At 66.2% G+C, this 225104-nt stretch carries 195 protein-coding genes, 1 other RNA gene and 2 pseudogenes; 100 read left to right on the top strand and 98 right to left on the bottom strand.

Annotated elements, in window-relative coordinates; all coding sequences use genetic code 11:
- Window positions 1–624: 624 nt before the first annotated feature.
- The 3 genes from OMP44_RS16480 to thiI all read right to left on the bottom strand — a co-directional run bounded on the left by OMP44_RS16480 (window position 625) and on the right by thiI (window position 4590).
- Window positions 625–1014: a lysozyme inhibitor LprI family protein gene (locus OMP44_RS16480; protein ID WP_187980924.1), complete on the bottom strand. Its 390-nt coding sequence runs from the start codon at window positions 1012–1014 to the stop codon at window positions 625–627.
- 146 nt (window positions 1015–1160) lie between these two features.
- On the bottom strand, window positions 1161–2978 hold the full coding sequence (typA, locus tag OMP44_RS16485; RefSeq protein ID WP_133860504.1) for a translational GTPase TypA: 1818 nt from the start codon (window positions 2976–2978) through the stop codon (window positions 1161–1163).
- A 157-nt stretch (window positions 2979–3135) separates the two neighbouring features.
- A complete protein-coding gene (thiI, locus tag OMP44_RS16490) occupies window positions 3136–4590 on the bottom strand; it encodes a tRNA uracil 4-sulfurtransferase ThiI (RefSeq protein WP_280309757.1) in 1455 nt (484 codons plus the stop codon).
- 385 nt (window positions 4591–4975) lie between these two features.
- On the opposite strand from thiI, the gene glnA reads away from it, so the two are divergent.
- From glnA to ntrC, 5 genes are all read left to right on the top strand, one after another.
- A complete protein-coding gene (gene glnA, locus OMP44_RS16495; protein ID WP_017639449.1) occupies window positions 4976–6382 on the top strand; it encodes a glutamate--ammonia ligase in 1407 nt (468 codons plus the stop codon).
- Between the two features lie 160 nt (window positions 6383–6542).
- On the top strand, window positions 6543–7061 hold the full coding sequence (locus tag OMP44_RS16500; RefSeq protein WP_158890157.1) for a DUF4124 domain-containing protein: 519 nt from the start codon (window positions 6543–6545) through the stop codon (window positions 7059–7061).
- Complete coding sequence (locus OMP44_RS16505) at window positions 7061–7699, top strand: DUF4124 domain-containing protein (protein ID WP_133860501.1); 639 nt, start codon at window positions 7061–7063, stop codon at window positions 7697–7699. The genes OMP44_RS16500 and OMP44_RS16505 overlap by 1 nt, the downstream gene beginning before the upstream one ends.
- Before the next feature lie 171 nt (window positions 7700–7870).
- Window positions 7871–8935, top strand: a complete 1065-nt coding sequence (gene glnL, locus OMP44_RS16510) for a nitrogen regulation protein NR(II) (protein ID WP_208693123.1) — start codon at window positions 7871–7873, stop codon at window positions 8933–8935.
- A 12-nt stretch (window positions 8936–8947) separates the two neighbouring features.
- Complete coding sequence (ntrC, locus tag OMP44_RS16515) at window positions 8948–10378, top strand: nitrogen regulation protein NR(I) (protein ID WP_017639445.1); 1431 nt, start codon at window positions 8948–8950, stop codon at window positions 10376–10378.
- Between the two features lie 1174 nt (window positions 10379–11552).
- Here the strand turns inward: ntrC and OMP44_RS16520 are convergent.
- Window positions 11553–12110, bottom strand: a complete 558-nt coding sequence (locus OMP44_RS16520) for a hypothetical protein (RefSeq protein ID WP_280309764.1) — start codon at window positions 12108–12110, stop codon at window positions 11553–11555.
- 72 nt (window positions 12111–12182) lie between these two features.
- On the opposite strand from OMP44_RS16520, the gene OMP44_RS16525 reads away from it, so the two are divergent.
- Window positions 12183–12650 (top strand): tRNA (cytidine(34)-2'-O)-methyltransferase, encoded by a 468-nt coding sequence (locus OMP44_RS16525; RefSeq protein WP_133860498.1) that lies wholly within the window; start codon window positions 12183–12185, stop codon window positions 12648–12650.
- 76 nt (window positions 12651–12726) lie between these two features.
- On the top strand, window positions 12727–15075 hold the full coding sequence (locus tag OMP44_RS16530; RefSeq protein ID WP_431312660.1) for an FdhF/YdeP family oxidoreductase: 2349 nt from the start codon (window positions 12727–12729) through the stop codon (window positions 15073–15075).
- A gap of 172 nt (window positions 15076–15247) precedes the next feature.
- Here OMP44_RS16530 and putA read toward each other — a convergent pair whose 3' ends face one another.
- Window positions 15248–19216 carry a trifunctional transcriptional regulator/proline dehydrogenase/L-glutamate gamma-semialdehyde dehydrogenase gene (gene putA, locus OMP44_RS16535; RefSeq protein WP_280309767.1) on the bottom strand — a complete coding sequence of 1323 codons (3969 nt, stop codon included), beginning with the start codon at window positions 19214–19216 and terminating at the stop codon, window positions 15248–15250.
- Between the two features lie 259 nt (window positions 19217–19475).
- Window positions 19476–20465 carry an LLM class oxidoreductase gene (locus OMP44_RS16540; RefSeq protein WP_187980921.1) on the bottom strand — a complete coding sequence of 330 codons (990 nt, stop codon included), beginning with the start codon at window positions 20463–20465 and terminating at the stop codon, window positions 19476–19478.
- 491 nt (window positions 20466–20956) lie between these two features.
- Here OMP44_RS16540 and OMP44_RS25090 point away from each other — a divergent pair.
- Both OMP44_RS25090 and OMP44_RS25095 read left to right on the top strand, forming a co-directional pair.
- Window positions 20957–21961, top strand: a pseudogene (locus OMP44_RS25090) (methyl-accepting chemotaxis protein); the annotation flags it as partial.
- A 144-nt stretch (window positions 21962–22105) separates the two neighbouring features.
- Window positions 22106–22819 (top strand): methyl-accepting chemotaxis protein, encoded by a 714-nt coding sequence (locus OMP44_RS25095; protein ID WP_372240041.1) that lies wholly within the window; start codon window positions 22106–22108, stop codon window positions 22817–22819.
- Window positions 22820–23301: 482 nt separating this feature from the next.
- Here the strand turns inward: OMP44_RS25095 and OMP44_RS16550 are convergent, their stop codons facing one another.
- Window positions 23302–23868, bottom strand: a complete 567-nt coding sequence (locus OMP44_RS16550; RefSeq protein ID WP_280309772.1) for a nucleotidyltransferase family protein — start codon at window positions 23866–23868, stop codon at window positions 23302–23304.
- 269 nt (window positions 23869–24137) lie between these two features.
- Here OMP44_RS16550 and OMP44_RS16555 point away from each other — a divergent pair, with 269 nt between their 5' ends.
- From OMP44_RS16555 to OMP44_RS16565, 3 genes are read left to right on the top strand one after another with little or no spacing between them, the layout of a single operon-like run.
- A complete protein-coding gene (locus OMP44_RS16555; RefSeq protein WP_133860493.1) occupies window positions 24138–25760 on the top strand; it encodes a methyl-accepting chemotaxis protein in 1623 nt (540 codons plus the stop codon).
- Window positions 25761–25811: 51 nt separating this feature from the next.
- The gene (locus tag OMP44_RS16560) at window positions 25812–26933 is read left to right on the top strand and encodes a hypothetical protein (RefSeq protein ID WP_133860492.1); all 1122 of its coding nucleotides are present in this window, start codon (window positions 25812–25814) and stop codon (window positions 26931–26933) included.
- Between the two features lie 11 nt (window positions 26934–26944).
- Window positions 26945–27346, top strand: coding sequence for a phosphate ABC transporter substrate-binding protein (locus tag OMP44_RS16565; protein WP_280309779.1), 402 nt, complete (start codon window positions 26945–26947; stop codon window positions 27344–27346).
- Between the two features lie 57 nt (window positions 27347–27403).
- On the opposite strand, the gene OMP44_RS16570 is transcribed toward OMP44_RS16565, so the two are convergent.
- The 4 genes from OMP44_RS16570 to yrfG all read right to left on the bottom strand — a co-directional run bounded on the left by OMP44_RS16570 (window position 27404) and on the right by yrfG (window position 32285).
- A complete protein-coding gene (locus OMP44_RS16570; RefSeq protein WP_280309781.1) occupies window positions 27404–29728 on the bottom strand; it encodes an FdhF/YdeP family oxidoreductase in 2325 nt (774 codons plus the stop codon).
- Window positions 29729–29744: 16 nt separating this feature from the next.
- Window positions 29745–30560, bottom strand: coding sequence for a formate dehydrogenase accessory sulfurtransferase FdhD (gene fdhD / locus OMP44_RS16575; protein ID WP_093253409.1), 816 nt, complete (start codon window positions 30558–30560; stop codon window positions 29745–29747).
- A gap of 94 nt (window positions 30561–30654) precedes the next feature.
- Complete coding sequence (locus OMP44_RS16580; protein ID WP_187980917.1) at window positions 30655–31548, bottom strand: LysR family transcriptional regulator; 894 nt, start codon at window positions 31546–31548, stop codon at window positions 30655–30657.
- 77 nt (window positions 31549–31625) lie between these two features.
- Entirely contained in the window at window positions 31626–32285 is a 660-nt protein-coding gene (gene yrfG, locus OMP44_RS16585) for a GMP/IMP nucleotidase (protein WP_280309787.1), read from the bottom strand.
- A gap of 63 nt (window positions 32286–32348) precedes the next feature.
- On the opposite strand from yrfG, the gene nudE reads away from it, so the two are divergent.
- Both nudE and cysQ read left to right on the top strand, forming a co-directional pair.
- A complete protein-coding gene (nudE, locus tag OMP44_RS16590; RefSeq protein WP_273862536.1) occupies window positions 32349–32915 on the top strand; it encodes an ADP compounds hydrolase NudE in 567 nt (188 codons plus the stop codon).
- Window positions 32912–33754: a 3'(2'),5'-bisphosphate nucleotidase CysQ gene (gene cysQ, locus OMP44_RS16595; RefSeq protein ID WP_273862537.1), complete on the top strand. Its 843-nt coding sequence runs from the start codon at window positions 32912–32914 to the stop codon at window positions 33752–33754. The genes nudE and cysQ overlap by 4 nt, the downstream gene beginning before the upstream one ends.
- Window positions 33755–33758: 4 nt before the next feature.
- On the opposite strand, the gene OMP44_RS16600 is transcribed toward cysQ, so the two are convergent.
- The 4 genes from OMP44_RS16600 to OMP44_RS16615 are packed head-to-tail and all read right to left on the bottom strand — an operon-like array spanning window position 33759 to window position 38086.
- Window positions 33759–34988 (bottom strand): 2-octaprenyl-3-methyl-6-methoxy-1,4-benzoquinol hydroxylase, encoded by a 1230-nt coding sequence (locus OMP44_RS16600; protein ID WP_280309789.1) that lies wholly within the window; start codon window positions 34986–34988, stop codon window positions 33759–33761.
- A 19-nt stretch (window positions 34989–35007) separates the two neighbouring features.
- Window positions 35008–36189 (bottom strand): 2-octaprenyl-6-methoxyphenyl hydroxylase, encoded by a 1182-nt coding sequence (gene ubiH / locus OMP44_RS16605; protein ID WP_273862542.1) that lies wholly within the window; start codon window positions 36187–36189, stop codon window positions 35008–35010.
- The gene (gene pepP, locus OMP44_RS16610; protein ID WP_263259093.1) at window positions 36176–37525 is read right to left on the bottom strand and encodes a Xaa-Pro aminopeptidase; all 1350 of its coding nucleotides are present in this window, start codon (window positions 37523–37525) and stop codon (window positions 36176–36178) included. The genes ubiH and pepP overlap by 14 nt, the downstream gene beginning before the upstream one ends.
- A gap of 6 nt (window positions 37526–37531) precedes the next feature.
- A complete protein-coding gene (locus OMP44_RS16615; protein WP_208693139.1) occupies window positions 37532–38086 on the bottom strand; it encodes a UPF0149 family protein in 555 nt (184 codons plus the stop codon).
- A gap of 98 nt (window positions 38087–38184) precedes the next feature.
- On the opposite strand from OMP44_RS16615, the gene OMP44_RS16620 reads away from it, so the two are divergent.
- From OMP44_RS16620 to OMP44_RS16635, 4 genes are all read left to right on the top strand, one after another.
- Window positions 38185–38415 (top strand): TIGR02449 family protein, encoded by a 231-nt coding sequence (locus tag OMP44_RS16620; protein ID WP_007161334.1) that lies wholly within the window; start codon window positions 38185–38187, stop codon window positions 38413–38415.
- On the top strand, window positions 38412–38720 hold the full coding sequence (locus OMP44_RS16625) for a cell division protein ZapA (RefSeq protein ID WP_017639427.1): 309 nt from the start codon (window positions 38412–38414) through the stop codon (window positions 38718–38720). Before OMP44_RS16620 ends, OMP44_RS16625 begins: the two co-directional genes overlap by 4 nt.
- A gap of 58 nt (window positions 38721–38778) precedes the next feature.
- Window positions 38779–38956, top strand: a non-coding RNA gene (gene ssrS / locus OMP44_RS16630) — 6S RNA.
- 9 nt (window positions 38957–38965) lie between these two features.
- Entirely contained in the window at window positions 38966–39601 is a 636-nt protein-coding gene (locus OMP44_RS16635) for a 5-formyltetrahydrofolate cyclo-ligase (RefSeq protein WP_280309797.1), read from the top strand.
- On the opposite strand, the gene OMP44_RS16640 is transcribed toward OMP44_RS16635, so the two are convergent.
- Entirely contained in the window at window positions 39568–39735 is a 168-nt protein-coding gene (locus OMP44_RS16640) for a hypothetical protein (protein ID WP_208693141.1), read from the bottom strand. The two genes, OMP44_RS16635 and OMP44_RS16640, sit on opposite strands and share 34 nt — an antisense overlap.
- Window positions 39736–39917: 182 nt before the next feature.
- Between OMP44_RS16640 and OMP44_RS16645 the strand changes: the two genes are divergently transcribed.
- Window positions 39918–40373 (top strand): EVE domain-containing protein, encoded by a 456-nt coding sequence (locus tag OMP44_RS16645; RefSeq protein ID WP_208693142.1) that lies wholly within the window; start codon window positions 39918–39920, stop codon window positions 40371–40373.
- Window positions 40374–40382: 9 nt separating this feature from the next.
- Here OMP44_RS16645 and OMP44_RS16650 read toward each other — a convergent pair whose 3' ends face one another.
- Together OMP44_RS16650 and OMP44_RS16655 are read right to left on the bottom strand one after the other, a co-directional pair.
- The gene (locus tag OMP44_RS16650; protein ID WP_261793911.1) at window positions 40383–40790 is read right to left on the bottom strand and encodes a flagellar basal body-associated protein FliL; all 408 of its coding nucleotides are present in this window, start codon (window positions 40788–40790) and stop codon (window positions 40383–40385) included.
- Between the two features lie 45 nt (window positions 40791–40835).
- Window positions 40836–41861 carry a DUF5924 family protein gene (locus tag OMP44_RS16655; RefSeq protein ID WP_208693144.1) on the bottom strand — a complete coding sequence of 342 codons (1026 nt, stop codon included), beginning with the start codon at window positions 41859–41861 and terminating at the stop codon, window positions 40836–40838.
- Between the two features lie 190 nt (window positions 41862–42051).
- Here OMP44_RS16655 and glpT point away from each other — a divergent pair, with 190 nt between their 5' ends.
- Window positions 42052–43392, top strand: a complete 1341-nt coding sequence (glpT, locus tag OMP44_RS16660) for a glycerol-3-phosphate transporter (RefSeq protein WP_158890196.1) — start codon at window positions 42052–42054, stop codon at window positions 43390–43392.
- A gap of 147 nt (window positions 43393–43539) precedes the next feature.
- On the opposite strand, the gene OMP44_RS16665 is transcribed toward glpT, so the two are convergent.
- The 5 genes from OMP44_RS16665 to OMP44_RS16685 all read right to left on the bottom strand — a co-directional run bounded on the left by OMP44_RS16665 (window position 43540) and on the right by OMP44_RS16685 (window position 48843).
- Window positions 43540–44508, bottom strand: a complete 969-nt coding sequence (locus OMP44_RS16665; RefSeq protein ID WP_280309804.1) for a CDP-6-deoxy-delta-3,4-glucoseen reductase — start codon at window positions 44506–44508, stop codon at window positions 43540–43542.
- Window positions 44509–44519: 11 nt separating this feature from the next.
- Window positions 44520–45986 (bottom strand): 4-hydroxy-3-polyprenylbenzoate decarboxylase, encoded by a 1467-nt coding sequence (gene ubiD / locus OMP44_RS16670; protein WP_187980904.1) that lies wholly within the window; start codon window positions 45984–45986, stop codon window positions 44520–44522.
- Window positions 45987–46104: 118 nt separating this feature from the next.
- Complete coding sequence (rho, locus tag OMP44_RS16675) at window positions 46105–47367, bottom strand: transcription termination factor Rho (RefSeq protein WP_133860469.1); 1263 nt, start codon at window positions 47365–47367, stop codon at window positions 46105–46107.
- Between the two features lie 226 nt (window positions 47368–47593).
- Window positions 47594–47920, bottom strand: coding sequence for a thioredoxin TrxA (gene trxA, locus OMP44_RS16680; RefSeq protein ID WP_017639417.1), 327 nt, complete (start codon window positions 47918–47920; stop codon window positions 47594–47596).
- Window positions 47921–48147: 227 nt separating this feature from the next.
- Window positions 48148–48843 (bottom strand): FadR/GntR family transcriptional regulator, encoded by a 696-nt coding sequence (locus tag OMP44_RS16685; protein WP_187980903.1) that lies wholly within the window; start codon window positions 48841–48843, stop codon window positions 48148–48150.
- Between the two features lie 267 nt (window positions 48844–49110).
- On the opposite strand from OMP44_RS16685, the gene OMP44_RS16690 reads away from it, so the two are divergent.
- The 5 genes from OMP44_RS16690 (at window position 49111) to ppx (ending at window position 53549) form a co-directional block, all read left to right on the top strand.
- A complete protein-coding gene (locus OMP44_RS16690) occupies window positions 49111–49893 on the top strand; it encodes a transporter substrate-binding domain-containing protein (protein ID WP_187980902.1) in 783 nt (260 codons plus the stop codon).
- Window positions 49894–49906: 13 nt separating this feature from the next.
- Complete coding sequence (locus OMP44_RS16695) at window positions 49907–50572, top strand: amino acid ABC transporter permease (protein ID WP_133860466.1); 666 nt, start codon at window positions 49907–49909, stop codon at window positions 50570–50572.
- Entirely contained in the window at window positions 50569–51219 is a 651-nt protein-coding gene (locus tag OMP44_RS16700) for an amino acid ABC transporter permease (protein ID WP_178083884.1), read from the top strand. Before OMP44_RS16695 ends, OMP44_RS16700 begins: the two co-directional genes overlap by 4 nt.
- The gene (locus OMP44_RS16705; RefSeq protein WP_187980901.1) at window positions 51206–51937 is read left to right on the top strand and encodes an amino acid ABC transporter ATP-binding protein; all 732 of its coding nucleotides are present in this window, start codon (window positions 51206–51208) and stop codon (window positions 51935–51937) included. Before OMP44_RS16700 ends, OMP44_RS16705 begins: the two co-directional genes overlap by 14 nt.
- A gap of 112 nt (window positions 51938–52049) precedes the next feature.
- Complete coding sequence (gene ppx, locus OMP44_RS16710; RefSeq protein ID WP_133860463.1) at window positions 52050–53549, top strand: exopolyphosphatase; 1500 nt, start codon at window positions 52050–52052, stop codon at window positions 53547–53549.
- Window positions 53550–54515: 966 nt separating this feature from the next.
- On the opposite strand, the gene ppk1 is transcribed toward ppx, so the two are convergent.
- Both ppk1 and hemB read right to left on the bottom strand, forming a co-directional pair.
- A complete protein-coding gene (gene ppk1, locus OMP44_RS16715) occupies window positions 54516–56744 on the bottom strand; it encodes a polyphosphate kinase 1 (RefSeq protein ID WP_280309814.1) in 2229 nt (742 codons plus the stop codon).
- Between the two features lie 9 nt (window positions 56745–56753).
- Window positions 56754–57776 (bottom strand): porphobilinogen synthase, encoded by a 1023-nt coding sequence (gene hemB, locus OMP44_RS16720; protein WP_158889772.1) that lies wholly within the window; start codon window positions 57774–57776, stop codon window positions 56754–56756.
- A gap of 263 nt (window positions 57777–58039) precedes the next feature.
- Between hemB and OMP44_RS16725 the strand changes: the two genes are divergently transcribed.
- Both OMP44_RS16725 and OMP44_RS16730 read left to right on the top strand, forming a co-directional pair.
- Entirely contained in the window at window positions 58040–58594 is a 555-nt protein-coding gene (locus OMP44_RS16725; protein WP_133860460.1) for a DedA family protein, read from the top strand.
- A 117-nt stretch (window positions 58595–58711) separates the two neighbouring features.
- Window positions 58712–60832: a putative bifunctional diguanylate cyclase/phosphodiesterase gene (locus tag OMP44_RS16730; protein ID WP_280309820.1), complete on the top strand. Its 2121-nt coding sequence runs from the start codon at window positions 58712–58714 to the stop codon at window positions 60830–60832.
- A 14-nt stretch (window positions 60833–60846) separates the two neighbouring features.
- On the opposite strand, the gene OMP44_RS16735 is transcribed toward OMP44_RS16730, so the two are convergent.
- Entirely contained in the window at window positions 60847–61308 is a 462-nt protein-coding gene (locus OMP44_RS16735; RefSeq protein ID WP_158889768.1) for a YaiI/YqxD family protein, read from the bottom strand.
- A gap of 100 nt (window positions 61309–61408) precedes the next feature.
- On the opposite strand from OMP44_RS16735, the gene OMP44_RS16740 reads away from it, so the two are divergent.
- The gene (locus OMP44_RS16740) at window positions 61409–62173 is read left to right on the top strand and encodes an SDR family NAD(P)-dependent oxidoreductase (protein ID WP_187980898.1); all 765 of its coding nucleotides are present in this window, start codon (window positions 61409–61411) and stop codon (window positions 62171–62173) included.
- A 9-nt stretch (window positions 62174–62182) separates the two neighbouring features.
- Here OMP44_RS16740 and rhtB read toward each other — a convergent pair whose 3' ends face one another.
- The 3 genes from rhtB to OMP44_RS16755 are packed head-to-tail and all read right to left on the bottom strand — an operon-like array spanning window position 62183 to window position 65308.
- On the bottom strand, window positions 62183–62818 hold the full coding sequence (rhtB, locus tag OMP44_RS16745; RefSeq protein ID WP_184289770.1) for a homoserine/homoserine lactone efflux protein: 636 nt from the start codon (window positions 62816–62818) through the stop codon (window positions 62183–62185).
- Window positions 62819–62822: 4 nt separating this feature from the next.
- Window positions 62823–63401, bottom strand: a complete 579-nt coding sequence (locus OMP44_RS16750; RefSeq protein ID WP_133860455.1) for a mechanosensitive ion channel family protein — start codon at window positions 63399–63401, stop codon at window positions 62823–62825.
- Window positions 63401–65308 carry an ATP-binding cassette domain-containing protein gene (locus OMP44_RS16755; RefSeq protein WP_273862553.1) on the bottom strand — a complete coding sequence of 636 codons (1908 nt, stop codon included), beginning with the start codon at window positions 65306–65308 and terminating at the stop codon, window positions 63401–63403. The genes OMP44_RS16750 and OMP44_RS16755 overlap by 1 nt, the downstream gene beginning before the upstream one ends.
- A 47-nt stretch (window positions 65309–65355) precedes the next feature.
- Here OMP44_RS16755 and OMP44_RS16760 point away from each other — a divergent pair, with 47 nt between their 5' ends.
- Entirely contained in the window at window positions 65356–65820 is a 465-nt protein-coding gene (locus OMP44_RS16760; RefSeq protein WP_280309829.1) for a TIGR02444 family protein, read from the top strand.
- Here the strand turns inward: OMP44_RS16760 and rsd are convergent.
- The 8 genes from rsd to OMP44_RS16800 all read right to left on the bottom strand — a co-directional run bounded on the left by rsd (window position 65817) and on the right by OMP44_RS16800 (window position 73179).
- A complete protein-coding gene (rsd, locus tag OMP44_RS16765) occupies window positions 65817–66293 on the bottom strand; it encodes a sigma D regulator (protein WP_133860452.1) in 477 nt (158 codons plus the stop codon). The two genes, OMP44_RS16760 and rsd, sit on opposite strands and share 4 nt — an antisense overlap.
- A gap of 301 nt (window positions 66294–66594) precedes the next feature.
- Window positions 66595–67080 (bottom strand): disulfide bond formation protein B, encoded by a 486-nt coding sequence (locus OMP44_RS16770; RefSeq protein ID WP_133860451.1) that lies wholly within the window; start codon window positions 67078–67080, stop codon window positions 66595–66597.
- Window positions 67081–67168: 88 nt separating this feature from the next.
- Entirely contained in the window at window positions 67169–68377 is a 1209-nt protein-coding gene (locus tag OMP44_RS16775; RefSeq protein WP_187980896.1) for a heme biosynthesis HemY N-terminal domain-containing protein, read from the bottom strand.
- The gene (locus tag OMP44_RS16780) at window positions 68374–69540 is read right to left on the bottom strand and encodes a uroporphyrinogen-III C-methyltransferase (protein WP_252977247.1); all 1167 of its coding nucleotides are present in this window, start codon (window positions 69538–69540) and stop codon (window positions 68374–68376) included. Before OMP44_RS16780 ends, OMP44_RS16775 begins: the two co-directional genes overlap by 4 nt.
- A 17-nt stretch (window positions 69541–69557) precedes the next feature.
- Window positions 69558–70316 carry a uroporphyrinogen-III synthase gene (locus tag OMP44_RS16785; protein ID WP_187980895.1) on the bottom strand — a complete coding sequence of 253 codons (759 nt, stop codon included), beginning with the start codon at window positions 70314–70316 and terminating at the stop codon, window positions 69558–69560.
- Window positions 70313–71251 (bottom strand): hydroxymethylbilane synthase, encoded by a 939-nt coding sequence (hemC, locus tag OMP44_RS16790; RefSeq protein WP_187980894.1) that lies wholly within the window; start codon window positions 71249–71251, stop codon window positions 70313–70315. Before hemC ends, OMP44_RS16785 begins: the two co-directional genes overlap by 4 nt.
- Window positions 71252–71351: 100 nt before the next feature.
- A complete protein-coding gene (locus tag OMP44_RS16795; RefSeq protein WP_007161369.1) occupies window positions 71352–72098 on the bottom strand; it encodes a LytR/AlgR family response regulator transcription factor in 747 nt (248 codons plus the stop codon).
- Between the two features lie 4 nt (window positions 72099–72102).
- A complete protein-coding gene (locus tag OMP44_RS16800) occupies window positions 72103–73179 on the bottom strand; it encodes a sensor histidine kinase (protein WP_133860446.1) in 1077 nt (358 codons plus the stop codon).
- Window positions 73180–73307: 128 nt separating this feature from the next.
- Between OMP44_RS16800 and argH the strand changes: the two genes are divergently transcribed.
- Entirely contained in the window at window positions 73308–74702 is a 1395-nt protein-coding gene (gene argH, locus OMP44_RS16805; RefSeq protein ID WP_280309840.1) for an argininosuccinate lyase, read from the top strand.
- 294 nt (window positions 74703–74996) lie between these two features.
- Entirely contained in the window at window positions 74997–75761 is a 765-nt protein-coding gene (locus OMP44_RS16810) for an endo alpha-1,4 polygalactosaminidase (protein ID WP_280309842.1), read from the top strand.
- Window positions 75762–75769: 8 nt separating this feature from the next.
- Here OMP44_RS16810 and OMP44_RS16815 read toward each other — a convergent pair whose 3' ends face one another.
- Both OMP44_RS16815 and OMP44_RS16820 read right to left on the bottom strand, forming a co-directional pair.
- Complete coding sequence (locus OMP44_RS16815; protein WP_187980892.1) at window positions 75770–76645, bottom strand: NAD(P)-dependent oxidoreductase; 876 nt, start codon at window positions 76643–76645, stop codon at window positions 75770–75772.
- Window positions 76646–76681: 36 nt separating this feature from the next.
- Window positions 76682–77665 carry a magnesium transporter CorA family protein gene (locus tag OMP44_RS16820; RefSeq protein WP_133860443.1) on the bottom strand — a complete coding sequence of 328 codons (984 nt, stop codon included), beginning with the start codon at window positions 77663–77665 and terminating at the stop codon, window positions 76682–76684.
- Between the two features lie 55 nt (window positions 77666–77720).
- On the opposite strand from OMP44_RS16820, the gene OMP44_RS16825 reads away from it, so the two are divergent.
- Complete coding sequence (locus OMP44_RS16825; protein WP_187980891.1) at window positions 77721–77999, top strand: hypothetical protein; 279 nt, start codon at window positions 77721–77723, stop codon at window positions 77997–77999.
- On the opposite strand, the gene rnk is transcribed toward OMP44_RS16825, so the two are convergent.
- Together rnk and cyaY are read right to left on the bottom strand one after the other, a co-directional pair.
- A complete protein-coding gene (gene rnk / locus OMP44_RS16830; protein WP_007161376.1) occupies window positions 77996–78379 on the bottom strand; it encodes a nucleoside diphosphate kinase regulator in 384 nt (127 codons plus the stop codon). The genes OMP44_RS16825 and rnk overlap by 4 nt on opposite strands.
- A 193-nt stretch (window positions 78380–78572) precedes the next feature.
- Window positions 78573–78902 (bottom strand): iron donor protein CyaY, encoded by a 330-nt coding sequence (gene cyaY, locus OMP44_RS16835; protein WP_187980890.1) that lies wholly within the window; start codon window positions 78900–78902, stop codon window positions 78573–78575.
- A 170-nt stretch (window positions 78903–79072) separates the two neighbouring features.
- On the opposite strand from cyaY, the gene lptM reads away from it, so the two are divergent.
- The 17 genes from lptM (at window position 79073) to OMP44_RS16920 (ending at window position 97488) form a co-directional block, all read left to right on the top strand.
- On the top strand, window positions 79073–79198 hold the full coding sequence (gene lptM / locus OMP44_RS16840; RefSeq protein WP_007161378.1) for an LPS translocon maturation chaperone LptM: 126 nt from the start codon (window positions 79073–79075) through the stop codon (window positions 79196–79198).
- A 9-nt stretch (window positions 79199–79207) separates the two neighbouring features.
- Complete coding sequence (gene lysA / locus OMP44_RS16845; RefSeq protein WP_133860441.1) at window positions 79208–80455, top strand: diaminopimelate decarboxylase; 1248 nt, start codon at window positions 79208–79210, stop codon at window positions 80453–80455.
- A 10-nt stretch (window positions 80456–80465) separates the two neighbouring features.
- Window positions 80466–81296 carry a diaminopimelate epimerase gene (gene dapF / locus OMP44_RS16850; RefSeq protein ID WP_133860440.1) on the top strand — a complete coding sequence of 277 codons (831 nt, stop codon included), beginning with the start codon at window positions 80466–80468 and terminating at the stop codon, window positions 81294–81296.
- Window positions 81293–81979 carry a DUF484 family protein gene (locus OMP44_RS16855; protein ID WP_007161381.1) on the top strand — a complete coding sequence of 229 codons (687 nt, stop codon included), beginning with the start codon at window positions 81293–81295 and terminating at the stop codon, window positions 81977–81979. Before dapF ends, OMP44_RS16855 begins: the two co-directional genes overlap by 4 nt.
- 15 nt (window positions 81980–81994) lie before the next feature.
- A complete protein-coding gene (gene xerC, locus OMP44_RS16860) occupies window positions 81995–82888 on the top strand; it encodes a tyrosine recombinase XerC (protein WP_187980889.1) in 894 nt (297 codons plus the stop codon).
- Window positions 82885–83589, top strand: coding sequence for an HAD family hydrolase (locus tag OMP44_RS16865; protein ID WP_187980888.1), 705 nt, complete (start codon window positions 82885–82887; stop codon window positions 83587–83589). Before xerC ends, OMP44_RS16865 begins: the two co-directional genes overlap by 4 nt.
- A gap of 963 nt (window positions 83590–84552) precedes the next feature.
- Window positions 84553–85932 (top strand): pyridine nucleotide-disulfide oxidoreductase, encoded by a 1380-nt coding sequence (locus OMP44_RS16870; protein WP_280309853.1) that lies wholly within the window; start codon window positions 84553–84555, stop codon window positions 85930–85932.
- A 44-nt stretch (window positions 85933–85976) separates the two neighbouring features.
- A complete protein-coding gene (locus OMP44_RS16875; RefSeq protein WP_133860436.1) occupies window positions 85977–87149 on the top strand; it encodes a DegT/DnrJ/EryC1/StrS family aminotransferase in 1173 nt (390 codons plus the stop codon).
- A gap of 19 nt (window positions 87150–87168) precedes the next feature.
- On the top strand, window positions 87169–88704 hold the full coding sequence (locus OMP44_RS16880) for a lipopolysaccharide biosynthesis protein (RefSeq protein WP_273862563.1): 1536 nt from the start codon (window positions 87169–87171) through the stop codon (window positions 88702–88704).
- A 1-nt stretch (window position 88705) separates the two neighbouring features.
- A complete protein-coding gene (locus OMP44_RS16885) occupies window positions 88706–89641 on the top strand; it encodes a glycosyltransferase family 2 protein (protein ID WP_133860434.1) in 936 nt (311 codons plus the stop codon).
- Between the two features lie 57 nt (window positions 89642–89698).
- On the top strand, window positions 89699–91912 hold the full coding sequence (locus OMP44_RS16890; RefSeq protein WP_133860433.1) for a polysaccharide biosynthesis tyrosine autokinase: 2214 nt from the start codon (window positions 89699–89701) through the stop codon (window positions 91910–91912).
- Between the two features lie 47 nt (window positions 91913–91959).
- Window positions 91960–92490, top strand: coding sequence for a transcription/translation regulatory transformer protein RfaH (gene rfaH, locus OMP44_RS16895; RefSeq protein WP_133860432.1), 531 nt, complete (start codon window positions 91960–91962; stop codon window positions 92488–92490).
- A gap of 35 nt (window positions 92491–92525) precedes the next feature.
- Window positions 92526–93524, top strand: coding sequence for a glycosyltransferase (locus OMP44_RS16900; RefSeq protein ID WP_133860431.1), 999 nt, complete (start codon window positions 92526–92528; stop codon window positions 93522–93524).
- A complete protein-coding gene (locus OMP44_RS16905; protein WP_187980885.1) occupies window positions 93521–94768 on the top strand; it encodes a glycosyltransferase family 4 protein in 1248 nt (415 codons plus the stop codon). Before OMP44_RS16900 ends, OMP44_RS16905 begins: the two co-directional genes overlap by 4 nt.
- A 31-nt stretch (window positions 94769–94799) precedes the next feature.
- Window positions 94800–95888 (top strand): glycosyltransferase family 4 protein, encoded by a 1089-nt coding sequence (locus tag OMP44_RS16910; protein ID WP_133860429.1) that lies wholly within the window; start codon window positions 94800–94802, stop codon window positions 95886–95888.
- 37 nt (window positions 95889–95925) lie between these two features.
- Complete coding sequence (locus tag OMP44_RS16915) at window positions 95926–96243, top strand: hypothetical protein (protein ID WP_133860428.1); 318 nt, start codon at window positions 95926–95928, stop codon at window positions 96241–96243.
- A 45-nt stretch (window positions 96244–96288) separates the two neighbouring features.
- Window positions 96289–97488 carry a glycosyltransferase family 4 protein gene (locus tag OMP44_RS16920; RefSeq protein WP_187980883.1) on the top strand — a complete coding sequence of 400 codons (1200 nt, stop codon included), beginning with the start codon at window positions 96289–96291 and terminating at the stop codon, window positions 97486–97488.
- A 3-nt stretch (window positions 97489–97491) separates the two neighbouring features.
- On the opposite strand, the gene OMP44_RS16925 is transcribed toward OMP44_RS16920, so the two are convergent.
- Complete coding sequence (locus OMP44_RS16925) at window positions 97492–98355, bottom strand: isocitrate lyase/PEP mutase family protein (protein WP_133860426.1); 864 nt, start codon at window positions 98353–98355, stop codon at window positions 97492–97494.
- Between the two features lie 288 nt (window positions 98356–98643).
- On the opposite strand from OMP44_RS16925, the gene OMP44_RS16930 reads away from it, so the two are divergent.
- From OMP44_RS16930 to OMP44_RS17025, 20 genes are all read left to right on the top strand, one after another.
- Window positions 98644–99852, top strand: coding sequence for a methyltransferase (locus OMP44_RS16930; protein WP_187980882.1), 1209 nt, complete (start codon window positions 98644–98646; stop codon window positions 99850–99852).
- Between the two features lie 138 nt (window positions 99853–99990).
- Window positions 99991–100203, top strand: coding sequence for a hypothetical protein (locus OMP44_RS16935; protein ID WP_133860424.1), 213 nt, complete (start codon window positions 99991–99993; stop codon window positions 100201–100203).
- A gap of 470 nt (window positions 100204–100673) precedes the next feature.
- On the top strand, window positions 100674–102083 hold the full coding sequence (locus OMP44_RS16940) for an undecaprenyl-phosphate glucose phosphotransferase (protein WP_133860423.1): 1410 nt from the start codon (window positions 100674–100676) through the stop codon (window positions 102081–102083).
- A 154-nt stretch (window positions 102084–102237) separates the two neighbouring features.
- Complete coding sequence (locus OMP44_RS16945; RefSeq protein ID WP_280309864.1) at window positions 102238–102678, top strand: low molecular weight protein-tyrosine-phosphatase; 441 nt, start codon at window positions 102238–102240, stop codon at window positions 102676–102678.
- Window positions 102679–102693: 15 nt separating this feature from the next.
- Window positions 102694–104910, top strand: coding sequence for a polysaccharide biosynthesis tyrosine autokinase (locus tag OMP44_RS16950; protein ID WP_133860421.1), 2217 nt, complete (start codon window positions 102694–102696; stop codon window positions 104908–104910).
- A gap of 201 nt (window positions 104911–105111) precedes the next feature.
- Window positions 105112–105987 (top strand): glycosyltransferase family 2 protein, encoded by an 876-nt coding sequence (locus tag OMP44_RS16955; RefSeq protein ID WP_133860420.1) that lies wholly within the window; start codon window positions 105112–105114, stop codon window positions 105985–105987.
- Entirely contained in the window at window positions 105980–106720 is a 741-nt protein-coding gene (locus OMP44_RS16960; RefSeq protein WP_133860419.1) for a WecB/TagA/CpsF family glycosyltransferase, read from the top strand. The genes OMP44_RS16955 and OMP44_RS16960 overlap by 8 nt, the downstream gene beginning before the upstream one ends.
- Before the next feature lie 84 nt (window positions 106721–106804).
- A complete protein-coding gene (locus OMP44_RS16965) occupies window positions 106805–108082 on the top strand; it encodes a hypothetical protein (RefSeq protein ID WP_280309868.1) in 1278 nt (425 codons plus the stop codon).
- Window positions 108083–108137: 55 nt separating this feature from the next.
- On the top strand, window positions 108138–109409 hold the full coding sequence (locus OMP44_RS16970; RefSeq protein ID WP_252977242.1) for a flippase: 1272 nt from the start codon (window positions 108138–108140) through the stop codon (window positions 109407–109409).
- Window positions 109410–109466: 57 nt separating this feature from the next.
- Window positions 109467–110501, top strand: a complete 1035-nt coding sequence (locus OMP44_RS16975; protein WP_133860606.1) for a glycoside hydrolase family 5 protein — start codon at window positions 109467–109469, stop codon at window positions 110499–110501.
- A 285-nt stretch (window positions 110502–110786) separates the two neighbouring features.
- Entirely contained in the window at window positions 110787–111899 is a 1113-nt protein-coding gene (locus OMP44_RS16980) for a polysaccharide biosynthesis/export family protein (RefSeq protein ID WP_133860417.1), read from the top strand.
- A gap of 330 nt (window positions 111900–112229) precedes the next feature.
- The gene (locus tag OMP44_RS16985) at window positions 112230–114986 is read left to right on the top strand and encodes a bifunctional glycoside hydrolase/polysaccharide deacetylase family protein (protein ID WP_280309986.1); all 2757 of its coding nucleotides are present in this window, start codon (window positions 112230–112232) and stop codon (window positions 114984–114986) included.
- A complete protein-coding gene (locus tag OMP44_RS16990) occupies window positions 114967–118563 on the top strand; it encodes a tetratricopeptide repeat protein (protein WP_280309871.1) in 3597 nt (1198 codons plus the stop codon). Before OMP44_RS16985 ends, OMP44_RS16990 begins: the two co-directional genes overlap by 20 nt.
- Before the next feature lie 22 nt (window positions 118564–118585).
- Window positions 118586–119101 carry a penicillin-binding protein activator LpoB gene (locus OMP44_RS16995; protein WP_280309873.1) on the top strand — a complete coding sequence of 172 codons (516 nt, stop codon included), beginning with the start codon at window positions 118586–118588 and terminating at the stop codon, window positions 119099–119101.
- Window positions 119101–120474 (top strand): PelD GGDEF domain-containing protein, encoded by a 1374-nt coding sequence (locus tag OMP44_RS17000; RefSeq protein WP_280309875.1) that lies wholly within the window; start codon window positions 119101–119103, stop codon window positions 120472–120474. The genes OMP44_RS16995 and OMP44_RS17000 overlap by 1 nt, the downstream gene beginning before the upstream one ends.
- The gene (locus tag OMP44_RS17005) at window positions 120452–121441 is read left to right on the top strand and encodes a tetratricopeptide repeat protein (RefSeq protein WP_280309878.1); all 990 of its coding nucleotides are present in this window, start codon (window positions 120452–120454) and stop codon (window positions 121439–121441) included. Before OMP44_RS17000 ends, OMP44_RS17005 begins: the two co-directional genes overlap by 23 nt.
- Entirely contained in the window at window positions 121438–122961 is a 1524-nt protein-coding gene (gene pelF / locus OMP44_RS17010) for a GT4 family glycosyltransferase PelF (RefSeq protein ID WP_280309880.1), read from the top strand. The genes OMP44_RS17005 and pelF overlap by 4 nt, the downstream gene beginning before the upstream one ends.
- 1 nt (window position 122962) lies before the next feature.
- Window positions 122963–124333: an exopolysaccharide Pel transporter PelG gene (gene pelG / locus OMP44_RS17015; protein WP_187980878.1), complete on the top strand. Its 1371-nt coding sequence runs from the start codon at window positions 122963–122965 to the stop codon at window positions 124331–124333.
- Window positions 124334–124413: 80 nt separating this feature from the next.
- On the top strand, window positions 124414–125025 hold the full coding sequence (locus OMP44_RS17020) for a hypothetical protein (protein WP_133860411.1): 612 nt from the start codon (window positions 124414–124416) through the stop codon (window positions 125023–125025).
- 103 nt (window positions 125026–125128) lie between these two features.
- Window positions 125129–126622 carry an aldehyde dehydrogenase gene (locus OMP44_RS17025; RefSeq protein ID WP_280309883.1) on the top strand — a complete coding sequence of 498 codons (1494 nt, stop codon included), beginning with the start codon at window positions 125129–125131 and terminating at the stop codon, window positions 126620–126622.
- Window positions 126623–126664: 42 nt separating this feature from the next.
- Here the strand turns inward: OMP44_RS17025 and OMP44_RS17030 are convergent, their stop codons facing one another.
- The 5 genes from OMP44_RS17030 to OMP44_RS17050 all read right to left on the bottom strand — a co-directional run bounded on the left by OMP44_RS17030 (window position 126665) and on the right by OMP44_RS17050 (window position 131182).
- Window positions 126665–127717, bottom strand: coding sequence for a hypothetical protein (locus tag OMP44_RS17030; protein ID WP_280309885.1), 1053 nt, complete (start codon window positions 127715–127717; stop codon window positions 126665–126667).
- A 262-nt stretch (window positions 127718–127979) separates the two neighbouring features.
- Complete coding sequence (locus OMP44_RS17035) at window positions 127980–128585, bottom strand: hypothetical protein (RefSeq protein ID WP_273862574.1); 606 nt, start codon at window positions 128583–128585, stop codon at window positions 127980–127982.
- 12 nt (window positions 128586–128597) lie between these two features.
- Window positions 128598–129092, bottom strand: coding sequence for a hypothetical protein (locus OMP44_RS17040; protein ID WP_273862575.1), 495 nt, complete (start codon window positions 129090–129092; stop codon window positions 128598–128600).
- 598 nt (window positions 129093–129690) lie between these two features.
- A complete protein-coding gene (gene gmk, locus OMP44_RS17045) occupies window positions 129691–130311 on the bottom strand; it encodes a guanylate kinase (protein WP_133860406.1) in 621 nt (206 codons plus the stop codon).
- A 10-nt stretch (window positions 130312–130321) separates the two neighbouring features.
- The gene (locus OMP44_RS17050; protein WP_133860405.1) at window positions 130322–131182 is read right to left on the bottom strand and encodes a YicC/YloC family endoribonuclease; all 861 of its coding nucleotides are present in this window, start codon (window positions 131180–131182) and stop codon (window positions 130322–130324) included.
- A 172-nt stretch (window positions 131183–131354) separates the two neighbouring features.
- Here OMP44_RS17050 and rph point away from each other — a divergent pair, with 172 nt between their 5' ends.
- From rph to OMP44_RS17065, 3 genes are all read left to right on the top strand, one after another.
- Window positions 131355–132077: a ribonuclease PH gene (gene rph, locus OMP44_RS17055; RefSeq protein ID WP_158889688.1), complete on the top strand. Its 723-nt coding sequence runs from the start codon at window positions 131355–131357 to the stop codon at window positions 132075–132077.
- 10 nt (window positions 132078–132087) lie between these two features.
- Window positions 132088–132450 carry a DUF4870 domain-containing protein gene (locus tag OMP44_RS17060; protein ID WP_017639343.1) on the top strand — a complete coding sequence of 121 codons (363 nt, stop codon included), beginning with the start codon at window positions 132088–132090 and terminating at the stop codon, window positions 132448–132450.
- Between the two features lie 284 nt (window positions 132451–132734).
- Entirely contained in the window at window positions 132735–134027 is a 1293-nt protein-coding gene (locus OMP44_RS17065) for a hypothetical protein (RefSeq protein WP_187980872.1), read from the top strand.
- A 69-nt stretch (window positions 134028–134096) separates the two neighbouring features.
- Here the strand turns inward: OMP44_RS17065 and garD are convergent, their stop codons facing one another.
- The 10 genes from garD to OMP44_RS17115 form a co-directional block, all read right to left on the bottom strand.
- On the bottom strand, window positions 134097–135653 hold the full coding sequence (gene garD, locus OMP44_RS17070; protein ID WP_133860402.1) for a galactarate dehydratase: 1557 nt from the start codon (window positions 135651–135653) through the stop codon (window positions 134097–134099).
- A gap of 21 nt (window positions 135654–135674) precedes the next feature.
- Window positions 135675–137033: an MFS transporter gene (locus OMP44_RS17075; RefSeq protein ID WP_187980870.1), complete on the bottom strand. Its 1359-nt coding sequence runs from the start codon at window positions 137031–137033 to the stop codon at window positions 135675–135677.
- Between the two features lie 166 nt (window positions 137034–137199).
- Window positions 137200–138237 carry a LacI family DNA-binding transcriptional regulator gene (locus OMP44_RS17080; RefSeq protein WP_280309894.1) on the bottom strand — a complete coding sequence of 346 codons (1038 nt, stop codon included), beginning with the start codon at window positions 138235–138237 and terminating at the stop codon, window positions 137200–137202.
- 484 nt (window positions 138238–138721) lie between these two features.
- On the bottom strand, window positions 138722–139762 hold the full coding sequence (locus tag OMP44_RS17085) for a threonine aldolase family protein (RefSeq protein ID WP_187980869.1): 1041 nt from the start codon (window positions 139760–139762) through the stop codon (window positions 138722–138724).
- Window positions 139759–141570, bottom strand: coding sequence for an aminopeptidase P family protein (locus OMP44_RS17090; RefSeq protein ID WP_273862581.1), 1812 nt, complete (start codon window positions 141568–141570; stop codon window positions 139759–139761). Before OMP44_RS17090 ends, OMP44_RS17085 begins: the two co-directional genes overlap by 4 nt.
- A gap of 120 nt (window positions 141571–141690) precedes the next feature.
- Complete coding sequence (locus tag OMP44_RS17095; RefSeq protein WP_166655881.1) at window positions 141691–141861, bottom strand: hypothetical protein; 171 nt, start codon at window positions 141859–141861, stop codon at window positions 141691–141693.
- 118 nt (window positions 141862–141979) lie between these two features.
- On the bottom strand, window positions 141980–142921 hold the full coding sequence (locus OMP44_RS17100) for a LysR family transcriptional regulator (RefSeq protein ID WP_218568699.1): 942 nt from the start codon (window positions 142919–142921) through the stop codon (window positions 141980–141982).
- 220 nt (window positions 142922–143141) lie between these two features.
- On the bottom strand, window positions 143142–146195 hold the full coding sequence (locus tag OMP44_RS17105; RefSeq protein ID WP_133860397.1) for an efflux RND transporter permease subunit: 3054 nt from the start codon (window positions 146193–146195) through the stop codon (window positions 143142–143144).
- A complete protein-coding gene (locus tag OMP44_RS17110; protein ID WP_133860396.1) occupies window positions 146192–147262 on the bottom strand; it encodes an efflux RND transporter periplasmic adaptor subunit in 1071 nt (356 codons plus the stop codon). The genes OMP44_RS17105 and OMP44_RS17110 overlap by 4 nt, the downstream gene beginning before the upstream one ends.
- The gene (locus OMP44_RS17115; RefSeq protein ID WP_133860395.1) at window positions 147259–148362 is read right to left on the bottom strand and encodes an efflux RND transporter periplasmic adaptor subunit; all 1104 of its coding nucleotides are present in this window, start codon (window positions 148360–148362) and stop codon (window positions 147259–147261) included. The genes OMP44_RS17110 and OMP44_RS17115 overlap by 4 nt, the downstream gene beginning before the upstream one ends.
- Window positions 148363–148669: 307 nt before the next feature.
- Between OMP44_RS17115 and OMP44_RS17120 the strand changes: the two genes are divergently transcribed.
- Window positions 148670–148897, top strand: coding sequence for a hypothetical protein (locus OMP44_RS17120; protein WP_133860394.1), 228 nt, complete (start codon window positions 148670–148672; stop codon window positions 148895–148897).
- A gap of 124 nt (window positions 148898–149021) precedes the next feature.
- Here the strand turns inward: OMP44_RS17120 and OMP44_RS17125 are convergent, their stop codons facing one another.
- Together OMP44_RS17125 and gabP are read right to left on the bottom strand one after the other, a co-directional pair.
- Window positions 149022–149231 carry a DUF1127 domain-containing protein gene (locus tag OMP44_RS17125; RefSeq protein ID WP_133860393.1) on the bottom strand — a complete coding sequence of 70 codons (210 nt, stop codon included), beginning with the start codon at window positions 149229–149231 and terminating at the stop codon, window positions 149022–149024.
- Between the two features lie 354 nt (window positions 149232–149585).
- Complete coding sequence (gene gabP, locus OMP44_RS17130) at window positions 149586–150974, bottom strand: GABA permease (protein WP_280309904.1); 1389 nt, start codon at window positions 150972–150974, stop codon at window positions 149586–149588.
- Between the two features lie 563 nt (window positions 150975–151537).
- On the opposite strand from gabP, the gene OMP44_RS17135 reads away from it, so the two are divergent.
- From OMP44_RS17135 to OMP44_RS17145, 3 genes are read left to right on the top strand one after another with little or no spacing between them, the layout of a single operon-like run.
- Window positions 151538–152269, top strand: a complete 732-nt coding sequence (locus OMP44_RS17135; protein ID WP_273862583.1) for a gluconate 2-dehydrogenase subunit 3 family protein — start codon at window positions 151538–151540, stop codon at window positions 152267–152269.
- The gene (locus OMP44_RS17140; protein ID WP_273862584.1) at window positions 152269–154056 is read left to right on the top strand and encodes a GMC family oxidoreductase; all 1788 of its coding nucleotides are present in this window, start codon (window positions 152269–152271) and stop codon (window positions 154054–154056) included. The genes OMP44_RS17135 and OMP44_RS17140 overlap by 1 nt, the downstream gene beginning before the upstream one ends.
- 11 nt (window positions 154057–154067) lie before the next feature.
- Window positions 154068–155411, top strand: a complete 1344-nt coding sequence (locus tag OMP44_RS17145; RefSeq protein ID WP_187980863.1) for a c-type cytochrome — start codon at window positions 154068–154070, stop codon at window positions 155409–155411.
- An 8-nt stretch (window positions 155412–155419) separates the two neighbouring features.
- Here OMP44_RS17145 and OMP44_RS17150 read toward each other — a convergent pair whose 3' ends face one another.
- Window positions 155420–156334 (bottom strand): LysR family transcriptional regulator, encoded by a 915-nt coding sequence (locus OMP44_RS17150; RefSeq protein ID WP_280309909.1) that lies wholly within the window; start codon window positions 156332–156334, stop codon window positions 155420–155422.
- A 102-nt stretch (window positions 156335–156436) separates the two neighbouring features.
- On the opposite strand from OMP44_RS17150, the gene OMP44_RS17155 reads away from it, so the two are divergent.
- From OMP44_RS17155 to gpmA, 3 genes are all read left to right on the top strand, one after another.
- The gene (locus OMP44_RS17155) at window positions 156437–157426 is read left to right on the top strand and encodes an aldo/keto reductase (protein WP_280309912.1); all 990 of its coding nucleotides are present in this window, start codon (window positions 156437–156439) and stop codon (window positions 157424–157426) included.
- 361 nt (window positions 157427–157787) lie between these two features.
- The gene (locus tag OMP44_RS17160) at window positions 157788–158015 is read left to right on the top strand and encodes a hypothetical protein (RefSeq protein WP_059316634.1); all 228 of its coding nucleotides are present in this window, start codon (window positions 157788–157790) and stop codon (window positions 158013–158015) included.
- Between the two features lie 128 nt (window positions 158016–158143).
- A complete protein-coding gene (gene gpmA, locus OMP44_RS17165) occupies window positions 158144–158890 on the top strand; it encodes a 2,3-diphosphoglycerate-dependent phosphoglycerate mutase (RefSeq protein ID WP_044341142.1) in 747 nt (248 codons plus the stop codon).
- A gap of 144 nt (window positions 158891–159034) precedes the next feature.
- On the opposite strand, the gene OMP44_RS17170 is transcribed toward gpmA, so the two are convergent.
- From OMP44_RS17170 to OMP44_RS17185, 4 genes are all read right to left on the bottom strand, one after another.
- The gene (locus tag OMP44_RS17170; protein WP_273862588.1) at window positions 159035–160024 is read right to left on the bottom strand and encodes a YihY/virulence factor BrkB family protein; all 990 of its coding nucleotides are present in this window, start codon (window positions 160022–160024) and stop codon (window positions 159035–159037) included.
- 126 nt (window positions 160025–160150) lie between these two features.
- On the bottom strand, window positions 160151–160993 hold the full coding sequence (locus OMP44_RS17175) for a glycosyltransferase family 2 protein (RefSeq protein ID WP_273862589.1): 843 nt from the start codon (window positions 160991–160993) through the stop codon (window positions 160151–160153).
- On the bottom strand, window positions 160990–162027 hold the full coding sequence (locus tag OMP44_RS17180; RefSeq protein ID WP_273862590.1) for a hypothetical protein: 1038 nt from the start codon (window positions 162025–162027) through the stop codon (window positions 160990–160992). The genes OMP44_RS17175 and OMP44_RS17180 overlap by 4 nt, the downstream gene beginning before the upstream one ends.
- A 7-nt stretch (window positions 162028–162034) precedes the next feature.
- Window positions 162035–163111, bottom strand: coding sequence for a glycosyltransferase (locus OMP44_RS17185; protein ID WP_187980858.1), 1077 nt, complete (start codon window positions 163109–163111; stop codon window positions 162035–162037).
- 187 nt (window positions 163112–163298) lie between these two features.
- On the opposite strand from OMP44_RS17185, the gene OMP44_RS17190 reads away from it, so the two are divergent.
- Window positions 163299–164030: a glutathione S-transferase gene (locus OMP44_RS17190; protein ID WP_280309919.1), complete on the top strand. Its 732-nt coding sequence runs from the start codon at window positions 163299–163301 to the stop codon at window positions 164028–164030.
- A 51-nt stretch (window positions 164031–164081) separates the two neighbouring features.
- On the opposite strand, the gene OMP44_RS17195 is transcribed toward OMP44_RS17190, so the two are convergent.
- On the bottom strand, window positions 164082–164273 hold the full coding sequence (locus tag OMP44_RS17195; protein ID WP_007161448.1) for a CsbD family protein: 192 nt from the start codon (window positions 164271–164273) through the stop codon (window positions 164082–164084).
- 246 nt (window positions 164274–164519) lie between these two features.
- On the opposite strand from OMP44_RS17195, the gene gloA reads away from it, so the two are divergent.
- The 3 genes from gloA (at window position 164520) to OMP44_RS17210 (ending at window position 167147) form a co-directional block, all read left to right on the top strand.
- On the top strand, window positions 164520–165044 hold the full coding sequence (gene gloA / locus OMP44_RS17200) for a lactoylglutathione lyase (RefSeq protein ID WP_280309923.1): 525 nt from the start codon (window positions 164520–164522) through the stop codon (window positions 165042–165044).
- 196 nt (window positions 165045–165240) lie between these two features.
- A complete protein-coding gene (locus tag OMP44_RS17205) occupies window positions 165241–166869 on the top strand; it encodes a methyl-accepting chemotaxis protein (RefSeq protein WP_280309925.1) in 1629 nt (542 codons plus the stop codon).
- 155 nt (window positions 166870–167024) lie between these two features.
- The gene (locus OMP44_RS17210) at window positions 167025–167147 is read left to right on the top strand and encodes a hypothetical protein (protein WP_007161451.1); all 123 of its coding nucleotides are present in this window, start codon (window positions 167025–167027) and stop codon (window positions 167145–167147) included.
- A 42-nt stretch (window positions 167148–167189) separates the two neighbouring features.
- Here OMP44_RS17210 and OMP44_RS25100 read toward each other — a convergent pair whose 3' ends face one another.
- Together OMP44_RS25100 and OMP44_RS25105 are read right to left on the bottom strand one after the other, a co-directional pair.
- The gene (locus OMP44_RS25100; protein ID WP_423814999.1) at window positions 167190–168062 is read right to left on the bottom strand and encodes a methyl-accepting chemotaxis protein; all 873 of its coding nucleotides are present in this window, start codon (window positions 168060–168062) and stop codon (window positions 167190–167192) included.
- A pseudogene (locus OMP44_RS25105) lies at window positions 168045–168944 on the bottom strand (MCP four helix bundle domain-containing protein); the annotation flags it as partial. The gene OMP44_RS25100 and the pseudogene OMP44_RS25105, both read right to left, overlap by 18 nt.
- Window positions 168945–169475: 531 nt before the next feature.
- Between OMP44_RS25105 and OMP44_RS17220 the strand changes: the two are divergent.
- The 3 genes from OMP44_RS17220 (at window position 169476) to OMP44_RS17230 (ending at window position 172641) form a co-directional block, all read left to right on the top strand.
- Window positions 169476–170183, top strand: a complete 708-nt coding sequence (locus OMP44_RS17220; RefSeq protein WP_133860378.1) for a carbonic anhydrase — start codon at window positions 169476–169478, stop codon at window positions 170181–170183.
- Window positions 170184–170393: 210 nt separating this feature from the next.
- Complete coding sequence (locus OMP44_RS17225; RefSeq protein WP_273862593.1) at window positions 170394–171953, top strand: SulP family inorganic anion transporter; 1560 nt, start codon at window positions 170394–170396, stop codon at window positions 171951–171953.
- 412 nt (window positions 171954–172365) lie between these two features.
- Entirely contained in the window at window positions 172366–172641 is a 276-nt protein-coding gene (locus OMP44_RS17230) for an HU family DNA-binding protein (RefSeq protein WP_017639309.1), read from the top strand.
- Between the two features lie 92 nt (window positions 172642–172733).
- Here OMP44_RS17230 and OMP44_RS17235 read toward each other — a convergent pair whose 3' ends face one another.
- Window positions 172734–172901 (bottom strand): rubredoxin, encoded by a 168-nt coding sequence (locus tag OMP44_RS17235; RefSeq protein WP_007161456.1) that lies wholly within the window; start codon window positions 172899–172901, stop codon window positions 172734–172736.
- Window positions 172902–173074: 173 nt separating this feature from the next.
- On the opposite strand from OMP44_RS17235, the gene OMP44_RS17240 reads away from it, so the two are divergent.
- Complete coding sequence (locus tag OMP44_RS17240; protein WP_280309988.1) at window positions 173075–174223, top strand: MFS transporter; 1149 nt, start codon at window positions 173075–173077, stop codon at window positions 174221–174223.
- Between the two features lie 65 nt (window positions 174224–174288).
- Here OMP44_RS17240 and OMP44_RS17245 read toward each other — a convergent pair whose 3' ends face one another.
- The 4 genes from OMP44_RS17245 to OMP44_RS17260 all read right to left on the bottom strand — a co-directional run bounded on the left by OMP44_RS17245 (window position 174289) and on the right by OMP44_RS17260 (window position 177640).
- Complete coding sequence (locus tag OMP44_RS17245; RefSeq protein WP_068384577.1) at window positions 174289–175065, bottom strand: MetQ/NlpA family ABC transporter substrate-binding protein; 777 nt, start codon at window positions 175063–175065, stop codon at window positions 174289–174291.
- 68 nt (window positions 175066–175133) lie between these two features.
- On the bottom strand, window positions 175134–175916 hold the full coding sequence (locus OMP44_RS17250) for a MetQ/NlpA family ABC transporter substrate-binding protein (protein ID WP_371913873.1): 783 nt from the start codon (window positions 175914–175916) through the stop codon (window positions 175134–175136).
- Window positions 175917–175967: 51 nt separating this feature from the next.
- Window positions 175968–176633 (bottom strand): methionine ABC transporter permease, encoded by a 666-nt coding sequence (locus OMP44_RS17255; protein ID WP_017639302.1) that lies wholly within the window; start codon window positions 176631–176633, stop codon window positions 175968–175970.
- Window positions 176633–177640, bottom strand: coding sequence for a methionine ABC transporter ATP-binding protein (locus tag OMP44_RS17260; RefSeq protein WP_158889638.1), 1008 nt, complete (start codon window positions 177638–177640; stop codon window positions 176633–176635). Before OMP44_RS17260 ends, OMP44_RS17255 begins: the two co-directional genes overlap by 1 nt.
- A gap of 285 nt (window positions 177641–177925) precedes the next feature.
- Between OMP44_RS17260 and katE the strand changes: the two genes are divergently transcribed.
- On the top strand, window positions 177926–180055 hold the full coding sequence (gene katE / locus OMP44_RS17265; RefSeq protein WP_280309938.1) for a catalase HPII: 2130 nt from the start codon (window positions 177926–177928) through the stop codon (window positions 180053–180055).
- 189 nt (window positions 180056–180244) lie between these two features.
- Here katE and OMP44_RS17270 read toward each other — a convergent pair whose 3' ends face one another.
- The 3 genes from OMP44_RS17270 to rpoZ form a co-directional block, all read right to left on the bottom strand.
- Window positions 180245–180625 (bottom strand): RidA family protein, encoded by a 381-nt coding sequence (locus tag OMP44_RS17270; protein WP_007161463.1) that lies wholly within the window; start codon window positions 180623–180625, stop codon window positions 180245–180247.
- A 202-nt stretch (window positions 180626–180827) separates the two neighbouring features.
- On the bottom strand, window positions 180828–182987 hold the full coding sequence (gene spoT, locus OMP44_RS17275) for a bifunctional GTP diphosphokinase/guanosine-3',5'-bis pyrophosphate 3'-pyrophosphohydrolase (protein WP_187980850.1): 2160 nt from the start codon (window positions 182985–182987) through the stop codon (window positions 180828–180830).
- Window positions 182988–182990: 3 nt separating this feature from the next.
- Complete coding sequence (gene rpoZ, locus OMP44_RS17280) at window positions 182991–183263, bottom strand: DNA-directed RNA polymerase subunit omega (protein ID WP_007161465.1); 273 nt, start codon at window positions 183261–183263, stop codon at window positions 182991–182993.
- A 306-nt stretch (window positions 183264–183569) separates the two neighbouring features.
- Between rpoZ and OMP44_RS17285 the strand changes: the two genes are divergently transcribed.
- Window positions 183570–184562, top strand: a complete 993-nt coding sequence (locus tag OMP44_RS17285) for an Abi family protein (RefSeq protein WP_280309944.1) — start codon at window positions 183570–183572, stop codon at window positions 184560–184562.
- Window positions 184563–184745: 183 nt separating this feature from the next.
- Here the strand turns inward: OMP44_RS17285 and OMP44_RS17290 are convergent, their stop codons facing one another.
- Genes OMP44_RS17290 through glcD form a run of 5 tightly spaced genes read right to left on the bottom strand, consistent with a single transcriptional unit; the run spans window position 184746 to window position 191167 of the window.
- Window positions 184746–186920 (bottom strand): malate synthase G, encoded by a 2175-nt coding sequence (locus OMP44_RS17290; RefSeq protein WP_280309946.1) that lies wholly within the window; start codon window positions 186918–186920, stop codon window positions 184746–184748.
- Between the two features lie 37 nt (window positions 186921–186957).
- Window positions 186958–187362, bottom strand: coding sequence for a heme-binding protein (locus OMP44_RS17295; RefSeq protein WP_133860372.1), 405 nt, complete (start codon window positions 187360–187362; stop codon window positions 186958–186960).
- A gap of 14 nt (window positions 187363–187376) precedes the next feature.
- Complete coding sequence (glcF, locus tag OMP44_RS17300) at window positions 187377–188609, bottom strand: glycolate oxidase subunit GlcF (protein WP_280309949.1); 1233 nt, start codon at window positions 188607–188609, stop codon at window positions 187377–187379.
- Between the two features lie 12 nt (window positions 188610–188621).
- Window positions 188622–189668, bottom strand: coding sequence for a glycolate oxidase subunit GlcE (glcE, locus tag OMP44_RS17305; protein ID WP_273862595.1), 1047 nt, complete (start codon window positions 189666–189668; stop codon window positions 188622–188624).
- A complete protein-coding gene (glcD, locus tag OMP44_RS17310; RefSeq protein WP_133860601.1) occupies window positions 189668–191167 on the bottom strand; it encodes a glycolate oxidase subunit GlcD in 1500 nt (499 codons plus the stop codon). The genes glcE and glcD overlap by 1 nt, the downstream gene beginning before the upstream one ends.
- A gap of 208 nt (window positions 191168–191375) precedes the next feature.
- On the opposite strand from glcD, the gene glcC reads away from it, so the two are divergent.
- On the top strand, window positions 191376–192143 hold the full coding sequence (glcC, locus tag OMP44_RS17315; protein ID WP_183631932.1) for a transcriptional regulator GlcC: 768 nt from the start codon (window positions 191376–191378) through the stop codon (window positions 192141–192143).
- Between the two features lie 146 nt (window positions 192144–192289).
- Entirely contained in the window at window positions 192290–193654 is a 1365-nt protein-coding gene (locus OMP44_RS17320; RefSeq protein WP_133860368.1) for a hemolysin family protein, read from the top strand.
- A 12-nt stretch (window positions 193655–193666) separates the two neighbouring features.
- On the opposite strand, the gene OMP44_RS17325 is transcribed toward OMP44_RS17320, so the two are convergent.
- On the bottom strand, window positions 193667–195568 hold the full coding sequence (locus OMP44_RS17325; protein ID WP_280309954.1) for a sensor domain-containing diguanylate cyclase: 1902 nt from the start codon (window positions 195566–195568) through the stop codon (window positions 193667–193669).
- A 188-nt stretch (window positions 195569–195756) separates the two neighbouring features.
- The gene (locus OMP44_RS17330; RefSeq protein WP_187980844.1) at window positions 195757–196644 is read right to left on the bottom strand and encodes a M23 family metallopeptidase; all 888 of its coding nucleotides are present in this window, start codon (window positions 196642–196644) and stop codon (window positions 195757–195759) included.
- A 348-nt stretch (window positions 196645–196992) separates the two neighbouring features.
- Between OMP44_RS17330 and OMP44_RS17335 the strand changes: the two genes are divergently transcribed.
- Window positions 196993–197793 (top strand): helix-turn-helix transcriptional regulator, encoded by an 801-nt coding sequence (locus OMP44_RS17335; protein ID WP_133860365.1) that lies wholly within the window; start codon window positions 196993–196995, stop codon window positions 197791–197793.
- A gap of 9 nt (window positions 197794–197802) precedes the next feature.
- On the opposite strand, the gene OMP44_RS17340 is transcribed toward OMP44_RS17335, so the two are convergent.
- From OMP44_RS17340 to OMP44_RS17370, 7 genes are all read right to left on the bottom strand, one after another.
- Complete coding sequence (locus OMP44_RS17340) at window positions 197803–198702, bottom strand: peptidoglycan DD-metalloendopeptidase family protein (RefSeq protein ID WP_187980843.1); 900 nt, start codon at window positions 198700–198702, stop codon at window positions 197803–197805.
- A 77-nt stretch (window positions 198703–198779) separates the two neighbouring features.
- The gene (locus OMP44_RS17345; protein ID WP_133860363.1) at window positions 198780–199700 is read right to left on the bottom strand and encodes a response regulator; all 921 of its coding nucleotides are present in this window, start codon (window positions 199698–199700) and stop codon (window positions 198780–198782) included.
- A 72-nt stretch (window positions 199701–199772) separates the two neighbouring features.
- Window positions 199773–200498: a phosphate signaling complex protein PhoU gene (phoU, locus tag OMP44_RS17350; protein ID WP_007161478.1), complete on the bottom strand. Its 726-nt coding sequence runs from the start codon at window positions 200496–200498 to the stop codon at window positions 199773–199775.
- Window positions 200499–200556: 58 nt separating this feature from the next.
- Window positions 200557–201384, bottom strand: coding sequence for a phosphate ABC transporter ATP-binding protein PstB (pstB, locus tag OMP44_RS17355; RefSeq protein WP_133860362.1), 828 nt, complete (start codon window positions 201382–201384; stop codon window positions 200557–200559).
- Window positions 201385–201584: 200 nt separating this feature from the next.
- Window positions 201585–203297, bottom strand: a complete 1713-nt coding sequence (gene pstA, locus OMP44_RS17360; protein ID WP_280309958.1) for a phosphate ABC transporter permease PstA — start codon at window positions 203295–203297, stop codon at window positions 201585–201587.
- Entirely contained in the window at window positions 203284–205569 is a 2286-nt protein-coding gene (locus tag OMP44_RS17365) for an ABC transporter permease subunit (protein WP_280309960.1), read from the bottom strand. Before OMP44_RS17365 ends, pstA begins: the two co-directional genes overlap by 14 nt.
- A 95-nt stretch (window positions 205570–205664) precedes the next feature.
- Entirely contained in the window at window positions 205665–206636 is a 972-nt protein-coding gene (locus OMP44_RS17370) for a PstS family phosphate ABC transporter substrate-binding protein (protein WP_280309962.1), read from the bottom strand.
- A gap of 425 nt (window positions 206637–207061) precedes the next feature.
- On the opposite strand from OMP44_RS17370, the gene OMP44_RS17375 reads away from it, so the two are divergent.
- The 3 genes from OMP44_RS17375 (at window position 207062) to OMP44_RS17385 (ending at window position 210530) form a co-directional block, all read left to right on the top strand.
- Window positions 207062–208369, top strand: coding sequence for an MFS transporter (locus OMP44_RS17375; RefSeq protein WP_187980841.1), 1308 nt, complete (start codon window positions 207062–207064; stop codon window positions 208367–208369).
- An 11-nt stretch (window positions 208370–208380) separates the two neighbouring features.
- Window positions 208381–209562, top strand: a complete 1182-nt coding sequence (locus OMP44_RS17380) for a M20 aminoacylase family protein (protein WP_187980840.1) — start codon at window positions 208381–208383, stop codon at window positions 209560–209562.
- A gap of 101 nt (window positions 209563–209663) precedes the next feature.
- Window positions 209664–210530, top strand: a complete 867-nt coding sequence (locus tag OMP44_RS17385) for an SMP-30/gluconolactonase/LRE family protein (protein ID WP_187980839.1) — start codon at window positions 209664–209666, stop codon at window positions 210528–210530.
- A 20-nt stretch (window positions 210531–210550) separates the two neighbouring features.
- Here OMP44_RS17385 and OMP44_RS17390 read toward each other — a convergent pair whose 3' ends face one another.
- Genes OMP44_RS17390 through arnB form a run of 9 tightly spaced genes read right to left on the bottom strand, consistent with a single transcriptional unit; the run spans window position 210551 to window position 221024 of the window.
- The gene (locus tag OMP44_RS17390) at window positions 210551–212233 is read right to left on the bottom strand and encodes a glycosyltransferase family 39 protein (RefSeq protein ID WP_280309966.1); all 1683 of its coding nucleotides are present in this window, start codon (window positions 212231–212233) and stop codon (window positions 210551–210553) included.
- Window positions 212233–213630 (bottom strand): UDP-glucose dehydrogenase family protein, encoded by a 1398-nt coding sequence (locus tag OMP44_RS17395; RefSeq protein ID WP_280309967.1) that lies wholly within the window; start codon window positions 213628–213630, stop codon window positions 212233–212235. Before OMP44_RS17395 ends, OMP44_RS17390 begins: the two co-directional genes overlap by 1 nt.
- Entirely contained in the window at window positions 213627–214028 is a 402-nt protein-coding gene (gene arnF, locus OMP44_RS17400) for a 4-amino-4-deoxy-L-arabinose-phosphoundecaprenol flippase subunit ArnF (RefSeq protein WP_280309969.1), read from the bottom strand. The genes OMP44_RS17395 and arnF overlap by 4 nt, the downstream gene beginning before the upstream one ends.
- Entirely contained in the window at window positions 214025–214366 is a 342-nt protein-coding gene (locus OMP44_RS17405) for an EamA family transporter (RefSeq protein ID WP_133860354.1), read from the bottom strand. Before OMP44_RS17405 ends, arnF begins: the two co-directional genes overlap by 4 nt.
- Entirely contained in the window at window positions 214363–216006 is a 1644-nt protein-coding gene (gene arnT / locus OMP44_RS17410) for a lipid IV(A) 4-amino-4-deoxy-L-arabinosyltransferase (protein ID WP_280309971.1), read from the bottom strand. The genes OMP44_RS17405 and arnT overlap by 4 nt, the downstream gene beginning before the upstream one ends.
- Window positions 216003–216884 (bottom strand): 4-deoxy-4-formamido-L-arabinose-phosphoundecaprenol deformylase, encoded by an 882-nt coding sequence (gene arnD / locus OMP44_RS17415; RefSeq protein WP_208694873.1) that lies wholly within the window; start codon window positions 216882–216884, stop codon window positions 216003–216005. The genes arnT and arnD overlap by 4 nt, the downstream gene beginning before the upstream one ends.
- 11 nt (window positions 216885–216895) lie before the next feature.
- The gene (gene arnA / locus OMP44_RS17420) at window positions 216896–218875 is read right to left on the bottom strand and encodes a bifunctional UDP-4-amino-4-deoxy-L-arabinose formyltransferase/UDP-glucuronic acid oxidase ArnA (protein ID WP_431312661.1); all 1980 of its coding nucleotides are present in this window, start codon (window positions 218873–218875) and stop codon (window positions 216896–216898) included.
- Window positions 218876–218889: 14 nt separating this feature from the next.
- Window positions 218890–219879: an undecaprenyl-phosphate 4-deoxy-4-formamido-L-arabinose transferase gene (gene arnC, locus OMP44_RS17425; protein ID WP_280309972.1), complete on the bottom strand. Its 990-nt coding sequence runs from the start codon at window positions 219877–219879 to the stop codon at window positions 218890–218892.
- On the bottom strand, window positions 219876–221024 hold the full coding sequence (arnB, locus tag OMP44_RS17430; protein ID WP_187981284.1) for a UDP-4-amino-4-deoxy-L-arabinose aminotransferase: 1149 nt from the start codon (window positions 221022–221024) through the stop codon (window positions 219876–219878). Before arnB ends, arnC begins: the two co-directional genes overlap by 4 nt.
- A 243-nt stretch (window positions 221025–221267) precedes the next feature.
- Here arnB and OMP44_RS17435 point away from each other — a divergent pair, with 243 nt between their 5' ends.
- The 5 genes from OMP44_RS17435 (at window position 221268) to OMP44_RS17455 (ending at window position 224962) form a co-directional block, all read left to right on the top strand.
- Window positions 221268–221600 carry a hypothetical protein gene (locus tag OMP44_RS17435; protein ID WP_273863195.1) on the top strand — a complete coding sequence of 111 codons (333 nt, stop codon included), beginning with the start codon at window positions 221268–221270 and terminating at the stop codon, window positions 221598–221600.
- A complete protein-coding gene (gene zapA / locus OMP44_RS17440; RefSeq protein WP_187980836.1) occupies window positions 221597–221881 on the top strand; it encodes a cell division protein ZapA in 285 nt (94 codons plus the stop codon). Before OMP44_RS17435 ends, zapA begins: the two co-directional genes overlap by 4 nt.
- 402 nt (window positions 221882–222283) lie before the next feature.
- Window positions 222284–222835: a chorismate mutase gene (locus OMP44_RS17445; RefSeq protein WP_280309975.1), complete on the top strand. Its 552-nt coding sequence runs from the start codon at window positions 222284–222286 to the stop codon at window positions 222833–222835.
- 58 nt (window positions 222836–222893) lie between these two features.
- Window positions 222894–223571, top strand: coding sequence for a response regulator transcription factor (locus OMP44_RS17450; protein ID WP_133860350.1), 678 nt, complete (start codon window positions 222894–222896; stop codon window positions 223569–223571).
- Entirely contained in the window at window positions 223568–224962 is a 1395-nt protein-coding gene (locus tag OMP44_RS17455; RefSeq protein ID WP_187980834.1) for a sensor histidine kinase, read from the top strand. Before OMP44_RS17450 ends, OMP44_RS17455 begins: the two co-directional genes overlap by 4 nt.
- Window positions 224963–225104: the final 142 nt, after the last annotated feature.

Here is a 225104-nt window from a genome sequence, read left to right on the forward strand (position 1 = left end):
GATTTTCTCCGGGGCAATGACGCTGAGCGCCCGCTCGGATAGCCCCCTCTCCCCCGGGGAGAGGGTTGGGGTGAGGGCTCTCTGGCGGCGAACCCCAGTGGAAAAGGCTGCGCCGTTTTCCACGCTACGGTTTTCTCCGGGGCAATAACGCTGAGCGCCCGCTCGGATAGCCCCCTCTCCCCCGGGGAGAGGGTTGGGGTGAGGGCTCTCTGACAGCGAACCCCCAGTGGAAAAGGCTAACGCCGTTTTCCACGCTACGATTTTCTCCGGGGCAATGATGCTGAGCGCCCGCTCGAATAGCCCCCTCTCCCCCGGGGAGAGGGTTGGGGTGAGGGCTCTCTGGCGGCGACTCCCCAGTGGAAAAGGCTGCGCCGTTTTCCACGCTACGATTTTCTCCGGGGCAATGATGCTGAGCACCCGTTCGAATAGCCCCCTCTCCCCCGGGGAGAGGGTTGGGGTGAGGGCTCTCTGGCGGCGAACCCCCAGTGGAAAAGGCTAACGCCGTTTTTCACGCTACGATTTTCTCCGGGGCAATGATGCTGAGCGCCCGCTCGGATAACCCCCTCTCCCTCTGGGAGAGGGCTGGGGTGAGGGAGCGGCGAGACCCCTGTCCCGCCAGCTACCTCACTGCCCCAGCTTGCCCGCCTCGCAACCGGTGCTGGCGCACTCGCGCAGGCGTTCCTTGAGCACCTCCAGGCGGCTGTCGGTCAGGCTGACGGCGCAGTCCAGATTGACGAAGTAGCCATCGGCCTCCTCGCGGGCGCACTGGCTGTCGCGCTGCTTGATCCAGGCCAGCTGGCGCTGCTTGAGCACGGCCTGCTGATCGGCCGGCAGCTGCTTGCGCAGCTCGCCATAGGTCTGGTTCAGCGACTTGTCGCTCTGGGCGAACAGGTTGCTGGCGCAGTAGACGGTATCGAAGGCATTGCGCGGCGTGCCGCAACCGGCGGCCTGAGCCGTGGCGAAACCGAAGATACCGGTCAGGGTGAAGGTGGCGACGAGGGTGGTCTTGAGCATGGCAGCATCCTGCAGGGAGGCCGTCCGGAGTGGCGCGGCCATGAGACCAAACCTAGCAGAGCCACCGGCTCCGCGCGTCGCGCGCGCTGAAAAAACAGCCAACAAAAAAGCGCCCGAAGGCGCTTTCCTGTACTACCCGGGCGGGATCAGACCTTGGAACGCTCGAAGCGCTTGCGGTCGTTCTCGTTCAGGTACTTCTTGCGCAGACGGATGGACTTCGGCGTCACTTCCACCAGCTCGTCGTCGGCGATGAATTCCAGCGCCTGCTCGAGGGTGAACTTGATCGGCGGCACCAGGGCGATGACTTCGTCCTTGCCCGAGGCGCGCATGTTGTCCAGCTTCTTGCCCTTGGTGGGGTTGAGCACCAGGTCGTTGTCACGGCTGTTGATGCCGCACAGCTGGCCTTCGTAGATCTCGTCGCCCGGCGCCAGGAACAGCTTGCCGCGGCTCTGCAGGGTTTCCAGCGAGTAGGTCAGGGCGGTACCGGTGGCCATGGACACCAGCACGCCGTTCTGACGGTTGGTCACTTCGCCGGCCTTGATCGGACCGTAGTGGCTGAAGGTCGAGGTCAGGATGCCGCTGCCCGAGGTCAGGGTCAGGAAGTTGTTACGGAAGCCGATCAGGCCACGCGCCGGGATGGTGTATTCCAGGCGGATACGGCCCTTGCCATCGGGGATCATGTTGGTCAGATCGCCCTTGCGCAGACCCATCTGCTCCATCACCGAGCCCTGGTGCTGCTCTTCGATGTCGATGGAGACGTTCTCGTAGGGCTCCTGCTTCACGCCGTCCTTCTCGATGATCACCACTTCCGGACGGCCCACGGCCATCTCGAAGCCTTCGCGGCGCATGTTCTCGATCAGTACCGACAGGTGCAGCTCGCCACGGCCGGAGACCTTGAATTTCTCGGCCGACTCGCCCGGCTCGACGCGCAGGGCCACGTTGTGCAGCAGTTCCTTCTCCAGCCGGTCCTTGATGTTGCGGCTGGTGACAAACTTGCCTTCACGACCGGCGAACGGCGAGTCGTTGACCTGGAAGGTCATGCTCACGGTGGGCTGGTCGACGGTCAGCGGCGGACGGGCTTCGACGTTCTGCGGATCGCACAGGGTGTCGGAGATGAACAGCTCGTCCATGCCCGAGACGCAGACGATGTCGCCGGCTTCGGCTTCGGCCACTTCCACGCGCTGCAGGCCGGAGTGGCCCATGATCTTGAGGATACGACCGTTACGCTTGCTGCCGTCATCGCTGATGGCGACGACCGGGGTGTTGGCCTTGATGCGGCCACGGGCGATACGGCCGATGCCGATCACGCCGAGGAAGCTGTTGTAGTCCAGCTGGGAGATCTGCATCTGGAAGGGACCTTCCAGATCGACCTGGGGGGCCGGCACGTGGTCGACGATGGCCTGGAACAGGGCATCCATGTTGTCGTCCATCTTCTCGTGGTCCAGACCGGCGATGCCGTTCAGGGCGCTGGCGTAGACGATCGGGAAGTCCAGCTGCTCATCGGTGGCGCCGAGGTTGTCGAACAGGTCGAAGATCTGGTCGATGACCCAGTCCGGACGCGCGCCGGGACGGTCGATCTTGTTGACCACCACGATCGGACGCAGGCCGGCCTTGAAGGCCTTCTGGGTCACGAAGCGGGTCTGCGGCATTGGGCCGTCCTGGGCGTCGACCACCAGCAGCACGGAGTCGACCATGGACATCACGCGCTCCACCTCGCCACCGAAGTCGGCGTGGCCGGGGGTGTCGACGATGTTGATGTTGTAGTCGCCCCACTTCAGCGCGGTGTTCTTGGCCAGGATGGTGATGCCACGTTCCTTTTCCTGGTCGTTGCTGTCCATCACCCGCTCGTTTTCCGCTTCTTTGCGGTCCAGGGTGCCGGACAGGCGCAGCAGCTTGTCGACGAGGGTGGTCTTGCCATGGTCGACGTGCGCGATGATGGCGATGTTGCGGAGATTCTCGATCACAGTGGTGTTCTCGGTATAGAAATGAAGGAGCTTCAGCCAGCAGGCTGACAGCCGGAGATTGCAAAGGCGCGAAACGCGGCCGACCGGTACGTGGCCGGAGGGCTAGAAGGGGTCGGGAGGGCGGTGGCGGATACTGCCACCCAGCAGGCCCGGCTGCTTAGGCCGGACGATAAACGCGCACATTGGCGTGCCCTTCGGTGAGCAGGTGATGGGCGTGCAGCCGGCTCATCACCCCGCGGTCGCAATAGAGAAGGTACTGGCGATTCTCGTCCAGTTCCTTGAAACGGCTGTTCAGCGCGAAGAACGGCAGGGTCTGCACCTCGATGCCGGGCAGCTCCAGCGGCAGGTCTTCCTGGGCGTCGGGATGGCGAATGTCCACCACGACCTGCCCGGGCAGCGGCTGGTCCACCTCTTCCACCTGCACGTCCTTGCCCAGTTCCTCGATCACCTTGTCGACGGTGATGAAGCGCGCGCGTTCCAGGGCGGCGTCGAGCACCGCCATATCGAACTTGCCTTCCTCGTGCTCCACCCGCAGGGCCTTGGCCTTGGTGGTGGGATTCACCGAGATGATGCCGCAGTACTCAGGCATGTGCTTGGCGAAGTCGGCGGTGCCGATGCGCTGGGCGGTGTCGATGATGTCCTGCTTGTGGCTGGCCAGCAGCGGGCGCAGCACCAGGGTATCGGTGGCCTTGTCGATCACCGCCAGGTTGGTCAGGGTCTGGCTGGAGACCTGGGAGACGGCTTCGCCGGTCACCAGCGCCTCGATCTGCAGCTGCTCGGCGATACGACTGGCCGCACGCAGCATCATGCGCTTGAGGATCACGCCCATGTGGCTGTCGTCGCACTGGGTGAGGATCTGCCCCACCACTTCCTCGAAGGGCACGCTGATGAACAGCACGCGCTGGGAGCGGCCGTACTTCTCCCAGAGATAGTGGGCCACTTCCATCACGCCCAGTTCGTGGGCGCGCCCGCCGAGATTGAAGAAGCAGAAATGGCTGACCATCCCGCGTCTCATCATCTGATAGGCGGCCACGGTGGAGTCGAAACCACCGGACATCAGCACCAGCACCTGCTCCAGGGCGCCCAGCGGATAACCGCCCAGCCCTTCGTGGTGCTCGTCGATGATGAACAGCCGCTGGTCACGGATCTCCAGGCGGACGTTCACCTCGGGATTCTTCAGGGCGATGCCGGCGCCGCCGCAGCGTTCGCGCAGGCCACCGCCGACATGGCGCTCGACGTCCATCGAGGAGAAGTCATGGCGACCGGCACGCTTGCAGCGCACCGAGAACACCTTGCCGCGCACCCGCTCGCCGAAGTGGCGGACGCACAACTCGAGAATCGCGTCGAAATCGCCCAGCGGATACTCGTGCACCTCGAGAAACTGGCCGATGCCAGGGGTGCAGGCCAGCCGCTGCTTCAGCTCCGCCAGCAGCCGCGGCTCGGCGAGCGCGGTCTCCAGGGTGATGTTGTCCCAGACCCCTTCCACGCGGACATCCGGATCCAGATCGCGCAGCACGACACGAATGTTCTTCACCAGCTGGCGAATGAAATTCTTGCGCACCGGGCGACTCTTGATGGTGATTTCCGGAAAGACCTTGATGATGAGCTTCATGAGCGGGAAACGGGGGGCGGGTAACGCGAAAGAAAAGGGCGAATATCATACCTGAAAACCATCACTCACTCGAATTCAGCCGACAAAGTCACCTCAGGCGCCATTTGAGTGCAGTGATGAATTTTTAAGCACCAACTTGGTGCGCAGATACGTCGCCGATTGGCCTGAAAACGGCACGACTGGCGTCAGGAAGGGCTTCCAGCCCATTTGAGGGCACTGGCATACAACTTGCTCTCTTGTGAGGCAGCCGCCCCTGGGCCAGCATAGGGCGCTTTTCGTGGAACGCCGGTCGCTGACCAGGCAGTACGGAAGCGCCCCTCAAGGGCACAGCTGATACCGGGAGTACCGCCAACCGCTCCCGGCCGAAATTCCTCTGGAGGAAACCATGTCGAAGGCTGTTCAACTGATCAAAGAAAACGACGTGAAGTGGGTAGACCTGCGCTTCACCGACACCAAAGGCAAGCAGCAACACGTCACCATGCCGGCGCGTGACGCGCTGGACGAAGACTTCTTCGCCCATGGCAAGATGTTCGACGGCTCCTCCATCGCCGGCTGGAAAGGCATCGAAGCCTCCGACATGATCCTGCTGCCCGACGACAGCACCGCCGTTCTGGATCCCTTCACCGAAGAGCCGACCCTGATCCTGGTCTGCGACATCATCGAACCCTCCACCATGCAGCCCTATGAGCGCGACCCCCGTGGTATCGCCCGCGCTGCCGAGGAATACCTGAAGTCCACCGGCATCGGCGACACCGTGTTCGTCGGCCCGGAGCCCGAGTTCTTCATCTTCGACGAAGTGAAGTTCAAGTCGGACATCTCCGGCTCCATGTTCAAGATCTTCTCCGAGCAGGCTTCCTGGAATACCGATGCCGACTTCGAGTCCGGCAACAAGGGCCACCGTCCGGGCGTCAAGGGCGGCTACTTCCCGGTGCCGCCGGTCGATCACGACCACGAAATCCGTACCGCCATGTGCAACGCCCTGGAAGAGATGGGCCTGGTCGTGGAAGTCCACCACCACGAAGTGGCGACCGCTGGCCAGAACGAGATCGGTGTGCAGTTCAACACCCTGGTCAAGAAGGCCGACGAGACCCAGACCCTGAAGTACGTCGTGCACAACGTGGCCGATGCCTACGGCAAGACCGCCACCTTCATGCCCAAGCCCCTGTACGGCGACAACGGCTCCGGCATGCACGTGCACATGTCCATCTCCAAAGATGGCAAGAACACCTTCGCCGGCGAAGGCTATGCCGGCCTGTCCGATACCGCCCTGTACTTCATCGGCGGCATCATCAAGCACGGCAAGGCACTGAACGGCTTCACCAACCCGTCCACCAACAGCTACAAGCGTCTGGTGCCCGGCTTCGAAGCTCCGGTCATGCTGGCCTACTCGGCCCGTAACCGCTCCGCCTCCATCCGTATCCCCTATGTGTCGAGCCCGAAAGCCCGCCGCATCGAAGCCCGCTTCCCGGATCCGGCCGCCAACCCCTACCTGTGCTTCGCCGCCCTGCTGATGGCCGGCCTGGACGGTATCCAGAACAAGATCCACCCCGGCGATGCCGCCGACAAGAACCTGTACGATCTGCCGCCGGAAGAAGGCAAGAAGATCCCGCAGGTCTGCGGCAGCCTGAAGGAAGCCCTGGAAGCCCTGGACGCCGGTCGCGCGTTCCTGACCAAGGGCGGCGTCTTCACCGACGAGTTCATCGATGCCTACATCGAGCTGAAGTCCGAGGAAGAGATCAAGGTGCGTACCTTCGTGCACCCGCTGGAATACGACCTGTACTACAGCGTCTGAACCCGCTGCGGTAATTGAAAGAGGCCTCCTTCGGGAGGCCTTTTCTTTTGCCCTGGAAAAATTGCCGCGACCGACGCCAGCGCGGAGCGGCCGAGCTGCCTACCTGCCCACATGACGCGCCTGCTACCCTTGATCTCCATCGCCCGGCCGAGATTCCGCCATGCCTCGCCTGCTTGCCTGCTGTCTGCTCTGCCTCGCCTGCTCCGCCCAGGCCGCGATCTACAAGTCGGTGGATGCCGAAGGCAACACGGTATTCAGCGACCAGCCCTCGGCCAATGCCAAGCCGGTGCAGGTGGCGCCCACCAACACCGTGGACAATCCACGACCGGCACCGCCCATCCCCAGTGCGCCTGCGGCGGCGACCCCTGCCGGCCCGGCCTTCAGCCGTCTGGAAGTCAATGTGCCCGACGATGAGGCCATCCGCGCCAACAACGGCACCTTCTCGGTGGGGGTAGCCGTGGAACCGGCCCTGGGCCCGGGGCAGTCGCTGCAATTGCTGGTGGACGGCGCACCCTATGGCAGCCCCGGTCAGAGCACCCGCTTCGGCGTGGCCAATCTGGAGCGCGGCGAGCACCGCTTCGCGGCCCAGGTGCTGTCCGGCAACGGCGAGGTGATCCAGACCAGTGCCGAGAAGACCGTGACCGTGCAGCGCATCAGCGTCAACAGCCCGGCCCGCTGATGCGTCCGCTGCTGATCCTGCTGCTGCTCTGCCTGCTGCCGCCTGTCCAGGCGGCGGTCTACAGCTATGTCGACAAGGAAGGCAATCGGGTCTACACCGACCAGCCACCCAAGGGCGTCAAGGCGACCCAGGTGCCGCTCACGGTGCCCAACAATCTCAACCAGCAGGGCCAGCCGACCCGCAAGCTGAGCCCGACACCCGCCGCCCCGGCGGCCAGGCCCGCCAAGACAGCGCCCTTCCGCTACCAGATGCTGCGCATCCTGGTACCCGAGCCCGATGCCACGGTGATCGATCAGGAAGGGCAACTCATCGTCAGCCTGGTCAGCGAGCCGGCGTTGCAGCCGGGGCACAGCTACCGGCTGCTGCTGGACGACAAGGAAGCCGGTGTCGGGCACAGTCCGGTGTTTCCCCTGGGCAATCTGGATCGCGGCAGCCACAGTCTGGTGGCGGAGATCCTCGCCGCCGATGGCAACGTGCTGGAGCGGACGCCGGCGCAGCCCTTCCACCTGCGCCGCCCCTCGCTGGAGCAGAAGCGCCTGGCCCATCCCTGTAGCGACAAGGATTGGGGCAAGCGCCCGGAATGCCCACTGGACCTGAAACCGCCCGAACCCAGGAAATCCTGGCTACCCTTCCTCTAGCGCACCTATTTGGTGCGTTTTTTCATTGTGCACCATCTTGATACAAATACGGTTTCGTTCCGCCTGTCGCGCGGCGGCTGTTAGTGCACGTTACAGCCATCTGCCCTAACTCGGGGCGTCTTGGTTTGCTTCTTGCATTTTCCTATCGTCCCTATAGCGCTGTGGCCCCTCATGCCTACCGACGTCATCCACCGACTCTTGCTCGACAACCTCACCACCGCGGTCATCCTGCTCGATGCGGAGTTGCGCCTGGAGTACATGAATCCGGCGGCCGAGATGCTGCTGGCCATCAGCGGCCAGCGCAGCCATGGCCAGTTCATCAGCGAGCTGTTCACCGAATCGCCCGAGGCCCTGCAGGCACTGCGTCAGGCGGTGGACCATGCCCACCCCTTCACCAAGCGCGAGGCGCTGCTGATCTCCACCTCGGGCAACAGCCTCACGGTGGACTATGCGGTGACCCCGATCCTGGATCGCCACAACACCCTGCTGCTGCTGGAAGTCCATCCGCGCGACCGCCTGCTGCGCATCACCAAGGAAGAGGCGCAGATCTCCAAGCAGGAGACCACCAAGCTGCTGGTGCGCGGTCTGGCCCACGAGATCAAGAATCCCCTCGGCGGCATCCGCGGCGCGGCCCAGCTGCTGGCGCGCGAGCTGCCGGAAGAGGCACTCAAGGACTACACCAACGTCATCATCGAGGAAGCCGACCGGCTGCGGAATCTGGTCGATCGCATGCTCGGCTCCAACAAGCTGCCGAAACTCGCCATCACCAACGTCCACGAGGTGCTCGAACGGGTCTGCAGCCTGGTGGAAGCGGAAAGCCAGGGCCTGATCAACCTGGTGCGCGACTACGATCCGAGCATTCCCGACCTGATGATCGATCGGGAGCAGATGATCCAGGCGGTGCTCAACATCGTGCGCAACGCCATGCAGGCCATCTCCCAGCAGAACGAACTGCGCCTGGGCCGGGTGACCCTGAGAACCCGTACCCTGCGTCAGTTCACCATCGGCCACCACCGCCATCGCCTGGTGTGCAAGGTGGAGATCACCGACAACGGTCCGGGCATCCCCCAGGATCTGCAGGAAACCATCTTCTATCCCATGGTCAGCGGTCGCCCCGACGGCACCGGCCTCGGGCTCGCCATCACCCAGAACATCATCACCCAGCACCAGGGGCTGATCGAGTGTGAAAGCCATCCTGGCCACACCGCCTTCAGCATCTTCCTGCCGCTGGAATAACGAGGAGTACGCATGAGCCGTCAGGAGACCGTCTGGATCGTCGACGACGACCGTTCCATCCGCTGGGTCCTGGAAAAAGCCCTGCAACAGGAGGGCATGACCACCGTTGCCTTCGACAGCGCCGACAGCGTCATGACCCGCCTCGGCCGCCAGCAGCCGGACGTGGTGATCTCGGACATCCGCATGCCGGGGACCAGTGGCCTGGACCTGCTGTCGCGCATCCGCGAGATGCACCCGCGCCTGCCGGTCATCATCATGACCGCCCATTCCGACCTGGACAGTGCCGTGGCCTCCTACCAGGGCGGCGCCTTCGAATACCTGCCCAAGCCCTTCGACGTCGACGAGGCCGTGGCCCTGGTCAAGCGCGCCGGGCAGCACGCCCAGGAGCAGCAGGGATTCGCCGAACCGGCGCACCTGACCCGCACCCCCGAGATCATCGGCGAGGCGCCGGCGATGCAGGAGGTGTTCCGCGCGATTGGCCGCCTCTCGCACTCCAACATCACGGTGCTGATCAATGGCGAATCCGGTACCGGCAAGGAGCTGGTCGCCCACGCCCTGCACCGCCACAGTCCGCGCGCCGCGGCGCCCTTCATCGCCCTGAACATGGCCGCCATCCCCAAGGACCTGATGGAATCCGAGCTGTTCGGCCACGAGAAAGGCGCCTTCACCGGCGCCGCCGCCCAGCGTCGCGGCCGCTTCGAGCAGGCCGATGGCGGCACCCTGTTCCTCGACGAGATCGGCGACATGCCGGCCGACACCCAGACCCGCCTGCTGCGCGTACTGGCCGATGGCGAGTTCTATCGCGTCGGCGGCCACACTCCGGTCAAGGTGGACGTGCGCATCATCGCCGCCACCCACCAGAATCTCGAAGGCCTGGTGCGCGAGGGCAAGTTCCGCGAAGACCTGTTCCATCGCCTCAACGTCATCCGCATCCACATCCCGCGCCTGGCCGATCGCCGCGAGGACATCCCCGCCCTCGCCCGCCACTTCCTCGCCCGCGCCGCCCAGGAACTGGCCGTGGAACCCAAGACCCTGCGCAGCGAGACCGAGGAGTACATGAAAGGCCTGCCCTGGCAGGGTAACGTGCGCCAGCTGGAGAACACCTGCCGCTGGATCACGGTGATGGCCTCCAGCCGCGAGGTGCTGATCGACGACCTGCCGCCGGAGCTGCTCAACCAGCCCCAGGACGCCGCTCCCGCCGCCAACTGGGAACAGGCGCTGCGCCAGTGGGCCGACCAGGCTCTCACCCGCGGTCAGTCGAGCCTGCTGGACAACGCCGTACCGGCCTTCGAACGCATCATGATCGAGACGGCCCTCAAGCACACCGCCGGCCGCCGCCGCGATGCCGCCGTCCTGCTGGGCTGGGGTCGCAACACCCTGACCCGCAAGATCAAGGAGCTGGGCATGAAGGTGGACGGGCCGGATGAGGAGGGGGAGGACTGAAGCTCTCGACGGTGCCGTAGGTTGGGTTGAGCGTAAGCGAAGCCCAACATTGCCAGGCTTGAACTTCATATCGGTGCCTTAGCTGCTTATCGTGTTTTGCTGGTAGCTCTTTTTTCGCCCACTCGGGCGACTCACTTTTTTCAGTCGCGGCTGCGCGCCCCGGACTACGCGTCCCGGACAAAAGTAAGCAAAAACGCTTGCCCCGACCATCCGGCCAGCCTACGGCTGTTACTTCGCTGCGCTACGTTTCGCTCACACCAGCGCCGTTCCGGGGTCGGCCTACACGGGCCGTCCATGGCCCGTTAGGCCTCTCGCCGCATCCATGCGGCTCGACCCACTCCACGACACTGGCGTTCGCCCTCCTGAACGGGGCGACTCGCCAGACTGAAAGTGTTGGTTGAAGAAACGGAAGCGACTCATAGCGTGGACAAGGGCGAAGCCTTGTCCACTGATGATGTCGGTGCCCAACAGTGGAAAACGCTGCGCGGTTTTCCACGCTACGCCCCCCCCCCTGAACTCCGAACTCTCAGGCTGGCGCCCCGTCCCCGTCAGTGAGGCCGAGTTCCGGTGTCGTGGCGGGGGTTGCGAGGCAGGACGCCGAGCAAGGCGCGAGGGGCAGGAGGCCCCTTCGTGCCGTGCCCCCCGGAGCGGCGCCGGAGTGAGGGGACCCGGAGCGCAGCGGAGGGCCGAAACGTGGGGACAGCGTTTTTGGTTACTTTTGTCCGGGGCGCGCAGCCGCGACTGGCAAAAGTGACTCGCCTGAGGGGGGCGAAAATAAAACGATCAGCAAACTGCGATAATCCGCTGAGGCAGCCTCAAGCCCGAACCCGAGACGTTTGGGCTTCGCTAACACTCAACCCAGGTAACAAAGCCCCCCAAAACACCCAAACCAAAACTTGGCACACCTCCTGCAATATCCTAGGTAACTACCCTTTTGGGGACCTCGGTACAGGCAGGCTGGGGAATCCCCTCTTTTCTTCTCGAGGCCATCACCCAGTGTGATGGCCTCTTTTTTCGTCCGTGAAAAGTCGCGAACCCCAGGCTAGAGCGCTTTTCACCCCACGGCCAAGCCCATGGGATTGGCCGTGGCAGACGAAGCACCTAGGCAACTCGGCGCCACATCCCGTTCCGCTCTGGTGCAAACCAGCGGCCTTTTGCCTGATAACGGGGCATTTCAGCGGGTCAGCGGGACCTCGACGTGGAGCACCCAGTCCTCGCCTTCCTCGGCAATACGATCACTGGCCTGCAGGGCGCCGCCAACGCCTACCAGCAAAATCTTCAGGTCCTGTCCGTCCTGGCGTACCGTCCAGGAAAAGCTGCCGCCCGGCCGCGCCACCCGCCCCTGGCGTTCGCCGCCGTCCCAGCGGGCGCGGGGCAGGCGCAGGCTGAGGGCGCCGTCGGGGCGATAGCGTTCGTAGAACAGCGAGCGATCGGCGGTGATCAGCAATTCGAAGCGGCCGGCTTCCTGGCGACTGTCCACCCCCAGGATGACCGGGCGGCGGGCCTCGGACGACCAGGGATCGGGATGGGTACGCTGGTACACCAGCTGGCCGATGATCATGCCGAACAGACCGGCGCCCAGCGCCGCCGAGGCCAGCCAGAGGGTCAGGCGCTGGCGCTGGCTGCGCCATTCGGCCTTGAGCAGGTCGGGATCCTCCACCCGCGCCAGTTCTTCCCGGCGGGCGCGCTGTTCGCGCAACAGCCAGTCGACCAGCCGGCGCCAGAGGTTCATCGCCCTACCCCGCTCGCGACGGCGCGACGGTGGCGCAGTACCATAGGCGCTTTGCCAGGCGCCCTGCCCTTCATGTTCGACATCATCCTCTACCAACCGGAAATTCCGCCCAATACCGGCAACGTCATTCGCCTGTGCGCCATCACCGGCTGCCGCCTGCATCTGATCGAGCCACTGGGCTTTGCGCTGGACGACAAGAAATTGCGCCGCGCCGGCTTGGACTACCACGAGTGGTCCAGCGTGCGGACCCATGCCAGCCTCGCGGCCTGTATAGCAGATTTGCAGCCACCCCGACTGCTGGCCTTCACCACCAAGGCCAGCCATCCCTTCACCGAGATCGCCTATGCGCCGGGCGATGCGCTGCTGTTCGGCCCGGAAAGTCGCGGCCTGCCGGCCGAGGTGCTGGAGTCCCTGCCGCCCGAGCAGCGGCTGCGCCTGCCCATGCTGCCCAATCGCCGCAGCCTCAATCTGTCCAACACCGTGGCCGTGGCGGTCTACGAAGGCTGGCGGCAACTGGACTTCGCCGCACCGCCGGGCTGACCGTCAGAACCTTCCCGCCAGACGCGCCGTCCCATGACCTACAGGCACATCGCCAGACCGTCACACGAGGCGCACCATGAGCAAGATCGGCAAACCCAAGGTTGAACGCTACGATGCGCCCTCCGGTGGCTGGGGCTCGGCGCGCTCGGTGACCGAGATCGTCCTGCGCGAACGGGTGCCGCTCAAGTCCGGCGCCCTGCTGGCCAGGCAGAACAAGCATGGCGGCTTCGCCTGCGTGAGTTGCGCCTGGGCCAAGCCGGGCAAGCCCCACCCGCTGGAATTCTGCGAGAACGGCGCCAAGGCCACTGCCTGGGAGGTCACCAGCAAGAGGTGCGGACCGGAATTCTTCGCCGGCCATTCCCTCACCGAACTGCGCGGCTGGCGCGACTACGATCTGGAAGAGGTCGGACGCCTGACCCACCCCCTGCGCTACGACGTCGCCAGCGACCGTTATCGGCCGGTGAGCTGGGCCGAGGCCTTCGCCGACATCGGCGCCGAACTCAAGGCGCTGGATCCGGACTCGGTGATCTTCTACGCCTCGGGTCGGGCCGCGCTGGAAACCTCTTACCTCTATCAGCTCTATGCCCGCCTGTACGGCACCAACAACCTGCCGGACAGTTCCAACATGTGCCACGAAAGCACCTCGGTGGCCCTGCCCAAGAGCATCGGCGTGACCGTGGGCACCGTGACCCTCGACGACTTCGATCAGACCGACTGCCTGCTGTTCTTTGGTCAGAATCCGGGCAGCAACAGCCCGCGGATGCTGCATGACCTGCAGGAAGCACGCAAACGTGGCGCGCCTATAATCACCTTCAACCCCCTGCGCGAACGTGGCCTGGAAACCTTCGTCAATCCACAATCGCCGGTGGAGATGCTGACCGACCACCCCACCCAGATCAGCACCCAGTACCATCAGCTCAAGCCGGGTGGCGACCTCGCGGCCCTTACCGGCATGTGCAAGGCGCTGCTGACCGCCGATGACCAGGCCCGTGAACAGGGCCAGGCCGCGGTGCTCGATCATGCCTTCATCGCCGAGCACTGCCATGGCTTCGCCGACTTCTGCGAATGGCTGCAACGTCAGGAGTGGCCGCAGCTGGAGCGCCAGTCGGGCCTTACCCGCAGTGCGCTGGAAGCGGCCGCTACCGTCTATGCCCGCTGCCAGAAGGTCATCGGTATCTATGGCATGGGGCTGACCCAGCATCGCTACGGGGTGGAAACCATCCAGATGCTGGCCAACCTGCTGCTACTGCGCGGCAACCTCGGCAAGCCTGGTGCCGGTATCTGTCCGGTTCGGGGGCATTCCAATGTCCAGGGTCAGCGTACCGTGGGTATCACCGAAAAACCGGAACTGGCGCCGTTGAAGCAGCTGGGCGAGCGTTTCGGCTTCGCGCCGCCGCAAGACAAGGGCCGCAATACCGTAGAGGCCTGCGAAGGCATCCTCGACGGCTCGGTAAAGGCCTTCATCGGCCTGGGCGGCAACTTCCTGCGCGCCATTCCCGAGACCAGCCTGATGGAGCCCGCCTGGCGCACCCTGCGCCTGTCGGTACAGATCGCCACCAAGCTCAATCGCAATCATCTGGTGCCGGCGGACAAAGCCTACCTGCTGCCCTGCCTGGGGCGGACCGAGATCGATCGCCAGAACGAGGTGGAACAGGCCCATAGCACCGAGGACAGCACCGGCTGCATCCACGGCTGGCGCGGCGCGGCCGAGCCGCCCGAGGGTGAGTTGCTGTCCGAGCCAGCCATCGTCGCCGGATTGGCGAAGGCTACCCTGCCGGAAAACCCCAAGGTCACCTGGGATGCCTGGGTGGCCGACTATGCCCTTATCCGCGACGAGATCGCCCTCTCCTTTCCGGAGATCTTCCACGACTTCAATGCGCGGATGTGGGAGGTAGGTGGCTTCCATCGTCCGCTGCCAGCGGCCAAGCGCGAGTGGAAGACCGAAACCGGCAAGGCCAATCTCATCGTGCCACGCAGCCTGGAAGAAGACCCGGACATGCCCGCGAGCGGGCGTGACGTCCTGACCCTGATGACGCTGCGCAGCAACGACCAGTTCAACACCACCATCTACGGCTATCACGATCGTTTCCGCGGCGTGAAGGGCACCCGGGCGGTGCTCTTCATGAATCGCAACGACATCGAACGCCTGGGTCTGGCCGAAGGCGACAAGGTGCAGGTGTCGACGGTGGCCGACGATGGCGTGCGCCGCGAAGTGGGACCGCTGCGGGTCACGCCCTATAACATCCCGGAAGGCGCCTGTGGCGGCTACTACCCGGAATGCAATGCCCTGATCCCGCTTTGGCACCATGCCGAAGGCAGCAAGGTACCGGCGGCCAAGGCCATCCCGGTCCGTCTGAACAAGCTGATCGCGGCGAACGACGGCGGCTTTCCGGTAGAGCCGGAGGGGTATGGGGCGCAGTATTAGGCCCTGCTGGAGTCTCGCCTGAGCTAGGCCATGGCCTGCTGTTGGGCTTCGCTACGCTCAACCCAACCTACGGACGTGCTTTAGTAGGTTGGGCTGAGACAGCTCCATCGTCGAAGCCCAACGGCTACGCGAATGGCGGGCTTTGCTGCATCCAGCTCAGCCCGACGAGCCCTCAACCGATGGTCATCAGACTGGCATTGCCGCCGGCCGCTGCCGTGTTCACGCTCAGGGCGCGCTCGATGAGCAGGCGCTCCAGCGGGATGGCGGTTTCGCCACGGGCCAGGCCCTGGACACCGACGATGGGACCACTGCGCTTGGCCACCTGCTGGCAGACTTGGCGCAGCTGATCGGAATCGCCATGGTGCAGGACCGCTTCGAAGGCAACCTCGTCCTTGCGCCAGTCGGCCGCCACCTGCACCCGCGAGCGTACAGCCTGCGGCAGGCGATTCAGGGTGGCCTTGTGGGCCTCCTCGATCAGCGCCGTGCTGCCCACCGCCATGACCGCTGCCAGTTGCAGCAGCAGATCGCTGTCGTCGGCCGCCAGGCACAGCACCCGGCTACGTGGCAGCAGGCTGTAGCTGTTGCGCTCGCCGGTCGGACCCGGCAGCAGGCGGGTCAGGCCGCTCAGGGATTCTTCGGCGAATCTCAGGCAGGCCTGCTCCAGCTCGCCCAGGCCCTGCTGCCTGGCCCAGTCGTGCAGGGCGCCCAGCGGATTGCCGGCCTGCTGACGCAGGGCATCACGCACCTGCCATTCGGTCTCGCCGGTGCTGCCCTTGGCCAGAGCCACGGCGGGATCGCCATCCGGACGGGTGCTGAGCAGGCGATAGAGGTAGAGCGGACCGCCCGCCTTGGGACCGGTGCCCGAGAGGCCTTCGCCGCCGAAGGGCTGCACCCCGACCACCGCGCCGACCATGTTGCGGTTGACGTAGAGGTTGCCGGCATGGGCGCGCTCGATCACCTTGGCGATGGTCTCGTCGATGCGGGTGTGGACGCCAAAGGTCAGGCCGTAGCCGGTGGCATTGATCTGGTCGATCACCTTGTCCAGGTCCTTGCGACCATAGCGCACCACGTGCAGCACCGGCCCGAAGACCTCGCGACCCAATTCGGCCAGGCTTTCCAGCTCGATCAGGGTGGGCATGACGAAGGTGCCACGGTGGATGGCGTCGCCTTCGACGCGACCGCCCTGGTGCACCCGGCGGCCTTTGCCTCTCAGGGTCTGGATGTGCTTGTCGATGGTGGTCTTGGCCTCGCCGTCGATCACCGGGCCGATGTCGATGGCCAGGTTCTCCGGGTTGCCCAGGCGGCATTCGGCCATGGCGCCCTTGAGCATTTCCAGCACGCGATCGGCCACGTCGTCCTGCACGCAGAGCACGCGCAGGGCCGAGCAGCGCTGACCGGCGCTGTCGAAGGCGGAGGCGACCACGTCGGTCACCACCTGCTCGGCCAGCGCCGAGGAGTCGACGATCATGGCGTTCTGGCCACCGGTCTCGGCGATCAGCGGGATCGGCCGGCCCTGGGCGTCCAGGCGTCCGGCGATGTTACGCGCCAGGATCTGGGCCACCTCGGTGGAGCCGGTGAACATCACGCCCTTGACCCGCACATCGTTGACCAGGGCGGCGCCGATGGTGGAGCCCTCGCCTGGCAGCAACTGCAGCACGCCCTCGGGGATGCCGGCCTCCAGCAACAGACGCACGGCCTGGGCGGCGATCAGCGGAGTCTGCTCGGCCGGCTTGGCCAGCACGGTGTTGCCGGCGGCCAGGGCCGCGGCGATCTGGCCGCTGAAGATGGCCAGGGGGAAGTTCCAGGGGCTGATGCAGACCACCGGGCCCAGCGGGCGGTGGCTGTCATTGGCGAAGTCACGGCGCACCAGGGCAGCGTAGTAGCGCAGGAAATCCACTGCCTCGCGTACCTCGGCGATGGCGTTGGCGTAGGTCTTGCCAGCCTCGCGCACCAGGAGGCCCATCAATGGCTGCAGCTGCGCCTCCATCAGTTCGGCGGCGCGATCCAGGGCCGCGGCGCGCTGCTCGGGCGGGGTGGATTGCCAGATGGGCGCGGCGGCCAGGGCCTCTTCCAGGGCGATGTCGACATCGGCGCGAGTGGCGTTGCTGACCTGGCCGACACGGTCGCGGCGATCGGCCGGATTGAGCACCGGCTGCGGAATCGACGGCTCGCTGGCGCGACCCAGCAGCGGACGGGCTTCCCAGGCGGTGTTGCCACTGGCCAGCAGCGCGGCCGACAGCGAACCCAGGCGGTGCTCGCTGGACAGGTCCAGGCCGCTGGAATTGCAACGCTCGGCACCGTACAGGGCGCTCGGGTGGGGAATGCGCGGATGCGGCAGGCCGATGGCGCCTTCGCTGGTGGACTGCTGCTCGATCTGCACCACCGGATCGGCCACCAGCTCGTCGAGGGAGATGGAGTGGTCGGCGATGCGGTTGACGAAGGAGGTGTTGGCGCCGTTTTCCAGGAGGCGGCGGACCAGGTAGGCCAGCAGCGTCTCGTGGGTGCCCACCGGGGCATAGATGCGGCAGGGCCGCGCCAGCTTGCCGTCCTTGACGCTGCCCACCACCTGCTCGTACAGCGGCTCACCCATGCCGTGCAGGCACTGGAATTCGTACTGGCCGGGGTAATAGTTCTGCCCGCCGAGCTGGTAGATGGCGGCCAGGGTGTGGGCGTTGTGGGTGGCGAATTGCGGGTAGATGGCTTCCGGCGCGGCCAGCAGCTTGCGGGCGCAGGCCAGGTAGGCCACGTCGGTGTAGACCTTGCGGGTATAGACCGGATAACCCTCCAGGCCTTCCACCTGAGCGCGCTTGATCTCGCTGTCCCAGTAGGCGCCCTTGACCAGGCGGATCATCAGGCGGCGACGGCTGCGCCGGGCCAGGTCGATCAGGTAGTCGATCACCAGCGGGCAGCGCTTCTGGTAGGCCTGGATGACGAAGCCGATGCCGTTCCAGCCGGCCAGTTGCGGCTCGAAGGACAGACGCTCCAGCAGATCCAGGGAGATCTCCAGGCGATCGGCTTCCTCGGCGTCGATGTTCAGGCCGATGTCGTAGCGCTTGGCCAGCAGGGTCAGTTCCAGCAGGCGCGGGTAGAGTTCGCTCATCACCCGGTCGTACTGGGCGCGGCTGTAGCGCGGATGCAGCGCCGAGAGCTTGATGGAGATGCCCGGGCCTTCGTAGATGCCGCGACCGTGGGAGGCCTTGCCGATGGAGTGGATGGCCTGCTCGTAGGAGGCCAGGTAGCGGCGCGCGTCGGCCTCGGTCAGGGCCGCTTCACCCAGCATGTCGTAGCTGTAGCGGAAGCCCTTCGCCTCGAACTTGCTGGCGTTGGCCAGGGCCTCGGCGATGGTCTCGCCGGTGACGAACTGTTCGCCCATCAGGCGCATGGCCATGTCCACGCCCTTGCGGATCACCGGCTCGCCGCTCTTGCCGATGAGGCGATTGAGCGAGCTGGTGAGGCCGGCCTCGTTGTGGGTCGACACCAGGCGACCGGTCAGCAGCAGGCCCCAGGTGGCGGCATTGACGAACAGCGACGGGCTGTTGCCCAGGTGCGGCTGCCAGTTGCCGGTGCTGATCTTGTCGCGGATCAGGGCATCACGGGTGCCTTTGTCCGGAATGCGCAGCAGGGCTTCGGCCAGGCACATCAGGGCCACGCCTTCCTGGGAGGACAGCGAGAACTCGCGGAGCAGACTCTGCACCATTCCGGAGCGCCCGGTTGCACCCTTGGCATTGCGCAGCTTCTCGGCGATGCGATGGGCCAGTTCGTGGGTAGCCTTGGCTTGGGCCGCGGGCAGGCGCGCCTGCTCCAGCAGCAGCGGTAGCAGCTCTTCTTCCGGCCGGCGATAGGCGGCGGTGATGGCCGAGCGCAGCACGGATTGCGGCAGGATGCTCTCGGCGAACTCCAGGAACGGCTGGTAGACCGGATCGGCCAGGGCCTCGACGGCTTCGTTGTCGCCCTCGGCCAGACGCTGGGCGATACCCTGCAGATCGGCCAGGGTCGCGCCGCTTTCCAGGGTCTCCAGGTAGGTGTAGATGGCCTGCTTGATCAGCCAGTGAGGCGTCCGATCAATGCGGCGCGCCGCTTCCTTGAGACGATCGCGGGTGGCTTCGTCGAGCTTTACGCCCAGGGTAGTGGTAGTGGCCATGCGCAGGTCCTCAAGCAAGAAGGCGTCGAAATTCGGCGCAGCTTAGCGCTGCTCGAAATAAAAGTGCAACCAAGTGCAACCCATGAGGCTCTACCGTCGATCTGGTTGCACCAGCGGGTGGGTAACAGATCGCAAGGCTATGCAGAGATCAGGCCAAGGGGTGCGACCAGGTTGAACCCCCGGCAGAGGAGAGCCTGCCGGACGAAGAGCGATCGTTAGCCTGGCAAGTGTTACCTGGCTTCACACCAAGGCGCTGGCTTCAGGCCAGGGAAGGGAAATGCGGCAGGACGAATTCGCCCAGTTCCTGGACCACTTCGCTGGCCGGACGCCGCGAGGGCCGCAGGTTGAGCGCCAGGTGATTGACCCCCGCCTCCTGCAACTGGGCAAGGTAGTCCACCAGCGCTCGCCGCCCGCAGGACAGTCCGGCATGAATGGGCCGAGGCGGCTGGGCCGGATCGCTGGCCAGTTCGAAGAACAGCCCCTGGGCGAAGGGCTTGAACAGCTCGCGCCCGCCGATCTCGTCCAGCGCCTCGCGCCAGACCCGCGTCAGGGCTGGGACGTGCTCGGCGGGCACGAAGTAGTAGAACCAGCCATCGGCCTTGGCGGCGATCCAGTCCACCGTCTGCCGACTGCGCCCGGTCACCAGCGCCGGGATGCGGCCGTGCACCGGTTTGGGCACCAGATCGGCCAATCCCTGCAGATCGCCGAAACGGCGAAATTCACCCCGGGGAAAATTGGTCTCGCCGGCCAGGCGAAACATCTCGAAGGCATCGCGGAAGCGCTCGCCTCGCCGCTCGAATTCGCTCTCCAGGCCAAAGGCCGGGTACTCCACCGGACGATCGCCGGAGGCCACCCCCAGCACCAGCCGACCATCGCTCAACTGGTCGACCGAGGCCGCCATCTTGGCCAGGTGCAGCGGATGGCGCAGGGTGATGACGGCGCTGCCGGTGGCCAGGGTCAGGTGCTGGGTGATGCCCGCCAGGTAGCCGAGATAGGTGAAGGGCTCGAACACCTGGCCGGCGTCGTTGAAACCGGGATCGTAGAAGGGCACGTCGCGCGCCCAGAGTGCCGCGAAGCCCAGCTGGTCGGCCAGCCGCGCCAGGCGGGCATGGTCGCGCAGGGTCGGCATGGGATCGTCAGGATAGCCTTCCAGCGGCAGCAGAAAACCCAGGGTCAGACGACCCGGCGCGAAAAGTCGCGAAAAGCCCGGATGCTGCAGAAAGGCGCGGCGACGCTCCGTGGTGGACATGGGATTCCTTGCCGGAGAGGGAAAGCGGATGACCTTTCTATGGAGTCTAACGGCATTCCAGGGTTCGCCAGACAACCGATGAGGGCGCGAGGCGTCCCTCATCTCCGCCAAGGGGGGCCGCACCTGCTGGCGACGAAGCCTCCAGCCGCCCTTCCCTGCCGAGTCCAGGCCAGGACCTCTCGATCCCCACCCTTTGGCTGTATCACTAAAGCATGACTAATAAAAAATAGCCCATTAAAACGGCACCACTCGTTTCACCTGAACTTCGTGGCCAGGAATCTACTTCTTCAATAGTCCCGATACTGGGGACCAGCAAACAGCGGAATCCCCCTTTAAGCCTTTATATAAAGATTAGACTTACCATTATTTAAATGTTGTAAATACCAAACTTTTCCCCATGACCCTCGGCTAGAATCCGACGCCCTCAGCACTCCTCGAACCCCGGAACTTTCCGCCGAACGTTGGGAAATAGCCCCATGAAAATGAGCAACATGAGTGTTCGTACGAAGCTGTTTTCCGGCTTTACCGTCCTGATCATCCTGACCCTGGCTATCGCCTATGCCGGTTGGAACGGCATCCAGGCCCTGGGCCGACGCGGCAACCTGATCGAACAGTTCAACCAGATCGGGCTACTTGCCCGCGACATGCGCAATGCGCGCAAGGACTTTGCGATCTTGCCGGAAGCGGATCAGGCCAGTCGCTGGAAAAGCGGCATCGATGCCCTCGAACAGCACTTGCAGGATGCCCGTCCGCTGTTCAAACGTCCGGAGAGCAAAGCGCTGCTGGCCCGCACCGAACAGACCCTCAGGGAATACCGTGACCTCTATCGGCAGACGCTGAAGGTGACCCAGGACCGCACCACCACCCTTCAGGACGTGCGCAACACGGGCGATATGCTGGACAAGCGGTTGCAGGAGGCGTCAGGCGTCCTGAACCGCGAAGGCGATCAGGCCAGCGCCCAGCTGCCTTCCCTGCTGGCGGCGCTGCAGCAGCTGCGGATCCACTTGCACCTCTATGTACTCAAGTCAGCCGGCCCGCAACAGGAGGCCTTGCAAGCGTCCCTGGACAGGGTCGGCGAGGTACTCAAGACCCTGCCTTCGACCCCGGAATTGCAGCAGCTGCCAGGGCTCCTTGACGAGTATCAGCGCCAGGTCCAACAGCTGTTCAGTATTCAGAAGGCGTACCAGGAGGTTAATCAGGGCCTCTACCAGCATATCCAGGTGCTGCTCAAGACCTCCGACGAAATGAAACAGATACAGAGCCAGTTCCGCCTCGACGATATCCGCGGGGCCAAGCTGATGCTCTTTGGCGGGCTGCTGCTGGCGATACTGCTCAGCCTGGTCGCGGCCTGGATCATTACCCGCTCCATCGTGACGCCGCTGCGCCAGACCCTGGCGACCGTAGAGCAGCTCGCTGCCGGCGACCTGACCGTGCAGATCGAAGCGGCGCGCAAGGACGAGATCGGCCAGTTGCAGGCGGCCATGCAGCTCATGATCGTCAATCTGAGCGATCTGATCCGCGAGCAGAAGGATGGCGTCATCCAGGTCGCCAGTGCCGCCGAAGAACTCTCCGCCATCACCGAGCAGACCCGCGCTGGCGCCTCGGCACAGAAGATGGAGACTGAGCAGATCGCCACCGCCATGCAGCAGATGAGCGCCACCATCAATGAGGTGGCGCGCAATGCCGAACAGGCGTCGACGACCGCCCGCGAGGCCACCCTCAAGACCCGCGAGGGTGACGAGATGGTCAACCAGGTCGCCACCCAGATCCAGACCCTGGCCCAGGAAGTGGACAGCACCCAGACCACCATGGAGTTGCTCAGGCAGGACGCCGACCGCATCGGCGGGGTGCTGGACGTGATCAAGGCGGTCGCCGAGCAGACCAATCTGCTGGCGCTCAACGCCGCCATCGAAGCCGCTCGCGCGGGTGAAGCGGGCCGTGGCTTCGCCGTGGTCGCCGACGAGGTGCGTGGCCTGGCGCAGCGTACGCGCTCCTCCACCGACGAGATCGCCAGCCTCATCACTAGGCTGCACGGCAGCACCGACAAGATGAGCGCCGCCCTGGACCGCAATATCCAGCTGACCGGCGACAGCGTCGACCTGACCCGCCAGGCGGGCGTGGTCCTGGGCAGCGTCAGCAGTGCGGTGAGCGAGATCGAGGCCATGAACGAGCAGATCGCTACTGCGGTCGAGCAGCAGAGCGCGGCCGGTGAAAACATCAGCCGCAGCGTGGTCAAGGTCCACGAAGTCGCCGACCAGACCGCAGCCGCCACCGAGAAAACCGCCGGTTCCAGCACCGAGCTGGCCAATCTGAGCCTGCAGCTGCAAGAGCTGACGTCGCGCTTCAGGGTCTGATACCTGTTCGGCTCCCGTTCCGCCGAACTCCCGGCCTGCTCTCGTCGCGGACGGAAGACCTCGGGCATTGATGATCGGGGGCTCGTTCAGGCCTGACGCCCAGGGGGCGTCTTGTCCATGCACTTCGGCGACACTTCAACCAGCCAGAAGCCTGCAGCGGAAGAAGCCCGGTTATCGAGTGAAAACCAACTACGAAGTTATGGGAATAATAAAGCCTTCATCCTGACCGAAGTTCGTCAGCCTTTGGACGAAGAGAATCCTCAACAGTCATAAACTTGAAACAAGGGTTCCACAACCTGCTCTCTGTTGTTATCGGTTGAACGATATCTCTTATCTCAACAGATAGTTCTACCTGGCACTCCGGTATTTATCACCGAATCGCTCGATAATTTCTGCACAGGCCTTTCGATATCACTACGGCGGCAAGGCCTGGCGTGTTGCCGAGTTCCTGGCAATGAACGCTTTCCCAGCGCCGCTGCTGCTCAACCCTGGTCGTCGTTCAGGCGATCCGTTCGTACCTGCAATCGCGGCCAGCGCTCCAGCCAGCCCTTGGTCGCGAGCCGCTGGCGAAAGGCTTCCGGCCGGGGCCGCCAGGGATTGGGCGTGAGATGCAGGGCCAGGAGTCCTTCCTGGGCGAAGGGACTGACGACTTCGAGCTCACCTTCGGCGGTCAGGCGCGCGGCCAGGGCCGTTTCCATCTCAGGCCAATGGGCCATAGCATCCCGGCAGTCGCGATAAGGGCGATCGTCATTGCGCAGATGCATCCGCGCCTGATTCTTCACCGACCAGGGCCGACCCGGCGCCCGCTCCGCCAGCGTCATCTCGATGGACCTGTCCCGCTCGGGTCGACAGTCGGTCGCGTCGAAATGGATGACATCCAGATCCGCCAGCGGCGTCGATTCGGCATGGCCATGCAGTCGATCCCAGACCAGGTTGCGCACGAAGCCTGCAGCCAGCCAGGCATCTGGCAGCTGCAGGTCGGCGAGGACGCGCAGCAGGCGCAGACGCTCGGCATCGGCCTTCAACCAGGACTCGATCTGGGAGAACACGGGGTCATGGCCGGACTGGTCAGTCTGGAAATCCCGAAGATGACCGCCTGCACCGCCTTTCGCAACGCCCATCGCCAATAATCGCAATAACGTTTGGTCGTCTTAAGTTTTACCAGCAGATGTCGAAAATGTGACGGCTTCGCTAAATCACGTTTGCGAGGCCAACAGGACGTGGTGACCGGTCAGGACATGACCCTTGGCAAGCCCTCGCTCGAAAAGAGGGTGCCGCACCTCGCTGCTTGCTACTGCCCATGCTTCCCGAGGTGTAGATGTTTCGTAACCTGTCGCTGACGCTCAAGCTGTCGCTGCTGCCGGCTGCCGCTCTGCTGGGCCTGCTGCTCTACGTGGCCTATACCTCCGCCCAGCTGGCTGGCAACGATCAACGTCTCGACCAGCTGGAAAATCACAGCTATCCGCTGCTGGAAAAGGCCGACGCGGTGCTCTTCCAGTTTTCCCGCCTGCCCGGACTGTTCAACAGCGCCGTGACCGCCAGTGAACTGGAAACCCTGGGCGAGGCGCGCAAGGTGGTCGACGACATCGACAGCCGCCTGCAGGAAATGGCCGACCTCACCCGCCAGACCTCGGCGCGCAACGACGAGATCTCCGGCTGGCGCCAGGGTATCCATCGCTATGCGGACAACGCCCTGAGCGCCTCCGAGCAACTGATCAAGGGCAGCGGCTCCTTCGATTCCCTGCGGCCCAATCTGGACCGCATGGCCACGGATCTCGCCGCTGCCCAGCAGCTGGGCACCACCCTGCGCAGCCATGCCTATACCGACTTCCAGCAGACCCTGGCCCAGGCCCGCGACCAGAATGCCGACACCACCCGGGTCGGCATCTGGCTGAGTCTGCTGCTGGTGGTGATCCTGGCCGGCGCCGCCGTGCTGACCATCCGCAGCGTGCTCGGCAGCGTGCGCGAGGTGATCACCTCGCTGCGCGCCATCGCCGAGGGCGACGGCGACCTCACCCGTCGCCTGCAGGTCGGCTCGCGGGACGAGATCGGCCAGATGACCGCACTGTTCAACGTCTTTCTCGATCAGCTGCAGGGCACCATCAAGGCCATCGTCGATGCCGCCCACCCGCTGGGCCAGGTGTCCGGCGAGCTCTACAGACTCACCCAGACGGTGGAGAACAACGCTCGTTCCCAGCAGGGTCACACCGAGTCCATCGGCCGTGACATCCAGACCATGAACACCAACCTGCATGAGGTGGCCGACCGCTCGCGCGAGGCCGCTGACCAGGCCTCCGCCGCGGCCGAGCAGTCCGCCGCCGCCCGTACCAGCATCGGCCAGCTGTCGCGCAACATGGGCGAACTGGACGACAGCGTGCGCCAGTCGGCCGAGTCCATGCAGCAGCTGGAACAGGAAACCCGCCAGGTCGGCCTGGTGCTGGACGTGATCAAGTCCATCGCCGAGCAGACCAATCTGCTGGCGCTCAACGCCGCCATCGAGGCCGCGCGCGCCGGCGAACAGGGCCGCGGCTTCGCCGTGGTGGCCGACGAGGTGCGCAATCTGGCGCAGAAGACCGCGCGCTCCACCGCCGAGATCCAGCAGATCATCGAACGCCTGCAGGGCAACGCCCAGCGCGTGCTGCAGGCCATGCAGGGCAGCCATACCCAGGCGCAGGTCAGCGCCAGCAGCTCCCAGGCCGCCACCGCGATGCTCGAAGGCATCGCCCAGGCCGTGGCGCGCATCAACGACTACAACGCTCAGATCGCCCTGCTCACCGGCGAGCAGCTGAGTCTTTCCGATTCGATCAGCAGCGACACCCGCCGCCTGCAGACCGATACCCAGTCCAGTGCGGACAGCACCACCGCCACCGCCCGCATGGGCGAGCAGCTGGTGGTGGTCGACACCGATCTCCGGCAGGCGACCTCGCGCTTCCGCATCTAGCTAGCCCGCTACCGACTTTCCCTATACCGAGAAACCTCTAGGAGCATTTCCATGGCTTTTGCACGTCTGCTCGCCTTCGGCGCGGCCCTCACCTGCGCGGGATCCGCGCTCGCCCTCGATCAGGGCGACTACCGCTTCAACGGCTTCGGCACCGCCGGCATCACCCACCTGGGCGGGGAAGACGACGGCCGCAGCTTCGGCATCAACGGCCAGACCAACGATCACTGGCGTGGCGATCAGCTGAGCAAGCTGGGCGGCCAGTTCCAGTACGGCCTGACCGACAAGCTGGACGCCACGGTGCAGGTCACCGCCAAGGCCGAGCAGGACCAGTGGAAGGCCAACCTGGAATGGGCCTATCTGGCCTTCCACGCCACCGACAACCTGACCTTCCGCGCCGGCCGCCTGCGCACGCCGGTGTTCATGTATTCCGAGACCCTGGACGTAGGTATCACCTACCCCTGGCTGCGCCTGCCCGACGAGGTCTACAGCCAGGTGCAGGTTTCCAACTACGAAGGCGCCGACGCCCTCTGGAGTCTGCCGGTCGCCTTCGGCACCCTGAACGTCCAGGTGAGCGGGGGCCAGGCGGTCAATCGCAACTACTTCGTCAACGATGATCTCTATGACATCGACTACAAGCGCATCGCCGCCGCCAACGTCAGCCTGGCGACCAACGAGTACGGCACCGTGCGCCTGGCCTACACCGAATCGAGCATCGACCTGCACTACCCGTTGCTGACCCTGGACGACCAGAAGGGCAAGTTCACCTCGCTCGGCTACCAGTACGACAACGGCACTTGGCTGACCAGCAACGAATGGACCCGTCGCGTCATCGAGGGCGACAACCAGGGCAGCAGCAACGCCTTCTATCTGATGGCCGGTCGCCGCTTCGGTGACTTCCTGGCCCACGTGACCTACGCCCAGCTGGACGAAGAACGCGCCGGTCGCCAGAGCTCCTGGACCTATGGCCTGAACTACAACATCACCCCCAGCCTGGTGCTCAAGAGCGAATACAAGCGCGTCGACACCACCGGCGGCTACAACGGCACCTTCGTCAAAACCGACAGCGAGAGCATCGCCAACGCCGTCTACGACCGCAGCGGCGGTCGCTTCGGCGCGCCGGCGCGCAACTTCGACGGCGACATCGTCAGCATCGGCCTCGACTTCATCTTCTAAGGAATCCGCCCATGAGTTCTCTCCGCCTGCTCACCGGCGCCGCCCTGCTGTTCAGCGTCGGCTTGGTCCACGCCGAAGTCGCCGTGATCGTCAATTCGGCCGCCGCCAAGACACCCGGCCAGGATGAAGTGGCCAACATCTTCCTCGGCAAGGACAAGTCGCTGAAGGGCGTCGACCAGAAGGACTGGTCGGCCACCAAGGAGACCTTCTATGCCAAGGTCGCCAACAAGAACGAAGCCCAGCTGAAGTCCTACTGGTCGGGCCTGGTGTTCACCGGCAAGGGCCAGCCGCTGCCCAGCGTGGCCGGCGACGCCGCCGTGGTCGCCCAGGTAGCCGGCGAAGCCGACGCCATCGGCTACGTGGACAAGGCCGCGGTCACCGACAAGGTGAAGGTCCTCTTCACCCTGCAGTGATAGTCGCGCCATGAAAAAAGCCGTCTCGCGACGGCTTTTTTCATTTCCGGGAAGGCCTCAGGCCACCGAGGCGATGCGGTTGCCGGCGCTGGCCTTCTCGACCTTGATGGCGACGAACTTGGAAGTGGGCGTGAAGCTGCCCTCGCCGTAGCTCTCCAGGGGCACCAGCGGATTGGTCTCCGGGTAGTAGCCGGCGGCCTGGCCGACCGGGATGTCGAACGGCAGCGCGGTGAAGCCGCGGACCCGGCGCTCGATACCGTCGTCCCACAGGGCGACCAGATCCACCTTCTCGCCGGCGGCCACGCCCAGCCGATCCAGATCGGCCTGGTTGACGAAGACCACGTCGCGCTGGCCCTTCACGCCGCGATAGCGGTCGTCGAGGCTGTAGATGGTGGTGTTGTACTGGTCGTGGGATCTCATGGTCTGCAGGATCAGATCCGGCTTGATGCCCTGGCGGCGGACCGCGTCCGGCAGCAGGTCATGCAGCAGCGCATTGGCGGCGAAATTGGCCTTGCCGGTGGCGGTGTTCCACTCCCGGCGCCCGGCCTTGTTGCCCAGGTAGAAGCCACCGGGCGCGGCCAGCCGGGCATTGAAGTCCTGGAAACCGGGGATGACGTCGGCGATCAGGTCGCGGATGCGATCGTAGTCCTCGATCAGCCAGTCCCAGTCCACCGGATGGTTGCCCAGGGTGGCCTTGGCCAGCCCGGCGACGATGGCCGGCTCGGACTTCATCTGCGACGACAGCGGCCGCAGGATGCCGGCCGAGGCATGCACCATGCTGAAGCTGTCTTCCACGGTGATGGCCTGCTTGCCGCCCTTCTGCACGTCCGTCTCGGTACGACCCAGGCAGGGCAGGATCAGCGCCTGCCGACCGGTCACCAGGTGGCTGCGGTTGAGCTTGGTGGCGATGTGCACGGTCAGCCGGCACTTGCGCAGCGCCTTGTGGGTGCGCGGGGTGTCCGGGGTGGCCTGGGCGAAGTTGCCGCCCAGGGCGATGAACACCTTGGCCTGCCCCTGCTCCATGGCGGCGATGGCCTCCACGGTGTTGTGACCACGGTTGCGCGGCGGCTCGAAGGCGAAGCGCTTGGCCAGGGCGTCGCTGAGCCAGGCCGGGGCCTTCTCGTCGATGCCCATGGTGCGGTCGCCCTGGACGTTGCTGTGGCCGCGCACCGGACAGAGACCGGCGCCAGGCTTGCCGATCTGGCCGCAGAGCAGCTGCAGGTTGGCGATCTCCTGCACCGTGGCCACTGAGTGGCGGTGCTGGGTGATGCCCATGGCCCAGCAGATGATGACCTTCTCGGCCCGGGCATACATGCGCGCGGCCTGCTCGATCTCGTGCAGCGACAGCCCCGACTGGCGCTCGATCAGCTCCCAGGAGGTGGCGTCGACCTGGGCCAGGTAGTCGTCCATGCCGAGGGTATGGGCGGCGATGAAATCGTGGTCGAAGATGCGCTTGCCACCCTTGGCGGCGGCTTCGCGCTCCCACTGCAGGAGGTACTTGGCGATACCGCGCAGCGCCGCCATGTCACCGCCCAGAGCCGGACGGAAATAGGCGGTGTTGGTCGGCCGCGAGTCGTTGGTGAGCATCTCCAGCGGATTCTGCGGATGCTGGAAGCGCTCCAGGCCACGCTCCTTGAGCGGGTTGAAGCAGACCACCTGGGCACCGCGCTTCACCGCGTTGCGCAGGGTCTCGATCATGCGCGGGTGGTTGGTGCCGGGATTCTGGCCGATGACGAAGATGGCATCGGCCTCGTCCAGGTCGTGATAGGTCACGGTGCCCTTGCCGACGCCGATGCTGCGGCCCAGGCCGACACCGCTGGCCTCGTGGCACATGTTCGAGCAGTCGGGGAAATTGTTGGTGCCATAGGCGCGCACGAACAGCTGGTAGAGGAAGGCCGCCTCGTTGCTGGCGCGACCCGAGGTATAGAACTCGGCTTCGTCGGGGCTGGCCAGGGCCTTGAGCTCCTTGGCGATCAGCGCGAAGGCGGCGTCCCAGGCGATGGGCACATAGCGATCGGTGGCGGCGTCATAGCGCAGCGGCTCGGTCAGCCGACCCTGGTATTCGAGCCAGTAGTCGCTCTGCTCCTGCAGCGAGGTCACGCTATGGCGAGCGAAGAAGGCCGCATCAACATGGCGCTTGGTGGCTTCCCAGTTGACCGCCTTGGCGCCGTTCTCGCAGAACTTCACCAGGCCGTTTTCCGGCGCCTCGCCCCAGGCACAGCCCGGGCAATCGAAGCCGTGGTCCTGGTTGGTCTTGAGCAGCGTCCGCAGATTCTTGAAGGCGTTGCCGCTGTCGAGCCAGAAGTGCACCACGCTCTTCAGGGCGCCCCAGCCGGCGGCGGGGCCTTGATAGGGTTTGAAGGACTGCTGAGGTTTGTTCATGGCGATACCTGTGGGATCAAGGGGCAACGGGCGCCGGGGCATAGACCCGCGGTGGCGACCGGTGCGGCAGGTGGATCAGATTGAGACGATGGCGGCGCGCCCATTCCACGGCGAGCCCGGTGGGCGCCGACAGGGTGATGAGGGTGGCGAGCCCGGCACGCACCGCCTTGTGGATGAGTTCGAGACTGCAGCGACTGGTGACCACCACGCAGCCCTCGCGCACCGGCTGGCGCTGGCGCAGCAGGGCGCCGATCAGCTTGTCCAGGGCGTTGTGGCGGCCGATGTCTTCGCGGCACAGGGTCAGTTCACCCTGAGCGTCGATGAACAGCGCGGCATGGACCGCCCCGCTGCGTTGACCGAGATCCTGGGCAGCATCGATCCGCTGGCGCAGGTCATGCAGATGGGCGGCCGGGGGCAGCCGCACCTTGCGCAGTCGATCCAGCTGCGGCAGCGCCTGTTCCAGCGCCTCGACCCCGCACAGGCCGCAACCACTGGTCCCGGCCAGCTGGCGGCGCTGCTGCTTGAGCGCCCAGAAGGTGCGGCTGCTGATCTCGACGTCGACATTGAGCGCCTCGCCCACGCGCCGCACCTGGATGCCATAGATGTCGTCGATGGCATCGACGATGCCGGCGCTGAGGCTGAAACCGACCACGTAGTCTTCCACGTCGGCCGGGGTTGCCATCATCACCGCATGGCTGATGCCGTTGTAGGCGATGGCCAGCGCCACCTCTTCGGCCAGCGGCTGTTCGCCCCGTACGGCAGGCTGCTCCAGCTCGGCGAAGGCATAGCCGGCGGGGGGCGCGGCAACGAGGTCTGGCGATTGCTGGGACATGGGCGAAAACGACCTGCGGCGGTTTGACACAGATCAAAGATTAACCAGCACATCCCGAGGCGTCTAATCGCTATGACCGATGCCTTGATAAACGCTATCTATCACTCTCGGCATAAAGCGCCTTGACGGCCTGGAAGCAGGCATCGGCCACCGCCAACCGGGGTTCGGTGCGCCGGATGAGCAAACCCAGCGGCGCCAGGGTGCGGGCCGTGTCGATGGGAATCAGCCGGGCATGGGGCGTAAGACGATCGAAGCCACCGGCAAGGGGCACCACGGCGCAGCACAGACCGGCATTGACGGCCTGCAAGAGCAGATAGACGGCATCAGTCTCCAGCACCGGCTGCGGCGTCAGCCCCAGGCTGCGAAAGCCGTGGTCCACCGATTGACGGAAATGCATGGCGCCGGTCAGCAGGCCCAAAGGCAGCCCGGCCACCGCCTGCCAGTCCAGCGCGACCTGGTCGAAACTGAAATGCCGCTCGTCATAGAGCAGGCCCATGCGCGTCTCGGTCAGGGTCAGGCTGTCGAAGCGCGCCGGATCCAGGTGTTCCAGGTAGGAGATGCCCAGCTCCAGGCGATTGCTGGCCACGGCTTCGAGGATGCGCTCGGTGCTCAGCACCTGCAGCTGGAAATGCAGCTTGGGGTGCAGCAGGCGCAGGTGCTGCAGCAGCGGCATGGGATCGAAGCTGGCCAACGGCACCAGGCCGACCCGCAGGGTGCCCACCAGTTGTCCCTGGAAGGCCTGGGCCTCGGCATAGAGCCCGTCATGGGCGGCCATCAGGGTGCGCGCCCAGGCGAGAATGCGCTGACCGGCCTCGGTGAAGCCCTCGAAGCGCTGCCCGCGACGCACCAGCTCCACCCCCAGCTCGTCTTCCAGGCCGCGCAGGCGCATGGACAGGGTCGGCTGGGTAACGTGACAGCGCGCCGCCGCCTGGCCGAAGTGCCGCGTCTCGTCCAGGGCGATGAGAAAGCGCAGTTGCTTGATGTCCACGGGTTACCTCCAGGCGCTCTGCCCCCTCTCCCGCTGGGAGAGGGCCGGGGTGAGGGTCGCCAGGACTGCGGCAGTCATCACTGCGGCAGCAACTCCCGATAGTCCCGCACCGCCTCGAATTCCTCGCTGTCCTTGGGTCCGCGCCGGCTGTCCGGCTCGTAGATCGCCAGCAGGTGGGCGACCCCGTAGTCGCGGGCGCTGCGCAGGATCGGCAAGTTGTCGTCGATGAACAGGGTGCGCGCCGGATCGAAGGCGAAGTCGGCCTGCAGGGCGTGCCAGAACTGCTGTTCTTCCTTGGGAAAGCCATAGTCGTGGGAGCTGATCAGCCGGTCGAAATAGGGCGCCAGCTCGATGCGCTCCAGCTTCAGCGACAGGGAGTCGCGGTGGGCATTGGTGATCAGCGCCACCCGCTTGCCGGCGCGCTGCAGGGCGGCAAGGAAGGTATCGGCATCCGGACGCAGGGCGATCAGGTGGGCGATTTCCTCCTTGAGTTCGCGCATGGAAAAACCCAGCTCGGCGCTCCAGAAGTCCAGGCAATACCAGGTCAGCTTGCCCTGGTGGCTGAAAAACAGCGGCTCCAGCTCGGCCTTGGCCAGCGCCAGGGACTGGCCGTGGCGCTCGGCATAGCGCTGCGGCAGGTACTCCAGCCAGAAATGGTTGTCGAAATGCAGATCAAGCAGGGTGCCGTCCATGTCCAGCAACACGGTATCGATACGGCTCCAGTCGAGAGGGGTCATGGTGACTCCGGATCATGTAACAGGCGGGTTATCATACCCGTCCGCCCAGCCCAGGAGCCGTCCATGCGCCAGAAACCCACTGTTCTCGCCCGACAGATCGTGGCCAAGAGCCGCCTGTTCACCGTCGAGGAGATGCAGTTGCGCTTCGCCAACGGCGAGGAGCGCACCTATGAGCGCCTGGCCAACAAGGGCACCGGTCACGGTGCGGTGATGGTGGTGGCCCTGCAGGACGCCACCCGCGCCCTGCTCATCGAGGAATACTGCGGCGGCGTGGAAGACTACGAACTGTCGTTGCCCAAGGGCCTGGTGGAGCCGGGCGAAGAGATCCTCGACGCCGCCAATCGCGAACTCAAGGAAGAGGCGGGTTTCGGTGCCCACCAGCTGGAATACCTCACCGCGCTGTCGCTGAGCCCCGGCTACATGAGTCAGCGCATCCATGTGGTGCTGGCCCGCGACCTCTATCCGGAGCGCCTGCCGGGCGATGAACCCGAGCCCCTCGAAGTCAGCAGCGTCGACCTGCGCGAGCTGTCGCAACTGGTGCAGAATCCGCGCTTTTCCGAAGGCCGGGCCCTGGCCGCCCTCTACCTGGTGCGCGACCTGCTCACCCAACGCGGAGACCTTTCGGCATGATGGCGCCCGTTTCCATTACCGCTCCGCTGGTACTCAACGTCATCGACTTGGTGCGCCAGGCCGGCGCGGCCATCCTGCCCCACTGGCGCCAAGGCGTGGCGGTGCGGCAGAAGAGCGACGACTCGCCGGTGACCGCCGCCGACCTCGCCGCCCACCGGGTGCTGGCCGACGGCCTCGCCCGGCTGACCCCGGACGTGCCGGTGCTGTCGGAGGAAGCCTGTGACATCCCCTTCGCGGCGCGCAGCGCCTGGGACGTCTGGTGGGTGGTCGACCCCCTGGACGGCACCAAAGAATTCATCGACGGCAGCGAGGAATTCACCGTCAACGTGGCCCTGGTCGAACGCGGCCAGGTGATCTTCGGCGTGGTCGGCATCCCCACCCGGGACGTCTGCTTCAGCGGCGGCCGCGAACTGGGCGCCTTCCGCATCCAGGGCGAAGACGGCATCGAGATCGGCGTGCGCGTCCAGCCGGAAGACGCCTTCACCGTGGTCGCCAGCCGCCGCCACGGCAGCCCGGCCCAGCAGCGCCTGGTGGACGGGTTGGGCGATACCTTCGGCGAACCCAAACTGGTAAGCGTCGGCAGCTCGCTCAAGTTCTGCCTGCTGGCCGAAGGCCTGGCCGACTTCTATCCCCGACTCGCCCCCACTTCCCAGTGGGATACCGCCGCCGCCCAGGGCGTGCTGGAAGGCGCCGGCGGCGAGGTCGTAACCCTGGACGGCCAGCCCCTCACCTACGAGATGCGCGAGTCCTTCCTCAACCCGCACTTCCTCGCCCTGCCCCGCGAGGCCGCCTGGCGGCAACAGGTGCTGGAGCTGGCCGGGTCGTTGGGCGACGCCTGAGCCGTCAAGCCACGACCTTGGCCAGTTCCGGCACATCGCCGGACAGGCCCAGGGCGCGGCGGACGAACAGCGCCTTGGCCTCGAAGTGGCGATCAACCTGCTTGAGCGCGGCGTTGCGCAACCAGCGCAGCGGCAGGCGGTCGTCTTGGAACAGGCGCTGGAAGCCTTCCATCGCCGCCATCATCGCCAGGTTGTGCGGCATGCGGCGGCGCTCGTAGCGTTCCAGCACCCGCTGCTCGGCGATGGATTCACCGCGCGCCTGGGCATGGCGCAACTCCTCGGCCAGTACCGCGGCATCGAGAAAGCCCAGGTTGACGCCCTGCCCGGCCAGCGGATGGATGACATGGGCGGCATCGCCGATCAAGGCCAGGCCAGGTTCCACATAGCGCTTGGCATGGCGCTGGCGCAGCGGGATGCACAGTCGCGTGTCGCTGCATTCCACCTTGCCCAGACGCTGCTCGAAGGCCTCGCCCAAGGCCTGGCAGAAGGCCGCGTCGTCCAGGGCCATCAGTCGCTCGCCCTGCTTGGGCGTGCAGGACCAGACGATGGAGCACCAGCGGGTATCGCCACCGCGGTCCAGAGGCAGGAAGGCCAGCGGGCCGTCGTCGGTGAATCTCTGCCAGGCGGTGCGCTGGTGCGATTCGGCGCAGCGCACGCTGGTGACGATGGCATGGTGCAGATAGTCCCACTCGCGGGTTTCCAGCCCGGCCAGGCGGCGTACGGCGGAGGTGGCACCATCGGCGGCCACCACCAGGGGGGCGCGGATCTGGCGGTCACCAGCCAGTTGCACCAGCCACTGGTCGCCGGAGCGACGCAGCAACTCCAGGCGCGCCTCGGGCAGGAGCAGGACGTTGGCCTCGGCCAGGCGTTCGAGCAGGGCATCCTGCACCACGCGATTCTCGACGATATGGCCGAGCACCTCGGCATGCACGCTGGCGGCATCGAAATGCACGACGCCGGTGCCGGAGCCGTCCCAGACGTGCATCGCCTGGTAGGGACTGACGCGGCGCGCGAGGATGCCGTCCCAGGCGCCGAGGCGTTGCAGGATGCGTTGACTGGCCAGCGACAGGGCGCTGACCCGGGGTTCGAAGGGCAGGTCGCTTTCGACCGCGCCAGGGGTGAGCGGGCCGCGGTCGAGCAGCACCACCGACAGGCCGCTGTCGGCCAGGGCCAGGGCCAGGGCGCTGCCGACCATGCCGGCACCGACGATCACCAGATCCGCATGGGTCAGCATGCTCGTTTCTCCTCGCAGGTCAGGGACGGGTACCCAGGCCCATGGCCTGGCGGGCGAAGGCACTCTTGGCCGGCGGGCACAGTTCCAGGCCGACCAGGCCCAGGTTGCGTCCGGCACTGAGCCAGGGCCGGCTGTTGGAGAACAGCCGGGTGATGCGATCGGAAAAGCCGATGGTCAGCTGCTGGTCCAGGCGCTGGCCCTGCAGGTAGTCCTGCAGGGCGGCGAAGTCGCCGGGTGCCGCGGCGCTCTCCAGCAGGCACTCGGCCAGGCTGTCGACATCGCGCAGGGACAGGTTGAAGCCTTGGCCGGCGATGGGGTGCAGGCTGTGGGCGGCATTGCCCAGGACCACCAGGTGCGGGCGGATCTGCTCGTTGGCTTCCAGCAGGGTCAGGGGATAGGCATGGCGGGTGCCGACCTGGGTGAAGCTGCCCAGGCGATAGCCCACCGCCTGCTGCAATTCGGCGAGAAAGACGGCGTCGGGCGCCTGTTGCAGGCGCAACGCCTCGGCATCCGGCTGGGTCCAGACCAGGGCGCTGCGCTGACCCGGCAGGGGCAGCAGCGCCAGGGGGCCGTGGGGGGTGAAGCGCTCGAAGGCGCGACCACCATGACCCAGATTGGTCGAGACGTTGGCGATCAGCGCGGTCTGCTCATAGACCGTCCGCCGCACCTCGATGCCGAGGGATTCGCGCAGCGCCGAGCGACCGCCGTCGGCCAGTACCGCCAGGCCGCATTCGAGGATGTCGCCATCATCCAGCTCCAGGCGATAGCCATCGGCAACGGCGGTGAGCGTGCGCACCTCGGCCGGGCAGCGCCATTCCACGACCTCGTGATCCAGCGCCTGCCAGAGCACCTGGCCGATCCAGGCGTTCTCCACCACATAGCCCAGCGCCGGCAGATTCTCGTCGCGGGCGAGCAGCTGGGTCACGCCGAAGCGGCCCTGGTCGGAAACCTGGATCTCGCGGATCGCCTCGGCGTGTTCGGCCAGGGCATCCCAGACGCCAAGGCGCTGGTAGATCAGCCGCGAGCCGTAGGACAGCGCCGAGGAGCGGGCATCGTAGCTGGGCTGATAGGTGTCGCCGGGGGCGAAGGGCTCCACCAGCAGGATGCGCCAGCCGCGCGCCTTGGCGCCGGCCTGCAGGGCCAGGGCCAGACTGGCACCCACCAGGCCGCCACCGATGATGGCGATATCAGGACGTTGCATGAGCGTTCTCCCGGCGGTCGCGCGCGGCCGCCATCAAGCCTTCGATCTCCGCGGCCGCCTTGGGCAGGCCGGCGGTCAGCACCTCGCAACCACTGCGCGTCACCAGCACCTCGTCCTCGATGCGGATACCCAGGCCGCGCCATTTGCGCGGCACCTCGGCCTCCACCGGGATATACAGTCCGGGCTCCACGGTCAGCGCCATGCCCGGCTCCAGCATCCGCCACTGATCGCCGATGCGGTATTCGCCGACGTCATGGACATCCAGCCCCAGCCAGTGACCAGCACGGTGCATGTAGAACTGCCGACAGGCGCCCGTCTCGATCAGGTCGTCCAGTTCGCCCTGGAGCAGACCCAGCGCCAACAGCCCTTCGGTGATCACCCTGACCGTGGCTTCGTGGGGTTCGTTCCAGTGCCGCCCGGGCGCCACGCAGGCAATGGCGGCCTGGTTGGCGGCCAGCACGATGTCGTACAGCTGCCGCTGCTCCGGCGAGAAGCGGCCATTGACCGGAAAGGTACGGGTCACGTCGCTGGCATAGCACTCCAGTTCGCACCCGGCATCGATCAGCACCAGGTCGCCGTCGCGCAGGGGCGCATCGTTGGCCTGGTAGTGCATGACGCAGGCATTGGCCCCGGCGGCAACGATGGAGCCATAGGCCGCCAGTCGGGCCCCGCCCTGGCGGAAGCAGTAGTCCAGCTCGGCCTCCAGGTGATACTCGCGCAGCCCCGGTTGGCAGGCCTGCATGGCACGCAGGTGGGCCGCACAGGTCAATTCGGCGGCGGCCTTGAGCAGGCGCACCTCGGCGGCCGACTTGTACAGCCGGCTGTCGTGCAGCAGGGTATCCAGCGCCAGCAGCTCCCGCGGCGGCGAGGCGCCCTGGTCGGCCTTGGCGCGGATCAGTTCGATCCAGTTGAGCAGTTGCCGCTCGAATTCCGGATGGGCGCCCATGGCGTAGTAGACCCGCTCGCGCCCTTCCAGCAGGCCGGGCAGGATGTCGTCCAGATCGCCGATGGGAAAGGCATCGTCCGCGCCATAGTCGGCCAGCGCCCCTTCCTGACCGGCGCGCCGGCCCTCCCAGCGTTCCAGCTCCGCGTCCCGTTCGCGGCAGAACAGCAGGTATTCACCGTGGGCCCGGCCGGGAATCAGCACGGCCAGGGCCTCGGGCTCGGGAAAACCGGTGAGGTACTGGAAGTCGCTGTCCTGGCGATAGGGCTGCTCGATGTCGCGATTGCGCAGGCACACCGGCGCGGCGGGCAGCAGGGCGATGCCGCCGTGGCCGATCTCCGCCATCAGGGCGCGGCGGCGACGGGCGAATTCGGCCTTGTGGATCCGCGGCATGGCCGCTCAGTGCACCACGGGCGCAGGTTCGGGGATGGGGCCGCGCCCGTATTCGCCGTACAGCAGCAGCGGAGCGACGCGCAGGTATTCGGTGACTTCCATGAAGTCGTTCTCGCCCTCTTCGCCTTCTTCGGCGGGCTCCTGGATCTGCGCGATGGCCGCGAGGTCCTCGAGCACCTCGCGGGCCTCGCCCGAGACCTCGCCGGTGCGCCCGGAAAGCCCAAAACCGGCCAGGAAGCCCTGGCACCACTGGCCCAGGGCGGCGGTACGCTCGGCCAGGGGGAAGTCGTCCGGCGGCAGCATCAGCACCAGGGCCACCTGCTGGCCGGCGAATTCCTGCTGCACCATGCCCAGCAGCCCCGACAGCGCCGCCTGCAGACGCTCGCCCGGCGCGCCACCGAGCAGCTCGCTGGCCGCGGCCAGCCAGTCGTTCTCGTCGAAACCCGCGCCCCCACAGACCCGCCCGAGCAGGTGACCTTGGAGTTCGGCGGGCGAGACCGGCAAAGCGGCCTCGGCGAGCAGGGTGGCGAAGGCGGCGTAGGCGGATGCTGAGCTGGACATGGCGTCGAGGTGAGGCGCTGGCTAGAATGAAGCCTTATCCTACGCGCTGACCCCGCCGGCGGCCAATCTCGTTGCACCCTTCTGGAGCTGTAGCCCTCATGCGCGAGTCTCGCGACACGCCCCTCGACGCCGATCTGGAAGCCCTCGGTGACCGTGTGGAGCGCCTGCTCCTGCGCCTCGAGGAGCTGCAGCGGCAGAATCGACAACTGCGCCAGGGCGAGCGCAACTGGCGCCAGGAGCGCGCCGAGTTGATCGAAAAGAACGAATTGGCCAGATCGAAGGTCGAAGCGATGATTTTACGCCTGAAAGCTTTGGAGCAGGACTCATGAGCATCGAGACCGTGACCGTCCAGATAATGGAAAAGGAATATCGCATCAGCTGCCCGGCTGACGAGCGCGCCAACCTGGAGAGCACCGCTCGCTACCTGGACGGCAAGATGCGCGAGATCCGCGCCAGCGGCAAGGTCATTGGCGCCGACCGCGTAGCGGTGATGGCCGCCCTCAACATCACCCACGAATTGCTGCACCGCCAGGACGACGTCAGCCTGGAAGTCAGCAGCACCCGCGAACGGGTCCGTGATCTGCTGGATCGCGTCGACCGGGCGCTGATCACCGAACACGACACCACCGCCTGACCGCCGACCGGAATGGGTGGGGGGTTTGCATCCCGGCTCAGGGGCGTATACTGGAGGTCACTCTCTGGTGTGTGCGCCAGTCGGTCATGTCCCCGAGCCGATAAGCAACACCCCGGGGGTTGCTCGTAAGACTGGTGTGCATGTCCGCTACGGCGGAAAGCCTAAAGGTCTACGACTTCTCCCACCTTGAACCAAGGGTTCAAGGGCTACACCGGCAGCGGCATTCCGGAGAGCTTATTTTTTCCATGACCACCCCGCCTTCTCCCGATCTCAGCAGGCCCGCGCTGCGCAAGCTCCTCCGCCAGCGACGTCGCGCCCTTACCCCCGTCCAGCAACGCCAGGCCGCTCGCCAGCTCTATCGGCAACTCGCCCAGCATCCGCTGTTTCGCCGTGCCCGGCATATCGCCTTCTATCTCCCCAGCGATGGCGAGATCGATCCGCGCCCGCTGCTCGAAGCAGCCCAGCGTCGCGGCAAGGCCACCTATCTGCCCGTGCTTTCGCGTTGGCCGCGAACGGCGATGATCTTTCAGCGGGTCGGTCGCGGCGAATCCTGGGTGCGCAATCGCTTCGGCATCGCCGAGCCGCGCCCGGATCGGCGCCTGGGTCGGCCGACCTGGGCCCTGGATCTGATCCTGATGCCACTGGTGGGCTTTGATCCCCAGGGCGGACGCCTGGGCATGGGCAAGGGCTTCTATGACCGCAACCTGGCCTACCTGGCGCGCCGGCGGCAGTGGCACCGTCCGCAGCTGATCGGCTGCGCCCATGAATGTCAGAAGGTGGAGCGACTGGCACTGGCGGCCTGGGACGTGCCCATGGCGGCCGTGGTGAGCGATGGCGACTGGTACGCTCAGCGAATGGGAGAGACGTCCCGCGTCGGCTGAGCGTCGCTGGTATAGCGGGCGTACTGCTGCTCGCTCTGGCGCTGCTCCCAGAAACTCTGGGTGTACCCGGTGGTGACCACGCCCAGGGTGAAGATCAGGACCAGCACCCACAACAGATCAGGTTTGCGTTTCATCGAGCTGGGCCACCCCCTTGCTGGCACCTTTGGGCAGGACAGGACGTCGCCCTGTTATGCTCAGCGCGTACGATCAGACTACATCCGGAATGGGCGGCATTCTGCGACAAGCGGTCGCCCCTTGCAATCGACCAGACCCTTTCCTGGAAGCTCCCGAGCCTCCATTCGTCAGGAGACGAACCGTGGCCTGCTGGCTGTTGAAATCCGAGCCCGATGAGTTCTCGCTAACCGACCTGGAGCGCCTGGGCCAGGCGCGCTGGGACGGGGTGCGCAATTACCAGGCGCGTAACTTCCTGCGCGCCATGGCATCCGACGAACTGTTCTTCTTTCATCATTCGAGTTGCGCCGAACCGGGCATCGCCGGCATCGGCCGCATCGTCGGCGCGGCCTTCGCGGACCCTACCGCCCTGGACCCCGAAAGCCCCTACCATGCGCCCAAGGCCAGCGCCGAGGACAATCCCTGGACGGCGCGCCAGGTCGCCTTCGTCGAGGCTTTTCCGCGGGTGCTGACCCTGCCGCGCCTGCGCCAGTTGCCGGCACTCGCCGACTTCGCCCTGCTGCGCAAGGGCAACCGCCTGTCGGTGATGCCGGTCAGCCCGGCGGAGTGGACGGCGATCGTTGCCGCGGCGCGCGGCTGACCGTCGACCTCAGGGCTGGATGATCAGGTTGTTGAACAGCAGGTCCTCCACCAAGGGCTTGCCCTCCTCCTGGGTAAGGATGCTCTGCACCTGCTTGAGCGCCTCCTGGCGCAGTTTCTCGCGGGCGTCCACCCCGGCCAGGGTCTCGTCGGTCTGCTGGGCGAAGAGCATCACCAGCTGATTGCGGATCAGCGGCTCGTGGAATTCCACCCTATCCTTGGCTTCCTTGCCGGTCATCATCAGGGCGATGTCGGCCTTGTAGTACTTGAGCTTGGGACCGCTGCCATAGTTGCCGACCAGCGCCGGGGTCAGGTTGTAGAATTCGGTCTTGGGGGCCTCCCCTTCCTTCTTCTCTTCGTTCGCCCAGACATTGAAGGCCAGGCAGAAGGACAGCAAAACGGCAGCGACGGCTTTCACGGCGAATCCTCTGGAGGTGAATGGCTGCAGCATAGCCAGCGGGATTCAAGGGGTCACCTCGAACCTGAGGGTTCCGATCACCTGGCCGACGTCCGTCACCACTTGCACCTGCCAACGGCCGGTCACGTCGCCGGGAAAGTTCTGCTTGTGGGTCCAGGCGCGATAACCGGCCTCGCGACCGCCGCTGATATCCAGCGGAATCCGATCCACCTCCTGACCGGCATGCCGCCAGACATGGTAGATGCGCTCGTTCAGGCCGCGCGGCGCATTGATGGCGGTGAAGGCATAGAGTCCCTGGGCACGCAGCTGGGCACTGCTCAGGCTTCTCACCGCATCGCCCGGCTGGCGCTTGAGGCTGTCGAAGTTGGTGCTCATGCCCATGTCGGTCAGCCACAGGGTGGCCGGCGGTACCCAGGCGCGACCCAGCCAGCCGAAGGCGCCGATGGCCAGGCACAGCCCCAGCAGTCCCAGCCAGCGCCAGCCCAGGCGTACCCGGAAGGCCACCGCCAGACTGGGAAAGGACAGCAGCACGGCGACGCCCAGGGCCAGTTCGTAGCTCTGGGTGGTGGTCAGGTGCAGGATGATCGGCAGGGCGGTGAGCAGCACCGCGAACAGGGTCAGGGTGTGGTAGCTGAGGAACACCCAGCGCCGCGGCGCCAGGGCCTTGTAGTAGAGCGGATCGATGATGGACACCAGCGCGGCCGCGCCGATCAGCCCGGTGAACAGCGCCTGGCCGCTGTTCCAGGCGGTGGTGATGGCAAAGAACGGCAGGCAGAAGAACAGGCTTTCCTGGTGGATCAGCTGGGTGGCGTAGCGCAGCAGCGGCGGCGGCAACTCCCAGCCGAAGCGGCGACTGATCCAGCCCCGCAGCACATTTTCCAGCATCAGCCAGACCCAGCTCGCCAGCATGACCACGGCCATTACCGGGGCGAAGCCCTTCTGCCGGTCCACCAGCAGGAAACTGCAGATCCCCGAAATGAAGCCGGCCAGGGCGATCAGCCGCGGATAGCGTTCGAACAGGGCGGTGGCCAGGTTCAGGGCGCGGGAGGACAGGACTTTCCAGGCAGGCATGACGACTCGTTAAAACGGCAGCAAAGACGCGCCACCCTAGGCGCGCAACCCCCGCAGATCAAGGGGGAATCCTGGCGCTCGCTGCCACAGGGCGGAAAAGCCTGTGCAGGCTGTAATATCATTGTAATATTCGAAAACGAACCTGGAATGTTCGCTTTCGATTAATACCTATAACAATACCGAGGCTCCCATGCTTGGAATCTTCGCCCCTGCGGCCCATCGCACGCCGCTGCCCGCCGATCGCATCGATCCCGTCTACCGCCGTCTCCGCTGGCAGATCTTCGCCGGGATCTTTATCGGCTATGCCGGCTACTACCTGCTGCGCAAGAACTTCTCGCTGGCTATGCCCTACCTGGTGGAGCAAGGCTACAGCCGGGGTGAACTGGGGGTGGCGCTGTCCGCGGTAGCCATCGCCTACGGCCTGTCCAAGTTCCTCATGGGGCTGGTCTCGGACCGCTCCAATCCGCGCTACTTCCTGCCCTTCGGGCTGGTGATGTCGGCGCTGGTAATGCTGCTGTTCGGATTCGCGCCCTGGGCCACCTCCAGTGTCAGCATCATGTTCGTCCTGCTGTTCCTCAACGGCTGGTTCCAGGGCATGGGCTGGCCGCCCAGCGGTCGCACCATGGTGCACTGGTGGTCGCAGAAGGAGCGTGGCGGGGTGGTCTCGGTATGGAACGTCGCCCACAACGTCGGCGGCGGCCTGATCGGCCCGCTGTTCCTGCTTGGCCTGGCCTGGTTCAACGACTGGCACGCCGCCTTCTATGTCCCGGCCGTGGTGGCCCTGGCAGTGGCGGTCTTCGCCTTCATCGCCATGCGCGACACCCCGCAGTCCTGCGGCCTGCCATCGGTGGAACACTGGAAACAGGACTTCCCCGAGGGCTACAGCGAAGGTCACGAACGCGAATTCTCCACCAAGGAGATCTTCGTCGAGTACGTGCTGAAGAATCGCCTGCTCTGGTACATCGCCCTGGCCAACGTCTTCGTCTACCTGCTGCGCTATGGCGTGCTGGACTGGGCCCCCACCTACCTCAAGGAAGCCAAGCACTTCTCGGTGGACAAGACCTCCTGGGCCTACTTCTTCTACGAATGGGCCGGCATCCCCGGCACCCTGCTCTGCGGCTGGCTCTCGGACAAGCTGTTCCGCGGCAACCGCGGTGCCACCGGCGTGGTGTTCATGCTCGGCGTGCTGGTCGCCACCCTAGTCTACTGGCTCAACCCGGAAGGCAATCCCGGCATCGATCTGGCGGCCCTGGTATCCATCGGCTTCCTGATCTACGGACCGGTGATGCTGATCGGCCTGCAGGCGCTGGAACTGGTACCCAAGAAGGCCGCCGGCACCGCCGCGGGCTTCACCGGGCTGTTCGGCTACCTGGGTGGCTCGGTCGCGGCCAACGCCCTGGTCGGCTACACCGTGGACCACTTCGGCTGGGATGGCGGCTTCATGCTGCTGATCGGCTCCTGTGTCCTGGCCATCGTCTTCCTGGCGATGACCCTGAGACACACCGGCATGGTGGCCAAGTCGGCGCGGTAGCGCCGATTGCCCAGGGTGGATGACGGCACAGCTTCATCCACTCTGGGTCCTGGTCGAAAACGCTTTGTGCTTTTCGATCAATCGCGGCCATGGGCCGCTCCTACAGGTAGAGCTTACCCGTAGGAGCGGCCCTTGGCCGCGATAGGCTCACCCCCGCGGCGCGTAGGCGAAGACGTCAGCGCGCATCTGGTGTGCGTCCATGCCGGCTTCCACCAGGGCGTCCAGGGTGGCATAGACCATCGCCGGCGAGCCGCTGGCATAGACGTGCAGGCCGCTCAGGTCGGCGAAATCCGCACGTACCACCTCGTGCAGCAGACCACAGCGCCCTGCCCAGCCACCGGCATCGCTCACCACCCGGTTCAGGGTGAGATTGGGCAGCTCCGCCCAGGCGTCCCAGGCCTCGATGGCATAGAAGTCGTCCGGCGTGCGCACGCCCCAGTAGAGGTGCACCGGATGGGCGAAGCCCCGGGTACGGGCATCTTCGATCAGGCTGTGCATCTGGGCCATGCCGGTCCCGGCGGCGATTAGTACCAGGGGGCCTTCAGGCAGTTCGGCCAGATGGGCGTCGCCATAGGGCAACTCGACCTGGGCCATACCCTTGCTTTCCAGTTGCGCCAGCAGCGCCTGGCTGCTGGCCTCGCGCGCCAGCACGTGCAATTCCAGCTCACGCCCCTGATGGGGCGCCGAGGCCAGGGAAAAGGCCGACTGCTTGCCGTCGTCGCGCTGGATCAGCAGGTACTGACCGGCATGATAGCGCGGCGGCCGCCCGGCGGGAGCACGCAGGCGCACCCGGCGGACATCGCCACCCACGTCGTCCAGGGCCACCACCTGGCAGGCCAGCTGGCGCACCGGCAATTCGCCAGGCGCCAGGACGCCGTCCCACTGCAGCAGGCAGTCGCTCAGGGGTACGGCCACGCAGACATAGATCTCGCCATGATCGACGGTCTGGCCGTGCTGGGCGACCTGGCCCTCCACCAGCAGCGCGGCGCAGAGCTGGCAATTGCCGTTGCGGCAGCTGTGCGGCCCGCTGTAGCCGAGGCGCTGCGCGGCGGCCAGGATGGCCTCGCCGGGCTGGGTTTGCAGTACCGCACCCGAGGGCTGCAGGGTGACCTTCATCGTCGTCTCCGTTAGTCGATCCCGAGACTGGACCACATCTCGTCCACCCGTTTGACCACCGCTTCGTCCTTGACGATCGCCCGCCCCCACTCGCGGGTGGTTTCGCCCGGCCACTTGTGGGTGGCATCCAGGCCCATCTTCGAGCCCAGGCCGGAGATCGGCGAGGCGAAGTCCAGGTAGTCGATGGGGGTGTTGTCGATCATCACGGTGTCGCGCTTGGGATCCATGCGCGTGGTCACGGCCCAGATGACGTCGTTCCAGTCGCGGGCATTGATGTCGTCGTCGGTGACGATCACGAACTTGGTGTACATGAACTGCCGCAGGAACGACCAGACGCCCAGCATCACCCGCTTGGCGTGGCCGGGGTACTGCTTCTTGATGGTCACCACCGCCATGCGGTAGGAGCAGCCTTCCGGCGGCAGGTAGAAGTCGACGATCTCCGGGAACTGCTTTTGCAGGATGGGCACGAAGACTTCGTTGAGCGCCACGCCGAGGATGGCAGGCTCGTCCGGCGGACGCCCGGTGTAGGTACTGTGATAGATGGGATCGCGGCGCCGGGTGATGCGCTCCACGGTAAAGACCGGGAAGGTATCGACCTCGTTGTAGTAGCCGGTGTGATCGCCATAGGGCCCTTCCGGCGCGGTCTCGCCCGGATGGATGACCCCTTCCAGCACGATCTCGGCACTGGCCGGCACCTGCAGGTCGTTGCCCACGCACTTGATCAGTTCGCTGCGACTGCCGCGCAGCAGGCCGGCAAAGGCGTATTCGGACAGGGTGTCGGGTACCGGAGTGACCGCGCCGAGGATGGTGGCCGGATCAGCGCCCAGGGCCACGGCCACCGGGTAGGGCTGGCCGGGATGCTTCTGGCACCACTCGCGGAAATCCAGGGCACCGCCCCGGTGACTCAACCAGCGCATGATCAGCTTGTTGCGGCCGATGACCTGCTGGCGATAGATGCCGAGGTTCTGGCGTTCCTTGTTGGGCCCGCGGGTGACCGTCAGGCCCCAGGTGATCAGCGGCGCCACGTCGCCCGGCCAGCAGTGCTGGATCGGCAACTTGCCCAGATCGACCGCCTCGCCCTCCTCGATCACCTCCTGGCAGGGCGCATCCTTGACCACCTTGGGCGCCATGCTGATGACCTTCTTGTAGATCGGCAGCTTCGACCAGGCGTCCTTGAGGCCCTTGGGCGGCTCGGGCTCCTTGAGGAAGGCCAGCAGCTTGCCGATCTCGCGCAAGGCGCCGACGTCCTCGGCGCCCATGCCCAGCGCCACACGCTGGGGCGTACCGAACAGGTTGCCCAGCACGGGCATGGAGAAGCCCACGGGATTCTCGAACAGCAACGCCGGGCCCTGCTTGCGCAGGGTCCGGTCGCAGATTTCGGTCATCTCGAGGATCGGCGAGACCGGGGCGGTCACGCGCTTCAGTTCACCACGCTGCTCCAGGCTGCGGATGAAGTCACGCAGATCTCGGTATTGCATGCGGCCTCTTGGCGCTGGGGAAAGTCTGGCAGTCTACCGCCTGAGTCGCGCATCGAGAAAGCACTGGCCCAGAAACGCCAAAGGCCGGGATTTCCCGGCCTTTGCATGCGACTGCGCCTTACTTGCTGCGCCTCATCGAATCGAAGAACTCGCTGTTGGTCTTGGTCTGACGCAACTTGTCGAGGAGGAATTCGATGCCGGCGATCTCGTCCATCGGATGCAGGATCTTGCGCAGGATCCACATGCGCGACAGCTCTTCCTCGTCGGTGAGCAACTCTTCGCGGCGGGTGCCGGACTTGTTGATGTTGATGGCCGGGAAGACGCGCTTCTCGGCGATCCGACGCTCCAGGGGCAGCTCCATGTTGCCGGTGCCCTTGAATTCCTCGTAGATCACCTCGTCCATCTTCGAGCCGGTTTCCACCAGCGCGGTAGCGATGATGGTCAGGCTGCCGCCTTCCTCGATGTTACGGGCGGCGCCGAAGAAGCGCTTGGGCTTCTCCAGGGCATGGGCGTCGACACCACCGGTGAGCACCTTGCCGGAGCTGGGGATCACGGTGTTGAAGGCCCGCGCCAGACGGGTGATGGAATCCAGCAGGATGACCACATCCTTCTTGTGCTCGACCAGGCGCTTGGCCTTCTCGATCACCATGTCGGCGACCTGCACGTGGCGGGTCGGCGGCTCGTCGAAGGTGGAGGCCACCACTTCACCGCGCACGGTGCGCTGCATCTCGGTCACTTCCTCGGGACGCTCGTCGATGAGCAGCACGATGAGGTAGCACTCGGGATTGTTGCGGGTGATGTTGGCCGCGATGTTCTGCAGCATGATGGTCTTGCCGGCCTTGGGCGGCGCGACGATCAGCCCGCGCTGACCCTTGCCGATGGGGGCGCAGAGGTCGATGACCCGACCGGTGAGGTCTTCGGTGGAGCCGTTGCCGGCTTCCATGGTCAGGCGCTTGGTGGGGAACAGGGGCGTGAGGTTCTCGAACAGCACCTTGTTCTTGGCGTTTTCCGGACGGTCGAAGTTGATGGTGTCGACCTTGAGCAGCGCGAAATAGCGCTCGCCCTCTTTCGGCGGACGAATCTTGCCGATGATGGTGTCGCCGGTACGCAGGTTGAAGCGGCGGATCTGGCTGGGGGAGACATAGATGTCGTCGGGACCGGCCAGGTAGGAGGAGTCGGCGCTACGCAGGAAGCCGAAGCCGTCCTGCAGGATCTCCAGCACGCCATCCCCGGAAATCTCGTCGCCACCCTTGGCGTGCTTTTTAAGCAGCGCAAAGATGATGTCCTGCTTGCGGGACCGGGCCATGTTTTCCAAGCCCGCGGCATCCGCCATTTCCAACAGTTCCGTGATGGGCTTTTGCTTGAGTTCGGTCAGATTCATAGACGTATGTTGACGTGAGAAGAGGCGAAGGAGGGATTCGAGCTGAGCGGCCGGATGCGAGATTAGCTTCGCGGGATGCGTTCTGAAGAGGAGAACTGACGGCTACAGCAGATGAGAAGACGGCCCGCTGATGGGGTCGTGGCTGGAATCTAGCACCTGCATGGGTACTCGTCCAGCCGTCCGGGCATAAAAAAGCCCCGCATGGCGGGGCTTTCGACTGGCTGCCTCAGACGTTGGCGTCGAGGAAGGCGGCCAGTTGCGACTTGGACAGGGCGCCGACCTTGGTGGCCTCGACCGCGCCGTTCTTGAACAGCATCAGGGTCGGGATGCCGCGCACGCCGTACTTCGGCGGGGTGTCCTGGTTTTCATCGATGTTCAGTTTGCAGACCTTGAGCTTGCCCTGGTAGTCCTTGGCGATCTCGTCCAGAACCGGCGCAATCATCTTGCACGGACCGCACCATTCGGCCCAGTAGTCGACCAGCACGGGGCTGTCGGACTTCAGCACGTCCTGCTCGAAGCTGGCGTCGCTGACGTTGGTGATGTATTCGCTCATTGACTCTCTCCGAATTCGGGTACGACTTGAAGTATGGCCATGATAGCCCTGCCGCCGTCACTTCGAAAGCATTCGAACATTGATGGTGGCTATGACCGGCATTGATGGCAGAGGTGGTTCACGATCCGGCAAACGGGCGACAAGGCCCGAGAAAGCGGAGTTGAGCTGCATTTCCGACGCCTTTGCAACCCTGGTCGATCACCGTTCCACCGATCGTGGCTCGCTGTTTAGACAGCAGGAACCGTGAAGGGGGTTCCACTGCGCAGGGCCGCATTGCGGATATGTTCGCGCATGGCCTTTTGCGCCGCCGCGGGCGAGCGGCGGCTCAGGGCCCTGAGGATGCGCCGGTGTTCCTGCCAGGTTTCCAGGGCCCGCTCGGGGCGCACGAAGGGCAGCTTCTGGCTCTCGTGGAAGCGTTCGGGGCTGCTGGTGATCACCGCCAGCATGGCCGGGTTGTCCGCGGCCAGCAGCAGTTGGCGATGGAAGTCGAAGTCCAGCACGGCCGCCTCTTCCAGCTCGTTGGCCCGCAGCGCCCGGTGCAGGGCGGCCAGATTGACCTCCAGGCGATCCAGGTCGGCGGGCCCCAGGGTGACGGCGGCCAGCCCGGCGGCGAAGCCTTCCAGGGCGAATCTCAGCTGGAAGACATGGGCGGCCGTCACCTCGTCGGCGAAGGGCCAGTGTCCGTCCACCGTACCCGTCGCCGCCTGCACATAGACGCCGCGCCCGGGCTGGACGCTGACCAGGCCCAGGGCGCTCAGGGTGGACAGCGCCTCGCGCAGGGAGGCGCGACTCACCCCCAGCCGCTCGGCCAGCTCCCGCTGCGCGGGCAGGGCCGCGCCGGGGGCATAGCCTTCGGTCTCGATCAGTCGGCGAATGGCGTCGACGGCATATTGGGGTACGGCGCGGGTGGCAGCGAGGGGCATGGCGTGGTCAGGCCAGTCAGTCCGGAAGCTTGCCTTTTATGCCCAATTTCCAGGGACTTCAAGTGCGGCCCCAAGGCGGAGCACGCCGCTACAACCGCGCACCAAAGCGGCTCACGGCAAGCGCCAGCGCAGGCGGCTGTGGTGAGCAACTGTTCAGACCAGTAAGACCAATCCTCAAGCCTGACGGCCCTTGCGCCCCCCTGGCAGGCGGCTGGCACATGAAATGCACTGGGCAGAGCCATCCCAACCTGCTTCCGGAGTCTCGTCATGCTCAAGCGCTGGACCGCCCTCTCCCTGCTCGCCCTGGGCCTGACCGCCCTGCACACCTCCGCCCAGGCCGACCAACTGGCCGATATCCAGCAGCGCGGCGTGCTCAAGGTCGCCGTGCCACAGGACTTCCCGCCCTTCGGTTCAGTCGGACCCGATCTCAAACCGCGCGGCCTGGATATCGACACCGCGCAACTGATGGCGGACAAGCTGAACGTGAAGCTGGAAGTCACCCCGGTCAACAGCACCAACCGCATTCCCTTCCTGACCACCGGCAAGGTCGACCTGGTCATCTCCAGCCTGGGCAAGAATCCCGACCGGGAAAAGGTCATCGACTTCAGCAAGCCCTATGCGCCCTTCTATCTCGGCGTCTTCGGTCCCAAGGATGCCGCCATCAGCACACCCGAGCAGCTGGCCGGCAAGGTGATCTCGGTTACCCGCGGCTCCATTGAAGACCTGGCGCTCACCGATGTGGCGCCGAAGGACAGCGTGATCAAGCGCTTCGAGGACAACAATTCCACCATCGCCGCCTACCTGGCCGGGCAGTCCGAGCTGATCGCCAGCGGCAGCGTGGTGATGAAGGTGATCGGCGCGCGCAACCCGGCCAAGGAACCGGTGCTCAAGGTCAAGCTCAAGGACTCGCCGGTGTACGTGGGCATCAACAAGAACGAGCCGGCGCTCAAGGACAAGGTCGATGCCATTATCGATGCGGCCCGCGCCGACGGCACCCTGAGCAAGAACTCCGAAAAATGGCTGGGCGATCCCCTGCCGGCCGCTCTCTGAGGATCGACGCGCCATGGCGTATCAGTTCGACTTCCAGCCCGTGCTCGCGCAGAGCGACCTGCTGCTCAAGGGAGCGCTCTACACCCTTGAGCTGACGGTGATCGGTGGCTTCTTCGGCATCCTCATCGGCATCGTCGGCGCCACCTGCCGCGCCTGGCGCCTGAAACCCTTCGCCCAGGCCTTCGGGGTCTACGTCGAGCTGATCCGCAATACGCCCTTCCTGATCCAGCTGTTCTTCATCTTCTTCGGCCTGCCCTCCATCGGGGTGCGGATCGAAGCCGGCCAGGCGGCGGTGCTGGCCATGGTCATCAACCTCGGCGCCTATTCCACCGAGATCATCCGCGCCGGCATCCAGGCGATACCGCGGGGCCAGCTGGAAGCGGCGGCGGCCCTGGCCATGACCCGCTTCGAAACCCTGCGCTACGTGATCCTGCGTCCGGCCCTGGCCAAGGTCTGGCCGGCGCTGTCGAGCCAGCTGGTGATCGTGATGCTGGGCTCGGCGGTGTGCTCGCAGATTTCCACCGAGGAGCTGACCTTTGCCGCCAACTTCATCCAGTCGCGCAACTTCCGCGCCTTCGAAACCTATCTGCTGACCACCCTCATCTATCTGCTCATGGCCATTGGCGTGCGTCAGGCGCTGCACTGGCTGGGCGTCTTCTTCATCGTCAGGAGGCGTTGATGGACTTCACTCTCGCCGACATCCTGCGCAGCCTGGCCAGCGGCCTCGGCCTGACCCTGGTGCTGTCGCTGGCGGCCTTCCTCTTCGGCGGCCTGGCCAGCGCACTGGTCCTGCTGGCGCGCAACTCGACGCTCCGGCCGCTACGCCTGCTGGCGCGCGGCTACATCGAGCTGTTCCAGGGCACCCCGCTGCTGATGCAACTGTTCCTGACCTTCTTCGGCCTGTCGCTGCTGGGTCTGGAAGTCCCCGCCTGGCTGGCCGCCGGCCTGGCCCTGACCCTGTTCACCAGCGCCTATCTCGCCGAGATCTGGCGGGGCTGCGTCGAAGCCATTCCCCACGGTCAGTGGGAAGCCTCGGAAAGCCTGGCGATGAGCCGCTTCGAGCAATTGCGCCACGTGATCCTGCCGCAGGCCCTGCGCATCGCCGTGGCGCCCACCGTGGGCTTCTCGGTGCAGGTGGTCAAGGGTACCGCGGTGACCTCCATCATCGGCTTCACCGAGCTGACCAAGATCGGCGGCATGCTCGCCAATGCCACCTTCCAGCCCTTCACCGTCTACGGCCTCGCGGCCCTGGGCTATTTCATCCTCTGTTATCCGCTGTCGCTGGCCGCACGCTGGCTGGAAAGGAGACTGCATGCCGCTGCTTAGAGTGACCGCCCTGCACAAACACTATGGCAACCACCATGTGCTCAAGGGCATCGACCTGACCGTCGAGGAAGGCCAGGTAGTGGCCATCATCGGCAAGAGCGGTTCGGGCAAGAGCACCCTGCTGCGCACCCTGAACGGCCTGGAATCCATCAACGACGGCGTCATCGAGGTGGACGGCGAATACCTGGACGCCGCCCGGGTCAATCTCCGCTCGCTGCGGCAGAAGGTCGGCATGGTCTTCCAGCAGTTCAACCTCTTTCCGCACCTGACCGTGGGCGAGAACGTGATGCTGGCGCCCCAGGTGGTCAGGAAGACCAGCAAGGACGAGGCCCGCGCCCTGGCGCGGCAGATGCTCGACCGGGTCGGCCTGGCGGAGAAATTCGACAGCTATCCGGACCGCCTCTCCGGCGGTCAGCAGCAGCGGGTAGCCATCGCCCGCGCCCTGGCCATGTCGCCCAAGGTGCTGCTCTGTGACGAAATCACCTCGGCGCTGGATCCGGAACTGGTCAACGAGGTGCTGGCGGTGGTCAAGCAGCTGGCCCGCGAGGGCATGACGCTGATCATGGTCACCCACGAGATGAGATTCGCCCGCGAGGTCGGCGACAAGCTGGTGTTCATGCACCAGGGCAAGGTCCACGAAAGCGGTCCTCCCCAGGAGCTGTTCGCCCACCCGCAGACACCGGAACTGGCCCAGTTCATCGGCCAGGTGGCTTCCTGAGGCGGAAAAACCCTATTTTTTCTGCCACTTTGCGCAACCGTAACCGCTGTGCGCTTGAAGCCGTCACCGGCTAGCTGGCACGATGGCGCGGTTTATCGCCGAGAGCCTCCAGATGCAGCCTTCGCCAGCCGAACCCCACGAACTGATCGCCGCCATCGACCTGGGCTCGAACAGCTTTCACATCGTCCGGGCGCGCCATTCCCACGGGGAGATCCGCATCCTTGAGCGACTGGGCGAAAAGATCCAGCTGGCCGCCGGCCTGGACGAGTCGCGTCTGCTCAGCGAAGAGGCCATCCAGCGCGGCCTGGACTGCCTGCGCCGCTTCGCCCAGCTGATCGCCGGCATGCCGCGCGGCGCCGTGCGGGTGGTGGGCACCAACGCCCTGCGCGAAGCGCGCAACCGCGGCGAATTCATCCAGCGCGCCGAAGCCGTGCTCGGCCATGCGGTCGAGGTTATCTCCGGTCGCGAAGAGGCCCGCCTCATCTATCTGGGCGTGTCCCACTCCATGCCCGATGTGCCCGGACGCCGCCTGGTGACCGACATCGGCGGGGGCAGCACCGAATTCATCATCGGCCAGCGCTTCGAGACCCTGCAGCGCGAGAGCCTGCAGATGGGTTGCGTCAGCTTCACCAAGAGATTCTTCGCCGACGGCAAGATCACCGCCGCCCAGTACGCGCGCGCCTACACCGCTGCCCGCCTGGAACTGATGAACATCGACCAGGGCCTGCGCGAGATGGGCTGGCACCAGGCCCTGGGCGCTTCCGGCACCATCCGCGCGGTGGCCCTGGCGATCCAGGCCGCCGGCCGCGGCAATGGCGAGATCACCCCGGATGGCATCGAGTGGCTCAAGCGCAAGCTGCTCAAGCAGGGCGACATCAACCTGCTCAACATCGACGGCGTGAAGCCGGATCGACGCGCCATCCTGCCGGGCGGCCTGGCCATCCTCGAAGCTCTGTTCAAGGCCCTGGAGCTGCAGGAGATGCACCTCTCCGAAGGCGCCCTGCGCGAAGGCGTGCTCTACGACATGATCGGCCGGCACAGCCACGAGGACGTCCGCGAGCGTACCCTCAACGCCCTGGCCGAGCGCTACCACGTCGATCAGCGCCATGCCGAACGGGTGGAAAAGCGCGCCCTGAAGTCCCTGGCACAGGTCGCCGAGGCCTGGGCCCTGACCGACGAGAATCATGCCGAACTGCTGCGCTGGGCGGCGCGCCTGCACGGCGTCGGCCTGGACATCGCCCACTACCAGTACCACAAGCATGGCGCCTACCTGATCGAGCACTCGGACCTGCCCGGTTTCTCCCGCCGCGACCAGCAGGCCCTGGCGCTGCTGGTACGCGGCCATCGCCGCAACATTCCCTTGGAGCGCCTGCAGGAGCTGGGCGCGGAAGGCGAGCCGCTGCTGCGCCTGACGCTGCTGCTGCGCTATGCCATCCTCTTCCACCACATTCGCCACAAGAGCATTCCGGATGTCCAGCTCAGCGCCGGCGAGCGCAGTCTGGACGTGCAATTCCCCGATGGCTGGCTGGCGGAGAACCCCCTGACCCAGGCCGACTTCGAGCAGGAGGCGCAGTGGCTGGAGCGGGTGGGATACAGGTTGAGCGTGCGCTGATTTTTCGTAGGTTGGGCTAAGCGGGAGCGAAGCCCAGCGCTTTGGGCTATTGGTGCCCTAGCCGGTTACCAAGTCTTGCTGGCACTTCTTGTTTCGCTCTCCCGAGCGAGTCACTTTTGCCAGTCGCGGCTGCGCGCCCCGGACTACGCGCCCCGGACAAAAGTAACCAAAACCGCTTGCCCCGGACATCCGGCCCTCCGCTGCGCTGCGGGTGACTCGCGTTGCTCGCCCTTTGGGCCAGCCTGCGGCTGTTACTCCGCTATGCTACGTTTCGCTCACGCCAGCGTCGTTCCGGGGTCGGCCTGCACGGGCCGTCCATGGCCCGTTAGGCCTCTCGCCGCATCCATGCGGCTCGACCCGCTCCACGACACTGGTGTTCGCCCTCCTGAACGGGGCGATTCGCTAGCCTGAAAGTGTCGGTTGAATAGCCACAAGAACCCGTAGCCCGTAGCCCGTAGCCCGTAGCCCGTAGCCCGTAGCGTGGACAACGGCGAAGCCTTGTCCACAGGTATCTGCGTCACACGCCAGTGGAAAACGCTAGGCGGTTTTCCACGCTACACCTGTGAACACCCAAGCCTCAGGCTTGTGCTCCGTCCCCGTCAGTGAGGCCGAGTTCCGGTGTCGTGGCGGGGGTTGCGAGGCAGGACGCCGAGCAAGGCGCGAGGGACAGGAAGCCCCTTCGTGCCGTGCCCCTGCCACGGCGCCGGGACGAGAGTATCCGGAGCGTAGCGGAGGGCCGAAACGTTGGGGTGCGCTTTCTTTTGCTTACTTTTCTTTGCGCAAACAAAGAAAAGTGAGTCGCCCGGGTGGGCGAAACAAGAGGTACCGGCAAAGCGCGATAAGTAGCTAAGGCACCGTAATACTCAAGGCGCAGAATTAAGCGCCCCTCAACGTTGGGCTTCGCTCCCGCTCAACCCAACCTACGAAATCGACCAGGGCCTACATCGGCATGGGCCCGAAACTTCCTCAGTGTGTATTCACCACCGGGCTGGCCAACCGCTCCAGCAGCGTCGCCTGCACACTGCGGGCATTCTGGTTGCCGGTCGGCGATTGCCGCACGTAGCTGCCGTTTTCCTGCAGCACCCAGGCCTGGGTGTTGTCGGTGAGATAGCCTTCCAGCTCCTTCTTGACCCGGGTGATGAGTTTCTTGCCTTCCACCGGGAAGCAGGTCTCGACGCGCATGTCGAGGTTGCGCTCCATCCAGTCGGCGCTGGAGAGATAGAGCTTCTCGTCGCCACCGTTGAGGAAGTAGTAGATGCGGCTGTGCTCCAGGAAGCGGCCGATGATGGAGCGCACCTGGATGTTGTGGGACACGCCCGGTACACCGGGGCGCAGGCAGCACATGCCGCGCACCACCAGGTCGATCTTCACCCCGGCCTGGCTGGCCTTGTAGAGGGCGCGGATGACCTTGGCATCGGTGAGACCGTTGACCTTGGCCATGATCTGCGCCGGCCGTCCCTCGCTGGCCGCCAACGCTTCGCGGTTGATCATCTCCAGCAGGTTCTTCTTCAGGGTAAAAGGCGCGTGCAACAGCTTCTTCATGCGCAAGGTTTTGCCCATGCCGATCAGCTGGTTGAACAGCTTGTGCACGTCCTCGGTGAGGGCCACATCGGCGGTCAGCAGGCTGTAGTCGGTGTACAGCTTGGCGTTGCCGGCGTGGTAGTTGCCGGTGCCCAGGTGGGCATAGCGGCGCAGCTCGCCGTTCTCGCGGCGCAGGATCAGCATCATCTTGGCGTGGGTCTTAAAGCCCACCACGCCATAGATGACCACGGCGCCGGCCTGCTGCAGGCGGCTGGCCAGCTGCAGGTTGGACTCCTCGTCGAAGCGCGCGCGCAATTCGATGACCGCCGTCACCTCCTTGCCACTGCGTGCCGCGTCCACCAGGGCGTCGACGATCTCGGAGTTGGCGCCGCTGCGGTAGAGCGTCTGCTTGATCGCCAGGACGTTGGGGTCCTTGGCAGCCTGGCGCATCAGGTCGATCACCGGGGTGAAGGACTCGAAGGGGTGCAGCAGCAGCACATCGAGCTTGCCCAGCACGTTGAAGAGGTTGTCCTTCTTCTGCAGCAGCTTGGGAATGGTCGGCGTGAAGGGAGCGCTCTGCAATTCCGGATGGCTGTCCAGCCCGGTGATGGAGAACAACCGGGTCAGGTTGACCGGGCCGTTGACCTTGTACAGCTCGCTCTCGCCCAGATTGAACTGCTTGAGCAGGTAGTCGGTGAGGTGTTTCGGGCAGATGTCCACCACCTCGACCCGCACCGCATCGCCGTAGCGACGGGAGAACAGCTCGCCGCGCAGGGCACGCGCCAGGTCTTCGACATCCTCGGTGTCCACCGAGAGATCGGCGTTGCGGGTCAGGCGGAACTGGAAGCAGCCCTTGACCTTCATGCCGGGGAAGAGATCGTCGGCGTGGGCGTGGATCATCGAGGACAGGAAGACGTAGTTGTCTCCGGGGCCCGCGACCTCCTCCGGCACCCGGATGATCCGCGGCAGCAGGCGTGGCGCCGGGATGATGGCCAGACCCGAGTCGCGACCAAAGGCGTCCATGCCCTCCAGCTCGACGATGAAGTTGAGGCTCTTGTTCACCAGCAGCGGGAAGGGATGGGTCGGGTCCAGGCCGATGGGGGTGATGATGGGCGCGATCTCGTCGCGGAAGAACTTGCGCACCCAGGCCTTGATCTTGACGTCCCAGTAACGACGGCGGATGAAGCGAATCCGCTGCTCGGCCAGGGCCGGCAAGAGGACATCGTTGAGGATGGCGTACTGCCGGTCCACCTGGCCGTGGACGATGTCGCTGATGCGCGCCAGCGCCTGGTGCGGCAGCAGGCCATCGGCCCCGGCCTGCTCGCGGGCGAAGGCGATCTGCTTCTTCAAGCCCGCCACGCGGATCTCGAAGAATTCGTCCAGGTTGCTGGAAAAGATCAGCAGGAACTTGAGGCGCTCGAGTAGCGGATAGGATTCGTCGAGAGCCTGCTCCAGCACGCGGATATTGAACTGCAGCTGCGACAGCTCGCGATGGATGTAGAGGCTGCTGTCGTCCACGTTGGCCGCCGGCACGCTGGGCGCGGCAGGCACCTCGAGCACGGGCGCGGACGGCTGCGCCTCGACGTCTGTCGCGATCGCCTCCTCCGGCGTCTCCAGAGACTCGGCAGTGACGGGCTGTTGCAGATCGGTTTCGACGAAACCCTGGCTACTCATTGAAGCTCCTTAGGAACGCGAAGGCCCCTGGCGAAGTTGTTGGGCGGCGCGTTTGGCGAAATAGGTGAGGATGCCGTTGGCCCCGGCCCGCTTGAAGGCCAGGAGCGATTCGAGGATCACGGCGTCGGACAGCCAGCCGTTCTGGATCGCGGCCATGTGCATGGCGTACTCGCCGCTCACCTGGTACACGAAGGTCGGCACGCGGAATTCCTCGCGGACCCGGCGGACGATGTCCAGGTAGGGCATGCCCGGCTTGACCATCACCGAGTCGGCGCCTTCGGCCAGGTCGCCGGCGATCTCGTGCAGGGCCTCGTCGCTGTTGCCCGGATCCATCTGGTAGGTGGCCTTGTTGCCCTTGCCCAGATTGGCGGCCGAGCCGACGGCGTCGCGGAACGGCCCATAGTAGGCGCTGGCGTACTTGGCCGAGTAGGCCATGATCTGCACGTTGTGATAGCCGGCGTCTTCCAGGGCGGCGCGGATGGCGCCGATGCGACCGTCCATCATGTCCGAGGGCGCGATCACCTGGGCCCCGGCGGCGGCATGGGACAGCGCCTGCTTGACCAGCACCTCGACCGAGATGTCGTTGAGCACGTAGCCGCGCTCGTCGAGGATGCCGTCCTGGCCGTGGGTGGTGAAGGGATCCAGGGCCACGTCGGTGATCACCCCCAGTTCCGGGAAATGCTCGCGCAGGGCACGGGTGGCGCGCTGGGCGATACCGTCGGGGTTGTAGGCCTCGGCGCCGTCCAGTGACTTGCGCTCGGTGGGCGTGACCGGGAACAGCGCGACCGCGGGAATCCCCAGCGCCACCAGTTCGGCGGCCTCTTCCAGCAGCAGGTCGATGGACAGCCGCTCCACGCCGGGCATCGAGGGAATGGCCTCGCGACGGCCTTCGCCATCGAGCACGAAGACCGGCAGGATCAGGTCATCCACCGTCAGCACATGCTCGCGCATCAGGCGACGGGAAAACTCGTCGCGGCGCTGACGGCGCATGCGAGTGGCAGGGTAGCTACGGTTGATGGGGGTAAAACTCACGATCGACTCCCAGACCCGGATCACGGGTCAGTGTGATGGGTTATAGGCCACAATCATGACCGATTGGTAACAGCAGATGACAATATGGTGTGCCTATAGGTGCTATCCAAGGCAGACGCCGGCTGGACCCGGCGTGACACAGGGTCGCAGTGAAATCCCTGCCTGACCGCCTGGCACCCGGCGGACGGAAGTCCGTCACACTTTCTTTCCAGACGCCAACCGGGGTAGGCTGCGCCATCTTTATTCACCTCGTGTAGCGCCGAATGCTCCAACAATTCCTCCACGATTTCGGCTATTTCGCCCTTTTTCTCGGCACCTTTTTCGAGGGCGAAACCATTCTGGTACTGGCCGGTTTCCTGGCCTTCCGCGACTACATGAACATCCAGACCGTCATCCTGGTCGCCTTCTGCGGCAGCTATGCCGGCGATCAGCTCTGGTACTTCCTCGGCCGGCGCCATGGGCGCAAGCTGCTGGCGCGCAAACCCAAGTGGGAAGCCGCCGGCGAAAAGGCGCTGGCGCACATCCGGCGCCATCCGGATCTCTGGGTGCTGAGCTTTCGCTTCGTCTACGGCCTGCGCACGGTGATGCCGGTGGCGATCGGCCTGTCGGGCTATCCGCCGGCGCGCTACCTGATCCTCAACGGCATCGGCGCCATCGTCTGGGCCACGGTGCTGGGTTATGCCGCCTTTCACTTCGGCGCCGTCCTCGAAGGAGTGCTGGGCAATCTCAAGCGGTATGAACTGATGGTGCTGGGCGGTCTGGTGGTGATCGGCCTGCTGCTCTGGCTGTGGCGCCGCAGCCGCACGCCCAAGGCCTGACGGCAGGCAGCCCCCTAACCGGTACGTCCATCGAACGAATTAAAGGCCCGGCTACCGCTGCCGATGCCCTGAGCATCAACCTCTCCCGAAACCTCGTGTGCACGCTGGCGATAGAGCATGCTGAACTTCTCCACCCTGCTGCCTCCCGGCCATCAGATCCTGGCCGCCAACGAGTACGAAAGCCTGCTCGTGGTCCTGGCGTACCTGATCGCCAGCGCCGCCGGCTACACCGCCCTGGCCATGGCCGACTGGGTGACCAACAGTCGCTCCCGCCGCGGCAGCGAGCTGGCCAAGCTGATCGGCGCCGTCGCCCTGGGCGGGGGCATCTGGTCGATGCACTTCCTGGCCATGCTGTCGTTCAAGATCGGCATCCATGTGCACTATGCGCCGCTGCAGACCCTGGCCTCGCTGCTGATCGCCATCGTGGTGTCCTATACGGTCATGCACCTGATCGGGCGCGAGTCCCTGACCGCACCGCAGTACCTGCTCGCGGCCCTGGCCGCCGGCCTGGGCATCGCGACCATGCACTACACCGGCATGCTGGCCATGCAGTCGGTCGCCATACAGCTCTATGATCCGCTGCTGGTGGTGGTCTCGGTGGTGGTCGCCAGCCTGGCCTCCCTGGGCGCCCTGCTGCTGGCCTTCCGCCTGCGCGGCAGGACCGGCCTCAGGACCCTCTGGCTGCGCCTGCTGGGGAGCCTGGTCCTGGGTTTCGCCATCGTCTCCATGCACTTCACCGGCATGGCCGCCCTCACCCTCGCCGTGCCCATCGGCTTCGAACCCGACGGCCTGGCGGAAGTGAATCAGCACCTGGAGCTGGGCATGGGCATCGCCCTCGGCACCCTGTTCATCATCATGGTCGGCCTGCTCGCCGCCTGGGCCGGCGAACGCTTCAATGCCCAGCGCCTGCGGCTGGAGCGGGTCTCGACCACCCTCGATCAGATCACCCTGCACGATCCCCTCACCCACCTGCTCAACGGCGGCAGCTTCATCCAGACCGTCGACCGCGCCATCGGCCAGGCACGCACCGGAGAGCAGTTCGCCCTGCTGATGCTGGATATCGATCACTTCAAACGCATCAACGACAGCCTCGGCCACGCCCTCGGCGATGAATTGCTGATCCAGATGGCGCAGCGGATCCGTGCGGTGCTCGACAACGACCTGCCGCTGGCCCGCTATGCCGGCGACGAATTCAGCCTGCTGCTGCCGCTCGGCCAGCGCGGCGACAGCCAGCCCCTGGCCATGCGCCTGCTGGAGCAGTTGCGCCCGCCCTTCGAACTGGCCGGGCAGCGCATCGCCATGACCTTCAGCCTGGGTATCGCCCACTATCCCCAGGACGGCGCCAACGCCGGCCAGTTGCTGCGCAGTGCGGGCCTTGCGGTTGGCCACTGCAAGCGCAGCGGACGCAATCGCAGCCAGAGATTCACCACCGACCTCCAACGCGATGCCGACGACCTGCTCAGCCTGGAGATGGACCTGCGCCATGCGCTGGCCCAGGGTGGCCTGCATGTGGCCTATCAGCCCATCGTCGATCCGGACGGTGCTGCGGTGGCCCTGGAAGCGCTGGTGCGCTGGCAGCATCCGGTCCTGGGCCCACTGAGCCCCGAACGCTTCGTGCGCGTCGCCGAGGAAACCGGACTGATCGCCGACCTGGATGGCTGGGTCATGCGCCAGGCCTGCGCCGATCTCGCCCAGCTGCACCGTGAGGGTCATGCGGAGCTGCGCGTTTCGGTGAATTGCTCGGCACTGAATCTGAGCGATCGCCTGCTGCCCCAAGCCATCGCCCGGGCCTTGCAGGCCGAGGACCTGCCGGCGTCGGCGCTGATCCTCGAGGTGACCGAGAACGCCCTGATGCACAGTCTCAACGTGGCCGTCGAGGTACTCGGCGAGATCCGTACCCTGGGCGTGCGGGTGTCCATCGACGACTTCGGCAGCGGCTATTCATCGCTGGCCTATCTGAGCCGGCTGCCGGTGGATTCGCTCAAGGTCGATCGCGCCTTCGTCCGCACCATTCCCAAGCAGAGCAACGACATGGCCATCGCCGCGGCGATCATCGCCATGGCGCACAAGCTGGGCCTCAACGTGGTCGCCGAAGGGGTGGAAACCAACGAGCAACGCCAGTTCCTGCAGGCCAACGGCTGCAACTTCATGCAGGGCTATCTGTTCGGCCGGCCCATGCCGTTGCCGCAACTGCGCACCTGGCTGCAGCAACCCGCCCTCGCGGCCGTCCCGGCCTAGGCGAGGCTCCGTGCCTAGCCAGCAGCGCTGCGCTGGAGGCGAGTGAGCAGCCGATCCAGGGCATTGGCGAAGGCCTGGCGATCACGTTCGCCGTAGCCGGCCTGGCCGCCGCCCATCTGGCCCTGGTCGCGTAGATCAGTCATCAGATTGCGCATGGCCAGGCGCTGGCCCATGTTGCGCTCGTCGAATTCCTGACCACGCGGATCGAGGGCGACCACGCCCTTCTTCACCAGCCGGTCGGCCAGGGGAATGTCGCTGCAGATCACCAGGTCACCGGGCTGCGCCTGCTCGACCAGATGGTCGTCGGCGGCGTCGGGGCCACTGGGCACCACCACCAGGCGCACACAAGCGAAGGGCGGCTTGATCTGTGGCTGGCCAGCCACCAGCACCACCTCCAGCTTGCGCTTGAGGGCGAATTTGCAGACCAGCTCCTTGGCGGCGCGCGGACAGGCATCGGCATCGATCCACAGGATCACGGGGATTTCTCCGGCAAAAGCCCAGGATACCGCGCCGCAGCGGCGCACCCCAGCGTGGCGGCGCGGTCCGACAGGGATAGCGATCTGACTGGAGTCTCCCATGACCTTCTGGCAACGCCTGGAGCAGCCCGCCCAGGTCCTGGTGTATGGCGCCACCGGCGGCCTCGGTCTGGCCCTGTGCGACCAGTTGCTGGCCCGCGACGACGTCGCGCGGGTCTGGGCCTGCGCCCGTCAGGCCGAGGGGCATGCCGGTCTGGCCGCGCTGGAGCGGCGCCATGGCCCGCGGCTGCGCCGCCTCGATGTCGATCCGCTGGCCGAGCCCGAGCTGGCGGCCCGCCTGGCTGACGAGACGCCCCGCCTGGACCTGCTGCTGTGCGCCTCGGGTCTGTTGCAGGGCACACGGGCGCGCGCCGAAAAGAGTCTGGCGCAGGTGGACCAGGCCGGACTGCTGGAAAGCTATCTGGCCAATGCCGTGCTGCCGCTGCTGCTGATCCGCCAGCTGACTCCGCTGCTCAAGGGCCAGCACCCCTGTCAGATCGCCGCGCTCTCGGCGCGGGTCGGCTCCATCGGCGACAACCAGCTGGGCGGCTGGTATGGCTACCGGATGGCCAAGGCCGCACTCAACCAGGGCCTGCGCTGCGCCAGCATCGAACTTGCCCGGCTCAATCCGCAGAGCTGCGTGCTGGCCCTGCACCCTGGCACCACCGACACAGCGCTGTCCCGGCCCTTCCAGGCCCGGGTACCGGCCGACAAGCTGTTCACCCCAGCCTATGCGGCAGCACGGCTGCTGGAGGTGCTGGCCGCACGAACGCCGGCCGAGACCGGCAGCTTCTGGGACTGGCAGGGCCAGTCGGTGGTCTGGTAGCGCCCGGCTTCAGACCGCGGCGCGGCGCACCGTGGACAGCAACGCCGCCGCGGCGAGGAACAGGCTGGCGAATACCCGGTTGGTGATGCGCTGCTGTCTTGGCGTGCGCAGCAGGGTCAGCACCCGCGCGGCCAGACCGGTGTAGCCGGCCATCACGATCAGGTCGACGGTGACCATGGTCACCCCGATGAGCAGATACTGCGCAGCCAGGGGCGCGTGGGGATCGACGAATTGCGGCAACACCGCGAGCAGGAAGATCAGTGCCTTGGGATTGCTCACGTTGACCAGGAAGCCGCGCATGACCAGGGCGCCGATTCGCGGCGGCAGACGTTCGCCGACCAGCTGCTCACCCAGGTCCAGCGGCGCGGCGCGCCATTGGCGGATGGCCAGGTAGGCGAGATAGGCCACGCCGAACCACTTGATCAGGGTAAAGGCCAGCTGCGAGGTCGCCAGCAAGGCGCCGACGCCCACGGCGACCACGGCGATCTGCAGCGCCAGGCCCAGCTGCAGGCCCAGCGCCGTCCAGTAGCCACGCCGGAAACCGTGGTTGACGCCTGCGCTCATGGAGGCAACGGCGCCCGCCCCCGGCGAGAGGCTGATCATCCAGCAGGCAATGAAGAAACCGGTCCAGACCTGCAGACTCATGAATTCACCTGTCGAGATGGAAATCGAAGGAGCCATCGGCATCGCGCCAGCGGCGGACCGACTTCTGGAAGAACTGGGTATTGGGGATCTGCACCAGGGTGGCTTCCTGGTTGTCGTCCAGTTCCTGCAGGGTCACGAAGAGCATGTTGATGGCCACCACCCGACCCTTGATGCCCGGCTTGTCCGACGCGTCCAGCACCTCGATGCGATCGCCCAGGCGAAAGGGGCCGACGGTAAAGATCAGTACCGCGCAGAACAGGTTGGAGAGCACGCTCCAGATGGCGAAGAAGGCCACCGCGGCCACCGCGACGAAACCGGAAATGGCCGTCCAGAGCACCGCTGCGGAGACGCCGAAGCGCTCCAGCGCCATCAGGATGGCACTGCCCATGATCAGCCAGCGCAGGACGCCGCGCAGCCCGAGGACGATCTGCGGCGGCAGCGGATAGCGTTCGCCCAGGCCGGTGACGGCGCGGGCCACGATGCGCTGCAGCACGTAGCCGAGCAGCAGCACCAGGGCCACCTGACCGGCCACCAGCAGGTAGTCGCCCCAACCCGGCAGCCAGGTGTACAGCCACTGCGTCATCAGGCCCCCTCGAGTTCGGCTTGCAGACCTTCCAGCCGCTCCAGGGCCTCCAGCCACTGCTCTTCCAGCTCGGCTTCGCGGGTCTTGGCCGTGGCCTGGTCGGCCAGCGCCTGGCGCAGCTCCTCCTTGCGGGAGGCGTCGTAGAGTCCGCTGTCACCCAGGCGGGCTTCCAGGGTGGCGAGCCTTTCCTGCAGCTTGCCCAGCTCGACTTCCAGCTTGTCGGCGGCCTTTTTCAGCGGTGCCAGCTGCTGGCGCAGGGCGGCGGCGGCCTGGCGCTGGGCCTTGCGATCGGTCTTGTCGACCGCCGCGTCGCCGTCCGACACGGGCTCCTGCCGGGCGCGGAAATCCACCAGCCAGCGACTGTAGTCGTCCAGGTCGCCGTCGAAGGCCTGCACCTTGCCATCGGCCACCAGCAGGAATTCGTCGGTGGTGCTCTTGAGCAGATGGCGATCGTGGGAGACCACCAGCACCGCCCCGGCGAATTCCTGCAGCGCCAGGGTCAGCGCCAGGCGCATGTCCAGGTCCAGGTGGTTGGTGGGTTCGTCCAGCAGCAGCAGGTTGGGCTTCTGCCAGGCGATCAGCGCCAGCGCCAGCCGGGCCTTCTCGCCACCGGAGAAATTCAGCACCACCTCGTCGCAGCGCGGACCGCGGAAGTCGAAGCCGCCGAGGAAGTCACGCAGACCCTGCTCGCGCTCGCCGGGGGCGATGCGCTGCAGGTGCAGCAGCGGACTGGCCTTGGCGTCCAGGGAATCGAGCTGGTGCTGGGCGAAGTAGCCGATGGCCAGGTTCTCGCCGCGCTGCAGGCGGCCGCCAAGGGGTTCCAGCTCGGCGGCCAGGGTCTTGATCAGGGTCGACTTGCCGGCGCCGTTGGGGCCGAGCAGACCGATGCGCGCACCCGGCGTCAGCTGCAGCTTGACCGGGTGCAGGACGGTGGTCTCGCCATAGCCGAGCCGGCCTTCGGCGAGATCGAGCAGCGGGCTGGACAGCTTGTCCGCCTCGCGGAAGACGAATTCGAAGGGCGAGTCGACATGGGCCGGCGCCAGCTCTTCCAGGCGTTCCAGGGCCTTGATCCGGCTCTGTGCCTGGCGCGCCTTGGTGGCCTGGGCCTTGAAGCGGGCGATGTACTTCTCCATGTGGGCGCGCTGGGCCTGCTGCTTGTCATAGGCCTGCTGCTGCTGCGCCAGGCGTTCGGCGCGGGTGCGCTCGAAGCTGGAATAGCCGCCGCGATAGAGCACCAACTTCTGCTGGTCCAGGTGCACCACGTGATCGACCACGGCATCGAGGAAGTCGCGGTCGTGGGAGATCAGGATCAGGGTGCCGGGATAGCCCTTGAGCCAGTCTTCCAGCCAGAGGATGGCGTCCAGATCCAGGTGGTTGGTGGGTTCGTCGAGCAGCAGCAGGTCCGAAGGGCACATCAGCGCCTGGGCCAGGTTCAGGCGCATCCGCCAGCCACCGGAGAAATCGCCGACCTGGCGTTCCATCTGCGCGGCGGTGAAGCCCAGACCGGCCAGCAGCTTGCGCGCCCGGGCATCGGCGGTATAGCCGTCGGCGGCCTCGAAGTCGGCGTGCAGCCGACCCAGGGCGTTACCGTCCTGGGCCGCTTCGGCGGCTGCCAGCTCGCGCTGGATGCGGCGCAAGTCGATGTCGCCATCCAGCACATAGTCCACCGCCAGCCGCTCCAGGGTGTCCACCTCCTGGCGCATGTGGGCGATGCGCCAGGCCGCCGGGATGTGGCAGTCGCCGGCGTCGGCACCGAGCTGGCCGCGCAGCAGGGCGAAAAGACTGGATTTGCCGGCACCATTGGCACCGATAAGACCGGCTTTCTGGCCGGGATGCAGGGTCAGCTCAGCGCTTTCGAGCAGACGCTGGGGGCCACGCTGTAGAGTAAGGTTCTGTAGTCGGATCATGGCGGCGGAGTGTAGCAGCTCCACCACCCACGAACGGGGAGGCGGACATGCAAGAGGACCTGTGGGAATTCGCGTTGGCAGTATACGCCCGGCCCGGCGTGGAAGGCGCCTGTTTGCGTCTGCAGGAGGCTGGCGCCGATGTCTGCCTGGTGCTGACGGCGCTCTGGCTGGATCGGCGCGCCTGCGCCCGCGACAGTGACGGCCTGACGCGGCTGCAGCGCGCCTCGCAGCACTGGCAGGACACGGTGGTGCGTCCACTGCGCCAGCTACGGCAGGCCTGGAAGGCCGCGTCCGGCGCGGACGAAAGCCTGGCGGCACTGCGCGAGCAGCTCAAGGGACTGGAATTGGCGGCGGAACGCGAACAGCTCGCGCGTCTGGCGCGACTCGCGGGCCATTGGCCGTGCCGCGAGTCAGAGGATCACGGGGACTGGCTGCACGCGCTGGCGCCGCGCGAGGCAGCCGCAGCGGACCTCGACCTGCTGGCCGAGGCGGCGCGGATGATCCGCGTCTAGACCGAAGCCAGACGCGGCTGCTGGTGCGAGGTGTGCAGCACCTCGATGAGGCAGTCTTCCAGCTCGAAGCGCTCGCGCAGGGTTTCGCCCAGCAGCTTGAGTTCGATGGTCAGCAGACCCGGGTCCCGGTAGGCCCCGCGCTCGAATCTGTCGTTGAAGTTCAGGGCGGCGTCGGTCAGCGCCTGCAGGCGCGGATAGACGCTGTCGGCGAACTCGATGGCGCGCTCGTCCTGGAATTCGCGGGCTTCGGCCACCAGTTGCTCGTAGATCTCGAAATGCGCGGTGGACATGTAGTCGACCAGCATGTCGCAGAGTCGCTCCAGTTCACCGACCTCGCGCACCGGACCCAGCAGGGGCTCCATGTCCAGGGTTTCGTAGGCGGTCACCAGCTCGCGGCGGGCAATCAGCCAGCGGTCGATCAGCTGGTGGACCCCACCCCAGCGTTCCTGGGCATTGCGGCAGGTTTCTAGCATGACGGCAGCTCTCTATACGGGCGAGACGGTCCGGGCGCAGGCGCCCGGGGGTTATCAGGAACTATACCGACATCGTCTCGCCAGGCGAGTGCCGTTGCTCGGAGAAAGGCCAAAGTGGCGTTTCAGAAGTTAACCACACAGTTTTGGCGGCGCTTCTTGTCCGCAGCGGCGGACCGTCTTGGACGTCGTTGCCCCTCCCGCCACAGCCCTGCCATGACTCGTCCGGCACCCGGCCCACTCGGGGCGCCGAACCGAACGAAACTCACTCGCCCATTCTTGCGCGAACGTCAGAAACACCACACTAGCGACGGCGAAAGACCTTGACCAGGCTCAGGGCCATGAGCAGCACGAAGGCCAGCAGGCTCCATTCCGGGATGCTCAGACCGAACAGCGTCCAGTTGACCTCGGCGCAGTCGGCGGTGCCATGCAGGACCAGGCGGATGATCTCCTGGAAGGGCAGCGCCTGCATCATGTAGTCCAGGCTCGGCAGACAGGCTGCCAGCTCCTCCGCCGGGACCGTCTGCAGATAGACCTGGCGGCCGGCGGTGGCGGCACCGGCCGCGGCCAGCAGCAGCAGGACCACGCCATAGATGCGCCGCCCACGCTTGCCCGGTGCCTGGATGCCGGCGATCAGCGCCACCACCCCGACCAGGATGAAGAAGATCCGTTGCATGACGCACAGCGGGCACGGCTCGAGGCCGACCACGTGTTCGAGATAGAGACCGACGCCCATGAGCACCGCGCAGGTGGCGGCCATGAACAGGAAGATGAAGCGGGGACTAGTCACGGACGCGCCGTCTCCAACAGGGAATTGGGACGTTACGGTAGTGAAAGCCCGGGCACCTTTCAAGGACCCGGGCAGACGAGGTGCGCCGTCAGACCCTGGGCGTCGGCAGCGAAGGGGCGTCGGACTCGCGCCATTGGCTCTGCAGGAGCTGCTGGCTGCGGTTCACATCGCCCAGCTGGATGGCCACCCGGGCCAGTTCACCGGCGGTGACCGCGGACGGCCGCTGCGCCAGGCTGCGCTCCAGATATTCGCGCGCCTTGCCCCACAGCTGGTTGTTCATGCACAGCCGGCCCAAGGCCAGCAGCAGCACCGCGTCCTGGGGTCGGTCCTTGAGCCAACCCTCGGCATGGTGCAGCGGACGACTGGCGTCACGCGGGCGCAGCTGGCCATAGAGCTCCACCAGGCGCTCGTCCCACTGGCGATTGAGGGTAATGTGCAGCACCTCCTCGGCCAGATCGTCGCGGCCGATGGCGCGCAGCTGACGGGCATAGGCCAGTACCACCGCAGCATCGCCCTTGAGCGCCGTGGGCACCTGTTGCCACTGGGCATCCACCGCCGATTCCGCGCCCTGGGCGGGAACCTCATCGAGGGTGGCGATCCAGACCTTGCGTTCCAGATCATCCTGCTCCTGGGGCCGCAGCACCTGCTGCTTGCGCAATTGCGGCAGCAGGGCGATCAGCGCCGGCCAGTCGCGCAGGGTCACCTGCAGGCGCTGCAGTTGCAGCAGCACCTCGCCATTCTTCGGATACTTGGCCTGCAACGGCGCCAGGCTGTCGCGGGCTTCCAGGTATTGGCCCCGGTCAATCTGCAGCCGCGCCTGTTGCAGGCCGATGGCCAGCTCGGCCTGGGGCTCGCGCTCGCGGGCCTGGCGCAGCAGGCGATCCCGTTCTTCCAGGTCACCCAGCTCGTTGGCGGCGCGGGCAGCACCCAGCAGCACGAACAGCGGCTGGTCGGCGTGCTCGGCGGCGCCTTTCAGATGCTTGAGGGCACCGCTCCAGTTGCCTTCGGCCAGTTCCAGCTGCCCCTTGTGGCGAGCCTGCTCCAGGCGGCGCTGGCGATTGTGCCGCGACCAGGGATTGAGCACCTTGCCGGTCAGACCCAGGGCACCCAGCACCAGCTTGAGGATGTAGAGCGCCAGCCAGGCGGCCACCAGCATGGCCAGGAAGGCCCAGAGACTCGATTCGTAGCGGAAGTTGCTGTAGGACAGCAGGACGTAGCCCGGCTCCTTGGCCAGCACCACGGCGACGCCCAGGCCGACAAGCAGGGCGAACAGGAACAGCAGGTACAGGCGCTTCATGGGCGATTCTCCTGAGCCGCGCCGGCGGCGGCATTGTTCGGCTGGATTTGCTGACGCTGAGCGATGTAGGCCTGCAGCGCGGTCAGGGCCGGGGTCAGGTCAGGCGCTTCGAAGGTGACCGGACGCTCGGCCAGCTCCTGCAGACGCAGCTTGACCGCACGGCTGTCGGGATTCTGGTTGTTGAAGTGCGCGGCGAGGACGTCTTCGGCCTGCTCGATGGAGAGCCGATAGACCTCCTGATTGCCGTTGAGCACGGCCCACTGCGCCTGCTCCAGCGCCAGGCTCATGGCCAGGCGCACCTGGGCGAGGGACTCCTCGGCCAGCAGCGGACGGATCGGCTGATCGGCGGAAAAGTCGATGCGGAAGTAGCTGGAGATGCGCTGGCGGAAATCCTGCCACCATTGCTGCAACGCATTGCTCGGCGGGACCGCGGCCTTTTCCACGCCGGGCTGGTCGGCCACCGTGGTGGAGAAGCGTGGCGGCAGGGGCTCCAGGCTCTGCACCTGGTTACGCAGCGAGGCCAGCTGGACGAACTGCCCGGTACGATCCAGATCGGGCAACTGGCGCAGGGTCTGCTGGGCATTGGCCACCTGCTGACGCGCGTTGAAGGCGGCCGGATCGTTTTGCGCCTTGAGGATGTCATCGACGCCCTGCAGCAGATTCTGGGCACTGGGCACATCCTGTAGCGCGGTCATGCGCAGAGTGGCCATGCGCAGCAGGTGCTCGGCCTCGGTCAGGCGCCAGGCCTGGCGACTCTGGCCGACCACCTCCTTGAACTGCTCGGCGAGGTGCTGCTGGTCACCCTGCAGCTCGGCCAGCTGACGGCGGCGCTCTTCAAGTTCGTTGGCCGAGGGCAGGCGGCCCAGATCGGCACTCAACGCCTGGTTGCGGTTTTCCAGCTGGCGCAGCTGGCTGCGCAGATCCTCGGCCTGGGCGGCCTGGCTCTGCTCGGCCTGACGCACCTGCTGCAGTTGCCAGACGCTCCAGCCGCCGACGCCCAGGCCACCGGCGGCTACCAGCAGGGCCAGCAGCGCCAGGCCGGACGTCTTGCCCGAGCCCTTGCGACGCACGCCTGCCGGTGGCGGTGATGGCGGCGGCGAGGCAGGGGTCACGACTGGATCGGGGGAGACGTCTTCGGCGCGGGGGGCTTGAGTTTCGCTCACGGGAATTCCTTGTAGGGTCAATCCGGATGGTGATGGGCAAGCGCGGCGATCAAGGCACTGGCGCTGGCGCCCTGGCACTCGATGATGAGTTCGCAGCCGCTGGCGCGAGCCAGTTCGGCAACACGGGCGCTGGGTACCAGCAGGGGATAACGGCGCACCGCGGGCCAATCCGCACCCGCACAGGCCTGCAGATGCGCGAAACCCTGCCCACTGCTGACCATGATGGCATTCAGGCGTTCCGCTGCCAGGGTCTCTAGGACCTGCCCTGCGGGGTACTGCGGGCACTGGCGGCGATAGAGTTCGAGCACCTCGACGCGGGCGCCGCGGGCGGTGAGGGTTTCGACCAGCAGGTCGCGGCCGCCCTCGCCGCGCAGAAGCAGCACCTCGGGCTCCGGGCGCTGCAGGGCTTCCTGCAAGGCCGGCAGCGCCAGCAGGCCTTCGCTGTCCTCACGCTGGGGGTGGTGCACCAGCAGCCCATAGTCTTCGAGCACGGCGGCGGTGGCCGCACCTACGGCGAACCAGGCCTGCAGCGGCGGTTGCGGCCAGTACTGATCGAGGGCGGCAAGACCCAGACGAGCCGCCGGTTTGCTCACCACCAGTACGGCGGCATAGCGATCGAGATCGAGCCAGAGCGAGCGCTGTGCGGGCGTTTCCGCCAGCGGCTGCAAGTCCAGCAAGGGCAGGCTGGCAGTGGCGATGCCCGCCTGGGCCAGGGCGGCGGCGAGCGGTGGATTCTCCTCCGCCGGCCGGGTCAGCAGCAGCCGCCAGCCGCTCATGATGCGCCGCTGGTCCCGTAGACGGCATCGAGGATGTCCTGGGCGCCCTGGGCGAGCAGGTCCTCGGCCACCGCCACGCCAAGGGTGGCGGGATCGTTCAGCGGGCCGCGGGCCTCGGCGCGCAGCAGCAGGCCGCCATCGGGCTGGCCGACCAGACCGCGCAGCCAGAGCAACTCGCCCTGCTGCACGGCATAGCAGGCGATAGGCACCTGGCAGCCGCCATTGAGACGGCGATTCAGGGCGCGCTCGGCAGCGACCCGGCGTTCGGTGTCGAAATGGTGCAGGGGTTCGAGCAGCGCATGGACCTCGGCATCGTCGGTCCGGCACTCGATGCCCACGGCGCCCTGGCCACCTGCCGGCAGGCTGTCCTCGACAGTCAGGTATTCACGGATGCGCGCGGCGAAGCCCAGGCGGATCAGTCCGGCGGCGGCCAGGATGATGGCGTCGTAGTTGTCGGCATCGAGCTTGGCCAGCCGGGTATTGACGTTGCCGCGCAGGAAGCGGATCTCGAGATCCGGGCGCAGGGCCAGCAACTGGGCCTGGCGCCTCAGGCTGGACGTCCCCACCACGCTGCCCCGGGGCAATTCGGCAAGACCGCTGTAGCGATTGGAGACAAAGGCATCGCGCGGGTCTTCCCGCTCGCAGATGGCGTACAGGCCGAGGCCTGCAGGAAACTCCATGGGGACATCCTTCATGGAGTGCACGGCGATGTCGGCGCTGCCGTCGAGCAGGGCGTTTTCCAGTTCCTTGACGAACAGGCCCTTGCCACCGATCTTGGCCAGCGGCGCATCGAGCAGCTTGTCTCCACGACTGATCATCGGCAGCAGGCTTACCCGCAGACCCGGATGCACCGCTTCGAGGCGATCTTTGACAAAGTTGGCTTGCCAGAGCGCCAGGGCACTCTGGCGCGTGGCGATACGAATTTCGCGGGGCATGGGCATTACCGGCACGTCAGGACGTCAGATTGCCGGCCATGATAGCAAATCGACCGGCGCCGCTTTCGCGCTGCGCACCGGTCGTCGGCCCTTGAACGTGTCAGATGCTGTGCATCAGGCGGCGCACACCGGCCACATGGCGGCGGCTGACGGTCAGGGCGTCGCCGTTCATGCCCTTGAGGAACAGCTGGAAGTGACCCAGGGGCGTCCGCTGCAACCGCTCGATGCGCTCGCGGGAAACCAGCGCATTGCGATGGATGCGCACGAAGCGCTCGCCGAATTCGTCTTCCAGCGCCTTGAGCGGCTCGTCCAGCAGCACTTCGCCGCCGGAATGCCTGAGGGTCACGTACTTGTGATCGGCGATGAAGTAGACCACGTCGTCCAGCGGGATCAGCTCGATGCCCTTGCGGGTGCGCGCGCTGATGTGGCTGCGCGGACCCGGGCCTCCACTGGCCGGCGGCTTGGTCAGGGCAGCCAGCTGCATCCGGTTGGGACGCTGGGCCTTGCTCAGCGCAGCGGCCAGGTCTTCCTGCCGCACCGGCTTGACCAGATAGCCCACGGCGCTGACCTGGAAGGCGTCGAGCGCGTATTCGTCGTGGGCGGTCACGAAGATCACCGCGGGCGGCGATTCGCGCTCGCAGAGTCGCGCGGCCACCTGCAGGCCGTCCAGACCCGGCATGCGGATGTCGAGCAGGACGATGTCAGGCTTGAGGTTTTCGACCAAAGCGAGGGCTTCCTCACCGTTGGTGGCTGTTGGCTCCAGGGCGGTATAACCGTCCAGTTGCCCCACCAGACGGGCCAGACGCTCGCGCGCCAAGGGTTCGTCATCGACGATCAGGACATTCATAAGCTCAGGCTTCCCGCATGAGTCGCTCGCATGGATAGCGAAGAGACGTTGTATGCCGCTGGTCGCGGCGTTCGATTTTGAGACTCGCAGCTGGTCCGAAAAGTGCCGTCAATCGCGCCTCGATATTGCTTAAAGCTTGACGGGTGCCCTTGGGTGGGCGTGGCTGCTGCTCCACCTCCGGGTCATAGGGATTGCTGATGACCAGTTCGAAGACCCCGTCCCGGTAGGTGGCGAAGATGGTCACCAGGCCGCCTTCGATGCGCGGCGCGACGCCATAGATCAGGGCGTTTTCCAGCAGCGGCTGCAGCGTCAGCTGGGGAATCGGCAGGTCCGCCGGCACTCCGTCCACGTCCCACTGCAGCTGCAGGCGATCGCCCAGGCGCAGGCGCTCGATCTCCAGATAACGCCGCGACAGTTCCAGCTCCTCGGACCAGCGTACCCGGCTGCCCGGCTGGGCCAGGCTGGCGCGAAACAGCGCCGACAGGTCCAGCACCGCACGTTCGGCCTTGTCGGCGTCCAGGGCGACCAGGCTGGCGATGCTGTTCAGGCTGTTGAACAGGAAATGCGGGCGGATGCGCGCCTGCAGCGACTCGATGCGCGCCTGCAATTCGGCCTGCTGCTGGCGGCGCCACTGGCTCTGCAGCCAGAAGTAGCGCAGCAGCAGCATGGACATGATCAGGGCGATCAGCGCGTGCCTCATGTACAGCCGCACCTCGCCGACCCGCTGCAGCGGTCCGGCCAGCTGCAGCCAGTCGGCCACCAGGGTGCAGAGCAGCGTCAGGGCCACCACGATGGCGCAGCAGAAGCCGCCCGCCACCACCGGTCGATGGCGTGCCAGCCAGGGCCGCAGGCGACAGAGCAGCGCCGCCGACAGCAGCACGATCCACTGCACGAACAGCGACACCAGCGCCAGGCGGATCCAGTTGAACTGCAGGGTGAAGGGCTCTGCCAGCACCAGGACGAGCACCAGCAGCTCGGCCAGCACCACCAGCACGAGCAGGGCTTCCGGTTCGCAGAGCGCCGGGACGAAGAAGTCGTCGACCTTGACCGGTCGGGGAGTTTTGCGGCGTTCGAGTATCATGGAGGCAGTGTGGGTCAGATACCACTCGTCGGCAAGTCGGCTCCGTTGAATCGGGCCGGCGCCCGCTCGGGACTGCTATCATCGGCCCCTTCTCACCCTTACCGACAAGCCCAGCAGCAGGCCGATCCATGAGCAGCGAAAAAACCAACCAGTCCTGGGGCGGACGCTTCAGCGAACCCGTCGACGCCTTCGTCGCCCGCTTCACCGCCTCGGTGGACTTCGACAAGCGCCTCTATCGCCACGATATCCTCGGCAGCCAGGCCCATGCCCGCATGCTGACCCAGGCCGGGGTGCTCAGCGAAGCCGAGCGCGACGCCATCGTCGGCGGGCTGGACGAGATCCGCGGCGAGATCGAGACCGGCACCTTCGAGTGGCGCGTCGACCTGGAAGACGTGCACATGAACATCGAGGCGCGCCTGACCGAGCGCCTGGGCGTGGTCGGCAAGAAGCTGCACACCGGACGCAGCCGCAACGACCAGGTGGCCACCGACATCCGCCTCTGGCTGCGTGACGAGATCGACGCCATCCTCGTCGAGCTCAACCGTTTGCAGGAAGGCCTGCTGCAACTGGCCGAGACCGAAGCCGATACCATCATGCCCGGCTTCACCCACCTGCAAACCGCGCAACCGGTGACCTTCGGCCACCACCTGCTGGCCTGGTTCGAGATGCTTTCCCGCGACCACGAGCGCCTGGTCGACTGCCGCAAGCGTGTCAACCGCATGCCCCTGGGCAGCGCCGCGCTGGCCGGCACCACCTACCCCATCCAGCGCCAGGTCACCTGCGAACTGCTGGGCTTCGAGGCCATTGGCGGCAATTCCCTGGACGGGGTCTCGGATCGCGACTTCGCCATCGAATTCTGCGCCGCGGCCTCCCTGGCGATGATGCACCTGTCGCGCTGCTCCGAAGAACTGGTGCTCTGGACCAGCGCCCAGTTCCAGTTCATCGACCTGCCCGACCGCTTCTGCACCGGCTCCTCGATCATGCCGCAGAAGAAGAACCCGGACGTCCCCGAGCTGGTGCGCGGCAAGACCGGCCGGGTGTTCGGCGCCCTCACCGGCCTGCTGACCCTGATGAAGGGCCAGCCGCTGGCCTACAACAAGGACAACCAGGAAGACAAGGAACCGCTGTTCGACGCCGCCGACACCCTGCGCGACTCCCTGCGGGCCTTCGCCGACATGGTCCCGGCCATCAAGCCCAGGCGCGAGATCATGCGCGAGGCGGCCCGCCGCGGCTTCTCCACCGCCACCGACCTCGCCGACTACCTGGTGCGCAAGGGCCTGCCCTTCCGTGACTGCCACGAGATCGTCGGCCACGCGGTCAAGTACGGCGTGGACAGCGGCAAGGACCTGGCCGAGATGAGCCTGGACGAACTGCGGCGCTTCAGCGACCAGATCGAGCAGGACGTCTTCGCCGTCTTGACCCTGGAAGGTTCGGTCAATGCTCGCGACCATATCGGCGGTACCGCCCCGGCCCAGGTCCGCGCCGCCGTGCAACGCGGTCGCGCGCTGCTGGCCCAGCGCTGATCCGGCCACTGCGCTGCTCGCTCGCAGCTCCGCGGGCGGGCGTGCAAGCCGCCGGCCGAAGACCCCGCCCCTGCCGCTCATCGGCAGGGCGAACGGGTGTAAGGGCTCACTCCACCGTCGAGCAGGCGCCTGAGCCGAAGACAAGGGCTCTAGGCCAGGGCTCTCTGCGCAAGGGGGCCGGAAAGCCGGTCAGACGACGGCCGACCAGCCGTTGATAGGTACGACGACTGGCGCTCAGGACTGCGACCCGGCAGCCGATACTGGAGACTTGACCAGCCGTTCGAGTCAAGTCTCATGCGCCTTTCAGCCTGTTCCATCCTGCTTTGCGGAATGTTCGCCGCGGCTTCCAGCCAGGCCGCCCTGCCACCACCGCTGCCACAGACGCTCACCTGGCATGTCCAGCTGAACGGCGTGCTGCAAAAGCCCAATCGCACCCTCTACGACATCGATCTCTATGACACCAGCAAGACGGTGATCGCCAACCTGAAGGGCAATGGGAAGACGGTGATCTGCTATTTCAGCGCCGGTACCTGGGAGGACTGGCGGCCCGACGCCGCGCTCTATCCCAAGGCCGCCCTGGGCAAGGCGCTGGACGCCTGGCCGGGCGAACGCTGGCTGGATATCCGCCGTGCCGACGTCCGCGCCTTGCTGGCCAAGCGGCTGGACCTGGCGGTGCAGAAGGGTTGCCAGGGCGTGGATCCGGACAACGTCGACGGCTTCAGCAATCCCAACGGTCTCAAGCTGACCAAGGCCCAGCAGCTGGACTTCCTCAACTGGCTGGCTGACGAGGCGCACAGGCGCAGTCTGCTGGTGGGTCTGAAGAACGCCGTGGACCTGGTGCCGAGCCTCTACGGCAAGTTCGACTTCGCCCTCAACGAGAGCTGCTACGACTACGCCGAGTGCAACGCCTACAGCTACTTCCGCACCCAGAAGAAACCGGTGATGATCATCGACTATGGCCTCTACAGCACCAAGCGCTGCAGCCAGGCCAAGACCTCGGGCTACAACCTGCAGTTCTACCCGCTGTCGCTGGCGGCGCTGGGCACCGCCTGCAAGTAGGCAGGCGCTCAGTCGAGCCCGGCCTTCTTGTGCGACCTCTGTCCCAGCGCGATCCAGTCCAGATCGCCCTCGCCCTGGGCGACGGCCTCCAGCAAGTTGTCTCTCAGGACACTGGCGAAGGGTAGCGGTACCGCCTTTTCCTGACCGGCCGCCAGGGCCAGGCCGACGTCCTTGAGTCCCAGGCTGAGCTTGAAGGCCGCCGGCGAGAACTTTCGCTCGGTCAGCAGGCGGCCGTAGTTCTGGTACACCGGCGCGGCGAACAGGGTGCTGGTGAGGATATCCAGCAGCGCCGCGGGCTCTACGCCATAGCTGCGCGCCAGGGCGGTACTTTCGCCCATGGTCTCGATGGCGCTGGCGATCATAAAGTTGCCGGCGATCTTGACCACATTGGCCTGCCGCGGCTCCGTGCCCACCGGCCAGGTCTTGCGCCCCAGGACGTCGAGCAGTGGTTGGACGCGCTGGATCGCTTCGGGCTCGCCCGCCACCACGATGTTGAGCTGGCCACTGGCGGCCACGTCGGTGCGCCCGAACACCGGCGCCGCCACATAACCCACGCCCGCCTCGGCATGGCGCGCGACCAGTTCGTCGACCAGGGCCACCGACAGGGTGGCCATGCTGACGTGGACCAGTCCGGCCCGTGCCTGCTGCAGGGCGCCGCTGTTGAGGATCACCTCGCGAGTGGCGGCGTCGTTGGCCAGGATGCTGAAGACCACCTCCACGTCGAAGGCCTCCGCCGGCGTCGCTGCCGCGCGGGCACCCTGCCCGACCAGAGCCTGGACCGGCTCCGGAGAGCGATTCCAGACCACCATCTCATGGCCCGCCTTGAGCAGATTGGCGGCCATGCCCTGGCCCATGCCACCCAGACCGATGAATCCGATACGCATAGCTTTGCCTCCTCGAGGTGCGATGGATGCCGCCGGCTACAGCCAGCGGCGAAACTTGAACCAGGCATAGGGAATCAGCGCCGAGACCACCATGGCGCCCAGCGCCAGCGGATAGCCGAAATGCCAGTCCAGCTCCGGCATGACCTTGAAGTTCATGCCGTAGATGGTGCCCACCAGGGTCGGTGGCAGGAACAGCACCGAGGCGATGGTGAACACCTTGACGATGTTGTTCTGCTCCACGCTGATCAGGCCCAGGGTGGCGTCGAGCAGAAAGCCGATCTCGCCGTTCATCTTGGCCTGGTAATCGCTCAGCGAGCGGACGTCGCGTTCCAGCGTCTTGAACCAGGTCTTGGCCGTGCCGGAGATCCAGGTGGCACCCGCGCGCCGCAGGTAGGAAACGATGCGATTGATGCCCAGCAGACTCTCGCTGAGCTGCGCCAGCAGCTGGTTGCTGCGACCGAGCTGCTTGACGATGGATTGCAGGTCGGTCTTCGGCTGCTTGGCCTGATGGGGGTCCAGGGGTTCGCGAAACACCGCCTTGGCCAGGCGATTGAGATGCGCCTGTACCGATTCGAGGATGTCGGCCACGCGGTCCACCAGGCTGTCCAGCAGCGAGGCGAAGATGACATCGCTGCGGCAGTGCTGGCTCGCCTGCTGCTGGGCCTTGCCGAGAAAGGTCTTGAAGGCGGCCAGTTCGGCGTAGCGCACCGTCACCAGCCACTCGGGCGTCAGCACGAAATTGACCACCGAGGCCTGCGGCTGATGCTCGCTGAAGCCGCTGACCACGGTGGTGGTCAGGTGCAGGGCCTGGTCGGTCTGATAGAGTCGCGAGGATTCCTCGATCTCGGCGATTTCTTCCCGGGTGGGGATGTCCATCGCCAGTGCCTGCTCCAGATAGCGCTCTTCCGCCTCACTGGGATCGAGCAGATCGACCCAGAGCAGATCCGCGGGCAGCGGGTCTCCCGGCGACAAGGGCTGCGCGACCAGCTCGTCGGCGGACAGGCGATAGCAGGTGATCATCGAGAAGACTCCAGGCCAGAATCAGGGGTCGCACTGTAACAAAAGGTATCCAGACATGATTGACCACGCCGATGACGAAGAATCCTTCGTGTCCTCCCATCTGATCGAAGCGGTGGAGAACCAGCTCGCCGCTGGCCAGCCGGATTATGTCCAGGCCGTGCTCAACAAGCTGACCCTGGTCGGCTACGAGCGCGAAGAGGCCGTGCTGCTGATGGCCCAGGCGCTGTCCTACGAAATCGCCGCCATGCTCGACGCCGATCGCCCCTTCGACGGCGCCCACTACGAGCGCCTGCTACGGGCTCTACCGGAACTGCCCGAGGTCGCGGACGACTAGGCCTCGGCCGGCTCCAGCGCCAGCAGTTCCACCTGCTGCTCCTTGCCGCCGGGTACCGGCCAGCTGAGGTGCTCGCCGGGCGTCGCGCCGAGCAGCGCGCTGCCGGCCGGCGCCAGCACCGAGACCCGCCCCTCGCCACCAGCGTCCTCCGGATAGACCAGCACCACCTGGTACTCCTTGCCGGTATCGGTCTCGCGGCAACGCACCCGCGAATTCATGGTGACCACCGCACCGATCTCCTCGGGCGCCACTACCCGCGCCTGGGCCAGTTCCTCGTCCAGGGCCTCGGCCACGGGCCCGAATTCGGGCAGGGCGTCGAGCAGCCTTTCGAGACGGGGCAGATCGACGGCGGAAACGGTAATGGGCGATGCATGGCGCATGGCGGACTCCTGGAGGACAAGACGGTGCGATCCCCACCGCGCGAGGCGGCCGGACCACCGGAGATGACGGGCGGCGGGCGCCCAGCGGGAAGCCGCTTGGAGGCGGCAAAAGAAAACGGCGCTCGAAAGGCGCCGTCAGGTCACGCTAGCACAGGGGTCTTGGCAGCGGTCAAGCCGCACCGACCGCAGGTCGTTACACCCCGGGCAGGGCGACGCTCTCGCCGGTCTGCTCAAGGGTCACCCGCACCAGCAGCGCACCGAGGGTCTCGGACGAGGTGTCGCAGATCCAGCTCTGGCCATCCCAGTCGAAGTGATAGCCACCCGACCGCGCCGCCACCCAGAGCTGCACCAGCGGGGGCTGGCGGCTGAGGATGACCTGGCTGCCGTTGTCGAACTTGATCGTCAGCACGCCACCGGCATTTTCCAGATCGAGGTCCAGCCCGCTGTCGTCATAGGCGTCTTCGACCTGGCGCTGGGTCTGGTCGACGAGGTGATGGAATTGCGCTTCGCTGAGCCGGCTCATGACGATCCTCGAAAGAAGGGAAACAATCGCCGCACGGTAGCGGGCCGCCCAGATGGCGTCCAGTCGCAGCTGTTGCCGGCAGCTGCGCTTCAGCCATCCGGGCGTGTCAAAGAGTCGCTCAACCCCGTTATACTCGGTGCAATATCATCTTTTCGCATAGGTTTAGCGTCATGAAGCGCCTGTCTCTCCTCTTCATCGCCTGCGCCTGCCTGCTGGCCGGCTGCGGTCAGAAAGGCCCGCTGTACCTGCCCGACGACCAGAAAGCCGCCAAAGAACACCGCCACGACGTGTTCTAGGGAGCCACCATGGAAGTCTTCGCTGTCCGTGCAGGTGAACTGCATGCGGAAGGGGTAGCCCTGAGCGCTGTGGCGCAGGAATTCGGCACCCCCGCCTACGTCTATTCGCGAGCGCACATCGAGGGGCAGTACCGTGCCTATACCGATGCGCTGGCCGGTCTGCCGCACCTGGTCTGCTTTGCGGTCAAGGCCAACTCCAACCTCGGCGTGCTCAATGTCCTGGCCCGCCTCGGCGCCGGCTTCGACATCGTTTCCCGTGGCGAACTGGAACGCGTCCTGGCCGCCGGTGGCGATCCGCGCCGGGTGGTGTTCTCCGGGGTCGGCAAGACCCGTGACGACATGCGCCGCGCCCTGGAAGTGGGCGTGCACTGCTTCAACGTCGAATCCACCGACGAGCTGGAACGGCTGCAACAGGTGGCCGCGGAGCTGGGTGTGGTCGCGCCGATCTCGTTGCGGGTCAATCCCGATGTCGACGCCGGTACCCACCCCTACATCTCCACCGGTCTCAAGGAAAACAAGTTCGGCATCGACATCGCCGACGCCGAGGCGGTCTACGCCCGCGCCGCCGAGCTGCCGAATCTGCAGATTCTCGGGGTGGATTGCCACATCGGCTCCCAGCTCACCACCCTGCCGCCCTTCCTCGATGCCCTCGACCGCCTGCTGGCGCTGATCGATCGCCTCGCCGAGCGCGGTATCGTCCTGCGCCACCTGGACCTCGGCGGCGGCCTGGGCGTGCGCTATCGCGACGAGCAGCCGCCGCTGGCCGGCGACTACATCCAGGCCATCCGCGAACGCATCGTCGGGCGCAACCTGACCCTGGTGTTCGAACCCGGCCGCTTCATCGTCGCCAACGCCGGCATCCTGCTGACCCGCGTGGAATACCTCAAGCACACCGCCCACAAGGATTTCGCCATCGTCGACGCGGCGATGAACGACCTCATCCGCCCGGCGCTGTACCAGGCCTGGATGGCGGTGGAGCCGGTGACCGCGCGCGAGGGCGACGCCCGCCGCTACGACCTGGTCGGTCCCATCTGCGAGACCGGCGACTTCCTCGCCAAGGACCGCGAGCTGGTCCTGGCCGAAGGCGATCTGCTGGCCATCCGCTCCGCCGGGGCCTATGGCTTCACCATGAGTTCCAACTACAACACCCGTGGCCGTGCGGCCGAGGTGATGGTGGATGGCGACCAGGCGCACCTGGTCCGTCGGCGCGAGACGCTGGAAGAACTCTTCGCAGGCGAGAGCCGGCTGCCGGCCTGAGGGGAGTTCCATGCAACTGCGCTTCACCAAGATGCACGGTCTGGGCAACGACTTCATGGTCCTCGACCTGATCAGCCAGCACGCGCACATCCAGCCCAAGCACGTTCGTCTGTGGGGTGACCGCAAGACCGGTGTCGGCTTCGACCAGCTGCTGATCGTCGAGACCCCCAGCACCCCGGACGTGGACTTTCGCTATCGCATCTTCAACGCCGATGGCTCCGAGGTCGAACAGTGTGGCAACGGTGCCCGCTGCTTCGCCCGCTTCGTCTTCGACAAGCGCCTGACGGTCAAGAAGCAGATCCGCGTCGAAACCAAGAACGGCATCATCGAGTTGCACCTCAAGGGCGATGGCATGGTGCGCGTCGACATGGGGGCACCGCGCCTGCAGGCAGCCGAGATTCCCTTCATCGCCGAGGCGGAGACGCTGAGTCATGCCATCCAGGTCGAGGGCGAGACGGTCGAGCTGGCGGTGGTCTCCATGGGCAATCCCCATGGCGTGCTGCGGGTCGCCGACGTCGACCAGGCACCGGTGCTCACCCTCGGTCCCAAGCTGGAGTGCCATCCGCGCTTTCCGCAAAAGGCCAACATCGGCTTCCTGCAGATCATCGACGCCCAGCGCGCCCGCCTGCGGGTCTGGGAACGGGGCGTCGGCGAAACCCGTGCCTGCGGCACCGGCGCCTGCGCCGCCGCCGTGGCCGGGATCCGCCAGGGCTGGCTGAAATCGCCGGTCAGCATCGAATTGCCGGGCGGTCTGCTCAACATCGAGTGGGACGGCGTCGGTCAATCGGTGCTCATGACCGGTCCGGCCACCCGTGTCTACGAAGGCCAGGTAAGAGTATGAGCGACACCCCCGAACTGACCGCGGACCAGGTCGCCGACTGGCTGCTGGATCATCCGCACTTCTTCGCCGATCGCGAAGAGCTGCTGGCGGAGATGCGCGTCCCCCACCAGCGGGGCACCGCCATCTCCCTGGTCGAGCGGCAACTGGGTCTGCTGCGCGATCGCAATGGCGAGATGCGCCATCGCCTCACCCACCTGATGGACGTGGCGCGGGACAACGACCGGCTGTTCGACAAGACCCGGCGGCTGATCATCGGCCTGCTCGACGCCAACAGCCTCGAAGAGGTGATAGGCACCGTCGAGGACAGCCTGCGCCATGAATTCAAGGTGCCCTACGTCGGCCTCATCCTGTTCCACGAGCATCCCCTGCCGGTCGGCCGCAGCGTCACGCCCGCCGAAGCACAAAAGGTGATCGGCGGCCTGCTGGGCGGCGAGAAGACCACCAGCGGTGTCCTGCGCGCCCACGAACTGGCCTTTTTGTTCGGCGATTCGGCCAAGGAAGAGGTCGGCTCCGCGGCTGTCGCCGCCCTCTCCCATCAGGGTCTGCATGGCGTCCTGGCGATCGGCAGCCCCGATCCCCAGCACTATCGCAGTAGCCTGGGCACGCTGTTCCTGAGCCACGTGGCGGAAGTCCTGGCGCGGGTACTGCCGCGCTTTCCCGTCCCCTTGCGTACGGTGCGCTGAGCCCGGGAGCGGAGCATGCAGGTCCAGCTCGATGCCTATCTCGACCACCTGCGGCTGGAGCGTCAGGTTTCGCCCCACACGCTCGACGGCTACCGGCGCGACCTGCGCAAGCTGCTGACCTTCGTCGAAGCCGAAGGCCTGAGCGACTGGGGCGGCCTGGACAGTCGCCGCCTGCGCGCCCTGATCGCCCAGCTGCACCGGGCCGGCGCCTCCAGTCGCAGCCTGGCGCGGCTGCTGTCGGCCTGCCGCGGCTTCTATCTCTACCTGATCCGCGAAGGCCACTGCAGCCAGGATCCGGCCCATGGACTCACGCCCCCCAAGGCACAGAAGGCCCTGCCCAAGGTGCTCGACGTCGACCGCTCCATGCAGCTGCTCGATGGCGCCGTGGAGGACGACTTCCTCGGCCTGCGTGATCAGGCGCTGCTGGAACTCTTCTACAGCTCCGGACTGCGCCTCTCCGAGCTGGTCGGACTGGATCTCGCGGACGTGGACCTGGTCCAGGGGCTGGTCCAGGTGCGCGGCAAGGGCAACAAGGAGCGGGTGCTGCCCATCGGCAGCAAGGCCCGGGACGCCCTGGAGGCCTGGCTCAAGGTCCGGCTGCAGGCCGCACCGCGCGACGACGCCCTGTTCATCGGCCAGCGCGGCCTGCGCCTGACGCCCCGCGCGGTACAGTTGCGGGTGCGCGAGGCCGGCGTGCGCGAACTGGGCCAGCACCTGCATCCGCACATGCTCAGGCACAGCTTCGCCAGCCACATGCTCAGCGCCTCCGGCGATCTGCGCGCGGTGCAGGAATTGCTCGGCCACGCCGACATCGCCACCACCCAGATCTACACCCACCTGGACTTCGGCCAGCTCGCCGAGGTCTATGACAAGGCGCACCCCCGCGCCAAGCGCAAGGCCAGCCGATGACGATTCGCCTCGTGACCTTCGACCTCGACGATACCCTCTGGGAAATCGCGCCGGTCATCCATTCCGCCGAAGCCCTGCTGCGTGACTGGTTCGCCGCCTCCGCACCGCGGCTGGGCAGCGTTCCGGTCGAGCATCTCTGGGCGATCCGCGATCACCTGCTGCAGCAGGACGCCGGTCTCAAGCACCGGGTCAGCGAAATGCGCCGCCGGGTCATCCATCAGGCGCTGCTCGATGCCGGCTATGTCGAGCCCGAGGCTGCCCAGCTGGCCGAGGCGGGCTTCGCGGTCTATCTGGCCGCTCGTCAGCAGGTCACCCTGTTCGACGACGTCCACCCCACCCTGGAGCGCCTCGCCGATCGCTATACCCTGGGGGTGCTGACCAATGGCAATGCGGATGTGCAGACCATCGGCCTGGCCGACTATTTCCGCTTTGCCCTGAATGCCGAGCAGCTGGGCGTCGGCAAACCCGACCCCACGCCTTTCCGCGAGGCCCTGCGTCTCACCGGCATCGCGGCCGACGCCACCGTGCACGTGGGCGACAACCCCGTGGACGATGTCGCCGGCGCCCAGCGCGCCGGTATCCGCGCCGTCTGGTTCAACCCCTTGCAGAACCCCTGGCAGGGTCCTGGCAAGCCGGATGCGGAGATCCGCAGTCTGAGCGAACTTCCCTCCCTGTTGGAAGGCTGGTCAGGCCGGCCGTAAAGTCAGTAATACCAAATGCTGAACGGCTGATTTTTCGTGCTCGCCGGTCGTCTACTAGGCCCCTGGGTTTTGTTAACCAATCGCCAAAATATTCGTCACACTTATCGACCTCGACAGCAGAAGCTTTGCGACCCCCTTCACCAAAAGCCGCGGGGCTGGGCGATTTTTTGCCAAGCACACCTCATTTGGCCGCCGATTCCTTGATAACAACAGCGCCGATAGCCGTCTCGCTGGCCGGATTTCCCCTCCGGAGCTCGCGTTGACAGTGCTAACCCTTTTGACAATCATTGCGACAAGTTCGAAGTAGCGCTGGGATTGCGCGCTGAACCAGCCGCCGTTCAGGTCAGGGAAGACAGCATTACCTCCCCCCTCCTCTGCGTCTCGCCGATAGCTTCTCAAGTTCCTGCTCAAACATTTTCAGGTCTTGATATCGGTAAATAACCCTCTGTTCATCCCGTCCAGGTGCAAACCCGTGCGGTAGCCATGTCCCAACCGGACTGGTTACCACCCAAGTCACGGCAAACCTGTGCGGTAGCCATGCCCGGTGCTGGACAGAAGGGGACGATCACCGTGCCAGCGAGCACCTGCAGGACTACAGGGATGTCACCCGAGCGGGACTTAATTCTTTTTACCCAGGCAACTTCAACCCTGCCCACAGCAGGCCGGCAAGTGGCTCAGCCAGGCCAACTTCGGCCTGCCCCCGTCATCGACGGCCTGGCCCGGTTTAGTTTGGAAAGTGCTTGGCAGACAGCTTCGAGCAAGTTCTCTTACTTCTGCTGCCGACACGGGCGGATTAATTATTGGCAAGGGTTAAAACAGGTACTGACCGACATTCATCAGACGGTCATTAAGTCAATAAAGATTAAAACGATCCGCTGCATTTTTTGCTGACTGCCGGGCACTGTGAAAGCCAGTTTCAATCACGTTAATTGCGCCTTGAAGGCGCACAGAGAGGATGCCCCGATGGCAAGGAATGATCTATCGGAATCGACATTAGGATGTCTAATTGGCGGTGCCGGTCCGGCAGGCCTGGGATTCCTGTTCAATGCCATCAAGCGCGGTGCTCTGGAGCAACTTGCCCAGGCCGGCACCATCATCGTCGATGCCGGGACCGAACTCGGTGCCGGCAAGCTGGGTGACTATCAGATCATCGCCAACTCGGTGAGCGACGTCTTTCTGGACTGCCTGCGCGATCCGCTGCTGGCGCCCATCCTGGCCCCGCTGCAAGCATCCCCGACCTTTCGCCACCTCAAGCTGAATTCCCAGGAAGCACCGGCGCTGCCCATCGTCGGCCAGCTCTTCCAGCAGGCCGCCGGCCTGGTCCTGCCCTGGCTCGAACGCCAGTACGGCATCCCCACCTGGCGCCAGACCCGCATCACCGAAGTGACCTGCGAAGGTTCGAGCTATGTCGTCTGGCTGGAACAGGCCGGCGCCATCCGCCGCGTCCGCACCTCCAGCCTGGTGCTGAACCTGGGCGGCAAGCAGACCCGCCACAGCTTCGAGGAAAGCATCCAGGCCATGGGCCTGCAGCTGCCCCAGAGTGCCTCGATCGACAGCTCCGACAATCTGCTGCGCCTGCAACCCGAAGCCCTGCGCCAGCGCTATCGAGCCCGCCTCAAGGATGGCGGTCCGATCTGCGTGGTCGGGGGTTCTCACAGCGCCTTCTCCGCCCTCGACAACCTGGCCAGCGCCCTGCACCACGATGGTCTGCGCGAACTGACCCTGGTCCATCGCTCACCGATCCGGCTGTTCTACGAGACCGCCGCCGAAGCCCTGGCCGCCGGCTACCCCTTCGACCCGCTGCAGGACATCTGCCCCATCTCCAAGCGGGTCAACCGCTCCGGCGGACTGCGCTACCGCGCCCATGAGATCGGCCGCCAGGTCCTTGCCGGTCAGGGCATCGGCGGTACCCCGGTCAAGGTCAAGACGCTGCAACTGGATGGCAGCGCCGAACAACTGGCCAACGCCCAGACGCTGTTCGACAGCGCCGCCCTGCTGGTGCAGGGCATGGGTTACCAGCCCGTCGTGCCCGAGCTGCGCTGCCAGGACGGCCGTCCGCTGACCCTGCGCACCCTGCGCGGCGGTCTGGACTCCGATGCCGCCGGCAGCCCACTGGACCAGCACGGCCAGCGCCTCAAGGGCCTGCACCTGTTCGGCCTGGGCTCGGGATTGGCAGTGGATCCCCGCCTGGGGAGCGAGGCGTCCTTTTCCGGACGCATCTACGGGGTCTGGCAGTTCCACAACGATGCCAGTCGCGAGGCCCTGGAGTCGGTTCTGGAACGTCTGGACAAGCCCGGCGCCGCCTTCCGGCAACCGGCCAGTCCGGTCGCCGAACACGCTTGACCGAACCGACACGTATCAAGGACTCGATAAGCAGGTACCGGATCATGATCAATGTGACCAAGCCCTACCTTGGCGATAAGGAACGCTTCAAGGCGTATATCGACAAGATCTACGCCAACAACTGGATCACCAACCAGGGCCCTCTGCACGCTCAGCTCGAAGAGCGTCTGCGCGACTACCTGGGCGTCAGAAACATCATCCTGGTCAACAACGGTACCCTGGCCCTGCAGGTCGCCTACCGCGCCCTGGGCCTGACCGGCAGCGCCATCACCACGCCGTTCAGCTTCGTCGCCACCACCAGCACCCTGCACTGGGAAGGGATCCGGCCGGTGTTCGCCGACATCCATCCGGAAACCTGGAACCTGGATCCGGCCAACGTCGAAGCCGCCATCGAGCACGACACCTCGGCCATCGTCGCCACCCACGTGTTCGGCAATCCCTGCGATGTGCGCGGCCTGCAGCAGGTCGCCAACCGCCACGGCCTGAAGGTCGTCTACGACGGCGCCCATGCCTTCGGCACCCTGTTCGAAGGCCGCTCGGTCCTGCAGTGGGGCGACATCACCACCGTCAGCTTCCACGCCACCAAGCTGTTCCACACCATCGAAGGCGGCGCGATCATCACCGAAGACGACGAGCTCGCCGAGCGCGTCCGCCGCATGATCAACTTCGGCATCGTCGATGCCGAGCGCATAGAAGGCGTGGGCATCAACGCCAAGCTCAACGAGGTCTCCGCGGCCATGGGGCTGTGCATCCTCGACGAGCTGGAAGACATCCTGGCCCGCCGCGCCGTCATCGGTCAGCACTATGAGAGACGCCTGCAAGGCGCCTTCGACCTGCAGCGGCCCACCTACGGCACCCAGCTGAACTACAGCTACTTCCCGGTGGCCCTGCGCGACGAGCCGAGTCTGCTGGATACCAAGAAGGCGCTGAACGCCGTCGGCATCAATCCGCGCCGCTACTTCTATCCGTCGCTGGAAACCCTGGATTACCTGCAGCCCCAGGCGATCAAGCCGGTCTCGCGCAAGCTGAGTCACCGCATCCTCTGCGTGCCGCTCTACCCGGACCTGCCGCAGGCGACCCAGGACCTGCTGATCGACACCCTGCTCCTCGCGCAGCAGAAAAAGACCAGCATGGAATCCCTGCGGGCACTCATCACCCCGGCACAGCTGCTGCCGAGCTGGGATTTTCCCGGCGACTCCTCTCCTGCTCTAACTTGACCCTGGCCCGCTATCTCCCATGACCAGTCCCGCGAAAGTGTCGGTGTTGCGCAACACCCTGATCAACTATGCCGGCCAAGCCTATGCGCTGCTGATCGGCATCTTGATCCAGCCGATGTATCTCGGTCATCTGGGTGCCGAAACCTATGGTCTGATCGGCTTCTTCGCCGTGCTGCAGACCTGGCTGCAACTCCTCGACGTCGGCATTTCCGCGTCCCTGGTGCGCGATGTCGCCCATGGCCGTGGCCAGACCGGCGCCGGGCGCACCCGCGGCCAGCTGCTGCGCTCGCTGGAATTCATCTTCATCCCCCTGGCGACCCTGGCCTTTGTCGCCATCGAGCTGAACTCGGAGTGGATGGCGGGTCACTGGCTCAACGTCCAGGGGCTGCCCACCGAGACCGTGGCCCACTGCATCGGCCTGATGGGGCTGATGATCGCCTTCCGCCTGCTGTCGACGCTGTACAAGAGCGGCGTCCAGGGGGTCGAGCTGCACGGCTGGCTGAATCTGGTCAATGTGCTGATCGCCACCGTCCGCTACTTCGGCGGCCTGATCCTGGTGATGTGGATTTCCCAGGAGCCGCTGGACTTCTTCGTGTTCCAGGCCTTCGTCGCCGTGTTCGAGATGCTGGTCTATGCGCTCAAGGCCTATCGGCTGCTGCCCAACCCCACCTGGTGGAGCGGCTTCGACTGGCAGCGGGTCAAGCCCATCGTGCCCTTCGCCCTGAGCATGTCCTTTACCTCGATCCTGTGGATCGCCCTGACCCAGCTCGACAAGCTGGTGCTGTCCAAGGCGCTGCCCCTGGCCGAGTACGGCTACTTCAGCCTGGTGGCGCTGATCTCCACCGGCATCGTCACCCTGACCAACCCGCTGGTACAGGCCCTGCTGCCGCGCATGACGGTGCTGGTGTCCCAGGACAAACCGCTCGAACTGGAACGGCTCTATCGCAACGCGGCGCGCTTCGCCTTCGCCATCCTGCTGCCGCTGGCGGCCATGGTGGCCTTCCATGGCGAGGCGCTGGTCTTTGCCTGGACCGGCGACAAGGTCTCCGCCCACTGGAGCGAGCCGATCCTGTTCTGGTACGCCCTGGGCTCGGCGCTGCTCGCCCTGAGCCAGTTCCAGTTCTATCTGCAGTACGCCTACGGCAAGTTGCGCCTGCACGTCTGGTACAGCCTGGTATCCGCGGCCATCTCGGTGCCCATCGTGATCCTGGTGGTCCTGCACTACGGCGCCTATGGCGCAGCGCTGGCCTGGTTCTTCATGCGCCTGATCCCCTTCGTGATCTGGCCGATGATCGTCCACGGCCGCTTCGCGCCGAATCTGCAGCGCTACTGGAACCAGGACCTGCTGGTGGCCGTGGTGGTGACCGCCATCGGCGTGGGCCTGAGCAAGCTGCTGTACCAAGAGATTCAACCGCAGGAGCGGTTCGCCATCCTGGCCACCCTCGCCCTGGGCGGTGGCCTGACCCTGGTGCTGATGGCGCTGAGCTACGTGCTCTGTTCTCCGAAACAGACCCGCTCGCGCCTGTTTTCCCAACTCTACAAAGCAGGTATCTGACATGGACGCTCGGACCGAAGCAGAGATCATGAAGAACTGGCCGACGAATTGCAGTCGGCCGGTCGCCAGCATCGTCTGCCTGACCTTCAACCATCGCGAGTACATCGGCCAGGCCATCGACGGCTTCCTGCGCCAGCAGACCGATTTTCCTTTCGAGATCATCGTCAACGACGACGCCTCGACCGATGGCACCCGGGAAATTCTCAAGGACTACGAGAGTCGCTATCCCCGGCTGATCCGCCTGATCCTGCAAAAGGAAAACCAGTACAGCCAGGGCAAGCCCTATGGCATGCCGGTGTTCCAGCACGCCCGCGGCGACTACATCGCCTACTGCGAAGGCGACGACTACTGGAACGATCCGCGCAAGCTGCAGCTGCAGGTGGACTTCCTGGAGAACAACCGGGACTACGCCCTGACCTTCCATGCGTCCTATGCCTTCAACAGCAAGGGGATCGTCAATCCGCAGCGGTTCGGTGGCCAGGATCACTACGACCGCAGCGAAACCGACCTGAAGAAGGCCCTGCCGCTGTCCACCCTGACCGCCTGCTTCCGCAATGTCCTGCGGGAACTGCCGCCGGAGCTGGAAACCGCTGCGCTCATGGACATCGTCTGGTGGTCGCTGCTCGGTGCCCACGGCAAGGGCAAGTTCATGGACGAGATCCGCCCCGCCGCCTACCGCGTGCACGAGGGCGGGATCTTTTCCATGCGTGCCAGCCAGAAGCGCCTGCAGATGGATCTCCACACCCAGTACTGCCTGGCCAACTACTACTACCGGCTGGGCGAGCGCGACCTGCATGTCTTTTTCCTGCGCCAGGTACTGAGTCTTTCGCTGTCTTCGATTCCACCGACGCAGAAGGTCAAGGCGCTTCTGCGGGCGGTAAGCAACATCACCCTCAACATCGGCCGACGCTTCGCCCCCAAACGCGTCACCTACTGAACTTACACAGAGCAGTTTTCCGGCTGCCAGGTATCCAGCTAAAAGGAAGGGACCCCAATGACCGTCATGCAGCGCTCTTCGTTCGAACAACACGAAGAACAACATCTGGATCTCAAGACGATGGCCCTCACGCTTCTTGACCACAAGAAGCTGATCGCGGGCATCACCGCGGGCTTTCTGGCCGTGGGCATCGCCTACGCCGTGCTGTCCACCCCGCAGTACGTCGCCGGGGCGATGATCCAGATCGAACCCAAGAAGAATGCGCTCACGGCGGTTGCCGAGACCGTGGTGCGACCCAATTCGGCCTCGCCGGCCGTGGCCGAGATCGAGCTGCTGAAGTCGCGCGCGGTGCTGACCAAGACCGTGGAAAACCTGCGCCTGGACATCGAGGCCAAGCCGCGCTTCTTCCCGCTGATCGGCCACTACCTGTGGCGCCACTACGAAGCCGAGAAGCCAGGTCAGCTGGCGGACAGCTGGCCGCAACTGCGCGGCTTCGCCTGGGGCGGCGAGCAGATCGACGTCTTCCAGTTTGACGTCCCGGACGACATGTACGGCGAGACCCTGACGGTGGTCGCCGGCAGCAACGGTCGCTATCGCCTGCTGGACAAGGACAAGCAGCCGCTGCTCGACGGCCAGGTCGGCCAGATGGCCGCCGGTAACGGCTATCGCATGCAGATCAAGACCCTGACCGCGCGCCCCGGCACCGAATTCAAGGTGACCCGCAATCGCGTCATCACCACCGCGCAGCTCTATCAGAATCGCATCAAGACCAGTGAAGCCGGCAAGGAGTCGGGGATCATCTACCTGTCCCTGGCGGACGAGAATCCCGACCTGGCCAAGAGCGTCCTGTCCGAGATCAGCCGCCTGTACGTCATGCAGAACGTCGAGCGCAGCTCGGCGGAAGCCGCCCAGCGCCTGGACTTCCTGCGCGGCCAGCTGCCGGCGGTGCGCAAGGATCTGGAAAGCGCCGAAGCGGCCCTGAACAACTATCAGACCAACAGCCGCTCCGTGGACATCAGCCTGGAAACCAAGGCCGTCCTGGACAAGATCGTCACCCTCGACACCTCCATCTCCCAGCTCAAGCTCAAGCAGGCCGAATACGATCGCCTCTATACCCGCGATCACCCCAGCTACAAGACCCTGCTGAACCAGCTCGCCCAGCTGGAAGTGGAAAAACGCAGCCTGCAGCGCAAGGTGGAAGCCCTGCCCAGCACCCAGCAGGAACTGCTGCGCCTGAACCGCGACATGAAGGTCACCAACCAGACCTATCAGCTGCTGCTGAACCAGGCCCAGGAACAGGACATCATCCGCGCCGGCACCATCGGCAACGTGCGCCTGGTCGACAACGCCGACGTCAACCTCGACGAGCCGGCCACCAATCGCAAGATCGCGCTGATCCTGTCGCTGCTGCTGGGTCTGGTGACCTCCGTGGTGGTGGTCTTCGTCCGCCAGGCCTTCCAGAAGGGCATCGAGAATCCCGACACCGTCGAACAGATCGGCCTGCCGGTCTATTCCACCCTGCCCTTCACCAAGGACCAGGAGCGCCTGAATCGTCGCCTGAAGAAGAAGACCCGTACCGGCGAACCCAACCTGCTGAGCGTGGTGCAACCGGCCAACCTGGCGGTGGAATCCCTGCGCAGCCTGAGATCCAGCCTGCACTTCGCCATGCTGGAAGCCAAGAACCGGGTGATCATGATTTCCAGCCCGACCCCGGGCGTCGGCAAATCCTTCGTCTCCAGCAACCTCGCCACCGTGGTCGCCCAGTCGGGTCAGCGCGTGCTGCTGATCGACGCCGACATGCGCAAGGGCTATCTGCATCGCGTGTTCGGCCTGCAACCGCAAGCCGGCCTGTCCGAACTGCTGACCGGTCGCAGCAAGCTGCGTGAAACCATCGTGCCGAGCGGTATCGCCCAACTGGACATCATCAGCTGTGGCCAGGCCGCGCCGAACCCCTCGGAGCTGCTGATGCACGCCAACTTCTCCCGTCTGCTGGACGAAGTGGGCAGCCTCTACGACCTGGTGATCATCGATACCCCGCCGATCCTGGCGGTGACCGATGCCGCCCTGGTGGGTCGCCTCGCCGGCACCACCCTGCTGGTCACCCGTTTCGGTCAGAGCACCCTCAAGGCGGTGGAGAACTCCCGTCGTCGCTTCGCCCAGAACGGCATCACCATCAAGGGCGCCATCCTCAACGGCGTGCAGCGCAAGGCCTCGACGTCCATGGAAGACGATGGCGTCTACGGCTACTACGAATACGGCCCCCGTACCTGATACGTCGCTCCGCCGCACCTGACTGCCCCTAGAGAAGGAACTCGCCCATGACGCTCGCCCATCCCGCCGGTCACTGGTATCTGGTGCAGACCAAGCCCAATCAGGAAGTCCGCGCCGAAGAAAACCTGAGCAGACAGGGTTACGTCTGCTTCCGGCCCCAGCGCGAGCGCAAGGCCTCCGGCAGAAGTCGCGCGAGCGGCAGCGAGTCGCTGTTCCCGGGGTATCTGTTCATTCAGCTCAACGACGTGAACGACAACTGGTACCCCATCCGCTCGACGCGCGGCGTCAATCGGATCGTCAGTTTCGGCACCCAGCCGACGGCCGTGAGCGAAGGCATCATCGACGACATCCGCCAGCGCCTCGCCGCGCTGGCGGAACCTGCACCCAGCCATCAGCCCGGTGAGACCGTGCGGGTGCAGTACAGCCAGGAGCTGGAAATGGACGCCGTGTTCCTGAGTGCCGATGGCAACGAGCGGGCCATCATCCTGCTGCGCATCCTGCAACGCGAACAACGGGTCAGCGTCGCTCTTGATCAACTGTCGGCAGTCGCCACCGTCAACCAGCGGCTGCGCGCCTGACCAAGAACTGTAAGGCCCTTTGGAGGAATTTGTTCATGCAATGCAAGACCACGGTCGTTACCGTCACCTACGGCAATCGCCTCGGCTATCTGGAGCAGCTGGTCACCCGCGCCCTGGCCGAACGCACCATTCACCAGGTCGTCGTGGTGAGCAATGCGGCCACGGTGTCGCTGGATAGCCTCGAAACCCGCTGGCCCGGTCAGGTCAAGGTGATCAACCTGAGCGAGAACACCGGTTCCGCCAACGGTTATGCCGTGGCCCTGGAAGCCGCCCTGGCCACCGATACCACCCATATCTGGATGATGGACGACGACAACGCGCCCCTGGGCGATGCCCTCGACGTGCTGCACCGTCGCCTCGACGAACTCGGCGCCATCCACGGTCGCGACAAGGTCGCCGTGCTCGGCTACCGGCCGACCCAGCAGGCCGATATCGCCCAGTGCATCCCGACCCGGATGATCACCCAGCCGCGTTCGAGCTACTTCGGCTTCCACGTGGCTCGCATACCCTACAAGATCTGGCGCCGCCTGCCCTGGGGCCGTCCGCGCGGTGGCCAGCCGGAAGCCCTAGTCGAGCTGCCCTTCGCCCCCTATGGCGGCATGCTCGCCCACCGCAGCCTCTATGAGCGCATCGGCCTGCCCCTGCGCGAGCTGGTGCTCTACTCCGACGACACCGAGTACACCTACCGCATCACCCAGGCCGGCGGAAAGCTGTTCATGGTCACCGAGGCGGAACTCGAAGAACTGGAGCACTCCTGGAACATCAAGGAAGGCACCAGCAACGTCTACCAGAACTACCTGCAGGCCGGCTCGGACTTCCGTGCCTACTACGCCGCGCGCAACCAGGCCTGGTTCGACAAGAACGTCTGGGCCAGCTCCCGGCCGATGTACAGCCTCAACCGCTACGTCTTCCACACCCTGCTCAAGTGGTTCGCCCGTGACGACAAGAGCCGTCAGCGCCTGGCGCTGATCCGGCAGGCGGTCCAGGACGGCGAAACCGGCGCGCTGGGGATAAACCGCAGCTATCCGCTATGAAACTGCTCTTTCTCAACAGCTTCTATCCGCCCCATGTGGGCGGTGGCGCGGAGCTCATCCTGCAACGCAGCGTGGAAGGCTTCCAGCAGCGCGGTCACGACGTGGCCGTGCTGGTGACCGGTCCCGAGCAGGGTGTGCGGCAGGAGACGGTGAACGACGTGCGCGTCTATCGCGCCGGGCTGAAGAATTTCTACTGGCCCCTGACCCAGCAGCGCCCCGGTCCGCTGGCGCGCTTCGGCTGGCACTTTCGCGACCAGTACAACAGCGCGATGCGGGCGCCCCTGCGCCAGGTGCTGCAACAGGAAAAGCCGGACCTGGTGGTGTGCCACAACCTGTCCGGCTGGTCGGTCGCGGCCTGGGACGAGATCCGCGCCAGCGGCGTCCCCATCGTGCAGGTGCTGCACGACATGTACCTGCTGTGCCCGAAGAACACCCTGTTCAAGAAGGGCCAGAGCTGCCAGAAACTCTGTGGCAGCTGCGCGGCCCTGCGCCGGCCCCACGCTGAGCAGTCCGCCAAGGTGGATGCCGTCGTCGGCGTCAGTCGCTACCTGCTGGATACCATCGTCAACAAGGGCTACTTCGGCGGCGTTCCGCGCCAGGTCATCCATAACGCCAGCCTGATCGCCGGCAGCAATGCCGAGACCGCGACCCCCAGTCCGGACGGCGTCGTCCGCTTCGGCTACATGGGCACCCTGTCGGAGAACAAGGGCGTGGGCTGGCTGATCGAGCAGTTCCAGCGGCTGTCGCTCAACGCGACCCTGACCATCGCCGGCAAGGGCCAGCTGGATTACGAAACCCAGCTCAAGGCCATGGCCGATCCGCAAAAGGTCAGCTTCGTCGGCTACCAGAAGCCCGAGGCCTTCTACCAGAACATCGACGTCTTCGTCGCGCCGTCGCTGTGGGCCGAGCCCTTCGGCATGGTCGCCGTCGAGGCCTGCGCCTTCCAGAAGCCGGTCATCGCCAGCCGCATGGGCGGCCTGCCGGAGATCGTCCGCGATGGCGTCAACGGCCTGCTCTGCAACCCTGACGACCGCGACTCCCTGGGCCGCGCCCTGCAGTGCCTGCATGACGATGCCGAGCTGCGCAAGCGACTGAGTCTGCTGAGTCGCACCGCGGTGGCCGACCTGCTGAGCATGGACACCATGCTCGACCAGTACCTGGCGCTCTTCGAGGACGTCCTGGGCAAGGCGCAACACGGCTCCGCCAAGCAGCTTCACGTACCTCACACACAGCTTTCCAACTGATCCACCCCAGGTCACGGCAACGGGCAGAATCATGATCATCGTCAATTCCCGCTTCATCACCCAGGATCTTCGCGGCGTCCAGCGCTTCGCGGAATGCATCTCGCTGGAGCTGGCGAAGCTGCGATCCGACCTGCGCTTCGTCGCGCCGCCCGGCGTCGTCAGGCCCGACGTGGCCAAGCGGCTGAACATCGAGATCATCGGCACCCGCCAGGGCCAGCGCTGGGAGCAATGGGACCTGCCGAACTGGCTGAAGAGCCAGGGCAGCCCCCTGCTGCTGTCGCTGTGCAGCACGGCGCCGCTGCTCTATACCAACCAGATCGCCACCCACCACGACATCAACTACGTGCGCTTTCCCGAGAGTTACTCGTGGAAATTCCGCACCTCGTACCGCTGCCTGATCCCCATGCTGCTCAAGCGCTCGAATGCCCTGATCACCGTGAGTGAATTCTCCCGGGACGAGATCTCGCGCTTCTATCGCTACCCGAGCGACTCGATCACGGTCGTACCCAATGCCGTCGCCGACGCCTTCACCCTGGCGCCGCGAATCGACAGCGCCGATACCCCCTATCTGCTGGCGGTGTCCTCGCCCAGCTACCACAAGAACTTCTCGCGGATGCTGGAAGCCTTCGCCGCCCTGCCGCGGGACCTCAAGGTCGAATTGCGTATCGTCGGCGACAGCCACGCCGTGTTCGGCCAGAGCGATCTGGCGACCCTGGCCGCCAGGGATCCGCGGGTCAAGCTGCTCGGCCGCATCGACGATGCCGAACTGGCGCGCCAGTATCGCCAGGCCACCGCCTTTGTCTTTCCGTCGCTCTACGAGGGGTTCGGCATCCCGCCCCTCGAAGCCCAGGCCTGCGGCTGCCCGGTGATCTCGGCCAATACCGCCTCCATGCCGGAAGTGCTGCAGGACAGCGTCCTCTATTTCGACCCCTACGAGACGGCCAGCATCACCCAGGCGATGCGCACCATCCTGCAGGACGCACCGCTCAGGGAGGCGCTCCGCGCCAAGGGCCTGGCCAACATCCAGCGCTTCAACTGGCAGACCTCGGCCAGCAAGGTCTCCGACCTGCTGGACAGCGCCCTGGCGAGCTCCTCGAAGACCACGGCCAGGGCCGCCTGAAACGACCACAGAACAATAATTCAGCGATCAAGAACTCATGGAAGAGACAAGCAACGCCATGGCAGGCCAGAGCCGCTCCTCGGTACCCCTGACGCTCGACAACGACACGAGAACGTCCGGGCGCGTCCTTCAGGTCGCTGAATGCCACCTACTGCAAGGCGGCTCGGACGACACCGCGGCAGCGACCGCGGAATGTCCGGATAACGCCGCTGCTTGCGAAACGCCTGCAACAGACACCGTCTTTGCACAAAGCCCAACCATCAAGTTGCACGAGCTCGACAGCCCTTCGGACAGCATCGAGATCACCCGGCTGCCCTGGGGATATGCAGTGACCAGAAAGACCCGCACTCCATGAATCAGCACCAGCACTTGATTTCATTTCACGCTTAAGGAAGACGACATGAAAATCGCCATCGTTCACGATTGGTTGGTAACCTTTGCTGGCGCCGAACGCGTGCTTGCCGAACTGCTCGACATCTGGCCGGAGGCGGACCTGTTCAGCGTGATCGACTTCCTCTCGGACGAGGATCGGGCGCAATTGCAGGGCAAGCAGGCGACCACCACCTTCATCCAGCGCCTGCCCCAGGCCAAGAAGCGCTATCAGACCTACCTGCCGCTGATGCCGCACGCCATCGAGCAACTCGACCTGTCCGGCTACGACCTGATCATCTCCAGCAGCCATGCGGTGGCCAAGGGCGTCCTGACCGGTCCGGACCAGCTGCACATCAGCTACGTCCACTCGCCCATCCGCTACGCCTGGGACCTGCAGCACCAGTACCTCAAGGAAGCCGGTCTCGACCGCGGCCTCAAGGGCAAGCTGGCGCGCGTCATCCTGCACTACGTCCGCATCTGGGATCAGCGCACCGCCGCTGGCGTGGACGCCTTCGTCGCCAATTCCCACTTCATCGCCCGGCGCATCAGCAAGGCCTATCGCCGCGAAGCCAAGGTCATCTATCCGCCGGTCGACATCAGTCGCTTCACCCCAAGCGGCGGCAAGGAGGACTTCTATCTCACGGCCTCGCGCATGGTGCCCTACAAGCGCATGCCGATGATCGTCGAAGCCTTCAGCTCGATGCCCGACAAGAAGCTGGTGGTGATCGGCGCCGGCCCCGAATTCGAGAAGGCCAAGGAAGTCGCCGGCCCCAACGTCACCATGCTGGGCTACCAGGACTTCGACTGCCTGCTGGATCACATGCGCCGGGCGCGGGCCTTCGTCTTTGCCGCCGAGGAAGATTTCGGCATCACCCCCATCGAAGCCCAGGCCTGCGGTACCCCCGTCATCGCCTATGGCCGGGGTGGCGTCCTGGAAACCGTGCGCGGCCTGGATACGCAACAGCCGACCGGCGTCTTCTATCCGGAGCAGACCGCTGCCTCGCTATGCGCCGCCGTGCGCCAGTTCGAGGCCCTGGAAACACCGATCAGCCAGCAGGCGTGCCGGCAGAATGCCGAGCGCTTCGCCACCAAGCGCTTCCGTCAGGAAATGCGCGCCTTCGTCGAAGCCCGGATCGCCGCCCTGCACCTGCCCGCCGACCTGGATCTGGACATCGTGACGCCCTTTCCCAGCAAGGGCCTGCAGCCGAGTTCGCTGAGCACGGCCTGATGGTTACTCCTTCACGTCCATGAATTCCCGCGCCCAGACTCGATACTCCTGCAGTGTCGAGTACTTGGTGGAGAGTTCCGATGCGGACAGGTCGGACGCGGTGATGTCGCGCTGCTCCCTGAGGCAATCATAGGTCGCCTTGATCGCCGCGAAGTAGGCGGCATGGCCGTTCACCACGACCCGCACCCCGGCCTTGGCCAGGCGGGCGTTGTCACGCAACTGGGGATTGCCGTAGGTCACCAGCATCACCGGCACGCTCAGGTGCTGGGTGATCTCTTCCAGGTGCGCGAAATCGCGAATGCCGACCATGCAGATACCGTCCGCGCCGGCGGCCTCGTAGGCCTTGGTGCGGGAGATGACTTCCGCGGTGCTCAATTCGGTGGCATTGGTCCGGGCAAAGATGCTCAGGGCTTCGTCGATACGGGCTTCCAGCGCGCCCTTGATCTTGCCGATGCCTTCCTCGACGCTCACCAGGTCGGTGGACTTGCGGCCATAGCCGGCCGGCAGCACGGTGTCCTCGATGGTCAGGGCAGCCACCCCGGCGCGTTCGAGCTCGGTGATGGTGCGCATCACGTTCAGCGCATTGCCGTAGCCATGATCGGCGTCGGCGATGATGGGCAGCCGGGCGACCCGACCGATGCGCGTGGCCTGCTCGACGAACTCGCTCAGGGTGATCAGGGCGAAGTCCGGCGCGGCCAGCACCTGCAGGGAAGCCACCGACCCGCCAAGGATGCCCATTTCGAAACCGAGATCATTGGCGATGCGCGCCGACATGGGATCGAAGACGGACGCCGTGTGGTAGCAACTGTCCGATTTCAGCAGGGATCTGAACGCTAGACGCAGCTTGTGCGGGGAGGTTGGCTTCATAGGATTTTCCTTCTGGGATATACCGAACAGACAATGTTAGCGCGACAAGTAGTGGTGACACGACCAGATGTCCGGCTTTGAGATAAATCGATTCATCAAGCTGACTCACGGTCACCGCTCGGCCTCACGCGCTTCAGCTACCGGAAGCCAGGGTCCGAATGTCGTCGAGCAAGGCTCAGCTGGCGCAGCCGGGCGCCGGAAATTTCGATACCCAAGTCTGCCTGGGCGAAGTGACAATAGTGGCCAGGCCCTGCCTTCCTGCCAATCCCGTCATTGCCTAATGCCATCATGCTTGCCGCCGACTTGCTAGACCGCTTCACCGCCCTGGATCTCTTTCTGACCCGGCATCAGCACCTGTGGCGGCCCAGACCCTTCGTCGAACGCGAACTGGCCTGGGAATCGAGCCATCCGGATCTGGCCCGCTGGCTGCGGGCCCGCAGTCTGGAAGCGGCCGAGGCGGCCCATAATACTCCCCAGCTGCTGGAAGCACCTGAACCCTTCCGCTCGCTGGCCGCCACCTCGCTGGCGCTGGGTCAGGTCGAGGAGCGCCAGGCGCAGCCCGGTCGCGATCGGCCTGGCAGGCAGGAAGTCGACGTGCCCGGACGCAAATGGCTGCAGATAGAAGCCTTCGCCCGCACGCTGGACTTTCAGCAACCCGTACAGCGCTGGGTCGACTGGTGTGCGGGCAAGGGCCACCTCGCCAGGCACCTGACCCATCAGGGTGCGCCGGCCGTCTGCCTGGAGGTCGATGCGGCTCTCGTCGAGGAGGGCGAAAGGCTCAGCCACCGGGCTCGAACCCCGGTGCACCATTATCAGGCCGATGTGCTCCAGCCGCTTGCAGGAGCACCGCTCGGCAGTCGCGACACCCCCGTCGCTCTGCACGCCTGCGGCGACCTGCACGTCCAGCTGCTCAGGGTGGCCGCGGAACGGGGCTGCCAGCAGCTGGCCCTGGCGCCCTGCTGCTATGACCGCATCGCCGCCGCGGCATATGGTCCGCTGTCGGTGCCGGCCAAGGCCTCGGCGCTGCGGCTGGACCGGGAAGCCCTGCGCCTGGCCCTCTGTGAAACCGTCACCGGCGGGCAGCGGGTGCGGCGGGACAGAGACCTGTCCATGGCCCGCCGGCTGGGATTCGATCTCCTGCAGCGCGAGATCAGGGGCTGCGATACCTATCTGAATACGCCGCCGCTGCCCAGCCACTGGCTGCGCCAGCCCTTCTCGGCCTTCGGTGCGGAACTGGCGCGGCGCAAGGGATTGCGGCTGCCCACCGGGATCGACTGGCCCCTCTGGGAACAACGGGGCTTCCAGCGGCTGGCAGAAGTTCGTAATCTCGAACTGCTGCCCGGTCTGTTTCGGCGTCCTCTGGAGCTCTGGCTGGTGCTGGACCAGGCGCTGTTCCTACAGGAGCAAGGTTACAGTGTGAGGTTGGGGACCTTCTGTCCCGCCAGTCTGACACCGCGAAACCTGCTGCTGACCGCGGAAAAACGCCGCTTGGTATAGGCCTACAGCCGCTCTACCCTGCACGTTTGTCGGAATCTGAGCGGAGGAGTGTAAAAAATACCTTTTGGTGATGGACTTCTCACAAAGTCTGCACAATAGTTAGGTTGCAATCTCGCAAAAAAAGCAGGAATAACAAAAATGCGCTACTACCTGCCCGTTTGGACCGGCGTTGCCGGTTGCCTCGTCTTCGCCCAAGCCCAGCTGCCCTGGCTTGCGGTGGCCTCCCTCCTTGTCAGCTGGTCGTTCCTGCTGTTCTCGCACGACAACACGAGAAACTCAGCCTGGCATTCCAAGATCTCCAGCCTCCCCGTCAATTCCCCCCTGAGTTTTCAGTCCCACCATCGCCATTGAGGCGTGTTTCAGGCCAGGGACTGGCCTACACCCGACCTGACCGGTCTGGCTGTCTCATTGTTTGGCGAACCAGCTCACAACTTCCGCATCCCGCATTAAAGTCCGACGGAACGTTTTACTCCCTCCCGCTGCCCGGGCAAGCCACTCATCGCACCCTGATGCGAGAGAAGTGTGCCAGCCGTCCGCCCGCGTTGTGACGCACTCCGCCCTTCTTCACTTCCCTCCCCCCGTCGCAGACCGACTGGCGTGCTATTTGCCCTGATTTGGGGCAACTCGACAGCGTCGTCCGGCCTTTCTACCGTGTGAACCTCTTAATCAGTGCCGAGTCCTAACGTCGCTACAGCCATCATGGCATTTAGCGATCGGTGGTCAGTCATCGGTCCTAGAGCGCCATAGTGAACATTTCATACGCTGGTAGCTGCCTCGCCCAGTTGAAAGTTCGTGCACGGTATACGCACAAGGATGGAACCATGAATTTGAAAGAACGCGGCATTTTGCATACGAATTCCTCGGCAATCTCGCTCGCACACCGCCTGCTCGATCTCGCCGTGATCACGCTGAGCGCCTACGTGGCAGGCACCTGGGCGTCGGACACCGGCATGCGTCCCGAGCATTGGGTCGTCATCTTCCTGTCCTTGCTGATCTTCCACTTCCTCACCGAGCTGAACCACGTCTATGGTTCCTGGCGCGGCGAGCGCATCACCGATGAACTGCTCAAGATCGCCACCTACTGGGTGCTGACCTTCGCGACCGTGTTCATGGTGGACTACTTCTTCTTCGATCAGTCCTATCTGACGCCTGGCGTGATGCAGGGCTGGCTGGGTCTGACGCTGGGCACCCTGTGCGGCTATCGCGTGCTGCTGCGCTCGATCATGCACTCCCTGCGCAAGGCTGGCATCAATACCCGCAATGTCGCCATCGCCGGCAACGGCATGGTTGCCCAGCGCCTGGCGCACACCATCAGCACGGCGCCCTGGATGGGCCTGCGCATTGCCGGCTTCTATAGCGACAACCAGGATACCGGTGAGGAAGGCGTGCCCAGCCCGGCGCTGAATGGCGGCCTCGACCAACTCATGCAGGACGTCCGCTCCGGCCTGGTCGACAAGGTCTACATCACCCTGGGCATGGCCGATCAGAGCAAGATCAACTGGCTGGTCCAGGAGCTGAGCGACACCACGGCTTCGGTGTACATCATCCCGGACATCTTCATGTTCCACCTGCTGCACGCCCGCAGCGAAAGCCTGGACGGCCTGCCCAGCATCAGCATCTTCGATACCCCGATGGATGGCGCCAGCCATATCGTCAAACGTATCGAGGACATCGTGCTGGCTTCGATCATCCTCGCCATGATCTCCCTGCCCATGCTGGCCATCGCCATCGGCATCAAGATCACCTCGCCCGGTCCGATCTTCTTCAAGCAGAAGCGCTACGGCATGGATGGCAAGCCGATCGAAGTGTGGAAATTCCGCAGCATGAAGGTCATGGAAAACGGCGCCAAGGTCACCCAGGCCACCAAGAATGACTCCCGGATCACCCCGTTTGGTGCATTTTTACGACGTACGTCTCTCGATGAATTGCCTCAATTCATTAATGTACTCCGCGGCGAAATGTCCATCGTCGGTCCCCGCCCCCATGCCGTCGCTCACAACGAGCAGTACCGCAAGCTGGTGCAGGGCTACATGCTCCGCCACAAGATGAAGCCCGGCATTACCGGCTGGGCTCAGGTCAACGGCTGGCGCGGCGAGACCGACACCCTGGACAAGATGCAGAAACGCGTCGAGTTCGATCTGGACTACATCCACCACTGGTCCTTCTGGTGGGACGTCAAGATCATCTTCCTCACGCTGTTCAAAGGCTTCATCAATAAGAACGCATACTGAGTCTGGCCGGGGCCGCTGGCCCCACTGCTCAGCACGACGATCTGGAGCCTGGACTCCTGACTCTAATTACATCGGCAGCGAGCAACTCCCAAGGGGATTGCTGGGCTATCTGCCGTCGATACCTGTTGTCCGGACAACAGGAAGGTTGTGAAGAATGATCAAGTCGATATTGGTTGTATGCGAAGGGAACATCTGCCGTAGCCCGGTCGCAGAGGCACTACTGGCCAAGGCCTTGCAAGGCCGTGACGTCCAGGTCGGCTCGGCCGGCATCAGGGCGCTGGTCGGCCACGGCATCGAGAAGACCGCTCAGGAGGTACTACTACGGGAGAACGGCATCGATTTCACGACCCACAAAGCTCGCCAGGCGGATGCAGAGATGCTGCGCAAGGCGGATTTGATTTTGACCATGGAAGAGTTCCACTCACGCTCCGTCGAAAGTATTGCTCCTGAAGTCAGGGGTAAGGTTTTTCTGATCGGGAAATGGTTGAGCAATCAAGAAGTACCAGACCCTTATCGCCTTTCTAAAGAGATGTTTCAAAATGTCCAAATACTTTTGACGCGCTGTGTAGACAGTTGGCTTCCATACATCAAATAGGGAAGAAGGAATTTCATGACCACGATGCCTCGCTTTACTCCCGAAGTTAAGAATGAGTCGGATATCAACTTCTCCGCACTCTTCGGTATGTTGATCGATTACAAATGGCAACTCCTGTCGGTAATCGGCATTTTCGCTGCGCTCGGTATCGGCTATGCCATCCTGGCCACGCCGATGTATTCGTCCAACGCCATGATCCAGATCGAAATGGAGAAGAAGGGCGTTACCCGACTGACCGATCAGTCCACCGGCATGCCGCCGCCCATGCCCGAGGCGGTGACCGAGATCGAGCTGCTCAAGTCGCGCTCCGTGATCGGCAAGGCGATCGAGAACCTCAAGCTGGATATCGAGGTCAAGCCGCGCTACTTCCCGCTGATCGGCAACTTCGTCGCGCGTCGTTTCGATCCGCAGAATGAAACTGACGTCGCCTCTCCCCTGCTCGGCCTGAACAGCTTTGCCTGGGGCGGCGAGAAGCTGGTCATCGACCAGCTGGAAGTACCGGACAGCAACCTCGACAAGCCGATGAAGCTGAAGGTCGAGGACAACCAGAACTTCACCGTCTTCAATGCCGACGACGAAGTGGTACTGCACGGTGGCCTCGGCCAGCCGGTGAGCAATGCCGGGTACCAGATCAAGGTGACTACGCTGCAGGCTCGCCCTGGCACCGAATTCACCATCATGAAGAAGCGTTTTTCCAAGACCATCCAGGAATACCAGGGTCGCATCGTCGCCGGTGAGCGCGGCAAGATGTCGGGCATCATCGGTGTCGGTCTGCAGGACGCGGATCCGCTGAAGGCCCAGGCCATCGTCCAGGAAGTCGCGGACATCTACGTGCAGCAGAACATCGATCGCAACGCCGCCGAGTCCACCCAGAGTCTGGAATTCCTGCGTGCCCAGATCCCGGTCGTGAAATCCGACCTGGAAAAGGCCCAGTCCGCGCTGAACTACTACCAGACCAACAAGAAGTCGGTCGATATCGACAGCGAGACCAAGGGTGTCCTGGAACAGACCGTTGCCCTGGACAACCAGATCTCCGAGCTGAACCTGAAGCGCACCGAGATGGATCGCAAGTTCACTCGCCAGCACCCGGCCTACCAGGCGCTGATGAGCCAGCTGGGCCAACTCCAGGCCGAGCGCGCCAAGCTGCAGAAGCGCGTCGAAGTGCTGCCGGAAACCCAGCAGGAACTGCTGCGTCTGAACCGTGACATCGAGGTGACCGGCCAGACCTATGCGCTGATGCTGAACAAGGCTCAGGAACTGGAAGTCATTCGCGCCGGTACCGTGGGCAGCGTCCGCATCATCGACAACGCCAACGCCAACGTCGACGATCCGTCCGCGCCCAACAAGCCGCTGATCATCGCCGTCGCCATCATCCTCGGCGGCATCGTCGGCCTGGCCATCGTCTACACCCGTCATACCCTGCGTCGCGGTGTCGAGACCCCGGAAGCCATCGAGCAGATCGGTCTGCCGGTCTACGCCTCGATCCCCTACAGCAAGAACCAGGCGGACACCACCAAGGTACTGGGCACCAAGCAGCCGGGCGAATCCTCGCTGACCGCCATTACCCATCCGACCGATCTGAGCACCGAGGCGCTGCGCAGCCTGCGTACCAGCCTGCACTTCGCCATGATCGAGGCCAAGAACAACATCCTGATGATCTCCGGTCCCAGCCCGGGCGTCGGCAAGTCCTTCGTGTCCTCGAACCTGGCCGCGGTGATCGCCGAGTCCGGCCAGCGCGTCCTGCTGATCGACGGCGACATGCGCAAGGGCTATCTGCACAAGCTGATGAACACCAAGCAGCAGGACGGTCTGTCCGATCTGCTGAGTGGCCGCATCGCCCTGAACGACGCCATCAAGAAGACCGAAGTCGGCAGCCTGGATTTCGTCTCCTGCGGCCAGTTCCCGCCGAATCCGTCGGAACTGCTGATGAGCCTTCGCTTCACCACCGTGCTGAAGAAATTCAGCGAGCTGTACGACATCGTGATCATCGACACCCCGCCGATCCTGGCGGTGACCGAGGCCGGCATCATCGGCAGCCACGCCGGTACCAGCCTGATCGTCGCACGTTTCGGCGTGAACAGTGTCAAGGAGCTTGAGGCGACCAAGCGCCGCTTCGACCTCAACGGCATTCCGCTCAAGGGCGTGATCTTCAACGCCGTCGAACGCAAGGCCAGTAACTACGGCTCCTATGGCAACTACCACTACTCCTACGAGCAGGACGCCAAGAGCTGATGCACGACCCCGGCTGGACGGCCTGAGCGCCGTCCAGCCAATCCCTTCAGGGATCGCGGCAGTATTCGTACAGGCGCATCGAACAAGAAACTACCTCACACAGCGATTTCGAAGGGTTCGCTCCTGAACCCGGCCACGCTTGGCAGCCTTGGATCTCGACGCTGTACCGGATTGATGATTCTGAAGAATAGGAACACGCCAATGAACGTAGTCATGGTGCTCAACTACAAGGCCCCCAACGAAACCATCAGTTGTGTGGAGAGCATCCTCAAGCACTGCCCGTCCATCGATCACACGGTGGTGGTGGACAACGATTCCCAGGACGGCTCCATCGACGTCCTGCAACGCTGGCAGGCCGAAAACGGCCTGAGCCAGGTCACCGTGCTCGCCAGTCCGCGCAACGACGGCTATGCCGGTGGTAACAACTACGGCATGCGCTGGGCGCTGGACAATCTGGCGGTCAAGCATTTCTGGGTCGTCAACAACGACGCCTACGTCAAGGACGATGCCTTCGCGCCATTGCTGGCCGAACTGCAGCGCGCGCCCAAGACCATCGTCGGCTCGGTGATCCTGAGCTCCCAGACCGGTCGCCTGGAGTGCTACGGCGGCGGCATCCTCTATCCGCTGCTGGGCAAGTCCAAGCTGCTGGGCAAGGACATCGAGGTCAGCGAGATCTCCAAGCTGGACCGTGAACCCGACTACATCATGGGGTGCAGCATGGCTTTCTGCGCCAGCCTGCTGACCGAGATCGGATTCATGGACGAAGCCTACTTCATGTACTCCGAAGAGGTGGACTGGCAGCACCAGGCCAAGCGCAAGGGCGTCGCCCTTAAGGTTTCGCCCGAGAGCCAGCTCTATCATTACGGCTCCATGAGCTCGGGTGGACGTAGCGCCTTCTATCACTACTTCCGCAACCGCGCGGCCACCCGTTTCAATCGCAAGTTCCACGGTACCCCCTACGCACTGGTCTCCGCCGTGTTGCTGTCCGGCATCACCGTGCTCAAGGAATTCAAGAATCCGAAACTGGCCTGGTCCGGCGTCAAGGGCGCCTTCAAGGGAGCGACGATGCATGTCTAACCTACGCACCCAAGCCTTTGGTATCGACTTCTTCACCGGTACCAAGGACGAGTTGCTGAACTCGATCAGCCAGGACATCCATCGGCCCTACAGCTACATCGTCACGCCGAACATCGACCATGTCGTGCAGCTGCAGAGCAATGCCGACATGCGCGAGTCCTATCAGCGCGCCGGCAAGCGCATCTGCGACAGCCGGATCCTGATGCCCATCCTCAAGTCGCTGGGCGTCGCCGTGCCCGAGGTCATCACCGGCAGCGATCTGACCCTGAGCATCCTGCGCAAGGCCAACGACGAGCGCCTGTCGGTGGTACTGATCGGCTCCAGCGAGGATGACGTCGGCAAGTTGCGCCGGATGTATCCACACATCCAGCTGGCGCACTACAACCCGCCGATGGGCTTCATCAACGATCCGCTGGAGACGCAGAAATGCGTCGACTTCGTGATGCAGAATCCGTCGGAATTCATCCTCTATGCCGTAGGGGCGCCGCGTCAGGAAAAGCTCGCGCGGCAGATCGACAGCAGCAAGCGTACCGGTGTCGGCCTGTGTATCGGCGCGTCCATCCTGTTCGCCGTGGGCACCGTCAAGCGCGCACCGCGCTGGATGCAGAAAGCCAGGCTGGAATGGCTGCACCGGCTGTGCTCGGAGCCCAAGCGGCTGGCCAAGCGTTACGTGCACGATGCGCTGAGCATCCTGCCCATCTATCTCAAGGAACGCAGCAGTCGACGCACCTGAGTGGCTGCCCCGCAGCGTTCTCAGCCGCAAGGAAGATGACCACCGGACAAGCCGTCCGGTGGTCCCGTCTGGATGGGTAGGTCTATGAGCATTCTCCGTAAAAGTACCGTTTCCTTCGTTCTCCTGATCCCGTTGCTGATCCTGCACCTGGACGTGTTCGGCGAAAGCCCGCACAACCCGGTCGGCATCCTCTATCTGAACGAGCTGTATCTGGCCATCTGCATGGCCTTCACCTTCTTCTACCTGCTGACCAGCATTGGCACCCAGCAGCGCGAATTCAAGATCCTGATGACCTACGCCGTCTATTCGTCGGTGGTCTTCATCGGGTTGCCGGCGGTCTTTTCCTTCCTGTTCTACGGCCAGCCGCTGATCTATGGCCTGATCGAGGAGCGGCGGATCCTGTTCTGCTTCGGCTTCGCCACCCTGATGTTCCTCGGTCGCAACATGACCGCCTCGCAATTCGAGAAGGCCCTGCTGATCACCGCGCTGCTGGCCGCCGTGATGGCCTGGATGTTCAAGTTCGGCGTGCTGCCGGACCTGCGTGACAAGCAGTCCTCCTTCGACCGCCCGGACCGTTCCTCCATCGGTGCGCCGGCGCTGTGCCTGGCCTACTTCTACTGCATCCAGACCTGGAACAAGGGCATCTCGCCGATCGATGGCTCGACGCGCAGCAAGACCGTCCACATCGTGCTGGCCATGGCCTTCCTGCTGACCCTGGTGTTTGGTACCCAGACCCGGCAGCTGATCGTGCTGGCGCTGGTTTTCACCGTGTTCTGCCTGAAGAGCAAGTCCATCGTCTGGATCTGCGTCTCTACGCTGCTGCTGTCGCCCTTCTTCATCTTCCCGGACCTGATGAAGGTGCTGGGGCTGAATCTGGACTTCTATGCCCAGTCGGTGGAGGACGGTCCCACCGATGGCGTGCGTGAGCAGACCATCGGCTACATCTTCTCCCACCTCAGCCAGAACCACTGGTTGCCGAGTGGCTCGCTGTCGCTGATGTGGAACAACGGCTTCATCCCCTATTTCGGCGAGTACTTCTTCCTCTCCGATGTCGGGGTGTTCGGCACCCTGTTCCGCTTCGGCTTCCTGGCCTTCATCATCATCCCGGTGTCGCTGTTCCTCTACTATCGCTGGGCCAAGATGCTGCACCCCGATACCGGCTTCGTGGTGACCGCCACCCTGGCCCAGCTGGTGATCTGGCCGCTGGCCGGCTTCTTCGAGTACCTCCAGGCCACCATCTGCTACCTGATGGTGATCCAGGCCCTGCGCGCGCTGCACCACTACAGCTCCGCGTCCGTCCCGGAGACCTACGTCAGCAGTCCCTACCCGCGCCCGAGCAGCCAGCTGGCTCGCCCGGTCTGATCCCTCGTGCCGCCCGGTGTCCGCCGGGCGGCCCCAAGGAGTTTTCACCCCCACGATGTCGATGATCAAAAACAGCACCTGGAACATCCTGGGTGTCGTCATTCCCAGTGCCATCGCGCTGCCCACCATGGGTGTGCTGTCGCGCCTGCTCGGTGTCGAGCAATTCGGCCTGTTCACCCTAGCCTTCGCCATTGTCGGCTATGCCACCCTGTTCGATGCCGGCCTGTCGCGCGCGGTGATCCGCGCCGTCGCCATGCACCACGGCGACAAGGAGCGCAACCGGCTGGTCATGGGCACGGCCACCGGCGCCGTCATCGGCCTGAGTCTGCTGGCGACACTGCTGCTGTGGTTCGGCGCGGGCAAGGTGGTGAGTCTGCTGCACGTCTCGCCCGAGCATTTCGACAATGCCGTGGCCGGCTTTCGCTGGCTGAGCCTGTGCGTCCCGCCCTTCCTGCTGGCGACGGTCTGGTTCGCCTACCTGGAAGGCAACGAGCGCTTCGGCGAATTCAATATCCTGCGGACCTTCTCCAACAGTCTGCTGGCGATCGCGCCGCTGATCGCGGTACTGATCGAACCGAGCTTTTCCGCCACCGTGATCGGCCTGGTGCTGGCCCGGGTGGTCTCCATGGCGCTGGCCTACTGGCCGTTGCACAAGGATTTCCCGGAAGGCATCCGGACCTTCAAGGCCGAGGTGTTCAAGGAGCTGTTGAAATTCGGCAGCTGGATGACGGTGAGCAACATCATCAGTCCGCTGATGGTCTATTTCGACCGCTTCGTGCTGTCGCACATGGTCGGTGCCAGCCGCGTGTCCTTCTACACCGCCCCGGCCGAGGCGGTCTCGCGGATGCTGATCATCCCCAATGCCGTGGCCCGGGTGGTGTTCCCGCTGCTGAGCAAGAGCAGTGAGGACGCTACGCGCCAGGCCAACAAGGCCTTCTGGGGCCTGTTGCTGATCAGCCTGGCGATGGTGCTGCCGATCCTGGCGCTGGCGCCCTGGATCATGACCGTCTGGATGGGCCCGGAGTACGGCGGCGATGCCGCGCAGATCCTGCGCATCCTGGTGGTGGGCTTCATCTTCAACGCCCTGGCGCAGATTCCCTTCGCCAAGATCCAGGCCCGCGGTCATTCGCGGACCACCGCGATGATCCATCTCGCCGAACTGCTGCCCTACCTGGGTCTGCTGGTGGTCTGCATCCAGCATTTCTCCATCATGGGCGCCGCCATCGCCTGGACCATCCGGGTGACCGTGGACTATCTGGCGCTGGAATACTTCGCCCGGCGCACACCGCCGCTGCAACCCGCGCCGGTCTATCAGCAGAGCTCCTGAGGGAGCCCTGCCCAGACGAATTTCCGCAATACACGAGAGGTGCTGTCCGTGTCACGAGTGAAACGTCGTATCGGTGGTGGCCTGCTGGCCACCGTCTTGTTGTCCGCGGCGCTTTATGGCCAGGCTCAGCCCGAGTCGGCGACGGCCAAGGTGGACCTCATCGGCATCAACATGTCGGCCGCCGGCTTTGCCGGCCAGGTCCTGCCAGGCGTGGAAGGCACCAACTACTTCTACCCCACCGAAGATTACTTCCGCCGCTACGCGGCCAAGGGCATCCGCTTCATCCGCTTTCCCTTCCTCTGGGAGCGGGTGCAACCCCAGCTGGGCGGTGAACTGGACCAGGCCCAGGTCGCGCTGCTGCAGCGCACCCTGGATTTCGCCGACAAGTACGGGATCCGCGTGATCCTGGACATGCACAACTACGCGCGCTATCGCGGTCAGCTGATCGGCTCTTCCCAAGTGCCCTACGCCAGCTACGCCGATGCCTGGAAACGCCTGGCCCTGACCTTCCAGAAGCATCCGGCGCTGTACGGCTACGATGTCATGAATGAGCCCCATGACACCCAGGGTCTCTGGCCCCGCGCGGCCCAGACGGCCGTGGACAGCATCCGCAGCGTCGACATGAAGACGCCGATCTTCATCGCCGGCGACAGCTGGTCCAGTGCCCAGCGCTGGCCCCAGGTGAATGGCGACCTGCTGATCAAGGATCCGGCGGACAACCTCATCTATGAGGCCCATATCTACTTCGACGACGATTCCAGCGGCAATTACGCCTCGGGCATGAAGGGCGTCCATCCCATGATCGGCGTGGAAAGAACCCGCCCCTTCATCGAATGGCTGAAACAGCACAATTTGCGCGGCTTCGTTGGCGAATATGGGATACCTGCACACCCACAGTGGCTGGAAGCCATGGACAATCTGCTGAGCTATCTGGGCGAGCAGTGCGTACCCAGCGCCTATTGGGCGGCCGGTCCGGGCTGGGGCGACTATCCTCTGGCCATCGAACCCAAGAACGGCACGGAGAAGCCGCAGACGGCCTTGCTGCAAAAACACCTGAACAAACATGACTGCCAAGTCATAGGACCTCGTTAGCGGAGATGTGACAGATTTCGAACGGCGTCACCTTTTTCCGCTCCCGGGGCGCTGAACTCGATGGCTAAAGGCCAGTCCTAGACCAGCAGACTCAGGTGCTCATACAACTAAAAGCTGAGACCTCGAGTTCTCTCGTACGCTGGACAGACGGGTCACCTGGAACCTGGTCCACCGTCGAGGCTCGCCGCGTCTTGCGAAGGAACACCATGAATAACCGGCTCGTTGCTTCTACCTTCCGATTTATTCCTCTTGCTCACACTCAATCAGCAATCAAGGACGAATGACATGAAAACCAAATTTACCGCTCTGGCCTTGCTGTCCGGCATCGTCCTGCAGGGTTGTGCCTACTCCCCGGGTCAGTACCTGGACCAGGACGACCTGAAGAGCGATCCGAGCATCCAGGGCACCAAGGTCCAGCTGATCCCGATCACCAGCTCGCTGCTGATGAGCCAGGATTCCGCGGCCCTGTCCAAGGCTCCCGACCTCAAGCCCCTGCTGGACTACAAGCCGCAGGCTTACCGCGTCGGTGCGAGCGACCTGCTCTACATCACCGTCTGGGATCACCCCGAACTGACCGCTCCGTCCGGCGCCCAGCAGCAGCTGGAAGCCAACGGTCGCCTGGTACGTCCGGATGGCACCCTGTTCTACCCCTACGTCGGCACCGTGCGCGCCGCCGGCAAGACCCTAGAAGAGATCCGCACCGATATCTCCCGCCGTCTGGCCACCTTCATCGACAATCCCCAGATCGACGTCAGCGTGCTGAAGTTCGGCAGCCAGAAGGTCACCGTCTCCGGTGCGGTGAACAAGGGCGATGCCATTCCTCTGACCACCAAGCCCATCACCCTGGTGGAAGCCCTGGGCCAGGTTGGCGTGGCCAACACCGGTGGTGCCGATCTGACCGGCGTGACCCTGGTCCGCGACGGCAAGGAATACCGCCTGGATACCGACAGCCTGAACCGCAAGGATTCCAAGCTGTACGGCATCTACCTGAAGGACGGTGACAGCATTCACCTGCCCTACAACGATGCCCGCAAGGTCTATGTGGTCGGTGAAGTCCGCTCGCCCGCAGCGGTCAGCTACAAGATCACCAACCTGAACCTGATGGAAGCCCTGAGCCAGGCCGGCGGCATCCAGCAGGAAACCGCCAACGCCGATGCCGTCTACGTCATCCGTGGCCCGGAAGATCTGAAGGCGCCGGGTGCCACTGCCCAGGTCTTCCACCTGGCGGCCAAGAACCCGACCGCCTATGTGCTGGCGCAGAACTTCCATCTGCAGCCGCAGGACGTGGTCTTCGTTGGCCCGGCCGGTATCACCCGCTGGAACCGCTTCGTCAGCCAACTGCTGGGTTCCACCAACATCCTGTCCTCCAGCGCCAGCCTGAACAGCAGCTTCAAGTAATAGCGCTCGCTTGCCGTCATGCCGGTTACCGCCGCGCATGACGGTAATTCCTCTGACGTTCTGCTACACCCTCCCTCTGCATCTCTGCACTATTTTCCCCGCCAAAAAAATCTGAAATCCGCTGCCTAGACGGCCTCGCCCGTCGCCGATTAATTATTTCGATACCTATTAGCCCCATAATTGCTGCCGCTCGGCCTGGCACAGGCAGTTTTTCGTCACGCTTTTGCGTAATGTAGCTAACCTGATACCGAAGTTGGGCACGTTTAAGGACTGGGTGTGGCGTCAGGCAAGGCAACAAGAGCAAGGTCCCGCTTCGGTTGGTGGCGCAGGCTGACGGTAGGGCTGCTGGGCTATCTGTCTCTCTTGGGGACGGCCCTGGCGGCGCCCGCCAGCGTGGCGTTCTGGTACGCGGAAAAACCGCCGGTAGCCGAACTCGCGCAGTTCGACTGGGTGGTGCTCGAACCCGGACATGCCAGCGCCGCCGATGTCCGCGCCCTGCACGAGGCCGGAGCCCAACCCTTCGCCTATCTGTCCATTGGCGAATTCGCCGGCGATGCGGCGGCCCTGGAAAAGGCCGGCCTCAGTGCCGGTGCCAGCCCGGTGGCCAACAAGGCCTGGGGCAGCCAGGTGATGAACCTGGCGTCGCCGGTCTGGCGAGCCCATCTGCTCGAACGCGCCGCCCAACTGGCCAAGGCCGGTTACACCGGGCTGTTCCTCGATACCCTCGACAGTTTCCAGCTGGTGGCCGAAGACCAGCGGGAAAGCCAGCGCCTGGCGCTCAAGAGCCTGCTGGCCGACCTGCACCGCCGCCAGCCGTCGCTCAAGCTGTTTTTCAATCGCGGCTTCGAGGTGCAACCCGAATTGCCCGGGGTCGCCGCCGCCATGGCGGTCGAATCCATCTATGCCGGCTGGGATGCCGGCAAGAAGACCTATCGCCCGGTCAGCGAGCAGGACCGCGCCTGGCTGAAGCCGCGAATCGAGGCGGCGCGCAGTGCCGGCATCCCGGTCATCGCCATCGAGTACCTGCCGCCGGAGCAGCGCGACGAAGCCTGGCGCCTGGCCAAGCGGCTGCGCGACGAAGGCTACGTGCCCTATATCACCACCCCCGATCTCAACACCCTGGGCATCAGTTCGGTGGCCCTGCAGCCACGCCGGCTGGCGCTGCTCTACGATGGTCGCGAAGGCGCCCTGCGCCAGTCGGCGGTGCACCGCTTCCTGGGCAGCGCCCTGGAGTACCAGGGCTATCGCCTGGACTATTTCGATGCCTCCAAGCCGCTGCCCGCGACCTGGCCCGGCGCCCTCTATGCCGGGGTGGTGGTCTGGATGACCAGTGGGCCGCCACCCAATTCGCGGGATTTCAGCGACTGGATCGGCCAGCGCCTGGACGAAAAGACGCCGCTGCTGATCCTCGGCGGTCTGCCGCTGGACAACGAAGCCCTGCTCAAGCGGCTGGGTCTGGGCGTCAGTCGCAAACCGCTGCCCGACAACCTGACCCTCAAGGTGCTGGATCCTGCCCTCGCCGGCAACTTCGAGGCACCGGTCAAGTTGCGGACGCGTGACCTGCCCGCCGTGCAGACGCTACCCGGCGGGCCGACACCGGTGGTCAGCCTGAGCGGTCCAGGCGGGACCTTCGTGCCCATGGGCGTGGCCTCCTGGGGCGGCTTCGCCTTCGGCCCCTATGTCATGGAAGACGGTCCCGAAGCCAGTCGCTGGATCATCGACCCCTTCGCCTTTACGGCGAAGACGCTGCAACTGCCGGCCATGCCGGTGCCCGATCCGACCACGGAGAACGGCCGGCGCATCGCCACCGTGCACATCGACGGCGACGCCTTCGCGTCCAAGGCGGAGATTCCGGGCGGGCCCTTTTCCGGCCAGGTGGTGCTGGAGCGGTTCATCCAGCCGCACCCCTTTCTGACCTCGGCCTCGATCATCGAAGGCGAGGTCGGCCCCAAGGGCCGCTATCCGGAGCTGACCGCGCAACTGGAGCCCATCGCCCGCCGCCTGTTCGCCGACCCCAAGGTGGAGGTGGCCACCCACACCTTCAGCCATCCGTTCTTCTGGCAACCGGCGGTCTCCGAGCAGAGCGAGAACTTCGAAGCCCAGTACGGCTACATGATGCAGATTCCCGGCTACGACAAGGTGGATTTCACCCGGGAGATCGTGGGCTCGACGCGCTATATCAATGAACGCCTGACCACCCCGCAGAAGCCGGTGAAGATGGTGTTCTGGTCCGGTGACGCCCAACCCGATGCGGCGACCCTCAAGCTCGCCTACGACAACGGCCTGCTCAACGTGAACGGCGGCAACTCGCACATCACCCGCTCGCAGCCCTCGGTGAGCGGTCTGTATCCCTTCATCCGCCCCACCCCGGGCGGTCTGCAGTTCTATGCGCCCATCATCAACGAGAACGTCTACACCAATCTCTGGCGCGGTCCCTATTACGGCTTTCGCGATCTGCTCTATACCTTCGAGCGCACCGAGCATCCCCGCCGACTGCGCGGGCTGAATCTCTACTACCACTTCTACTCGGGCACCAAGCAGGCTTCGCTCAAGGTCATGGAAGAGATCTACCAGGGCATGGCCGCCGAGCATCCGCTGTCACTGTGGATGAGCGACTACCTGAGTCGCCTGCGGGGCTTCTATACCGCCAGTCTGGCCCGGGAAGACGACGGCAGCTGGTCGATCAAGGCCCTCGACGGCCTACGCACCCTGCGCCTGGATCCGCGCCTGGGCTGGCCGGATCTGCAGCGCTCGAAGGGCATCGCCGGGGTCCGCGACCTGCCGCAGGGACGCTATGTCCACCTGGCCGGCGATCAGGCGCGGCTGGTCCTGCGTGACAGCCGCGATCCCACCCCCGCTCTCGAAGAGGCCAACATCCCGCTGCAGCAATGGGACTACCTGTCGCCGACGCGGATCCGCTTCGCCTTCGCCGGGCAATTTCCGCTGGAGCTGACCCTGCGCGCGGCCTCGGCCTGCGAGGTACGGGTCGGTCGCGAGCGCTACAAGGGCCAGTCAGGACAGGCCGGACTGCTGACGTTCAAACTTCCGCTAACACAAGTGAGTGACGGTGAGATCGTCTGCGGCTAAGAAAACCCGGCTCCTGAGCGGTTGGACACTGCTGGGGGTCGCGCTCCTCACCGCGCTGGTGCTGGTGCTGACCTTTCACGGCAAGCAGGTCTTCCTGCCCGGCGAGGAGCCGGCCGACCAGGTCTCCATCAGCTACGCGCAGGTGCTGCTCAAGGCGACGCCGGACGATACCGGGCTGCGCATGAAGCTGATCGACCAGTTGATCGCCCTGGGGCGCATCGACGAGGCGCGGCGTCAGTTGCAACTGCTGCCCGAGCCCCTGGCCTCGACGCCCTTCTACGCCCTGGAAATGGACATCCTGCAGGCGGAAGCCCAGCCGCAAGGCCTGGCCGACGCCGATCGCGAACGCCTGGCGCAACGCCTGAGCGCCCTGGACATGGCGACCCTGAGCACGCCCCAGCTGCAACGGGTGGCCGAGCGCGCCCTGCAACTGGCGGATCCGGCCACGGCGGCGCAGCGTTACGTCGAACTGGCCCGGCGTGATCCGCCGCGGCGCCAGCAGTGGCTGGAACAGGCGGCCCGCTGGAGCCTGGCCGGTGGCCGTCAGCAGGAGGCCGCGCGTCTCTATCTGCGCCTGGCCGATCTCGCCGATTCGGCCGAACAGCGCCAGGGCTACCGGCACCAGGCCTTCGATGCCTGGCTCGCCGCCGGCCAGGGCGCCGAAGCCGCCGCCCTGCTGGAGCAGGAACTGCCGCGTCTGCAAGCCGATGCCAGCGGTCTGGCCTGGCTGCAGGCCGGGGTGGCCGCCGCCCAGGGCAGCGGGCGCCTGGATCTGGCCCAGCGGCTGATCGATCGCTGGCGCGAGTGGCAACCGGACGATCCCGCCGCCCTGGAGGCCGCCTACCGACTGGCCCTGGGCCGCGGCGACACCGAACGGGCCTGGGAGGAAGGCCATCAGCTGCTGGCCCTGCGCCCGGACGATGAAAAATTGCTCGCGGAACTGGCCCAGCTGGGCGAATGGACCGGGCATATGGACGAAGCCCTCGACCTCTGGTTGCGCCTGCTGGCACGCCAGGACGATCCGGCTCGCCGCGACCACGCCTGGAAGCTGGCCGCCCGGGCGTTTCGCTTCGATGCGGTGGTCGAGTTGCTGGCCGAGGCGTCGCGGCAGCGCCAGCTGGACAAGACCGAACTGGACGCGCTGATCTTCGCCTACGAGTCCCTGGGCGATCCCGCTGCCGAGGAGCGCTGGCTGCGCGACTACATTAGGCGTCAGCCCAAGCAGCGCCTGGCCTGGGAGCGGCTGCAGCAACTGCTGGCCCGTACCGAGCAGGGCGATGCCGAAGCCGCAGGCTGGGCAGCGTTCGGCAAGAAATTCCCGCTGACCAACGCCGAGTATCTGAGCTGGGCCGGCACCCTCTGGGAGCTGTTCAAGCCCGAAGAGTCCTGGAAGGTGCTCGAGGGCATGCCGGCCAAGCAGCGGCAGGGCGACGACTACTGGCGCCTGCGGGCGGAGCTGGCCTGGGAACTGGAGCGCGACGGCGAGGCCCAGCTGGCCTTCGAACGCCTGGCCGCGAGCGACAAGGGCCTGGCCGCCAACGACGAGGACCGGCTGCTGGCGATCTATCTGCGCACCGCGCCGCGCAAGGCCCTGGCCCTGCTGGAAAAGAGCTGGGAAAAGAGCAAGAGCCAGAAGCGCCTGACCGACGCCCTGCAATGGGCCGAGCAACTCAAGGACACGGCGGCGCTGGAGCGGCTGCTGGCCAGTGCCGCGCGCGAGCCGGCCTCGGCCGACAATCCCGCCGTCTGGCTGGCGCGGTCGGGGCTGGACTTCCAGCGTGGTCGCGTCGTCCAGGCCGAAGAAGGCTATCGAAAGGCCTTGCAGCGCTTCCCGGACGACGACCGCTTCCGCGAGCGGCTGCTGTGGCTGCTCATCGACCAGAATCGCCAGACCGAGCTGGCGACGCTGCTGCGCGACTGGAAGGGCCGGGCCCGCGACAGCGACGTGCTCTGGCTACCCTTCGGCAGCGGCCTGGTGCTGCTGGGCCAGGCGGAAGAGGCGCTCGGCTGGTATCGCCGCTACCTGGAAGCCCACCCCCAGGACTGGCTGGTGCAGGCCGCCTACGCCGATGCCCTGGACGCCGCCGGTCACCAGGACGCGGCGCTGCGACTGCGCAAGGCCGTCACGCCGCACCTGGCCAACGACGAGGTGCCGGCCACCCCCGAGCGCTATGCCACCTACCTGCGGCTGCTCTCCAGCCTGCGCGGCCCCCAGGCGGCGCTGGCCCAGGCGCGCGCCTGGCAGGATGGCTCGCCGAGCATGCTGCAACTCTGGTTCGACCAGTGGCTCGACGCGCTCAGCCAGAACAACGACGACGGCCTCAAGAGCGAGTGGCTGGCCTGGGCCAAGAGTCGTGGCCTGAAGGTGCGCCAGTACGAGCAGTTGCAGGAGGTCCTGCGCCGGCAGAATCGTGGCGAGCTGGAGAAGCTGCTGGCGGCCGGCGATCTGGATCCGGCGCAGCGCGTCGAGGTGCTGCAGCGTCTCGGCCATGCCGGCGACGCCCAGGCCGCGGCCCTGACGGCGGCCGGCGACGAGCCTCCGGAGGTCATCCAGCGGCAGCTGCTGCGCCAGGCCACCGAACAGGCCGAGCGCACGCCCAATGGCGTCCAGGCCGGCTGGGAGCGCCGCGACTATGGCGGCCTGATCGAACAGGGCAGCGAGGTGCGCGCCGCCCGGCGACTCAGCGATGACGTCTATGCCGATGTCCAGCTCAAGCAGAATCGCGTGGAGAGCAGCGGCCTCAAGTCCGACGCCCTGGGCAACGAACACCAGATGCTGCTCAAGGTGCTGAAGAACCTGGCCGACGGCGGTCTGGAAACCACCGTCGACGCCAGTCAGCGGTCGGACAGCAATCGCCTGGGCCTGGGCGTCGCCCGCACCTGGCGCATCGATGGCAACACCGAGATCGAGGCGGCCCTGGACTGGCACCGGCAACCCGACGAGAGCGGCTATCTGCGCGCCCTGGGCCGCCGCGACAGCGTCAGCCTGGCCGGTCGCCACAACCTCACGCCACGCGACCAGCTGAGCTGGCGGGCGGCGCACAATCGCTATTCCAGTCGGGACGGCGATGCCCTGGGCAGCGGCTTCGCCTTCAACCTGGAGCTGAGCCACATGATCTTCTTCGAAGGTCCCACCTGGCAGGTGCGCAGCGGCATCACCTACCAGCAGAACAGTGCGCGCAGCACCCTGCCCGCCAGCGTCACCCGCTACCTGCAGCCGCTGGCCGGCAGTGGCGAGAACGGCGAGGTCACCGTGGCCGACCTGGAGGCCCTGGGCGGCACCCAGCTGTTGCAGGATCGCTATGGCCAGCTCTATGTCGGCAGCAGCTGGCGCCGCGGCATTCCCGGTTCGCTCAACCGCACCCACCCCCAGTACAGCTGGCTGGTGGACACCCTGGTCGGCTGGCAGTGGACCGAGCGCGAATTCAACTACGGTTTGAATGTCGGCCTGGGCATGGTAGTGCTCGGCGACGACGAACTGGCGTTCACCGCCGGCTACCAGTCCGCGCCCCAGGGCAGCGGCGGTCAGGCCGGCAGCACCCTGGGCATTCAATACAGCAATCGAATCGGTCGCTAGGCCGCTTCAAGGGAGAGACCTCATGAACATCACGCGTCTGCTCGTCGCCAGTGTCGCCACCGTGCTCCTGGCCGGCTGCTCGAGCTTTACCCGTCCCAGCGGCGAGGCCCTGCCCAAGGATGCGCGCTGGGGCCTGGTGCCCCTGGCCAACTATGCCCAGGCGCCCATGGCCGGCGACCGGGCGGCGCAGATCCTGGTCAGCGTGCTCGGCGAGCGCGGCATCCGCCCGCAGGTCTACGACGACAGCCAGGGCGGCAATCCCAGCGACGACGAGAAGGCCCGCCAGCGCGCGGCCCTGGACTGGGCGCGCCAGCAGAATCTGCAATACGTGCTCACCGGCAGCGTGGACGAGTGGCAGTACAAAAACGGTCTGGACGGCGAGCCGGCGGTGGGCGTGACCCTGCAGGTGGTCGAGCCGGCCAGCGGCCGGGTGGTCTGGAGCAACAGCGGCGCCCGTTCCGGCTGGTCGCGCGAGAGCCTGGCGGCCACCGCGCAAAAGGTCCTGCGCGGCACCGCGCAAGAGCTGCAGTTGCGCTGATGGCCCTGCAATCCGTCCACAAGGACTACACCCTGGCGCCCCGCGCCAGTGGCCGCCTGTCCTGGCTGGAGACCCTGCTGGTCACGGCGGCCGCCCTGGGCCTAGGCTTCTGGCTGGTGCCGGAAGACCCCCTGATGGTTGGCCTGGCCTTTCCCTGGGTGGTGTTCGCACCCATCCTCATGGGGGTGCGCTATGGCTTCATGCGCGGCCTGGTAAGTGCCGGCTTGCTAGTGGTGGCGCTGCTCTATCTGCATCGCCAGGGCTATCCGGCCTACGAAGAGATCCCGCCGTCCTTTATCGTCGGCGTGCTGCTCAGCGCCATGCTGGTGGGCGAATTCCGCGATCTCTGGGATCGCCGTCTGGAACGCCTGGACCTGGCCAACGACTATCGCCAGCTGCGCCTGGACGAATTCACCCGCGCCCACCACCTCCTGCGCATCTCCCACGATCGCCTGGAACAGCGCGTCGCCGGCAACGACCTCAGTCTGCGCAGCTCGCTGCTGGACCTGCGGCGCCAGCTGCGCGAGGTGCCCCGCGAGCAGGATGCCCTGCAGGCCCTGGCCGAGCCCATCGTCGGCCTGTTGACCCAATACGGTTCACTGCGCGTGGCGGGCCTCTACCGGGTCGACGCCAATGGCCGGGTGGATCGTCGCGCCCTCGCCAGCCAGGGCGAGATGCCTGGCATCGATCCTGATGACTTGCTGGTGCGCCTGACCCTGGAGCGCGGTGAGACCCTGAGCATCCGCCAGGCGCTGCTGGAGCGCGGCGAGACCCAGCATTCGGCGCTGCAGGCCTGCGTGCCGCTGCTGGATACCGAGGAGCGCCTGCTGGCGGTGCTGGCCATCGAGCAGATGCCGTTCTTTTCCTTCAACGAGCGCACCCTCAATCTGCTGACCATCCTCGCCGGCCACATCGCCGACCTGCTCGGCAGCGATCCCCAGGCGCTGGCCCTGGCCGACGATGACGCCCAGCAATTCTCCCAGCACCTCAAGCGCTCGCTGCGCGATGCCCAGCAGCACGCCCTGCCCGCCTGCCTGTTCTGCTTCGAGATGACCGAGGCCGATGGTGGCGAGCGCGCCCTGGCGCTGCTGGAAGGCAGCCGCCGCGGTCTCGACTTGCAACTGCGCTTGACCAATCAGGCCGGCCACCCCTGCCTGCTGGTGCTCTTGCCGCTGACCTCCTCCGACGGCCTGGAAGGCTACCGCCGCCGGCTGCGTCAGCTGCTGGCCGAGCGCCATGGCCAGGACAGCACCCTGGAAAGCCTGGGCGTGCGCAGCCACGAGCACGAGCTGCTGCCCAAGACCCGCGCCCAGGAGTTGCGCGTCTTCCTGTTCAACGAGTGTGGTCTGCATGAACAGCAAGTGGCTGTTTAGCGGCGCCTTCGCCTTCGAGGCCAGCAGCTGGGCGCTGCTGTTCGCCAACCTGCCGGTGGCGGCGGCGGCCCTGGCCTTCGCCACCGCTCATGCCGCCGGCAGCGCCCTGCTGGCGGGCGGTGCCTGGCTGTTGCTGCCGCGACGCTACCAGCGGCCACTGCCCTGGAGTCCGCTGTTTCTGTTTGCCCTGGCCTTCTTCATTCCGCTGCTGGGCGCAGTGGGGGTGATCGCCGCGGTGTTTCCGGCACTCTATCTGCCGCGCAAGCACCGCGAGATCGCCTGGGAGGCGCGTAGCGTGCCCAATCTGCCGTTCCGCCCACTGGAGCGGCGCGAGGAGATGCTGTTCAGCGATGGCGGCCTGCAGGACGTATTGCGCCATGCGCCCAGCACCGACAAGCGCCTGACCGCGCTCTTCGCCACCCGGCGCATGCCCGGACGCGATGCCATCCCCATCCTCAAGCTGGCCCTGCGCGATCCGGCCGACGACGTCCGGCTGCTCGCCTATTCGATGCTCGACCAGCAGGAAAGCCAGATCAACCAGCGCATCGAGACCCAGCTCGGCGAACTGGCCAGCACGCCTGCGGAACGCCAGCCAGCGCTGCACGGTACCCTGGCCCGCGGCTACTGGGAGCTGGCCTATCTGGGCCTGGCCCAGGGCAGCGTCCTGCGCCACGTGCTGGGTCAGGCGCGGGAACACATCGAGCTGGCCCTGGCCGGTGAAGAAAACGAAGAACTGCGCATCCTGGCCGGGCGCATTGCCCTGGAACAGGGCGAGTCGGAACGGGCCCTGGAATTCTTCCAGGCCGCCGAAGCGGCGGGCGTACCCCTGGCCCAGCTGGCGCCCTTCCGCGCCGAAATCGCCTTTCTGCGCCGCGATTACGCGGTCATCCCGGCGCTGCTCGACAGCCTGCCGGCGGATCTGAAGAAGCGGCCGCCGTTCGCCGCCCTGGTGAAGTACTGGTTATGAAAGACGCCCCCGCCGCGACCGTGACGCCCGATGTCTGCCTGCTGCTGGAGGGCACCTGGCCCTATGTGCGCGGCGGGGTGTCGAGCTGGGTCAACCAGCTGATCCTCGGCCTGCCGGAGCTGACCTTCTCGGTGTTCTTCATCGGTGGCCAGCGCGAGAACTACGAGAAGCGCCACTACGCCATCCCGCCCAACGTGGTGCACATCGAGGAGCACTTTCTCGCCGGCTCCTGGGTGCCCAAGGGCGCACCCATCAGCCCGCGGCGCCAGGCGCCGGTGCAGCTGCTGCGCGATCTGCACGCCTTCCTGCACCACCCCGACGAACCCAGCGCCGCCCAGGGTGATGCCCTGGTGGATGCCTTCGCCGAAGGCAAGGTGACCCTGGACGACTTCATGTACAGCCGCGCCAGCTGGGAAGCCATCACCGAGGGCTACGAGCGCTATTGCACCGATCCTTCATTCGTCGACTACCTCTGGACCCTGCGCGCCATGCAGGCGCCACTGCTGATGCTGGCCGAAGCCGCGCGCCGCCTGCCCCGGCCACGGATGATCCACTCCATCTCCACCGGCTATGCCGGCATGCTCGGCGCCATCCTGCAGCGCCGTTGGGGCTGCAACTTCCTGCTCAGCGAGCACGGCATCTACACCAAGGAGCGCAAGATCGACCTGGCCCAGGCCAAGTGGATCGCCGAAGGCCCGGACGAGGCCCTGCGTACCGGGCTGGACGTGGACGTCAGCTATATCCGCCGGTTGTGGATCCGCTTCTTCGAACGCATCGGCCTGCTCACCTACAAGGCCGCCGATCCGATCATCTCGCTCTACGACGGCAACCGCCGCCGGCAGATCCAGGACGGTGCCGATCCCGCGCGCTGCCGGGTGATCCCCAATGGCATCAGCCTCACCCAGTGGCAGGACGCCCTGGAGCGTCGCCCCGAAGGCGTGCCGCCGGTGGTGGGGCTGCTGGGTCGGGTGGTGCCGATCAAGGACGTTAAGACCTTCATCCGTGCCATGCGCGGGGTGATCAGCGCCATGCCCGAAGCCGAGGCCTGGGTGGTCGGTCCCGAGGACGAAGACGAGGAATACGCCGCCGAATGCCACAGCCTGGTCACCAGCCTGGGCCTGGAGGGCAAGGTGAAATTCCTTGGTTTCCAGAAGATTGGCGACATCCTGCCCAAGCTCGGCCTCATGGTGCTGACCTCCATCAGCGAGGCCCAGCCGCTGGTGATCCTCGAAGGCTGGGCCGCCGGCGTGCCGGTGGTGAGCAGCGACGTGGGTTCCTGCCGCGAGCTGATCGAGGGCTCGCTCCCCGAGGACCGCGCCCTGGGCACCGGCGGCAGCGTGGTCGCCATCGCCGACCCCCAGGCAACCGCCCGCGCCATCCTCGCCCTGCTGCGCAATCCCGGTCGCTGGCAGGCTGCGCAGCGCACCGGGCTGGCCCGGGTCAATCGCTACTACACCGAGCCGCTGATGCTGGAACGCTATCGCGAGCTCTACCAGGACGCCATCGGGAGGAGCCTCTGACATGGCCGGTATCGGCTTCGAACTGCGCAAGATCCTCGCGCGCGACTCCTACACCGCCACCCTGCGCGCCTATGTCTACGCCGGCCTGATCAGTTCGGGGCCCTGGGTGCTGTCGATCATCAGCGTCATGCTGATCGGCGTGTTGGCCACCGGCATCGTCACCCCCAACGTGCTGATCCGGCAATTCCTGGTCACGGTGACCTACCTCATGGCCAGCTCGCTGATCCTCACCGGCGGTCTGCAGCTGTATTTCACCCGCTTCGTCTCGGACCGGCTGTTCGAGGAGAAGCAGACCAGCATCCTGCCCAATCTGGTGGGCATCCTGCTGCTGGTGACCCTGGTCGCCGGGGGCCTGGGCTTCGTGCTGCTGGCCACCCTGTTCGACCAGCCCTTCGCCTATCGGCTGCTGGTGCTGGCCAACTTCGTCACCCTCTGCGACCTCTGGCTGGTGATCATCTTCCTGTCGGGGATGAAGGCCTACAACCGCATCCTAGTGGTGATGACCCTGGGCTACGCCATCATGATCGCCGCCGCCTTCATGCTGCGCTTTCTCGGCATGAACGGCCTGCTGATGGCGCTGCTGCTGGGCCACGCCGCGCTGCTGTTCATGTTTCTCTACGACATCATCCGCGAGTACCCGGCCGATCGCCTGGTGGCCTTCGACTTCCTCGACCGCAAGCAGATCTTCCTCAGCCTGCTGGTCACCGGACTGTTCTACAACCTGGGTATCTGGGTCGACAAATTCGTCTTCTGGTTCAATCCGCTGACCTCCGACGCCGTCATCGGTCCCCTGCGCGCCTCCATCCTCTATGACCTGCCGATCTTTCTCGCCTACCTCGCCATCATCCCCGGCATGGCGGTGTTCCTGGTGCGCATCGAGACCGACTTCGCCGAATGGTACGAGCGGGTGTTCAACGCCGTGCGCGGCGGCGAGACCCTGCAGCACATCAGCCAGCTCAAGGAACAGATGATCCTGGCCATCCGTCAGGGCCTGCTGGAGATCTGCAAGGTCCAGGGCCTGACCCTGGTGCTGGTGTTCCTGCTGGCGCCGCAGCTGCTGGCCTGGCTCGGCATGTCGCACTACTACCTGCCGCTGTTCTACATCGACGTGGTGGGCGTGAGCATCCAGGTGGTGTTCATGGCCCTGCTCAACGTCTTCTTCTACCTGGACCGGCGCGACACCGTGCTGATGCTCTGCACCTTGTTTCTCGGCCTCAACCTGGCGCTGACCCTGCTCAGCATCGAGCTGGGTCCGAGTTTCTTCGGCTACGGCTTCACCGTCTCCCTGGCCTGCTGCGTGCTGCTGGGTCTGCACCGCCTGGACCGGGTGCTGGACGACCTGGAATACGACACCTTCATGCTCCGGCACTGACGGCCGCCGGCACCGGACGAACGGTGTGACCCGCCCACCCGGGAGGCGTCCAACACAGCTCAGCCCTGCAGGACCCTGCCATGAATACCGCCGCCTTGCGCCTCGTGATCCAGACCACCCAGGTGCGCGCTCGGGACAGTGGCGAGGCCAGCCGCACCTTTGCCGACCAGGCGGCGCGTACGACCAGCGCCGATGCCACCCGCGGCGCGGCCCTAGAGCGCTTCGCCAGCGCCTATGTCGACAAGGTGCCCGATGCCCTCGAAGCCCTGCTGCTGCAGGCGCGGGCGGTGGCCTTCGAGGCGCCCCTGGCCGGGGTGCTCGAGCGCGCCCTGGCCGGTTTCGCCCCGGCGGCACTGGCCCAGGCGCCTTCCGCCAGCCTGGCGCTGCTGGCCGCGGCCTATCGTCTCCATCGTCTGCTCGAAGGCCTCCAGCAGCGCCTGGCCGCCTGGTGGGGCGCCACTGGCGAATCGACGGCGCCCAGCCTGGGCAATCTCATCGCCCACCAGGTGCTGGGGCAGCTCACCGTGGCGGCCCTGGAAGACGCTGTGGAAGGCTGGCTCGATGACCTGGACGCCAGCGTCGAGGCGCCGTTCACCCAGCAGTGCTTCCAGCCCCGGCAACGGCGCGGCGCCCTGGCCACGGCCCGCCCGGCCCTGACCTTGAGTCGCCAACGCCAGCGCAGCGTTCGATAAAACGCACGTTTCGGCGCCCTTGGCGGCTAACTGTCAAATATATTGATAACCCTTCCGGGCCGGTTTAGGGTGGCTGCTCACCGCCATTAGCGAGGAGTCACCCATGAGCTTGCCCAGCCGCGCCGAGTGGGAGCAGCGCTTCCAAGGTCTCACCCTGGAAGGTCGCGCCTTCATCGACGGCGCCTATGTCGACGCCGCCGCCGGCGCCACCTTCGATTGCCTGAGTCCGGTGGACGGACGCTTCCTCGCCAAGGTCGCCAGCTGTGACGCCGCCGACGCCGACCTGGCCGTCGCCGCCGCCCGCGCCGCCTTCCAGAAGGGCACCTGGGCGCACCTGGCGCCGGCCCAACGCAAGCGCGTGCTGATCCGCTTCGCCGACCTGCTGCTGGCCAACGCCGAAGAGCTGGCGCTGCTGGAAACCCTGGACATGGGCAAGCCCATCGGCGACTCCCTCAGGATCGACGTACCGGCATCGGCCAATGCCATCCGCTGGAGCGCCGAGGCCATCGACAAGCTCTACGACGAGGTCGCCCCCACGCCCCATGACCAGCTCGGCCTGGTCACCCGCGAGCCGGTTGGCGTGGTCGCCGCCGTGGTGCCCTGGAATTTCCCGCTGATGATGGCCTGCTGGAAACTCGGCCCGGCGCTGGCCACCGGTAACTCGGTGGTGCTCAAGCCCTCGGAGAAGTCGCCGCTGACCGCCATCCGCGTCGCCCAGCTGGCCCAGCAGGCGGGCATCCCCGCCGGCGTGTTCAACGTGCTGCCGGGCTACGGCCATGAGGTCGGCAAGGCCCTGGGCCTGCACCCGGACGTCGACACCATCGTCTTCACCGGCTCCACCCGGGTCGCCAAGCAGCTGCTGGCCTACTCCGGAGAATCCAACATGAAGCGCGTCTGGCTGGAAGCCGGCGGCAAGAGCCCCAACATCGTCTTCGCCGATGCCCCCGACCTCAAGGACGCCGCCGCGGCGGCCGCCAGCGGCATCGCCTTCAACCAGGGCGAGGTCTGCACCGCCGGCTCGCGCCTGCTGGTGGAGCGCTCCATCAAGGAGGAATTCCTGCCGCTGGTGGTCGAGGCCCTCAAGGGCTGGAAGCCCGGCCATGCGCTGGACCCCGAGACCAACGTCGGCGCCTTGGTGGACACCACCCAGCTGGAGACCGTGCTGCGCTACATCGAGGCCGGCCATGCCGAAGGCGCCACCCTGGTGGCCGGTGGCAAGCGCACCCTGGAAGAAACCGGCGGGGTCTATGTCGAGCCGACCATCTTCGACGGCGTGAGCAACGCCATGAAGATCGCCCGCGAAGAGATCTTCGGCCCGGTGCTTTCGGTGATCACCTTCGACACCGCCGAAGAAGCCGTGCGGATCGCCAACGACACCCAATACGGCCTGGCCGCCGCGGTCTGGACCCGCGACATCTCCAAGGCCCACAAGACCGCCCGCGCCCTGCGCGCCGGCAGCGTCTGGGTCAACCAGTACGACGGCGGCGACATGACCGCGCCCTTCGGCGGCTTCAAGCAGTCCGGCAACGGTCGCGACAAGTCCCTGCACGCCTTCGACAAGTACACCGAGCTCAAGGCCACCTGGATCAAGCTGTAAGCCCCATCAGGCTGATCCCGGCCGGGATCAGCCTGCGACCCTTCAGCGCTGCTGGATCGTCGCCTGGTTACCGAAGCCGCTCTGCGTGATGCGCGCCGTGGAACCGATCTGGTCGATCACAGCCGAATGGGCGTCGCCGGTCTGGCTGATCATGGCACTGGCGCCGCTGAAGCTGTCCGGCACCGTGTCCTGGGTGATGGACGCCAGGTTGCCATTGCCCTGCTGCTGGATCTCCGCCTCCACCCGCACGCCGCTCTGGACGAAGCTCGCCTGGTTGGCATCGCCCGCGCTGGTGCCGGTGATCCGGGCTTCCAACCCGGCCTGGGTGGCGCTCAGCTCGTTGGCGTTACCCTGCTGGCTAAAGGTGATGTCGCTGAAGCCGGCACGCTGCGACAGCGTCGCCTGGTTCGCATTGCCCGTCTGCGTCAGCGCCAGGGCACTGCGATAACGACTGGTCAGCTGATCCGCCTGCACACTGTTGTCAGCGCCTTGCTGGCGCAAGGTGGCGCTGCCGCCGGCGAAGGACACGTTCTGCGTCAGCTGCACGGCGTTGCCGTTGCCGGTCTGCACCACCTCGGCCACCCCACCGCTGCGCTGCTCCACCGTCAGCCGGTTGCCATCGCCGGTAGTGGTCGCCCGCAGGTCGTTGCCGCCGAAACCCGCCTGGCGCACGCTATGGACGTTGAGATCGCCCGCCTGGCGCAGATAGGCGGAAGCCGCATTGCCGCGCTGCTCCAGCTCCAGGCTGTTGCCCGCGCCGCCGCCGATCTGGCTGAGGTCGGCGAAGTGGTTGCCGTCTTCCAGCTGGGTCACGGCGATCTGCTGATTACTGCCTTGCTGGACGATCTGCAGGCCGTTGCCGCTGGACGTCTGCTCGATCCGCGCCTGGGCACCGAAGGCCTGGCGCTGTTCCAGCGTCGTGCGATTGCCGTCGCCGCGCTGCAGTTGCTCGACGGTGTTGGCGCGCCCGTCGCTCTGATTCAGGGTGGCCTGGTTGTCATTGCCGGCCTGGGTCAGGCTGATGCTCTGCTCGACGGCGAAGGCCGGCGCCGCGAGGCCGGCGAGCAGGGCCGCCAGCAAGGTAGGGGTCTTCATGACGGTCTTCCGCTCCAGTGACAGCTACCGGGGGCAGGACGACTAGCCGCGAGTCCGGCCAGATGCCGGAATCGACCGTACTGCAAGGGCGGCGCCGCCCAGGAGCGGCCCGTGCTGAGTGTGGTCAGCCAGGCCCCCTCTGCCATCCATCCAAAGAGCGGTTTCGACGAGCGTAGGCAGCCGCCTGCCTGAGCGTTCGGCCGTGCGCCCCTTCCACAGCCAGTGCCGGGTCGCCATGACCCGGCACTGGCGCGGGCCGGATCTAGCGATAGACGTGGTAGGTGGCGTATCGGCTCACCTCCACGCTGCCGCTCCAGCTGCTGACCACCCGCTTGGAATCCCAGTCGTACCAGTGCATCCCGGGTGGGTTGCCGATGCCGCGCGAACAACTGCCGGTGCGGACCCAGGCACCGCGGAACTTGCCGCTCTTCCAGCGCCGTTCCACCACCTGAATGGGTTGCGCCCGATAGCCCGGTTCTATCCTCACGCCCCAGGTGAAGGCGGTACTCATCGAGCGATCCTGCTTGTAGCTGCCATCGACGCCAAGGATGCTCAGGTACTTGCCGATGAAGGGCAGCTTCTCCCCGTTGAGCTTGACCCCTACCGACCAGCCGTAGCTAGAGGTCTTGGTCTCGCCCCAGGTATAGGTACAGTCGATGGTCCCGGTGCTCGAGCAGCGGAAGATCGGTCCACGCCAGATCCAGTCCTCCCAGGTCTTGGCGGCCTGCTGGGTGGAAAAGGCCCGGGAACCGTCACCCAGGATGACGGGCTCGGTGTGATCGGTGAAACACTCGCCCGCCTGCACCAGACCGGTCGAAAGAATGAAGCCGAGCGCCCCGACCAGGGTGGATTTCACGAAGGTGTTCATGGCTTTGGTCCCTCAAAGTCCGAAGACGTTTTCGATGGTGTTGCTCGCCTGGTCCTGCTTGTTGCTCTGGGCCTTGCTCGCGGACAGGGCATCGGCGCGCGCGGGCCGATCGACGGGGGTTATCAGCAGGCCAGTGTCCTTCTCCGGCTTCTTCACCATCAGGGCATCCGCCTCGACGGTCATGCCCAGCGCCAGGGCCGCGTTCTCACTGGCGAGGTGCTGACCGGGCTGATTGTCGAAGATCACGCGCTTGCCTTGATCGAGGGCGTTGTTGATCTCCTTCTTGACGTTGCCGTCGACCTGCACATTGGGCCCGACCACCAGATAGTCGTATTCACCACCCGTGACGATCTTGGTGTCTTCCGCCTTCAATCTATTGAGGACGAATCCGGTATTGCCCAGCACCTTGAGCCGCAAGTAAGGGCCCGTACTCAAAGACTCTGCTGCCTGGGCGGTAGTCCCCAACAGCGTTGCCAACATCAGCGTAGCCACAGGTTTAAAGTTCATGTCGAACGCTCCTATTACGACAGTCATGTCACAACTGAAAGTCCTATTGAAATATCGAAAGCTCCCGCGAAACGCTCAACCACGCGGCTCCGGCAGCTTGCGCGGACAGCAGGAAGCCGTTTACCGAAGTCAGCTCCGATAATTGTTTTCCTGACAGTGCTCAGGCAGCCAGACAACCGCTAGCAGCAACGACCTTGATATCCAGGTGCCCGCCATCGGCACAAGGGCAACTTCGCTAGCCGTCCAGAAAAAGCCTAGCCAAAGTTTCTTTAAACAAATAGCAACGATTGGCGATCCAGCGAAAGAGATCAGCCACAAGTAGCAGGCTGTTGTTTTAGTCTTTTTATATAGGCATATAAAAAGCGGCCTTACATTCAAGTAGAGCCAGTGATCGTCAAAGGGTGGTCAATCTTGTTTGTGTAAAACCAGATAAATAACGCGACTGCCAAAACATCGACAGCCGTCGCCGGCCCGAGGCGACGCCCAGGAAAAATGTAACCAGATATTTCACTACTGAAGGACCAGTCGAATGCCCGGTCCGGAAGCCACCCGGTGCAGCCAGGCCCACGCCCTGAGGACGTGAGCCGTAATACGGGTATCAGCCCAGCAGATCCACCAGCAGGTCATCGTGGCGGCGCTGTTGGCGATCCAGGCGCAGCTGGCGGGTGCGGAAGATCGACTTGAGGTCTTCCAGGGCGCTGGCGAAATCGTCGTTGATGATCAGGTAGTCGTATTCGACATAGTGGCTCATCTCGCTCACCGCCTCGCGCATGCGGCGTTCGATGATTTCGGCGCTGTCCTGGCCGCGATTGTCCAGGCGCTGGCGCAGGGCGGCCTGGCTCGGCGGCAGGATGAAGATCGACTGGGCGTGGGGCAGCTTGCGGCGGACCTGCTGGGCGCCCTGCCAGTCGATTTCCAGGATCAGGTCGTGACCTTCGGCGAGGTCACGTTCCAGGGCAGCCTGGGAGGTACCGTAATAGTTGCCGAATACCTCGGCGTGTTCGAGGAAGTCGCCGTGCTCGAGCAGGTTGGTAAAGGTCGCGCAATCGACGAAGTGGTAGTTCACCCCGTCGGTTTCACCCGGGCGCATGGCGCGGGTGGTGTGGGAGACCGACAAGCGGATGTCGGGCAGGGCGTCCAGCAAGGCCTTGACCAGGCTGGTCTTGCCGGCGCCGGAGGGCGCGGAAACGATGTAGAGGGTGCCGGGAAGGGCTGTCATGAAGGTCCGCCTATTCGATGTTCTGCACTTGCTCACGCATCTGTTCGATGAGCACCTTGAGATTGATGGCCGCCTGAGAGGCACGGGCGTCGATGGCCTTGGAACCCAGGGTATTGGCCTCGCGATTGAGCTCCTGCATGAGGAAATCCAGCCGCCGTCCGGCCGCGCCGCTGCCCGCGAGGACCCGCCGCACCTCGGCCACATGGGTCTCCAGCCGATCCAGCTCCTCGGCCACGTCGCTCTTCTGCGCCAGCAGTACCAGCTCCTGCTCCAGCCGTGACGGTTCGAACTCGACGCCTGCCTCGGCGCAGCGCTCGAGGATACGGCGCCGCTGCAGGGCCAGCAGTTCGGGCAGCAGCGCGCGCAGCGTCGCCACCTCCGCCAGCACCTGAGCCAGGCGCTCCTCGATCAGTCGCGCCAGTTCGCGCCCCTCGCGCTGCCGGCCGTCGAGCAATTCATCCAGCGCCGCCTCGAACAGCGCCAGGGTCTGGGCCTTGAGTTCGGCGCCATCCACCTCGGCGCCCGCCAGCACCCCGGGCCAGGCCAGCACGGCCAGGGGGTCGAGCTTGGCCGGACGCGCGATCAGCGCGGCGATGTCTTCGGCAGCGGCCACCAGCTGCGCGGCCCGGCGGGCATCGATGCGCAAAGCCACGCTCTCGTCGCGTTCCTCGCGCAGCACGCACTCCAGCTTGCCCCGCGACAGGCGCCGGCGCAGCGCCTCGCGCACGCCGGATTCCAGATCGCGAAAGGTCTCCGGCAGCCGCAGGTGGGGCTCCAGGTAGCGATGATTGACCGAGCGCAACTCCCAGCTCAGGGTGCCCTGGGGTCCTGGCCGCTCGACCCGGGCGAACGCCGTCATGCTGTGCACCATGGCAGGATCCTCGTCTGACGATGCGCGGATCTGGGGCGATCCCGAGCGACCACGCATGTAAAACGCACGATTCTAGCGCACCTGATCGGAGCGACCCAATGCATCCGTGTCGCATGAGCAGGACGCTCTCTATACTATGGGTCTGATATCTACGCCTTACAGGAAGCCCGCAATGAAGCGTCCCAGTGGCCGCGCCGCCGATCAGCTGCGCCCCATCCGCATCACCCGTCAGTACACCAAGCACGCCGAGGGTTCGGTTCTGGTGGAGTTCGGCGATACCAAGGTGATCTGCACCGCCAGCGTCGAGGCCGGGGTGCCGCGCTTTCTCAAGGGCAAGGGCCAGGGCTGGCTCACCGCCGAATACGGCATGCTGCCGCGCGCGACCGGCGAGCGGAATCAGCGTGAAGCCGCCAAGGGCAAGCAGGGCGGTCGGACCCTGGAGATCCAGCGGCTGATCGGTCGGTCGCTGCGCGCCGCCGTCGACCTGTCCAAGCTGGGCGAGAACACCATCTACATCGACTGCGACGTCATCCAGGCCGACGGCGGTACCCGCACCGCCTCGGTGACCGGTGCCTGCGTGGCCCTGGTCGACGCCCTGGGCGCACTCAAGCGCCGTGGCAGCCTCAAGGGCAATCCGCTCAAGCAGATGGTGGCCGCCATCTCCGTGGGCATCTACCAGGGCACCCCGGTGCTCGACCTGGACTACCTGGAAGACTCCGCCGCCGAGACCGATCTCAACGTGATCATGACCGATGCCGGTGGCTTCATCGAGGTGCAGGGCACCGCCGAAGGCGCGCCCTTCCAGCCGGCCGAACTCAACGCCATGCTCGAACTGGCCCAGGGTGGCCTACGCGACCTGTTCGAGCTCCAGCAAGCCGCCCTGCGCGGCGAGTAAGGAAGCCCTCATGCACGATCTCGTCCCCGCCCCCAGCGCCGAAGCCCGGCGCTGGGCCATGCTCTGCCACTACGCCGCCTTCCTGGGCTTCGTGGTGCCCTTCATCGGTAACGTGATAGGTCCGCTGGTGGTCTGGCAGTTCAAGCGCGAGGACGACCCCTTCATCGACCGGCAGGGCAAGGAGGCGCTGAACTTCCAGCTCACCGTCACCCTGCTGCACATGATCTGCTGGCTGCTGGTGTGGGTGCTGATCGGTTTTCCGCTGATGCTGCTGGTGGCCTGCGTGGCCTTCGTGCTGACGGTGATCGCCGGCATCAAGGCCAATCAGGGCCGCGACTACCGCTACCCCCTGACCTGGCGGATGGTCAATTAGCGGGCTTTTTGTGGCCTGCTTCTGATATCCGCGTTGAGGATTTCCAGTCGGCCCGGCGTCGTTTGACAGGCGCCGGAAGCCCTCCGCTATCATCCCTTCGGCTTACTTCTCACGCCCTCGCCGCGACCGGCTTCGGTAGTCGCTGGCGGTAGCGTGCCCGCCTATGCGCTTTTGCGTCAGCAGTCCGTCGATAACGCCAAGGTGGCGTGCCCCGACGGTCCTCGCTTCTTACGTCAGGACTGGTGGCCTCCGGCGCCATCGGCATCAAGACAGGGATGATCATCATGTCGGTTGCAACCGCCACCCCCTCCCCCTTCCAGCGTGTGCTCGAATGGCGCTATTCCACCCTCATGGTGTGGACGGCCATCGGTCTGCTGGTGGTCGAGACCTTTTCCGGCTTTCTGCGCTATGCCCTGGACATGGTCGGCGCCTCGGCGCTGGTCTATCTGCCCAAGATCGCCTGTCTGGCGCTGTTCGCCCTGCAGGTGGCGACGGTCAAGCTGCCCCGGGTGATCTGGGTCGGCCTGTTCGCCGGGCTGGCCTATGCCGCCCTCGCCCTGCTGCATGGCGGGACCTTCAACAACGTGCTGTTCTCGCTGTTCGTCTACAGCCCGCTGCTGTTCGGTCTGGTCTGCGGCCGCGAATTGCTCAAGCAGCGCCGCCTGCTGGGCCGCGCCATGTTCCTGCTGCTGCTCGCCAGCCTGGTCGGCATCGCCCTGGACAAGTACACCTCGGTGCCCTGGAAAGGCTACAGCTACAACCTCGGCGGCAACGACATCGCCGGCAATACCCAGTGGGTCGCCGGTGAAGAGGACCGGATCGCCGGCTTCGCCCGGGTCTCCAACGTGCTGGCGGCGCTGATCGCGGTCTACTGCCTGTTCCTCGCGCAATTCGCCCGCTCCAGGACGCTCTGGCTGGTGGTCGCCCTGGTCGGCTTCTTCGGCATCCTGCTCACCACCAGCAAGGCGCCGGCAGCGGCCTTCGCCTTTACCCTGGCGCTGATGATGACCCGCCGCTTCCAGTGGCCGACCTATGCGCTGATCCTGCTGGCGGTGGTGGGTGGCATGCTGCTGCCGGTGCTGAGCCTGATCCGCGACTTCGATCCCCTGGTGGTGATGAGCGACAGCGGCCTGGCCTCCTTCTACGATCGCCTGGTCAACACCTGGCCGAATGTCGTCGCGGAAATGAGCCGCCATGGCTGGACCGTGGAAGGTGCCGGCTTCGGCCTGTTCGGCAGCTCCATGGCCGCCTTCCCCGTGCCGGGGATCGACCTCTTCGTCACCAGCGACAGCAGCGTGGTCTATCTCTGGTGCGTGTTCGGCGTGGTCGGCATCCTCGGCTATGCCATGCAGCTGCCGGTGTTCATCCGCCTGCACACCGCGCCCGACCGCCTCAGCCACACCCTGCTGGCCATCGCCTTCTGCCTCTGCCTGATCGGCTGGACCACCGACCTCTTCGATATCGGCGTCGGCAATCTCTTCGTCGGTATCATCCTCGGCTACGTGCTGATGCGTGATCCGGAAGACGACAACCAGCCAAACCTGCGACCGATCAGCGGCAGCGCCCTGACCGATTGAGCCGCGCAGCGCGGCAATGAAAAAGGGCCGACCCCGCGAGGGATCGGCCCTTTTTCATTGCCGCATAGATCAGGTCACCGGGGCCGGATTGAACAGCGCCAGGTCGTTGTGCAGACGATGGCGCTCGGCCCAGGTCTGGCGGCGGCCGCTGGCCACGTCCAGGTAGCATTGGAAGATCTCCCAGCCCATCTCCTCCAGCGACAGCCGCCCGCTCACCACGCGACCGGCATCGATGTCGATCAGGTCCGGCCAGCGCTCGGCCAGCTGGGTGCGGGTCGAGACCTTGATCACCGGCACCATGGACAGCCCGTAGGGGGTGCCGCGACCGGTGGTGAAGATGTGCAGGTTCATGCCCGCGGCCAGTTGCAGGGTGCCGCAGATGAAGTCACTGGCCGGGGTGGCAGCGAAGTACAGGCCCTTGCCGCGGATCTTCTCGCCGGGTGCGATGACCCCGGCGATGGGGCTGGTACCCGACTTGGCAATCGACCCCATGGCTTTTTCGACGATGTTGTTCAGCCCGCCCTTCTTGTTGCCAGGGGTGGTGTTGGCACTGCGATCGGCCATGCCCCGCTCCAGGTAGCGGTCGTACCAGTCCATCTCGCGGATCAGGGCATCGGCCACCTCGGGGGTGGCGGCGCGCGGGGTCAGCAGGTGGATGCCGTCGCGCACCTCGGTGTTCTCGGAAAACATCACGGTGGCGCCGGCCCGCACCAGCAGATCGGCGGCCACGCCCAAGGCCGGGTTGGCGGTGATGCCGGAGAAGGCGTCGCTGCCGCCGCACTGCATGCCCACCACCAGCTCGGAAGCCGGCACCGTCTCGCGGCGGCGCCCATTGAGCACCTCCAGACGCGCCTCGATCAGCCCCAGGATCTGCTCGACCATGCCGGCGAAGCCGTTGGCCGAATCCTGCAGGCGGAACAGCCACTCCTCTTCGTTCTGCCCGGCGGTGAGCTCATCGCCCGGCATCAGCTGGCTGGCCTGCAGCTTCTCGCAGCCCAGGCCGATGACCAGCGCCTGGCCACCGAAGTTGGGGTTGCGGCTGATGTTGTGCAGGGTGCGGATGGGGATCACCGCATCCGGGGCGTTGATGGCCACCCCGCAGCCATAGCTGTGGGACAGCGGCACCACGTCGTCGACGTTGGGGTAACGCGGCAGGAGCTCCTTGCGTACCCGCTCCACGCAGTGGTCCAGCACCCCTACCACGCACTGTACGGTGGTGGTCACCGCCAGGATGTTGCGGGTGCCGACGCTGCCGTCCGGATTGCGGAAACCCTCGAAGGTGTAGCCTTCCAGGGGTTCGCCGACCTGGCCGGGCGCGGTGGCCTTGGGCAGGTTGTCCAGCGCCGGTGGCTCCGGCATGCGCAGCAGGGCTTCGGTGATCCAGCTGCCGGCGGGAACGTCCTGCAGGGCGTAGCCGATGACCTCGCCGTAGCGCACCACCTCGGCGCCCTCCGCAAGATCCACCAGGGAGACCTTGTGGCTCTGGGGAATGGCCTCGACGGTGGTCAGGCCATCGGCGAAGGCGGTGCCGGCGGCCACGCCGGGTTCGTTGACCACCACCCCGACGTTGTCCTGGGGGTGGAGCTTGATGTAGCGCGGCGAATCACGGTGATCGATCAGGTTCATATTCTTATCCTCTGCCGGGGCTCAGGCCCGGGCCGGGTCAGGCTGGGTCGCGCCCAGGATCTCACCGTCGGCGGTCCGCAGCTCGACGCGCTGGATGCGACCGACGATGAACAGGTAGCTGAACACGGCCACCAGGGCATTGGCGCCGACATAGACCAGCGCCCACTTGAAGGAGCCGGTGGCGGCGATGAGGTAGCCGATGACGATGGGGGTGGTGATGGAAGCCAGGTTGCCGAAGGTATTGAACAGGCCACCGGAGAGCCCGGCGATCTGCTTGGGCGAGGTGTCCGCCACCACCGCCCAGCCCAGGGCGCCGATGCCCTTGCCGAAGAAGGCCAGGGTCATGAAGCCCACCACCATCCAGTCGGCGTCGACATAGTTGCAGAAGATCATGCTGGTGGAGAGCAGCAGGCCGCAGACGATGGGCAGCTTGCGGGCGAAGGTCAGGGAGTGGCCGCGGCGCAGCAGGTAGTCGGAGATCACCCCGCCGAGTACCCCGCCGATGAAGCCGCAGATCGCCGGCAGCGAGGCGATGAAACCGGCCTTGAGGATGGTCATGCCGCGCTCCTGCACCAGGTACACCGGGAACCAGGTCAGGAAGAAATAGGTGATGGCGTTGATGCAGTACTGGCCGAGGTAGACGCCCAGCATCATGCGGTTGGTCAGCAACTGGGTGATGTAGTGCCACTTCGGCCCGCCATCCCGCTGGCGGGCGCTGTTGTCCATGTCCACCAGGCCGCCATTGTCGCGGATGTGCGCCAGCTCCGCGGCGTTGATGCGCGGATGCTCCTTGGGATTGTGGATGTACTTCAGCCAGACCCCGGAGAAGAGGATGCCCAGGACGCCCATGATGACGAAGACGTGCTCCCAGCCGAAGTGGAAGACGATGCCGCCCATGATCGGCGCGAACAGCGCGGTGGCGAAATACTGCGCCGAGTTGAAGATCGCCGAGGCGGTACCGCGTTCGGCGGTGGGGAACCAGGCGGCGACGATGCGCGCGTTGCCCGGGAAGGACGGCGCCTCGGCCAGCCCGACCAGGAATCTCAGCATGAACAGGGTGGTGACCGCCCAGGCCACCGGCAGGCCGCCGACCAGCCCCTGCAACAGGGTGAAGAACGACCAGAAGAAGATGCTGCCGGCATAGACCTTCTTCGAACCGAAGCGATCCAGCAGCCAGCCGCCGGGAATCTGCCCGGCCACATAGGCCCAGCCGAAGGCGGAGAAGATATAGCCGAGGGTCACGGCGCTGATGCCGAGGTCTTTCTGCAGGCTGGAGCCGGCGATGGCGATGGTGGCGCGATCGGCGTAGTTGATGGTGGTCACGACGAACAGCATCAACAGGATCAGGTAGCGCACCCGGGTCGGTCTTGTGGCATCCATGGGGATCCCTCTTGCGTGATTGTTTTTATTGAAGGCGCAGACACTAGGATGATTGCGCAATCATATCTTGATGCGACAATCGGTCTCAGCCCTTGCGTTTGCCCAAGACTAAGCCATGATTGCGCAACCATACAAGTACGACGTCTAACAAGATCAGGACCGGCGGTCAGGTCGTGGCGCGGTCGATGATATGGAAACCGGTGTCGATGCGCACTGCCTCCCGGCCCTGGTCGCCCTCGTTGAAACGCTGCAGCAGTGCCTCGGCCGCCAGGGTGCCCATGCGATCGCCCTCGACACTCACCGACGACAGCGCCGGGTGCATCTGGGCGGCGCTGGAAAGATTGCCGAAGCCCAGCACCGCCAGGTCCTTGGGCAGGCGCAGCCCGCGACTGGCGGCTTCCGCCATGACGCCCTGGGCGACGGTATCCGAACTGCAGACCACCACGTCGAAGGCCTCGTCACGGGCCAGCAACTGGCGCAGGCCAGCCCGCCCGGACTCCACCAGCGCGGGAGCTGGCAGGATCTCCAGCGGCGGTTCCGCCACGCCCAGCTCGGCCAGCCGTGCCACCAGGCTGCGACAGCGACGCAGGGCGCGGGGGTCATCCACCGAGACCACGGCGAAGCGCCGATAGCCGCGGGCGTGCAGATGCTCGGCCTGGGCCCGACCAACGGCTTCATGGGAAAAGCCCACCTGCATGTCCAGCGGGTCTTCGCCCAGGTCCCAGGACTCCACCACCGGGATGCCGGCCTGGGCCAGGCGCTGGCGACTGGCGGCGGTATGCAGGGTACCGGTCAAGACGATGCCATCGGGCTTGCGCCCCAGCACCGCGGCCAGCAGCTGCTCTTCCTGTTCGGCGCTGTAGCCGCTCAGGCCCAGCAGGGTCTGGTAACCGGCCTGGGACAGCCGCGCCATCAGCGCCTGGACGGTCTCGGCGAAGATGGAGTGGACGATGGTCGGCACGAACAGCGCCACCAGGCGACTGCGATTGGAGGCCAGACCGCCGGCCAGCAGATTGGGCACGTAGCCGGTAGCCTGCACCGCCGCCAGCACCTTCTCGCGCGCCGCCTCGCTGACGATCTCCGGTCGATTCAGCGCCCGCGAGACGGTGATCGGCGACACCCCGGCGACCCGGGCCACGTCGATCAGCGTGGGGGCGGCGGGATTGACCGAGGCAGTAAGGACTTTGCTGGACTTCTTGGCCATGGATCGCTGGAGACGGGAAAGAGATCGGCCATGGTAACGGTTGGGGCGGGCGGCGTCCCCGGAGAACACCGTAGCGTGGAAAACCGCGCAGCGTTTTCCACCGCGAGCCGCCGTAGGTTGGGTTGAGCGCAGCGAAGCCCAACATGACTTCGGGGAGCCGCCCATGTCGGGCTTCGACGATAGCGCCGTCTCAACCCAACCTACGGCAAGTAGCGTGGAAAACGGCGTAGCCTTTTCCACTGGAACAGGGTGGCGAGGGACACCCTCACCCCAGCCCTCTCCCAGGGGGAGAGGGCGTCAGCCGAGCAGGCGTTCAGCGCCATCCGCCCTGGCCAGAGCGCGATCGATCGTCGGGCCCGTCCCATCGGCGCACCGCCACGGCTGCGACAATCCCCGTGCCAGAGCTGATCGCGGCCGTGGCGGTCCGCCGATGCGGCCGCTCCTACAGGCTATCTGGCTGCTGTAGGAGCGGCCGCGATACGCCCTACCCGCCCATCGCCGTCCGAATATCCGCCGCCAGCTCAAGCACCCGAGCTTCCTCGGTGTCCCAGGAGCACATGAAACGCGCCCCGCCGCTGCCGATGAAGGTGTAGAAGCGCCAACCGCGGTTGCGCAGGAATTCCAGCGCCGGTTCCGAGAGCTGCAGGAATACCGAGTTGGCTTCCACCGGGAACATGAAGTCCACGCCGGGCACGTCGCGCACGCGCTCGGCGAGCAGCTGGGCCATGGCGTTGGCATGGCGGGCGTGGCGCAGCCAGGTGTCGTTTTCCAGCACGCCGAGCCAGGGCGCGGAGAGAAATCTCATCTTGGACGCCAGCTGGCCAGCCTGCTTGCAGCGGTACTCGAAGTCCTCGGCCAGGTCGCGATTGAAGAAGAGGATGGCCTCGCCCACCGCCATGCCGCTCTTGGTACCGCCAAAGCAGAGCACGTCGACGCCGGCCTTCCAGGTCACCTCGGCCGGCGTACAGCCCAGGCCGGCCACGGCGTTGGAAAAGCGCGAGCCGTCCATGTGCAGGTGCAGGCCGAGGTCGTGGCAGGTGGCGCTGATGGCCTGCAGTTCGTTGAGGCCATAGAGGGTGCCCACCTCGGTGGCCTGGGTAACGGTCACCGCGCGCGGCTTGGGAAAGTGGATGTCGGCGCGCTTGGTGGCGATCTGCTGGATAGCGCCCGGCGTCAGCTTGCCCTGATGGGCCGGCGCCAGCAGCAGCTTGGAGCCGTTGGAAAAGAACTCCGGCGCGCCGCATTCGTCGGTCTCGACGTGGGCGGTGTCGGAGCAGATCACGCTGTGGTAGCTCTGGCACAGCGCCGCCAGGGCCAGGGAGTTGGCCGCGGTGCCGTTGAAGGCGAAGAACACCTCGCAGTCGGTCTCGAACAGCTGGCGAAAGCGATCGGCGGCGCGCGCCGTCCAGGTGTCGTTGCCGTAGGCGGTCTCGTGGCCGACGTTGGCCGCGGCCATGGCGGCCCAGGCTTCCGGGCAGATGCCGGAATAGTTGTCACTGGCGAATTGCTGGGCGTTGCTGCTCATCGGGCAGTCCTCGCGACGGGTTCGGTACGGGCCAGCAGCCAGTCGCGCGCGGCGCCCTCGACCAGCGGCAGCACGCGACGGCGGACCTCGGCGTGATAGCCATCCAGCCAGTCCAGCTCGTCGCTGCGCAGCAGCGCCAGATCCAGGCAGCGGGTGTCCAGCGGACAGAGGGTCAGGGTCTCGAAGGCCAGGAAATCGCCGAATTCGGTGGTTTCCGCGCGGGTGCACAGCAGCAGGTTTTCCAGCCGCACGCCCCACTGGCCGGGCCGATAGATGCCCGGTTCGTTGGAGGTGATCATGCCCTCGCGCAGGACATGGTGCGGGGTGACCGTGGCATAGAAGGAAATCGACTGCGGCCCCTCGTGCACATTGAGGAAATAGCCCACGCCATGCCCGGTGCCGTGGCCGTAGTCGATGCCGGCGGCCCAGATCGGCTCGCGCGCCAGGGCATCGAGCATGGGTGCGGCGACGCCGGCCGGGAAGCGCGCTCGCGACAGCGCCAGCATGCCCTTGAGCACCAGGGTGAAGTCGCGGCGCTGGGCGGCGCTGGGGGTGCCGATGGGCACCACCCGGGTGATGTCGGTGGTGCCGCCCAGGTACTGGCCGCCGCTGTCGATCAGCAGCAGGCCGTCGCCCTGGAGCTCGGCATGGGCCTCCTCGGTGGCGCGGTAATGCGGCAGGGCGCCGCCGGCATTGAAGCCGGCGATGGTGGCGAAGCTCAGGGAGACGAAATTCGGCCGGGCGGCGCGGGCTTCGCTCAGCCAGTCGTCCACGGTCAGCTCGGTGAGGCGCTCGCCGCGGGCCAGGGCCGCCTCGAAGCGGGCAAAGAAGACGCACAGCGCCGCGCCATCCTCTTCCATGGCGGTCCGCACCTGGGCCACTTCCGCGGCGGTCTTGCAGGCCTTGAGCAGGGTCGAGGGATTGATCTGCTCGCGCCGCTCGACGCCCTGGGGCGCGGCCTCGGCCAGCCCCAGGGTAACCCGCGCCGGGTCCACCAGCAGGCGACTACCAGCCGGCAGGCTGGCCAGCTCGGTGGCGGCCTGGTGGTAGTCGGCCAGGGTCACGCCGTCCGCCTCCAGGGCCGCGCGGAGCTCGGCCGGCACCTTGGCCGGATCGATGAACAGCTGGCAGCTGTCCTGACTCAGCAGCAGATGGGCGAGGAACACCGGGTTGTAGGGCACATCCGCGCCGCGCAGGTTGAGCAGCCAGGCGATGTCGTCCAGCGAAGAGATGAAATGCCAGGCGGTGTCGGCCTCGACCATTGCTTGGCGCACCTGGGCGAGCTTGGCGCTGCGCGGCTGGGGCGCATGGGGCGCCGCATGGGCGTAGATAGGCGCGGCCGGCAGCGCGGGGCGCCCGGTCCAGATCGTCGCCAGGGGATCGAGGTCGGTCCGCAGCTGGATACCCTTGGGTTCCAGTGCCCGGCGCAGGGCCGCCGCGGCGCCGAGCGACAGCACCTGGCCGTCCACCAGTACCGTGCCACCCGCGGGCACCTGCTCGGCCAGCCACTGCAGGTGGGCCTGGGGCTGGCTGGCGACCTGCTTCATAAGGTCGATGCCACTGTCCGCCAACTCCTGGGTGGCCTGCTCCCAGTAGCGGCTGTCGGTCCAGACGCCAGCGGCCTGGTGCGTCACCAGCAGCAGCCCGGCGGAGCCGGTGAAACCGGACAGCCAGGCACGGCCCTGCCAGTGTTCCGGCAGGTATTCGGACAGATGGGGATCGGCGCTGGGGATCAGGCAGGCATCGGCGCCCTGTTCGGCCAGGAAGGCCCGCAGGTCGGCAAGTCGTTGAGCGGAAATGGCGGTCATGAGCACCTCGACAAGGTCAGGGGCTCAGTGTGCCGCAGATATAAAAAAGCCGCACCCGAAGGGTGCGGCGGAGAAAGACCAAAGGAGCAAAGAGGGGTGGTCTTTCGAAAACGGAGCGGCTCAGCGACGCGCGTCGGCGGCGGGAGCGGCTTGATCACTGTAGTGCTGCATGGCGGCATGATTCTGATCGACCAGCTTGTATCTCAGGCTGGGATTGTCGTCGGCAGCGGCGAACTGGGCGGCGGTCAGGGTGGCAAGGGTCAGCACCAGGGCGGACAGAGAACGTTTCATGGCGAACTCCTAAAAGGTCGTGTTCATCGGGGTACAGGACCATTCTAGGTAAAGAACGCAGCCTAATAAATAGCATGCTAACTAAATCACTGTTACAAAACCTGCAACAAGCTCGGCCCTAGTCCTTGGCCCAGTAGCGCTGATCTTCCAGCACCCGGTTCTCCAGCTGCAGGCGCTCGGGCAATTCTTCCTTGAGGAAGTCGATCCAGGTCTTGATCTTGGCATCGAGAAAGCGCCGCGAGGGATAGAGCGCATGGATATTGCGCTCGCGCAGGCGGAAGTTGGGCAGCAGCCGTACCAGACTGCCATCGCGCAGGTAGTTGACCGCGATGTAGCTGGGCAGCAGGCAGATGCCCATGCCCTGGCGGGCCACGCTGGCCAGGGCCTCGGCGACGTTGACCTGGAAGACATAGCGCGGCGCGACCTGCTGCTCGCCGTCTTCGCCGGCGAAGACCCAGCGCTCGGAGAAGTTCGGATCCATCAGGCGCAGGCAGTCGTGCTCGGCGAGATCGGCGGGCACCTTGGGTGCCGGACGCTGCGCCAGGTAGCTGGGCGCCGCGCAGACCACGCTGTAGACACCGCCGAGACGCTGGGCGACGAAATCCGAATCGGCCAGTTCGGTGTCCAGGGTGATGGCGATGTCATGCCCATCCTCCAGCAGCGCCGGATGGTTCTGCGAGAGCGTCATGACGATCTCGACATGGGGATAGCGCGCGCAGAAGCGTGACACCAGGGGCGCCAGCAGTTGAGTGCCGAGGCCGGTCATGGAATGCAGGCGCAGATGGCCATGGGGCTTGAGATGGGCGCCGCTGGCTTCGGCCTCGGCCTCGCCGACATCCTGCAGGATGCGTCGGCAGCGTTCGAGGTAGCGTTCACCCGCCTCGGTCAGCGCCAGGCGCCGGGTGGTGCGGTGCAGCAGGCGGGTCTGCAGGTGGCTTTCCAGTTCCGCCAGCAGGCGCGACACCTGGGCGGTAGACAGAGCGAGGGTGTGGGCGGCAGCCGTGAGACTGCCCAGATCCACCACCCGGACGAAGATGCGCATGCCTTGGAAAATATCCATTATTGCCTTTTTCGCAATGGAGTTTCGTCAAGCCGTCACTTTATTGAAAAAGTCGCACGCACGATAGTGGTGCGGTGAGCCGCTGTGGATTCGACATTCTGACCGCGCGAATCCTTCCCTCCGGCAGTGGCTCCTTGGATAGCTCCTTGCGGCCTTCTGGCAGATGTCTCCTCTGGAGACCTCCGCCAGAGGGCCGTTTTTTTTTGCCCTACCGTTTCGCTCATCGTTCCTCACGCCCCGGCTCGCGAATGCGATAGCTGGCGATGTACAGCGCCGGCAGGAACAGCAGCGTCAACAGGGTCGCCGCGACGATGCCGCCGATCATGGCGTAGGCCATCGGCCCCCAGAACACCTCGCGGGCGATGGGAATCATGCCCAGGCTGGCCGCCGCGGCGGTCAGCAGGATCGGCCGGCGCCGGTGCCGGGTGGCTTCCACCACGGCGTCCCAGGGCGAGCGACCGTCACGCTCGAAGGCGTCGATCTGGGTCACCAGGATCACCGAGTTGCGGATGATGATGCCGATCAGCGCCAGTACCCCGAGGATGGCGACGAAGCCCAGCGGCTGGCCGAAGGGGATCAAGCCCAGCACCACGCCGATCAGCCCGAGGGGCGCCACGCTCGCCACCAGGAACAGCTTGCGGATACTGTGCAGCTGGATCATCAGGAAGGTGGCCATGAGGAACAGCATCAGCGGCACCACCTCGGCGATCGGGCCCTGGGCCTTGCTGCTCTCCTCCACCGTGCCGCCTACCGCCACCTGATAACGCGGCGGCAGCTTGGCGATGAAGGCATCCACGTCCGGCTGCAGCTGCTTGACCAGATCCGGCGCCTGGATCTCGCTGAGGATCGAGGCCTTGAGGGTGATGGTGGGCAGCCGATCGCGGCGCCATACCAGCGGCTGCTCCAGGGCGTAGTCGATACGGGCGAAGGCCTTGAGCGGCACCGCGACGCCCTGGGGCGTCATGATCTGCAGATTCTCCAGGGTTTCCACCGAGCGCCGCTCGGCCTCACTGGCCCGCGCCACCACGTTGACCAGGTAGATGTCGTCGCGTACCTGGGTCACCGGGGTACCGGTCACCACGCCATTGAGGATCTGCGCCACGTCCTGGGACGAGAAGCCCAGCTGCCGCGCCTTGTCCTGGTTGACCTCGACCTTGAGCATCCGCGCCGGCTCGTTCCAGTCGTAGAGGAAGTCCCCCAGCTGGGGACTCTTGCCCAGCACGCTGGCCAGCGCCAGGGCCTGGCGGCGTACCTCGGCGACGTCGGGGCCACTGATGCGGTACTGGATCGGCCGGCCCACCGGCGGACCCATCTCCAGCGGCTGGACGTAGCCGGACAGGCCGACGAAGTCCTGGCGCAGCCGCTGCTTGAGCTTGGGCAGCAGGCGATTGCGCGCCTCCAGGTCCTTGGCCACCAGGATCACCTGGCCATAGAAGGGATTCTCCAGCTGCTGGTCCAGCGGCAGATAGAAGCGCACCGCGCCCTGGCCGACATAGGAACTCCAGTGGGCCACGTCCGGATCGTCGGCCAGGGTCTTCTCGAATCTGTCCATCTGCGCGCGAGTGGCGTCGAGGGAGGCGTTCTGCGGCAGGTTGAAGTCGATCAGCAGTTCGGGTCGATCCGAGGACGGGAAGAACTGGTTCTGCACGAACTTCATCGAGAACAGCGCCGCGGCGAACAGCAGCACCGTGAGGAGGATGGTCAGCCAGCGGTGGCGCATGGCGCCCAGCAGCAGACCGTCGGACCAGCGTGCCAGGCGGCCGGGCTGGTCGTGGTCCTTCTGCTTCACCTTCTTCGGCAGGATGTGCACGCCGATCACCGGCGAAAAGAACACCGCGACGATCCAGGACAGGAGCAGCGCCACCGCGATCACCGCGAACAGAGTGAAGGTGTACTGGCCGGCGCTGCTGGAATTGAGCCCGATGGGCACGAAGCCGGCTACCGTCACCAGGGTGCCGGTGAGCATGGGAAAGGCGGTCGACTCGTAGGCGAAGGTCGCCGAGCGGTGCAGCGACTCGCCCTCCTCGCGCTTGGTCACCATCATCTCCACGGTGATCATGGCGTCGTCCACCAGCAGACCGAGGGCGATGATCAGGGCGCCCAGGGAGATTCGCTGCATGGTGATGCCGCTGTACTCCATGAAGACGAACACCAACGCCAGGGTCAGGGGGATCGACAGCGCCACCACCAGGCCGGCGCGCACGCCGAGACTGATGAAGCTCACCACCAGTACGATGATGACCGCCTCGAACAGCGCCCGGGTAAAGCCGCCGACGGCCTTTTCCACCACCTGCGCCTGGTTGGAGACCACGTGCACGCCGATGCCCACCGGCAGGTCGGCCGTCAGCTCCTGCATCTTCTCGGTAAGCGCCTTGCCAAAGGTCTGGATATTGCCGCCGCTGCTCATGGCGATGGCCAGGCCGATGGCCGGCTGGCCGTTGTAGCGAAACAGCGAACTGGGCGGATCGGCGTAGCCGCTGCGGATGTCGGCCAGGTCGGTGAGCCGATAGAAGCGGTCGTCGATGCGCAGATTGACGGCGGCCAGATCGGCGGTGGAGCGGAATTCGCCACTGGTGCGCACGCTGATGCGCTCGGCGCCGGATTCGATGGTGCCCGAGGGGGTCACCGCATTCTGCTGTTGCAGACTCTGCATCACCTGGCGCTGGTCGATGCCCAGGGCCGCCAGCTTGCGGGTGGAGAAGTCCAGGTAGATGACCTCGTTCTCCGCGCCGATCAGCTGCACCTTGCCGATGCCGGGCACGCTGCGGATCTCGCGGCGCACCTGCTCCACCTGGTCGCGCAGCTGGCGCATGCTGAAGCCGTCGCCGGTGAAGGCATAGATGCTGCCGAAGACGTCGCCGAATTCGTCGTTGAAGGCCGGTCCCTGGATGCCCTGGGGGAATTCGCCCTGGATGTCCGAGACCTTCTTGCGCACCTGGTACCAGATGTCGGGAATCGCCTTGGCCGGCGTGGTGTCGCGCAGATAGACGAACACCGTGGACTGCCCCGGCCGGGTAAAGCTCTTGGTGTAGTCGAGGGAATCCAGCTCTTCGAGCTTCTTTTCCACCCGCTCGGTGACCTGGCGCAGGGTCTCCTCGGTGGTCGCCCCCGGCCAGCGGGTCTGGATGACCATGGTCTTGATGGCAAAGGACGGATCTTCCTCGCGCCCCAGCTTCATGTAGGAGAAGACGCCCATCAGCAGGGCGACGAACATCAGGTACCAGACGAAGGATTGGTGGCGCAGCGCCCAGTCCGACAGGTTGAAGCCTTTCATGGCCGAGCGCCCTCCTGATCCTTCACCCGCTGTCCCTCCTCGAGACTGTTCACCCCTGCCGTCACCACCCGCTCACCCACCTTCAGGCCCTTGCCGATCCACGCCAGACCAGCGGCCTCGCGCAGCACCTCGACCGGACGCTGGCGTACCTGCGCCTGCTCGCCCTGGCCTTCCACCACCCACACCGAGGCCCGGCCATCCTGACGCCGCAGCGCCTGGGTCGGCAGCGGCAGGCCCGCGGCGGGTGGCGACTCCAGCTCGCCCTGCACCAGGCTGCCGATGCGCAGCGCGGCCGGCGGCTCGTCCAGAGTCAGGCGTACCCGCCGGGTGCGGGTGGTGGCATCGGCCTGGGGCTCGATCTCGCGCACCCGGCCCTGCACCGCCACCTCGGGATCCAGGGCCATGCGCACGGTCAGGACACGTCCCGGGGTCAGCTGGCCGATGGCCTGGGCCGGCAGATCCAGGACCGCCTCGCGAACATCCGGCCGGGCGACCCGCACCACCGGCTGACCGGCGGAGACCACCTGGCCGACCTCGGCCTGCCAGGCGGTGATCACCCCGTCGAAATCACTCTGGAGTTCGGCATAGTTGCGCTGGTCGCGGGCCTGGCGCTCGGCACTCTGGGCCTGCTCGCGGGAGGCTTCCAGGGTGTGCAGCCGGGTCAGCGCCTGGTCCAGCTGGGAGCGCGAGCCGACCCCCTGGTCGAACAGCTGCTGCTGGCGCCGCGCATCGTTGCGCGCATCACGCCACTGGGCTTCTGCATCGGCGGTCTGGCCCTGGCGACTGCGCAGGGCGTTGTCCTGATCGGTGGGATCCAGCGCCGCCAGCAACTGGCCACGCCGCACCGGCTGACCCACGTCCAGCAGCCGGCGGGTCATGCGGCCGCCGACGCGAAAGCCCAGCACGCTCTCGTAGCGCGCCTGGATGCTGCCGGCGAAGACCTCGCGCCCGGGCGGCGGGGCACTGAGGGTCAGGGTCGCCACCGGCCGGATCGGCGGCGGCGGGGCCTCGTCGTCGGAACAGCCGGCCAGGACCAGCAGCAGGCAGAGCGGCAGCAGCGGCTTCATGGCCGCACCTCGTTGAAGGCGGAGCGCTCGGCAAGCTCGACCTTCTGCCCGGGACTGAGCGCCTGGCCACCGGCGACCACGATGCGGTCACCGGCCTTGAGCCCGTCGCTGACGATGATGCTGTCACGGGTATAGCGCTCGATGCGCAGCGGCTGCAGGCTGACCCGGCCATCGTCATTGAGGCGCCAGGCGGCGGGTTGATCGGTGGTGCCATTCAGCGCCGTCCAGGGCAGGGCGAAGCCCTGCTCGGCCACGCCCTCCAGCTGGGCGTTGACCACCGCGCCCAGGGTCATGGCCGCTGGCGGTCGATCGAGTTGCACCTTGATGCGCACCGTGCCGCTGCTGGCCACCGTCGGCGCGATCTCGCGCAGGGTGCCCTGGGTCGTGATCGCCGGTTGCGCCTGCAGGACGACGGGCAGGGTCTGACCGACCTTGAGTTCGCGGGCCAGGGATTCGTAGAGATCGAAGACGGCGTCGAGCTCGCCACTCACTGCCAGATCGAAGATCGCCGCCCCGGCCTGGACCACCTGCCCGGCTTCGGCATGGCGGGCGGTCAGTACTCCGGCGGCACTGGCGCGCAGCTCGGTATAGCCGAGCTGCTTGCGCGCATCGTCGCGCTGGGCCATGGCGGTCTGCAGGGCGCTGCGCGCACCGTCGAGGGTGGCCTGGGCCTGGTCGTACTGGCTGCGACTGGTGTAGCCCTTGGGCAGCAGCGCGGCCTGGCGCTCGAAATCGACGCGGGCCAGGCGCGTGCGGGCTTCCTGGGCCTCCACCTGGGCCTGGGCGGCGGCCAGGTTGTTGCGCAGATCCTGGGGGTCCAGCCGGGCCAGCACCTGGCCCTCGCGCACGCGATCACCGACGTCCGCCAGCCGCTCGCTGATCTTGCCACTCACCCGAAAACCGAGCGGCGCCTGGACGCGTGCCTGGATGTCTCCGGTAAAGGGGATGCGCTGGCTGTCCCGTATCGGACTCAGCTGCGCCACCACCACCCGTGCCCGTTCCTCGGTGGGAGGTTGCTCCTGGGAGCAGCCCGGTAACAGCGTTACCAGGGTCAGAGCAGCCGTTACCTGGCAGAGGCGAGCAAGGCGGAGAGCCCTCATGATTGTCCTTGTTGGTGGAAGAGGCGCGATCTGCGAACTGACCACGCGCGTCGCAGTGGGTTCGTCTGACGAATTGTCAGGTGCCTGAGGCCACTTGGGAAGCGCTACACCGAGGGTCAGGTGCAAACGCCCGCTGCCGGAGCGGCCACTCGCCCACAAATGTTCACAAATGCCCTGGAACCCGGCATTCCGGGCGGCAGTCAACTGATATGTGCGCTGTGGACCTGTCCGTCTGCAGCTGATGCCCGACGCCCTTGCGGTGCGGGCCCTATCAGATTCACAGGTTCATTTCGACGAGGCCGAACTCATGAAAAAGCTGCTGATCACCTCTACCGCTGCTGTGATGCTGTCGATGGCCACGGGTGTCTTCGCGGCCGATGCTTCCAAGAGCGCCACGGCCGTCAATGGCGCCGCCACCACCGAGGTGCCGGGCAAGACTACCGTCAAGGGGGGTGCCGACGGCGCTGCCGAGGTGCCCTTCAAGAGCGACAAGCCCAACAAGGTCGACGCCCGCAACCAGAACAACATGCAGTAACCGCCCACCCCGGCGGTAACGAAAAGCCCCGGCATGCCGGGGCTTTTCGTTGTCTGCCGTACAGACGGCGGACAAAACAAACCCCGCCGGAGCGGGGTCTGTGGAAACTGTGCAGCGGCCGGGCTTAGCGCCAGAACGGCTTGTGCATTTCCTGGTAGCGCTGGGCCTCGGTGATACCGGCGTCAGCCAGCATACGGGTATCCAGACGGGCCAGTTCATTGCGGCTGGCGATGCGACGCTGCCAGGTGGACAGGGTGGAGATAACGCGCAGGGCAGCGGGAACACGGGTGCTGGGCTTGGCGTTGTACAGCGAGGAACTGAAGGTGCGTTCCATGGTGGCTTTCCTTCCCGCTTGTGACGGGTACTGGTCATCGAATGGCGCCATTGTCTCGCCGGACGAGTGCTACCACCAGTAACAGTACAGGGAAAGGTTCGCGGATCACCTCGCACACAATTGCAACTGTACTGCTGCAATTTGGGTCATTCTGTAACGTATTGCACCATTGCAGTGCAAAATTTGGTTACCAGAGGGAACATCGCGGGAATCTGAGCTGTACAGTTGGCCTTTAGCCAACAAAACAGGAGTGCTGTTCTACCTGTTACCGCGCCCGCTGTCCAGCCTGAAAAAGCCTCAGTGCTCCAGAAAGGAGCGCTCCCGACGCCTGGCGACGTCGGAAGCCTCTCGCGATCAACGTGCGGCAGCAGCCAAGCTCGGCGTGGCAGGCTGGCGACGGCCGACCCAGGTGCCGATGGCCACGACCACCAGTGCCAGCAGACCGGTCGCCAGGATCTCGAAGCGATGGGCTTCGCTGAACAGCATCACGGTCAGGGCGCCGACGATGAAGACGATCACCGCCCAGGTCAGCCATGGGAACAGCCACATGCGGAATTCCAGCTGCTCGCCGCGGGCCATCAGCTTGCCTCTCAGGCGCAGCTGGGTCACGGCGATCACTAGGTAGACCAGCAGGGCGACGGCACCGGAGGTGGACAGCAGGAAACTGAACACCGCCTCGGGCATGGTGTAGTTGGCAATGGTGGTGAGGAAGCCCACGGCGGTACTGGCCAGCACCGCAGCTCGCGGTACACCGCTGCTGGAGGCCCGACCCAGCTTGGCCGGGGCATCGCCACGGCGAGCCAGCGAATAGAGCATGCGCGACGCGGTATAGAGCGCCGAGTTCAGGCAGCTGGCCACGGCGACCAGCACCACGCAGTCGACGATCAGCTTGGCGTTGGGGATCGACAGGATCTCCAGGGCACGCTGATAGGAACCCACCAGCGGCAGCTGGGCATCGTTCCAGGGCACCATGGACACCACCAGGAAGATGGAGACCAGATAGAACAGCGCGATCCGCCAGATTACCGAGTTGGTGGCCCTGCTGATCTGCCGCGACGGGTCCTTGGACTCGGCGGCGGCGATGGTGACGATCTCGGTCCCCATGAAGCTGAACATGGTGGTCAGCAGGGCACCCAGCACCGCGCCGAAGCCATTGGGCATGAAGCCGCCGGTATGGGCCATCAGGTTGCTCAGTCCACTGACCTCGCGACCCGGCAGGGCCCCGACCAGGGCCGCCGCGCCCAGGGCGATGAAGGCGACGATGGCGATGACCTTGAGCAGGGCGAACCAGAATTCGAACTCGCCGTACTTGGCGACGCTGAACAGGTTGGTCACGGTCAGGATGCCGGTGATGATCAGGGCGAACTGCCAGGTGGCGATCGCCGGGAACCAGGCACTGAGGATGGCCGCGGCGGCCACCGCCTCCAGCGGAATCACCAGCACCCAGAACCACCAGTACAGCCAGCCGATGGTGAAGCCGGCCCAGCGACCGATGCCCTGCTGCGCATAAGAGGAAAAGGAACCGGTATCGGGCGAGGCGACGGCCATTTCACCCAGCATGCGCATGACCAGCACCACCAGGGTACCGGCCAGGGCATAGGCCAGCAGTACGGCCGGGCCGGCCGCGGCGATGGCATGACCGGAGCCGACGAACAGGCCGGCACCGATCACCCCGGCGATGGACAACATGGTCACATGGCGCGGTTTGAGCGCCGGAGAGAGGCTGCATTCTACGTTGGACATAAGGTGTTACCTGACAACGGAAAACCTCCCAAGTGCAACTTGCGCGCCATCCCTGCTGAAATCGGCACAAATCGAACTCAAAGAGTGCAATGCCTCGCGGAAAGCGGCGAAAAAGCGGCGCTCCAGCGAGCTATCGCGCTAACCATCTGATGTGCAAAGTGATTTCTTTTAAGTGCACAAGACCGTTTGGCTTGCTTCGTTAGGTATCACCTTGTGCAACTTGCACACTTATGGTGCTTGCAAAGGTGGAACCTTAGGTAACTCAGGCAAGATCTGAGCGTCAGCAACCTGGTCCACACGGTCGGAAATGCCACCCACGACGGCGAGATCGCCAGGCCTGGAGCGTCGCGACCGGTTCTCGCCACACCAAGCTCACCCGAGGCCGCGCCTCAGGCGCTTTTCCCTTCGCGACGGGAGCGAGGGAACTTGCCGGGCCGCGTGGCCTCTGCACAGCTGCGACAAAATGTAACCGCGACCAGTGGATATTGGTAATATTCCAACATATTAGCTAGCTAACCATAAGCCCCGAGTTTTCACGTCGGGCACCTGATGAGACCCTGACCATGTCCGCAGACGATTCCGTCCCGGCCCGCCGCGACTTCCTGCGCAAGTCCCTGAGCCTGATTCCCGTGGTCGCCCTGGCGGGCGGTGCCCCCTCGGGCCTGGCTCTCGCCGCGCCCACTCCGGAAAGCAAGCCGGGCAGCAGTCCGCGCGCCGACCACTATCAACCGGTGTTCTTCAACGCCGAGGAATGGGCCTTCGTGCGGGCCGCGGTGGCCCGGCTGATTCCGGCGGACGAACTCGGCCCGGGCGCGCTGGAAGCCGGTGCGCCGGAATTCATCGACCGACAGATGCAGACCGCCTATGCCCGCGGCGGCCTCTGGTACATGCAGGGTCCCTTCGCCGTCGATGCCGCACCGGAGATGGGCTACCAGAGTCGCCTGGTACCCCAGGACCTCTATCGCCTGGGCATCGCCGCGGTGGATCGCTGGACCCGTCAGCAGCACGGCAAGGTCTTCGCCGAGCTGGCACCCGCCGACCAGGACGTGGCCCTCAAGGCCCTGGAAAGCGATGACGCCGCGCTCGAGGGCGTGCCGGCCAAGCTGTTCTTCGCCCAGCTGCTGCAGAACACCAAGGAAGGCTTCTATTGCGATCCGCTGCATGGCGGCAACAAGCAGCTGGTCGGCTGGAAGCTGGTGAATTTCCCCGGCGCCCGCGCCGACTTCATGGACTGGGTGGAGCGCGACGAGCGCTATCCGCTGCCGCCGGTCTCCATTCGCGGGGAGCGCGGTTGATGGCCAAGGTATTGCCCAGCAAGCATGTAGTGATCGTCGGCTTCGGCTGGACCGGCGCCATCATGGCCAAGGAACTGACCGAGGCCGGTCTGGACGTGGTAGCCCTGGAACGCGGCAGCTACCGCGACACCTATCCCGACGGCTCCTACCCCCAGGTGATCGACGAACTCACCTACAGCATCCGCAAGAAGCTGTTCGTCGATGTCTCCAAGGAAACCGTCACCATCCGCCACAGCGTCAACGATGTCGCCCTGCCCAACCGCCAGCTCGGTGTCTTCCTGCCCGGCGATGGCGTGGGCGGCGCCGGCCTGCACTGGTCGGGGGTGCACTTCCGCGTCGATCCGGTGGAACTGCGCCTGCGCAGTCACTATGAAGAGCGCTACGGCAAGAAATTCATCCCCGACGGCATGACCATCCAGGACTTCGGCGTCAGCTACGGCGAGCTGGAGCCCTACTTCGACTTCGCCGAAAAGGTCTTTGGCACCTCGGGCACCGCCTGGAGCGTCAAGGGCCAGGTCGTAGGCGACGGCAAGGGCGGTAACCCCTATGCCGCGGATCGCTCCAGCGACTTCCCGCTGCCGGCGCAAAAGAACACCGTCTCGGCGCAACTGTTCGAGAAGGCCGCGCGGGACGTGGGTTATCACCCCTACAACCTGCCCTCGGCCAACACCTCGGGGCCCTACACCAACCCCTATGGGTGTCAGATGGGCCCCTGCAACTTCTGCGGCTACTGCAGCGGCTACGTCTGCTACATGTATTCCAAGGCCTCGCCGAATCTCAACATCCTGCCGGCGCTCAAGCAGGAGCCGCGCTTCGAATTGCGCAGCCAGGCCCATGTGCTGCGGGTGAACCTGGACAGCACCGGCAAGAAGGCCACCGGGGTGACCTACCTGGACGCCCAGGGCCAGGAGCTGGAACAGCCGGCCGACATCGTCATCCTCGCCGCCTTCCAGTTCAACAACGTGCGCCTCATGCTGCTGTCGGGCATTGGCCAGCCCTATGATCCCAGGACCGGCGAGGGCGTGGTCGGGCGCAATTTCGCCTACCAGAACATGGCCACCATCAAGGCCTTCTTCCGCCAGGACCAGCACCACACCAATCCCTTCATCGGCGCCGGCGGCAATGGCGTGGCGGTGGACGACTTCAACGCCGACAACTTCGACCACGGCCCCCACGGCTTCGTCGGCGGCTCGCCGATGTGGGTCAACCAGGCCGGCACCCGGCCCATCGCCGGGGCGGCCAATCCGCCCGGCACGCCGCAGTGGGGCAGTGCCTGGAAAAAGGCCCAGGCCGGTTACTACAACCATCAGCTTTCGATGGACGCCCACGGTGCGCACCAGTCCTATCGCGACAACTACCTGGACCTGGACCCCACCTACCGTGACGCCTATGGCCAGCCGCTGCTGCGCATGACCTTCGACTGGAAGGACAACGACATCCGCATGACCCGCTTCATGGCGGCCAAGATGAAGAAGATCGCCGAGGCCATGAGCCCCGAGCACATCAGCGTCTCGGTCAAGGAGTTCGGCGGGCACTTCAACACCGCCAGCTACCAGACCACCCACCTCAACGGCGGCGCCATCATGGGTACCGATCCCAAGACCAGCGCGGTCAATCGCTACCTGCAGAGCTGGGACGTGCACAACGTCTTCGTGCCGGGCGCCTCGGCCTTTCCCCAGGGTCTGGGCTACAACCCCACCGGCCTGGTGGCGGCCCTGACCTACTGGTCGGCGCGGGCCATCCGCGAGCAATACCTGAAGAACCCTGGCCCCCTGGTGCAGGCATGAGAGGCGCGCCCATGATCCTCCGTACCCTCGCGACCCTGCTGCTGGGCGCCGGTCTGGCCATGACGGCCCAGGCCGCCGAAGAGACTGACCCGGCGCTGGTCAAGAAAGGCGAATACCTGGCCCGGGCTGGCGACTGCGTGGCCTGCCACACGGCGCCGGGCGGCCAGCCCTTCGCCGGTGGTCTGCCCATGCAGACGCCCATCGGCACCCTCTATTCCACCAACATCACCCCGGATCGGCAGACCGGCATCGGCGCCTACAGCTATGCCGACTTCGATGCAGCCATTCGCGAGGGTATAGCCAAGGAGGGTCATACCCTCTATCCGGCCATGCCCTACCCCTCCTATGCCCGGGTCAGCGAGGGCGACATGCGCGCCCTCTATGCCTACTTCATGCACGGCGTGACGCCGGTCGAGCAGGCCAATCGCGATAGCGACATCCCCTGGCCTCTGTCCATGCGCTGGCCCCTGGCGATCTGGCGCCAGCTGTTCGCGCCCGAGGTGGTGCAATTCCAGCCCGCGCCGGACCAAGATCCGGTGGTGGCGCGTGGTGCCTATCTGGTGGAAGGCCTCGGCCACTGTGGCGCCTGCCACACGCCACGCGCCTTCACCATGCAGGAAAAGGCCCTCTCCCCTGCCGATGGCAAGGATTTCCTGGCCGGCAGCGCACCCCTGGAAGGCTGGATCGCCAAGAATCTGCGCGGCGACCAGCGCGACGGCCTGGGTCGCTGGAGCGAAGCGCAGCTGGTGCAATTCCTCAAGACCGGGCGCTCCGCCGACAGCGCCGTGTTCGGCGGCATGACCGAGGTGGTGCAGCACAGCCTGCAGTACCTGAGCGACGCCGACCTGCAGGCCATCGCCCGGTACCTCAAGACCTTGCCGGCCAGGGATCCGCACGATGCGCCCTTCCAGGCCGACGGGCGTGCCGCCGCGGCGCTCTGGCGCGGCGATGACAGTGCCCGGGGCGCCCAGGTCTATGTGGACAACTGCGCCGCCTGCCACCGCACCGATGGCCAGGGTTACGACCGGGTATTCCCGGCGCTGGCCGGCAATCCGGTGCTGCGTACGGCCGATGCCAGTTCGCTGATCAACATCGTGCTCAAGGGCGGCACCCTGCCCGGCCTGCACACCGCGCCGTCGATGATCGTCATGCCGCCCTTCGGCTGGCGCCTGAACGATGCCCAGGTGGCCGACGTGGTCAGCTTCATCCGCGCCAGCTGGGGCAACGACGCCGCCCCGGTCAGCGCCGCCGAGGTCGCCAAGTGGCGTACCGACGATACGCGCACCACCTCCGGGGACGATCTCGGCCAGGCCTTCGGTCATGGTCAGCCAGAGCCGCGCGAAGCGGGTAAATAGCGTTCGCTTCAGCGGCGCAGCCAGGCCGGATCCACGGCGGCGAACACCTCCTGCAGCCACTCGACCCAGGCGCGTACCCGCGGCGAGGTCTGGCTGGCCAGGGGGTAGACCGCCGCCAGCGGCAAGTCCGGCGGTGGCTGGTCGGGCAGGACTTCGCACAGCCGGCCGGCCGCCAGATCCGCCGCCACGTGATAGCGCGGCGCCTGGATCAGGCCCAGCCCGGCCAGGGCGGCACCGACATAGACGTCGGCGCCGCTGAGGGTCAGGCGTCCGGGCTGATCCAGGCAGTGCAGCTCACCCTCGTGCCGGAATTCGAAGGGCAGCCGACGACCGCTGCGCTGGGAGCGGTAGTGCACCAGCTGGTGCTGGGCGAGATCCGCCAGGCTGTCCGGCCGGCCCTGGTGCGCCAGGTAGTCCGGACTGGCACAGGTCACCTGCACCAACTCGCCGAGCGCCTGGTCGGCCAGGCCTTCGTCGAGCAGGGGTCCGCTGCGCAGCACGCAGTCGATGCCCTCGCCGATCACGTCCACCGGTCGATCGTCGGAGCTGACGACCAGCTCCAGTTCGGGATAGCGGCGACAGAAGTCCGGCAGCGCCGGTATCACCAGCGCCCGCCCCAGGGCCCCGGGCAGATCGACGCGCAGCCGACCGCGTGGCTGACGCCGCCGCTGGCTGAAGGCGCCTTCGATGTCATCCAGCTCGGCCAGCCAGCCGACGCAGCGCTCGTAGTAGGCGGCGCCGTCCAGGGTCGGACTGACCCGCCGGGTGGTGCGATGCAGCAGCGTCACGCCCAGATGGGCTTCCAGCTGCTGCACCAGCAGGGTCGCCATTGCGGGTGACAGGCCAAGATCGGCGGCCGCCCGGCTGAAGGAGCGGCGCTCGACGATCCGCACGAAGCCGCGCATGGCTGCCAATCGGTCCAAGACTCTTCAATCCCATCGAATACTGCCTGTCTCGATAGCAGCTTTGTTGACGTCCTCTCAATAGCGAGACTGGCCTGGTCTTTCACGAACGGAGCGTACGTCATGTTGCAACGACAACTGGGCCGCAATGGCCCGCAGGTATCCGCCATGGGGCTGGGCTGCATGGGCATGAGCGAGTTCTATGGCGCCACCGACGAGAGCGAGGCCCTGGCCACCCTGGACCTGGCCCTGGAACGCGGCGTGACCCTGCTGGATACCGCCGATGCCTATGGCCCTCATCACAACGAGGAATTGCTGGGCCGAGCCCTGCGCGGACGCCGCGAGCAGGTATTCCTGGCCAGCAAGTTCGGTCTGGTGCGCAGCGAAGATCCTGATACCCGTGGGGTGAATGGCCGGCCCGACTACGTGCGTCAGGCGGTGGAGGGCAGTCTGCGCCGGCTGGGCATCGAGCATCTCGATCTCTACTACCAGCACCGGGTCGATCCCGAGGTGCCGATCGAAGACACGGTGGGCGCCATGGCCGAGCTGGTGCAGGCCGGCAAGGTGCGCTACCTGGGGCTGAGCGAGGCCTCCAGCGCGACCCTGATCCGCGCCCAGCAGGTCCATCCCATCGCGGCCCTGCAGAGCGAGTTTTCGCTCTGGTCACGCGATCCCCAGGAACACGGCGTGCTCGCCACCTGCCGCGAACTGGGAGTCGCCCTGGTGGCCTACAGCCCGCTCGGCCGCGGTTTTCTCACCGGCGCCCTGAAATCACCGGAGGATTTCGCCGCGGATGACTATCGCCGCCTGAGTCCGCGCTTCCAGGGCGAGAATTTCCAGCGCAATCTGGCGTTGGTGGAACAGGTACGCGCCCTGGCCGGCGCCAAGGGCGTCACGCCCGGCCAGCTGGCCCTGGCCTGGGTGCTGGCCCAGGGCGAGGACATCATCCCTATCCCCGGCACGCGCCAGCGGCGTTATCTGCAGGAGAATCTTGCCGCGCTCGACGTGCAGTTGAGCGCAGCCGAGGGCGCCGAATTGGCTCGGCTGTTTACCCCGGAACAGGTGGCCGGTACGCGCTATCCCGCCGCCTGGATGCAGCTCGTCGAGCGCTAGTGACCATCAAGCCCGTCGCCGACCGACGGGCTTGCACGGCTGGCATCGATCCTGCTAGCTTGATCGGGTTAGTACCAAGCTGACCCCAATCGCTGGACGCCTTTCCGCTCGTTGTAGCAGCGTGAAACAAGCGTCACCCAGATCAAACCGATCCCTCGATTGCTCAGGATCTGCCGCCCTGGCCTCTGAATCTCGTGCCCGGCCGGTTGCCTGCCTTCCCAAGTACTTACCTGCATGCCTGGGCATCTTGCCCACACGCTGCCTTCCTCCAGCCAGAGATTCAGCCGTCGGCCGTTATGGGTACGAGGTTGCTGGAGTTATTTCACCGCGCCGACTGAGCGTGGGTCCCAAGGATAGACAGATGAACATTCAAAATCAGGCCATCGCGGCCATGCAACACCTTCAAGCGGCCTTTGCACCGTTCCAATGCATCACCACCCCGGCTTCGCGCAAGGGCGGTTTCAGCTTTACCGTGGTCGACGAGCGCGGTGTCGCCTGTCGCAGCGAGCGTCTCTATCCCGAGCAGTACAACGCTGCGGCCGGGCTGGAACGCGTCATCGAACGTACCCGTCGCGCCCTGGTGGCCTGAAGCGCCACACGAGTGCCGGACGCATCACGGTTTCCGTGATGCCCATGCCGGCAGCCTCCATCTGCGGTATGTTTGGCACAGCTTCGCGTAGGCGTGAGCCAAACAATGAATCCCAAGATGGAGGTCGCATGTCGCAAGTCGTATTCATCCGCCATGGCCAGTCGGCGTGGAACCTGGAAAACCGCTTCAGTGGCTGGGCGGATGTGGATCTGACCGAACAGGGGATCCGCGAGGCCCACGAAGGCGGCCAGGCGCTCAAGGACGCCGGCTTCCTCTTTGACGTGGCCCATGTCTCGGTGCTCAAGCGCGCCGTGCGGACCCTCTGGCACGTGCAGGAAGGCATGGACCAGATGTGGCTGCCGGTGGTGAGCGACTGGCGCCTCAATGAGCGTCACTATGGTGGCCTGACCGGCCTCAACAAGTCAGAGACCGCGGCCAAGTACGGCGAAGAGCAGGTACTGGTCTGGCGCCGCAGCTACGACGTGCCGCCGCCCGAGCAGAGCGTCGAGGAGCAGCAGGCCCTGGCCGCCGATCCGCGCTATGCCGGTCTGTCGCTGGATCAGGTGCCGCGCACCGAATGCCTCAAGGATTGCGTCGAGCGCGTGCTGCCCTACTGGAACGAAGTCCTGGCCCCGGCCATCCGCAGTGGCCAGCGCGTGCTGGTGGTCGCCCATGGCAACTCCATGCGTGCCCTGATCAAGTACCTGGACAATATCTCCGACAGCGACATCGTCAGCCTCAACATCCCCAACGGCGTGCCGCTGGTGTACGAGTTCGACGAGAATCTCAAGCCCACCAAGCACTACTACCTGGCCGACCCGGACGAGGTCGCTGCCAAAATGGCCGCGGTGGCCAATCAGGGCAAGGCGAAGTAAGGCGTTTTCGTCCTGCTTCGATCGCGGCCATGGCCGCGATAGTCCGAAAACCCAGACCCGTAGCGTGGAAAATCGCTTGGCGTTTTCCACAAGCAGGGTCGCTGGTGAACGGTGGACAAGGCTGGCGCCGATATCCACCGTACCTCAGGTGCGACCGTTCGGTCGTTGCACCACCCGGGCTTCACCCAGGACGCCTTCATGCTGGGCGCCCTCGTCCTGCCCCGCCTGAATCTCTTCGTCGGCTTCCACGCCCCCATCGCCTGGCGTCTTCTCGCCCTTTTCCTTGCCGTCGTCGCTGTGGTGTTCGATCACCGCATTGATCTCCGCGCCGAACAGCAGCACCGCTGAAGACAGATAGAAGTACAGCAACAGCACGATGATGGCGCCGATGCTGCCGTAGGTGGCGTTGTAGTTGGCGAAGTTCTGCACATAGTAGCCAAAGCCCAGGGATGCCAGGATCCAGACCACCACCGCCAGCACCGAGCCGGGGGTGATGAAGCGGAAGCTCTGCTTCACGTCTGGGGTGACGTAGTAGAGCGCCGCCACGGCGATCATCAGCAGGGCCACCGCCAGTGGCCAGCGGATCAGCGCCCAGAGGGTCACCATGTAGTCCTCCAGCCCCACGTAGGCAGCTAGCCAGTTCATCACCTGGGGCCCGAGCACCATCAACGCCGCAGCGCTGAGCAGGATTCCGGCGAGGCCGATGGTGTGCAGCACCGACAGCGGAATGCGCTTCCAGGCCGGACGGCTTTCCACCACGTCATAGGCGCTGTTCATGGCGGTCATCAGCGAGCGGAAGCCACCGGACGCGGACCAGAGCGCGACGATGATACTGAAGGACAGCAGGCCGCCCTTCTGCGTCTGCAACTGGTCGATGATGGGATTGACCGTATCCAGGGCGGTGGGCGGCAGCAGGTAGGCGGCCTGTTCGCGCAGGAAGGTGAAGAAGTCCGGCAGGTGCAGGAAACCGATCAGGGCGATCAGGAACAGCAGGAAGGGAAACAGCGAAAACAGCATCTGGTAGGCCAGTGCCGCTGCATAGGTGGGCATGTCGTCGGCCACGAATTCCTGGACGGCACGCTTGATGAGGGTGAACGGCGAAACGCCGCGCAGGCTGAAGGCAAACAAGGACATGACGGCTCCTGACGAACGTTCCTCACGAAGGATTCCTGGGGCGGACCTGCCCGGCCCGCACCCGGCGGCTTTGCAGGTCCGCCCTACCTTCAGAGTGGCAGCAGCCGGGTTGGTTGCGCCCTGACGTCAGAAGCCGGAACCCGAGGCATCCCGGCAGGCGGCGATCTCGGCGGCCGTGGGCATCCTGAGTTCCTCTATCCCGCGGCTTTCATCGAAACGGATGAAGCCGGCGGCGGCGAATTCGCGTAGCCAGCCATCCATGGGCCACAGCCCCCAGCGCGCCTGGAAGCGCCGGGCGTTCTCCAGGATGCTGGCGAAATGATTGAGCGGTGGGTGATAGGTCGGATGGTACTGATGGAAAGCGCGCGCCTCGACCTGATAGACGGGCACCCCCGCCTCGCGGGCGCGAAAGGCGAAGTCGGTGTCCTCGCCGCCATAGCCGCGATAACCCTCGTCGAAGCCGCCGATGCGACCGAAGGTGGCGCGGGTACAGGCGAAGTTGAGCGACCAGAACAGCGGATGGGGAATCGCCTCGCCCGGTGGACGCTCCCGGTGCAGGGGATGGACGACACCGCTGGCGAGCAGCTCCTCCGGCGTCCAGTCGCCTTCCGCGATTCCAGCCGGCAGGTAGTGGACGAAGCCCTGGTGCAGGGCCTCGGGGCGCGTGGTCAGCGCCTGGCGATAGGCATCGAGCAATCCGGGCGCGGGGATGCAGTCCACGTCGAGAAACACCAGGTCCTCGCCTGGTGCGGCGGCTACAGCGGCATTGCGCGCGGCGGCCAGGGGCAGGATGCCGTCGCCTGCCACGCCAAGCACCTGAATTGGAAAGCCTGGGCTGTGCAGCGCACGCGGCGGCTCGTTCATCTGCACCACCACCAGGGCCGCCGGAGGCGTCGGCGCCAATTCCAGCCCACGGATGAGATTGGCCAGTTGCCGCTCGCGACCTTTGACCAGGGTCAGGACGATCATGCCAGCACCTCCTGGGCGACCTGCCGAATACAGGCAGCGGCGCGCTGGGCACCCGCGCCGTCGCTTACTGCCATCCAGCCCTCGGGATCGAGCCCGCGGGTCCTGGCCAGCAGTTCCGGCCAGGCGTCGTCGGCGGGCCAGCTTTCGCAGGTGATCGCCAGGCCCTGCGCGGCCAGCAGGCGCCCGGTGGACAGTTGCTCGTCGAAGGGCCGGGCATCCGGCAGACAGAGGAAACGACAGCGCAGGTCGGCCAGTTCCGCCACCAGGCTGTCACCCGCCGAGCCGACCACCAGCTCGGCGCGGGTCAGCCAGGGTGCGGGATCGGCGACGCTGCCCAGGAAGCTCAGATTGGCCGGCGCCTCGGTCGCGTCGTCCAGCACCGGACCCAGTACCGTCCAGCGCCAGTCGGGACAGGCCCGGGCCGCCGCGACCAGCCGCGCGCGACCGAAAGCGGTGCCGCCATGGCCGGCGATGACGGTGACCGTGCCGGGCTCGCGGAGGCGGTCGGGTTGCGGCCCGGCATAGCGCGACAGGCTGCCGGCATAGCAGGTCTTGGCCCGCCAGGAAGCCGGGGTGGCAGGCTCTTCCAGGCATTGCGGATAGGGCGCCAGCAGGCGACTGGCACTGGCGTAGGCCAGTTCGTGGGCGGCATCGAAGCGACTGCCGCGCTGGCGCAGGTAGATTGTCGGCACGCCGCACAGCCGGGCCAGCAGGGCCACCTCCACCGAGACGTCGACCACCAGCAGGCAGGGCCAGGCGCGGCGGAACCAGTCCACCAGCAGGCCCATGCGCTCGCGCAACCCTGCCACGCCGAGTGGCGCATAGTGCAGGCAGGCGAAGGCTTCGCCTTCGACGCCAGGGGCCACGTCGGGCGGCAGCGGACAGAGCCGGACGTTGGGCAGCGCCACCTGCTCGGGCAGGCGACTGCCGAACAGGGTCAAAGGGCCGTCGAAAGCAGCGGCGATGGCCAGGGCGCGGGTCACGTGGCCGGCGCCATGATGGTGGGCGTAGTAACCGATGTTCAGCTCAGTCACGGGCGGTCTAGCCACGGGCCACCCGGCCGGCGGCGACATCGGCGAGCAGGCGCTCGTAGCGGTCGATCATCAGCCGGTGGCTCCACTGCGCCTCGGCCCGCGCCCGGCAGGCGTCACGGGACAGCGACAGGGCTTCGCGCAGGGCCGCCGCCAGGGCCGGCACATCGCCCGGCGGGGCCAGGGCACCGGTCTCGGCGGTGAGCAGTTCCGGCAGGGCACCGCGGGCAAAGGCGGCGACCGGCGTGCCGCAAGCCAGGGCCTCGGCGACGATCAGGCCGAAGGGTTCGTCCCAGCAGGGCGTGACCAGGCACGCACGGGCCTGGGCGACTTCGACCGCCAGGGCGGTACGGTCCAGGTGCCCGAGGTAGACGGCCTGCTCGCCCAGGCGCGGCGCGATCTCCTGGCGGAAATAGCGCTCGTCGGTGGCCTGGCCGGCCAGGCGCAGGGGTACGCCGGCCTCGCGCGCGGCATCCAGCGCCAGGTGCGGCCCCTTGTCCGGCACCAGGCGGCCGAACCAGAGGGCATGGTCGCCGATCGGCGTAGCGCGCGGGCGCCAGGCGTCGAGGTCGATGCCGTTGGGAATCACGTGGCAGGCCGGCGCCAGATGCGCCCAGTTGTCGGCATTGGCCTGGGAGACGGTGCAGTAGTGGCCGCCACCGCGCTTGTGCAATTCGCCGATGGCGTTGATCAGTTCGAAGAACGGCGGGGTGTGCAGCACCGTGAGCATGGGCGTGCGGATCAGCCCTGACATGGTCACCGGGACATAGTGCAGGGCATTGTTGAAGATGACGTCGAAGCCATGGCCATCGATGCGCTGCAGGCAGTCGAGATAGCCGTGGTGCTCGTCGAGGTACTCGGAGCTGAGCACGTTGCGCTTGCGCCGGCAGCCGTCCGTGCCGTAGTTGCCGTCGTCGAGGATGGGCACCACCTCCAGCTCTGGCGCCGAGGCCGAACTGGCGAACAGCGTCACCGCGTGGCCACGCTCGCGCAGTTGCAGGGTGATGTCGTAGGTGAAGGCTTCGAGACCACCGGCGAAGGGCTGGCGTACCGGGTGTTTCACGTGGGTGAGAATGCCTATGCGCATGGAACCGTCCGCCTGCTGTTGCCTGTCATCCCACCGTCCTTATCGCGAGCCGCTGGTTGATAGGAGTCTCAGCGACGGGAATTGGTTGTGCGCTTCGTCGTGAAAGCCGCGCGGCGGGCAAACCTCCGAAGCGGACCAGGGGTCAGCTCTCCTGGACCCTTATTCCCAGCAGACGACGGAGGTTTCCATGCGTTATGAACTGCACTACTGGCCCAGCATCCAGGGCCGCGGCGAATTCGTCCGCCTGGCGCTCGAAGAGGCCGGCGCACCCTATCTGGATGTCGGCAATGCCCCGGAGGACGAAGGTCTGGGCATACCCGCCCTGGAAGACTATCTGCAAGGCCAGAAGACCCGTCGGCCGCCCTTCGCCCCACCCTTTCTCAAGGCCGGCGACGAGGTCGTCTCCCATGTCGCCAACATTCTCCAGTTCCTCGGGCCACGGCTGGACCTGGTACCGGCCGATGAAGAATCCCGCTTCTGGGTCCACGGCCTGCAGTTGACCATCACCGACCTCACCGCCGAGGCCCACGATGTCCATCATCCGGTGGCCATCTCCCTGACCTACGAAGAGCAGCAGGACGAGGCCCGGCGCCGGGCCAAGGCCTTTGCCGGCGAGCGGATCCGTACCTATCTGAGCTATTTCGAGCGGGTGCTGGGCTTCAACCCGGCAGGCGACAGCTGGCTGGTGGGCGAGCGGCGCTCCTATGTCGACCTGTCGCTGTTCCAGGTGGTGGCCGGCCTGACCTACGCCTTCCCCAACGCCATGCGGCGGCTGGCGCCGGAGATACCGCGGGTGCTGGCGGTGGCCGAGCGGGTGGCCGCGCTACCCAACATCGCCGCCTACCTGGCCTCGCCACGCCGCCTGGCCTTCAGCGAGAACGGCATCTTCCGCCATTATCCAGAGCTGGATCCGGCCTGACGGGAAAAAGAAAAGGCCGCCCTGGGGCGGCCTTTTCCGTACAGCCTGGACTCAGGCGCGGTCGATGGTGTTCTTGACAGCTTCCTTGCCCTTGCCGACGTTCTTTTGCAGTTTGCCTTCGGCTTCCTGGGCACGACCCTCGCCTTTCATGCGCGAGTTGTCGGTGGCCTCGCCGACGCCTTGCTTGACCTTGCCGGCCACTTCTTTGGCGGTACCCTTGATCTTGTCGCTGGTGCTGCTCATATCAGTCTCCTTGGGATCGCACAGGCAGTGCGCTTGCAAAATCCGACTGCGGCTCTAACCGGGAGGTTTCGACCATTCGTCGCACAGCGCAGCGGCCAAAAGCATCAGGAAGCTTTGGGCAGCGGTCCCGGAAGCCTTTAGACTTCCTGCCCTTTTTCGTGAGCGACCACCCAGGCGCCTTTCCCGCCGGGAACGTTGCGCGGGGCCGCCTCTCCAATTTCCACACCCCCTCACCGGAGACTTCTGATGTCGCTGAGCCAATTCGACAACCTGCCGGGCGTGACCGCCCAGCCCGACGCCGCCACCCGCGAGTTCGTCTTCAACCACACCATGCTGCGGGTCAAGAATCTGGAGACCTCGCTGGACTTCTATACCCGCGTGCTGGGCTTCACCGTGGTCGACCACAAGGACTTCCCGGACGCCAAGTTCAGCCTGACCTTTCTTGCCCTGGTCGATCGCAACCAGGTGCCGCAAGACCCGGAAGCCCACCAGCGCTGGCGCAAGTCGACCCCGGGCATCCTCGAGCTGACCCACAACCACGGTACCGAGAACGACGCCGAGTTCAGCTACCACAACGGCAACAGCGATCCGCGCGGCTTCGGCCACACCTGCGTGGCGGTCCCGGACATCCGCGCCGCCTGCGAGCGCTTCGAGCAACTGGGCGTGGCCTTCCAGAAGCGCCTGACCGACGGCAGCATGAAGGAAATCGCCTTCATCAAGGACCCCGATGGCTACTGGGTCGAAGTCATCCAGTTCACCCCGCTGTCCTGATCCCTCCGGGCCCGGCGTCCGTCGGGCCCGCCCTGCCTGTCCTTCTGAAGACATCCGACGACTTTTCGGCGCTTAACTGATACCGACTGGCTCCAGGCCATCGACGCCTGCCCATGCCTTTGGCGTACTGCTGGCGAAAAGCCTTACCAAAGTCGTATTGCGCACCCCAGCCAGCGACGTCGTCAGAGAGCCCAACATGAACAAAACAACAAGAATTCGTACCGGGATGTACAGCGTGCTCAGCCTGTTCGTCGCCTGCCTGCTGCTGGCTTGCCTGTATGGGTGGCTCAGCGCCCGGACCAGTGCCCAGCAGATCCGCGACCTGGATAGTCTGACCATGGAACAGCTGGACAAGGTCAACAACGCCGCCACCTGGATCAGCCGCGCCAGCGCCAACTCCCATACCGCCATGCTCGACCGGGTCAACGGCGATGCGGCCAAGGCCGAGAAAGGCGTGAAGCTGGCGCTGGAGCGGTTGGACATCGCCCGCAAGCTGATTACCGACATGCAGGCCAGCGTCAGCGATCCCAAGCTGAGCGGCCAGATCGAAGCCATGCTCAAGGCCTTCGACGCCTACAAGGTCATCGTCGAAGGACAGATCGCCGCCTGCCGGGCCGGCGACCTGCCCGGCTACATCCGTATCAGCGACGGGGCCAAGGGGGCCAGCACGGCCTTCGCCGACACCCGTCAGGCCTTCACCAACGAGATCACCGGCCGTATCGCGGCCACCCTCGCCGCCTCCGACAGTCGCGTGTCCCAGGCCCAGATCGGCAGCCTGCTACTGGTCGGTCTGACCCTGCTGCTGGCGGTACTCTCCGGCTGGTTCATCGCCCGCCGGGTACTGGCCCCGCTCAACGAAGCCGGCGAGCACTTCGCCGCCATGAGCGAAGGCGATCTGACCCGCCGTATCGAGGTGCGCAGCCATGACGAGATCGGCCAGCTGTTCGCCGGCCTCGCCACCCTGCAGAGCCGCCAGCGCGACACCCTGGCCCAGCTCAATCGCACCGCCGAGCAACTCGACAGCGCCGCTCAGGAACTGGGCGAGGTGACGGCCCAGAGCAACCGCACCCTGAATCAGCAACAGCAGGAACTGGAACAGGCCGTGACGGCAGTGACCGAGATGACCACCGCCGTGGAAGAGGTGGCCCGCAATGCCGCCTCCACCTCGGATACCGCCCGCGAATCCGATCGCCTGGCCACTGGCAGTCGCGGTCAGGTAGCCCAGGTGCTCAGTGAATTGCAGAGCATGCAGACCACGGTCAACGAAAGCGAAACCGTGATCGCCAGCCTGGCGCAGCAGGCCAACCAGATCGGCAAGGTGCTGGACGTGATCCGCGCGGTCTCCGAGCAGACCAACCTGCTGGCGCTCAATGCCGCCATCGAGGCCGCGCGCGCCGGCGACGCCGGCCGTGGCTTCGCCGTGGTGGCCGACGAGGTGCGCAGCCTGGCCCAGCGCACCCGCCAGTCGACCCTGGAGATCGAGCAGATGATCGGCAACATCCAGGCCGGCACCGGTCAGGCGGTGACCGCCATCCAGCGCAGCAACACCCTGGCCGGCACCACCCTGGAAACCACCGAGCGGACCGGCCAGAGCCTGGAGCACATCTTCGTCGCCATCGGCGACATCAACGAGCGCAACCTGGTCATCGCCAGCGCCGCCGAGGAACAGGCCCAGGTGGCGCGGGAGGTGGATCGCAACCTGATCAACATCCGCGAACTGGCGGGCGTGTCCAAGCGCGGCGCCGACCAGATCGAGACCTCCAGTCGCCAGCTGGTCGCACTGACCCGCGAGATCCACGGCCTGGCGGCGCGCTTCCGCGTCTGACCCGCCAGGCGACTACCCGGGAACAGGCGTCCCGGGGTAGCCGCGGCTTTACCCAACTTTACGTTTTCTTGGCATGACGTCGCCGCCGCTACAGGAGAAAATTGGCCCGGGCGCCAGGCGTGGCGCCCGTTCTCGCCACGGAGCTGCCTGACGTCATGACGACCTGCCCTACCCCGCGCGGCCCTCGCCTGAGGTGCCTGCTGCTGTCCTTTCTCGCCTCGCCCCTGGGTCTGCTGGTGGTGCTGACCGGCGTGCTGCAACTGCTCGGCCCCGGCTAGGGCCGCAGCGTCCGGCCACCGAAGCGGCCGGAACCGCCTGGCTCACAGGCGGAAGCGCGTGACCAGGCCATTGAGGTCCACGGCCAGGCGCGACAGCTCGGCGCTGGCGGCGCTGGACTGCTCGGCACCCGCGGCGGTCTGGACCGACAACTCGCGGATGTTCACCAGGTTGCGATCTACTTCACGGGCCACCTGGGCCTGCTCTTCCGCCGCGCTGGCGATCACCAGATTGCGCTCGTTGATGCCGCCGATGGCGCCATGGATGCGCTCCAGGGCATGGCCTGCGCCGCGCGCCACCTCCAGGGTCGACTGAGCCCGCTCGGTGCTGCTGCGCATGGCCGCCACCGCCTGCTCGGTGCCCTGCTGGATGGTGCCGATGGAGGTCTCGATCTCGCGGGTCGACTCCTGGGTGCGATGGGCCAGGGCCCGCACCTCGTCGGCCACCACGGCGAAGCCGCGACCTGCTTCACCGGCGCGCGCCGCCTCGATGGCGGCATTGAGCGCCAGCAGATTGGTCTGTTCGGCGACGCTGCGGATCACGTCGAGCACCTTGCCGATGTCGTTGACCTGTACCGCCAGATCGCCCACCAGGGTGGCACCGTGCTGGACGTCGTCGCTCATGGTGGCGATGGCGCCCACGGTTTCCTGCACCAGATCGCGGCCGTCACGGGCCACGCCGGCCGATTCCTGGGAGGCCTGGGAGGTATTGACGGCATTGCGCGCCACCTCGTCCACCGCCGACGACATCTGGTTCACCGCGGTGGCGGCCTGTTCGATCTCGGCGTTCTGGCGTTGCAGGCCGCGACTGGATTCATCGGTCACGGCATTGAGTTCTTCCGCCGCCGAAGCGAGCTGGGTGGCCGAGCCAAGGATGCCCTGCAGGGTCTGGCGCAGCTGGCCCTGCATGGTTTTCATGGCCTGCAGCAGGCGCGCGGCCTCGTCGCGGCCTTCGCTGTGGATCTCCTGGCTGAGGTCGCCGGTGGCGATCACCTCGGCGGCCTGCACGGCGCGGGCGATGGGCTGGGTGATGCTGCGGATCAGCAGCCAGGCGAAGACCACGGTCAGCAGCGCAGTGGCCGCCAGCAGCAGCACCAGCCACTGGATGGCATGGCTATAGTCGGCAGCGGACTGGGCGTTGGCCGCGGCGGTCTGCTGATCCACCAGGTCGGTGAGTTGCTTGAGCACGCCATTGACCGCATCGGAGTTGGCCAGCAGGTCTTCGTTGAGCAGGCGGCGCAGGGGCTCCAGCTGATCGGCGGCGGAAAATGCCAGCATGCGCTGCTGCAGACCGTCGTACTGGGCGATCAACTGACCGTAGCGGCTGTAGGCGGTGCGCTCTTCGTCAGACTGGATCAGCGCCTCGTAGCGCTGCTGGGCGGCGCGCATCTGGCCATTGCGCTGCTGGAACAGCGCCTGGGTCTTGGCGATGATCTCCGGCTCGCGATTGAGCAGCAAGCGATAGGAAAGTACCCTCAGGCGCAGGGTCAGGGCGGTCAGCTCGTCGAGCGCGGCCACGCGCGGCATGGCGCGGTCTTCGATGGCCAGGCCCGAGGCGCGGATGTCGTTCATCTTGACAAGGGCGGTGCCGCCGAGCAGCAGCAGGAGCAGACCGATAAAGGCGAAACCAAGGGTGGCACGCCGCGCGATAGAGAGATTGCGAAAGGACATGGAGAGTTTCCGTTGAGCCTGGAAAGCACCCGCTATCGACCGCACCGTGCAAATCCTGAGGTCCGTTGTCGGACCGGATTTCTCCACCCCTGTCGAGCAAAGGCCGCAAACCCTTGTCCTATAGGGCATCGGAGCTATTGAAAGGCTGGCGAAAGGTCTAGGCTGCGGCACTGTGCCGCAGATCACAGGCCGGAGGCAAAGTGGGCGAAAGACGCTCGATTTCCCCCAGCGGCATTGCGTTCACATTTTTGCACATCTCTCGCAAGCCACTGATCGCCAAGGAAATCTGTTCGGCTATTGCGATTCACGTTTTCTTCACGGGGAAAAGCGCGATTCGGCGCCTATATTCCGGCTTCGTGCCGATAAAAGGTCTAAAAGCGCTGATCGTGCAGCGATAATGGCTGGATGATCTCAGTATAAGTTTGAAATATCTTCTGCGTTGTCCGTCACGAGCTATTGTTTCAGCGTGGATTAAGGTTGAGGCCACCAAGATGACCTGCCGGGTGCCAGGACGCTGCCCGGATACGCGATGGACCGCCAGACAGTGAAGCCACCGGCACCCCAGAGGGCCGGGGCGTATCGAGGCGATGCCAGGGGGCGTCTAGCCACTAACCAGCGCTTGCCGCTGCCATTGCGTACTTGAGAAGAGGTCAGAAACAGATGAGCGACAACACGGATACCTTCGGCGCACCCGACGAGGCCCTCCTGCAGCTGGTCGATGGTTTCAAGCGTTTCCGCCAGGATGTCTTTCCCGAACAGGAAGCGCTGTTCAAGAAACTCGCCAGTGCGCAGTCGCCCAAGGCCATGTTCATCACCTGCGCCGACTCGCGCATCGTCCCGGAACTGATCACCCAGAGTTCGCCAGGCGATCTGTTCGTGACCCGTAACGTCGGCAACGTGGTACCCCCCTATGGCCAGATGAACGGCGGCGTGTCCACTGCCATCGAGTACGCGGTCGTGGCCCTGGGCGTTAAGCACATCATCATCTGCGGCCACTCCGACTGCGGCGCCATGAAAGCCGTACTCAATCCCGATCCGTTGGAAAAGATGCCGACGGTAAAGGTCTGGCTGCGCCATGCCGAGGTCGCCCGTACCGTGGTCGAAGACCATGGCCATTGCGACTGCGGCCACGGCGGCACCCTGGGCTTCCTCACCGAGGAAAACGTGGTGGCCCAGCTGGTCCACCTGCGCACCCACCCCTCGGTGGCGTCGCGGCTGGCCAGCGGTCAGCTGCAGATTCACGGCTGGGTCTATTCCATCGAGACCAGCGAGATCAAGGCGTACGACGCCCAGCAGGAGCGCTTCCTGCCCCTGGATGGCGAAAACATGCCGGTCGCCACCCCGCGTCCGCGCCTGCAACCGGCCTGATCCACCGCGGCCAGCCGGTTCGCCAGCTGGCCGCCCCGAGACGGGGCCCTCGGCCCGTCTCCATAACAGCGCACTGCGCCGGACGATCCCACCTTGGGGCTCCATGGGGATCGCCTACCCTAGCCGCTAGCCGCCTGAATCCCGAACCGTGTCATATGACGTGATATGACGCGCGGGCACCTTTTTCCTAGTCGCTGGAGGACCAGGACCATGCTTGGCAATCAACAGACCCCGGGGCGCAACCTGTCGCGCGACGCCCTGGCCTCACTGGTAGTGTTTCTGGTCGCCCTGCCGCTGTGCATGGGGATCGCCATCGCCTCCGGCATGCCGCCGGCCAAGGGCATCATCACCGGCATCATCGGTGGCCTGGTGGTCGGCTTTCTCGCCGGCTCGCCGCTGCAGGTCAGCGGTCCGGCCGCCGGCCTGGTGGTGCTGGTGTTCGACCTGATCAACCGCCATGGCATCGAGGCGCTGGGCCCGGTACTGCTGCTCGCCGGCCTGCTGCAACTCATCGCCGGCTTCACCCGGCTGGGTGCCTGGTTCCGCGTCACTTCACCGGCGGTGGTCTACGGCATGCTCGCCGGCATCGGCATCCTCATCGTGCTCTCGCAGCTGCATGTGATGCTGGACGCCAAACCGGCGGCCTCGGGTCTTTCCAACCTGCTGGCCTTCCCGGGCGCCGCCCTCACCGCGGCGGGCCAGTGGAACGGCAGTGGCAGCGGCGCCCAGGCGGCGCTGATCGGGCTGCTGACCATCGCCAGCATGTGGCTGTGGGAGAAATTCCGCCCACAGACGCTGCGCTTCCTGCCCGGCGCCCTGATCGGCGTGACCCTGGCGACCCTGGCCAGTCTCTGGCTGGCGCTGGACATCCGCCGGGTGGAAGTGCCCAACAACCTGGCCGACGCCATCGACTGGGTGACCTTCGCCGACCTCGGCATGCTGGCCAACGCCGAACTGGTGGTGGCCGCCCTGGCCCTGGCCTTCATTGCCAGCGCCGAGACCCTGCTCTCGGCCGCCGCGGTGGACCGCATGCACAACGGACCGCGCTCGCACTTCGACCGCGAACTGGGTGCCCAGGGGATCGGTAATCTGCTCTGCGGCGCCGTCGGCGCGCTGCCCATGACCGGGGTCATCGTGCGCAGCTCGGCCAATGTCCAGGCCGGCGCCACCAGTCGCGCCTCCGCCATCCTGCATGGCCTCTGGCTACTGGCCTTCGTCGCCGCCCTGCCCTTCGTGCTCAAGCTGGTGCCGGTGGCGAGCCTGGCCGGCGTGCTGGTGTTCACCGGCGTCAAGCTGGCCGATCCCAAGTCGCTGACCGGACTCAAGCGCTATGGCCGGACGCCCATGGTCATCTATGCCCTGACCGCCCTGATGATCGTCGCCACCGATCTGCTGACCGGGGTGCTGGTGGGCTTTGGCCTGTCGATCGCCTTCCTGGCGGTCAAGGCGGCCCAGCTCAAGGTCAGCCTGACCTATCGCGAAGACCAGCCGGACCAGGCCGATCTGCGCCTGGTGGGCGCCGCGACCTTCCTGCGCGTGCCCCAGCTGACCAAGGTGCTGGAGCAGGTCAAGCCGGGCACTACCCTGCACGTGCCCCTGGAGCGCGTCTCCTATATCGATCACGCCTGCATGGAGCTGCTGGAAGACTGGGGACGGACCCAGGCCAGCAATGGCATGCGCCTGGTGATCGAGCCCAAGGCACTGGAGCGGCGCCTGGAAGGCCAGGCACCGGCGGGTCAACCGGTCATGCCGACCCAGGCACCGGCCTGATCCGGGTGGCGGAGCAGCCAGGCGGCGCTCCGCCACGCTTCATCCAGCGCCAGGGTCCGCCGACGGAGGGCCGGACCGCCAGCGCGATCGCTGATCGCGATACTGGCTTGCCAGAGCCTCGCAGCGTCCCAGTGACATGCAAAGGCCACTCCATAAAGTGGACATTCTGTCCACAAAAAGCGCCTGAATTGACTGATAAATGCCCAAGTTGGCGTCGGTCATCCTACCAACGGCTAATAGTCTGCTAATTAACTTTCGCTCTTCTCGGGTTTGCCTTATAACGCTATCTGGTTCGACTTTTGTCGCACCAACGATCTTTGTGTCGGGCCACCCTCTATCTCGGGGGTAATCGCTTTGCCAGGAAAGCCATGCGACGCCCACACGGCTAAAAATGACCCCACGAGAGGTAGCTATGCGCAAGCCTGAATTGGCGACGGTGATCGCTGAAAAAGTCGGACTTCCAAAGGAACAGGCCAACGTCGTGCTCAACACGCTGTTGGACGAGATCGCGAATGCGCTGCACCGCAAGGACAGCGTTACCCTGGTCGGCTTCGGCACCTTCCTGCCGCGTCACCGCGGTGCCCGCATGGGGAAGAATCCCCAGACTGGCGAGCCGGTCAAGATTCGTGCGAGCAACACGGTGGCGTTCAAGCCCGGCAAGGCGCTGAAGGACAGCATCGAAGGCTGAACATGAGGCGGCACGGATCGCCGCTGCAGCCAAAAGGCATCGCTTCTGCGATGCCTTTTTTGTGTCCGCGTGGAGGACGCGGAGCGGGGTGATCAGCCGATGGCGATCATCTCGAAGTCGCCCTTGCCCACGCCGCAATCCGGGCATAGCCAATCCTCGGGCACATCCTCCCAGCGCGTCCCCGGCGCGATGCCGTCGTCCGGCCAGCCCAGGGCTTCGTCATAGATATAGCCGCACACGATGCACTGCCATTTCCGCATGTTCTGTTATCTCCCAACCGGCTTCAGGTAGCGCGAACGCTACGCGAAAGCCTGGCAAAGGCCAACCGTGCTGGAGCCCGACTGATACCCGGAGCGCCATGATTGCGCCTGGCGACTGTCCACCCCCTGTCTCCATCAGCTAGGCTGCGCCCATGAATTCCTCATCAGCGCCCATGCCCTGGGCCATCTATTTCGCCGTGCTGGGCAGCGTCATCAGCGTCGGCCTGGCCATCGGCCTGTCGATGCCGCTGGTCTCGCTGCGGCTGGAGGGCTGGGGCTATGGCAGCTTCGCCATCGGCGTCATGGCCGCCTCGCCGGCCCTCGGCATCCTCACCGGCGCCAGCCTGGCCGGACGCCTGGCCGCGCGAGTCGGCACACCGCGGCTGATGCAGCTGTGCCTGGTGACGGGCGCCGCCTCGCTGATCCTGCTGTCGCTGCTGCCCAGCTATCTGCTGTGGCTGCTGCTGCGCCTGGCCCTGGGCGCCATCCTCACGCTGATCTTCGTGCTCGGTGAAAGCTGGATGAACCAGGTCATCACCGATCGCTGGCGCGGCCGCCTGGTGGCCCTCTATGGCAGCAGCTATGCCCTGAGCCAGCTGGCCGGCCCGCTGCTGCTGGGGGTGCTGGGTACCGAAGGCGACCAGGGCTTCTGGCTGGGCGCCCTGCTCATGCTCGGCGGCGCCACCCTGCTGCTCGGTCGCCGGGGTGCGCCGGCGGCCGGCGGCCATACCGCGGCCTGGCGGGCGCTGCTGGACTTCTGCCGCGGCGCTCCGGCCATCGCCTGGGCGGTGGCGCTGTTCGCCTGCTTCGAGGCGATGATCCTTACCCTGCTGCCGGTCTATGCCCTCAACCAGGGCTTCGGCCAGCAGCTGGCCTTGTACATGGTCAGCGCCGTGGTAGTGGGCGATGCCCTGCTGCAACTGCCGCTGGGGCTGCTCGCCGACCGCCTCTCACGCCAGGGTCTGTTTCTCGGCTGCACCCTGGGCCTGCTGGCGGTCAGCCTGGCCCTGCCACTGCTGCTGCACACCCCGGGCGTCTGGCCGCTGCTGGTGCTGTTCGGCGCCACCGCCGGCGGTCTCTTCACCCTGGCGCTGATCCTGGTCGGCGAGCGCTATCGCGATGCCGAACTGGTCAGCGCCAATGCCTGCATCGCCCAGCTCTGGGGACTCGGCTGCCTGGTCGGTCCGCTGGTCACCGGCGCCGCCAGCCAGTGGCTCACCGGCCATGCCGTGCCGCTGCTGATGGCCGTCGGCGCCGCCGTGCTGCTGGTGATCGTCAGCCGCCGGGGCAGCGTGCCGGTTACAGCCGAGCAAGCAGCCTGACGAGCCCCATGAAAAACGCCGGCACTGGGCCGGCGTTTTTCATGTCAGGCAGTGTCAGGCGGTGCTCAGAACGCCGGCACCACGGCACCCTTGTACTTCTCTTCGATGAACTGCTTCACCGCCGGGGTGTTCAGCGCCTTGGCCAGCTTCTGCACGGCGTCGCTGTCCTTGTTGTCCGGGCGGGCGACCAGGATGTTGGCGTAGGGCGATTCCTTGCCTTCCAGCAGCAGGGCGTCCTGGGTCGGGTTGAGCTTGGCTTCCAGGGCGTAGTTGGTGTTGATCAGCGCCAGGTCGACCTGATTCAGCACGCGCGGCAGGGTCGCGGCTTCCAGCTCCTTGAACTTGAGCTGCTTGGGATTCTCGGCAATGTCCTTGGGCGTGGCGAGGATGTTGGCGCTGTCCTTGAGCTTGATCAGCCCGGCCTTCTCCAGCAGCAGCAGGGCGCGGCCGCCATTGGTGGCATCGCTGGGGATGGCCACGACGGCGCCTTCGCGGACTTCGTCGAGCTTCTTGATCTTCTGCGAGTAGATGCCGAAGGGCTCGACGTGCACCTGGGCGACGGTCACCAGGTCGGTGCCACGGCTCTTGTTGAATTCGTCCAGGTAGGGCTGGTGCTGGAAGAAATTGGCGTCCAGGCGCTTCTGGGCCACCTGCAGGTTGGGCTGCACGTAGTCGGTGAAGACCTTGATCTGCAGGTCCACCCCTTCCTTGGCCAGCTGGGGTTTGACGAATTCGAGGATCTCGGCGTGGGGCACCGGGGTGGCGGCGACGCTGAGGGTCTCGGCGGCGTGGGCGGTCAGGCTGGCGGCCAGCAGGGCGGCGGTGGCGAGCAATTTCTTCATGGCAGTTTCCTAAAGCGGGGTAGAACCGTCGGCGCCTCTGCGGGCGTCGACGGCGGTGGAGCTGAGGCTCAGAAGGCGGGAACGACGGCGCCCTGGTACTTCTTCTCGATGAATTGCTTCACCTCGGGGGTGGTCAGGGCCTTGGCCAGCTTCTGGATGGCCGGGTCATTGGCCTTGTCGGCGCGGGTATAGAGCAGGTTGGCGTAGGGCGACTCGCCGCTCTCGATGAAGAGGGCGTCCTTGGTCGGCACCAGCTTGGCTTCCAGGGCGTAGTTGGCGTTGATCAGCGCCAGGTCGACCTGGTTCAGCACCCGCGGCAGGGTCGCGGCTTCCAGCTCCTTGAACTTGAGGTGCTTGGGATTCTCGACAACGTCACGCGGGGTGGCGGTGACGTTGCTCGGATCCTTCAGGGTGATCAGGCCCTGCTTGGCGATCAGCAGGAGCGCGCGACCGGAGTTGCTCGGATCGTTGGGGATGGCCACGGTGGCGCCGTCCTTGAGTTCCTTGATGTCCTTGATCTTCTGCGAGTAGGCACCGAAGGGCTCGACGTGCACCGCCACCACCGGCACCTGGTCGCTGCTCGGGTTGCTCTTCTGGTAGCTGGCGTAATAGGGCTTGGTCTGGAAGTAGTTGGCATCCACCTGCTTCTGATCGGTCTGGCGATCGGGCTGGATGTAGTCGGTGAAGACCTTGATCTTGAGGTCCACGCCTTCCTTGGCCAGCTGCGGCTTGATGAATTCCAGGATCTCCGCATGGGGAACCGGATTGACCGCGACGGTCAGGGTCTCGGCGGCCTGGGCGGCGGTGGCGACACCCAGGCCGAAGGCCAGGGACAGCAGGGTACGTTTCAGCGACATCGGGGATTTTCCTTGTGCAAAACCTTCGAGTGGATGAGGCCTGAATCAACGACGACTGAAATGGGCGACGAGGCGATCGCCGACCATCTGCAGTACCTGGACCAGCACCAGCAGCAAGAGCACCGTGACCACCATGACGTCGGTCTGGAAGCGCTGGTAGCCGAAACGGATGGCCAGATCGCCGAGGCCGCCGCCGCCGATCACCCCGGCCATGGCGGTGTAGGACACCAGAGCGATGGCGGTGACGGTGGTGGCCGCGATCAGCCCGGGCAGGGCCTCGGGCAACAGGGTGCGGGTGACGATCTGCCAGAGACTGGCGCCCATGGCCTGGGTCGCCTCGATGATGCCGCGGTCGACCTCGCGCAGGGCGGTCTCCACCAGCCGGGCAAAGAAGGGCGCGGCGCCCACCACCAGCGGCGGAATGGCGCCCTCGACGCCCAGGGATGTACCGATCAGCCAGACCGTGATGGGGATCATCAGGATCAGCAGGATGATGAAGGGCACCGAGCGCAGCACGTTGACCACGAAGGAGAGGATGCCGTAGACCAGCGGCTGCTCCAGCAGCTGGCGGCGGCTGGTAAGGAACAGCAGCACGCCCAGCGGCAGGCCGAGGATCAGGGTGAAGAGCATGGACCAGCCAAGCATGGCCAGGGTGTCCTGGGTCGCCTGCCAGATCTCGGCCCAGTCGATGTTGCTGAAGAGTTCGTCCATCAGCGCAGGACCTCCACGGTGACGTCGGCGGCCTGGAAGCGAGCCAGGGCGGCGTCCAGGTCACCGCCCACCAGGGCGATGGTGAGCTGGCCATAGGGCTCGTCCCGGATGCGGTCGATGCGCCCGCCGAGAATGCTGTAGTCCACACCGGTCTCCCGGGCGACGTGGCCCAGCAGCGGTGCATAGGTGGCTTCGCCGCGGAAGGTCAGCCGCAGGATGCGGCCTTCGACATGGGCATAGGCGTCGGCCAGTTCGGTCTCGTCCTGATGCTCGGCCTCGAACACGAAGCGGCGGGTGGTGGGGTGCTGCGGGTGCAGGAAGACATCGGCGACGGTGCCCTGCTCCACCACGGCGCCGCCATCGAGCACGGCGACGCGATCGCAGACGCGGCGGATCACGTCCATCTCGTGGGTGATCAGCACGATGGTCAGACCCAGCTCGCGATTGAGTTCGGCGAGCAGTTGCAGCACCTGGGCGGTGGTCTGGGGATCGAGGGCGCTGGTGGCCTCGTCGCAGAGCAGGATCTTCGGCTCGGTGGCCAGGGCGCGGGCGATGCCGACGCGCTGCTTCTGACCGCCGGAGAGTTGCGCCGGGTACTTGCGCGCCTGGTCGGACAGGCCGACCCGCGCCAGCAGTTCCTCGACCCGCTGGGCGATCTGCGCCCGCGAGCGGCCGCCGGCCAGTTCCAGCGGCAGGGCCACGTTGGCCGCCACGGTCTTGGACGAAAGCAGGTTGAAGTGCTGGAAGATCATGCCGATGCGGCGGCGGAAATCGCGCAGCTCGGTCGAGCCCAGGGTGGTGACCTCGGCGCCATCGACCTGGAGGCGACCGCCACTGGGAGCTTCGAGGCGGTTGATCAGGCGCAGCAGGGTGCTCTTGCCGGCACCCGAATGGCCGATCAGGCCGAAGATCTCGCCGGCTTCGATCCTCAGGTCGACCGGCTGGAGCGCCGCGACCTCGCGACCGCGCGTGCGGTACGTCTTGTGGACAGCGTGGAATTCGATCAATGGAAAAACCTTGTGGGTATCGTCAGACAACAGGATGGTGATCCAGCCGCGCAGTTTAACGTGCGCGCTTATATCTGCTTAGCACTTGTTGTCGGGTATTACGCCAATAAAGGCATATGGCCAGCCGAGACCCTGGCCGAGCGCCAGGCGAACAGCCCGTCGCCTCGTCTCAGCCAAGCGGAACACCGGCTCTGGACCGCGAGTCACTAGAAGACTGCCTGAATTCGCCCCACATTCCGTAGGGGACGCAAAGAGCGCCCTCCAGGCGCCTGATGAGGACTTTCCATGGCTACGCCCCCCAAGAGTGAACTCGCCGGTACCGACACCCAGGATCGCCAGAACACCTCGAAGAAGATCGAGCAACTGGAGCAATTCCGTTCCGATGCCACCGGCCAGGCACTGCGTACCAATCACGGCGTGAAGATCGCCGACAACCAGAATTCGCTGCGCGCCGGCACCCGCGGACCTTCCCTGCTCGAAGACTTCATCATGCGGGAGAAGATCACCCACTTCGACCACGAGCGCATCCCGGAACGCATCGTCCATGCCCGTGGCACCGGTGCCTATGGCTACTTCCAGCCCTACCAGGACTGGTCCGACCTGACCAAGGCCGCCCTCTTCCGCGACCCCAACCACCAGACCCCGGTGTTCGTGCGCTTCTCCACCGTGCAGGGCCCGCGTGGTTCCGGTGACACCGTGCGCGACGTGCGCGGCTTCGCCATCAAGTTCTACACCGAGGAAGGCAACTGGGACATGGTCGGCAACAACATGCCGGTCTTCTTCATCCAGGACGCCATCAAGTTTCCCGACTTCGTCCATGCGGTGAAACCCGAGCCGCACAACGAGATCCCCACCGGCGGCAGTGCCCACGACACCTTCTGGGACTTCGTCTCCCTGGTGCCGGAGTCGGCGCACATGGTGCTCTGGACCATGACCGACCGGGCCATCCCGGTGAACCTGCGCAGCATGCAGGGCTTCGGTATCCACACCTTCCGCATGATCAACACCGCGGGCAAGGGCGTCTTCGTCAAGATCCACCTGAAACCCGCCGGTGGCGTGCGCTCCCTGGTGTGGGACGAAGCCCAGAAGCTGGCCGGCAAGGACACCGATGCCCACCGGCGCGACCTCTGGGAAGCCATCGAGGCCGGTGACTATCCCGAGTGGGAATTCGGCGTGCAGATCATCCCCGAGGAAGACGAGCACAAGTTCGACTGGGACATCCTCGACGCCACCAAGATCATTCCCGAGGAGCTGGTACCCATCACGCCCCTGGGCAAGCTGGTGCTCAACCGCAACCCGGATAACTACTTCGCCGAGACCGAGCAGGTCGCCTTCTGCCCCGGCCACGTCGTGCCCGGCATCGATTTCAGCAACGACCCCCTGCTACAGGGTCGCCTGTTCTCCTACACCGACACCCAGATCAGCCGCCTCGGCGGACCGAACTTCCACGAGCTGCCGGTCAATCGCCCGGTGGTGCCGAACCATAACGGCCAGCGCGACGCCAAGTACCGCATGACCATCGACAAGGGTCGTGCCTCCTACGAGCCCAACTCCATCGATGGCGGCTGGCCCAAGGAGACGCCGCCGGCGCCCCAGGATGGCGGTTTCGAGAGCTATTACGAGCGTATCGACGGCCACAAGGTGCGCGAGCGCAGCGAGACCTTCGGCGACCACTTCTCCCAGGCCACGCTGTTCTACAACAGCCTGTCGGAAGCCGAACAGTCGCACGTCGCCGATGCCTACAGCTTCGAGTTGGGCAAGGTCGAGCGGATGTGGATCCGCGAACGGCAGGTCAACGAGATCCTTGCCAACATCGATCTGGAACTGGCGCAGAAGGTCGCCAAGAAGATCGGCGTGACCCCGCCCACCGCGCCCACCGTACAGCCGCGCAAGGTGTCCATCGACAAGTCGCCGGCGCTGAGCCAGCTCAACCTGCTGTCCGGCAGCATCAAGGGCTTCAAGGTGGCGGTACTGGTGGGTGACGGCGTCATCGCCAGCGAAGTGGCGGCCATCAAGCAGGCGCTCAAGGCCGAAGGTGCCCACGTGAAGGTGCTCGGCCCCACCGCCGGCCCGGTCAAGGCGGCCGACGGCAGCGAAGTGGCCGTGGACGGCTCGGCCGAGGGCATGCCTTCGGTGGCGCTGGACGCGGTCTATGTGCCGGGCGGCGCCGAGAGCGTCAAGGCCATGCTCGACGACGGCGTGATCAAGCACTACCTGCTGGAAGCCTACAAACACCTCAAGGCCATCGCCCTTACCGGCGAAGCCGAACAGCTGCTCAAGGCGGTCTATCTGAGCCCCGACCAGGCGCTGCTCACCGGCGGCGACTTCAAGGCGGTGCAGCAGGACTTCTTCGCCGCCATCGCCAAGCACCGTTGCTGGGCGCGGATGCCGAAGATCAAGTCCATCCCGGCCTGATCACTCGGGCATAAAAAAGCCGACCGTCGCGAGACGGTCGGCTTTTTTCGTTTTGGGGCTATCGCGGCCCTGGACGAAGCCGCTCTGGCATTGGCCTAATCGCGGCCATGGGCCGCTCCTACAGAGGCCGATGCTCCTGTAGGAGCGGTCGCTACGGCGCACCGGCATGGCCGCGATCAGCGATACCCATCAACCCAGCACCAGCACCCCGTCCATTTCCACCTGGGAGCCCTTGGGCAGCGCGGCAACCCCGATGGCAGCGCGCGCCGGATACGGCTGCTGGAAGTAGCGGCCCATGATTTCGTTGACGGTGGCGAAATGCGCAAGGTCGATCAGGAAGATGTTCAGCTTGACGATGTCGGCCAGGGAACCACCGGCGGCTTCGGCGACGGACTTGAGATTCTCGAACACCTGGACCACCTGGGCTTCGAAGCCGTCCACCAGCTCCATGCTGGTCGGGTTGAGCGGGATCTGCCCGGAGAGATAGACGGTGTCACCGACCTTGATCGCCTGGGAATAGGTGCCAATGGCGGCGGGCGCCTTGTCGGTGTGGATCACTTGCTTGCTCATGGGTCGCTCCTGTGCGGGAAAGGACCGATTCTGCAAGCCGGTGGCGACCCGCTGCAACCTCAGAACCTGTTCACAATCGTGCGAGCTAGAGGCAAACAAGGCGAAAATGCCTGAGGAAGCGGAGTTTACTAGGGGTAAATGAGCATTCCGAAGGCATTTTCAACGCCGTTTGGCCGACGCGCAGCAGATCGTGAGCAGGTTCTCAGCTGCGAACCCGAGTGATACCGGCCACGCCCTTGAGCGTGCGCAGCTTCTTGATCACCCGCGCCAGGTGCACGCGATCGCGCACGCTGACCACCAGCTGGACCACGCTGACCCGGCCGTCGCGCTCGTTCATGCCGATCTTCTCGACGTTGGCGTCCACCGCAGTGACGTTGTTGGCCAGCACGGCGATCAGGCCGCGCTGGTGCTCCAGCTGGACACGCAACTCGACGCTGAATTCGCCGGTGACGTCCTTGGCCCAGTTGAGCACAATGCATTTTTCGCTGTTGTGCCGGAATTCGGCGATGTTCCGACAGTTTTCCAGGTGGATCACCATGCCCTTGCCGGCCGACAGGTGGCCGACGATGGGATCGCCCGGAATCGGCGTGCAGCACTTGGCGTAGCTGATCACCAGGCCTTCGGAGCCGCGGATGGCCAGCGGACCCTGCGGCGTGGTGCCGGGCTGCGGCTCCAGCGGCTCTTCCTGCTCGCTGCCGGACACCAGGCGCCGCGCCACCACGTAGGCCATGCGATTGCCCAGGCCGATCTCTTCGAGCAGGTCTTCCAGCACCACGCCCTTGTACTCGCCCAGTACCGAGAGGATGCGCATCGGCGAGATCTTCGACAGCTGGGTGCCAAAGCCCGACAGCGCCTTGTTCAGCAGGCGCTCGCCAAGGCTGATGGACTCGGAACGCCGCTGCTGCTTGAGCGCGTGGCGGATGTTGGTGCGCGCCTTGCCGGTGACCACGAAGTTGAGCCAGGCCGGATTGGGCCGGGCACCGGGCGCGGTGACGATCTCCACCGTCTCGCCGCTGCCCAGCGGCTGCGACAGCGGCGCCAGGCGGCGATTGATGCGGCAGGCGATGCAGCTGTTGCCCACGTCGGTGTGCACCGCATAGGCGAAGTCCACGGCCGTGGAGCCCTTGGGCAGCTCCATGATGCGACCCTTGGGGGTGAAGACGTAGACCTCGTCGGGGAAGAGGTCGATCTTCACGTTCTCGATGAACTCCAGGGAGTTGCCCGCGCGTTGCTGCAACTCGAGGATGCCCTTCACCCACTGGCGCGCGCGCAGGTGGCTGGCGCGCGGCTCGTCGCCGCCGGCCTTGTACAGGCCATGGGCGGCGATGCCGTTGTTGGCCATCTCTTCCATCTCGCGGGTGCGGATCTGGATCTCGATGGGCACGCCGTGCATGCCGAACAGGGTGGTGTGCAGGGACTGGTAGCCGTTCGCCTTGGGGATGGCGATGTAGTCCTTGAAGCGCCCCGGGAACGGCTTGTAGAGGTTGTGGACCGCACCGAGTACCCGGTAGCAGGTGTCGACCTTGTCGACGATGATGCGGAAGCCGTAGACGTCCATGATCTCGTTGAACGACTTACGCTTGCCGCGCATCTTCTGGTAGATGCTGTGCAGGTGCTTTTCGCGGCCGACCACCTCGCCGTCCAGGCCGTCGCGGGCCAGGCAGTTGGCCAGGGATTCCTGGATCTTGCCGAGGATCTCGCGGCGATTGCCCCGCGCGGTCTTGACCGCCCGCTGGATGCGTTCGGCGCGCATCGGGTGCATGGCGCGGAAGCCCAGGTCCTCGAATTCCACGTAGAAATCGTGCATGCCCAGCCGGTTGGCGATGGGCGCGTAGATTTCCAGGGTTTCCTTGGCGATGCGCCGACTCTTGTCCGGCGGCATGGCGTCCAGGGTGCGCATGTTGTGCAGCCGGTCGGCCAGCTTGACCAGGATGACGCGGATGTCCTTGGACATCGCCATGGTCATCTTCTGGAAGTTCTCCGCCTGGGCCTCGGCCTTGGTCTCGAACTTCATCTGGGTCAGCTTGCTGACCCCGTCCACCAGCTCCGCCACCGTTTCGCCGAACTGGGCGACCAGGGCTTCCTTGGCGATACCAGTGTCCTCGATCACGTCGTGCAGCATGGCCGCCATCAGGCTCTGATGGTCCATGTGCATGTCGGCGAGGATGTTGGCGACGGCCAGCGGATGGGTGACATAGGGCTCGCCGCTGCGGCGGCGCTGCCCATCGTGAGCCTGCTCGGCGTAGTAGTAGGCCCGCCTGACCAGATTGACCTGGTCGGGGGTCAGGTAGTCCGCCAGACGCTCGGCCAGCAAGTCGATGCCGGTCGGGCGGGCGTCACCATACGCAGGCTCGGCGGCCATGGCTTAGAGGGCCTCGCCGTCCGCTTCTTCGTTGACTTCGAAAGCGGCAAACAGCGGCTCTTCTTCGACGATGTCGTCCAGACGGATGACTTCCTCGTCGACCAGGCCTTCGGCGATTTCGCGCAGGGCGACAACGGTGGGCTTGTCGTTGTCCCACGGTACCTTGGGCTCCTTGCCGCCGGTGGCCAGCTGGCGCGAGCGCTTGGTGGCGAGCATGACCAGCTCGAATCGGTTGTCTACGTTGTCCAGGCAGTCTTCGACAGTAACGCGGGCCATGGTCTTCCTCGTGGCGATGATGATCCCGGGAACGGGGGACCCAATAGTATAAAAATTCGCCAGTGGCAAGGGAAGAGGCGGTGGTCGGAGGACCGCCGGTCCTCGGGGTTGTTCCGGTGGAGGATCCGTCCTGGGTAAAGGACTTCTGCCTGGACTACTTGATCGCTAACGTACTACAAGCTTTTCTTTTACTCGCAGAAAACGCCTGCTTGAGCGCCCTCTAGCAGGCCCGAAGAATCGCGCAGCTCGGGCTATAGGCTACTAGCCAAGCCGCTGCATAGCTTTCTGATCAAAAGGAATTGATCAATGTCGGGATACGCCAAGCCATGGATGAGCGTGGATGACCAACTGGATCAATTGACTCGACGCGGCCTGGCCGTCACCGATAGAACGTTGGCGCTCAACTACCTGAGCCGAATCGGCTATTACCGCCTGAGCGGCTATTGGTATGCGTTCCGCGAGCGAAGCGGCGCCCTGGTATTGCTCGACAAAGGTAAGAAGCCGCAAAAGCCCAAGGTCACTACCTTGGCGCTGGACGATTTCAAGGTCGGTGCCACCTTTCAGAATGCCGTCGACCTCTATGTGTTCGACAAGAAGCTCCGACTACTGACGCTGGATGCCCTGGAGCGCATTGAAGTCGGCTTGAGAGTCGACATCACCTACTGCCTCGGTGCCAGAGATGCCTTTGCCTACTTGCGCCCCGAACTATTGCATGGCGAATTCAGCGGCAAGCTTGATCCTCGAACCGGACTCAGCCGCCACCACGACTGGCTGGGCCGTCAGGCGAAATTGATCGCCCGCTCCAAGGAAGACTTCATTCGGCACTGCAAGGACAAGTACGGGCTGCCCTTGCCGATCTGGATAGCGGCGGAAGTTTGGGATTTCGGCACGATGTCCACGCTGTACAGTGGCCTGCAAGAGACCGAACAGGACGCCATCGCAGCCAAGTATGGGCTATCGAACGGTCGGGTCTTTTCGTCCTGGTTACGCAGTCTTAACTATCTACGCAATGTTTGCGCACACCACAGCCGACTGTGGAATCGCAACATCATTGATCAGCCGAAACTACCCTCCCTGGCCGAGGCGTCTTGGGCACAGCCTTTCATAGGCAATGTGCATGCTCTGGCGCGTTGCTACCTACTGCTGTGTATGACCCGTCATCTTCTGGAGGTCGTGAATCCTCGATCTACGTGGTCACAGCGAATCAAGGCGCATCTATTGAGTTTCCCGGAACTATCGCACCTGGGCCTGAACATCGCAGGTATGGGTGCCCAGCCTGGCTGGGAAGCTGACTGGTAAAAACGCAGGCAATAAAAAACCCCTCAGCAGCTTCGTCACCTAAGTGAGTCAGCCGAGAGGGGCCGTGTTGGGATCCATACTAGGGAACGACCTGAAGTCCGTCAAGCCGGCGCATACCGCTCTGGACCAAGGATTCCAACGTTCACTCCGTAAGCTACGTTCGCGCGTTGGGAATCATACCTCTCAGGCGCCCGCCTTCTTCTTCAGGCGCCAGGCGTGCAGCAACGGCTCGGTGTAGCCGCTGGGCTGCTCGCGGCCCTTGAAGATGAGGTCGCGGGCGGCGCGGTAGGCGTAGGAGCTGTCGAAGTGGCCGGCCATGGGTTCGTAGAGCGCATCGCCGGCGTTCTGGCCATCGACCACCCTGGCCATGCGCTGCAGGGTCTCGTCCACCTGCGCGGCCGTGACCACGCCGTGGTGCAGCCAGTTGGCGATGTGCTGGCTGGAGATGCGCAGGGTGGCGCGGTCTTCCATCAGGCCGACGTCATGGATGTCGGGCACCTTGGAGCAGCCCACGCCCTGGTCGACCCAGCGCACCACGTAGCCGAGGATGCCCTGGCAGTTGTTGTCCAGTTCCTGCTGGATGGCTTCGGCGGACCAGTCCGGCGACTCGGCCACCGGCACGCTGAGCAGCCCGGCGAGCAATTCGCCACGGGCGGCGTCGACGTCGCTGCGTTCCAGCTCCTGCTGCACCTGCTGGACGTTGACCTGGTGGTAATGCAGGGCGTGCAGCACGGCGGCGGTGGGCGACGGTACCCAGGCGGTGTTGGCGCCGGCCTTGGGATGACCGATCTTCTGTTCCAGCATGGCGGCCATCAGGTCAGGCATGGCCCACATGCCCTTGCCGATCTGCGCCTTGCCGCGCAGGCCGCAGGCCAGGCCGACCAGCACGTTGTTGCGCTCGTAGGCGGTGATCCACTTCGAGGTCTTCATGTCGCCCTTGCGCAGCATGGGCCCGGCCAGCATGGCGGTGTGCATCTCGTCACCGGTCCGGTCGAGGAAGCCGGTGTTGATGAAAGCCACCCGCGCCGCGGCGGCGGCAATGCAGGCCTTGAGGTTGACGCTGGTGCGGCGCTCCTCGTCCATGATGCCCAGCTTGACGGTGTTGGCCGGCAGCCCCAGCAGGGCCTCGACGCGGTCGAACAGCTGCACGGCGAAGGCCACCTCGGCCGGGCCGTGCATCTTCGGTTTGACGATGTACACCGAGCCGCTGCGGGAGTTGCCCTGGCGCTTGAGGTCGTGCATGGCGATGGTCACGGTGACCAGGGCGTCGAGGATGCCTTCGGGGATCTCGCGACCGTCCTCCAGCAGCACCGCCGGATTGGTCATCAGGTGGCCGACGTTGCGGATGAACAGCAGCGAGCGCCCGTGCAGGCTCAGCGGCTGGCCGTCGGCGCCCTGGTACTCGCGATCGGGGTTGAGGCGCCGGGTAAAGGTCTCGCCACCCTTGCTGACCTCTTCGGCCAGGTCGCCCTTCATCAGGCCCAGCCAGTTGCGATAGGCCAAGACCTTGTCGGCGGCGTCCACCGCGGCGATGGAGTCTTCCAGGTCCATGATGGTGCTGACCGCGGCTTCCATGAGCAGGTCCTTGACCCCGGCGGCGTCGGTCTTGCCGATGGTGCTGGCGCGGTCGATCTGGATCTCCAGGTGCAGGCCGTTGTGGCGCAAGAGCACCGCGGACGGCGCGGCGGCATCGCCCTGGTAGCCGACGAAGGCGGCCGGATCGGCCAGTTCGCTGGTGCCGCTTCTGAGGTCCACCACCAGGCGACCGTCCTGGATGCGGTAGGCGGTGGCGTCCCGGTGCGAGCCACTGGCCAGGGGCGCCACGCCGTCCAGCACCTGGTGGGCGAAGGCCACCACCTTGGCACCGCGGGTGGGGTTGTAGCCCTTGCCGCGCTCGGCGCCCTCGCTCTCGGGCAGGGCGTCGGTACCATAGAGGGCGTCGTACAGCGAACCCCAGCGCGCGTTGGCGGCGTTCAGGGCGTAGCGGGCGTTGAGCACCGGCACCACCAGCTGCGGACCGGCCTGCTCGGCGATCTCGCGGTCGACGCCGGCCGTCGAGGCCTGCACCTGGCCGGGGACCGGTTGCAGATAGCCGATGCCTTCGAGGAAGGCCTGGTAGGCGGGCAGATCGGTGACCGGACCGGGATGGGTGCTGTGCCAGGTGTCCAGCTCCACCTGCAGGCGATCACGCTCGGCCAGCAGTTCGCGATTGCGCGGCGCCAACTCGTGCACCAGGGTGTCCACGCCCGACCAGAAGGGGGCGGTGTCGAGCCCGGTGCCGGGCAGCACTTCCTCGTCGATGAAACGCTGCAGTTCGGTGGCCACCTGCAGGCGGCCCAGGGTAGTGCGGTCGGTCATGATGGCTTTCCTTGATAACGAAACTGTCGAGAGAGGGTTAACCCAGTGCCGCGATGGCGGCCTTGGCGACCTGCGCATCTTCCGGCGCCTTGACGCCGGAGACGCCAACCGCGCCCACCACCTGGCCGTCCACCAGGATGGGTACCCCGCCTTCGAGCATGCCCTGCATCAGCGGAGCGCTGAGAAAGGCGGTGCGGCCGTTGTTGATCATCTCTTCCAGCACCTTGGACTCCTTGCGCGCCAGGGCGGCGCTGCGGGCCTTTTCCGGAGCGATGTAGGCGCTGTTCGGCGCGGCGCCGTCGAGGCGCAACAGCGCCAGCGGATGGCCGCCGTCATCGGCCACGGCGATGCACACGGCCCAGCCCTGGCGTTCGGCTTCGGCGCGACCGGCGGCCAGCAGGGTGTTGATCTCGGCAAGGGTGAGCACGGCTTTGGTGTTCATGGGGCCTCCAGGGTTCAGGGTTGGGTCGGAGCGGCCAGGGCCGCGTCGAGGATTTCGATCCAGTGGCGTACCGGGGTGCGCCCGGCGCCGTCGAGATGGCTCTGGCAACCGATGTTGGCAGTGGCGATCACCTCGGGGTGACCACGCTCCAGGGCATCGAGCTTGGCGTCGCGCAGCCGCCGCGACAAGTCCGGCTGGGTCAGCGAATAGGTGCCGGCCGAACCGCAGCAGAGGTGACCGTCCGGCACCGGCGCCAGCGGAAAGCCGAGGCGCTGCAGGACGCCTTCCACGGCGCCACCCAGGCGCTGGGCGTGCTGCAGGGTGCAGGGGCAATGGAAGGCCAGCCGCGGGGTGTTCTGCAGCTGCAGCTCTTCCAGCGGCAGCTCGCGCAGCACCTCCACCAGGTCGCGGGTGCGCGCCGAGACTTCCCGCGCCTTGGCGGCATAGGCCGGGTCGTCCTTCAACAGGCTGGCGTATTCCTTGACGAAGGCGCCGCAGCCGCTGGCGGTCTGGATGATGGCTTCGGCGCCGCCCTGCAGCGCCGGCCACCAGGCATCGATATTGCGCCGGGCGCGATCGAGGCCGGCTTCCTGGGCATTGAGGTGATAGTCCACCGCGCCACAGCACCCGGCGCGGGGCGCGGCGTCCAGGCTGATGCCGAAGCGATCCAGCACCCGCGCGGTGGCGGCATTGGTATTGGGCGACAGCCCAGGCTGCACGCAGCCTTCGAGGATCAGCATGCGCCGGGCATGGCGCGGTGCCGGACGCATGCCCGGGGCGGCGATGCGCGCCGGCAGCTTGGCCTGGACGCCGGCCGGCAGCAGCGGCTTCAGCGCCTGGCCGCCTTTCAGCAGGGCGCCGAACAGCCAGGGCTGCGGCAGCACCTGGCGCAGCCCGGCGCGTAGCAGGCGTTGGCCCAGCGGCCGCGGCACCCGGCGCTCCACCTCGGCGCGGCCGATGTCGAGCAATTCGTGGTAGGAGACGCCCGAGGGACAGGTGGTCTCGCAATTGCGGCAGGTCAAGCAGCGGTCGAGGTGCTCGCGGGTCTTCTCGCTGACCTCGCCGCCTTCGAGCATGCCCTTGATCAGATAGATGCGCCCACGCGGCCCGTCCAGCTCGTCGCCGAGCAACTGGTAGGTCGGGCAGGTGGCGTTGCAGAAGCCGCAGTGCACGCAGCTGCGCAGCACCCGCTCGGCATCGGCGGCGCGGGGCAGTTCACGGGCGGCGGGACTCAGATTGGTTTGCATGACGTCTTTCCCCTACAGCCCGGCGTACAGCCGACCCGGATTGAAGATCCCCTGGGGGTCCAGGCGCGCCTTGAGGCGGCGGTGATAGTCGAGCAGCGCGGCGGGCAGCGGGTGCTGGGCCTCGCGCTCGGCGTCCGGCGTGTAGCACAGCGCATGGCCACCGGCACGCTCGGCGATCTCGCGCAGGACCGTGGCCGGGGCATCGCTCTTGAGCCAGTACTGGGCACCGCCCCAGTCCAGCAAGAGGCTGCCGGGCAGCTCCAGCAGCGGGGTATTGACCGGTACCGACAGCCGCCACAGCGGCCTGGGGTCGTCGAAGAAGGCCAGCCGCTGTTCGTTGAGCTCGTCCCAGAAGGCTTCGCCCAGGGCTTCACCGCCCAGGCGATCGACGGCCGAGCGCACCGAGCCCTCGCCGCCCTCCAGGCGCAGCTGCAGCCGCTGCCCGTCATGACAGGCCGCCGAGATCGGCAGGGCTTCGCGGCCCCAGACGGCGAGGCGCTGCAGGGCGCGCGCGGCGTCCAGTTCCAGGCTCAGACTCTGGCTGCAACGCGGCCTGGGCAGCACCTTGAAGGACACCTCGGTGATCACCCCCAGGCAACCCTGGCTACCGGCCAGCAGGCGAGAGACGTCGTAGCCGGCGACATTCTTCATCACCTCGCCACCGAATCTCAGGTGCTCGCCGGTGCCGGTGATCAAGCGGGTGCCCAGGACGAAATCCCGCAGACTGCCGGCCCAGGGCCGGCGCGGACCGGAGAGGCCGCAGGCCAGGGTACCGCCGACCGTGGCGCCCTCCCCCAGCCGTGGCGGCTCGCAGGGCAGCATCTGCCCCCGCTCGGCCAGGGCGGCATCGAGTTCGGCCAGCGGCGTGCCGGTACGGACCGTGGCCACCAGTTCGGTGGGGTCGTAGTGCACCAGGCCGCGGTGGCCGCTGACGTCCAGCGGCTCGCCCTCGACCGCACGCCCCAGGTGGGCCTTGGTGTCGCCGCCATGGATGCGCAGCGGCTGGCGACGGACCAGGGCCTCGCGGACCTGGTCGAGGAGCAGTTCCAGGCTGTCCATCAGAAGCGCTCCAGTTCGGGGTGGGGCAGCTGGCCACGATGCACGTGCAGGCCACCGAATTCGGCGCAGCGGTGCAGGGTCGGCACGTTCTTGCCGGGATTGAGCAGCCCGGGGGCATCGAAGGCGGCCTTCACCGCGTGGAAGAAGAGCAGTTCGCCGGACTGGAACTGGGTGCACATGGCATTGATCTTTTCCCGACCCACGCCATGTTCGCCGGTGATGGTGCCGCCCACCGCCACGCAGAGGTCGAGGATGCGACCACCCAGGGCCTCGGCCTGCTCCAGCTCGCCGGGCCTATTGGCATCGAAGAGAATCAGCGGATGCAGGTTGCCGTCGCCGGCATGGAAGACATTGCCCACCGCCAGGCCGTATTCCGCGGACAGCGCCTCGATGCCGCGCAGTACCTCGGGCAGGGCGCGGCGTGGAATGGTGCCGTCCATGCAGTAGTAGTCGGGCGACAGCCGCCCCACCGCGGGAAAGGCATTCTTGCGCCCGGCCCAGAATTTCTGCCGCTCGGCCTCGTCGCGGGCCAGGCGGATCTCGGTGGCGCCGGCGGCGGCCAGCAGGCTGCTGACGCGCTCGATGTCGGCGGCCACGTCGGCTTCCACCCCGTCCAGCTCGCAGAGCAGGATGGCCGCGGCGTCCACCGGGTAGCCGGCGTGGATGAAGTCCTCGGCGGCTCTCAGGGTCAGGTTGTCCATCATCTCCAGCCCACCGGGGATGATGCCGGCAGCGATGATGTCGGCCACCGCCGCTCCGGCGCGTTCGATGTCGGCGAAGCTGGCCATCACCACCCGGGCACAGGGCGGCTTGGGCAGGAGCTTGACGGTCACCTCCACCACGACGCCGAGCAGGCCCTCGGAGCCGGTGAACAGCGCCAGCAGGTCGAAGCCGGGACTGTCCAGGGCGGCGCTGCCCAGGGTCAGGCGCTCGCCCTCCAGGGTAACGATCTCCACCGCCAGCACGTTGTGCACGGTCAGGCCGTATTTCAGGCAGTGCACGCCGCCGGCGTTCTCGGCCACGTTGCCACCGATGGAACAGGCGATCTGCGACGAGGGATCGGGGGCGTAGTAGAGGTCGTGGGGCGCCGCGGCCTGGGAGATGGCCAGGTTGCGCACCCCGGGCTGGACCCGGGCACGGCGGCCATCGGGGTCCACGTCGAGGATGCGATTGAAGCGCGCCATCACCAGCAGCACGCCCTGCTCCAGTGGCAGGGCGCCACCGGAGAGACCGGTGCCGGCACCGCGTGCCACCAGGGGCACGTTCAGCTCATGGCAGAGGCGCAGGGTCGCCTGCACCTGCTCCACCGTTTCCGGCAGCACCACCAGCAGCGGCGTGGTGCGATAGGCCGCCAGGCCATCGCATTCGTAGGGCTTGAGGTCTTCCCTGTCGTGCAGCAGGCAGTGCTCGGGCAGTTCGACACGCAACCGCTGCAGCAGTTGCGCCTTGTCCGGGCGGGGCAAGGCGCCGTCGAGACGTTCGTCGTAGACCAGGCTCATCGGGTAACCACCCTTGTTGTTGTTCTGGCTGGAGAGGCTTTGTTGTACCCCGACTGCGACCAGGGCGTCCATGACCCAGCGCACTGGTCATACCAGTTTTTACGCCCTCTTAGACCAAAGGATTAGCAGGTTTCAGCCTGCTTGACGGCAAATACGGCCGATGGCTCACTAGGATGAAACCTCGTGGTCATACCAGCAGGAAATCCTTATGTCCGCACCCGTCGCCCGCCTTCCCGTCGCCGAGAACGTCAGCCAGCAGATCGAACGGCTGGTGGTGGACGGGGTGCTCAAGGTCGGCCAGCCGCTGCCCTCCGAGCGCCGCCTGTGCGACAAGCTCGGCGTCTCCCGCACCGCCCTGCGCGAGGGCCTGGGGCTGCTGCGCGCCCGTGGCATCATCGAGACCCGCCACGGCCAGGGCAGCTTCGTCGCCCGCTTGGCGGCGCCGGCGGCGGAGAATCCGTTGCTGCACCTGTTCAGCAGCCAGCCGCGCACCCTCTATGACCTGCTGGAAGTCCGCGCCCTGCTGGAAGGCGAGGCTGCGCGCCTGGCCGCGCTGCGCGCCACCACCGCCGACCTGGTGCTCATCGGCCGCCGCTACGACGAGCTGTGCGCCGCCTGCCAGGATCCGGCCAGCCTGCCGGCGGAAACCCACGCCCGCCTGGACCACGCCTTCCACCTGGCGATCAGCGAGGCCTCGCACAACCCGGTGCTGGTGCACACCCTGCAATCGCTCAACGAGCTGCTGCTGGGCTCGGTGTTCGCCTGCATCGCCAATCTCTATCATCGGCCACCGCAGCGCCGCGAAATCGACGCCCAGCATGCCCGCCTCTATGCCGCCGTGAGCCAGCGCCTGCCCGACGAAGCCCATGCCGCCGCCCGCGAGCACATCCACAGCGTGAGGGACAGCCTGCGCGAGATCGAGCAGGAAGAGCAGCGCCTGGTGCGGGCCACCATGCGTCTGGAAGGCTGGACCTAGCGAAAAAGGCCCGCCGGCAAACATCGGCGCCAGAGCCACTGTCCGTCAGCCCAGGGTGCGCCCCGTCCCTCCAGCGGGCGCAACATCTTGCAACTGCCCTGCCCCGCCCCCATGCTTAGCCGACCTTTCTGCAGCTCTCGGCCCTAATGGACCCTTCCACCAGTCTCGCCTCGACGTTGTTCGCCGATCTCGGCCTCGTGTTCTTCGCCTTCTTCCTCGTGCTGCTCAACGGCTTCTTCGTCGCCGCCGAGTTCGCCATGGTCAAGCTGCGCGCCACCCGCGTGGAAGCCATCGCCAAGAAGCATGGCTGGCGCGGGCGCATCCTCAAGAAGGTGCACAACCAGCTCGACGCCTACCTCTCCGCCTGCCAGCTCGGCATCACCCTGGCCTCCCTGGGCCTGGGCTGGGTCGGCGAGCCGGCCTTCGCCGAATTGCTCGAACCCCTGCTCGGCGCCGTCGGCGTCAGCAGTCCCGAGGTGATCCACGGCATCGCCTTCTTCTCGGCGTTCTTCATCATCTCCTACCTGCACATCGTGGTCGGCGAGCTGGCGCCCAAGTCCTGGGCGATCCGCAAGCCCGACCTGCTCTCGCTGTGGACGGCGGTGCCGCTGTACCTGTTCTACTGGCTGATGTACCCGGCCATCTGGCTGCTCAACGCCAGCGCCAACGGCATCCTGCGCATCGCCGGCCAGGGCGAGCCGGGCGCGCACCACGAGCACCACTACAGCCGCGACGAACTCAAGCTGATCCTGCACTCCAACCGCGCCACCGACCCGGACGCCCGGGTGCTGGCCTCGGCGGTGGAGCTGGGCGAGCTGGAGGTGGTGGACTGGGCCAATTCCCGCGAAGACCTCATCTACCTGGACAGCAAGGCCAGCCTGGACGAGATCCTCACCCAGATCCGCCGCTCCAAGTACAGCCGCTACCCGGTCTATGACGAAGACAGCCAGACCTTTACCGGGGTGCTGCACATCAAGGACCTGCTCCTGGCCATCGCCGGCCTGGACAGTGAAGCCGCCTCCTTCGACCTCGACGACCTGGTGCATCCGCTGGAGCGGGTGACCAAGCACATGCCGCTGTCCGACCTGCTGGAGCAGTTCCGCCGCGGCGGCGCGCACTTCGTGCTGGTGGAGGAAGCCGACCACAAGGTCATCGGCTTCCTGACCATGGAAGACGTGCTCGAGGTCCTGGTGGGCGACATCCAGGACGAACACCGCAAGACCGAGCGCGGCGTGGTCGCCTACCAGCCGGGCAAGCTGCTGGTGCGTGGCGACACCCCGCTGTTCAAGGTCGAGCGGCTGCTGGGCATCGACCTGGATCACGTCGAGGCCGAGACCCTGGCCGGGCTGATCTACGACAGCCTGAAGCGCGTTCCGGAAGAGGAGACGGTGCTGGAGGCCGAAGGGCTGCGCATCATCGTCAAGAAGATGAAGGGTCCCAAGATCGTCCTGGCCAAGGTCATCAAGCTGGACCCCAAGGACGTCCGCCGGCGCCCGCCGGAAGAGCGCTGAGGGCGCGCGGCCTCAGCCGCGTCCGCTGCCCAGCGCCGGCAGGCCATCGCTCAGGCAGACACGATTGCGCCCGCCGCGCTTGGCCGCATAGAGCGCCCGATCGGCGTCTTCCAGGAGCCCCAGGCCGTGTTCGAGATTGCTCGGCACGGTCACCGCGACCCCGATGCTGATCGACGGCCGCAGGCGTCCGTGCTCGGTCTGCAATTCCAGCGCCGCCACGTCCTTGCGGATGCGCTCCGCCAGCGTCCGGGCCGCGACCTGGTCGCTCCCGGGCAGGGTGATGACGAACTCCTCGCCGCCATAGCGCGCCGCCACCTCCCCCGCCCGCTGGACGTGCTGGCGCAACACCTCGGCCACACACCTCAGGCATTCGTCGCCCAGGGTGTGGCCATGGGTGTCGTTGACCGCCTTGAAGTGATCGATGTCCACCAGCAGCACCGCCAGTGGCAGTTCGGCACGGATGGCGCGGCGGATCTCCTGCTGGAACAGGCGCTCGAAATGCCGGCGGTTGCCGAGTCCGGTCAGGGGATCGGTCTGGCTCTGGTGCAGCAATTCGCGATTCAGTCGTTCCAGGGAAGCCTTGGCCTGCTGCAACTCCACGGTGCGCAGCGCCACCCGCAACTCCAGTTCGACAAAGGAGGCCTCGCGCTCCCGGGCCAGCGCGGTGGAGGCTTCCAGGGCCTGCCGTTGGGCCTCGATTCGCGCCCGCCGCTGCAGACTCAGGCCCTCGGTGAGCCCCAGCGACAGCATCACGAAGCCCAGGGCGAAACCGGCCATCTGCCCATGGAAGGCCGGACTGTCGGCGGCCAGCCAGCCGGCCACAGCCAGCAGCTGGATGGCGCTGCCCAGCAACAGCAGGGCCCAGGCGGCACTGAACCACAGCGCCATGCGGCTGCCGCGCAGCGCCAGGTAGGTGGTGGTGCCCAGCAGGCCCAGGCAACTCAGCGCCATCATGCCGAGCATTTCCTGGAAGCTCAGCAGGTCCGGCCAGATCAGCGTGACGACCAGCGCCACATTCCAGTAGCCGATCAGCAGACGATTGCCGAAATCGATCCAGCGACCGCCGTGATAGAGACTGAGCAGATAGCGCACGAACACCCCGCCACTCAGAAAGCACAGGGCGGCGAAGGCCAGGTGCGCGCGCAGGGCGAAGGCCGGGCTCTCCGTCCAGAGTTGCCAGGCGCCATAGCCGCTGGTGACCGCCTGATAGCCGATGACGCTGAGCAGATAGAGGGCGTACCAGCCAAAGCCCGAGCGGCGGCCGAACCCCCACAGCGTGAGGGTCAGCAGCAGGATGGTGATCAGGCAGCCAAAGAAGCTGCCGACCAGCCAGGCATCCTGCTGGGCCTCGCGCAGATAGGTGGCCGGGGTGACCAGGCGCAGCGGCAGGACGAAGGTCTCCCGCGAATCCAGCCGCAGGTAGACCTCCTCCACGGCGCCCGCGGTCGGCGCCAGGGCGAACATCAGCTGGCGCCCGGGCAGCGCCCGTTGCGTCGCCGGCAGCGCCAGACCGCTGCGCTGCAGCGGACTCCAGCGACCATCGGCAGCGCGGGTGCGCAGGTCCAGGCGATCCAGCACCGGCCAGGTCGGAATCAGCCACCAGGCCTGGTCGTCGCGGCCCTGGATGGCGAAGCGCAGCCAGAGACCCTGGCGACCGTCATGGAGCAGCATTTCCAGCTCATCCGGCGCATGCCAGCCGTCCTCGCCACCGCTTGGGCGCGCGGCGGCCTCGGCAAAGGTCAGACTGGCGGGCGCCTTGAGAATCTCCAGTGCCGGGCGGGGATCGTAGCTGCGCGCCGGATCGTCGAGCCGCAGCACCTGCGCCTGGCCGTCGAGGGCGATCAGCAGCAGGACCAGCAGGTGCAAAGCCCGATTGCGCCCACCGGCGCACAGGGCGGCCAGGAATCCTTTCATGGGGCGGCATCCGTAGCCTGAAGGAAGGAAAGGCCGCGGTAGAGCCCGCGCCCTGGAGGAAATAGCGTGGTGATAGCATAACGCCACCAGGCCTGTTTCTGCCAAGGGATTTCTACCGGCGACAGGGTGCCTGGGCCCTGGATGGGCCCGGTGGCGTCAGCCGGTCTGGAACGCCCTTAAGCGCGGACTCAGCGGTCGCCCAGCGCCATGTTGGGCAGGGCCGCCAGCGGTCGCACGAAACGGAAGGGAATGGAGACCATTTCACCGCCAGTGTGGGCCTGGACGACGAAATGCAGATGGGGACCAGTGCTGCGACCGGTGTTGCCCGACTCCGCCAGGGGCGTGCCGATCTCCACCCGCTCGCCGGGTCGCACCTTGACCGAACCGCGGCGCAGGTGCAGGTAGGCGCTCTGGCTGCCGTCCTCGTGGGCGATGCGCACGAAGTTGCCGGAGGGGTTGGGACCATGGCCGAACTGGCCGTTTTCGACGTCGATCACCGTGCCGGCCCGGGCGGCGCTGATCGGCGTGCCCTCGGGCATGGCGATGTCCACGGCATAGCGGCCCTTGGGCGTGTGGTGACTGAAATCGCCGCCCGCGCCCTGGGTCACGTAGTAGACACCCTGGCGCCAGGGCCAGGCGTAACCATAGCCGATGCCGTTGTCGGCAGCACCCGCGACATCCGTCGCCAGCGGCGGCAGGGTGCCGACCGGCAGCTGCGGACTGTAGCTGAAGGCCTGTTCGAAGTGCATGGGAAAGCCCTGCTGGCGCTTGCGGATCACCGCCAGCTGCACCGTGGAGCGCGGCTCGATGACCTGGCGGATCGGGCGCTCGGCACCGGCCACGTTGACGGTGCGCTGCAGGCGCAGCTCGACCCGCACGGGTACGTCGAAATCGTTGCGAACCTCGAAGATGCGGCCTTCACTGGCATTGCGTACCTTGAGCTTGACCTGCCCCTTGCGGGCCGGGCTCTTGGCGGAGGTCTTGGTCAGGGTCGCCTTTTCGGCAGCCGGCGCGGGGGCGGGCATGGCCAGGGCGAGGGTCAGGCAGGAGATCAGGGCGGTCAGGCGTCGGTCCATGGCATAGGGCCACCATGATGGGCAAGGACAGAACCTAACAAAGCCATGCAGACTGGGCGACGGCCAAACCCCGGCTTTGTGAAGCCGCTGGCAAAGCATCGACGCAAATAAAAAAGCGTGGCACTCAAATCCCTGTGCCACGCTGCCACCGATCGGACGGTAGTTCAATACAGGCCTGATGGTTCAGGCAGGTCAGCCAAGCGGCGGGTGTTCTGTGCGACACTCCCGCGAGAGGCAGGTTTGCGGCGTGCAGAGGGGTCACCCCTGGGCGCGCCCGATGCTCCGGCCATAGTGCTGCAGGTTAGGCCCTGGCACCTGGACCCGGCCCAACCGAAACGGACAGCTGTTATGCAGGAACAGACAATCGACCGAGCGCGGAGCGTAGTGGCGGATGCCCCCATCCCGCCTGCCGGTCCCCTGGTGTCCCAGCTCAGCACCTTCGCCCATGGCCAGGTGTGGCCGCCGCATGTGCACGATCAGGCGCACCTGATGTACACGGTCAACGGCGTGCTGGAGGTCACCACCCACGAAGGGGTCTGGTACGTACCGCCCAAGCAGGCGATCTGGATTCCGCCGCGCATCGAGCACCAGGCGCGGGCCAATGGCGAGGCCACCCTGCAGGTGGTGATCATCGAATTGCCGAGCGGCCTGCCCTGTCCCCAGGCGGCCACCCGCATGGTGCTCATCTCGCCGCTGCTGCGCGAATTGCTGCGCTGCCTGAGACGCGGCGGCGCTTCCTACGGCGAGGCCGAGCTGGGCAGCCACGTACGGGCGCTGATGCTGGCGGAGCTGGTGTTTCTCGAAGAGACCGCCCTGCACCTGCCGGCGCTGGCCGACCGGCGCCTGCGGGCCATCCAGACCAGTCTGCACGCCGATCCCGCCGACGACACGGCACTGGCGACTTGGGCGCAGCAGCTGCACCTCTGCTCGCGCAGTCTGGCGCGGCTGTTCCTCAAGGAAACCGGCACCAGCTTTTCCACCTGGCGCCAGCACACCCGGCTGATGCTGGCCCTGCCGCGACTGGCCGCCGGCGAGCCGGTGACCCGGGTGGCCCTGGACCTGGGCTATGCTTCGCCCTCGGCCTTTACCCGGATGTTTCGCCGGGTACTGGGCGTCTCGCCCAGCGAGTACCTCGACGCCCAGGGCTGACCCCGGCGCTCAAGGTCCGCCGACGGCGAAGTTCGGCAGGCTGTCCACCGCCTGGGCGAAGCGGAAGGGGATGGATTCGATCGCTTCGCCGGTGTTGCGCTGGACCACGAAGTGCAGGTGCGGCCCGGTGCTGCGTCCGGTGTTGCCGGAAGACGCCAGCGCCTGGCCCGGGCGCACCCACTGGCCTTCGGCGACCTTGATCGAACCGCGCTGCAGGTGCAGGTAGACACTCATGGTGCCGTCGTCGTGGAGGATGCGCACGAAGTTGCCGGAGGGGTGATTGCCGCGCCCATCCTGGTCGTTCTCCACCTCCACCACCTGACCGGCGCGCGAGACCACGATGGGCGTGCCCTCGGGCATGGCGATGTCCACCGCATAGCGACTCTTGGGCGTGTTGTGGCTGAAACCACCGCCGGCGCCCTGGCTGACGTTGAAGGGTCCGCCCAGCCAGGGCAGCGGATAGGCGAAACCGGAGGCGAAGACCGGGGTGGCACTGCCCATCAGGGTGGTGAGCTGCGGGGTATAGCGTTGCGGACGGCCCGGATCGGGCGCGATCAGGGTCGCCAGGCGCGTCAGGCTGCGCGCCGGCAGGACCTTGCGGATGGGCGCCTCGCCCACCCCGCTGACATTCTGCAGCGCCGAGAGGCGCAGGGTGACGGTCACCGGCAGGAAGCTGTCGTTGCGCACCTCCAGTACCGTGCCGCCGGCATAGTGCCGCGGCTGCAGCTTGACCCGCTGGTCGAGTCGCTCGATGGGGTCGTCACTGAAGGTCATCACCTTGGCGCCCTTCTGCGCCTTGTCGGTGTAGGTGACCACGCCGTTGCCATCCACATACTTGTAGATGGGCGCCGCCAGGGCGGGACCCGAAAGGACGAGCGACAGCAGCAGCAGGCGACAGGCAAGGGGCATGGGCAAGGCGTCAGAAATCCGCGGTGTCGCAGTGCGAAGCAGTCTCCGTGCCAGCCTCTGCATGGCGCCGCCCTGCTCTAGGCGCCCGGCACGTAGTGCCGCTGGGCGGTGCCCTTGGCGATCAGTCGCGACAGGTAGTCGAGCTTGGCCGGGTCACGGTCGATGAAGCGGAAGTTGACCTGCACCCACTCGCTGGCCGGGGTCGCTTCCACCGCGCTGAGGGAATGCAGATAGCCATTGAGGCGCGCCACGTCGCCTCCATCTTCGCCCTGCTCCAGGTCGAGCACGGCGGTTTCCAGGATCTGCGGCAGCGGATCGCCACGGCGGACCACCAGCAGGGCCTCCTTGATGCTGATGGCCTTGATCAGGCAGGCCATGCTGGCGTTGGGCAGGCGCAGCTGGCCCTGGCCGAAATTGGCGGCGGGCTTGCCGCGGGCGGGTGGCGGCGGCGCGCCGCCGGTGAGCAGGGCGGCACTGGAGGTGGCAGCCGGGGCCGCCACCGGGGCGGCGACCGGCTGGACCACGTCGCTGCGGCCGGCGGTCAGGGCGCCGAGGGAGTCATTGGCGAAGCCGGTGGCAGGGCGTGGCTGGGCGCCGGCCTGCAACTCGGCGAGCTTGCCGGTGCGCTGCAGGGCCTTCTTGACCTTGGCCGCCAGCTGTTCGTTGGAGAACGGCTTGCCCATGTAGTCGGACACCCCGGCCTGGATGGCCTGGACGACGTTTTCCTTGTCGCCGCGGCTGGTGACCATGATGAAGGGCACGCCCTTGTGGTCCGGCTGGGCACGAAACCAGCTCAGCAGTTCCAGACCGGTCATGCCGGGCATTTCCCAGTCGCAGAGGATGAGGTCGAAGCGCTGCTTGCCGAGCAGCGTCTGGGCGCGGCGACCATCGGCCGCCTCGTCCACCACCAGCCCGGGAAACAGGTTGCGCAGGCCCTTCTTGATCAGATCGCGAATGAAGGGCGCATCATCCACCACCAGTACGTTCAACTTGCTCATCGGTCACTCCATGCCAAGTCTTCCAGCATAGCAGGCAGGTCCGGGACGCCACCGGGGGAGTGACCGGGCGGATCATTCGCGCGACCGATTGACCTCTTCGGCCATGCGCTTGAGGCCCATGTGCCGTACGTCGGTGCCCTGCACCAGGTAGATCACCAGTTCGGCGATGTTGCGCGCGTGGTCGCCGACCCGCTCCAGGGAGCGCAGCACCCAGATGATGCTCAGCACCCGCGAGATCGAGCGCGGGTCTTCCATCATATAGGTGGCCAATTCGCGCAGCGCGGACTTGTATTCACGATCGATCAGCTTGTCGTACTGGGCCACCGAGAGCGCCAGTTCGGCGTCGAAGCGAGCGAAGGCGTCCAGCGCCTGATGGACCATCTTGCGCACCTGTTCGCCGATGTGGCGGACTTCGACGTAGCCGCGCGGGGCCTCACCGTCCTCGGTCAGCTCGATGGCGCGGCGGGCGATCTTGGAGGCCTCGTCGCCAATGCGCTCCAGGTCGATCACCGACTTGGAGATGCTGATGATCAGGCGCAGGTCGGAGGCCGCGGGCTGCCGGCGGGCCAGGATGCGCAGGCATTCCTCGTCGATGCCGCGTTCCATGATGTCGATCTGGTCGTCGATGGTGCGCACCTGGCGCGCCAGGCCGGCATCGGCGTCGATCACCGCGCGCACGGCGTCGCTGACCTGCTTTTCCACCAGACCGCCCATGGCCAGCAGGTGGCTGCGGACCTCTTCCAGTTCGACGTTGTATTGCTGGGAGATGTGCTGCGTGTGGCCTTCTTTGTTGATCATGCTGTCAGTCCTGCCTGAGAGGAGCGAGTCGCCGGGTGGGGCACCGGCCTGCCTGGAACTAGCCGTAGCGGCCGGTGATGTAGTCTTCGGTCTGCCGCTTTGCCGGATTGGTGAAGAGGGTGTCGGTGTCGCCGTGTTCGACCAGCTGGCCCATATACATGAAGGCGGTGTAGTCGGACACCCGCGCCGCCTGCTGCATGTTGTGGGTGACGATGACGATGGTGTAGCGCTGTTTCAGTTCGTGGATCAGCTCTTCCACCTTGAGGGTGGAGATGGGGTCCAGCGCCGAGCAGGGTTCGTCGAGCAGCAGCACATCGGGCTGCACGGCGATGGTGCGGGCGATCACCAGGCGCTGCTGCTGGCCGCCGGAGAGCCCCAGGGCCGACTCGTGCAGGCGGTCCTTGACCTCTTCCCACAGTGCCGCGCCGTGCAGCGCCCACTCCACCGCCTCGTCGAGCACCCGCTTCTGCTTGATGCCCTGGATGCGCAGGCCGTAGACCACGTTCTCGTAGATGCTCTTGGGAAAGGGATTGGGCTTCTGGAACACCATGCCCACCCGCCGCCGCAACTCGGCGATCTCGGTGCCGCGGGCATAGATGTTCTGGCCGTCGAGCAGGATCTCGCCGTCGATGCGGCAGTCTTCCACCAGGTCGTTCAGGCGATTGAAGCAGCGCAGCAGGGTCGACTTGCCGCAACCGCTGGGGCCGATGAAGGCGGTAACCCGCTGGCGCGGGATCTCCAGGGCGATGTCCTGCAAGACCTGCTTCTTGCCGTAGAACAGATTGAGCCGCGGCACCGACAGGGCCACGCCACCTTCGCTCGCCGCAGGCTGGGCGCTGGCCGCGTAGGCGGCGGCAGTTCTGAAGATGGAGGAATCGGAAGGCATGGGGTCTCCTCGGCCGCGGGCGCTAGTGTGGCGCTTCAGAAGTTCGCACGAGATTTGGCGAGTGATTTTTGGCGGTTCGGCGCTCCGATGGGGGCCAGGCGCCGTGACGAGTCATAGCAGGGCTATGGCGAGGAGTGGCAACGCCGTCCACGCCGAAAAAGCGCCGCCAAAATCGTGTAGTCAACTTCTGAAGGACCATACTATTCTTCCAGCAGCCGGTATTTTTCGCGCAGCCGGTTGCGCAGGAACACGGCGGACAGGTTCAGCCCGGCGATCACCAGCACCAGCAGCAGCGCGGTGGCATAGACCAGCGGGCGGGCGGCTTCCACGTTGGGGCTCTGGAAGCCGACGTCATAGATGTGGAAGCCCAGGTGCATGATCTTCTGATCCAGGTGCAGATAGGGGTAGTTGCCGTCCAGCGGCAGCGCGGGCGCCAGCTTGACCACCCCCACCAGCATCAGCGGCGCCACCTCGCCGGCGGCGCGGGCTACGGCGAGGATGAGCCCGGTCATCAGCGCCGGGCTGGCCAGCGGCAGCACCACCTTCCACAGCGTTTCGGCCTGGGTCGCGCCCAGCGCCAGGGAGCCCTCGCGGATGCTACGGGGGATGCGCGCCAGGCCCTCTTCGGTGGCGACGATCACCACCGGCACGGCGAGGATCGCCAGGGTCAGCGAAGCCCACAGCAGCCCCGGGGTGCCAAAGGTCGGCGTCGGCAGGCTGGCCTGGAAGAACAGCTGGTCCAGGGAACCGCCGAGCACATAGACGAAGAAGCCCAGGCCGAAGACGCCATAGACGATGGCCGGTACCCCGGCGAGGTTGTTGACGGCGATGCGGATGGTGCGGGTCAGCGGACCCTGGCGGGCGTATTCGCGCAGGTAGATGGCGGCGATGACGCCGAAGGGGGTGACGATCACCGCCATCAGCAGGGTCATCATCACGGTGCCGAAGATGGCCGGGAAGACGCCACCCTCGGTGTTGGCCTCGCGCGGATCGGCACTGAGAAATTCCCACAGCTTGCTGCCATAGAAGCCGAGCTTGGCACCCAGGCCCATGGCGTTGGGCTGGTAGGCGCGCACGATGCGCGCGAGATTGAGTTCCAGGGTGCGGCCCTCGACGTCGCGCAGCACCACGCTGTCACGGCGACGCTCCTGGCGCAGGCTGGCCAGCTGGTCCTCCAGCTCGCCGTAACGGGCTTCGAGCTCGGCGCGGCGGGCGGCGAGATCGGCCTGGGCGGTGGCGTCGAGACGGCCGTCCAGCTCCAGGCCGCGGCCCCCCAGGCGCAGCCGCTCCAGGGCGTAGTTGACGCTGCCGATGTCCTGTTTCTCCAGACGCTCCAGCTGCTCGCTCAGGTCGCGGGTGCGCAGCAGGCGACGCTGCAGTTCGGGCACCGCCGCGGCGCCCTTGGCCACCTGGCGCCCCGCTTCGCGCACCTCCAGTGCATAGCCGTAGAAGTTGCCCCATTCGCGGCGCTCCAGCACCAGGGCGTCGGTCGGGGTCTGGCGATCGCGCAGCCAGTCGCCGACCAGCCAGACGAAATCGCTGCCATAGAGGTCGCGATTGCCCAGCTTGAAGAGTTCGCGGGTCAGGGTTTCGCCGCTGTCCGGCGGCAGGGTCACCCCGGCGCTGCGCAGCCGCTCGGCCGGTATCGTCTCCTGCTCCACCACCTGGCCGAGCACCAGGCGCGATTCCAGGCCCGGCGGCGTGTAGCGCGCCTGCACCACCTCGGCCGGCCAGAAATGCGCCAGGCCGCGCACGGCGAGGATGCCGATCAGGCCCAGGGTCATGAGCACGGCGATGGCCACGGCGCCGGCGCTGAGCCAGATCCCGGGCGCGCCGCTCCCCAGCCAGGCGCCCAGGGAGCGCCGCTGCCCGATGCCCCGCTGTTGCCGCGCGCCGGCGCTAGAGGGCCGCATATTTTTTCCTCAGCCGCTGGCGGATCAGTTCGGCCAGGGTGTTCATCAGGAAGGTGAAGCTGAGCAGCACCAGCGCGGCCAGGAACAGCAGCCGGTAATGGGTGCCGCCCACCTCGGATTCGGGCATCTCCACGGCGATGTTGGCCGCCAGGGTGCGCATGCCCTCGAACAGGTTGGCATCCATGATCGGGGTGTTGCCGGTGGCCATGAGCACGATCATGGTCTCGCCGACGGCGCGGCCCAGGCCGATCATCAGCGCCGAGAAGATCCCCGGGCTGGCGGTCAGCAGCACCACCCGCACCAGGGTCTGCCAGGGGGTGGCGCCCAGCGCCAGGGAGCCCAGGGTCAGGCTGCGCGGCACGCTGTAGATGGCGTCTTCGGCGATGGAGAAGACGTTGGGGATGACCGCGAAGCCCATGGCCAGGCCGATGATCAGGGCGTTGCGCTGATCGTAGGCGATGCCCAGGGTCTGGCTCAGCCAGAGGCGCAGGTCGCCGGCGAACAGCAGGGTTTCCAGCCAGGGACTGAGCCACAGCGCCAGGGCGGTGGTCAGCAGCACCACCGGCAACAGCAGCAGGCTTTCCCAGCCTTCCGGGATCCGCTCGCGCAGACTCAGCGGCAGGCGCGACCAGCCGAAACCCGCGGCGAGGATGGCCAGCGGCAGGAGCAGCAGCAGGCTGAACAGCCCCGGCAGGTGATTTTCCACGAAGGGCGCGAGGAACAGCCCGGCGAAGAAGCCGAGGATCACCGTGGGCAGCGCCTCCATCAGCTCGATGACCGGCTTGACCGTACGCCTCATGCGCGGCGCCATGAAATAGGCGGTATAGACCGCCGCGGCGATGGCCAGGGGGGCGGCGAACAGCATGGCGTAGAAGGCCGCCTTGAGGGTACCGAAGGTCAGCGGCGCCAGGCTCAGCTTGGGTTCGAAGTCCGCGGTGGCGGCGCTGGACTGCCAGACCCGCGCCGGCGCTTCGTAATTCTCGTACCAGACCTTGCCCCACAGCGCCGACCAGGAGACTTCCGGGTGCGGATTGTCCAGGCGGAAGCCGAGCAGCCGGCCATTTTCCTCCAGCAACAGCCGATCGGCGCGCGGCGACAGCGCCAGCACCCCGGCGGCGGGAGCGATCTGCTCGCGCAGCAGGGTGCGCCCGGCGGTGCTGTGGAAGACCCCCAGTTCGCCCGTGGCATCCAGCGCCACGAAGCCCTTGCGCCGCTGCTCCGGCACCAGCTGGACGATGGGCGCGCTGCCCAGCTGGAAGCTGCGGATAGGCCTCAGCACCGGTTCGCCGTCCTGGCCTCGGACCATGAACCACTGGCCGATGCCACCCTTGGCGGTACCCACCAGCAGCGACACGCCGCCCAGCAGCTGGGCGCTGGCGGTGACCTCGTCGTCGGCTGCGTCGAGCAGCTTGTAGTGGCCATTGAGACTGCCGTCGCGCAGGTCGAAGACATCCGCCTGGGCGCGGCCATTGAGGGCATAGAGCCAGCGACCGCGGGGATCGAGGTAGAGCGCCTTGGCCGCGGCGTTGAGCGGCCCGAGGGTGAGCGAGGTACGCACGGGAACGGCCGCGCCACCGGTCACCGGCGCGGCCAGCCCGGCCAGGCGCAGGGCCGTCACCCGATTGCCCTGGGCGCCGGCCAGCACCAGCAGGTCCTCGTCACCGGCGATGGCGACCCGCTCCAGGGCCGTACGAGCGGCGCCCAGGTCCAGCGGCTCGCGCCCGTAGGGAAAGTCCAGTTCCGGGGTGATGACCCGGGTGCCCTGGGGATAGCGGGAGACATAGCGCTTGTGCGCCACCAGCACGCGGCCATCGGACAGGCCCAGGGCGATCAGTCCGCGGGGGGCGTCCTGGGCCTGGCTGCTGATGGTGACACCGGGCGGCAGCGGCAGACGCTCGCGCATGACCGGCTGGCCGTCGGCCAGGGTGAAGAAGGTGGCCTCGCCGGCCTGGGAAAGATGCAGGCCGAGGCGATTCTGCTCGTCGATGCCCAGCAGCAGCGGCGCCCCGGCGGCCGCCAGCCAGTCGGGCTGGGGCAGCGGCTGGGCTTCCAGACTGGCGCCACGTAGCAGCGGCAGCACCACATAGGCCAGATAGAAGAAGATCAGGGTGATGGTGGCCAGCACGGCCAGCCCACCGGCCAGCACCGAGCCCCGTATCAGGCGATCCTGCAGGGCCCGCCAGCGCCGCCGCCGGCGTAGTGCAGGCGTGTTGAAGTCCAGCCGAGCAGGGCCGCGAGGATCGGGCGGGGACGGGGGTACCGGGGATATCATGGCGCAGAGCCTAATCACGTCGTGTGACAGAAAGGTTACAGCGAATGGGCGGCCAGAGACGCTACGCCCAGCGCGGGCGCAGGGTCTCTGGGCACTCAGTAGCCCAGGGTCTTCAGGGCCTGTTGCACCACCGCTGCCGGCAAGGGGATATAGCCATCCCTGACCACGGCCTCCTGGCCGCTGCGCGAGAGGATCAGCCGCAGGAATTCTCCTTCCAGGGGGTTGAGCGGGCGATTGGGCGCCTTGTTCACATAGACGTAGAGATAGCGCGCCAGGGGATAGCGCCCGGACAGGGTGTTCTCCTGGTTGTCCGCGACGAAGTCGGTGGTGCCCTGGCGGGCCAGCGCTAGGGTATGGACGCTGGCGGTCTGGTAGCCGATGCCGGAGTAGCCGATGCCCCCCAGGGACTGGCTGATGGCCTGGACCACCGAGGCCGAGCCCGGCTGTTCGTTGACGTTGGCGCGGAAGTCGCCACGGCACAGCGCCGCTTCCTTGAAGTAGCCGTAGGTGCCCGACACCGAATTGCGGCCGAAGCGCTGGATCGGGCGCTTGGCCCAGTCGCCGGTCAGGCCCAGGTCGCCCCAGGTCTTGAGTTCGTGCGGACCACCGCAGAGCCGGGTGCTGGAAAAGATCGCGTCGACCTGTTCCAGGGTCAGCTGGCGCAGCGGATTGTCCTTGTTGACGAAGATCGCCAGGGCATCGATGGCCACCGGCACCGCGGTGGGCTGGTAGCCGAAGCGCTGCTCGAAGGCCTGGAGTTCGGCGTCCTTCATCGTGCGACTCATGGGGCCGATGCCGGCGGTGCCCTCGGTGAGCGCCGGCGGCGCGGTGGACGAGCCGGCCGCCTGGATCTGGATATTGAGATTGGGATACTGGCGCTTGTAGCTCTCGGCCCAGAGCGTGACCAGGTTGGCCAGGGTGTCGGAGCCCACGCTCGACAGATTGCCGGAGATTCCGCTGACCTTCTGGTAGGCGGGGATGGCCGGGTCGACGCCCTCGGCCCGAGCGGTTGTGCCACCTAGCGCCAGGGCGAGCGCCACAGCGGTCAGCGGACCTTTGATGTCCATGCCGGATTCCTCGCGAGGATGGGAGACGGGCCTGGGCCGGCGACGCTCAGGCGCAAGCCGGCACTCGAAGCTCTGTACGAAAGATCGCCGAGCGAAGGTCAGGCAAGGCGAAAATCAGTGAGGAAGCGGACCGGGCTCGCGAACGAGTTTACGAGGGGTAAATGAGCATTCCGAGCTGATTTTTAACGCAGCATCACCGAGCGCAGGCATTTTTCGTACAGAGCCTAGGCGCGCATTGTGACGGATTTATGAGCCAGCGCCAGCCGCCCCGGCAGGTTCGACTAGGCTGCAAGGGAGCCTGCGCTGCACCACCCTGGCGCAGACCTGGCCGCTGGCTCCGCCACGACCGCCCAGGCACGCGGCCTTCGCGGGCCGGACCACCATTTGCATAGCTAAGCATTCATCTCAGTGCAGAGGAACGCACCATGGCCCAGGCTCTTCCGACGTCCTCCTCCCCCGCCGACGCCACTCCCGCCAGCGCGGGCGCCACGCCCTCGCGCGCCAAGCTGATCGCCGCGGCCAGTCTCGGCAACGGCCTGGAGATGTTCGACTTCACCGTCTTCAGCTTTTTCGCCGCCATCATCGGCCAGCTCTACTTTCCCTCGGACACTCCCTATGGCTCGCTGCTGATGGCGGTCGGGGTGTTTGGCGTCGGCTTCGTCATGCGCCCGCTGGGCAGCATGGTGCTGGGCGCCTATGCCGATCGCCACGGGCGCAAGCAGGCGATGCTGCTGACCATCACCCTGATGGGCCTGGGCAGCGCCCTGATCGCCTTTACCCCGACCCATGCCCAGATCGGCCTTGCCGCGCCGCTGATCCTGCTCGTGGGGCGCCTGCTGCAGGGCTTTTCCGCCGGCGGCGAGATCGGCGCCGCCACTACTCTGCTGCTGGAGTCGGCCAGTCCCGGCCGGCGCGGCTTCCATGTCAGCTGGCAGGTGATCAGCCAGGGCGGCAGTGCCCTGCTCGGCGCCGCCCTGGGCGCCCTGCTCACCCGCAGCCTGTCCGAGACCGAGCTGCACGCCTGGGGCTGGCGCATCCCCTTCCTGGTCGGCTTGCTGATCATTCCGGTCGGCCTCTATATCCGCCGCCAGGTGGACGAGACCTGGAGCGGCGCCGGCACGGTCGAGGGCGGTCCGGTGCGCGCCTTTCTGCGCGAGCATCCGCGGCGCTTCGGCCTGGGCCTGCTGATCGTGATGTCGGCGACCCTGCTGACCTACCTGATGCAGTTCTACATGCCCACCTACATGACCCGCATCGTCGGCCTGCCGGCCACCAGCGCCTACCTGGCCGGGGTGGCCTCCAGCGCCGTGCAGATGGCCGCCGCCCTGGCCGCCGGGCTGCTGCTGGATCGCTTCGGGCGCTACAAGCCGGTGGCCCTGGTCAGCCTGGCGGTGGCCCTGCTGGGCATCTACCCGGCTTTCGTCTGGCTGAATGACCCCACCACCCAGGGCCTGGCCTTCGCCGCCCGCTTCGTGGTGATCACCGCCATGAGCGTCAACATGACCGCCGGGCTGCTGCTGATCCTCGCCGGCCTGCCGCGGCCGGTGCGCGCCACGGGGCTGGCCATGACCTACGCCCTGGCGGTGACCCTGTTCGGCGGCACCGCCCAGTTCATCGCCACCTGGCTGATCGAGGCCACCGGCAGCCCGCTCGCCCCGGCCTGGTACCTGATCGTCATGCTGCTGATAGGATGGCTGGCACTGCTGAGCTATCCCGAACGCCACCTGGATTGAGAGAGATCGCCATGAGCCTTGCCACTGCTGCGGATCAAGACGCCACCGCCCGTCATATCGCCGGCTACCTGCCGGAAATGGTCGCCCTGCGCCGCGACATCCACCGCCATCCCGAACTGGGTTACCAGGAGCAGCGCACCAGCGACCTGGTGGCCGCCGCCCTCGCGGGCTGGGGCTACGAAGTCCATCGCGGCCTGGGCGGCACCGGGGTGGTTGGCACCCTGCGCGCCGGCAGCGGCAGCAAGGTGCTGGGCATCCGCGCCGACATGGACGCCCTGCCGATCCTGGAAACCACCGGGCTCGACTACGCCAGCCAGCACCCGGGCCGCATGCATGCCTGCGGTCACGACGGCCACACCACCACCCTGCTCACCGCCGCCCGCTGCCTGGCCGAGACCCGCGCCTTCGACGGCACCCTGCACCTGATCTTCCAGCCGGCCGAGGAAGGCCTGGGCGGCGCCCTGAAGATGATGCAGGACGGCCTCTTCGAGCTGTTCCCCTGCGACCAGGTGTTCGGCCTGCACAACATGCCCGGTGTGCCCACCGGCAAGTTCTGCTTCGTCGACGGCGCCGCCATGGCCTCGTCCGACACCGCCCTCCTGCGCATCCGCGGCCAGGGCGGCCACGGCGCGGTGCCGGACAAGGCCGTCGACCCCATCGTCGCCAGTGCGGCCACGGTGATGGCGCTGCAGACCGTGGTCTCGCGCAACGTGGCGCCGCTGGACACCGCGGTGATCACCGTGGGCAGCATCCACGGCGGCGAGGCCTCCAACGTCATCCCCGATGCGGTGGAGATGAAGCTCACCATCCGCGCCTTCCAGGACAGCACCCGCGACCTGCTGGAGCAGCGTATCGGCGCCCTGGTCCGCGCCCAGGCGGAAAGCTTCGGCGCCACGGCCGAACTGGACTACCAGCGCGGCTATCCGGTGCTGGTCAACCACGACGGCCCCACCGCCTTCGCCCGCCAGGTGGCGGTCGAGCACTTCGGCGCCGAGGCCCTGCATCCCTTCGCGCCCATCCCGGCCAGCGAGGACTTCGCCTACATGCTGCAGCAGGTGCCCGGTTGCTACCTGTTCGTCGGCAATGGCCCGAGCGCCAACCTGCACAACGCGGCCTACGATTTCAACGACGCCCTGCTGCCGGTCGGCGCGCGTTACTGGGTCAAGCTGACCGAGGCCTTCCTCACCGTCTGAGGCGCCGCCTCGTCGGCACCCTCACCCGGGGTGCCGGCGACGGAATCTTCACGTGCGGGCCGCTAGACTGCAGGATCATTATCCAACCTCGAGAGGTCGCCATGCGACGTGTTCCGCGCCTGGGCTGGCGCCAGGGTCTGGCGCTGGGCGTCGCCGTGCTGGCGGCGGGGTTTGCCTATCCGGCCTGGCGACATTTCCATCCGGTCAGTGCGGCCGAGGGCTGGCGCTATCGGGAATTCGCCGCCGACATCCCCATGGTCAGCGCCCTGGCCCTGGATGCCGATGGCAGCCTGTTCGTCACCCAGGAATTCTCCAGTCGCCGCGGCAGCCTGCTGCGGCTGCTGTCCAGCGGCGAACGCCAGCCGGTGCTGGGCGAACTGTCCAAGCCCGATGGCCTGGTCATGTTCCAGGGCGGCCTGGTGGTCAGCCAGGAAGGCGGGCCGCTGCCGGTGTTTCTCCTGCGCGATGGCCAGCGCCAGGCCCTGTTCGACGGCAACGACGTCGAGGGCGTCGCCACCGATGGCCAGACCCTCTATGCCATCGAGGACCTGCCGCGCGGGCGTCTGCTCAGCTACGACCCGCTGCAACGCCGCCTGGCGGTGCTGCGCGACGGCCTGGAAGAAGGCGAAGGGGTGGCGCGCTGCCCGGATGGCCGGCTGTTCTATACCGAAAAGGCCAAGGGCTGGGTCAAGCAGTGGCAGCCCGGGGGTACCGATACCCTGGTCGCCGCGGGTCTCGACGCGCCGGGCTTCGTGCAGTGCTCGGCCGACGGCCTGTGGATCACCGAAGACGCCACCCACGGCGCCCGGGTGCTGCTGGTGCAGCCCGACGGCCAGCTGGTCACGGTGCTCTCACACCTGCGCTCGGCGCAGACCCTGATCCGCCGCGGCGACGGTCATTACCTGGTCGCCGAGCAGGGGCGCAACCGCATCCTGGAGTTGTCGCGAGAAGCCGGAGCCGACCGCTAGGGCGAGCGGCTCCGGGTACCTCAGGGCAGGCGATACACCAGACAGGGATTGCCGTTGAGGCGGCGACCCAGCACTGGGGTGAGATCGGCCAGCGGGGTGCTGGCCAGCAATTCACGGTCATCACGGGCGAGGATGATCCAGGCGCCGGACGGCAGGTGCGCCAGGTCCGCGACCTGCGGCCGGGCGATGAAGATCGGCTGCTCGTCGTGGTCCAGATTCATCATGTAGCGGATCGCCCAGCTGTCCTGACCGAGGCCGAAGAACACCAGGGGGCCCGGCTGCTGCTGGCGCAGACCCTCCACCTGCTGGACGAAGCCGCGGGTGTCGTACTGCAGGTCCTGGGCCGGCTCCACCACCGTGACCAGCATCAGCCACTGGGCGGCCAGCGCCAGGGCGCTCAGCGTGAGCAGGCGGCGGTTGCCGTGCAGCCGGCGCCAGCTGACCAGGGCGGCGAGCTGCAGGGCGACGAAGACCGGTACCAGCAATGCCAGGGAGACATCCGGCCAGTAGCCATGGCGCTGCCAGAGGTGACGACAGACCAGCATGGCCACCAGCGCCAGCCCGGGCAGCGCCAGCACCAGCGCTGTGTAGAGCGGCGCGACCCGGCGGAACGAGCCCTCGGCGCGCAGGAGGCCATGGGCGGCGATGGCGGCCAGGAAGGGCACCATGGGCACCACATAGTAGGCGCGCTTGAAGTGCGGGATGGACAACCCGACCAGGATCAGCAGACCGCTCCCGGCGAGGCCCAGCAGCAGGCGGCGCTGGGCGGTGTGCGGCCAGGCCAGCAGACGACGGCGCTCGGCCAGCAGCACCAGCAGCGCCAGCGGCAGTACCGGCAGATAGCGATACAGCCCCAGCTGCAAATAGAACCAGAAGGGCTTGCCGCTTTCGTCCAGTCGGCCAGTGACCTGCATGTGCCAGACCTCGGCGGCGAAGTCCGCCCCGCCCTCGTGATGGGCCAGCTGGATCAGCGTCCACCAGCCGAGGGCGAGCAAGGCCAGGCCGGCCAGGCCGTAGCCCAGCAGGCGCTGCACGGCGAGGGTGCGCCGCGCCGGCTCGCCCCAGGCGACCACCAGCCAGTAGAGGCAGACCACGCCACAGGGCTCGATCAGCCCCAGCGGGCCGCGGATGGCGAAGCCCAGGGCGAACAGCGGCAGTACCAGCAGACGGCGCAGCGGGCGGCCGTCGCGATCGGCGCTATGGAGCAGGTAGAAGCAGAGCAGCACCACCAGGGCGACCAGTTGGTCCAGGCAGACCGCGCGGGCCTTTTCCAGCCATTGCGGGGTCAGGGCCACCAGCAGCACCGTGAGCAGCGCCCAGGCGCGGCGGGTGTCGGCCAGCAGGCGATAGGTCAGCGCCAGCACCGCGGCCGAGGCCAGGGCGGTAGGCAGGACGTTGGCCAGGTGATTGGGCGCGCCGATCACCCGCGCGGCCAGCCAGCTCAGCCAGGTGGCGGTGCCGGGATAGTCCGGATAGGGCTGGCCGTAGGTGGTGGCGAAAAAGGACGGGCCATGGCGAAACATCTCGCCGAGGAAGACCGCCCAGCGACCGTCGAAGCCCTGGGGCGCCTGGTTCCAGATGCCGAGGGTGAACATCAGGGTGGCGACCACCCCGAGCAGCAGGCTTTCGCGGCGCAGGCGACTGGCCGCCGGCAGCGCGTAGAGGGGCGCGCTGCGTGGGGTCAGGGGCATGGGCGAGACCATCAGGCGGCATCCACGCGGCGGGCGACCTGGGGACCGCCCAGGGCGGCGCCACGCCCGATGGCGAAGTATTCGATGCCGCGGCGCTCCATGCGCTCGGGATCGAACAGGTTGCGACCGTCGAAGATCACCGGCTGGTTGAGCTGGCGGGCGATCAGATCGAAGTCCGGTGCCTTGAACTGCTGCCATTCGGTGCAGATGACCAGGGCATCGGCCCCGGCCAGGGCGGCCTCGGGGGTGCCCATCAGCGCCAGGCGCTCGTCGTGGCCATAGAGGCGCTGGGCCTCGGCCATGGCCACCGGATCGAAGGCGCGCACCTTGGCGCCGGCCTCCCAGAGGGCCTCCATCAGCACCCGGCTGGGCGCATCGCGCATGTCGTCGGTGTTGGGTTTGAAGGCCAGCCCCCAGAGGGCGAAGGTACGGCCGCGCAGGTCACCGTCGAAGTAGGTGTTGATGCGCTCGAACAGCTTGGTCTTCTGGCGCACGTTGATGGCTTCCACGGCGCGCAGCAGATCCAGCTCCACGGCGTTTTCCTCGCCGGTGCGGATCAGCGCCTGCAGGTCCTTGGGGAAGCAGGAGCCGCCGTAGCCGCAGCCCGGGTAGATGAAGTGGTGGCCGATGCGCGGATCGGCGCCGATGGCCTGGCGCACCGCCTCGATGTCGGCGCCGACGTGCTCGGCCAGTTCGGCGATCTGGTTGATGAAGCTGATCTTGACCGCCAAGAGGCTGTTGGCGGCGTACTTGGCCAGCTCGGCGCTGCGCAGGTCCATGCACTGGATGCGGTCATGGTTGCGGTTGAAGGGCGCATAGAGTTCGCGCATCACGTCGCGGGCCACCGGCGAATCGGTGCCCACCACGATGCGATCGGGCTTCTTGCAGTCGGCGATGGCGGCGCCTTCCTTGAGGAATTCCGGATTGGAGACCACCTCCACGTGCAGGGTGCGACCCTCTTCGGCGAGCACCTCGTGGATCAGCGCGCGGACGCGGTCGCCGGTGCCCACCGGCACGGTGGACTTGTTCACCACCAGCAGCGGATCGCGGGACACCGGCTGGCCGATCAGCGGCTCGCGCCGCAGGCGGGCGATGGTTCCGGCCACGGCGAAGACGGCGGACAGATCGGCCGAGCCGTCGGCCGCCGGCGGGGTGCCGACGGCGATGAACTGCACGGCGCCATGGGCCACGGCCTCGGCGGCCTCGTGGGTGAAAACCAAGCGCCCGGCGGCCAGGTTGCTGCGCACCAGCTCTTCCAGACCCGGCTCATAGAGGGTCACCTCGCCGCGCTTGAGCTTGTCGATCTTGGCGCGATCGATGTCCATGCACACCACCTGGTGGCCGACTTCCGCCAGCACGGCGGCCTGCACCAGACCCACGTAGCCGATGCCGAAAACGCTGATGTTCATAGGGTATTCCTCAGGGTGGGAGCGGCGCTGGCGCGGGGCCCGCCGACGAGGGCGACGCCGGCCACGACCAGCGCGACGCCCAGGGTTTTCCAGGGGGTGAAGGATTCGGCGGCGCCTGGCAGCCAGGCCGCGCCGAGGTGAACGAAGACGTAGGAGAGGCCGAGCGCCGCATAGGCGCGGCCCAGCGGCAGGCGCGCCAGGGCCGCCAGCCAGGCCAGCAGCGACAGGCCGTAGCAGAGGATGCCCAGGGCCAGCAGCAGCCCGGCCGCGTCGAACAGCGCCGACGGCGTGCTCAGCCAGGTGGCCATCGCCGGCAGCCGCACCAGGGCGGCGCGCAGAGACAGTTGCGCGAGGGTGGTGAGCAGGATGCTCAGGCCGAGCGGCAACAGGCCGTTCATAGCTGGCCTCCCAGCAGGGCGGCGCCGGCGACGATGCACAGGCAGCCACACCAGGCGCGGGCATCCACCGCCTCACCGAACACCAGGCGCGCCAGCAGGGTCACCGCCAGGGTGTTGAGCGAGAGCAAGGGATAGGCGACGCCCACCGGCACCCGCTGCAGCACCGCGCACCAGACCAGCAGGGCCAGGCCCAGGCAGACTAGGGCGCCCCACAGCCAGGGCGAGCGCAGTCGCGCGGCCAGGGCATTGCCGGCGGTCACCGCGCGCTTCTGGCCCAGTTGGCCGGCGCAGGTGAGGCCGATCACCACGGCGATCAGCAGGCCGTCGAGGGCGGTCATGGCGCCGGCCTCGGATAGACCAGCAGCACCAGGCGCTCGCTGGCGATGCTCTCGCCGGGCTCGGGCAGGCTGTCGAGCAGCTGGCGATCACTGGGGCCGTCGACCCGCAAGAGGATGGCCACCGGACCCTGGTCGCGATGGGCGGCGAGCCAGGCGGCCAGGTCGCGCTCTTCGATCAGGCGACCGCTGGCCGGCTCGCGGGCGAAGCCGTACTTGAGCTCGCCCGGACCGCCCACCAGCACCACGTCGTCGCGGTGGGTGGCCCAGGCCAGGCTGGCGGCCACGCCGAGGTCGTTGCTGACCAGCAGGCCGGCATTCTTGAAATGACCGAGCTGGGCCTGGATGAAGGTGCTTGGCAGCTTGTTGTCGACCAGGCTGTTGGGCAGGGCGATGGACAGCAGCGGCAGCAGCACCCAGAGCGCCAGGGCCGGCGCCAGCAGGGTGCGCCGCGGCCAGACCAGGGTGGCCAGGCCGGCCAGCAGCAGTGCCAGGGGCGCCAGCAGGGCCAGGGCGCGGGTCAGGCCTTCGCCGCTCTCGTAGAGGCGACCGCCATAGATCAGCAGGGCGGCAACACCGGCCAGGCCCAGCAGCAGATTGCACAGGCCGTTCAGGCGCAGGGCGCCGGTGGCGTCGCGCCGGCCCGCCTCCAGCAGGGTGCGCGCCAGCAGCGGCACCAGGGCGGCCAGGGTCGGCAGCAGGTAGGTGGGCAGCTTGCCGCGGCTGAAGCTGAAGAACAGCAACTGGCCGACCACGGCGATGCCGAGGAAGGCGGTACCGGCATGGCGGCGCTCCTGCCAGGTCCGGCCCAGGGTACGCGGCAAGAGGCCGGCCCAGGGCAGGATGGCCAGCAGCAGCACCGGGCCATAGAACCAGAACGGCCGCTCGTGCTGGGCATCCTGGCCGGCGAATCGCTGGATGTGCTCGTGCCAGAAGAAGAAATTCCAGAAATCCGCATCGCGCCGGGCCACCAGCAGTGCCCAGGGCGCCACCACCAGGATCGCCACCAGCACCGCCAGGGGGCCGCGGCGGAGCAACTCGCCCAGGCGCCGCTGGAGGAAAAAGAAGGGCACGGCCACCAGTACCGGCAGCACCAGGGCGAGAAAGCCCTTGGTCAGCAGGCCGCAGCCACAGGCCAGTCCCAGCAGCGCCCACTGGCCCAGGGCCGCGCTACGGGTTTCGGCGGCCTGGGCCTGCCAGAGGGCGAGCAGCGCCAGCGCCATCCAGAAGGCGAACTGGGCGTCGAGGGTGACGTAGGTGGCCAGCCCCGCCACGGCCACGCAGGAGAGATAGACCACCCCGGCGAGCAGCGCCAGCGGGCGGTCCTGCCAGATCAGCCGGGTCAGGCGCGCCACCAGGGCGGCGGTGGCGAGACTGGCCAGCAGTGGCACCAGGCGCACGCTCAGCAGCGAATCACCGAGCCAGGCCTGGGCGATGGCCTGGGTCCAGTAGCCGCCGATGGGTTTCTCGAAATACGGCAGGCCGAGGAAGTGCGGCACCACCCAGTCGCCACGCCGCCAGAGTTCCTGGGCGATCTGCGCATAGCGCGACTCGTCCGGAATCCACAGGCCGCGCCAGGCCAGCGGCAAGGCATAGGCCAGCAGCGCCAGCGGCAGCAGCATCCACAGGCGCCGCCGACTCATGCCTGCACGCCCAGCCAGCCCTGGCGTCCGGCCAGGCTGCCGCGCACCAGATTGCCGGCGGGCAACTGGCGCGGATCGGCCGGCAGGCGGTCGCCCAGGGTCAGGAACAGGACGCCCTCCTCCCGCGCCGCCTTGAGCAGCGCGCGGAAGTCCTCGGCGAAGGCGATGCCTTCCACCTCGGCGTGCAGGGTGTAGACGTTGAGTGCCCCCGGACGGAAGCGCTTGAGCAGATAGTTGTTCCAGTCACCGGCGGCCAGCTCCGGGCCGACCACCTCGTCGAAGGTGGGCATGTCCACCGGCACCTGGGGGGTGCCGTGGCTGCCGTTGCCCAGCCGCGGGCGGAACAGCGCACTGCCGCGGCAATCGCTGTTGTACCTGAGGCCGAAGGCTTCCTTGGCCAGCACCACGCGCGGATCGGCGCGCCAGCCGGCGGCGGCGGAGCAGTCCACCTTGCCACCGAGGATGTCTTCCAGGGCCTGCAGGCCACGGCCGAATTCGGCGCCCAGGCGCTCCAGGCTCCAGCTGCCGGTATGGGCCTGCCAGGCGTGGTGGTCCCACGCGTGCAGCCCGACCTCGTGGCCGCGGGCGCGGGTCTCGCGCATCAGGTGACCGAGGTCGCGGCCGATGGGGCGACCCGGCCAGGCGGTGCCGGCCAGCAGGATGTCCCAGCCGTAGAGGCTGGCGGCCTTGGATCTGAGCATCTTCCACAGGAAGGTGGGCTTCACCAGGCGCCAGAGGTGGCGCCCCATGTTGTCCGGCCCGACGCTGAAGAAGAAGGTGGCCTTGACCCCGGCTTCGTCCAGCAGGTCGAGCAGCCGCGGTACCCCTTCGCGGGTGCCGCGATAGGTGTCCACGTCGATGCGCAGGCTGGCCGGGATCAGGGTGTTCATCAGGCCTCCCGCTGCGCCATGGCTTCGCGCAGGAAGAAGTCCAGCGTCTTGCCGACGGTGGCGGCCATGGCGGTGCTCGGCTGCCAGTCGATCAGGCGGCGGGCGTTCTCCACGCTGGGCTTGCGGTGGGCCACGTCCTGGTAGCCGTCGCCATAGAAGCTCTTGCTCTCCACCTCGCGGAAGCCGGCGAAGGGCGGGAATTCATGGCGCAGCGGATGGGCCTCGAACTGGGCCAGCAGCTCTTCGGCCAGCTCGCGGATGCTCGCTTCGTTGTCCGGATTGCCGATGTTGATGATCTGGCCGTCGCAACGACCGCCCTGGTTCTCGATGATGCGGAACAGCGCCTCGATGCCGTCGTCGACGTCGGTGAAGCAGCGCTTCTGGGCGCCGCCGTCGACCAGCTTGATCGGGGTGCCTTCCACCAGGTTGAGGATCAGCTGGGTGATGGCGCGGGAGCTGCCGATGCGCGCCGAGTCCAGACGATCCAGACGCGGACCCATCCAGTTGAACGGGCGGAACAGGGTGAATTTCAGGCCCTTGGCGCCGTAGGCCCAGATGACCCGGTCGAGCAGCTGCTTGGAGACCGAGTAGATCCAGCGCTGCTTGTTGATCGGGCCGACCACCAGGTTGGAGCGGTCTTCGTCGAAGCGCTCGTCCTGGCACATGCCGTACACCTCGGAGGTGGACGGGAAGATCACGCGCTTTCCGTACTTCACGCAGTGGCGAACGATCTTGAGGTTTTCCTCGAAGTCCAGTTCGAACACGCGCAGCGGATTGCGGGTGTATTCGATGGGGGTGGCGATGGCCACCAGCGGCAGCACCACGTCGCACTTCTTGATGTGGTACTCCAGCCACTCGGTGTGGATGGAGATGTCGCCTTCCACATAGTGGAAATTCGGATCGGCCTTGAGCCGCTCGATGGCGTCGGAGCCGATGTCCAGGCCATAGACCTCGTACTCGCCGTCGGCCAGCAGGCGTTCGGAAAGGTGGTTGCCGATGAAACCGTTGACGCCGAGGATCAGCACCCGGGTGCGGCGCTTGGCGCGGCGATCCTGGCGGTGCAGGCGGGCACCGGCCACCAGGCCGGCTTCGCGGGCCAGTTGCGGACCGGACAGATAGAGGCCGTTGTCACCCAGCTGGCCGGCCTGGATTTCCAGGACGCCTTCGCCACAGGCGATGCGCAGCGGCTCCAGGCTCAGCACGCTGCCGGGGGCCTGGTCATGGGCTTCCTGGCGCGCCTGGGCGCTCCAGACGATCAGCTTGCGATCACCGATCCAGCCGAAGGCGCCCGGATAGGGTTGGGTCACGGCGCGCACCAGGTTGCCCAGCTCCACCGCCGGACGGCTCCACTCCAGCTCGCCATCGGCGGCGCTGCGGCGGCCAAAGGTGGTGGCCTGGCTCTCGTCCTGCTCGCGCTCGGTCAGGCGGCCTTCGGCCAGGGCCGGCAGGCTGTCGCGCAGGAGCGTCTGGCTGGCTTCGCGCAGCTTGGCGTGCAGGGTCAGGGCGGTGTCGTCGGCGGCGATGGTGACGCGCTGCTGGGCGACGATGGCGCCGGCGTCGGCGCGCTGGACCATGCGGTGCAGGGTCACGCCGGTCTCGGTCTCGCCGTTGACCAGCACCCAGTTGGCCGGGGCGCGACCGCGATAGCGCGGCAGCAGCGAGCCGTGCAGGTTGTAGGCGCCGCGCTTGGCGCAGGCCAGGACGTCGTTGGACAGCAGGTTGCGGTAGTAGAAGGAGAAGATGAAATCCGGCTCCAGGGCGCGGATGCGCTCGACCCAGATCGGGTGGTTGACGTCTTCCGGGGCATGCACCGGGATACCGTGGCGGGCACAGAGCTGGGCCACCGAACCAAAGAAGCGGTTCTCGCTCGGGTCATCCGGGTGGGTGAAGACGGCGGCGATGGGATAGCCGGCCTGGATCAGCGCGGCGAGGCCGGCGCAGCCGATGTCGTGGTAGGCGAAGACGATGGCGGTTTTCATCAGGGGCTTTCCTGTTACTGGACCTGGCGCAGCGGCGCCGGCGAAGGAGAAAGGGTGGCGGCGCGGATCACTTGTTCCACGTGGAACCGGGGCCGGGCACGGACGTCGTGGTACACCCGGCCGAGGTACTCGCCGAGCAGACCGAGGCCGACGAACTGGGCGCCGGTAAAGATGAACAGCACGGCGAACAGCGAGAACACGCCATCGGCCGCCCACTCGGCGCCGTGGGTGACGCGCAGCACCAGCAGCAGCGCGGCGAAGAGGAAACCGAAGATGGCCAGGCCACCGCCGAACAGGCTGAGCATGCGCAGCGGGGTGGTGGTCATGCAGGTCAGCAGGTCGAACATCAGGTTGATCAGCTTGAGGAAGCCGTACTTGGAATCCCCGTGTTCGCGCTCGGCGTGGGCCACCTCGATCTCGGTGGTGTGGCGGGCGAAGCTGTTGGCCAGGATCGGGATGAAGGTGCTGCGCTCGTGGCAGGCCAGCATCGACTGCACCACCTGGCGGCGATAGGCGCGCAGCATGCAGCCGTAGTCGCGCATGGCGACGCCGGTGGAGCGCTGCACGGCGCGATTGATCAGCCGCGACGGCAGGGTGCGCAGATAGGAATCCTGGCGCTGCTGGCGCACGGTGCCGACCACGTCGTAGCCCTGGGCGGCGGTGTGCACCAGGCGCGGGATCTCTTCCGGCGGATTCTGCAGGTCGGCGTCCAGGGTGATGATCAGATCGCCACGGGCCTGTTCGAAGCCGGCGAGGATCGCCGAGTGCTGGCCGTAGTTGCGATTGAGCAGCACCGCCACGACCGGGCTGTCCGGCTCGCTGGCGGCCTGCTGCAGCAGTTCGGCGCTGCGGTCGCGGCTGCCGTCGTCGACCAGGATGATTTCCACCTGGCAATCCAGCAGGCGGCAGGCGGCGCAGGTGCGGCGCAGCAGTTCCGGCAGGCTGGCTTCTTCGTTGTAGACGGGGATCACCACGGATACCCGGTCGATGGCATAGGGCTTCATGCACCTTTCTCCAGCAGGTCTTCGATGGCACCGACCACGCGGTCGACGTCGGCGAGGGTCATGTCGGGAAACAGCGGGATGGAGCACAGCCGGGCCGAATTCCATTCGCTGTTGGGCAGCGCCAGCTCCGGCCAGCGCTCGCGGTACCAGGGGTGCAGGTGGGTGGCGGTGAAATGGATGCCGGTGCCGATGCCGCGCGCCTTGAGGCCGGCCATGAAGGCTTCGCGCTCCATTCCGCACCGCTCGGGGCAGATGCGCAGGATGTAGAGGTGCCAGGCGTGGGTCTGGGCGTAGTCGGGCAGCGAAAGTGGGGCGACCGGCAGGTGCGCCAGGCGCTGGGTGTAGGCCTGGGCCAGCAGCCGGCGGCGGCTGTTGATGTCGCCCAGGCGATCCAGCTGTACCAGTGCCAGGGCGGCGTGGATGTCCGAGAGGTTGTACTTGAAGCCGGGCTCCTGCACCTGGGCCTGGGGCTTGCGGCCCAGGGCGTGACGGTCAAAGGCATCCACCGCCAGGCCGTGGAATTTCAAGCGGCGCACCCGCTCGGCCAGGGTGGCGTCGTCGGTCACCAGCATGCCGCCTTCGGCGCAGGTCAGGTTCTTGATGGCGTGAAAGCTGAAGATGGCGGTGCCGCGCTGGCCGATGGACTCGCCTTGGTAGCGGGTGCCGGCGGCGTGGGCGGCGTCCTCGATCAAGGCCACGCCATGCTCGCGGGCCAGGGCGCGCAGCGGGGTCAGGTCACAGCTGGCGCCGGCGTAGTGCACCGGCACGATGGCCTTGGTGCGCGGGGTGATGGCGGCGGCCACCTGCTCGGCGGAGACCATCAGGGTGTCGCGGTCGACGTCGACGAACACCGGGGTGGCGCCGATCAGGGTGATCATGTTGGCGGTGGAGACCCAGGTCAGCGAGGGGGTGATCACCTCGTCGCCCGGGCCAATGTCCAGCGCCAGCAGGGTCACGTGCATGGCCGCGGTGGCCGAGCACAGGGCCACGGCGTGGGCGGCGCCCACCGAATCGGCGAAGCGCTCTTCCAGCAGGTTGGCCTGGGGCCCGGTGGTGATCCAGCCCGAGGTCAGCACCTTGCTCACCGCGGCCACTTCCTCGGCGCCGATGCTGGGCCGCGAGAACGGCAGGAAAGGCTCGTCCAGCTGACGCGGGGCGGTGCTCTGGGACAGATCGGTCATGGCGGCTCATCCGAAGCGAGGGGCGCCGGGACAGGACAGCCGACGCGATGAGCCCAGGCTAAGGCGTCTTGCCTTACGGCCCCCTTAGCGCAACCTGACAACTGCCTGACAGCCGGTCAGCTCGCTGGCCACCCCCGTGAACCTCTTGGCAAAACAAGGGCTTAGCCCGTGACGAAGGGGGTGCCGGTGGTCGGTGGGAGGCCTAGAATGCTGACCCCTGCCGCCTTGGCAGTCCCGAACCTGACACGAGAGACGACCGCGCCCATGCTGGACAACACCCTGAGCGAACTGGAAACCGCCATCCGCGGCCTGCTGCAGCACAACCAGCGCCTGACCGCCCGCACCCAGGAGCTGGAGCAGGCCCTGCTGGCCGCGCGCGAGGAAAACGACACCCTGCAACTGAGTCTGCTGGAGCAGGAAGAACACGGCGCCAGCACCCGCCAGCGCGTGGAAGGCCTGCTGGCCCTGCTCTCCGCCCAGTCCGTCGAGCAGGCGGTAGCCGCCGACGCCGAGCAGCGCCACGCGGCCAGCGTCGAGTGACGACCGCCAACGCGGACGACGAGGTGGAGGTGCTTGGTCGCCGCTACCGTTTCAAGGTGGCCGAAGGCGACCGCGCCGCCCTGCAACAGGCCGCCGCCCGCCTGCGCGACGAACTGGTCGCCATCCAGGGCGATCGCCGCCGCGGTGATGCCATCGAGCTGCTGGTGCTGGCCGCCCTGCGCCTGAGCCTGGACACCGCCGCCGACGCCGGCGCCCTGACCGCCCTCGACACCCGCCTCCAGGCCCTGACCGCCGAGGTACGGGCGACGCAGGAGGCCTAGCCTCATCCACGGAAGCACGGCACCCGCGCCGCTCTGCCCCCTCTCCCCCTGGGAGAGGGCTGGGGTGAGGGCGCCGCTCCAGCATAGGCTCGACTCCGCCGCGTTGGGCTTCGACGATGGCGCCGTCTCAACCCAACCTACCAAAGCCACAGGCTCCGCCTGCGCGCGACTCCGTAGCGTGGATGACGGCTCGGCCTCATCCACGGGAGCACGGCACCCGCGTGGAAAACGCTCCGCGGTTTTCCACCCTACGCCGGACGCCCCCTCTCCCTCGGGGAGAGGGTTGGGGTGAGGGCCACCTCCACTCCCTCATTCCCGCGCAGCTGCCCTGCCCCGCTCATCTTGACCACTCCGCGACCCCGTGCGAGCTTCGGGGCCCTTTCCCTGCCCTGGAGGTCCGTCATGTCGGGTGTTCGCTGGCTCGCCCTGCCGCTCTTGAGTATCGCCCTCGGCGCCCAGGCCGCACCGGCGCCGCTGCCGGCCCTGCTGGACGCCATGGCCCAGCGCCTGACGCTGGCCGATCAGGTCGCCCGCAGCAAGCACGACAGCGGAAAGCCGGTGCTGGACGAAGTCCGCGAACGCCAGGTGCTGCAGGACGTCGCCCAGGCCGCGCCCGCCGCCAGCGTCTCCCCGGCCACCGCCCAGATATTTTTCGCCGCCCAGATGGAAGCCAACAAGCTGGTGCAATACGGCCTGCTGCAGGCCTGGCGGCGCAACGAACAGCCGCTGCCCGCCAGCACGACGGACCTAACGGCACTCAGAACCCAGCTGAGCGAACTCCAGGCCAGGCTGCTCGGTGGTCTCGCCGCCACCGGCGAAGTGCGCGCCGCCGCGGACTGCCCGGCGCAGCTGGATCGCGCCCTCGCCGCCCATCTCGCCGCCGCACACCCCGATGATCTCCACCGCCTGGCCCTGGTGCGGGCGCTGGGCGATTTCTGCACCCTGCCCCGCTGAGAGCCTGTGCATAATCGGCGGCACGGCGACCGAACCGCGTTGAATCCAAGGACTCCCCATGCACATCCTGCTCGTCGAAGATGACGCCACCCTGGCCGACGGCATCCGCCGCGTCCTGGAAGGCCATGGCATGCAGGTCGACCTCCTGCGCAACGGCGCCGAGGCCGACGCCTGGCTGCGTACCACCCGCTTCGCCGTGGTGGTGCTGGACATCGGCCTGCCCGGTGGCCTGGACGGCTTCGAGGTGGTCCGCCGCCTGCGCCAGCGTGGCAGCGACCAGCCGGTGCTGCTGCTCACCGCCCGCGACGCCATCGACGACCGGGTGCACGGCTTCGAGGTGGGCGCCGACGACTACCTGGTCAAGCCCTTCGCCGTGCCCGAGCTGGTGGCGCGGATCAAGGCGCTGGTCCGCCGCGCCGGTGGCCAGAACAGCGCCGACCTCGCCCTCGGCGCCCTGCGCCTGGACACCGCCGCCCACCAGGCGCGCCTCGGCGACACCCCGCTGGATCTCTCGGCCCGCGAGTGGGCGGTGCTCGAACACCTGCTGCGCCAGGCCGGCAAGGTGGTCTCCAAGCAGCAGATCATCGACGCCCTGGCCCCCTGGGGCAGCGAGGACCTGACCCACAACGCCGTGGAGGTCTATGTCTCGCGGCTACGGTTGAAACTGGCCGACTCCGGGGTCGGCATCCGCACCGTGCGCGGCTTCGGCTATCGCCTGGAAGAAGCCGCGCCATGACCGCCACCGCGCCCAGCCTGCGTCGGCGGCTGCTGAAATGGCTGGTGCTGCCGGTGCTGCTGGTCAATCTCGGCGGCGCCGTGGTCAGCTACCAGTTCGCCCGCAAACCGGCCTTCAGCGCCCTGGACGGCGATCTCACCGATGCGGCGATCCTGCTGCTCGAACAGCTGGAAGTGGATGGCAACGGCCGCCTGTGGCTGCCGACGGAAGCCGACTACCTGCTGCGCCACAACAGCCACGACCACGTCTGGCTGGCGGTGCGCAGCCTCGACGGCCAGCTGCTGTTCGGCGATGCCGCCATGCCGGTCCAGGAGATCACCGACGAGATGCGCGACGGCCATACCACCGCCCTGCGCACCCGCATCAACGATCGCTCGGTGTTCATGGTCGGCCGCCTGGGCGTGGTGGCCGGGCAACCGGTGGTGGCCAGCGTGGCCCAGACCCTGAGTCGCCACACCGCCGCCCTGCAGCGCATGGTGCTGACTCTGGTGGCGGTGCAGATCCTGGTCGCCCTGCTGATCGCCGCCCAGCTGCTCTGGGCGGTACGCCGGGGCCTCAAGCCCCTGGAACGGCTGGAGCGTCAGCTCGACAGCCGCCACTACGATGACCTGGCGCCGCTGCGCGAAGAGGGCGCGCCGCGCGAACTGGGCACCTTCGTCACCGCGCTCAACGGTCTGCTGCTGCGCATCCGCGAGGGGGCGCGCAACCAGCGCGCCTTTCTCGACGACATGGCCCACCAGCTGCGCACCCCGCTGGCCGGCATCAGCACCCTGACCCAGTGGCTGCGCCAGCGCCATGCCGGCGATGCCGAAAGCGCCGCCGCCCTGGCGCAACTCCAGGCCGCCACCGAGCGCATGACCCGCCAGACCAACCAGTTGCTGACCCTGGCCCGTGCCGCCACCGCGCGGCTGGAAAGCCCGCCGCGCGAGCCCCTGCGGCTGGATGAACTGATCGGCGCAGCCATGCCCAGCCAGCTGTCCCAGGCCGATGGCCACGGCATCGACCTGGGCTACGAACTGGAGCCGCAGACCGTGCAGGGCAATGCCTTCCAGCTGCGCGACCTGCTCGACAACCTGGTCGACAACGCCCTCAGATACAGCCCGCGTGGCGGTCAGGTCACGGTGCGGCTGCGCGGCCAGGCCGGGGCCACGGTGCTGGAAGTGGAAGACGACGGCCCGGGCATTCCCGAGGCGGAACGCGAGCGGATCTTCGAGCGTTTCTATCGCCTCGACAGCGGCATCCATGGCACCGGCCTGGGCCTGGCCATCGTCCGCGACATCGCCACCGCCCATGATGCCGGCATCGAACTGGCGACCGCCACCGGCGGCCACGGCCTGCGCGTGGCCATCCATTTCCCGCCCCTGGTCGTGCCGCCGGTGGAGGCTTCTTAGGTTGGCTGGAAAGCGACCCTCACCCCAACCCTCTCCCCAAGGGAGAGGGGGCTATCCGGCCTGCCCCTGCACCCTCGTAGGTTGGGCTGAGCGCAGCGAAGCCCAACACACCTAGCCTCATCCCCTAACGCCCCCGCCACCC

This window comes from Pseudomonas flavocrustae (genome assembly GCF_029872515.1).
In the GTDB taxonomy this organism is placed as follows: domain Bacteria; phylum Pseudomonadota; class Gammaproteobacteria; order Pseudomonadales; family Pseudomonadaceae; genus Chryseomonas; species Chryseomonas aestiva.

Coding starts and splice junctions, on each gene's coding strand:
- OMP44_RS16960 (WP_133860419.1), top strand. CDS start 105,980: ATGTCTAACCTACGCACCCAAGCCTTTGGTATCGACTTCTTCACCGGT.
- OMP44_RS17370 (WP_280309962.1), bottom strand. CDS start 206,636: ATGGACATCAAAGGTCCGCTGACCGCTGTGGCGCTCGCCCTGGCGCTA.
- ntrC (WP_017639445.1), top strand. CDS start 8,948: ATGAGCCGTCAGGAGACCGTCTGGATCGTCGACGACGACCGTTCCATC.
- OMP44_RS17060 (WP_017639343.1), top strand. CDS start 132,088: ATGCACGATCTCGTCCCCGCCCCCAGCGCCGAAGCCCGGCGCTGGGCC.
- OMP44_RS17085 (WP_187980869.1), bottom strand. CDS start 139,762: ATGAGCAGCAACGCCCAGCAATTCGCCAGTGACAACTATTCCGGCATC.
- OMP44_RS17005 (WP_280309878.1), top strand. CDS start 120,452: ATGAACAGCAAGTGGCTGTTTAGCGGCGCCTTCGCCTTCGAGGCCAGC.
- OMP44_RS17295 (WP_133860372.1), bottom strand. CDS start 187,362: ATGAACACCAAAGCCGTGCTCACCCTTGCCGAGATCAACACCCTGCTG.
- spoT (WP_187980850.1), bottom strand. CDS start 182,987: ATGGCCGCCGAGCCTGCGTATGGTGACGCCCGCCCGACCGGCATCGAC.
- OMP44_RS16695 (WP_133860466.1), top strand. CDS start 49,907: ATGGCGTATCAGTTCGACTTCCAGCCCGTGCTCGCGCAGAGCGACCTG.
- arnA (WP_431312661.1), bottom strand. CDS start 218,875: ATGAAAACCGCCATCGTCTTCGCCTACCACGACATCGGCTGCGCCGGC.
- OMP44_RS17455 (WP_187980834.1), top strand. CDS start 223,568: ATGACCGCCACCGCGCCCAGCCTGCGTCGGCGGCTGCTGAAATGGCTG.
- OMP44_RS17450 (WP_133860350.1), top strand. CDS start 222,894: ATGCACATCCTGCTCGTCGAAGATGACGCCACCCTGGCCGACGGCATC.
- OMP44_RS16760 (WP_280309829.1), top strand. CDS start 65,356: ATGCAAGAGGACCTGTGGGAATTCGCGTTGGCAGTATACGCCCGGCCC.
- OMP44_RS16890 (WP_133860433.1), top strand. CDS start 89,699: ATGACCGTCATGCAGCGCTCTTCGTTCGAACAACACGAAGAACAACAT.
- OMP44_RS16555 (WP_133860493.1), top strand. CDS start 24,138: ATGTTTCGTAACCTGTCGCTGACGCTCAAGCTGTCGCTGCTGCCGGCT.
- OMP44_RS17270 (WP_007161463.1), bottom strand. CDS start 180,625: ATGAGCAAGCAAGTGATCCACACCGACAAGGCGCCCGCCGCCATTGGC.
- garD (WP_133860402.1), bottom strand. CDS start 135,653: ATGAACCTGATCGATCACCGTGATTCGCCGCGCTACATCAAGCTCCAC.
- OMP44_RS25100 (WP_423814999.1), bottom strand. CDS start 168,062: ATGAAAACCATGCAGGGCCAGCTGCGCCAGACCCTGCAGGGCATCCTT.
- OMP44_RS16560 (WP_133860492.1), top strand. CDS start 25,812: ATGGCTTTTGCACGTCTGCTCGCCTTCGGCGCGGCCCTCACCTGCGCG.
- OMP44_RS17140 (WP_273862584.1), top strand. CDS start 152,269: ATGGCCAAGGTATTGCCCAGCAAGCATGTAGTGATCGTCGGCTTCGGC.
- pstB (WP_133860362.1), bottom strand. CDS start 201,384: ATGCCTTCCGATTCCTCCATCTTCAGAACTGCCGCCGCCTACGCGGCC.
- gabP (WP_280309904.1), bottom strand. CDS start 150,974: ATGTCCAACGTAGAATGCAGCCTCTCTCCGGCGCTCAAACCGCGCCAT.
- OMP44_RS17100 (WP_218568699.1), bottom strand. CDS start 142,921: ATGGATATTTTCCAAGGCATGCGCATCTTCGTCCGGGTGGTGGATCTG.
- OMP44_RS17445 (WP_280309975.1), top strand. CDS start 222,284: ATGTCGGGTGTTCGCTGGCTCGCCCTGCCGCTCTTGAGTATCGCCCTC.
- OMP44_RS17290 (WP_280309946.1), bottom strand. CDS start 186,920: ATGACCGACCGCACTACCCTGGGCCGCCTGCAGGTGGCCACCGAACTG.
- OMP44_RS16530 (WP_431312660.1), top strand. CDS start 12,727: ATGAGCAAGATCGGCAAACCCAAGGTTGAACGCTACGATGCGCCCTCC.
- OMP44_RS16750 (WP_133860455.1), bottom strand. CDS start 63,401: ATGACGCAGTGGCTGTACACCTGGCTGCCGGGTTGGGGCGACTACCTG.
- OMP44_RS16870 (WP_280309853.1), top strand. CDS start 84,553: ATGGCAAGGAATGATCTATCGGAATCGACATTAGGATGTCTAATTGGC.
- putA (WP_280309767.1), bottom strand. CDS start 19,216: ATGGCCACTACCACTACCCTGGGCGTAAAGCTCGACGAAGCCACCCGC.
- OMP44_RS17375 (WP_187980841.1), top strand. CDS start 207,062: ATGGCCCAGGCTCTTCCGACGTCCTCCTCCCCCGCCGACGCCACTCCC.
- OMP44_RS17365 (WP_280309960.1), bottom strand. CDS start 205,569: ATGATATCCCCGGTACCCCCGTCCCCGCCCGATCCTCGCGGCCCTGCT.
- phoU (WP_007161478.1), bottom strand. CDS start 200,498: ATGATCAACAAAGAAGGCCACACGCAGCACATCTCCCAGCAATACAAC.
- OMP44_RS17385 (WP_187980839.1), top strand. CDS start 209,664: ATGCGACGTGTTCCGCGCCTGGGCTGGCGCCAGGGTCTGGCGCTGGGC.
- arnC (WP_280309972.1), bottom strand. CDS start 219,879: ATGAAGCCCTATGCCATCGACCGGGTATCCGTGGTGATCCCCGTCTAC.
- OMP44_RS16500 (WP_158890157.1), top strand. CDS start 6,543: ATGCCTCGCCTGCTTGCCTGCTGTCTGCTCTGCCTCGCCTGCTCCGCC.
- OMP44_RS17050 (WP_133860405.1), bottom strand. CDS start 131,182: ATGGTGCACAGCATGACGGCGTTCGCCCGGGTCGAGCGGCCAGGACCC.
- OMP44_RS16625 (WP_017639427.1), top strand. CDS start 38,412: ATGAGCATCGAGACCGTGACCGTCCAGATAATGGAAAAGGAATATCGC.
- cysQ (WP_273862537.1), top strand. CDS start 32,912: ATGATGGCGCCCGTTTCCATTACCGCTCCGCTGGTACTCAACGTCATC.
- glnL (WP_208693123.1), top strand. CDS start 7,871: ATGCCTACCGACGTCATCCACCGACTCTTGCTCGACAACCTCACCACC.
- OMP44_RS16795 (WP_007161369.1), bottom strand. CDS start 72,098: ATGAATGTCCTGATCGTCGATGACGAACCCTTGGCGCGCGAGCGTCTG.
- OMP44_RS16570 (WP_280309781.1), bottom strand. CDS start 29,728: ATGAACAAACCTCAGCAGTCCTTCAAACCCTATCAAGGCCCCGCCGCC.
- OMP44_RS17030 (WP_280309885.1), bottom strand. CDS start 127,717: ATGAAGACCCCTACCTTGCTGGCGGCCCTGCTCGCCGGCCTCGCGGCG.
- OMP44_RS16980 (WP_133860417.1), top strand. CDS start 110,787: ATGAAAACCAAATTTACCGCTCTGGCCTTGCTGTCCGGCATCGTCCTG.
- fdhD (WP_093253409.1), bottom strand. CDS start 30,560: ATGTCCCAGCAATCGCCAGACCTCGTTGCCGCGCCCCCCGCCGGCTAT.
- OMP44_RS17185 (WP_187980858.1), bottom strand. CDS start 163,111: ATGCGCATAGGCATTCTCACCCACGTGAAACACCCGGTACGCCAGCCC.
- trxA (WP_017639417.1), bottom strand. CDS start 47,920: ATGAGCGAATACATCACCAACGTCAGCGACGCCAGCTTCGAGCAGGAC.
- OMP44_RS16945 (WP_280309864.1), top strand. CDS start 102,238: ATGATCAAGTCGATATTGGTTGTATGCGAAGGGAACATCTGCCGTAGC.
- lysA (WP_133860441.1), top strand. CDS start 79,208: ATGGAAGTCTTCGCTGTCCGTGCAGGTGAACTGCATGCGGAAGGGGTA.
- OMP44_RS16970 (WP_252977242.1), top strand. CDS start 108,138: ATGTCGATGATCAAAAACAGCACCTGGAACATCCTGGGTGTCGTCATT.
- lptM (WP_007161378.1), top strand. CDS start 79,073: ATGAAGCGCCTGTCTCTCCTCTTCATCGCCTGCGCCTGCCTGCTGGCC.
- OMP44_RS16635 (WP_280309797.1), top strand. CDS start 38,966: ATGACCACCCCGCCTTCTCCCGATCTCAGCAGGCCCGCGCTGCGCAAG.
- OMP44_RS16965 (WP_280309868.1), top strand. CDS start 106,805: ATGAGCATTCTCCGTAAAAGTACCGTTTCCTTCGTTCTCCTGATCCCG.
- OMP44_RS16540 (WP_187980921.1), bottom strand. CDS start 20,465: ATGTCCACCACGGAGCGTCGCCGCGCCTTTCTGCAGCATCCGGGCTTT.
- OMP44_RS16820 (WP_133860443.1), bottom strand. CDS start 77,665: ATGATCACCTGCTATCGCCTGTCCGCCGACGAGCTGGTCGCGCAGCCC.
- cyaY (WP_187980890.1), bottom strand. CDS start 78,902: ATGAGCCGGCTCAGCGAAGCGCAATTCCATCACCTCGTCGACCAGACC.
- hemC (WP_187980894.1), bottom strand. CDS start 71,251: ATGCCCCGCGAAATTCGTATCGCCACGCGCCAGAGTGCCCTGGCGCTC.
- glcC (WP_183631932.1), top strand. CDS start 191,376: ATGTCCGCACCCGTCGCCCGCCTTCCCGTCGCCGAGAACGTCAGCCAG.
- rsd (WP_133860452.1), bottom strand. CDS start 66,293: ATGCTAGAAACCTGCCGCAATGCCCAGGAACGCTGGGGTGGGGTCCAC.
- OMP44_RS16640 (WP_208693141.1), bottom strand. CDS start 39,735: ATGAAACGCAAACCTGATCTGTTGTGGGTGCTGGTCCTGATCTTCACC.
- OMP44_RS17160 (WP_059316634.1), top strand. CDS start 157,788: ATGAACATTCAAAATCAGGCCATCGCGGCCATGCAACACCTTCAAGCG.
- dapF (WP_133860440.1), top strand. CDS start 80,466: ATGCAACTGCGCTTCACCAAGATGCACGGTCTGGGCAACGACTTCATG.
- glpT (WP_158890196.1), top strand. CDS start 42,052: ATGCTTGGAATCTTCGCCCCTGCGGCCCATCGCACGCCGCTGCCCGCC.
- ppk1 (WP_280309814.1), bottom strand. CDS start 56,744: ATGAGTAGCCAGGGTTTCGTCGAAACCGATCTGCAACAGCCCGTCACT.
- OMP44_RS16855 (WP_007161381.1), top strand. CDS start 81,293: ATGAGCGACACCCCCGAACTGACCGCGGACCAGGTCGCCGACTGGCTG.
- pstA (WP_280309958.1), bottom strand. CDS start 203,297: ATGCGGCCCTCTAGCGCCGGCGCGCGGCAACAGCGGGGCATCGGGCAG.
- OMP44_RS17145 (WP_187980863.1), top strand. CDS start 154,068: ATGATCCTCCGTACCCTCGCGACCCTGCTGCTGGGCGCCGGTCTGGCC.
- OMP44_RS16900 (WP_133860431.1), top strand. CDS start 92,526: ATGCAATGCAAGACCACGGTCGTTACCGTCACCTACGGCAATCGCCTC.
- argH (WP_280309840.1), top strand. CDS start 73,308: ATGAGCAGCGAAAAAACCAACCAGTCCTGGGGCGGACGCTTCAGCGAA.
- OMP44_RS17125 (WP_133860393.1), bottom strand. CDS start 149,231: ATGGAACGCACCTTCAGTTCCTCGCTGTACAACGCCAAGCCCAGCACC.
- nudE (WP_273862536.1), top strand. CDS start 32,349: ATGCGCCAGAAACCCACTGTTCTCGCCCGACAGATCGTGGCCAAGAGC.
- OMP44_RS17285 (WP_280309944.1), top strand. CDS start 183,570: ATGTCGGGATACGCCAAGCCATGGATGAGCGTGGATGACCAACTGGAT.
- rpoZ (WP_007161465.1), bottom strand. CDS start 183,263: ATGGCCCGCGTTACTGTCGAAGACTGCCTGGACAACGTAGACAACCGA.
- gpmA (WP_044341142.1), top strand. CDS start 158,144: ATGTCGCAAGTCGTATTCATCCGCCATGGCCAGTCGGCGTGGAACCTG.
- OMP44_RS17065 (WP_187980872.1), top strand. CDS start 132,735: ATGTCGGTTGCAACCGCCACCCCCTCCCCCTTCCAGCGTGTGCTCGAA.
- OMP44_RS16920 (WP_187980883.1), top strand. CDS start 96,289: ATGAAAATCGCCATCGTTCACGATTGGTTGGTAACCTTTGCTGGCGCC.
- yrfG (WP_280309787.1), bottom strand. CDS start 32,285: ATGACCCCTCTCGACTGGAGCCGTATCGATACCGTGTTGCTGGACATG.
- OMP44_RS25095 (WP_372240041.1), top strand. CDS start 22,106: ATGCAGCAGATGAGCGCCACCATCAATGAGGTGGCGCGCAATGCCGAA.
- pepP (WP_263259093.1), bottom strand. CDS start 37,525: ATGCCGCGGATCCACAAGGCCGAATTCGCCCGTCGCCGCCGCGCCCTG.
- OMP44_RS17195 (WP_007161448.1), bottom strand. CDS start 164,273: ATGAGCAGCACCAGCGACAAGATCAAGGGTACCGCCAAAGAAGTGGCC.
- glnA (WP_017639449.1), top strand. CDS start 4,976: ATGTCGAAGGCTGTTCAACTGATCAAAGAAAACGACGTGAAGTGGGTA.
- ppx (WP_133860463.1), top strand. CDS start 52,050: ATGCAGCCTTCGCCAGCCGAACCCCACGAACTGATCGCCGCCATCGAC.
- OMP44_RS16730 (WP_280309820.1), top strand. CDS start 58,712: ATGCTGAACTTCTCCACCCTGCTGCCTCCCGGCCATCAGATCCTGGCC.
- OMP44_RS16815 (WP_187980892.1), bottom strand. CDS start 76,645: ATGCGTATCGGATTCATCGGTCTGGGTGGCATGGGCCAGGGCATGGCC.
- OMP44_RS16690 (WP_187980902.1), top strand. CDS start 49,111: ATGCTCAAGCGCTGGACCGCCCTCTCCCTGCTCGCCCTGGGCCTGACC.
- OMP44_RS17230 (WP_017639309.1), top strand. CDS start 172,366: ATGCGCAAGCCTGAATTGGCGACGGTGATCGCTGAAAAAGTCGGACTT.
- OMP44_RS17395 (WP_280309967.1), bottom strand. CDS start 213,630: ATGAACATCAGCGTTTTCGGCATCGGCTACGTGGGTCTGGTGCAGGCC.
- OMP44_RS16620 (WP_007161334.1), top strand. CDS start 38,185: ATGCGCGAGTCTCGCGACACGCCCCTCGACGCCGATCTGGAAGCCCTC.
- OMP44_RS16885 (WP_133860434.1), top strand. CDS start 88,706: ATGGACGCTCGGACCGAAGCAGAGATCATGAAGAACTGGCCGACGAAT.
- OMP44_RS16565 (WP_280309779.1), top strand. CDS start 26,945: ATGAGTTCTCTCCGCCTGCTCACCGGCGCCGCCCTGCTGTTCAGCGTC.
- OMP44_RS17035 (WP_273862574.1), bottom strand. CDS start 128,585: ATGAACACCTTCGTGAAATCCACCCTGGTCGGGGCGCTCGGCTTCATT.
- glcE (WP_273862595.1), bottom strand. CDS start 189,668: ATGGACAGCCTGGAACTGCTCCTCGACCAGGTCCGCGAGGCCCTGGTC.
- OMP44_RS17225 (WP_273862593.1), top strand. CDS start 170,394: ATGCTTGGCAATCAACAGACCCCGGGGCGCAACCTGTCGCGCGACGCC.
- OMP44_RS17325 (WP_280309954.1), bottom strand. CDS start 195,568: ATGAAAGGATTCCTGGCCGCCCTGTGCGCCGGTGGGCGCAATCGGGCT.
- OMP44_RS16825 (WP_187980891.1), top strand. CDS start 77,721: ATGATTGACCACGCCGATGACGAAGAATCCTTCGTGTCCTCCCATCTG.
- OMP44_RS17075 (WP_187980870.1), bottom strand. CDS start 137,033: ATGGATGCCACAAGACCGACCCGGGTGCGCTACCTGATCCTGTTGATG.
- OMP44_RS16600 (WP_280309789.1), bottom strand. CDS start 34,988: ATGCTGACCCATGCGGATCTGGTGATCGTCGGTGCCGGCATGGTCGGC.
- OMP44_RS17040 (WP_273862575.1), bottom strand. CDS start 129,092: ATGAACTTTAAACCTGTGGCTACGCTGATGTTGGCAACGCTGTTGGGG.
- glcD (WP_133860601.1), bottom strand. CDS start 191,167: ATGAGCCTGGTCTACGACGAACGTCTCGACGGCGCCTTGCCCCGCCCG.
- OMP44_RS17210 (WP_007161451.1), top strand. CDS start 167,025: ATGACGACCTGCCCTACCCCGCGCGGCCCTCGCCTGAGGTGCCTGCTG.
- OMP44_RS17135 (WP_273862583.1), top strand. CDS start 151,538: ATGTCCGCAGACGATTCCGTCCCGGCCCGCCGCGACTTCCTGCGCAAG.
- OMP44_RS17105 (WP_133860397.1), bottom strand. CDS start 146,195: ATGAAAGGCTTCAACCTGTCGGACTGGGCGCTGCGCCACCAATCCTTC.
- OMP44_RS17335 (WP_133860365.1), top strand. CDS start 196,993: ATGCAGGAACAGACAATCGACCGAGCGCGGAGCGTAGTGGCGGATGCC.
- OMP44_RS16865 (WP_187980888.1), top strand. CDS start 82,885: ATGACGATTCGCCTCGTGACCTTCGACCTCGACGATACCCTCTGGGAA.
- OMP44_RS16775 (WP_187980896.1), bottom strand. CDS start 68,377: ATGAAGCGCCTGTACCTGCTGTTCCTGTTCGCCCTGCTTGTCGGCCTG.
- OMP44_RS17235 (WP_007161456.1), bottom strand. CDS start 172,901: ATGCGGAAATGGCAGTGCATCGTGTGCGGCTATATCTATGACGAAGCC.
- OMP44_RS17080 (WP_280309894.1), bottom strand. CDS start 138,237: ATGGCCAAGAAGTCCAGCAAAGTCCTTACTGCCTCGGTCAATCCCGCC.
- OMP44_RS17345 (WP_133860363.1), bottom strand. CDS start 199,700: ATGAGCAAGTTGAACGTACTGGTGGTGGATGATGCGCCCTTCATTCGC.
- ubiH (WP_273862542.1), bottom strand. CDS start 36,189: ATGCAACGTCCTGATATCGCCATCATCGGTGGCGGCCTGGTGGGTGCC.
- rho (WP_133860469.1), bottom strand. CDS start 47,367: ATGAATCTGACCGAACTCAAGCAAAAGCCCATCACGGAACTGTTGGAA.
- OMP44_RS16685 (WP_187980903.1), bottom strand. CDS start 48,843: ATGCCCCTCGCTGCCACCCGCGCCGTACCCCAATATGCCGTCGACGCC.
- OMP44_RS17330 (WP_187980844.1), bottom strand. CDS start 196,644: ATGGACCGACGCCTGACCGCCCTGATCTCCTGCCTGACCCTCGCCCTG.
- pelF (WP_280309880.1), top strand. CDS start 121,438: ATGAAAGACGCCCCCGCCGCGACCGTGACGCCCGATGTCTGCCTGCTG.
- OMP44_RS17405 (WP_133860354.1), bottom strand. CDS start 214,366: ATGACCGCCCTCGACGGCCTGCTGATCGCCGTGGTGATCGGCCTCACC.
- OMP44_RS17240 (WP_280309988.1), top strand. CDS start 173,075: ATGCCCTGGGCCATCTATTTCGCCGTGCTGGGCAGCGTCATCAGCGTC.
- glcF (WP_280309949.1), bottom strand. CDS start 188,609: ATGCAAACCAATCTGAGTCCCGCCGCCCGTGAACTGCCCCGCGCCGCC.
- OMP44_RS16655 (WP_208693144.1), bottom strand. CDS start 41,861: ATGCCTGCCTGGAAAGTCCTGTCCTCCCGCGCCCTGAACCTGGCCACC.
- OMP44_RS16910 (WP_133860429.1), top strand. CDS start 94,800: ATGATCATCGTCAATTCCCGCTTCATCACCCAGGATCTTCGCGGCGTC.
- OMP44_RS16925 (WP_133860426.1), bottom strand. CDS start 98,355: ATGAAGCCAACCTCCCCGCACAAGCTGCGTCTAGCGTTCAGATCCCTG.
- OMP44_RS17245 (WP_068384577.1), bottom strand. CDS start 175,065: ATGAAGAAATTGCTCGCCACCGCCGCCCTGCTGGCCGCCAGCCTGACC.
- gmk (WP_133860406.1), bottom strand. CDS start 130,311: ATGACAGCCCTTCCCGGCACCCTCTACATCGTTTCCGCGCCCTCCGGC.
- rhtB (WP_184289770.1), bottom strand. CDS start 62,818: ATGAGTCTGCAGGTCTGGACCGGTTTCTTCATTGCCTGCTGGATGATC.
- OMP44_RS16935 (WP_133860424.1), top strand. CDS start 99,991: ATGCGCTACTACCTGCCCGTTTGGACCGGCGTTGCCGGTTGCCTCGTC.
- xerC (WP_187980889.1), top strand. CDS start 81,995: ATGCAGGTCCAGCTCGATGCCTATCTCGACCACCTGCGGCTGGAGCGT.
- OMP44_RS17000 (WP_280309875.1), top strand. CDS start 119,101: ATGGCCCTGCAATCCGTCCACAAGGACTACACCCTGGCGCCCCGCGCC.
- OMP44_RS17090 (WP_273862581.1), bottom strand. CDS start 141,570: ATGACCGCCATTTCCGCTCAACGACTTGCCGACCTGCGGGCCTTCCTG.
- OMP44_RS17020 (WP_133860411.1), top strand. CDS start 124,414: ATGAATACCGCCGCCTTGCGCCTCGTGATCCAGACCACCCAGGTGCGC.
- rph (WP_158889688.1), top strand. CDS start 131,355: ATGAAGCGTCCCAGTGGCCGCGCCGCCGATCAGCTGCGCCCCATCCGC.
- OMP44_RS16905 (WP_187980885.1), top strand. CDS start 93,521: ATGAAACTGCTCTTTCTCAACAGCTTCTATCCGCCCCATGTGGGCGGT.
- OMP44_RS17435 (WP_273863195.1), top strand. CDS start 221,268: ATGCTGACCCCTGCCGCCTTGGCAGTCCCGAACCTGACACGAGAGACG.
- OMP44_RS17390 (WP_280309966.1), bottom strand. CDS start 212,233: ATGGTCTCGCCCATGCCCCTGACCCCACGCAGCGCGCCCCTCTACGCG.
- OMP44_RS16615 (WP_208693139.1), bottom strand. CDS start 38,086: ATGTCCAGCTCAGCATCCGCCTACGCCGCCTTCGCCACCCTGCTCGCC.
- pelG (WP_187980878.1), top strand. CDS start 122,963: ATGGCCGGTATCGGCTTCGAACTGCGCAAGATCCTCGCGCGCGACTCC.
- OMP44_RS16940 (WP_133860423.1), top strand. CDS start 100,674: ATGAATTTGAAAGAACGCGGCATTTTGCATACGAATTCCTCGGCAATC.
- OMP44_RS17205 (WP_280309925.1), top strand. CDS start 165,241: ATGAACAAAACAACAAGAATTCGTACCGGGATGTACAGCGTGCTCAGC.
- OMP44_RS17220 (WP_133860378.1), top strand. CDS start 169,476: ATGAGCGACAACACGGATACCTTCGGCGCACCCGACGAGGCCCTCCTG.
- OMP44_RS17175 (WP_273862589.1), bottom strand. CDS start 160,993: ATGATCGTCCTGACCCTGGTCAAAGGTCGCGAGCGGCAACTGGCCAAT.
- OMP44_RS16810 (WP_280309842.1), top strand. CDS start 74,997: ATGCGCCTTTCAGCCTGTTCCATCCTGCTTTGCGGAATGTTCGCCGCG.
- OMP44_RS16505 (WP_133860501.1), top strand. CDS start 7,061: ATGCGTCCGCTGCTGATCCTGCTGCTGCTCTGCCTGCTGCCGCCTGTC.
- katE (WP_280309938.1), top strand. CDS start 177,926: ATGGCTACGCCCCCCAAGAGTGAACTCGCCGGTACCGACACCCAGGAT.
- OMP44_RS17110 (WP_133860396.1), bottom strand. CDS start 147,262: ATGAAGCCGCTGCTGCCGCTCTGCCTGCTGCTGGTCCTGGCCGGCTGT.
- OMP44_RS16955 (WP_133860420.1), top strand. CDS start 105,112: ATGAACGTAGTCATGGTGCTCAACTACAAGGCCCCCAACGAAACCATC.
- OMP44_RS17120 (WP_133860394.1), top strand. CDS start 148,670: ATGAAAAAGCTGCTGATCACCTCTACCGCTGCTGTGATGCTGTCGATG.
- OMP44_RS17190 (WP_280309919.1), top strand. CDS start 163,299: ATGCGTTATGAACTGCACTACTGGCCCAGCATCCAGGGCCGCGGCGAA.
- OMP44_RS16740 (WP_187980898.1), top strand. CDS start 61,409: ATGACCTTCTGGCAACGCCTGGAGCAGCCCGCCCAGGTCCTGGTGTAT.
- OMP44_RS16930 (WP_187980882.1), top strand. CDS start 98,644: ATGCTTGCCGCCGACTTGCTAGACCGCTTCACCGCCCTGGATCTCTTT.
- OMP44_RS16785 (WP_187980895.1), bottom strand. CDS start 70,316: ATGAGCGGCTGGCGGCTGCTGCTGACCCGGCCGGCGGAGGAGAATCCA.
- OMP44_RS17025 (WP_280309883.1), top strand. CDS start 125,129: ATGAGCTTGCCCAGCCGCGCCGAGTGGGAGCAGCGCTTCCAAGGTCTC.
- arnT (WP_280309971.1), bottom strand. CDS start 216,006: ATGAGTCGGCGGCGCCTGTGGATGCTGCTGCCGCTGGCGCTGCTGGCC.
- OMP44_RS17320 (WP_133860368.1), top strand. CDS start 192,290: ATGGACCCTTCCACCAGTCTCGCCTCGACGTTGTTCGCCGATCTCGGC.
- OMP44_RS16725 (WP_133860460.1), top strand. CDS start 58,040: ATGCTCCAACAATTCCTCCACGATTTCGGCTATTTCGCCCTTTTTCTC.
- ubiD (WP_187980904.1), bottom strand. CDS start 45,986: ATGCAATACCGAGATCTGCGTGACTTCATCCGCAGCCTGGAGCAGCGT.
- OMP44_RS17095 (WP_166655881.1), bottom strand. CDS start 141,861: ATGAAACGTTCTCTGTCCGCCCTGGTGCTGACCCTTGCCACCCTGACC.
- OMP44_RS16755 (WP_273862553.1), bottom strand. CDS start 65,308: ATGATCCGACTACAGAACCTTACTCTACAGCGTGGCCCCCAGCGTCTG.
- OMP44_RS17155 (WP_280309912.1), top strand. CDS start 156,437: ATGTTGCAACGACAACTGGGCCGCAATGGCCCGCAGGTATCCGCCATG.
- OMP44_RS16525 (WP_133860498.1), top strand. CDS start 12,183: ATGTTCGACATCATCCTCTACCAACCGGAAATTCCGCCCAATACCGGC.
- OMP44_RS16915 (WP_133860428.1), top strand. CDS start 95,926: ATGGAAGAGACAAGCAACGCCATGGCAGGCCAGAGCCGCTCCTCGGTA.
- OMP44_RS16800 (WP_133860446.1), bottom strand. CDS start 73,179: ATGATACTCGAACGCCGCAAAACTCCCCGACCGGTCAAGGTCGACGAC.
- OMP44_RS16995 (WP_280309873.1), top strand. CDS start 118,586: ATGAACATCACGCGTCTGCTCGTCGCCAGTGTCGCCACCGTGCTCCTG.
- rfaH (WP_133860432.1), top strand. CDS start 91,960: ATGACGCTCGCCCATCCCGCCGGTCACTGGTATCTGGTGCAGACCAAG.
- thiI (WP_280309757.1), bottom strand. CDS start 4,590: ATGAAGCTCATCATCAAGGTCTTTCCGGAAATCACCATCAAGAGTCGC.
- OMP44_RS16520 (WP_280309764.1), bottom strand. CDS start 12,110: ATGAACCTCTGGCGCCGGCTGGTCGACTGGCTGTTGCGCGAACAGCGC.
- arnF (WP_280309969.1), bottom strand. CDS start 214,028: ATGAACGGCCTGTTGCCGCTCGGCCTGAGCATCCTGCTCACCACCCTC.
- OMP44_RS16480 (WP_187980924.1), bottom strand. CDS start 1,014: ATGCTCAAGACCACCCTCGTCGCCACCTTCACCCTGACCGGTATCTTC.
- gloA (WP_280309923.1), top strand. CDS start 164,520: ATGTCGCTGAGCCAATTCGACAACCTGCCGGGCGTGACCGCCCAGCCC.
- OMP44_RS16705 (WP_187980901.1), top strand. CDS start 51,206: ATGCCGCTGCTTAGAGTGACCGCCCTGCACAAACACTATGGCAACCAC.
- OMP44_RS16950 (WP_133860421.1), top strand. CDS start 102,694: ATGACCACGATGCCTCGCTTTACTCCCGAAGTTAAGAATGAGTCGGAT.
- OMP44_RS17255 (WP_017639302.1), bottom strand. CDS start 176,633: ATGGACGAACTCTTCAGCAACATCGACTGGGCCGAGATCTGGCAGGCG.
- OMP44_RS16875 (WP_133860436.1), top strand. CDS start 85,977: ATGATCAATGTGACCAAGCCCTACCTTGGCGATAAGGAACGCTTCAAG.
- OMP44_RS17170 (WP_273862588.1), bottom strand. CDS start 160,024: ATGTCCTTGTTTGCCTTCAGCCTGCGCGGCGTTTCGCCGTTCACCCTC.
- OMP44_RS16665 (WP_280309804.1), bottom strand. CDS start 44,508: ATGAAGGTCACCCTGCAGCCCTCGGGTGCGGTACTGCAAACCCAGCCC.
- OMP44_RS17340 (WP_187980843.1), bottom strand. CDS start 198,702: ATGCCCCTTGCCTGTCGCCTGCTGCTGCTGTCGCTCGTCCTTTCGGGT.
- rnk (WP_007161376.1), bottom strand. CDS start 78,379: ATGCGCCATGCATCGCCCATTACCGTTTCCGCCGTCGATCTGCCCCGT.
- OMP44_RS17115 (WP_133860395.1), bottom strand. CDS start 148,362: ATGAGGGCTCTCCGCCTTGCTCGCCTCTGCCAGGTAACGGCTGCTCTG.
- OMP44_RS17380 (WP_187980840.1), top strand. CDS start 208,381: ATGAGCCTTGCCACTGCTGCGGATCAAGACGCCACCGCCCGTCATATC.
- OMP44_RS16880 (WP_273862563.1), top strand. CDS start 87,169: ATGACCAGTCCCGCGAAAGTGTCGGTGTTGCGCAACACCCTGATCAAC.